Raw genomic sequence first — 227814 nt, 5'->3', positions numbered from 1 at the left:
GCGGCACGCCGTCCAGTTCGACGGACCGCAGGTTGAGTGGGGCAACGAACGGGAGGCGGCCGACGGTTCGCTCTGAGCGAACGCCGTCTGGGTGTCGTACGCGAAAGGCCGTACAGGGCAGAGTTCCTGTACGGCCTTCTTGCTGCCTCTACGACGTCTCAGCGGTCCACGATCCGGTCGAACTGTGTGGTGGTGTGCCGCAGGTGGGCCACGAGTTCCTCGCCGACCTTCGGCTCCGCGGCTTCGGAAGGGACGAAGAGGATCGAGACCTGCATGTGCGGCGGCTCGGCGAACCAGCGCTGCTTGCCGTCCCAGACGAACGGAGAAAGGTTCCGGTTGACCGTGGCCAGGCCGGCGCGGGCGACGCCCTTGGCACGCGGCATGACCCCGTGCAGGGCCTTCGGGGCCTCCAGGCCCACACCGTGTGACGTTCCGCCCGCCACGACGACCAGGAAGCCGTCGGAGGCCGCCTTCTGCTGCCGGTAGCCGAAGCGGTCCCCCTTGGCGACGCGGGTGACATCCAGGACCGCGCCGCGGTACTGGGTGGAGTCGTGGTCCCCGAGCCACAGCCGGGTCCCGATGCGGGCGCGGAAGCGGGTCTGCGGGAACTGCTGCTGCAGCCGGGCCAGGTCGTCGGCCTTGAGGTGGCTGACGAACATGGTGTGCAGCGGCAGGCGGGCCGCGCGCAGCCGGTCCATCCAGCCGATGACCTCCTCGACGGCATCCGAGCCGTCGGTGCGGTCCAGCGGCAGGTGGATCGCGAAGCCTTCGAGGCGGACGTTCTCTATGGCGGCGTGCAACTGCGCCAGGTCCTGCTCGCTGATGCCGTGCCGCTTCATCGAGGACATCACCTCGATGACCACGCGGGCTCCGACCAGGCCGTAGACCCCGTCGATCGACGACACGGAACGGATGACCCGGTCGGGCAGCGGTACGGGTTCCTCGCCCCGCCGGTACGGCGTCAGCACCAGCAGGTCACCGCCGAACCAGTCCTTGATCCGCGCGGCCTCGTAGGTCGTGCCGACGGCGAGGACGTCCGAGCCCAGCCGGGTAGCCTCCTCGGCAAGCCGCTCGTGCCCGAAGCCGTAGCCGTTGCCCTTGCAGACCGGGACGAGTCCGGGGAACTGCTCCTGCACGTGCTTGTGGTGCGCACGCCAGCGCGCGGTGTCGACGTAGAGCGTGAGCGCCATGGCCGGACCCGGAACCTTTCTGGTGGCTGCGGTGTATCAGAGGTATGGAAGCTATTGAAGCGAAGAACGCGACGTCAGCGGCGCGACATGTAGATGTCGAGGGCCTTGTGGAGCAGCTTGTTGAGCGGGAAGTCCCACTCGCCGAGGTACTCGGCGGCCTGGCCGCCCGTGCCCACCTTGAACTGGATCAGGCCGAACAGGTGATCGGTCTCGTCCAGCGAGTCGGAGATGCCCCGCAGGTCGTACACGGTGGCGCCGAGTGCGTAGGCGTCACGCAGCATCCGCCACTGCATCGCGTTCGAGGGCCGGACCTCGCGGCCGATGTTGTCGGAGGCACCGTAGGAGTACCAGACGTGTCCGCCGACGATCAGCATGGTGGCCGCAGAGAGGTTCACGCCCTCGTGCCGGGCGAAGTACAGCCGCATCCGGTTGGGGTCCTCGGTGTTGAGGGCCGTCCACATGCGCTGGAAGTACGACAGCGGTCGGGGCCGGAAGTGGTCGCGCACCGCCGTGATCTCGTACAGCCGCTGCCATTCCTCAAGGTCCTGGTAGCCGCCCTGGACGACCTCGACGCCGGCTTTCTCGGCCTTCTTGATGTTGCGGCGCCACAGCTGGTTGAAGTTCTTGTGGACCTCTTCCAGGGAGCGGTTCGCGAGCGGCACCTGGTACACGTAGCGCGGCTGTACGTCGCCGAAGCCGGCTCCCCCGTCCTCGCCCTGCTGCCAGCCCATACGGCGCAGTTTGTCGGCGACTTCGAAGGCGCGCGGCTCGATGAAGTCGGCCTCGATGTCACGCAGGCGCTTCACGTCCGGGTTCTGGATGCCCGCCTTGATGGAGATGGCCTCCCAGCGCCGGATGATCACCGGCGGCCCCATCTTCACCGAGAACGCGCCCTGGTGTTTGAGGTGCGCCAGCATCGGTTCCAGCCAGTCGGTCAGGTTCGGCGCGAACCAGTTGATGACCGGGCCTTCGGGCAGATAGGCGAGGTAGCGCTTGATCTTGGGCAGCTGCCGGTAGAGGACGAGGCCGGCGCCGACCAGTTCGCCGCCCTTGTCGAACCACCCGAGGCTCTCCGATCGCCACTCCGCCTTGACGTCAGCCCAGGCCGGGACCTGCATGTGGCTCGCCGACGGCAGGCTCTGGATGTATGCCAGATGCTGCTCGCGGCTGATCGTCCTCAGGGTCAGGCTCATTCGGGGCGCTCCTCGGGCTGGTGTGTCCCCATGGGTACAGGGGCTCCGGCTCTCGCGCCGAAGCCTACTGCGCCTTACGAGCGCCCTGACTGGGCGTACGGCACCTGCGCCCCGGCTCGTGGGCCACCGGGGTGTTCCGTGGTGCTTTGGGTGTTGTCAGGGGGACGGTGCCCGTGGCGTCAGCTGATGACTCCACCGAAGAGGCCGCCGTGCGCCATGCCGAGGAAGAAGCCGATCGCGGACGCGCCGAGACCGAGGATCAGCCCGAAGCGCTCACGAGTCGTCTCCGAGACCCACTGGCCGTACGCACCCGTGAGGATGCCTACCAGGCCGGTCCAGGAGCTGAGCAGGTGCAGGTTGTCGAACATCGCCGTGACGAATGCCGTGACACCCAGCACCAGGGTCACCGCGAGCAGGGTGTCCTGGAGAGGGTGGGGTTTTCCGTCCGTGGCGAAAAGGCCTCCGACGGTGTTGGGTCGCATTGCCTGTGCCATAGGGCACCTCCTGCGGAAGGCGGCGCATCGTAGCGCCGTACTCACCCGATGTGTACAGAGTGACGGTCCCAGCGACCGGATTTCAACCGGAAGCCGGTGTGCAGGTAGTCTGTACCGTCTGCAGGGTGTCTGCCCATGTCACGACCGGGACTACCGCGAGGAAGCCCCGATTGTCAGTGGCGGCCGATACCTTGCGTACGCATCACAACCCTCCTGCCACGGAACGACCGTGGCCGTTGAGTCCAAAGGAGGTGGGTTCCACATGCGTCACTACGAGTTGATGGTCATCCTCGACCCCGATCTGGAGGAGCGCGCTGTCTCTCCCCTGATCGAGAACTTCCTCTCCGTCGTCCGTGAGGGCAACGGAAAGGTCGAGAAGGTCGACACCTGGGGCCGTCGTCGTCTCTCGTACGAGATCAAGAAGAAGCCCGAGGGCATCTACTCGGTCATCGACCTGCAGGCCGAGCCTGCGGTCGTCAAGGAGCTCGACCGACAGCTGAACCTGAACGAGTCGGTCCTCCGGACCAAGGTCCTCCGCCCCGAGACCCACTGAGCTTCCGCTCAGCTGATCTCGGGATCCGAGTAGCAGCAACCAAGCAGCCAGAGCAGCAAACCCGCCGAGAGGTTCCCCATGGCAGGCGAGACCGTCATCACGGTCGTCGGCAATCTTGTCGATGACCCCGAGCTGCGCTTCACCCCTTCCGGTGCGGCGGTCGCGAAGTTCCGTGTCGCGTCCACCCCGCGCACCTTCGACCGTCAGACGAACGAGTGGAAGGACGGCGAGAGCCTGTTCCTGACCTGCTCGGTCTGGCGTCAGGCAGCGGAGAACGTCGCCGAGTCGCTCCAGCGAGGCATGCGCGTCATCGTGCAGGGCCGGCTGAAGCAGCGGTCCTACGAGGACCGCGAGGGCGTCAAGCGCACGGTCTACGAGCTGGACGTCGAGGAAGTCGGCGCCAGCCTGCGCAGTGCCACGGCCAAGGTCACCAAGACGGCCGGCGGTGCCGGTCGAGGTGGCCAGGGTGGTTACGGCGGCGGTAGCGGTGGCGGCCAGGGTGGCGGCAGCTGGGGCGGTAGCCCCAGCGGCGGTCAGCAAGGCGGCGGTGCCCCCGCCGAGGACCCGTGGGCCACCAGCGCTCCTGCCGGTGGCAACCAGGGCGGCGGTGGCGGCGGCTGGGGTGGAAACTCCGGCGGCGGCAGCAGCAGCGGCGGCAGTGGCGGCGGCTACTCGGACGAACCCCCCTTCTAGGCCTCTGGCCCGGAGGGTGGGTCGTACCCACACTTCTTGATCACACAGGAGATACACCATGGCGAAGCCGCCTGTGCGCAAGCCGAAGAAAAAGGTCTGCGCATTCTGCAAGGACAAGGTCACGTACGTGGACTACAAGGACACGAACATGCTGCGGAAGTTCATTTCCGACCGCGGCAAGATCCGTGCCCGCCGCGTGACCGGCAACTGCACGCAGCATCAGCGTGACGTCGCCACGGCAGTCAAGAACAGCCGTGAGATGGCGCTGCTGCCCTACACGTCCACCGCGCGATAAGGGAGGGTGACCGAAACATGAAGATCATCCTCACTCACGAGGTCTCCGGCCTCGGTGCCGCGGGCGACGTCGTCGACGTCAAGGACGGTTACGCTCGCAACTACCTGATCCCGCGGAATTTCGCTATCCGCTGGACCAAGGGTGGCGAGAAGGACGTCGAGCAGATCCGTCGTGCTCGCAAGATCCACGAGATCCAGACCATCGAGCAGGCCAACCAGGTCAAGGGTCAGCTGGAGGCCGTCAAGGTCCGTCTGGCTGTCCGCTCCGGCGACGCCGGTCGTCTCTTCGGTTCCGTCACCCCGGCCGACATCGCTTCGGCGATCAAGGCTTCCGGTGGCCCCGAGGTCGACAAGCGCCGCATTGAGCTCGGTTCGCCGATCAAGACCCTGGGCGCCCACGAGACGTCCGTGCGTCTGCACCCCGAGGTTGCCGCCAAGGTCAACATCGAGGTCGTCGCGGCCTGATCGCTGCGTTCGTCTTGAGCAGTTGTGAGAGGGGCCGTACCCCATGGGTACGGCCCCTCTTTCGCGCAGGATGGTGTTTCACGTGAAACGTGACGGCCCGCGATGTTTCACGTGAAACGGTCAGCGGGTCGCGCCGGTGACGATCCAACGGCCTGAGCGGGTTCGTAGCCAGAGTGTCAGCATGCGCACAGTCATCATCAGTGTCATCGCTGCCCACAGTGCGGTGAGTCCGCCGCCCAATGCCGGGACGAGAAGAGCCACCGGGGTGAAGGTGGCCAGGGTGATCACCATGGCCCAGGCGAGGTAGGGCCCGTCCCCCGCGCCCATCAGTACGCCGTCCAGGACGAAGACGACACCGCAGATCGGCTGAGAGAGAGCCACGATCACCAGAGCGGGCAGGGCGGTGTCCTTGACTGCGGCGTCACTGGTGAACAAAGGCAGGAGCAGTGGGCGCGAGAGCACGACCAGCACGCCGAGAACGACCCCGACCGCGATGCCCCACTCCACCATTCGACGGCATGCCTGGCGGGCACCGTCGATGTCGTCGGCACCCAGATAGCGTCCGATGATGGCTTGCCCAGCGATGGCGATGGCATCGAGCGCAAAGGCGAGCAGGCTCCACAAGGACAGGATGATCTGGTGGGCGGCGATGTCGGCATTACCCAGGCGGGCGGCGACGGCCGTGGCAATCAGCAGGATCGCTCTCAGGGAAAGCGTGCGAACCAGCAGAGGGACGCCGGCTTGGGCGGAGGCCCTGATCCCTGCAGTGTCGGGACGGAGGGAAGCGCCGTGTCTGCGGGCTCCGCGGACGACGACCACGAGGTAGGCGGCCGCCATACCGTACTGGGCGATGACCGTGCCCCAGGCGGATCCCGCGATACCTAGGTCGGCGCCGTAGACGAGGCCGACGTTGAGGACGGCGTTGGCGACGAAGCCAGAGACGGCGACATACAGCGGGGTCCTCGTGTCCTGCAACCCGCGGAGCACACCGGTCGAGGCGAGCACGATCAGCATGGCGGGGATGCCGAGGGCCGAGATGCGCAGGTAGGTGGTGGCATAGGGGGCTGCGGTGTCCGAGGCACCGAAGACCGCCACGATCGCGGGTGCCGAAGGCAGGACCACGGCGATGACTGCGACGCCGAGCAGCAGGGCCAACCAGATTCCGTCCACGCCCTGTCGGATGGCGATCTTGAGATCGCCGGCTCCTACCCGTCGGGCGACGGCGGCCGTGGTGGCGTACGCGAGGAAGACGAAGACACTGACGGCCGTCATAAGGAGGGCCGAGGCAATGCCGAAACCCGCGAGTTGCGCGGTGCCCAGATGGCCGACAATCGCGCTGTCGGCCATGACGAAGAGGGGTTCGGCGACGAGAGCGCCGAAGGCCGGAACGGCGAGTGTGACGATCTCACGGTCGTGCTGTCGCCGGGGGGCCTTGGAGGCCGCGGGCACCTGTGTCATGTGCACCAATCTAATCGTCCACAGGTAATGGATGCAATGAAGATTGAACCCTTACTTGTGCTCGTACGGGGCGCGCCACTGTGTACAGCTCGAACTGATCTTGAGCCAGCCGGGAAAGTTTTTCTTCTGCACAGCCGGTGGACGGTGAAGATGCAGGTCAAGGCGGTGTTCCGGGAAGTGGGCGGAGCTTGTTCACAGGCCTGTCCACCGGGTCGTGCACAGGTTTTGCGGAGTTCTCCACAGCATCCGGGCCGTCGTCCACATGGCCTGTGGATAACCAGATTGGCTGACGGTGCCCGCGGGCCTACGGTGGTCCGACGCCCACTCCGTCCGTCGGTCTGGAAAGCAGCACAAAACCGACGCGCCAGAAACGGAGTTGGGCGTCCCATTTGTCAGTGCCGTGCCGTAGAAATGAGAAGCACGGCGAGGTCCGCTCGGCGGACGGGAGGAGGTGGCTCGGTGAGTATTTCCGAGCCCTTGGACGACCCGTGGGCCGACAGCGGTCCCAGTGATCGTCTGCCCTCCTCGCGCCGCCGCGGCGACGGGGGCCGAGGCCGAGACGAACAGCATGATCGCGGCAGGGACAGCGGCGAATGGGACGGCGGAGGCACGGCCTTCGAGCGGGTGCCGCCCCAGGACCTGGACGCCGAGCAGTCCGTCCTCGGCGGCATGCTCCTGTCCAAGGACGCCATCGCCGACGTCGTCGAGGTCATCAAGGGCCACGACTTCTACAAGCCCGCCCACGAGACGATCTTCCAGGCGATCCTGGACATCTACGCCAAGGGCGAGCCGGCCGACCCCATCACGATCGCCGCCGAGCTCACCAAGCGCGGTGAGATCAACAAGGTCGGCGGCGCATCGTATCTGCACACCCTCGTCCAGACCGTGCCGACGGCGGCGAACGCCGAGTACTACGCGGAGATCGTCCACGAGCGTGCGGTCCTGCGCCGCCTGGTCGAGGCCGGTACGCGCATCACCCAGATGGGATACGCGGCCGACGACGACGTCGACGAGATCGTCAACCGGGCCCAGGCCGAGATCTACGCCGTCACCGAGCAGCGCACCAGCGAGGACTATCTGCCGCTCGGCGACATCATGGAGGGTGCGCTCGACGAGATCGAGGCGATCGGCTCGCGCAGCGGCGAGATGACCGGTGTGCCCACCGGCTTCACTGACCTCGACTCGCTCACCAACGGCCTGCACCCGGGCCAGATGATCGTCATCGCCGCGCGTCCCGCCATGGGAAAGTCCACCCTCGCGCTGGACTTCGCCCGCGCTGCCTCGATCAAGAACAACCTGGCCAGCGTCATCTTCTCCCTCGAAATGGGGCGCAACGAGATCGCGATGCGTCTCCTGTCGGCCGAGGCGCGGGTGGCCCTGCACCACATGCGCTCGGGCACCATGACGGACGAGGACTGGACCCGGCTGGCGCGCAGGATGCCCGAGGTGTCCTCCGCGCCGCTCTACATCGACGACTCCCCGAACCTGTCGATGATGGAGATCCGCGCGAAATGCAGGCGGCTGAAGCAGCGCAACGACATCAAGCTCGTGATCATCGACTATCTGCAGCTGATGCAGGCCGGTGGATCCAAGCGCCAGGAGAGCCGCCAGCAGGAGGTCTCGGACATGTCCCGTAACCTCAAGCTCCTCGCCAAGGAGCTGGAGGTCCCGGTGATCGCGCTCTCACAGCTCAACCGTGGTCCCGAGCAGCGCACGGACAAGAAGCCGATGGTGTCCGACCTGCGTGAGTCCGGCTCCATCGAGCAGGACGCCGACATGGTGATCCTGCTGCACCGCGAGGACGCTTACGAGAAGGAATCACCGCGCGCGGGCGAGGCGGACATCATCGTGGGCAAGCACCGTAACGGCCCGACGGCCACGATCACGGTCGCCTTCCAGGGCCATTACTCGCGGTTCGTGGACATGGCACAGACCTGAGGCCGGCAGCAGCTCGTCGCATCGTGCTGGGTACGAGGGCCGCCGCGGCGATGTGGTTGTTCCGGGGTCCGGCCACGCGCTGTCCGGAGGTCGGGCTGGAGGCGGATTCCCCGCCACGTCATCCCGACATCCTCTCGTGCCCGCCCGAGAAGGCCGCCCGTTGCCATGCCGAGCCAGCGGGCCACAGGGCACCCAGTCCATGTGATCCGTGAACGCCTGCCGCAGGCTCAGGGCCAGGACATCCGGCCGCTCGGCTACGGCCCGGTCATCACGGTGGACACCACGTGCCCGATGGCTCTGCCTGCCATCACCTGCCAGATCCGTCGGGCGTTCGGCCAGGGAACAACACATCGGCGGTCTGCGACGTCCGCGGGGCTAAAGAAGTCGACGTTCGTATCCCCCACGGGATGGACTGTGGGCATGAAGACATCAGAGGAAGACCTGCTTCCCGGCACACGACGGGCGCTGCTGCACCGAATTGCCGTGGCCCAGGCCGAGGGGCGGTCGCCGTCGTTGGTCGCGGCGGTCGTGCGGGGCGGACGGGCTGTGTGGCACGGATCGTGTACCTCGGTGGACGGACACGGCCCGGACGAGAACGTGCAGTACCGGATCGGGTCGATCACCAAGACTTTCACCGCTGTCCTCGTCCTGCGGCTGCGCGACGAGGGGCTGCTCGACCTCGGTGATCCGTTGGAGAAGCACGTGGCCGGCACGGGGGCGGGGGAGGCCACCGTCGCCGAACTGCTCGCCCACACCGGTGGATTGGCGGCCGAGTCCCCTGCGCCCTGGTGGGAGCGCACGTCCGAGGCTCTGCGTCCCGAACTCGCCGATGTGCTGGGTGAGCAGCCCTTCCTGCATCCGGCCGGCCGCCGCTTCCACTATTCGAACCCCGGCTACACCCTGCTGGGGGCGCTCGTCGAGAAGCTGCGAGGGGCTCCCTGGGAGGAGGTGCTCCGGCGTGAAGTACTGGCACCTCTGGGTCTGTACCGCACGAGCGGTCACCCCGAAGCACCGCATGCGGGAGGCTGGGCGGTACATCCGTGGGCCGACGTGATGCTGCCCGAACCCACCGAAGACCTCGGGCTTATGGCTTCCGCAGGTCAACTCTGGTCCACCACAGCCGACTTGGCGCGTTTCGCGGTCTTTCTGGCAAACGGCGACGACCGGGTCCTGAGCGCGGAGAGCGTGCGGGAGATGCGTACGCCCGCGGCGCCGGCCGGGATCGGTGACCTCGCTGACGGCGCTTCGTACGGGCTCGGAATGCAGGTTCAGTACCGCGACGGCCGACTGCTCGTGGGTCATTCGGGTTCGCTACCGGGCTTCCTCGCGAACCTCACGATCAGTGTGTCGGACGACGTCGCGGCGGTCGTGCTTGCCAACTGCACCTCCGGCCCGATGCTGTCCGTCGTCGGCGCGGATCTCGTACGGATCGTCGCCGAGGCCGAGCCCAGGATTCCTGAGCCGTGGCGCCCGATGCGGGAAGTCGACTCGTCCGTACTGGAGTTGGCGGGGCAGTGGTACTGGGGGACCAATGGATTCGCCCTGCGGTTGACGGCGGACGGACTCGTCTCGCTGGAACCTCTGTCGGGTGCGGGCCGCCGCTCGCGGTTCCGGTCCAACGGTGACGGCACCTGGACCGGACTGGAGGGCTACTTCCAGGGGGAACTCCTGAGGGCCGTACGGCGCCCTGACGGGTCCGTGGACCATCTGGACCTCGGCTCCTTCGTGTTCACGCGGCAGCCGTACGACGAGGGGTCTTCCGTGCCGGGCGGCGTGGACCCGGAGGGGTGGCGGGGCATCGGGTAGGACCCCTTGCGCTCCTTTGCCCGATCGCCCGATCAGCACGTTGTTTCACGTGAAACAACGCCCCTCGCCATACCGTGAGCGCATGTCCCGCGGGGGAGGGTCACAGCTCTAGCTTGAAGCCCATGTGTGAGGCCGTGAAGCCGAGCCGCTCATAGAAACGGTGGGCGTCGGTACGGGTGTTGTCGGACGTCAGCTGGATCAGCCGGCAGTCCTGGCGCCGGGACTCGTCGATCGCCCACTGGATGAGACGGGTCCCGAGACCGCTGCCGCGCGCGTCGGCGTGGATGCGTACCCCTTCGACAATCGACCTGGTGGCACCGCGTCGCGACAGCCCCGGAATCACCGTGAGCTGAAGCGTGCCGACCACTCGATCCTCGCGCGTGGCGACGACCACATGCTGGTTCGGGTCAGCGGACAGGCGCTCCAACGCGGCCAGGTAGGGAGCCAGGTCGTCCGGTGATTCGCGGCGGGCGCCCAGCGGGTCGTCGGCGAGCATGGCGACGATCGCGGAGACGTCGTCAGTCGTGGCGGGCCGGATGTGGAGATCTCCCATGACCGCACCCTATGCGGGGTTCTCCTGAAGGGGCACCGCAGGTCCGGGGACGGTGTGGGCTTCAGGCCCCCAGTGCCTCGTCGGTGGGGCGGGCCTGTTCGCAGAGAGTGTGGCCGGTGTCGGTGACGTTGCTGTAGATGCTGCGGCGGTCGGTGGGGTGCAGGCAGCGGTGGAGCGGGCCGCGGACCTTGAGATGGGTAGCCGGACGACGAGCCTGATTCCTTCGCTCCGAGGCGCCTGCCGGAGGAAGAGGCGACCCGAGGTAGCCATCGGTTGCATATATAGCGCGCATGCAATTATTGTTATCGTGCGCAACAAGCTTCTGCAATCTTCTCGGAAGGTGTCACTTCCTCATGCCGCTCGCGCTTCTGGCCCTCGCGATCGGGGCCTTCGGAATCGGAACGACCGAGTTCGTGATCATGGGGCTGCTTCCCGAGGTCGCGGACGACTTCGGAGTCTCCATCCCCACCGCCGGCTTCCTGGTCACCGGCTACGCGCTCGGCGTCATGCTCGGCGCCCCGCTCATGACCGCACTCGGCACCAAGATCCCCCGTAAGCGGATGCTGATGCTGCTGATGGGGCTCTTCATCGTGGGCAACCTGCTCTCCGCCCTCGCCCCCACGTTCAGTGTCATGCTGATCGGCCGAGTGGTCGCCTCCCTCGCCCATGGGGCCTTCTTCGGCATCGGTTCGGTCGTCGCTGCCGACCTTGTTGCTCCGGACAAGAAGGCCGGAGCCATCGCGATGATGTTCACCGGTCTGACCGTCGCCAATGTCGTCGGCGTCCCGCTCGGCACGCTGATCGGGCAGACCGCCGGCTGGCGTCTCACCTTCACGATCGTTGCGGCCCTTGGTGTCGTCGGCCTGGTCGGCATCGCCAGGCTCGTCCCCGAGATGCCCCGGGCGGAGGGCGTACGCCTGCGGCACGAACTGGCAGCCTTCAAGAACGTCCAGGTGCTGCTTGCCATGGCGATGACCGTCCTCGGCTTCGGCGGCGTCTTCGCCGCCATCACCTACATCGCACCGATGATGACCCACGTGACCGGCTTCGCCGACGGTTCGGTGACGTGGCTGTTGGTCCTCTTCGGGCTCGGCATGGTCGGGGGCAATCTCATCGGCGGCAGGTATGCCGACCGCGCCCTGATGCCCCTGCTGTTCGTCTCCCTGGGTGCCCTGGCCGTCGTACTCGCCCTCTTCACGCTCACCGCGCACAACAAGATCCTGGCCGGCGTCACGATCCTGTTCATCGGTGCCCTGGGATTTGCCGCCGTACCGCCGTTGCAGAAGCGGGTCCTCGACCAGGCACATGAGGCACCCACGCTTGCCTCAGCCGTCAACATCGGTGCCTTCAACCTCGGCAACGCACTTTCCGCCTGGCTCGGCGGCCTGGTTATCTCAGCCGGCTTCGGCTACACGGCCCCCAACTGGGTGGGCGCAGCCCTGGCCGCGGCGGCCCTGCTCCTGGTGTTCGTCTCTGCTGCGCTGGAACGCAGGGACGGTAAGGCCGACTCCGCCGTGGCAGGGGCAGCGCCCGCCGAGCAGCGGACGGCGGCCGTGCATCACTGAGCGACGCTCAGCCCGTGCGGGCGTCTCAGACCGCCGCCACCGTCAGCGGAGCGAACCGCCTGCTCCAGTCACCCGGTAACTCGGGGATCCCGTACGTCATCACCGCGTTGAAGGCGACCGATGCCAGCCCGCGTTCCTTGGCCCACTCCAGCAGCCCTTCGTGCCGTACATCGATGTCGGTGCGCAGCGGTCGGTCGGTGCCGGCGGCGAGGGAGGCGAGGAGGGCCTGTGCCGTTTCGGAATCACGAGCGATCAGAGGGCCCACGACATGGGTGTGCATGTTGGGCCAGGCAGCCGCGTATCCGAGGATCCGGCCGTTCTCCTCGGCGACTCGCAACTGGTCGGCGAAGGCGGGCAGCCGGGTGATGAGGTGCGTGCGGTCGGTGCCGAGCACTTCTTCGTCGAGCCGGAGGATCGCGGCGAGGTCCTCGGCGGTGGCTGGACGTGTGCTCATCGTGGGCGCCGGGCCGACGGGGGTGAAGTGCCCCTGCAGCATCTCCGCTCGGCCGGTGACCTTGAAGCCCAGTTCCTCGTAGAGCGGGCGGCCATAGGGCGTCGCGTGCAGAGTCAGCGGGGTGGTGTCCATCGTGGAGAGGACGTGACGCATGAGCCGACGTCCGATGCCCTGGCGGGCGTGCCGTTCGGCGACCAGCACCATTCCGATCGCTCCCAGATCGGGTTGGCTGTACGGGCCGTACTCCGTGATCACGCAGGCAGTGACGAGACCTCCGGCGGGGTCGTCGATGCCATAGCCCTTTCCGGCCGCGAGGAGGAGGCGCCACTTGTGCTCCTCACGCGGCCACCCCCGGTCCACGGACAAGTCGGCGCAGGCATGGAGATCGCGAAGCGTCAGACGACGGATGGGCAGAGCAGCGAGAGAAGGAATCGGCACGCAGGTCAGGTTGTCCGACGGCAGCCTCGGCGTCCACCTGTTTCCGGGGGCGCGTACGAGCTTTTGGCCATGTCGCAGCCAAGCGCACAGCACGCGGACAGATGACGGATGTTTCACGTGAAACATCGGAGAACGGAGGCCATCCGGCGATCGACCGTCGCCCCGAAATTCCATCGTCACCCTGGACCATTAGCCTCAGGGGCATGGCGAGACTGCATCTCTTCGACCTCGACGGCACTCTGCTCCACGGAACCACCGCACCCGTGGAGATCTCCCGCCAACTCGGGCTCAAGGCCGAGGCGGTGGCGCTCGACCAGGCGATCGGAGCCGGGCTGATAAGCCCGCCCGAATACGCGCAGCAGGTGTACGCACTGTGGGCGGCTCTGACCGAGGCACACGTCATCGCGGCATTTGACAGTGCCCCGTGGCTGGCACGCATCCGTGACGTCTGGGCGGAGATCAGCGAGCAGGGCGACTACTGCGCGGTCGTCTCGCTCTCCCCGTCCTTCTTCGTGGAGCGGCTCACCGGCTGGGGAGCACATGCCGCATACGGATCCCGCTTTCCGGCTGTTCCCTTCGTCGAGCGGATGGACCCCGCCGGAGTGCTCAACGCCGCTGCCAAGGTCCTGATCGCCGATCGATTGTGTGAGCAGTTCGGAGTGAGGCGGGCAGACTGTGTTGCTTATGGCGACTCGTCTTCCGACAGGGACCTGTTCGGGGCCGTGCCGATCTCGGTGGCGGTCAACGCGGACCGTCACCTGTCCGGTATCGCGACCCACTCCTACCAGGGCAGAGACCTGTGGGAAGCCTATGAATTGGTGCGCCAGGCCCGGTAGTTGAGGCATTTCGTCGTTTCGCCCCGCAGGCACTCTGCGATCAATTTCGTGAAGGATGAATGCGGGACTTGTGTGCGGAGCGGTGGCCGGTAGGGTCGACTCCGGTTCTTCTCCGTACCGGGGTGCGACCACCCGTGTGGGGGCCGGAGCGGGGCAATGCAGCCTAACGGGACGGAGAGATCGAAGAACCGTATTTGTGATTATGCGGGCACTGCGTCAGACCAGGGTGGGACGCTGCGGTGAGAGTGCCGGGGCCGATGTCAGGGGCTCGCCCACTTGTCCGTGCGGGCTTGCATACGAGGTGAACGGGGCCACGTCGACCCAGACGACCAGCGGGGAGAGCAGGCCGTCTGCGGGGGAAAGCAGGCATCCTCCGATGGAGGAGGTGCGCAGACCGACCGATAGATGTTCGAAGCGAGGCACACCATGGACGCTCCGACCGCCAAGTCGGCCGACAACGGCGCTTCCGGGGGCGGGGGCACCTGGTTCGCTCCGCCCACGCAACCGGCGGCGGGGCCCCGCACCGAACAAGAATCGGCAGAATCGGCAGAAGGAAGCAGGCCGGCCGGGTCGCGTCCGGTGGGCAGGCACGGGGCGGGTACTTCGCCGGGCAGCGTGACAGGCGTCGAGCCCGGCCCGTCGGCTCAGGACACGGCGTCGTCGGGCACGAAGGCCCACCGTGGGCAAGAGACACCGGGTGAGGAGATACCGGCGATGGTCGTCACGTCCTCCACCGGTTCGCACCGCCCCTTACAGAACTCCGCCCCACAGCAGGGCACCGGCACTGCCCCTCCGCGCTTCGCACATCTGCCGCCGAGCGACCAGCCGCCCTCCCCGGACGCCGTCCTCATTCGCCGGACCATGGCGGAGGTCGCCCCCGTGGCTGACAAAGTCACGTCGTACTTCTACGCGCTGCTCTTCGTCCGTCACCCCTATCTGCGCCCGCTGTTTCCCGCCGCCATGGACGCCCAGCGGGACCGTCTGCTCAAGGCGCTGCTGACCGCGGCCGAGCACATCGACAACGCTCCGGTCCTGGTCGACTACCTCCAGAACCTGGGCCGGGGACACCGCAAGTACGGCACCCGCGCCGAGCACTACCCGGCGGTCGGCGAGTGCCTCATCGGCGCCCTGAGCAAGTACGCCTCCGGGTCCTGGAGCGCGGAGACGGAAGCGGCGTGGGTCCGGACGTACACCAGGATCTCGCAGGCGATGATCGACGCGGCGGCCGCCGACGAACTGCGTGCCCCGCCCTGGTGGTACGCGGAGGTCGTCTCGCACGACCTGAGGACCCCTGACGTCGCTGTCGTCACCGTCAGGCCCGACCAGCCCTATCCCTTCCTCGCAGGCCAGTACACGAGCCTGGAGACGCCATGGTGGCCACGCATATGGCGGTACTACTCCTTCGCCTCGGCGCCGCGACCCGACGGCCTGCTGTCGTTCCATGTGAAGGCCGTTCCTGCGGGCTGGGTCTCGGGCGCCCTGGTGCACCGAGCCCGGCCCGGCGACATCATCCGGCTCGGTGCGTCGGCCGGGTCGATGACCGTGGACCACACCACCGACAGCGGGCTGCTGTGCCTGGGCGGCGGCACCGGCATAGCGCCGATCAAGGCGCTGATCGAGGACGTGGCCGAGCACGGTGAACGGCGGTCGGTCGAGGTGTTCTACGGAGCTCGCACCGACGACGAGCTGTACGACATCGACACGCTGCTCAGGCTCCAGCAGACCCATCCCTGGCTGTCGGTCCGCGCGATCATCGACCAGCAGTCCAGGCTCCAACTCCTGGACGCCGTGCGTGCGTACGGACCGTGGCGCGACTACGACGCCTATCTGTCGGGTCCGCCCGGGATGATCCGCGGCGGTGTGGACACACTCAGGTCCATCGGGATCCCGCCGGAACGCATCCGCCACGACTCCGTGGAGGAAATCGTCCTGGCGCAGTGACCCGGCGAGGGATCAGCCCAGGTCCGGCGCGTGCATGGCTCGTACGCCCTCGATATTGCCGTCCAGATAGTGCCGCAGGGACAGCGGGACGAGGTGCACGGAGGCGATCCCGATGCGGGTGAACGGCACCCGTACGATCTCGTACTCCCCGACGGGCTCATCCACTTCGGGCCCGTGCCGCAGGGACGGGTCCATCGACTCCAGATGGCAGACGAAGAAGTGCTGCACCTTCACACCTGTCGTCGCGGCGTCCTCGCCGATGTGTTCGACGGTGTCCACGAAGCAGGGCACCACGTCGGTGACCTTGGCGCCGAGCTCCTCGTACACCTCGCGGTGCAGGGCGTCGACGACGGTCGTGTCCGTGGACTCGACCCCTCCGCCGGGAGTCAGCCAGTAGGGATCCAGGCCGGGCTTGGTGCGCTTGATCAAGATCAGGTCGTCACCGTCGAGGAGGACGGCACGTGCGGTGCGCTTGACCACGGGTCGGACGGTCATGGGTGGAATGTGGCCCGGATGGTTCCACGTGAAACATCGCGTGCTGTAACCAGCCGTGCTCATTGCGTGAATCGCGTGGAATCCCTGGTCAGCACCAGTCTGCAGCGGCCCGCAACAGCCAGTCGTGCGCCCGCGCGATATGCGGCATGGCGAGTGTCCCGGTACGCACCACCAAGAAGTACGTCCGCAGCGGAGGCACTGTGGGTTCGTGGAGTGCGACGACGTCACCACGCTCCAGGGCAACCTTGCACAGATAACGCGGCAGTACCGCGAGCCCGGCACCCGCGACCGCGCAAGCGAGCACCGCACGCAGGTCGGGCACGATGACCGTGCCCGGTGCGGCCGGACGGGAATCGAAGACGGAGGCCCAGTAGCGCGAGACGAAAGGCAGCGACTCGTGCACCCCGATCACGGGGATGTTCTCCAGCGCCGGCGCTCGCTTGCCATCAGGGACGGTCTCCAGCGTGCCGTACGTCTCTCCGGAACCGATCTGCTCGGCCCAGCGGGGGGCGGCGACCAGGACGTGTTCCTCGTCGCAGAGCGTGCTGGCCGTGAGCAACGCGCCCCGGGGGCGGGCCGTACAGATGGCCAGATCATGATGTCCTGCGGCCAGGCCCTCCAGGGTTTCCTCGGTGTTCCCGAAGGAGGCCCGCAGGGCGAAACCCTGGCCGTCCTCACCGGTCAACTCGGTGAGCGCGGGCAGCGCCCGCTCCGCGGTGAACTCGGGAGGCCCCGCGAGATGCAGGGTTCGCAGGGAGGACTCGTCGTCGAGACCGGTCTCGGCGATCTCCACCAGGGCATCGAGATGAGGCGCGGCCTTGTGGGCGAGTTCGTCGCCGATGGAGGTCGGGGTCACGCCGCGCGCCTGCCGCAGGAACAGCGGCCGGCCCAACTGCCGCTCCAACGTGCGGATCTGTGAGGTGACGGCAGGCTGCGACAGGCCGAGCAGCGCGGCGGCGCGGGTGAAGGAACCGGCCCGGTGCACCGTCACAAAGGTGCGCAACAGGGCCAGATCCATGGCGACGCCCTCCCCTTCCCTGCCCTTCTCCCGGTCTGGGGTGGGGGCAGGGCCCAACTATAAATATGTCGATAGGTCTCTGTCGCTACTGTGATTGGACACTGACACAGAGTCAACTAGCCTTGTTCGCGCGGTTCTTACCATGCGGAACCGGGACGGTCCGAGCCACGAGGGGGGAGGCTCGGACCGTCCGTTCTGCGCAGCCGGACATCTGTTGTAAGCAGCCGGACACCTGGGAAGGCCCGAGAAAACGGTCAGTCGACCGACTCGTCGAGCGCACGCAGCACATCCGCCACCAGATCCTCGGGATCCTCCGCGCCGACCGAGAAGCGGATGAAGCCCTCCGGCACATCGTCCCCGCCCCAGCGCAGGCGCCGCTCGGCCGTGGAGCGCACCCCTCCGAAGCTCGTCGCGTCGTCCACGAGCCGCAGGGCGCCGAGAAAACGGTCGGCACGCGCGCGCGTGGGCAGCGTGAAGGAGACCACGCATCCATAGCGCCGCATCTGCTGTGAAGCGATCTTGTGCGAGGGGTCGTCGGACAGCCCCGGGTAGCGAAGCCCGGTCACTTCGGGCCGCGCGCGCAGCGCCTCGGCGAGCACCAGGGCGCTCGCGTTCTGCCGGTCGACCCGCATCTGGAGCGTGGCGATCGAACGGTGCGCGAGCCAGGCCTCCATGGGCCCCGCGATCGCCCCCACGATCTTCCGCCAACGGCGTACGGCGTCCATGGCCTCGCCCTCGCGGCCGGTGACGTACCCCAGGAGGACGTCTCCGTGCCCCGTGAGCTGCTTGGTGCCGCTGGCCACGGAGAAGTCCGCGCCGAGCTCCAGCGGGCGCTGTCCGAGCGGTGTGGCGAGTGTGTTGTCGACGGCGACGAGCGCCCCACGCGCGTGTGCCGCCTCGGCGAGCCGCCGGATGTCGCACACGTCGAGTCCTGGATTGGACGGACTCTCGATCCACAGCAGCCGCGCGCCGTCGAGGACGTCGAGTTGTGCGTCCCCTGCGGTCGGCGCGGTGCGCACCTCAATGCCGTACGCCTCCAACTGGGTTCGTACCAGGGGCATGGCCTGGTAGCAGTCGTCAGGCAGGACCACGGTGTCGCCGGCGCGCAGCTGGGAGAAGAGCACCGACGAGACGGCGGCCATCCCGGAGGCGAACACGAGCGTCTCGACGCCGTCCCGCCCAGGTGCCTCCAGTTCGCCGATGGCACGTTCGAGCAGGGTCCAGGTCGGGTTCGCGTCACGGCCGTAGGTGTAGGGGCCCTCGACCTCCCCCGGAAGATGGAAATGGGCGGCGAACGCCGGACCGGGCAGGGCCGGTTCGTTCTTGACCGCCTCGGGCAGTCCGGCCCGCACCGCGCGTGTGCCCTCTCCGTCGTCCGCAGCCCTGTTGCTCATACCACCCGTCCTTCCGTCTGCTCGCGCACCGCGGCGAGCAGACCCTCGCTCGCCGCCTCCACCATCTCAAGGCACTCCTCGAAGCCGTCCCGGCCTCCGTAGTACGGGTCCGGGACGTCGAGGTCGTCGCCCGCAGCCGGGTCGTACGAACGCAACAGCCGCACCTTCCCGGCATCCGCCGAGGTGGGAGCGAGGCGCCGCAGGGCCTTGAGGTGGCCGGCGTCGAGGGCGACGACGAGGTCGAGACGGGAGAACCAGCCAGGCTGGAACTGCCGGGCCGTATGGCCGCCGTCGTAGCCGTGTTCCTCCAGGACCGACACGGTGCGCGGGTCGGCGCCGTCACCCTCGTGCCAGCCGCCCGTACCGGCGCTGTCGACCTCGACCAGACCGTCCAGGCCGGCCTCCGTCACACGGGCGCGGAAGACCGACTCGGCCATCGGGGAACGGCAGATGTTGCCGGTGCAGACGAAGCACACGCGGTAGGTCACGGCCTGCTCAGTCCTCGTCGGGCAGGACGACGTGCAGCGCCCAGGAGACGATCGAGATGATCAGGCCGCCGAGTACGGCGGTCCAGAAGCCCTCGACGTGGAAGCTGAGGTCGACCTTGCCGGCCAGCCACGAGGTGAGCATCAGCATCAGCGCGTTGACCACCAGGGTGAACAGGCCGAGCGTCAGGATGAACAGCGGGAAGGTCAGCACCTTCAAAACCGGCTTGACCAGGAAGTTCACCAGGCCGAAGACGAGTGCGACGAGGATCAGCGTCCAGGCCTCCTTGCCCGTGTTGTCACCGGTCAGGGTGATCTTGTCGAGCAGCCAGACCGCGACTGCCAGGGCACCCGCGTTGGCGATCGTCTTGACTACGAAATTCTTCATGTGTCTGATCGTTGCAGAAGAGACCAGGCACAAGCACGGCGAGGGCGGACGAAGTCGATGAAGGCATTCCGGTTGGACGAACTGGAGGCGGAGCGCGCCGCCAATGACGGCGCCTACCTCCAGTTCCTGCGTGAGCGGAACATGTCGGTCGGCCTGTACGCACTCGACGCGGGCGCGCAGGACCCGCAGCAGCCGCACCAACAGGACGAGATCTACTTCGTGGTCAGCGGCCGCGCGGCGATCACCGTGGGTATGGAGACCACCCAGGTGGCGCGCGGCAGCGTGGTGTACGTGCCGGCCGGCGTCGCCCACAAGTTCCACCACATCAGCGAGGACCTGAGGGTCATGGTGGTGTTCTCTCCCCCGGAGAGCTGACCTGGGGTCTCGGGGTTCCCTAGGGGATCAGTCAGGGGAGGACAAGGGGTGCGAGGCCCCCGCCGAGGCCCCTGTCGGCCCTAGCATCGAGTGCAGGACATTGGTGATCCGGCACGGAAGATGCCGGACTGCAGAGAGGTGTAGGGCGATGGGAGAGATTTTCGCGGGGCTGCCGTGGTGGGTGAAGTGGATCGCGGTGCCGGTCATCGCCCTGGTCGTGTTCGGCGGGCTGATAGCCACGGTCGTCGGCTTCGTCATCGGCCTCCTCTTCAAGCTGCTGGTCTTCGTGGCCCTGGTCGGCGGACTCGTCTACGTCGTGCGGAAGTTCATGTCGAGCACTTCTTCGCGCAGCAACTGGTGAGTCTCCGGAGCGGGTGGGGCGACCGGTAACAGGAACCACCTGTTACCTCGGGCGAGGGAAGTTTTCCGGACGGACCGTATGCGGGCGGTGGCGGACCGTTAAAGTCCGGAATTCGACGCGGGGACGACCCCGCGAGCGGCGTACACCCCCTCCCGTGTTCTCCGCACGGGCTGCCCCCTCGCGCTCCGGGAGTGACCCTTGGCCACGGTTGACACCGCATCCGCACACCCCGACACCCACCCGACGACAGCTCCCGCGCAGCCGGCGGACTCGGTCCGGCCGACACCTTCCGCAGAGCCGACGCCTCAGAGCCGGCCTGCACCTCCCGGGCGGACGTCCGCTCCCGTACGGCCGACAGCGCCCGTCCAGCGACGCGCGACGCCCCCATCCGAACAGCCGGAGCAATCCCACCCCGCGACCCTCATCGGGTCCGTCCAGCGGGCGATGCGCCTGCTCGAGGCCGTCGCGGAGCACGAGCACGGAGCCCCGGCCAAACAACTGGCCCGGGAGACCGGGCTGGCGCTCCCCACGGCCTACCACCTGCTGCGCACCCTCGTGCACGACGGCTATCTGCGCCGGGACAGGGGCCTCTTCTTCCTCGGCGAGGCGGCCGAGCGGCTGAGCAGCAGTGGAGCCCAGCAGAAACGTCGCAGCACGGTCGTCGAGGTGCTCGCCCACTGTCGAGACCTGATCGGTGCGCCGGTGTACTACGCGCAGTACCGGGACGGGGAGATCGAGATCCTCTGCGTCTCCGACACCCCGGGCAACCCGGCGGTCGAGGAGTGGGCCGACTTCCGTGAGACCGCGCACGCGCACGCCATCGGGCAGTGCCTGCTGGCCCAGCTCGACGAGGAGGCCCGCCGCGATCACCTCGATCGCTATCCCGTGCGGTCCATCACTCCCTACACGGTGCGCGACAACCACAACCTGCTCAGGCGCCTCGAACGGACCGGTCGGATGGAGCCGGTGATCGAACGTCAGGAGTACGCACTGGGCACGGTGTGTGCCGCTCTTCCGATCACGTTGGGTAACACAGCGGCGACGATGGCCATCTCCCTACCCGGTCATCAGGCGGACCGGCTCCTGGCCGCAACCCAGCAATTGCAAGGGGAAATCGGGCGCCTGATGGGTCCGCTCGCGATCTCTATCAGTATCTGAAAACTCACTCCTTGTGATCTGCCGTATACGTTCAGCAAGATGCCACCAGTGTCAGAGGGATCATTCCCAGCCAACCAAGGCAGATGACGGGGTAGGCGATGCGCGAGACCGTGCAGGCAGAGGTCATGATGAGCTTTCTGGTGTCGGAGGAGCTCTCCTTCCGTATCCCGGTGGAGCTGCGCTACGAGGCCTGTGATCCCTACGCCGTCCGGCTGACGTTCCATCTGCCGGGCGACGCCCCGGTGACCTGGGCCTTCGGGCGTGAGCTGCTGATCGACGGAGTGGGTCGCCCTTGTGGTGAGGGCGACGTACGGGTCGCGCCCTCCGGTCCCGAACTGCTGGGCGATGTGCTGATCCGGCTTCAGGTCGGCGGTGACCAGGCGATGTTCCGGTCGTCGACGGCGCCGATCATCGCTTTCCTCGACCGCACCGACAAGTTGGTGCCGCTCGGCCAGGAGGCCGCTCTGGCCGATTTCGATACTCACCTCGACGAGGCGCTGGACCGAATCCTGGCGGAGGAGCAGAGCGCGGGCTGACGCCGTAGGGCAAGCAGGTGGCGGAACGCTTCATCATGGGCCGGGAGGGCGCAGGAACGCTTCTGCCGGATGGGTGCGGGGCGGCGGCTTGATCGGTCCTGTGCTGCTTGGCCCGGGCTGGACCAGTGGGTGGGTGGGTGTCGGTGTCGAAGCGAGACGAGTGACTGGCTGACCTTGATCCGGGGCGATGTGAGCGGCCGGCTGATTTTGAGCCGGGGCGCGTATGCGATCGGGTTCGGGCAGGAGCGGCAGGAGCGGCAGGAGCGGCGATCGTGCCGGAGCGGCAGGCTCGTGCTGGAGGAGGCCGTTGAGTGTGTGCCGTGCGGGTACTTGGTCGAGGCGGGCGCGTCTGGGGACTGTTGACGTATCCGAACGCCCTGAGCGCGATCGCGCGTTGCCCGTGGGGCGGTGTGGCGGCTGATCCGGGGGATCCGGAACCTTTGCCCCTACGCCTCTCAGCGCACGGCATTCCTCCCGGCGCCCAAGCCTTCCGGTCCCCCGTCCTCCCGCCTGAGAACGCTGCTTCCCGCGTCCACGCGTCCACGCGCCCGGTGTCCCAGAGCTGCGTCACCTGGTCGTGCGCTCGGGAGTGGGCACTCTCAGTGCCTGCGCCGCCGTCCCTTTCCGCCCCGGGACGGAGTAGGGCGGCCACCTGCCGTGCCCGCGCTCACGCTGGTCGCCGCCACGGGCGCAGGTGCCGTGGCCCCCACCCCCACTGTCGCTTTTCCTGGCCGGTCGGCCGAGACCACCAGAGCTGCGAGGACCGTGGTGACCGGTACCGAGGCGACGAGGCCGATCGAGCCGACCAGGGTCCGCACGATCTCCTCCGCCACCAACTCGCTGTTGGCGACGACCCCCACGCTGGACTGGGCGATGGAGAAGAGCAGCAGCAGCGGCAACGCAGCACCCGCGTAAGCGAGAACGAGCGTGTTGACGACGGACGCGATGTGGTCGCGGCCGATGCGGATACCGGCGCGGTACAGCCCACGCCAGCCCATCGCGGGGTTGGCCTCGTGAAGCTCCCAGACCGCCGAGGTCTGCGTGACCGTCACATCGTCCAGGACACCGAGCGAGCCGATGATGACGCCGGCGAGCAGCAGACCGCTCATGTCGATCGACGGGTACAGCCCGTGGATGAGCCCGGTGTTGTCGTCGGTGTTGCCGGTGAGGGCGGCCCAGCCGATGAACTGCGAGCCGAGGATGCCGATGAGCACCAGGGAGATCAGGGTGCCCAGTACCGCCACGGAGGTACGGGCCGACAGACCGTGGCACAGGTAGAGGGCGATCAGCATGATGGCGCTCGACCCGATCACCGCCACGAGCAGTGGGTTCGAGCCCTGCAGGATCGCGGGCAGGACGAAGAAGTTGAGCACCATGAAGCTGATGGCCAGCGCGACCAGTGCCATGACCCCGCGCAACCGCCCGACGACCACGACGGCGAGTGCGAAGATGCCGGCCAGCAGGCCCATCGGGAACCTGCGGTTCACGTCGGTGACCGAGTACTGCAGGTCCCTGGGCGCCGAGGGCTCGTACGCGACCACGACCTTCTGACCCTGGTGCAACTGCCGTGACTGGTCCGGCTGGACGATCTCCGTGAAGGTGCGGCCCTTGTCAGTGCCGGTGTCGACCCGGATCGTCGCCTTCTTGCAGGTGCCGTTCGCCTGCTGCTCGGCGGAGGAGCCCTCGGCGGTGGAGGTGTCCCCGGTCGGGGCCTCTCCCGAGGCGTTGACCGACTTGCAGCTGACGCTCACGACCTTGCTGACCGTGGCCTGCTGGGTCTGCCGGTCGAAGCCGACCCCGGTGCGTTCGTGTGCTGGGGCGCCACCGGGCCAGAGCACCACGAGCCCCACCAGGACGGCCGCGCCGAACGGGATCAGGATGGCCGCGATGACCTTCCGCAGATGCTTGGAGACAGGGGTCGCCGGGCCGTGGCTGTGACCGTGCGAGTGGCCGCCACCGCCACCACCGCCACTGGTGGGACCGCTCCCGTCCTCGTGCCCATGTCCGTGCCCGTCGCCGGAGTTGTGTCCGTGGCCGTCGTCACCTCCACCATGGCCGCCATGACCACCGCGGTCGCCTCCGCCATGGTTGCCGCCGTGGCCAACGTCACCGTCGCCGGCTCGGTGCCCTTGGCTGAAGGCGTGCGCATCGCCGTGCTCATGCTCGTGCCGGCCGCCTGGTCCGCCGGCTCCGGACCTGCTGGGGAAGCCGCCGCCGGGGCCGTACCCGGGTCCGTTTCCGGAGCCTGGTCGGCGCGGTGGCTCGGGAGGCGGGTACGGGGGCTGATGCGTCGTGGTCACCGACCGATCATCGCAAGAACGAATGGGGCCCCCTGTTCACCGCGCCCGAATTGACGCTAGCGTGGTGGCACCTTTGTACACGCGGGAGCTCGGAGCACCGGGCTGAGAGGGCGCTGACCTTCGTCCCAGCGATGTTTCACGTGGAACGTCCTCATCAACGAGTGACGTTCCCCACGAAACGTCGGCAGACGGAAACCGCTGCGTCGACCGCCGAACCTGTTACCGGGTAATGCCGGCGTAGGGAGTAGGTCTCATGACCATCAAGGACGCACGCACGCCTGCCTCCAGCCAGGACGAACAGTCTGTTCAGGGAGAAACCCTGGCACAACACCCCACGGAGGCCGGAAAGTCCATCGGCTGGCACAAGGCGTACATCGAGGGCTCGCGCTCCGATCTGCGGGTGCCGGTTCGTCAGGTGCACCTCACCAACGGGCAGTCGGTCACGCTGTACGACACCTCGGGTCCGTATACCGATCCGCTGGCCGAGACGGACGTCCGCCGGGGTCTGATGCCGTTGCGGGAGAACTGGATCGTCGGCCGTGGGGACACCGAGGAGTACGCGGGCCGTCCCGTGCGCCCCGAGGACGACGGCATCAAGCACACCTCACCGCGGGGCGGACTGCGCAACCTCGACGCGGTGTTCCCGGGGAGGCCGCGTCAGCCGCGCCGCAGTCGGGACGGCAACGCGGTCACGCAGCTCGCCTATGCCCGTCGCGGTGAGATCACTCCGGAGATGGAGTACGTGGCTCTTCGGGAGAACGTCTCGCCCGAGGTGGTCCGCGAGGAGATCGCGGCGGGTCGCGCGGTGCTGCCGGCCAACGTCAACCACCCGGAGATCGAGCCGATGATCATCGGCAAGCGGTTCCTGGTGAAGGTCAACGCCAACATCGGCAACTCCGCGGTCACGTCCTCCATCGAGGAGGAGGTCGAGAAGATGACCTGGGCGACCCGCTGGGGCGCCGACACGGTCATGGATCTGTCCACCGGCCGCAACATCCACACCACACGCGAGTGGGTACTGCGCAACTCCCCCGTTCCCATCGGCACGGTGCCGCTCTACCAGGCACTGGAGAAGGTCGAGGGCCGAGCCGAGGAGCTCACCTGGGAGATCTACAAGGACACGGTGATCGAACAGGCCGAACAGGGCGTGGACTACATGACGGTCCACGCGGGCGTGCGCCTGTCGTACGTACCGCTGACGGCCAACCGCAAGACGGGCATCGTCTCGCGCGGCGGCTCGATCATGGCGGCCTGGTGTCTCGCACACCACAAGGAGTCGTTCCTGTACGAGAACTTCGAGGAACTGTGCGAGATCCTCGCCGCCTACGACGTCACGTACTCGCTGGGTGACGGCCTCAGGCCCGGCTCGATATCGGACGCCAACGACGAGGCGCAGTTCGCGGAGTTGCGCACGCTCGGGGAACTCAACCGGATCGCGAAGCGTTTCAACGTACAGACCATGATCGAGGGCCCGGGGCACGTCCCGATGCACAAGATCAAGGAGAACATCGACCTTCAGCAGGAGATCTGCGATGAAGCTCCGTTCTATACGCTCGGCCCGCTGACCACCGACATCGCGCCGGCTTACGACCACATCACCTCCGGCATCGGCGCCGCGATGATCGCCTGGTGGGGCACCGCGATGCTCTGCTACGTCACGCCCAAGGAGCACCTGGGCCTGCCCAACCGGGACGACGTCAAGACCGGAGTCATCACCTACAAGATCGCCGCCCACGCGGCCGACCTCGCCAAGGGACACCCAGGCGCCCAGGAGTGGGACGACGCCCTCTCGGACGCTCGCTTCGAGTTCCGCTGGGAGGACCAGTTCAACCTCGCCCTGGACCCGGACACGGCCCGAGAGTTCCACGACGAGACCCTCCCGGCCGAGCCGGCCAAGACGGCTCACTTCTGCTCCATGTGCGGGCCGAAGTTCTGCTCGATGAAGATCTCCCATGACATCCGCCGCCGCCACGGCGACAGCAAGGAGGAGATCGAGGAAGGGATGGCTCAGAAGTCGAAGGAGTTCGCTGCGTCGGGCAACCGGGTGTATCTGCCGATCGCGGACTGAAAGACCACAGGGCGAGCGAGGCTCCCGGCGAGCGGGCCATGAGCGCTGGCCCGTTGCCGCAATACGCCTCGTTGCGGTTGGTCGCGGCTCGCGGGGCTGCGGCTGTCGTGCGCTGCGGGGTGGCATGGCCGACGGCGCGACACCCCGCAGCCGGGTCTTCGGCTTGCGCTCCCCTTGGTGGGCGCGCAAGCCGAGGGGCTGTTCCGGCTGCGTGACTGCGGCTCGTGTCACTCCGGCTGGTGTTCCGGCCCCCCGAAGTCCGGGCTGCTGTAGTCCGGGCTGCTGAAACTCGGGCGGGCGCCCGAGGCTCCCTCGTCGGGGCTGGAGAAGCCGGGGCGGCCGTAGCCGAGGTTGGGCATGCGGCTGGTCGGTGCGGGCGGTGCCGTGTGGTGCATTGCGACGGTGCCCGGGTCGGCCAGAGCCTCCCTGAGGAAGGGAAGGATGCCCCGTTCCAGCAGTGCGTCGTGCCAGGAGTCCCTGGCCCGGGCCACTTCCTCGCTGAGCTCGCCGTACCCGGGGCCCGGCGAGGGCCGGTTCCGCAGGGCGGTGAGCAGCAGGCCGCAGGCGGCGACCAGGATCGCGGCCGCCGTCATGGCCCCGAACACCCAGCCGATGGTGATCATGGTGTGGGCGATTGCGGGCTCGGGGTTGATCATCTGGAGGATGTAGCCCACAAGAAGGAAGATCGCCGCGGCTATTCCGGCGAGGACGGGCGTCAGGACCGCGGCGACGGCGACGGCGCCCGCACCGGTGGTCTCGGCGACCTCTCCCATGGCGGTGGCGAGCCCCATCGCACCCGTGCCCGACTCGGCGGGGCCGGGTTCGTGCACGGACGACAGGGTGGACGGCGCCGGACGGCGCTGTTCCTCGCGGACCTTCACGTAGTGCTGGTACTCGGTCGCGGCGGCCACCGTGATGAGTGCGGTGGCGTTCAGCGCCATGGTGCGCAGCTGTTCGGGATTCAGCCGCTGTCCGACAGCGGCCAGTTCGGGACGGTGTGGGGCGGAGCGCAGCGCCTCGTCGAGGATCCGCTCGTACTCCTGGCGGTCCTCGCTGAGCAGGTGCTGCGGAACGCTGTTCATGTGCATCCCCCGATGCTCCGTAGGGCTTGGGGCTCGCATGCCAACGAGCCGTCGGGCAGAAACGGAGGGGAGCCTGCTACGGATAAGCCGATGGTAGAGCCGGGACGGCACAGGGTGACAGGGGGTTTCCAGAAATTGCCCTCTGGCCTGCGCTCTCGCCGGTCAGTTCGCCTTAGGGGGACACCTGCCCCGGGAATGGTTCAGATATCCAGGGGCAGTTGCTGGACCAGCAGTTTTCCGGCCATGGTCACCCCGCCGTCCATCGCGATGGCCAGTCCGTCGGCGTAGACGTGCGGTCCTTCGACCACCGGACCGGAATCGTCCTCGTCGTCCTCGGAGCCCACGTCGCCGAGCAGATACGGGATCGGGCTGTGGCCGTGAACGATCCGGACGCCGCCGTACGTATCGAGCAGGGAGCGCACATGGCCGGCCCCGCCCTCGTCGCGGAAGGAGAAGCGCTTGGTCAACTTGCGGAACACATCCCACACCTCGTCCGCGTCGTTGCGTGTGAGGGTCTCGCGGACCGTGTCGTTGACCGCTTCGATCGAGTCGCCGTAGTCCAGATAGGCGGTGGTGTCGGAGTGGACGAGCAGGTGGCCGTCGACCTCCTCGACGGCGTCCAGCCGTGCCATCCACTGCAGATGGTGGTCCTGGAGGCGGTCCATGTCGGTCTTCTGGCCGCCGTTGAGCAGCCAGGCCGCCTGGAAGGTGGCGGTGCCCGCGCCGGAGTTGACGGGAGTGTCGCCGAACCGCTTCGCGCCGAGCAGCAGCAGCTCGTGGTTGCCCATGAGTGCCTTGCAGTAGCCGCCGGCCGCGGCGGCCTCCGCGGACAGCCGCATCACGAGGTCGATGACGCCGATGCCGTCGGGCCCGCGGTCGGTGAAGTCGCCGAGGAACCACAGCCGGGCGGTGCCCGCACACCAGTTGCCCGCCGCGTCGATGAGGCCCTTCTCGCCGAGAGCGGCCATCAGTTCGTCGAGGTAGCCGTGGACGTCGCCGACGACGAACAGCGGACCGGGACCGTCCGCCGCGTCGTCGGACGCGGGGTCGGCGGCCGTCTTGAACTCGTCGTCCTGGCTGATGACGGGCAGATCCTGCTCGGTGGGGGTGTACCCCTCCGGGTACGCCTCTTCGTGGGCCGGAGCCACGTCGCCGGGGTGCGTGCTGTGGCCGAACGGACCGGTCTCGCTGACGTACGCGGGTACCCGGAAGTCACGCAGCACCGCCGTGTGCTCCGCCTCGGGTCCCTGACCGGCCCCCTGAGTCATCAGACCCCTCCACCATCGCGCCGCATGTGCACCGCTTCGGACTGCCTGGTCGCAGCGGCCCGCGGTGTCGTGGGCCCATCATAGGAATGCGGATCGCGCCGTGTGATGACCCAGGGGTGGTGAATCGGAGCAAGACTCCTGTTCACTGCGGCATTCGCCCCGATTGGGCCGGGCTTCGGTCATCGCCCGGCCGTTCTCGGGCTACTTCCCCTCGGGTGATCGCGGTGGGCTGACCGTCGTGCGCGGGGCTCGCCGCTGGGACGAGGTGCGCACGATCAGCTCCGTCGGTATCACCTGCTCGACCGGTTGGTCCGATTCGACCCCCTCGATGGCGTCGATGAGGAGCTGGACCACGGCCGTGCCGATGCGGCGCGGCTTGAGGGAGAGCGTGGTGACGGGCGGCTCTGTGCTGGCGTACACGGTCGACTCGCTGCAACAGACGATCAGCAGGTCCTCCGGAACGCGCAGACCGTAGCGGCGCGCGGCGGCTAGCAGGTCGGTGCCGTTCGGGTCGAACAGGCCGTACACGGCGTCGGGGCGGTCGGGGCGCGCGAGCAGCCGATCGGCGGCGACGGCGCCCGCGCACGGATCGTGTGCCGGGTAGGCCTCGTAGACCGGGTCCTGGCCCACCCGCTCGCACCAGCGCAGATACGCGGTGGTCGACAGATGGGTGTATGTGTCCGTCGTCGTACCCGTCAGCAGGCCGATGCGGCGGGCGCCGGCGTCGGCCAGGTGCTCGAGGATGCCGAGTACGGCGGCCTCGTGGTCGTTGTCGACCCAGGCGGTGACCGGGAGTGTGCCCGCCGGGCGGCCGTCGGAGACCACCGGTAAACCCTGCCGGACCAACTCGCTGACGACCGGGTCATGGTCGGACGGGTCGATGACCACGGTGCCGTCCAGGGCGACGTTCGACCACACGTCGTGGCGTGAGGTCGCGGGCAGGATGACGAGGGCGTAGCCGCGGGCGAGTGCGGCGGAGGTGGCGGCTCGTGCCATCTCGGCGAAGTACGCGAACTCGGTGAAGGTGAAAGGTTCATCCCCGTACGTCGTCACGGTCAGGCCGATGAGTCCTGACTTGCCGGTACGGAGGGTTCTGGCCGCGGCGGAGGGCCGGTAGCCCAATCGGTCGGCGACCTCCCTGACGTGGCGGCGGGTGGCGTCCGGCAGTCTGCCCTTGCCGTTCAGGGCATCGGAGACGGTCGTGATGGAGACTCCGGCGGCGGCGGCCACGTCTCTGATGCCCGCTCGGCCCGGCCGGCTGCCTCGACGTGAGGTTTCCGCGCGGCTCACCTGGTGCTTCCCTGCTGCTGTCATGGCGAGCCGATAGTAGGGCTCATCCGGTGGGGTAGGGCGGACGCATATGCACGCGTTGACAGGCACGTTTCTGCAAGGTCATTTCATGGCAACTACCTTTGAAATAGAGACAGTTAAACGATCCAATGGCACTACGTAACTTGTCGGCACGCATGAGCCTGCCAAGTTCCCGATGTTTCGAAGAGGTCTCAACTCACCTGCACGGGTGACGCGCGCCACGGCGCGAGCCACCGGCGCATAGATATATGTGACCGCGCCCCCTGGTTCGTCCGACTTCGTACAGTGATGCCCGTGATGCCCAAGGGGCTGATGAGGTTGGACCTCACCTGTACGCAGTCGGGCCCAATCCTCATAAGGTGAGCAGTATTGGAAGCGGGTGGTCATGAGGAGGACTGCGGTGAGCGAGAAGAGCCCCAAGCTGCGCGCCGAGCTGGAGGGTGTCCCCACCTACAAGCCGGGCAAGCCCGCCGCGGCCGACGGTCCGGTGGCCTACAAGCTGTCCTCCAACGAGAACCCCTATCCGCCGTTGCCGGGCGTGCTGGAGACCGTGACCGCCTCGGCCGCCTCCTTCAACCGCTACCCGGACATGGCGTGCACGGGTCTGATGAACGAGCTCTCGGAGCGCTTCGGCGTTCCGCTCTCCCACCTGGCCACCGGGACCGGCTCGGTCGGGGTCGCCCAGCAGCTGATCCAGGCGACCTCCGGTCCCGGGGACGAGGTGATCTACGCCTGGCGGTCCTTCGAGGCGTACCCGATTATCACGCAGATCAGCGGCGCCACCTCGGTTCAGGTGCCCCTGACGGCGGGCGATGTGCACGACCTGGACGCCATGGCCGACGCGATCACGGACCGGACCCGGCTGATCTTCGTCTGCAACCCGAACAACCCGACGGGCACGGTCGTGAAGCGGCCCGAGCTGGAACGGTTCCTCGACCGGGTGCCCGGTGACGTGCTGGTGGTGCTCGACGAGGCGTACCGCGAGTTCATCCGGGACCCCGAGGTACCGGACGGAGTGGAGCTGTACCGCACGAGGCCGAACGTCTGTGTGCTGCGCACCTTCTCCAAGGCGTACGGCCTCGCGGGCCTCAGGGTCGGTTTCGCTATCGCCCACGAGCCGGTGGCCGCGGCGTTGCGCAAGACGGCGGTGCCCTTCGGGGTCAGCCAGCTCGCGCAGGAGGCGGCGATCGCCTCGCTGCGGGCCGAGGATGCTCTGCTGGGCCGGGTCGGTTCACTGGTCGGTGAGCGCAATCGCGTGGTGGAGGGGCTACGGGCCCAGGGCTGGACGGTGCCCGAGAGCCAGGCCAACTTCGTGTGGCTGCGGCTGGGGGAGCGCACGGTCGACTTCGCCGCGGCGTGCGAGCAGCACGGCGTGGTCGTGCGGCCGTTCCCGGGTGAGGGTGTGCGGGTGACGGTCGGGGAGAACGAGGCGAACGACATCTTCCTGAAGGTGGCGGAGGGCTTCCGCAAGGAGTTGTGAGTCTGTCGCGAGCTGTGGGGCGTCTTGGTTTCACGTGGAACCGAGGCGCCCCGTGCCATGTGCCGAACGGCCCCAGTCAGGTGTGACCTATCGGACCCCGCTTAGGGACCCCCCACGTGCTCCATGCCGAACAGGCATGCGGCATACTGGCTTGTGAATGTGAACGCTTTCACAAGCGAACCTTTCGCACGCATATGTTCCACAAGCCTGTGAGGTAAGGAGCGGCGACGTGGACCTGGCTCTGGCGCCGGAGACCCTGGCGCGCTGGCAGTTCGGCATCACCACCGTCTACCACTTCCTGTTCGTCCCCCTGACGATCTCGCTGGCCGCCCTCACGGCCGGCCTCCAGACCGCATGGGTGCGTACGGAGAACGAGCGGTACCTCAGGGCCACCAAGTTCTGGGGCAAGCTCTTCCTGATCAACATCGCGATGGGTGTGGTCACCGGCATCGTGCAGGAGTTCCAGTTCGGCATGAACTGGTCCGACTACTCGCGCTTCGTCGGTGACGTCTTCGGTGCCCCGCTCGCCTTCGAGGCGCTGATCGCCTTCTTCTTCGAGTCCACCTTCATCGGACTGTGGATCTTCGGCTGGGACAAGCTGCCCAAGAAGATCCACCTGGCCTGCATCTGGATGGTCTCGATCGGCACGATCCTGTCGGCGTACTTCATCCTCGCGGCCAACTCGTGGATGCAGCACCCGGTCGGCTACCGGATCAACGAGGCGAAGGGCCGGGCCGAGCTCACCGACTTCTGGCTGGTGCTGACCCAGAACACCGCTCTCGCCCAGGCCTTCCACACACTCAGCGCGTGCTTCCTGACCGGAGGCGCGTTCATGGTCGGCATCGCGGCCTTCCATCTGTTCCGCAAGAAGCACATCCCCGTGATGAAGACCTCGCTGCGGCTGGGCCTCGTCACCGTGGTCATCGCCGGCATGCTCACCGCCATCAGCGGTGACACTCTCGGCAAGGTCATGTTCAAGCAGCAGCCGATGAAGATGGCGGCCGCCGAGGCGCTGTGGGACGGCCAGGACTCCGCCCCGTTCTCGATCTTCGCCTACGGCGACGTGGAGAAGGGCCACAACACCGTGGCCATCGAGATCCCCGGCCTGCTGTCCTTCCTCGCCAACGACGACTTCACCTCGTACATCCCCGGCATCAACGACGTGAACAAGGCCGAGCAGCAGAAGTACGGGCCGGGCGACTACCGTCCCAACATCCCCGTCACCTTCTGGGCGTTCCGCTGGATGATCGGCTTCGGCATGACGTCCTTCGCCGTCGGACTTGCCGGACTCTGGCTGACCCGCAAGAAGTTCATGCTGCCGCAGCACCTGCGGGTCGCCGAGGACGAGGTGCCGCATCTGGTCCTGTTCAGGAACAAGGCGCTCAGCCCCAAGCTCGGCAGGCTCTACTGGCTGGTGTCGATCTGGACCCTGGGCTTCCCGCTGATCGCCAACTCCTGGGGCTGGATCTTCACCGAGATGGGCCGTCAGCCGTGGGTCGTCTACGGCGTCCTGCAGACCCGGCACGCGGTCTCCCCCGGCGTCTCCCAGGCCGAGGTCCTCATCTCGATGATCACCTTCACGGCCCTGTACGCCGTCCTCGCCGTCGTCGAGGTCAAGCTGCTCGTGAAGTACATCAAGGCGGGCCCGCCCGAGCTCACGGAGGCCGACCTCAACCCGCCCACGAAGATCGGCGGCGACGCCCGTGACGCCGACAAGCCGATGGCCTTCTCGTACTAGGCCTCGCCCTAGGCCAAGGGAGCTCAAGTCATGGAACTTCACGACGTCTGGTTCGTGCTCATCGCGGTCCTGTGGACCGGCTACTTCTTCCTGGAGGGCTTCGACTTCGGGGTCGGTGTCCTCACCAAGCTGCTCGCCCGCAACCGGGTCGAGAAGCGCGTCCTGATCAACACCATCGGTCCCGTCTGGGACGGCAACGAGGTGTGGCTGCTGACGGCGGGCGGTGCGACCTTCGCGGCCTTCCCGGAGTGGTACGCCACGCTCTTCTCCGGGTTCTATCTGCCGTTGCTGGTCATTCTGGTCTGCCTGATCGTCCGCGGTGTCGCCTTCGAGTACCGGGCCAAGCGGCCCGAGGAGAACTGGCAGCGCAACTGGGAGACCGCGATCTTCTGGACCTCGCTCATCCCCGCCTTCCTGTGGGGCGTCGCCTTCGGCAACATCGCGCACGGAGTGAAGATCGACCGGAACTTCGAGTACGTCGGCACCCTGTGGGACCTGTTCAACCCGTACGCCGTTCTCGGCGGTCTGGTGACGCTGACGCTGTTCACCTTCCACGGCACGGTGTTCACGGCCCTCAAGACCGTCGGTGAGATCAGGGAGCGGGCGCGGAAGCTGGCCTCGGTGGTCGGTCTCGTCACGGCCGTTCTGGCGCTGATCTTCCTGCTGTGGACCCAGGTCGACGCTGGTGACGGCAAGAGTCTGGTCGCGATGGTGGTTGCCGTGGCCGCGTTGGTCGCCGCTCTGGTGGCCAACCAGGCAGGCCGTGAGGGATGGTCGTTCGCGCTGTCCGGCATCACCATCGTGGCCGCTGTGGCGATGCTCTTCCTGACGCTCTTCCCCAACGTCATGCCGTCCTCGCTCAACGCGGACTGGAGCCTGACGGTCACCAACGCCTCGTCGAGCCCGTACACCCTGAAGATCATGACCTGGTGCGCGGGGATCGCCACACCCGTCGTGATGCTCTACCAGGGGTGGACGTACTGGGTGTTCCGCAAGCGGATCGGTACGCAGCACATCGCCGACGCCGCGCACTGAGCCCGACGCGGGGCACGTTTCACGTGAAACGTGCCCCTTGAGAAGAGGGTGTGTTTCACGTGAAACCGATCGATCCACGCCTGCTCCGATACGCCAGGGCCACCAGGCTCTTCTTGGTAGCGGTGGTCGGCCTGGGAGTCCTCGGCGCCCTGTTGGTCATCGCCCAGGCGATGCTCATCGCCGAGATCGTGGTCGGCGCGTTCCAGCACGGTCTGTCGGTCGCTGAACTCCGCACTCCCCTGGTGCTGTTGGCGACGGTAGCCGTCGGTCGCGGACTCGTCTCCTGGCTCACCGAGCTGGCCGCCCATCGTGCGAGTGCCGCGGTGAAGTCGGAGCTTCGGAGGCGGCTGCTGGATCGGGCCGCGGCCCTCGGCCCCGGGTGGCTGAGCGGACAGCGGACCGGGTCCTTGGTCGCCCTTGCCACCAGGGGAGTCGACGCCCTCGACGACTACTTCTCCCGCTACCTCCCGCAGTTGGGGCTGGCGGCGGTCGTGCCGGTGGCGGTGCTGGCGCGGATCGTGACCGAGGACTGGGTCTCGGCGGCCATCATCGTCGGAACCCTGCCGCTCATCCCGGTTTTCATGATGCTGATCGGCTGGGCCACCCAGTCCCGGATGGACCAGCAGTGGCGGCTGCTGTCCCGACTGTCGGGGCATTTCCTGGACGTCGTCACGGGGCTGCCGACCCTGAAGGTGTTCGGCCGGGCCAAGGCGCAGGCCGAGTCGATCCGGCGCATCACCGGTGAGTACCGGCAGGCGACCATGCGGACGCTGCGGATCGCCTTCATCTCCTCCTTCGCGCTGGAGTTGCTGTCGACGCTCTCCGTCGCGCTGGTCGCCGTGACGATCGGGATGCGGCTCGTCCACGGCGAGATGCATCTGTACGACGGCCTGGTCATCCTCATCCTGGCCCCCGAGGCGTATCTGCCCCTGCGTCAGGTGGGCGCGCAGTATCACGCGGCGGCGGAAGGGCTGGCAGCCGCAGAGGAGATCTTCGCGGTCCTGGAGACGCCGGTCCCGCCATCGGGGACCGGCCCTGTGCCTGCGGGTGCGCTCTCCTTCGAGCAGGTCACCGTTCGCTACCCGGGTCGCTCAGGGGACGCCATCACGGATGCGTCCTTCCAGATCGCGCCCGGGGAGACGGTCGCTCTGGTCGGGCCCAGCGGCGCGGGCAAGTCGACGCTGCTGAACGTCCTCCTGGGATTCGTCCGGCCCACCGAGGGGCGGGTGCGGATCGGGGACGCCGATCTCGCCGAGGTGGACCTGGAGGAGTGGCGGTCGCGTATCGCATGGGTGCCGCAGCGGCCGCAGCTGTTCGCCGGGACGATCGCCGAGAACATACGGCTGGCGTGCCCCGACGCGGACGAGTCCGCCGTACGGCGGGCGTTGGCGGACGCGGGGGCGCTGGAGTTCGTCGACGCACTGCCTCGCGGGGCCGACACCGTGCTCGGTGAGGACGGGGCCGGGCTGTCCGCCGGACAGCGGCAACGGCTCGCGCTGGCACGGGCGTTCCTCGCGGATCGTCCTGTACTGCTCCTCGACGAGCCGACGGCGGCGCTCGACGGAGCCACCGAGGCGGAGGTCGTGGCGGCGGTACGGCGACTGGCGGCCGGACGGACGGTGCTACTGGTGGTGCATCGGCCGGCGCTGCTCGGCGTGGCGGACCGGGTGGTGCGGCTGGCGGAGCCGGTGCCCCAGGCGCCGGTTGAGGCCACGGCCAGGGCATCCGCGGCACCAGTGGTGGGGACCAGCGTCGTCGCCTCGGCCGGACCCTCGGTGACCGATGTGCCGCCGGACCGGCGCAGCACTCTCGCCCGGGTGCGCGCCATGTCCGGTCCCCGGCGTGGCCGACTCGTTCTCGCGCTGCTCCTCGGCAGTCTCGCCCTCGGTAGTGCCGTGGGGCTGATGGCCACCTCCGGGTGGTTGATCTCGCGAGCCTCGCAGCAGCCGCCCGTGCTGTATCTGATGGTGGCCGTGACGGCGACCAGGGCCTTCGGGATCGGACGGGCGGTGTTCCGGTACGCGGAGCGGCTGGTGTCGCACGACGCCGTGCTGCGGATGCTCGCCGACACCCGGGTCGCCGTCTACCGGCGGCTGGAACGACTTGCGCCGTCCGGTCTGCGGACGGCTCGCCGCGGTGATCTGCTCTCGCGGCTCGTCTCCGATGTGGACGCGCTTCAGGACTACTGGCTGCGCTGGCTGTTGCCGGCCGGTGCCGCGGTCGTGGTGTCGGCAGCTTCCGTGGGCTTCACGGCCTGGCTGTTGCCCGAGGCCGGTGCCGTGCTCGCCGCGGGCCTGCTGGCGGCCGGTGCGGGTGTCCCGCTGGTTACCGGTGCCGTGGCCCGGCGGGCCGAGCACAGGCTCGCGCCCGCCCGCGGGGAACTGGCCACCCGCGTGACCGATCTCCTCACCGGCACCGCCGAATTGACCGTCGCCGGCGCCCTGCCCGCCCGCACGGCGGAGACACGGCGAGCTGATGGCGTCCTCAAGCGGATCGCCTCCCGGGCCGCCACTGCCACCGCCCTCGGTGACGGACTCACCGCAGTGATCTGCGGTCTGACCGTCACGGCCACCGCCCTCGTCGGCGTCCAGGCGGTCGCCGCCGGCCGACTGGGCGGGATCGCCATGGCCGTCGTGGTCCTCACTCCGCTGGCCGCCTTCGAGGCGGTCCTCGGGCTGCCGCTCGCCGTGCAGTACCGCCAGCGGGTGCGCAGGAGCGCGGAGCGCGTGTACGAGGTGCTGGACGCGCCCGAGCCCGTACGGGAGCCGGAAAGCAGCCGACCGGCGCCCGCCTCACCGTTCCCGGTCGTCCTCAAGGGCCTTGCGGCCCGTCACGAGGGCCAGGACCGGGACGCGCTCGCCGGGCTCGACCTGACCCTTCACCAGGGCCGCAGGGTGGCGGTGGTCGGGGCGTCCGGCTCCGGCAAGACGACGCTCGCGCAGGTACTGCTGCGCTTCCTGGACGCGGACACCGGCACGTACACCCTGGGCGGCGTGGACGCCTACGGGCTGCACAGCGACGACGTACGGCGGCTGGTGGGGCTGTGCGCACAGGACGCGCACCTCTTCGACAGCTCGGTGCGCGAGAACCTGCTCCTGGCGAAGAAGGACGCGACCGAGGACGAGTTGAGGGATGCCCTGCGGCGGGCCCGGCTGCTCGACTGGGCGGATGGCCTTCCCGACGGACTCGACACGCTGGTCGGCGAACACGGGGCGTGGCTGTCCGGCGGCCAGCGGCAGCGCCTCGCGCTGGCCCGGGCGCTGCTCGCGGACTTCCCCGTCCTCGTCCTCGACGAGCCCGCCGAACATCTCGACCTGCCCACCGCGGACGCGCTCACCGTCGATCTGCTGGCTGCCACACAGGGCCGTACGACACTCCTCATCACCCACCGGCTGGCCGGGCTCGAGTCGGTGGACGAGGTGGTCGTGCTCGACGCGGGACGGGTGGTGCAGCGGGGCTCCTACGAGGAGTTGGCGGCCGTGGAGGGGCCCCTGCGGGAGATGGCCGCGCGGGAGGCGGCGTCGGAACTGCTGGTGGGAGCACCCTGAAGCCGGCAGGCTCGGGGCGGTTCAGGAGGACCAGTCCGGCTTTCTGGATGAAACAGCACTAACTACGCTCGGGGTATGCCCACCCCTCAGGGACTGTCGACCGACCTGGCCGTACGGCTGCCGCAACTGCTGGAGGCGATGCGGTCCGTGGACAGTGGTCCGGAGCCGCGCTCCCTGCTGCAGAGGATCTGCGAGACGGCAGCGGAACTGACCGGCGCCCGGTACGCGGCCATCGGTGTCGTCGACGAGGACGGCGAGAGGCTCACCGACTTCGTCTTCCACGGGACCGACGAGCCGACGGCCCGGCGGATCGGGCGACGGCCCGACGGGTGCAAGGGCCTGCTCGGCGCCCTCGCCCGCAACCCGGAGCCGATGAGGCTCGCGGATCTGACCGTGGACCCGCGCTCGTGCGGCCTGCCCGAACACCATCCGCCGATGCGCACCTTCCTGGGCCTGCCCGTCCGGGTGCGAGGCGAGGTCTTCGGCACCCTGTATGTGACGGAGAAGCACGGGGGCATGCTGTTCGACGACCATGACCTCAACCTGGTCCGGGTGCTGGCCACGGAGGCGGGGATCGCCGTCGGCAACGCCCGTCTGTACGAGGCGGCACAGCAGCATGAGCGCTGGATCGACGGCTCGGTCGCCGTGACCACCGCCCTGCTGTCCGGTGGCGATGCCGACGACGCTCTCCAGGTCGTCGCCGAGCAGGCCCGCCGGCTGTCCCGATCGACGGCCGGGATCGTGCTGCTGCCCAGTGACGAGGGCGGGCTGGAGATCGTGGCCGTGGCCGTGGCCGCGGACCGGCCGTCGGAAGCGCTCGGCACGGTGATTCCGCCGGACAGCGAGATCGTCGCCGAACTCCTCGACGGACAGGCCGTGTTCGTGCAGGACGCGGCCACGGATCCACGCGTGACCAGCGGCTTCGCGCGCGACTACGGGCCGATCATGATGGTGCCGCTCCAGAGCGAAGGCCGGTTGCTGGGCAGTCTCGTCACACCGCGCGCCCGCGGGGAGCGACCGTTCACCGAGGCGGAGCGCACTCTCGCCGTCCAGTTCGCCTCGCAGGCCGCGCTCGCTCTGATCATGGCCGAGACGCAGCGGGACCGGGAGCGGCTCGCGGTGTACGAGGACCGCGACCGGATCGCACGTGACCTGCACGACCTCGTCATCCAGCGACTGTTCGCGACGGGGATGATGCTCGGCAGCACGCAGCGCCGGTCGGCCGTGCCCGAGGTGCGGGACGGGGTGGGCAAGGCGGTGGACGAACTCGACACCACCATCCAGGAGATCCGCACCGCGGTCTTCGCGCTCCAGCAGAGCCCGGCCGACACCTCTGCGGGACTCCGTACCCGGGTGCTGCGAGAGATCACCATGGCAGCCGTGCCGCTCGGTTTCACGCCCTCGCACCGATTCGTCGGCCCGGTCGACACCGTGGTCGGCGACATGGTCGGCAAGAACCTCGTCGCGGCCCTGCGCGAGGCTCTGTCCAACGCCTTCCGGCACGCCCGCGCCTCCCGGATCGACGTCGTCGTCGACGCGAACGCGACCCTGCCGGACGGCAGCCCGGGCGTCCGGCTGACCGTCGCGGACGACGGTGTCGGCATTCCCGAGGGCGGTCGGCGCAGCGGCCTGCGCAACCTCGAACGACGGGCAGAGTCCCTCGGCGGTGACAGCGGACACGGGCCGGGCATCGGCGAGAACGGCGGCGGGACGACGGTGGTCTGGGAGGCACCACGCTGAAGGGCCTGGTGTGACCCGTCCGCAGCAACGTGTCCCCCAGCCGTACGACTCCAACAGGACCACGTCCCGGAGTCCGGGACAGGATCGCTGACATGCGATCACCTCGCCTGCGCCCGCTGCTCGTTCCTGCACTGCTGTGCGCGTTCGCGGTACTGGCGGCCCGGCCCACGGACGCCGCCGACGGCGCGGGCCGCCGGAAGGACGCTGATCCCGGAATCAGCACGCAGGTGGAGCGGCTGTACCAGGACGCGGCCCTGGCGACCCAGCAGTACGAGACGGGGCGTCAGGAGGCACAGACGCAGCGGGCGCAGGCTCTGCGGTTCGAGGGTCTTCTGAACCGGGAGCGGCGGGAGATCGCCGTACTGCACGAGGACCTCGGCCGTATCGCCCGGGCCCAGTACCGCGACGGCGGCGGTCTGCCTCTCACCGCGCAGATCCTCTTCGCGGGCGACCCCGATGAGCTGATGCAGGGGGAGCACGTCTTCTCCCGGACGACGCTGGCCGTCAACAACGCGGTCGACAAGAGCCGTCGGGCCGAGTCACGGCTCGAGGCGGACGAGGCGAAGGCCGCGGCTACCTGGCGGACACTGGAGAAGCGGAGTGCCGAACTCGCCGCGTTGAAGGGGGACATCGAGAACAAGCTGGAGGAGGCCCGTTGGCAGTTGCAGGGGCAGGCCGACGCCTCCGTCGCGGCCGGCTCGTGCCGGGGCGCCGTACGACTGGATCAGCCGCAGCAGGCCCCGGTGGGTGCCTGGGTCACGCCGGTGGCGGCGTACGAACTGTCCGCGGGGTTCGGAAGCGGTGGGTCGCGATGGGCGAGCCGGCACACCGGGCAGGACTTCGCGGTGCCGATCGGGACGCCGGTGTGGGCGGTGGGCGCGGGCCGGGTGGTGAGGGTGTCCTGTGGTGGCGCCTTCGGCATCGAGATCGTGATCGAGCACACTGGCGGCGGCTATTACACGCAGTACGCCCATCTCGCCGCCGTCACCGTGGACCAGGGGGAGAACGTCGTCCCTGGTCAGTGGATCGGCCAGTCGGGCACGAGCGGCAACTCGACCGGCCCGCACCTGCATTTCGAGGTGCGGGTCACACCGGAGTTGGGCTCGGCGGTGGATCCGGTGCCGTGGCTGGCCGCGCGAGGGGTGCCGGTCGGCTGATCTAGAACCGCTCCGCCAGCATCTGCTCGATCACGACCGCCACTCCGTCGTCGTTGTTGGCGACGGTCCGGCCCGAGGCCGCGGCGATCACGTCCGGGTGCGCGTTGCCCATCGCGTACGACTGGCCGGCCCAGGTCAGCATCTCGACGTCGTTGGGCATGTCCCCGAAAGCGACGACCTCTTCGTGCGAGATGCCGCGCTCGGCACAGCACAGGGCGAGCGTGCTGGCCTTGGAGACGCCGGGGCCGCTGATCTCCAGCAGGGCGCTGGGGCTGGATCGGGTGACGTTGGCACGGTCGCCGATGGCGAGGCGGGAGAGGGTGAGGAAGGCGTCCGGGTCGATCGAGGGGTGGTAGGCGAGGATCTTCAGCACCGGCTCGTCGGCACCGGGGCCGTCCTCCGCCAGCAGCCGCTCGGCGGGGGCGAGGTTGTCCGGGATCTCCATGTGCAGCTTGGGATAGTCGGGCTCCTGGTAGAAGCCGTACGTCTGCTCCACCGCGTACACCGTGCCTGGTGCCGCCTCGCGCAGCAGCCGTACGGCGTCCAACGCGTTCTGACGGGCCAGCTCACGCACCTTCACGAACCGGTGGGCGCCGGGGCCGCCGTGCAGGTCGACCACCGCGGCGCCGTTGCCGCAGATCGCGAGGCCGTGGCCGTGGACGTGGTCGCTGACGACGTCCATCCAGCGGGCCGGTCGGCCGGTGACGAAGAAGACCTCGATGCCCGCCTTCTCGGCGGCGGCGAGGGCCGCGACGGTACGCGGGGACACCGACTTGTCGTCGCGCAGCAGAGTGCCGTCCAGATCGGTGGCGATCAGGCGCGGAGGTATGTCGGCGGCCGGGGTCTCGGGCTGTCGGGTCGCTGAGGTCACGCGGTCATTCTCCCGCATGTGTGCACTCGACCGTACGGGTGGCCGCACAGGTGAGACTCAGATGCCGCGTGACCGGCCTCAGCGACCCCAGAGGCACGGTCTCAGCGCAGCTGCGCCGGTGCCTCCATGGCGATCTGCTCGAAGATCTTCTCGTCTGCGGCGAAGTCCGAGTCGGGGATCGGCCAGTGGATCACGATCTCGGTGAAGCCGAGCTCCCGGTGCCGCCCGGCGAAGTCGACGAAGGCGCCGAGGGACTCCAGCGGACGGCCGCGGTCCGGGGTGAAGCCGGTGAGCAGGATCTTGTCCAGCTCCTTCACGTCCCGGCCGAGCGCCGCGCAGGCGTCCGTGAGCTTGTCGACCTGGCCGCGGAGGGCCTGGACGGACTGCTCGGGCGTGCCGTTCTCGAACAGCTTGGGGTCGCCGGTCGTCACCCAGGCCTGTCCGTGGCGTGCGGCGAGCCGCAGGCCACGCGGACCGGTGGCAGCCACCGCGAAGGGCAGCCGGGGCCGCTGGACGCAGCCGGGGATGTTGCGGGCCTCGTGTGCCGAGTAGAAGTCCCCCTCATAGGACACCGAGTCCTCGGAGAGCAGGCGGTCGAGCAGGGGGACGAACTCGGCGAGCCGGTCGGCCCGCTCGCGCGGGGTCCACATGTCCTGGCCGAGCACGGTGGCGTCGAAACCGGTGCCGCCCGCGCCGATACCGAGGGTCACACGACCGCCGGAGATGTCGTCGAGGGTGATCAGTTCCTTGGCGAGGGTCACCGGGTGCCGGAAGTTCGGCGAGGTCACCAGCGTGCCCAGGCGCAGCCGGTCGGTGACGCCCGCGGCGCCGGTCAGAGTGGGTACGGCACCGAACCAGGGGCCGTCGCGGAAGGTGCGCCAGGAGAGGTGGTCGTAGGTGTATCCGGTGTGGAAGCCGAGTTGTTCCGCGCGCTGCCACGCCTCGCGGCCTCCCTCGTTCCAGCGGCGGTGCGGGAGGATCACGGTGCTCAGGCGCAGACTCATGTGTCCGAGCGTATGCGCCGGGCCGTGTTTCACGTGAAACAGTGACTCATGGTCACCGTGTGCGGCCGTTGAGCCATGGGCTGAGCCCGGCCAGGATGAACTCCTTGTGCACGCGGTCACCCGGCAGCGGGATCATCAAGAAGCGGCCCGGCGGGAAGCGGCGGGTTTTCACCCAGGCGTGGCCCTCGTAGAGAGCGCAGAGGAAGGCGGGGACGTCGTCACGGGCGATGTCCGGGCACTCGACTCCGTCGACGGTGATCAGGGCGTCGTCGTCCGCGAAGAGCCGCACGTCCACCTGGGGGCGGCCGCCGAGTTCGACGTAGGCCTCGTGGGGCAGGGTGCCGTCAGGGTCGGTGGTGACGCCGACGCCCGCTGCACTGCGGCGGGAGGTCTGGTCGGCTCCGATGTCGTGGGTCACCTCGATCGTGAGCCCGTACCGGGCGGCGAGGGCGCGGAGCGTGGTGACGGCGGCCTCGGTGGTGGGGAGGTGGTCCATGCCGTGGTCCATGGCGTCGATCATCTCCCGTGGGGGTTCAGTGCGACTCGGGGAGGCGCAGGTAGCGAGGTGGCACGCTCTTGGTCAGCCACACCCCGTTCGCGCTGACGTGGAAGACATGGCCGTCGTGGTGCATGGCTCCCGCGTCCACGGAGAGCACGACGGGCCGGCCGCGACGGGAGCCGACCCGGGTCGCGGTCTCTCGGTCGGGTGACAGGTGCACGTCGTGCCGGTTCATGGGGCGCAGCCCTTCGGCACGGATCGCGTCCAGGTTGCGGGCCACGGTGCCGTGGTAGAGGTACGGCGGCGGGGTCGCCGGGGTGAGTCCGAGGTCGATTTCGATGCTGTGGCCCTGGCTGGCGCGGATCCGGGTGCCCTCGATGGCGAAGCGCTGTTTGTCGTTGGCGGCGACGACATGGTCCAGTTCTTCACGGGTGATGCGGAAGGTGTGTGCGGCGGCTGCGGTGAGCAGTACGTCGATCTCGACCCAGCCGGCCTCGTCGAGTGTGAGCCCGATCCGTTCGGGTTGATGGCGCAGATGCTTCGAGAGGTACTTCGACACCTTCACGGTGCGTCTCTCGTCCATCTCGCGTGGCTTGCTCTCGTTCATCCCGCCAGGGTGCCGGGAGAGACGCGGATCACGCGAATGATTTTGACCCGGATGTTTGGTCCACAACCAACTGTAGTTATCCACAGGCTACTTGGCGTTTCTGTGGACAACTCCCTGTCATGTCAGCCCCCTTCGTCAAGATCGACTGGGGGGAGCCAGTTTGACGTGAGCGCGTCCAACCCCCTTGCCCGCACCTCCCGTTCAGCCGCCAGCGCGAAGAACTCCGCCGCCCGCTCTGCCCCAACCAGCTCCTCCACCGCCCGTATTGTCTCCTCGGGCACGGCCACGGAACGTGACGTGGGACGGCTCGCCGGCGGTCCTTCCGTCCCCAGGTGCCGGCGCAGGTGTCGTACCGCCAACAGCCGCATCGCTCGCGCGAGTTCCGCGTCGACGGTCTGCTGCGCGAGCGGCCGCAGCCGGCGTACGAGTGAGGCCGCCTCGGTGGCGTCCGCGTCGGTCGGGTGGTGCGGTCCCTCCAGGTAGCGGGCGAAGACGTGCTCGGTGGTGAACTCCAGGAAGCGGGCCGCGATGTGCTCGACCTGGCCCCTCAACTCCCGCAGGTGGCTGGAGATCGCGGAGAGGGGGACCCCGGCCATGTGCAACTCGACGGCCACGGCGAGCTCTTGGGGGCTCGGCACGAGGAAGGAGTCGTCGCCGGGGACCGGCTCCAGTATGCCGAGTTCCACGGCTTCGGCGACCGCCGCTTCGTCGGGGGAGCCACCGAAGCGTTCCTCCAGCTCGGCGCGGGAGATCCGTACGGTCTCCTCGTCGGTCCACGGGCCGTCCACCTCGGCAACCAGTCCGAGGACCCCGCCGAGGCCGCGGCCGGAGTCGTAGGCCTCCAGGAGTTCCTTGATGGAGGCCAGGGTGTAGCCGCGGTCGAGGAGGTCGGCGATCTGGCGCAGCCGAGCGAGGTGGGTGTGCGTGTAGATGTTGGCCCGGCCACGGCGCTCGGGGCGGGGGAGCAGGCCGCGGTCCTGGTAGGCGCGGATGGTGCGGACGGTGGCGCCGCTGAGGTGGGCGAGGTCCTCGATCCGGTAGGCGGGCCCGTCGCCTGAGCCGGCCTGCGGCCCACCGTCGCTCACCCGTACACCGCCGTTGACCCGGCCGCCCTGGCCGCCGGTGGCCGCTTCGAGTGCTCGGTCACCCGGCTTGACGCGCGCTCCCCCGAGGGGTGGGACCGCCGGAAGCACGGTTCCTCACGCGCGGGTATGGGCGCGTTGAGCGGTGGACGCTCGCCGAGCGGCCGCTCGAAGAGGAAGCCGGCGTACCCGGTGATGCGAGTCCCGATGGGCTCACCGGGGGTTCGGTGCGGGGGGATTCGGGATCGTTGAAAGGGCGCCAAGGACACGGAAGGCGCCCAACGCGCAGTGGTCTCGTGGCTCACAGCGGGGGCTCCAGCCGTGCGATCGCCCGGAGTGCCTTCGGCGCCCACCGCGCCAGGGTGCGCGCGGCGCGTGCCTCGGGTGTGACCGGGACGACGGCCTGGTTGCGCACGACGGCCCTGAGGATGGCGTCGGCGACCTTCTCCGGCGGGTAGTTGCGCAACCCGTAGAGGCGGGCCGCGCGTTTCTGGCGGCGTTTCTCCTCGTCGGCGTCGACGCCCGCGAAGCGCGCGGTGGAGGTGATGTTGGTGTTGACGAAGCCGGGGCAGATCGCCGAGACACCGATCCCCTGCCCCGCCAGTTCCGCGCGCAGGCTCTCGCTGAGCATGAGGACGGCCGCTTTGGAGGTGCCGTAGGCGGACAGGGCCTTGGAGGGCTGATAGGCGGCCGCCGAGGCGGTGTTGACGATGTGGCCGCCCTGTCCGCGGTCGGCCATCTGCTTCCCGAAGAGCCGGCAGCCGTGGATGACGCCCCACAGGTTGACGTCGAGGACCTTCTTCCAGTCCTCGGTCGTGGTGTCGAAGAAGGAACCGCCCAGGCCGATCCCGGCGTTGTTCACGAGGACGTCCACCACGCCGTACTCGGCGGCGACCCTGGCGGCGAGTTTCTCCATGGCCTGCTCGTCGGAGACGTCCACCGTCTCCGCCCACGCCGAAGGGGCGCCGACCAGCCGGGACAGTTCGGCGGTACGGGCGGCGGCCTCGGCGTCCCGGTCGACGGCCACCACGCGGGCGCCTGCCTCGGCGAAGGCGAACGCCGTGGCCCGTCCGATGCCACTGCCGGCGCCGGTGACCAGGACGAGCTGTCCGCCGAACCGGTCGGCGTACTTCCCGGTCGCCTGAGCGGTGCTGCGGCCTTCTTCGACGGACGTCACGAACTCCGTGATCCACGCCGACAGCTGGTCGGGGCGGGAGCGCGGGATCCAGTGCTTGGCGGGGAGGGCGCGCCGGGTCAGCCGCGGCACCCAGTGGCCGAGATCGTCGTAGAGCTTCTCGGAGAGGAAGGCGTCACCAAGGGGCGTGATGAGCTGCACGGGCGCGTGTGCGTACGCGTCGGCGCGCGGGTGGCGCAGCCGGGGTCGGACGTTGTCCCGGTACAGCCAGGCGCCGTGGGCCGCGTCTGTCGGCAGCGAGGAGGTCGGATAGCCGTCGGCGGGGACCTTCTCGACGCGCTCCAGGAGGCGGGGCCAGATCGTGCCGAGGGGACCGCGCCAGGCCAGTTCGGGCAGGCCGGGGGTGTGCAGCAGGTAGACGTACCAGGATTTGGCGCCCTGGCCGAGCAGCTGGCCGACCCTGCGCGGGGTGGGGCGCTTGAGGCGTCCCGCGATCCAGTGGCCGAAGTGGTCGAGGGACGGCCCGGACATCGAGGTGAAGGAGGCGATGCGGTCCTTGGTGCGCCGGACGGTGACGAACTCCCAGGACTGGACCGAGCCCCAGTCGTGCCCGACGAGGTGCACCGGGCGGTCGGGGCTGACCGCGTCGACCACGGCCAGGAAGTCGTCCGTCAGCTTTTCCAGGGTGAATCCGCCGCGCAGTGGCTTCGGTGCCGTGGAGCGGCCGTGGCCGCGGACGTCGTAGAGGACGACGTGGAAGCGGTCGGCGAGGCGGACGGCCACCTGCGACCACACCTCCTTGCTGTCCGGGTAGCCGTGCACCAGGACCACGGTTGGCTGCGCCGGGTCTCCCAGTTCGGCCACGCAAAGGTCGACACCGCCGGTCCGTACCCGGCGCTCCCGCGCACCTTCGAGCAGGGTCACTTCTCCTCCGCCCAGCGCCGCACGTGCGGCAGATCGTCGTCGAGCCAGAAGGCGCTCTGCTGCGGGTCCCGGGAGTCGGTCACGACCAGGATCTCCTCGAACTTCGCGCCGGTGCCCCGGAATCCGAGGTGGGGTTCGACCGCCCACAGGCCCGGCTGTGGGCGGGTGGTCGGAGAAACGGTACGGCGACCACAGGGGGGACCAGCCCTCCCGGTGGCCACGCAGGGCGTCCGCGGCCAGGCCCTTGAGAGCGCGGGTGCCGAACCCGAGGACATGCGGTGCCCAGCGGCGCTGCTCGACCTGGTCCACCTGGTCGACTTTGTGAGCGATCACGCCGAAGGGGTACGCGCGGTGCCGGTTGGCGTAGCCCTGGCGGACCATGAGCCGGTCCGCGTCCTGGTAGATCTCCCGCAGGGACCGCCGCTCGCGGACCTCGCGAAGGATCAGTTCGCGGTGTGCCTTCAGGTCGGCCGCCAGCCGGGCCTGGACGGGGTTGATCCCGAGGGATCCGGAGTAGCCGACGTCCGCGGTGAAGCCCTTGTACACGGGGGCCATGTCCAGGATGAACGGCATCCCGGGCTCCAGGCGGCGGCCGGTGGGGAAGAACTGGAGCGGGATGCGGAAGTCCGTGAACGCCGTGCGGTCCCCGAACCAGGCGAAGGGCAGGTGGAACCAGTCCCGTACGCCGTGCTCGCGCAGCCACGTGCGCTGCATCCGGGCGGCCTGCCGCTCGGTCACGCCGGGTTCCAGACGGGCCGCTACCGCCTCCGCGCACTCGTACGCGAGCCGCTGGACCTGCCTGAATCCCCGCAATCGTGTGGAGAGTTCGCTGTTCACAGCCGTCGTCATGCCACCCCGTCCCCGTCCCCGTCGACTGCGGTACGCGTCCGTAACCTGACACTGGCGAATGTGACAGTCGTCAGAGGCTGCGTCAATAGGGCCGGGTCCGCCTGTGGACAACCCCGCCGATGTGGAAAACGGAGGCCGGGATGTTCGACCTCAGGGTGACCCTTAGGTGCCCGTACCTCTGGAGTCTGATGCCGATGCAGCTCTGCGGGGTGACGACCTGAGTGGTCCGTGTCACTACCGTCTATGACGTGACTGTGATCGCGACCGAAAGCCTGAGCAAGCGGTTCCCCCGGGTGACCGCGCTTGACCGGCTCTCCTTGGACGTCGGACCCGGTGTGACCGGACTCGTCGGAGCCAACGGAGCCGGCAAGTCCACCATGATCAAGATCCTGTTGGGTCTGTCCCCCGCCACCGAGGGCCGTGCCGAAGTGCTCGGCCTCGACGTCGCGACCAAGGGCGCCGACATCCGCGAGCGGGTCGGCTACATGCCGGAGCACGACTGCCTGCCGCCGGACGTCTCGGCCACCGAGTTCGTCGTGCACATGGCCCGCATGTCCGGCCTGCCGCCCACCGCCGCTCGCGAGCGCACCGCGGACACGCTGCGCCATGTCGGTCTGTACGAGGAGCGCTATCGCCCCATCGGCGGCTACTCGACCGGCATGAAGCAGCGCGTGAAGCTGGCGCAGGCCCTGGTCCACGACCCGCAGCTGGTCTTCCTGGACGAGCCGACCAACGGGCTCGACCCGGTGGGCCGCGACGACATGCTGGGTCTGATCCGCCGTATCTACACCGACTTCGGCATCTCGGTCCTGGTCACCTCGCACCTGCTGGGCGAGTTGGAGCGCACCTGCGACCACGTCGTCGTCATCGACGGTGGCAAGCTCCTGCGCTCCAGTTCCACCACCGACTTCACCCAGATGACGACGACCCTCGCGGTCGAGGTCACCGACACCGACGAGCACCCGGACGGCACCCGCGCGGTGCGCGAGGTGCTGCACGCGCGCGGGGTGGAGATCCTCGAATCCCCGAGCGGCCTGCCGGGCGCCGGCCACGTCCTGCTGCTGACCGCGCAGGGCGAGGAGACCTATGACGTCGTCCGGGACGTGGTGGCCGATCTCGGCCTCGGCCTGGTTCGCATGGAACAGCGCAGGCACCACATCTCGGAAGTCTTCACGAGCGAGGACAAGAACACCGGCATGAGCACCGACATGAGCGACGAAGACCAGCGGAAGGAGGCGGTCGGCCATGGCAATTGAGCACTCCGCAGCACCACCGTCGGGTGACCAGACCCGCATCCACAACATCGGCTACCGCACCTACGACGGCGCCCGTCTCGGCCGTTCCTACGCGACCCGCTCGCTCTACTCGCAGTCCCTGCGCGGCGCCTACGGCCTCGGCCGTTCGGTCAAGTCCAAGGTGCTGCCGATGCTGCTGTTCGTCGTGATGTGCGTGCCCGCGGCCATCATGGTGGCCGTCGCGGTCGCCACGAAGGCGAAGGACCTGCCGGTCGACTACACGCGCTACGCGATCATCATGCAGGCCGTCATCAGTCTGTACGTTGCCTCGCAGGCACCCCAGTCCGTCTCGCGCGACCTGCGCTTCAAGACCGTGCCGCTGTACTTCTCGCGGCCCATCGAGACCGCGGACTACGTGCGCGCGAAGTACGCGGCGCTGGCCTCGGCGATGTTCGTCCTCACCGCGGCCCCGCTGGTCGTGCTCTATGTGGGCGCGCTGCTGGCCAAGCTGGACTTCTCCGACCAGACCGAGGGATTCGGGCAGGGACTCGTCTCCGTGGCACTGCTCTCGCTGCTCTTCGCCGGCATCGGCCTGGTCATCGCCTCGGTCACGCCGCGCCGCGGCTTCGGCATCGCGGCCGTGATCGCCGTCATGACCATCTCCTACGGCGCGGTCTCCACCCTCCAGGCCATCGCCGACACCCAGGGCAGCTCCAGCGCCGTCCCGTGGATCGGCCTGTTCTCACCGGTCACGCTCATCGACGGACTCCAGTCCGCGTTCCTCGGCGCGCACTCGGCGTTCCCCGGCGCGGTGGCCCCGAGCAACGGCGAAGGAGTCGTCTACGTCCTCGCCGTACTGGGCCTGATCGCGGCGAGCTACGGCCTCCTGCTGCGCCGCTACAAGAAGGTGGGACTGTGACCACGCTCCAGATCGACCATGTCTCCCGCTGGTTCGGCAACGTGGTCGCCGTCAACGACATCACCATGACCATCGGCCCCGGCGTCACCGGCCTGCTCGGCCCGAACGGCGCCGGAAAGTCCACCCTCATCAACATGATGGGCGGCTTCCTCGCCCCCTCCACCGGCACCGTCACCCTCGACGGACAGCCGACCTGGCGCAACGAACAGATCTACAAGCACATCGGCGTCGTCCCCGAGCGTGAGGCGATGTACGACTTCCTCACCGGCCGCGAATTCGTCGTCGCCAACGCCGAGTTGCACGGCCTCGGCGCCAAGGCCGCCCAGAAGGCCCTGGCCACGGTCGAGATGGAGTACGCGCAGGATCGCAAGATCTCGACGTACTCCAAGGGCATGCGGCAGCGCGTGAAGATGGCGAGCGCGCTCGTCCACGACCCGTCGCTGCTCCTGCTCGACGAACCCTTCAACGGCATGGACCCGCGCCAGCGCATGCAGCTCATGGACCTGCTGCGCCGCATGGGCGACGAGGGCCGCACGGTCCTGTTCTCCTCCCACATCCTCGAAGAGGTCGAGCAGTTGGCCTGGCACATCGAGGTCGTCGTGGCCGGACGGCACGCGGCCAGCGGTGACTTCCGCCGGATCCGCCGTCTGATGACCGACCGGCCGCACCGCTACCTGGTGCGCTCCAGTGACGACCGCGCCCTCGCGGCCGCGCTGATCGCCGACCCGTCGACGTCCGGCATCGAAGTCGACCTGGCCGAGGGCGCGCTGCACATCCAGGCCGTCGACTTCGGCCGCTTCACCGCGCTGCTGCCGAGGGTCGCGCGCGACCACGGCATCCGGCTGCTCACGGTCTCGCCGTCCGACGAGTCCCTCGAGTCCGTCTTCTCGTATCTCGTCGCGGCGTAGGAGGCCCAAGATGTACGACCCCACAGTCGCCCGACTCACCTACCGGGCCCTGCTCGGCCGCCGCCGGGCCCTCATCCTGGGCGCCCTGCCCCTGCTGCTCATCGTGATCTCCGTGATCGTGCGCGCGCTGGTCGGCGCCGACGACCAGACCGCGTCCGACCTGCTGGGCGGGCTCGCGCTCGCCACGATGGTGCCGATCATCGGTGTCATCGCCGGCACCGGCGCGATCGGACCGGAGATCGACGACGGCTCGGTGGTCTACCTGCTGTCCAAGCCGCTCAAGCGCCCGACGATCATCTTCACCAAGCTGATCGTCGCGATCGCCGTCACGATGGTGTTCTCGGCGCTGCCCACCTTCATCGCGGGCCTCATCCTCAACGGCAACGGCCAGCAGATCGCCGTCGCCTACACGGTGGCCGCGCTGGTCTCCTCGATCGCCTACGCGGCGCTCTTCCTGCTGCTCGGTACGGTGTCCCGGCACGCGGTGGTCTTCGGGCTCGTCTACGCGCTGGTCTGGGAGGCCCTGTTCGGCTCCCTGGTCGCCGGGGCGCGCACGCTGAGCGTCCAGCAGTGGTCGCTGGCCGTCGCCCACAAGGTCGCCGGCGGTGACCTTGTCACCTCGGACGTCGGACTGCCGACGGCCACGGTGCTGCTGGTCGTGGTGACCGTCCTCGCCACCTGGTACGCGGGACAGAAGCTGCGGTCGCTGACGCTGGCGGGCGAGGAGTAGGAGCTCTGACGCCGGGCTTATTGACAGGGACTTCATCTCTGTCCGGGCAGACTGGACAAACGGGAATGTTCGGCTGCGAGTTGAAGGGAACGGGCATGGCAGACGACTGGGACGACCTGGTCCTGGACGAGGACTTCATACGCTCCGCCGGGACGAACGAGCCGTCTGCCCGCGCCCGTATGCTCGCCGCGCGCTGGCGCCAAGGAGCGCCCGAGCCACAGCCCTGGCGCTCTGACGAGCCGCCCGCGGGCTGGTTCTTCAGCAAGCGCCGGCGGCGGTGGCGGCGCGGCTAGCTTCGAACACACGGCCGCTTTTAATCAGTGGCGCCCAAGTCGTCGTACGGGCACAGTGGTTGTGTCCACGACGCCGGGCGAGACCGGCGCCACAGACTGGGGAGGTGCTCGGCGATGTCCATGCACGGCAGTCCGTCGAGCTCCCTGCAGGGCAGTCCGCGGCGGGTTCCGGTGTAGTTACGCCACCGTCGAACCCGCTTCACGCGGAAGCTGCCCGGGCGGCCGCTTCGAGCACGCGATGTCGCTCTCGCGTGAGGCCGCCCACCCGGAGGATTGGCCGAGTGGTAAGGCACCGGTTTGCACTGGGCTTGATCAGATGCAGCCGTGGTCGGGCCTGAAAAGCCCGCGCACGTTCGATTCGTGCATCCTCCGCGAGACGTTGTCACTGGGACTGGGCCGCACTTCTTGGCCGGAGTACGTCAAGAAGGGCCGGAGTTGGCCAGGACCGCACGCGCCCTCGTCCTCGAACACTTCACCTGGCTGGGCGGACACGCCGATGTGTGGGCGGTGTTCCGGGATGCCGAGGCTCTGGAGGCGGTCGTGAAGGCGCTTGCCGAGCCGTTCCGGGGTGCCGGGATCACCGCGGTCTGCGGTGTCGAGGCCCGGGGCTTTCTGCTCGGTGCCGCCGTGGCCGTCGAACTGGGGATCGGCTTCGTGCCCGTCCGTAAGGGCGACGGCATGTTCCCAGGGCCGAAGACCGAGCGGACCACCGCACCCGACTACCGTCGGCTTCGGCACCGGCTTCGGATGCAGCGGAACTCCGTGCGGTCCGGCGATCGGCTGGTGCTGGTCGACGACTGGATCGAGACCGGGCGGCAGGCGGCCGCCGTCAGGGCCATGGTCGAGGAGTGCGGCGGAGAGTGGGCCGGTTGCGGTGTGATCGTCGATCAGCTCGGCCCGGGGGCCCATGCCTCGGTGGGGCCGGTGCACGCGCTGCTGACCTTCGGTGAGCTCCCGGCCCAGCCCGACAACCGGCTCCCGGCTGAACGGCTCCCGGCCCACCCGGCTCTCGACTCAACCGGCTCCCGGCCCAGCCGGACAAGCCGTGGGCGTCGGCCGGACCGCCCGTAGCCGTCAGCCCAGCAACCGCTCCACGACCACCGCGATCCCGTCCTCCTCGTGGGAGGACGTCACCTCGTCGGCCACCGCCTTGAGTTCCTCGTGCGCGTCCGCCATCGCCACGCCGTACGACGCCCAGGCGAACATCGGGATGTCGTTGGGCATGTCGCCGAAGGCGATCGTGTCCGCGGCCTTCAGGCCCAGTCGGCGGGCCGCCAGGGACAGACCCGTCGCCTTCGACAGCCCCAGCGGGAGCAGTTCGACGATGCCCGCGCCCGACATCACGACCGTGACGAAGCCGCCCGCCACCCGCTGGGCGGCCTGCGCCAGCTCGTCGTCCGACAGCTGCGGATGCTGGACGTAGATCTTGTTCAGCGGCGCGGCCCACAGATCCGCCACGTCGGTGAACGGCGTCGACGGCAGTGCACCCGTCACCGAGTAGCCGGGTCCGACCAGCACATCACCGTCGAGGCCGTCGCGGCTCGCCGCCAGGTACAGCGGGCCGACCTCCGCCTCGATCTTCGCGAGGGCCACGGCCGCCAGCTTCCGGTCCAACGTCACCGAGGTCACCAGACGGTGCTCGCCGACGTCGTAGACCTGGGCGCCCTGCCCGCAGACCGCGAGCCCCTTGTAGCCGAGGTCGTCGAGGATGTGCCGGGTCCACGGGACCCCGCGGCCGGTCACCACGATGTGCGCGGCCCCGGCGTCCGTGGCCGCCGCGAGAGCGGAACGCGTGCGCTGCGAGACCGACTCGTCGGAGCGCAGGAGCGTTCCGTCGAGGTCGGTCGCGATCAGCCGGTAGGGGAAGCTCACTTGGCGACCGGCTCCAGCACTTCCCGGCCCCCCAGGTACGGGCGCAGCACCTCGGGCACCCGCACGGAGCCGTCGGCCAGCTGGTGGTTCTCCAGGATCGCCACGATGGTGCGCGGTACGGCGCACAGCGTGCCGTTGAGCGTGGCCAGCGGCTGGACCTTGTTCTTGCCGTCGCTGGTGTCGCGCATCCGCACGGACAGGCGCCGGGCCTGGAAGCCGTCGCAGTTGGAGGCCGAGGTCAGCTCGCGGTACTTGCCCTGGGTCGGGATCCACGCCTCGCAGTCGAACTTGCGCGAGGCGGACGCGCCCAGGTCGCCCGAGGCCACGTCGATGACCTGGAAGGGCAGTTCGAGGCCGGTGAGCCACTGCTTCTCCCAGTCGAGGAGCCGCCGGTGCTCGTTCTCCGCGTCGTCGGGGTGGACGTACGAGAACATCTCGACCTTGTCGAACTGGTGCACGCGGAAGATGCCGCGGGTGTCCTTGCCGTAGGTGCCGGCCTCGCGGCGGAAGCACGGCGAGAAGCCGGCGTAGCGCATCGGCAGCTTGTCGGCGTCGAGGATCTCGTCCATGTGGTACGCGGCGAGCGGGACCTCGGAGGTGCCGACCAGGTAGTAGTCGTCCTTCTCCAGGTGGTACACGTTCTCCGCGGCCTGGCCGAGGAAGCCGGTGCCCTCCATGGCGCGCGGGCGGACCAGCGCGGGGGTGAGCATCGGGGTGAAGCCGGCCTCGGTGGCCTGCGCGATCGCCGCGTTGACCAGGGCGAGCTCCAGCAGGGCGCCGACACCGGTCAGGTAGTAGAAGCGTGAGCCGGAGACCTTGGCGCCGCGCTCGACGTCGATGGCGCCGAGCGCTTCGCCGAGCTCCAGATGGTCCTTGGGCTCGAAGCCCTCGGCGCCGAAGTCGCGGATGGTGCCGTGCGTCTCCAGGACGACGAAGTCCTCCTCGCCGCCCACGGGGACGTCGGGGTGGACGACGTTGCCGAGCTGGAGGAGGAGCCGCTTGGCCTCCTCGTCGGCCTCGTGCTGCTCGGCGTCGGCCGCCTTGACGTCGGCGGCGAGCCGGCCCGTCCTCTGGAGCAGCTCGGCCCTCTCGTCGCCCGAGGCCTTGGAGATGAGTTTGCCGAGCGACTTCTGCTCGGAACGCAGCTCGTCGAAGCGGACGCCGGACGACCTGCGCCGCTCGTCGGCAGACAGGAGGGAGTCGACGAGGGCGACGTCCTCTCCACGGGCGCGCTGCGACGCGCGCACTCGGTCGGGGTCCTCACGGAGCAGGCGAAGGTCAATCACGCGGCCAAGGCTACCGGTGCGGGGATACGGGCCACGACTCACTATTCCCAACCGTAGTGAATCGCGGCTTACGTTCCGTTATGGGTGAATTGCGGAACGTGTCAATGAAAGGTGCCCCGGCTCGCCGGGACGAGGCACGGGCGAGGCGCCGGGTTGACTCGAATCCCTTGCGGTGAGCGGGACTTGGCACATGGTTGTCCACAGCAGCGCACACCCTCCCAAGAGTTATCCACAGGCTGTGCGGAGAGTCTGTGGATTTCGGAATTGATCACTCCGAAACCTGGGGATCATGCCGAGGATTCACGGCGCAAACTCCTATTTACCCCTACTTTCGAGTGGAAATGGGTCACCCCAAAGGATTGCCTAAAGGAAAACAGTGGACGAAGGGTGACGTGCGCGCGTGTGGATGCAGAAGTGCCCTGAGGGCCGATTTGTCGACAGGGTCACCGTTTGTTGTCGACTTGTCCCCAGGTCGAGAAGCTGACCTGTGGATAACTTCTGTGGATAACTAAAATCTGCAGGTAGGACCGGCTCCTGAGGCGTTAGAAGCGGCCGTCCTGGCATCGGGCCACCCAGTCCGAGGCGGTCACGAACGCCTCGTCCGATGTGCCGGTGAGCGGCGCCGGCAGGTCCGCGGGTTCCTTGTCCGCACGCGGGTACGAGCCGAGGAAGCGCACCTCGCGGCAGATCCGCTTCAGCCCCATCAGGGCGTCCGCGACCCGGCGGTCGGTGATGTGCCCCTCGGCGTCCACGCAGAAGCAGTAGTTGCCGATGCCCGCGCCGGTGGGCCGGGACTGGAGCAGCATCAGGTTGATGCCGCGGGTGGCGAACTCGCCCAGCAGGTCGCGCAGTCCGCCGGGGTGGTCGTCCCGCTGCCACAGCACGATGGACGTCTTGTCGGCGCCGGTCGGGGCGGCGGGCCGGGCCGGGCGGCCGACCAGGACGAACCGGGTCTGCGCGTTCTCGGCGTCGTGGATCTCCGTCTCCAGCGCCTGAAGGCCGTACCGGGCGGCCGCGAACTCGCCGGCGAAGGCCGCGTCGTACTGGCCTTCCTGGACCAGGCGGGCGGCGTCCGCGTTGGACGCGGCCGACTCCCAGTGGGCGTCGGGGAGGTGCTTCTTCAGCCAGTTGCGCACCTGCGGCTGTGCGGCCGGGTGCGCGGAGACCGTCTTGATGTCCGTGATCTTCGTGCCGGGCCTGACCAGCAGCGCGAAGGTGATCGACAGCAGTACCTCGCGGTAGATCATCAGCGGGGCGCCCGCGACCAGTTCGTCGAGGGTGGTGGTGATGCCGCCCTCGACGGAGTTCTCGATCGGCACGAACGCGGCCTCGGCCTCACCGGCGCGCACCGCGTCCAGCGCGGACTGCACCGACACGTAGGGGATCAGCTCCCGGGTCGCCGTCTCGGGAAGCGTCCGCAGTGCGACTTCGGTGAAGGTGCCCTCAGGGCCGAGATACGCATAGCTCGCTGGCATGACCTCACCCTAATGGCCCTTGCGCGGCCCGACGCACATGTCTCACGACTGCCCCTCCGGTGAGTGAAACGGCGTGACCGCAGACCACCCCGGGCCGTTCGCGCGACCTGCTGGTTGTGACCTGCTGGTTGTGACCTGCTGGTTGTGACCTGCTGGTTGTGACCTGCTGGTTGTGACCTGCTGGTTGTGACCTGCTGGTTGTGACCTGCTGGCTGTGACCTGCTGGCTGTGACCTTCCGGTCGTGGCCCTCCAGGCCGTGCCCCCCGGGCGCGCCTTCCGGTTGCACCCCGCCGGGGGTCGCCGCGTCTTCCGGTCGTCCCCGGGTCCCGTCTTCCGGCTGCAACCTCCCCACTGCGCCCCCACCGCGCCCCCGCCGATCCCCTCGCCGCGCCTCCCGCTGCGGGCGCCCCGCTGCCCCTACCCCTCCAGCAGCCTCTGCCCCACGTACTCCCCCTCCGCGGCCCCGCCCGGCACTGCGAACAGGCCGCTCGATTCGTGCCGGATGTACTGGGAGAGCGCGTCGCCGCGGTCGAGCTTGCGCTGGATCGGGACGAAGCCGCGCAGCGGGTCCGCCTGCCAGCAGACGAACAGGAGCCCGGCATCCGGAACTCCGTCCGCGTCGATGCCGTCGTGGAACGAGAACGGGCGGCGCAGGATCGCCGAGCCCCCGTTCTGGTCGGGCCGGGTGATCCGGGCGTGCGCGTTGATGGGGACGAGCAGATCGCCCTGGGCATCCGTCTTGTCCAGGTCCATCGGGGTGGTCTCGGTGCCCCCGGACAGCGCCGCCCCGTTGGCTTTCCGGCGCCCGACGACGGCCTCCTGGCCCGCCAGGGACAGTTTCTCCCAGTCGTCGAGGAGCATGCGGATGCGCCGTACGACGGCGTAGGAGCCGTTCGCCATCCACGACGGGTCCTTCGAGACGGCCCGCGGAACGAAGATCCGCTCGTCGAAGTCGGACTCGCTCGGCTTCGGATTGCGCGTGCCGTCCAGCTGGCCCATGAGGTTGCGGGCCGTCATGGGGTGGGCCGTGGCGCCCGGCGTGCGGTTGAAGCCGTTCATCTGCCAGCGGACCTTCGCCGCGCTGCCCGCGTCCTTCTGGACCGCGCGCAGGGCGTGGAAGGCGACCAGGGCGTCGTTGGCGCCGATCTGCACCCACAGATCGCCGTTGCTGCGGGCTTTGTCGAGCCGGTCGGAGGAGAAGTCGGGCAGCGGGTCGAGGGAGACAGGCCGCTGTTTCTCCAGCCCGGTCCGGGAGAAGAAGCTGTGCCCGAAGCCGAAGGTCAACGTCAGGGACGACGGTCCCGCGTCCCGGGCGACATCCGTGTCGTCGGACCCTGCGGCCTCCCCTGCCATCAGCCGTTTCGCGGTGTCCGACCAGCGGCGCAGCAGTGCGGCGGCCTCCTTGCGGCCCGCGCCCGCCGCCAGGTCGAAGGCGACGAGGTGGCCGCGGGCCTGGAGGCCCTCGGTGATGCCGGGCTGATGTTTCCCGTGAAACATCACCTCGTCACTGCCTACGGAGGTCAGCGCGGTCGCCCCGGCGGGTGCGGCGGCGTAGCCCACGGCCGCGCCGGCCGCGCCGAGGACGAGCCCGGTGGCGCCGGCGGTACCGAGCAGGGTGCGCCGCGAGATGCCTGTGGCGGTGGAGCCGCTCGACTCGTGCCCGCCTGACGGGGAGGTGCTGTCGGGGGAGGCGCTGTCCGTGGAGGTGGCGTCCGGGGAGGTGACTCTCTCGGAGACACCACCACCCGCAACTGCGCCCGTCTTGGACGCTCGCCCCTTCGAGGAGACGCCCATCGCGGACGCTCGCCCCTTGGCGGCGGAGGTCTCTGTCTCAGACGCCCGCCCCCTCGCGGAGGCCCCCGTCTCGGACGCCCGCCCCTCGACGGGACCGCCCCGCTTCGAGGACACGCCCTCCTTTGGAACGTCCTCCTTGGGAGCGCCCTCCTTGGACGCACGAACCGTGGACGCGCCCCCCTCCCCGAGGCCGCCCTCCCCGAGGTCGCCCTCCCCAGAGTCGCCTTCTCCGGTGCCGGTGACGGGAATGGACTGTTCAGCCATGGTGCGGGTCAGCCGATCTGAGCGTTCTTGGAGACGGTCGTCTGGTCGATGTCGGAGGTGCGCACGGTCACGGCGATCTTCCAGTCGCCCGCCATGGGGATCTGGACGCTGCTCGCCGCCCAGTGACCGGTGGTGATGTGGTCGGGGGTGACGGTCAGCGGCCCGATCTTCTTGGCCTCCAGGGTGAGGGCGACCTTCACCTCGGGGATGTCGAAGGCACGGCCGTTGGGCCGCTGGACGTAGACGTGCATCTCGTTGCCGCCCACGCGCGCGGGGTCGAGGTCGACCGTCACGACGCCCTTGCCGTCCGTACCGCCGGTGTCGAAGGACATGTCCAGGGTCAGTGCCCCGGAGGAGTCCGACGCGTCCGACGAGGACGACGAGGAAGAGGAGGCCGCCTTGGTCGCCTTGGCGTCCTCCTCGGTGCGGCCGGGCTCGGTCTGGGTCAGCACGGTCGTGACCGCCAGCAGGACGACCGCGACACCCGCCTCGGCGAGCACCGAGCGGCGCAGCCCGAACCGGTTGGGATCGGCGTCCCGTGACCGCTTCTGCCGTGCCGTGTCCACCGCGGCCTGCTGCCGGGCGAGTTGAGCGGCCCGCTTGGAGCCGCCTGCGCCCTTGGAATCACCGGTGCCCTTGGAGCCGGCCTCCTTGACTCCGGCCTCCTTGGAACCGGTGCCCTGCAAGCCGCCCGCGCCCTTGGCGTCAGCCTCCCCAACAGCAGCCCCCTTTGCAACCGTCCCCTTTGCAACCGCTCCCTTGGCAGCCGCCCCCTTGACCCCCGCGCCGCCCTTGGCCTTGCCGGACCCGGAGGCGTTCGCCGTCACCCGTTCCTTCTGCTGCGTCCGCTTCCCCCGCTGCACCACCACGTCCGCGAGCTGTGCGGTCCATCGTCGCGAGATGAACGCGAGGCCGACGAGCAACGCCACCAGCCCGATCTTGACCAGCAGCAGCTGTCCGTACCGGGTGTCGGTGAACGCCGACCAGGAGCCGAGCTGGCGCCAGGACTGGTAGACGCCGGTCACGACCAGCGCGACCACGCTGCCGAAGGCGACCTGGGAGAACCGTCGTACGGCGGCCGACTCGATCGGCGCGTCGGAGCGGTACAGCGCGACGAGCAGCGCGGTCAGTCCGCCGAGCCAGGTGGCGACGGCCAGCAGGTGGACGACGTCGACGGGCATCGCGATGCCGGCCTGGAGCCCGACCGAGGCGTGCTCGGCCATCGCCCAGCTCGCCGCCAGCCCGGCCGCGACGACCGTCCCGCCGATCGCGAGACCGAAGGTGAGGTCCCGCTTCTCCTCCTCGTCGCGCTTGTCGTAGGCCCCGAAGAGCACGGAGATGAACAGCGCGGCCGCCGCGAGCAGCAGCAGCCGGGACACCAGGGCGGCGCCCGCCTTGGTCTGGAGCACGTTCCCGAGCAGGTCCAGGTCGAAGATGTCGCCGACCTTCCCGGAGCTCGTGTACGACCCGCGCAGCAGGAGCAGCAGCAGGGTGGACGAGGTCAGGGTGAGCCAGCCGCCGACGACGAGGCGCTGCATGGGCCGCACTCCGGCACCGCGCTGCCAGCAGGCGAGCACGAAGGCGGCGCCGCCGATCAGGACGATGAACCCGGCGTACGACATGTACCGCCCGAAGCCGTACAGCCAGCCGACGATCCCGCCGCCCACGGTTTCTCCGGAGACGGAGACGGTGGTGGTCGAGGGGGCGCCGATGGAGAAGGTGAAGGCGCCGGCGACGGGATGGCTGTCGGCGGAGACGACCTGGTAGGCGACGGTGTACGTGCCGTCGGGCAGGCCGCTGTGGACCTTCACGCCGTACGTCGTGCCGTCCACCGCGAACGGCTTGCCCTGCTGAACGGTCTTGCCCTTGGGGTCGAGCACCCGCAGCGAGTTGTCCGACAGGGCGACCTTCTCGGAGAAGGTCAGCGAGATCTGGTCGGGCGCCTTGTCGACCACCACCCCCTGTTCGGGGTCGCTGCCGGTGAGCGCGGCGTGCGCGGAGGCGGGTGCGGCCGTGGTCAGCAGCAGGCCGACGGTGGCCAGGAGCAGCAGCAACAGGGTCCGGACGCGGGGGGCGATGGTCTGCGTCAAGGTGGTCCCTCCCTCAGTGTCCGGTCTTGGGGATGTACGTCGCCGACTTGACCGGCATCTTCACGACGACGGGGTCGGACTGGGCGAAGTGCAGTTCGACGGTGACGGTGTCACCCAGCGTCGGCTTGCGCTTCAGCTTGTCGAACATCAGATGGTTGGCGCCGCTTTTGAACACGAGTTGACCGTGGGCAGGGACGGGGAGGCGGGAGACCTGTTCCATCGCGCCGCCGGTCGTCTCGTGCAGGGTGACGTCGCCGTCGCCGCTGGTGACCGAGGTCAGCTCGTCCTTCGCGGCACCGGAGTTGGAGATGGTGAGGAACCCGGCGGCCATGTCGGCGGAGACGGGCTGCGGGATGTAGGCACCGGAGACGGAGAGGCGGGCGTCGTCGGAGCCGGCGGAGTCCGAGCAGCCGGCCAGGAGCAGGGCCCCGGTCAGCACGGTGATCGTGGCGAGCGACCGGCTCACGGGTTCTGCCCCTTGATGATCTTGGGCAGGTCCTTGGTGTAGTCGTCGACGGTGGCGTCCTCGCCGTAGAGGACGTACCCCTTGTCGGTCTTCGGGGAGAAGGCGACGACCTGGGTGCCGTGCACCGAGACGGTCTTGCCGGTCTTCTTGTCCTTGTGGGTGGGCTCGATGGAGATGCCGAGGGTGCGGGCGCTCGCCTGGATGGTGGCGAAGTCACCGGTGAGCCCCACGAACTGGGTGTCGATGCCCTTGAGCCACTTGCCGAGCTCGGCCGGGGTGTCGCGGGCCGGGTCGGTGGTGACGAACACGACGGTCAGCTTGTCCTGTTCGGACTTGGGCAGTTGCTTCTTCGCGACGGCGATGTTGCTCATCGTCAGCGGGCAGATGTCGGGGCAGTGGGTGTAGCCGAAGTAGATGAGGGTGGGCCTGCCCTTGGTCGCGGCCCGGAGGTCGTACTTCGCGCCCTTGGTGTCGGTCAGGACCAGGTCCGGCTTCTCGAACGGCTGGTCGAGGACGGTGGCGGCCTTCTCCGAGCCGGCCTCCTCCGAGACCACGGTGACGGGCGAGGAACTGTCGTCACCGCTGCCGCAGGCGGACAGCGTCAGGGTGGCGGCGGCGATCAGCGCGGCCGCGGCGAACGTCTTCTTACGCATATCGAAATGTCCCAGATGTAAGTTTTTTTGGTGCGTGCCGGGGCTGTACGGCCCCGGCACGCGTCCGTGGAACAGGTCAGGCGTCGCTGCGCCGACGCCCGGCGAGCACGCCGTAGGCCACGCCCAGTGCGCCGACGACGATGCCGACCACGCCGAGGACGCGGGCGGTGGTGTCGCTGCTGTCGGCGGGGGCGGCCTCGGTGGCCGCGGCGGCGTTCTCGGTCTTGGCGTCGGTCTTCTCAGCGGCCGTGGAGCCGTGGTGGCCGTCCTCGGTGGCGGCGGACAGGGCGAGGACGGGAGCCGGCGTCTCGGGCTCCTCCCCGCCGTCCTCCTGGACCTCGATCCAGCGCACGACCTCCTTGTTGGAGTACGTCTGGATCGCCTTGAAGACCAGTTCGTCGGCGTCCTCGGGCAGGGCGCCGATGGACACCGGGAATTTCTCGAAGTAGCCGGGCTGAATGCCGGCGGCCGCGCTGGTGGCGGTCCAGGTCACCTTGGTGACGGCTTCGGTGATCTGCTTGCCGTGCAGTTCGAGGGGCTTGGCGAGCTTCGACTTGGTGACCTGGATCTTCCAGCCGGCCATCGGCTCCGGCATGACCGAGGCCAGCGGGTGGTCGGCCGGGAAGGCGACCTCGAGCTTGCTGGTGGAGGCGTTGTCGCGCTCGTTGGGGACCTTGAAGTCCACGACCGCGTAACCGCCCTTGGCGGCGGTGCCCTCAGGGGCCACGCTGACATGCGCGAACGCGGGCGAGGAAAGGATCACCACGGCCGTGGCGGCGACGGCGCCGGTGGCGGCGAGACGAGAAGCCTTCATGGAGTGCACTCCGCTTCGAAAGATATTCCGGTACTGAGGAGAGGTACGCGCGCGCAGGGGTGCCCGATCACTCGGGCAACGTGGAAACACCTGCACGCGTGCGTGCCGCACGACGGCGGTACCTCGAGGTCCTCTGGGATCCCCCGGGTCGCGCCCGTCGTGTCAGGCGGCGAGAACGAACGCGCCGCCGGCCGGCGGACCCCGCCTGATCACCGAGTGCTGGAGTGCGGTGGTGTGCGGCCCGGGCACCGTCGGCAGTGCGGTGCGCTGAAGGCGCGGTCCGGCCTCGGGCGCCCCCGGCAGCCCCGCACGCAGGGCGCGCACCAGCGCGAACGCCCCGCGCAGGGACCGTACGAGCGCCTCTTCCGCGACGGAATGCGCCGAGCAGGTGGACAGTTCGGCGAGCCTCAGCAGCGCCAGGTCCCCGCGCCGCAGGAACCAGCCGGCCGCGACGGCCGCGAGGACGTGACCGAGGACCATCGGCAGGGAGGGCAGCAGCGCCAGGGCGGAGGAGCCGGCCATGGCGTCCGCCGCCGAGTGGTGCACGGCCGACGTGCCCGTGGCACCCGCCGTGCCCGTCGCCCCGGGATAGAGCCGGGCGTCGGTGAGGAGTTTCTGGGCCTGCGCCGGGCTGATCGCCGCGGCGGTGGTCCCGCACAGCAGCCGCGCGGCCTGCTGGACCAGCGAGGCGTCGGACAGGGACTGAGCCGATTGCACGGCCTGCGCCGCCTGTGCCGAGGACGTTGACGGCATCGACGTCATCGAAGCCATCGTCGTCGCACCGTGCTGCCCCAGCCCGAACAGCACGTGCAGCACGGTCTGTCCGGCTGCGAGCAGTGTGGCGATGCCCGCCAGCGACCGTTCACGTCCGGCGAGCGGTGCCACGACCAGGACGGCCCCCAGGAACCCCGCGCCGAGCGTCCACCACGGGACGGTGGCGCAGGAGGCTGCCGAGTGACCGGCCGCGGCCAGCACGACGCAGACCGCGGCGAACACCGCGGCCCGCAGAACCCGGAGATCGCCTCCGGAGCGTGCGTGGGGGGCAGTCATGGCGGGCTCATCATCGCACTGGCCTTATGGACGCCATACGGCAGGTCCACAAGATGACGTACGAGGTGTACGCCCGGAAGGTCACCTGTGGTGCGAACTGCCCCACATACACCGATGAGCGCACCCCGTGCATCCCCCGTATGGGCGGCATCACGTCAACTGTGTGCTTACACCCGGGTGCGGGCGGCAATACGTAACGGTATGTCGAGCCGCGCCCAGGAGGCTGGAGCATGAGCATCTGGTGGTCACTCCATCTGAGGCGCGAGGCTGCGAGCGTCCCCCTCGCCCGGCGCCTGCTGCTCGGCACCATGGAGACCGCGGGCGTCGATCCGGACGTCTCCTACGACCTCTCCCTCGCCCTCAGTGAGGCCTGCGCCAACGCCGTCGAACACGGCGGCCGGCAGGACTCCTCGACGGCGTACCGGGTCACCGCCTACCTCGACGGCGAGAAGTGCCGTATCGAAGTCACCGACTCCGGCCCGGGGTTCACCCGTCCCCAGTCCGCGCGCCAAGCCGTGCGCCCTGTTTCCGACGAGGCCGAGAACGGCCGCGGCCTGTGTCTCATCCAGGAGCTCGCCGACCACGTCCACATCGGCAACAAGCCCGGCCGCCGTGGCGCGGTGGTCAGCTTCGACAAGATCCTGAAGTGGAAGAAGGACGCACCGCTGATGGCGGTGTGAACCGATCTCGTGACTCCGGGCGGTCCGGTCCGCATACTGACCGGTGCCGGTCGCTCTGCCGCCGGACTCAGGGGAACGCCGGGCCGTGGGGGGACTGCCGATGGCGTGGACGGTACGGACGAGGGACGGGCGACGGCTGTCGGTCGAGGAGCGCGGTGATCCCGTGGGCCGCCCGGTGTTCCTGCTGCACGGCACTCCGGGCAGCCGGCTCGGGCCCGCCCCGCGGCCGTCCGTCCTCTACCGCATGGGGATCCGCCTGATCACGTTCGACCGGCCGGGATACGGCGGTTCGGACCGCAGCCTGGGCCGCACGGTGAGCGCGGCCGCCGAGGACGTACGCCTGATCGCCGACGCCCTCGGGATCGGCCGGTTCGGTGTGGTGGGCCGGTCCGGGGGCGCCCCGCACGCGCTCGCCTGCGCCGCGCTGATCCCCGAACGCATCGCGCGGGCCGGCTCCCTGGTCGGGCTCGCCCCGCCGGACGCCGCCGACCTCGACTGGCTCGACGGCATGACCGAGGCCAACGTCCACGCGTACGCCAACGCGGCCGCGGGCCGGCACCGGCTCACCGCAAGCCTGGGCAGACGCTCGGTGACGATCCGCGCCGATCCCGCGGCCTCCGTCGCCGAGATGCGCAGCGAACTGCCCGAGTCGGACCGCCGGATCGTCGCCGACGCCGGCATCCAGGCCATGCTGGAGCGCAACTTCGCCGAGGGCCTGCGCCGTTCCGCCGACGGCTGGGTGGACGACGTGATGGCGTTCAGCACCGGCTGGGGCTTCGAGCTGTCCCGCATCACCGCCCCGGTCTTCCTCTGGCACGGCGAGGAGGACATCTTCGCCCCGGTGGAACACACCCGCTGGCTCGGCCGTCACATCCCCGGCGCCCGCGTCGAGGTCGAACGCCACGCCGCCCACTTCGGAGCCCTGCGCGTGATGACCCGCTGCATCGGCTGGGCCTCCCGACAGGACGGATGACGGATGTCGGATGCCGGACAAGGATGCCGGCATCGCGACGGACGCCGGCATCCCGAAAACCCCGCACCGCCGCGGATCACACCTGCTGCGGTTCCAGATCCCGGTCGATCCGGCGCCACGCGGACGCCGCCTCGCTCAGCGGATGCGTCTCGCCCAGACGCTGGACCAGTTCGGTCTCCGCTTCCCGGTGGAGTCTGGTGGCCTCCTTCTCCCGGCCCAGCTCGCGCACCGTGATGGCGAGGTTGGCCATGCCGGCCAGGGTGTCGGGATGGCTGGGCCCGAGCCGTTTGCGCAGGCCGGTCACGGCGAGCCGTTCCCAGTGCTCGGCCTCTTCGAGGCGGCCGAGGTCGGCGAGGGCGTTGGCGAGGCTGGTTCCCGAACTGAGGGTGGCCGGGTGGTCGTTGCCGAGGGCCGCCGCGAGGGCGGTGTGGGCCTGTTCGGCCAGGTCCGCGGCCTTCTGTGTGTCGCCGAGGGCCCGGTGATAGGTCGCCAGGTTGTTGATGCAGAACATCGTGAACGGGTGGGCGGGACCGAAGGAGTTGCGGTATCCCTCCAGCACCTCCTCGACCTGCCGCACGGCCCGCTGTGCGCCCTGCTCGGGATCGGTGGCGAGGTAGTCGGCGGCGAGGTTGAGCCCGCAGGCCAGTTCCTCGGGGATGGAGCGGCCGTACCGGTCGCGGTAGCGGGTGTGGGTCTCCCAGGTCTGCTCGCTCAGCCGTAGCGCCTCCGCGTGCCGGCCGGCCTTGCGCAGGGACACGGCGAGGCTCTTGTCGACCCGCAGCACCTCCGGCACGTACGGGTTGAGCACCTGTCCGAAGAGGTCCCGCACCTGGCGCAGGATCTCCACCGACTCGTCGTACTCGCCGAGTTCCCTCAGGTCGCGGGCGTAGTGGCTGCGGGTGGTGAGGGTGTAGGGGTGCAGCGGGCCGACCAGAGCGGTACGGCGGCGCACGGTGTCCTCGTCGAGCCTCCGGGCGGCCTCGCTGTCTCCGGTGAGGCGGTGGTCGATGGCGAGGTTGTTGGCGGAGCGCAGGGTCCGGGAGTGGTCCTCGCCGAAGATCTCGCGGAACCCGTTGTAGTTGCGCTGGTCCAGTTGGAGCGCCTCGTTGAAGCGGCCCAGTGCCCGCAGGTCGGCGGCCACGTTGCCGGAGGTGATGAGCAGGGACGGGTGGCCCTCGTCGAGGAGCCTGCGCTGCCGGGCCAGAGTGTCCTCGTCCATCTCCCGGGCGGCCTGGTACTCACCCTGGGAGCGCAGGATGTTGGCCAGTTCGAAACGGAGGTTGAGGATCTGCTCGTCGTTGGAGTCCGGGAACTCGGAGCTCCAGAACTGGTTGAGCTGGGTGCCCAGGGTGCGGGCGAGGTGCAGTTCGCCGCGCTTCCACAGGTAGCGCATGCGGTCGACCATCAGCTGCCGGGGCTCCTCCTCCGCGCACTCCCGGATGTTGGAGGGGACGAGGTGCGGCCAGATCACCTCGAACTCGGGCCACTTGGCGGGGTCGTCCACCGCGTCCTCGGAGGGCCGGATGGCGGCGAGGATGCGGTGCACCTCGTGGACGGTCTCCTCGGCCACGTCGGCGGCCATGCTGTCGCGCACAGCGGCCTGCACCAGCCGGTGCACCTGGATGGAGTTGTCGGTGGAGTCCACCTTGGCCAGCGCGAACCGGTTCAGCGCCTGGGTGACCTTGCCGAGCATGTACCGGGCGCGCAGATCCTTGTCGTACGGGAGCAGTGCCCTGATCATCGCGTCGCTGCCGACGAGGGCCATCGAGATCGGCTCGGCGGCCAGGAAGCTGCACAGTTCGAGCAGCCGGGCCGCCGCCGGGGACTCGTGACGCATCCGGGTCACGGAGATGTTCCAGGTGGCGCCCACGGAGGACGGGTACTCCACGGCGTTGACGGCGGCCTGGACCGACAGAACCTGGGTGCTCTGCTCGCGCAGCTGTTCTATGTACTCGCCGACGGGGGTGGCCGTCGTGGCCAGCCAGGCCGCCGCGACCTCGATCGCCAGGGGCAGGTCGCCCACCGCGTCGGCCACCAGGGCCGCGTCCTCCTCGCGCAGCCCCGGCACGCGCGCGGTCAGGTGCTCCACGCTCTCCTCCCGGGTGAAGACCTCGACCTCCACGGTCCGGACCCGGGTCGTGGCCGGCTTGGTGCGGGTGGTGACCAGGAGGTGGCCGTAGACGTCGTCGGGGATGGGTCCGGTCTGGTCGCTGAAGCGGTTCAGCACCTCGTCCAGGTCCTCGACGTTGTCGAAGACCAGCAGCCAGCGTTTGTACGGGTCACCGGCGCGCAGTGCCTGGAGCGCGGCCACGGCCGCCTCGGACACGTCGTCGCCGATGCCGGGGGCGAGCCGTCGGCCGAGGTCGGCGAGTTTGGGGGCGACCAGGTCGGGCTGTTCGGCGTCGACCCACCACACCAGGTCGTAGTCGGGCTTGAAACGGTTGGCGTACTCGCGGGCCAGCTGGGTCTTGCCCACGCCGCCGAGCCCGTGCAGCACCTGCGGCAGCCGTTCCCCGGTGGCGCCGGTGACGAACTGGCGGCGCACCTGTTCGAGGATCGAGGAGCGGCCGGTGAAGAACGGGTAGCGGGGCTGGACGTTGGAGACACTGGTGCTGCTGTTGGGGAAGCGCGCACCGTGCGGGCGTGCGGCCGGCTGCGGTGAGCTGGGCCGGCCCAGACCGGTGAGCAGTGTGGTCGCGGCCGTCTCCTCGTCCAGCCGGGCCAGATCGAGGGTGCCGCCGCGGCTGGCGTACGGGATCTGCTGCACGTCCCCGACCCGCAGGGCGACCGGCTGGTGCTTGTGCGAACCTCCCGAGTGCACGGTGGCCTCCCAGGCGGCCCGTGCCGTGCGGGAGCCGAGGAAGGCGGGCGAGACCACGGCGAGCGCCCGCTGCGAGCCGCCGGACAGGGCCTCGCCGCCGACCTCCAGGGTCGTCATCGACCGCAGGTCCTGGGAGACCACCTCGAAGCGCGCCTCGCGCAGCACGGCCTCCAGCCAGTCCACCCACATCCGGTCCTCGGAGACGTACTGGAGCAGCAGTTTCGACGGCGGCAGCGGGCGGCGGCGGGTGTAGGCGGAGACGTACTGGTTGCGTTTGACCTCGTTGAGGGGCGGCAGGGAGCTCACCCGGCCTGCGGTGACGACGTGGGTCAGCCGTTCGCAGGCGGTCAGCATGGAACTGGCGACCTTGGGCGGGTCGCCGAACGGGGCGAGGATCTCCTCGTAGGCGTAGTAGGGGCGGTAGGGGATCTCCATCGACCCCCAGTAGGCGGTGAGCTGTTCGGGGTCCAGGCCGCTGGGCAGGCCGTCGAAGCGTTCGCGCGCCAGGGCCCGGCCCGCGTCGACCTTGTCCTTCTCGCCGTCGTCGATGCGCATGGCGACCGGCAGGATGCGGATGCCCTTCTCGCCGTACCGCTCCTCGATGTCCTGGGCGACCGTGGCGGCGCCCTCGATGCTCTGGTCGCTGAGGGTGTAGCAGACCACCAGGGTGCTGGGCATCTGCACGGTGCAGATGTCGGCGAGGTCGCTGTGGCCGGTGCGGCTGTCGATCAGGGTGAAGTCGTAGTACTGCTCCATGTCGGAGCGCATCGCGTCGAAGAACTGGCCGCCGCCGTAGCTGCTGTAGAAGCGGTCCCAGTCCATGTTGCCGACGATCGGGTAGTCCCGGTGCCGCATGCCGGCCGACAGGAAGTCGAGGCTGCCGCGTTCCGGGAAGGTCCAGTCCAGGGAGATGGCGTGGGGGCGTACGCGGGCGTAGAGCCGGTGCCAGTCCGGCGCGCGGTCGGGGAGGTCGCGCAGGGCCTCGCGGCGGTAGTCGTCTATGAGGTTGATCAGGCCGGGTGTCTCCCGCAGTAAGGAGGGCTTCAGGAACGGGTGGAAGAACCTGTGCAGGCCCGGCGCCTCCAGGTCCCAGTCGACGGCCAGCACGCGATACCCGTTGGCGGCCAGGATCCAGGCGACGTTGGCGAGTGCCATCGTGCGTCCGGTCCCGCCCTTGTACGAGTAGAAGGTGATCACTGAGCCCTTGCGGTTCTCGATCATGGAGCCCTCCGCTGTGTCGGCCTTGCTCTTCCCTCGTGCCGTGTCCACCGGGTCCTGCGGGCGGGTCCGCGCAGGTGCCCCGGCGTCGCGCTCAGACGTGGTATCCCAGCCTGGGCAGCCGCGGGGGATCGGTGGGTGGCCCCTTCGGCGGATAGGTCTTCGCATGGGTCTCGTAGTAGTTGACCGCCTGTCGTACGGCCTTCTGCAGTTCGAGCTGGAACGCTTCGAGGGTGCGTATCGCGCCGCCCGGCGACCGGTGGCCCGAGCCCACCACCTGTCGTGCGGCCAGCACTTGGTCGGTGAGCTCCTGCAACTGCCGGTCCCGTTCCGGGGGGATCGCGTCGTCCCGGTGCTGGGGGATCATCACGCTGATCCAGGGGCGCTGCTGCTCGGCCAGCTGCGCCATGAGTCCCTTCACGCGCGGGGAGTCCAGAGCCCACCGGTCGAGCAGCAGCAGGGCGGGCGTGTTGGGCGGGCCCAGGGTGAGGAGGCGGTCGGGTTCGTTCTCGAAGTCGCTGACGGTGACCCGGTAGTTCATCGCCCTGACGAGGTCGGCGGCGTGCTCCGCGAGGGAGCGGGTCGACACCGGGTGGTACGGGTTCCACTCCAGCGCGGTGTCCCCGTAGTAGTCGGGCGCCCGGCCCGGGGGCAGGTCCGAACGGGAGCGGGCTATCACCGTGACGTCGAACGCGGGCGGGTGAGCGCCGTCCCCGAAGGCGCTGGGCAGTGACTCGTACTGCCGGTAGACCTGCCCCTCCCCCAGATCTATGGCTCGGCTGGCGCGCACGATCCGTTGGGCGAGTCGGTAGACGGCGAGTTCGTACTGGTCCTTGAGATAGCTGAGTTTGGTGAGCCCGTAGAACCCCTCCGCCGCGTAGTCGTCCCCGAAGTCCGCGTGCTGGAACTGCAGGTCCTTGGCCACCTGGGGGAGTTGGGCGAGTTCGACGGGCACCCATAACGCCGGGACGATGGCGCTCTCGCGCGATTCCCCGCGCAGGGTGCGGCGGTAGATCTCCCGCTGCGAGAACGCCCACCACTCACGGCCGCACTGTTCACTGATGAAGTACCGGGGTGAGTACAGCGGTACGAACACCTGACACCGGGCCAGGTTCTCCGACAACTCGTCCGTCCACCGCGTTCCGAGCGCGATCCCCTGGTCCAGGAAACCGGCCCTGGCGCCCATCGGTAACGACGTCATCTCCAGGATGTGCGCGCACAAACCGTCGTACAGCTTCTTCACCCACGCGTTGGGGCCGGCGATCTCGGAGTCGTTCCGCGGTGTGTGCGCGTAACTGAGAAAGAAGTACGGCCGCCCACTCCTGGGATCCTCTGCGTCCCCTCGCACGAATACCCCCGATACGCCGCCCGACGGAGCCTCAGTGTAGGAACGACCACCTCATCAGCGGAACGGGGCGGTGAACTCGACTATTACGCAGCCGATATGACGGAGTGCCAGTCAGCGTGCGTCGATTCCGTCCACCGCCGGGCCGGCCGCGTGCACCTCACCGCGCCGTACGCCCCCTGTGGTCCGCCGCTGTTCTTCGAGCGCTGATCAGCGCGTCGGGACTCACCGGGTCCGTCAGTCGCGTTGAGACGGTCTCCCCCATGGCCGTCACGAAGCGCTCCCCCAGTTCCGTCAGGGCGCCGGAGCCGGCCAGGGTGTCCACCGCCTCCGCGGTCTGCTCGCGCCATCGGGCGAACCGGACCTCGGCATCACGCGCTTCGGCGCCGCTCGCGGTCCACCGACGGGCACGCCAGTAGTCGACCACGGCGATGTGTGCGTACGTCCCCTGCAACAGCCCTTCCAACGGGCGCGGATCGGGGCGCCAGGGGGCGTAGAACAGCTCCTCGCAGCCGGGGTCGTAGAGGTCCGTGAGATCGAGTACGGCACCGAGCTTGACGTGCTGGAACTCGTGGACCAGCAGACATGCCAGGGTCTCGGGCGTGCCCGGCCGGGCGATGGCGACGGCGCCGAAGGCGTCCCGGGCCGCCGAGCTGATGTCCGCGCCCGCGGAGGCCTCCCGCAACGGGGTGACCATGCTCAGGCCCGCGGCGAGCCCGGGCGCGTATGCGGGCAGTTCACGCCGGATCCACTCCCATGCGGCGGCGAGGTCACCGCGCCACTCCTCGGCCGCCGCGGCGGACAACCGCGCCCGCACGGGGTATCCGTGGGCGTCCCGCCAGGGGTCCGTGTCCTCCAGAACGACGGCCCAGCCCGGCAGTTCGAACCGGTGCCGGGCCAACCACGCAGGATCCGCGGCCGACTTGGGCCCCACGGTGTGCTCGCGCTCCCCGACCCGGACGGTGAAGCTCCCGTCAGCGCCGCCGGTGACCTGCGCCTGCGCCGCGTCGCCCACGACCAGCGCGCCCAGGGTCGGCAGCCGCAGCACTCCCGAACCGGTCGGCACGGTCACGGTGCCCGCGCGCCCGGCCCGCAGCAGCGCCGCCGCCGCGAGCTCGGCCACTCCGCGCATCGCGATCCGGCCGGCCTCCTCGTCGCCGCGCAGCGCCCGCTGCGCCCAGGGACGCAGATAGGGGTGGGCCAGGACCGCGTCCACCGACTCGGGAGCCTCGGCGTCCAGGGCCGCGAGGGTGTCCCAGGCCGCCGTGCCGGTCGCGCTGTGCGCGCTCTCGTGCCAGACGGCGCCGAGGAGTTCGCGGTTGACGCCGAGTTCGCGCCGGGCCAGCAGCTCGACGGCGTCGGCGCCGCCGAAACCGGAGGCGAGCTCGTCGAAGCGCGCGTCGTCCAGGGGCAGGTGCGGCATCGGCATCCTCTGGGCTTCCCTGTCGCGGATCCCGGTGATGAGCTGTTTCAGGTCGGCGCAGTACACGGACGGGTTCATGAAATCGCCGGAACCGCTCCCGGAGCGGTAGCGGTGCGCGTACAGCCCTCCACCGCAGGAGCGGACGACGGGACAGGCGCGGCAGGTCCCGCACAGCCCGTCCAGCCCCTGCTGCCGGGCCACGATGCCGGGGTGGACGGCCATCTCGTCCAGGGAGTTGACGCGAACGTCCATGCCGGTGCCGGGCGCTCCGTCGTACGCCGTCTTCAGCGAGTCCGCCTGTTCGAGCGCGCCGTCGGTCTCGATGACGGCGAGTTCCACCGGGGCCAGCCCGAGGGACTCGGTGAGGCTGCTCGCGCCCCGCAGGGTGCGCAGCACGGAGTCGAGAACCCGGACGCCCATGGGCCTGCCCGCGGCGGTCCAGCGGTCGTGGACGGCCAGCAGCCACTCGCCGTACGAGGGGGTGCCGGCCGCGCGTGCCGGTGGTTCGTCCCAGGTGGCGTGGGGGAGCAGGAAGTCGATGCGGGGCGGGTTCAGTTCCGCCAGGGCGTCGTAGACGGTGACGGGGTCGTTGCGCAGGTCGACCGTGCAGAGCAGGCCGGCGAACAGATGCCGGTGGCGGGGGCTGTTGAGCAGGCCGATGGCGCGCAGGACCCGGTCATGGCTGCTGCGGCCGTTGCGGTAGCGGCGGTGCAGGTCGTTGGCGGCGCGGTCGCCGTCGAGCGAGATGCCGACCTTGATGTCGAACTCCGCGAACAGTTCGCAGAACTTCTCGTCGAGGGTGACGCCGTTCGTGTGGATGCGCAGGTCCAGCGCGCTGACGCCGGCCAGGGCGGTACGTAAGCCCTGCGCCGCCTGGCGGAGTCTTTTCCGGCCGGCGAGGAGGGGCTCCCCGCCGTGCAGGACGACGTGAACGGTGTCGAGCCGATGGGTGCGGGCGTGCTCGGCGATGCGCCGTGCGGTGAGGTCCAGCACCTCACCGGAGATCACCACCGGCCGGCCCCGCCAGCTCTGGTCCGCGTGTTCGAAGACGTAGCAGTGATCGCACGCGAGATCGCAGCGGCTGTGCATCTTCAGTACGAACTGGCTCAGGGGGTGCGGCGACGGGTCCATCAGCGCACGGCGCGTTTCCTGCTCGAGGGGGCAGGGATCAGACGGCCGACTGGAACGCCGCGACCGAGACCCGCGCGGGACCGCGGTCGGGGGTGTCCTGCGGCACGACCCGGGTGAGGGCACCGGACCGGAGACCGTCGGCCCGGGCGGCGAGCCGCACCAACGGGACCCGCTCCCCGGCGGTCGACTGCTTGCCGGGCTCGTCGGCCGAGGTGGTGGTGGGCGTGTTCATGGACGAACCTCGATCTTCCGTGTGCCCGCTGGTCTGCGAATGGACAAGGAACGGTCCACGCAAGGCGGATATTACGGACATCCGGAGCGTCCCGCGCGCGAACACGCTCATGAGAGTGAACAACCCCGAAGCAGGGGTCGCAGGGCAGATATGAAACCACACGGCGACCCAACTGCGTTCCCCCCTGCGTGAGTTGCGCATGTCAGCGCCCACCTCCGGTTTTACGGCCGCGAGAGGGGTCTGAGCGGTGGCGATGAACCCGGGATCGTGCTCGTAGGGAGACCAGGAAAGCCCAACCGGTTCCACCCTCAAGATCTATTTGCGAAGATTTTACCCTATCGGGACGTTTGGGGAACGGCGGCGCCCGCGCGGAATTCACCCGACCGAGGCGCGGCGATGCGCCCGCCCACGGCACCCCCTCGGCTGTGCCGGAATTCTCAGCCCCCGCACAGCGTCCGCCCAAGGTCCTGACGGACACCCCTCCTACGATCCCGGCCATGACGGGAAACCACTGGAACACCGACATCACGTTGACCGGCGCCCCACCCCCGGGTGGCGATCCGTCCGAAAGTGCCGGTCCCGCCGCCCCGACCTCTTCGTAAGGTACGGCCATGAGCAGCCGCGAGGACGAGGCGCTGGCGCTGGCCGCCGTGGACGCGCTCACCGGGCAGCTGGCCCTGGCTCCCAAGCCGGGCCTGCCCGACCCGCGTGACCTGGGCGTCCGTGTCACGAGCAATGACCACTGTTCCCTGCGCTGGTCGGCCAAGGCGCTCGCGCCCGGCCTGGCGGCGATGGCCGCCGCCGCCCGCCGCACCGGCGAACCCACCCCCGGGCTGCGCGCGGAACTGGGAGCGATCGGCCGCTGCACCGAGCACTCGGTGGGCCTGGCCGGCGGCGGTCACCGCGGTGCCCTGTGGACCCTCGGTCTGCTGGTCGCCGCGGCCGCCCTCGACCCGGGGGCGCGGTCGAAGGACGTGGCCGCGACCGCCAAGAAGATCGCCGCGCACACCGACAAACGGGCTCCACGCCGTGCCTCCCGGGGCTCCTCGGTCTCCGCGAAGTACGGCGCCGCGGGCGCCCGGGGCGAGGCACGCGCCGGATTCCCGCACGTGCGGCGGGCGTTGGACGCCCTGGCGGGGGCCCGCAAGGCGGGCGCCGACGAGGCCGAGGCCCGCCTGGACGCCCTGCTCACCGTGATGTCCAGTCTCCAGGACACCGAACTCCTTTACACGGCGGGCCCGTTGGGGCTGCGCCATGTGCAGGCGGGCGCTCGGGGCGTCCTGGAGGAGGGGGGTACGACGACGGAGGCGGGCCGCGAGGCCCTGCTCGCCCTCGACGCCGACCTGCACACGCGCGCGTGGAGCCCCCGTGGCAGCGCGGGGCTGCTCGCGGGGGCCCTCTTCGTGGACGCGCTCCCGGCGACACCCGGCCAGCGGTCGGCCTGACATGTCCGGGCGGGCGGGTTCCTGTCCATGGTCGCCGCCTGTCCGAACCCCGCCCGAACCGGCGTCGGCTCATGGTCATGGCCGAGCCGCGGGACGTCCGTCAGTTCACGCAGCCCACGGCCGCGGACTGCGCCCGACCGGCGTCCCGCTGCGAGGTACGGCCGGCGGCTCGGCGGGCCGCCGGCCCCATCGCGTACGACGCCAACAGCGTCACCCCGCCGAGGAGCAGCCACCCCGGCGTGCCCCACTCCACCAGCAGCGTCGTCAGCACCAGCGGCCCCAGCGTCCTGGCCACCGTCACCCCGGTCCCGAAGAACCCCTGGTACTCGCCGACCCGTTCGGCCGGAGCCAGGTCGAAGGAGAGCTGCCAGGATCCCGCCGACTGCCCCATCTCGGCCACCACCTGGAGCACGGCCCCGACGACCAGCGCCCCCACGGCGACCCACGGCGAGGCGCCCGCCGACAGGGCGAACACCGCACAGGCCGCCAGCATGACCCACCCGGACCGCCGCACCGCGCGGGTGGCCGACTCGAGCCCGGTCACACCGCGGGCCATGCGTACCTGGAAGACCATCACGGCCCCGGTGTTGAGGACGAACAGCGCGGAGACCAGCCAGGTCGGTGCCGCGGTCCGCTCGGCGATCCACAGCGGAATCCCCAGGCTCAGCAAGGGCATCCGCAGCAGCAGGACGGTGTTCAGCAGCGTGATCACGGCGTACGGCCGGTCGCGCAGCACACTCGAACCGCGACGCTTCTCCGCAGACACCGCGGACACCCGGGGTGCCACCGACGGCAGCCTCAGCAACAGCACCGCGCACACCGCGAAACTCGCCGCGTCCACCGCGAACACCCCGAGATACGCGGCCCGCGTCCCGGCGTGCAGCGCGAGCCCGCCGAGCCCCGCACCCACGGCCAGCCCGGCGTTCAGCGTCGCCTGGAGGTGGGCCAGCAGCCCGGTCCGCTCCCCGGCGGACACCAGCCCCGCGAGCAGTGCCTGCCGGGCGGCGGCGAGGCCGGACTGGGCGGAGGCGTAGGCGCAGGCCGCCAGGACGAACGGCACGAAGTCCCGGACCACCAGGAAGGACGCCACCGCCAGCCCCGTGGCCAGCGCCAGCAGCACCGCCGTACCGCGCGCCCCACGCCGGTCCGCGAGCCGCCCGAGCGGCACCCCCACCACCGACCCGACCGCCCAGCCGACGGTCAGGCCGAGCCCCACGCGCGCGGGGTCGAGCCCGACGACGTGCGTGAAGTACAGCGCCGACGTCACGTAGTAGGCGCCGTCCCCGACGGAGTTGCTCAGCTGGGCGAGTGCCAGAACGCGTTGCGGCCCCGCGGGCGGGACGAGTGAGTTCGTCATGCCAACGACACTAGAAGCGCAGTGGGCCACTCGGCAGACCCAATGAAGGTGCTTGAGGTTGGCCCAATTCCAGCACCCTGGCCAGCACCTCCAGCGCCTGCGGATACGCCCCCTCCCGAGGCGTCCCGTACCCCACGACGAGCCCCTGGCGAGAGCCCGCCGCATGCCAGTGCTCGCCGAGCGACCCCACCGCGAGCCCCTCGGCGTCGGCCCGGGCCAGCACCGCCTCCTCGTCGCCGACCTCGACCAGCGCATGCAGCCCGGCCGCGATCCCCCGCACCCGCCACCGCGCCCCCAGCCGCTCCATGAGCAGGTCCCTGCGGCGCCGGTACCGGAGCCGGCACGTGCGCACGTGACGGTCGTAGGCATGGCTGCGGATCAGCTCGGCGAGGGCGAGCTGCCCGATGGACTCCGTGCTGTGGTCGCTGTGCAGTTTGGCGTCGGCGAGGGGCCCGACGAGCTGCGGCGGCAGCACCATCCACCCGAGCCGCAGGGCCGGACCGAGCGTCTTGGACGCCGTCCCGAGGTAGACGACCTGTCCCGGCGCCATCCCCTGGAGGGCCCCGACGGGCTGCCGGTCGTAGCGGAACTCCCCGTCGTAGTCGTCCTCGACGACCAACGCCCCACGCGCGCGTGCCCAGTCGGTCAGGGCGCGCCGACGTGAGGGGTGCAGGGTCACGCCGGTCGGGTACTGATGGGCGGGAGTGACGACGACGGCGTCGGCGGCCGGCAAGTCGTCCGGGCGGGCCCCCAGCTCGTCGACCGGTACCGGCACCACCCGCCCGCCACCGTGCCGTACGACTTCCCGGTGGAAGGGCAGCCCGGGGTCCTCCATGGCCACGGTGCCGCCCTCCAGGACCCGCGTGAGCAGCGCGAGCCCCTGCACGGCCCCGGAGGTGACCAGGATCCGTTCGGGAGGCGCGACGACCCCGCGGGCCCGCCCGAGGTACTCGGACAGAGCGGTCCGCAGCTCGATACGCCCCAGGGGATCGCCGTAGTCGTACGCGGAGACGGGTGCGGTGGCGACGGCCCGCCGCACGGCCTTGAGCCAGGTGTCAGCGGGAAAGGCCCCGACGTCCGGACTGCCGGGCCGCAGATCGAAACGCGGCGCACGCGTGCGTGTCCTGCTCTCCGAGGGTCTGTCCTGAGTGGCGGGCAGGAGAGCGACGACGGTCCCCGATCCCTGCCGGGCGGTCAGATACCCCTCGGCGATCAACTGGTCGTAGGCCGCCTTCACGGTCCCCCGGGACACCCCCACCTCCTCGGCGAGCCGCCGGGTCGCGGGCAGCCGGGCACCGGGAGCGAGCCGCCCACCGCGAACGGCGTCGCGCAGGGCCCTCTCGAGCCCGGCACGACGGCCGTCAGGAGAGCTGATGTCGAGATGCAGGTCCACCGAAACCTGCTCAGGGGCGCGGGGAACTGCGCGACCAGCCCCCCACGCACTCGCAGTGGAATCTCAACCCTTGAGACCCGCCATCCACGCCTCGACCTCATCGGAGCGCCGAGGCAGCCCGGACGACAGATTCCGGTTCCCCTCCTCCGTCACCAGGAGGTCGTCCTCGATCCGCACCCCGATGCCCCGGTACTCCTCGGGCACGGTGAGGTCGTCGGCCTGGAAGTACAGACCGGGCTCGACCGTCAGCACCATCCCGGCTTCGAGAACGCCGTCCACGTACGACTCCACGCGCGCGGCCGCGCAGTCGTGCACGTCCATTCCGAGCATGTGTCCGGTCCCGTGCAGCGTCCACCGCCGCTGGAGCCCCAGCTCCAGCACCCGCTCGACGGGCCCCTCGACGAGGCCCCACTCCACGATCCGCTCGGCGAGCACCCGCTGGGCCGCGTCATGGAAGTCCCGGTACTTGGCGCCCGGCTGCACGGCCGCGATCCCGGCCTCCTGGGCGTCGTACACGGCGTCGTAGATCTTCTTCTGGATCTCGCTGAAGCGGCCGCCGACCGGCAGGGTCCGCGTCACGTCGGCGGTGTAGTACGTGTGCGTCTCGACGCCCGCGTCGAGGAGCAGCAGGTCACCGGAGCGCACCGGTCCGTCGTTGCGCACCCAGTGCAGCGTGCAGGCGTGCGGCCCCGCCGCGGCGATCGTGCCGTAGCCGACGTCGTTGCCCTCGACGCGCGCGCGGAGGAAGAAGGTGCCCTCGATGTACCGCTCGGAGGTGGCCTCGGCCCTGTCGAGGACCTTCACGACGTCCTCGAACCCGCGAACCGTGGAGTCGACCGCCTTCTGGAGCTCCCCGATCTCGAACTCGTCCTTGACGAGCCGCGCCTCGGACAGGAAGACCCGCAGCTCGTCGTCCCGCTCGCCGGTGACCTTGTCGCTCAGTGCGGCCTCGATCCCGGCGTCGTGGCCGCGCAGGACCCGCACCGGACCGGTGGCCTCGCGCAGCGCGTCCGCCAGCTCACGCACATCGGAGACGGGGAGGCCGTACAGCTTCTCGGACTCGGTGAGCGAGTGCCGCCGGCCGACCCACAGCTCGCCCTGCCCGGAGAGCCAGAACTCGCCGTTCTCGCGGTCGGAGCGCGGCAGGAGGTAGAGCGTGCCGGTGTGACCGCCGGAGGCGACCGGTTCCAGGACGAGCACGCCGTCCTCGGTCTGGTTGCCGGTGAGGTAGGCGTACTCGACGGACGCCCGGAAGGGATACTCCGTGTCGTTCGAGCGCGTCTTCAGATTGCCGGACGGGATCACCAGCCGCTCACCCGGGAAGCGGGCGGACAGTGCCGCACGACGGGCCGCGGTCTCGGCGGCCTGCGCGATCGGCCGCAGGTCGTGCAGCTCCGTGTCGGCCCAACCGGACTTCATGCTCTCGGCCAGCTCGTCGGACACGCCTGGGTACAGTCCGTTCTTCCGCTTCTTGATCGGCTCCTCGGGCTCGGCTGTCTCGTCCGGACTGAGCTCTTCGGCCACGGTCATCCTCCTAGATACGGCACTGGACCCCGTCCATCGTACGGTCGTACGGAAGGGGCCCAGAGTCGAAGGAACTGTGACAACCCGCTACTCGAAGTGAGCCGCCAGCAGGACGACGTCCTCCTCGGAGTCCGCCTCGTCCCGCCCGTCCGGCAGCACGGTCCGCAGGACGTGGTCGGCGATCGCCCCGGGGTCGCCGCGCAGCCTCTTCGGCACTCCGGCCGCCGCCGAGTGCAGGCGCGCGAAGGCGCGGTCGGTGGGGTCGCCGGTGCGGTGCAGCAGCCCGTCGGTGTACAGCAGAACCGTCTCTCCGGGTTCGGCGCGCAGCTCCACGCTCGGCGCCTCCCAGCAGGCGAGCATGCCGAGCGGCGCGGACACGGAGGTCTCCACGAACTCGGTGCGCCGCTCGCCGATCAGCAGCGGCGGGCAGTGCCCGGCACCGGCCAGCGTGATCTTGCGCAGCGCGGGCTCGCAGTAGGCGAACAGGGCGGTGGCCGAGCGAGCCGGTTCGGTCAGGCGCAGAAGCAGCTCCAGGTCGGACAGGACCGCGACCGGGTCCTCGCCCTCCATCACGGCGTACGCCCGCAGGGAGGCTCTGAGGCGTCCCATCGCGGCGATGGCGCTCGCGCCGCTGCCGGTCACCGAACCGACCGCGAGGCCGAGTGCCGCGTCCGGCAGCGGCAGCGCGTCGTACCAGTCGCCGCCGCCGCGCGGACCGGTGCGGTGCCGGGCGGCGAGCCGCACACCGGCGACGCGGGGGAGCCGGGACGGCAGCAGCTCCTCCGCCATGGTCGCCATGCACGCGCGCGTGCGCTCGACTTCGAGGAGCCGGGCCAGGTGCTCGGTGGCGAACCGGGCGTACAGGCCGACGAGGTGGCGCTGGCGCTCGGCCGGTTCGGCGGGTTCGTCATAGAGCCACACGGCGGCGCCGAGGCGGCCGGCGGCGTCGGTGGACAGCGGAAGCGCGTAACTGGCTCCGTATCCCAGGCGGGCGGCGACCTCGCGGTGGCGCGGGTCGAGGCCCTCCTCGGCGAGCAGGTCGGGCTGTGCGATCTCACCGTCGCCGCCGGGCAGCCCGTCGAGGATCCTGCCGTACGACATGGAGCTGCGCGGGACGGTTTCGATGTGCCCGAGGTCGGCTCGCGCGAGGCCCAGGCCAAGGGTGGTGTCGGGGCCCAGTCCGTCGTCCGGTTCGAGGACGACGAGTCCGCGCCGGGCGCCCACCAGGGCGGCTCCCGCATGCAGCAGTTCCTGCAGCGCCTCGGTCAGGGTGTCCGTGCGCGTGAGGCGTTCGGTGAGCTCGTGCAGGGTCGTGAGGTCGGAGACCCAGCCGGCGAGACGGTCCTGGAGCAGGGCGCCGGGTGCGTTCGGGGAGGGGACCGATGGGGTGGGCGTGGCGGCGGTCGCGGGCGCGACAGTGTGTGCGGGTGCGGGAACCGTTGAATCGATTCCAGCCACTTTCGGAGGGTGAGGGGCGTTCATGTCGTCCGGCTTTCCGACCGGTGCGTATTGCTCAAAAGCATCGCAAACCCCCATGTCATTCTGCGCCGCTAGCAGTGTCTCCACATGTACACGCACTCGTAAGGGGATGTCCAGCATTGTCCTGCCGGGATTCCTGGTGTCCGTGGGTAACGGGTGGGGAGTGGGCCGATGGGTTAAGTTGGCTCAAAACTGCATCGGGTTACGGTGTATTGAGGTCGACTGGCCTTGCTCCACAGAGCGTCACAGCGGTCGTGATGGGTACGTACTCGGTAAGGGCCAGGGGTGGCGGACAGCCACCCGGAACCTGGTGACCGGCCCGGGCGTCTTAACCACCGACGACCGAGCCCCATCCTCCCGTGGCGGAGGCGGAGAGAAATACGCGCGACGGCAAAACGCCAGACTTCGCCACCCCCCGCCACGCCCATGCTTTTGATAGACGCAGTATGGGGTTCCCCTTGTCTCGGACAAGGGTGTGATGCGCCAACAGGTACGCACAGTGAAGTGATCGACACATGGTGTGATGTGGTCCTCGGTGTTGCCAGCGGTGCAACGGAAAGGAACGAGCGCTCATGCGCGAGATCCTCGGAAGGCGACGCAGGCTCCTGTCCCAGCGCAACGACGGAAGGCCTGAATTGATCAGCGCGGCCCTGACCATCGCTACGGAATGGCAGTGGCCCGTACTCCCGGGTGTGGCACCGGACCCTGAGGGCCGGGCCCGCTGCGGCTGCCCCGACCCGGAGTGCACGGTTCCCGGCGCCCACCCCTTCGACCCCGGCCTCCTCGCGGCCACCACCGACGCGCGCATGGTGCGCTGGTGGTGGAGGAACCGCCCCGCCGCGCCGATCGTCCTGGCCACCGGCGGCACGGCACCCTGCGCGGTCAGCCTGCCGGCGCTCCCGGCCTCCCGTGCTCTGGCCGCGCTCGACGCCAAGGGCATCCGCCTCGGCCCGGTGGTCGCCTCGCCGACCCGCTGGGCGATTCTCGTCAAGCCGTACTCCCTGGAGCAGCTGGGCGAACTGCTGTACGCCCAGGACCACGTCCCCGGCTCCCTCCGCTTCCACGGCGAGGGCGGCTACCTCGCCCTGCCCCCGTCGGAGACCGGGCACGGTGACATCGCATGGGAGCGGGCTCCGCTTCCCGGCTCGGCCTCCCCATGGGTCCCCGACGTCGAGGCCGTGGTGGACGCCGTGGTCGAGGCCCTCACTCGTACGGGTGTGAGCGCGCCCGAGTTGTAAGGGTGTCGAGCGCGGGCGGAACCGGGTGCCCGCGCTCGGTCGTTATCGTCCGCTTCATGCTGCGCCATTCCGGGGGACGCCCCCCAGACCCCCGACGAGACCCCCGACGGATCCGTCTGCTCGCCCTGTGCGGTGTCGTGGTGTGCGCGGTCGCGCTGCCGCTGGCCGTGGCCTCCGCGGGACAGGTGGGCGACGGGGGGCGCGCCGTCGTACGTGATCTCGTGCGTCCTTCCGTACGGCCCTCGGTGCGCGAGGACGAGAAGGCGCCCCTCCCGGCGGCGAGCGGCTCCCCGCTGCTGCTCGGCCTCGGTCTGGCCACCGCCGCCCGCTGCGGTCCGGACCTGAACTCCCCCGACGGTGTCGAGGCACAGACCTGTGTGCTCACACAGGGCGAGGAAACCTGGGCGCGCACCTACTACCGCAATGCGACCGGCGCGGCGCTGGATGCCGTGCTCAGCCTCATGGGACCCGGCGCACGCTCGGTGCAGATGCACTGCGTCGTCGGCGCCGACGACGAGCCGGACAGCTGCGAGACGCCCCGGCAGCAGACCCGGGGGGTGCCGGACGACTACACGGCGGTCGCGGAGTTCGCGGCCCGGCCGGACGGTGGACCGCTGTTGCTGCGGTCCGGGAGCAACTCCGGGGAAATCACGGGCAGTTGACGGGCGGAACCGGTGAGTAAAGGTTGCCCGGGCATAGAAAGACCCGGTTGCTGGCGACGGGGGATGCACCAGCAACCGGGCTATTGGAACCGTAACAAGAGATCTGCCGTTCGCAAATTCGACCGCGGCGTGCCGTGGCTGATTCGGACACCGACTCGCCGCTTTTCGGCGGGAGTTGTGTGCGGACCGGGTGGCTGTGTGGAGAAGCGGTGCGACTGACTGGCCGGTCAGTCGCACCGACTCCGTCAACTCAGCGTGACCTGGCGGTTGGTGAGGCCGCCGCGGGCACGGCGCTCCTCGGGAGTCAGCGGAGCGTCCGTGGCCAGCGCGCCCGCGAGTCGCTCGGCGAACTCGGCGGCCGGCTTCTCGACATCCTCCGCGGTGACCCCGCTCGGCAGGTCCCAGACCGGGACGGTGAGGCCGTGAGCACGGAAGGAACCGACGAGCCGGGTCCCCTCGCCGAGGCTCGAACGCCCGGCCGCGTGCAGCCGCGCGAGCGCGTCCAGAAGCTGCTCCTCGGGGTGCGGCATGACCCAGCGCAGGTGGTTCTTGTCCGGGGTCTCGCACCAGTAGGCGGCGTCGACGCCGGTCAGCCGGACCGTGGGGATGGCCGCGGCGTTGGCCCGCTCCAGGGAGGCGGCCACCTCGGGCGTGGAGTTGTCCGCGTCAGGGACCCAGAACTCGAAGCCCTCGTGCACAACTGGCTCGAACGCGCCTTCGGGGTCGAGCAGGTCCTGGAGTCGCGGCCCGTCGGCGGGGGCGCGGCGGCCCTCCACCGGGGTGCCCACAGGCGCGGTCAGCGCGCGCCGCAGGGTGTCGGCGAGGTCGCGGCTGATGTCGCCCGAGGCCGTGTCGTTCTGCAGGCCGAGCAGCACCGAGCCGTCGTCGCGGCGCAGGGCGGGCCATGCCATCGGCAGCACCGTGGCCAGCGTGACCGACGGGACGCCCTCGGGGAGGCCGTCCCGCAGGGGCAGTTCGACGGTGGCGGCGGGGACCAGCTCGCGCAGGGCCACCCAGTCGCCCTCGCCCGGCAGCCCCTCGAACGGACGCTGCACCAGCTCGGTCGCGGCCTGCGCGGCGGCCCGGCCGTGGCAGGCCTTGTAGCGGCGGCCACTGCCACAGGGGCAGGGTTCGCGGGCGCCGACGACCGGGACCTCGCCCTCCGTGATCTGCGGGCGCTTGGCCTTCGTCTGGGGTCGCTTCTTGGCCATCGTGGCTGTCTCCCGGTTACGGCTCGTCTCGTACGGCGGGAGCCTAGCCGTTCGTGACTTGGCCGACGGGAGCCTGTGGACAACGCCCCGCGGTTTCAGGGGCGCGGAGCTGTCACATATGCGGCTCCACCTCGACAAGCCACGACAAGCCGCGTCGAACCCGCAGCCGCCGGACGGCATCTCCTGGCCCCGCGTGGGCCTTCAGTCGAGATCGTTGAACGCGTCCGCGAATCCCAGGTCGGATATCGCGGACACCGAAGGAGCGATGACCCGCGACACGAAGTCGTCGCGACGGCGCCCCGCGTCCGGATCGTGAACGTCCGCGTGCACGATCACCCAGACCGTGACCTCGCCCCGGGCATCGTCCCTGACACCCCAGTCGTCGGCCAGCGCGGTGATGATGTTGAGCCCACGCCCGCCGTGCGCGGTGACCGAGGGCGTGGCCGGAGCCGGGCGGGTGGGTCCGCCGCCGTCCGTCACCTCGACCGTGAGCCTGCCGCCTGCCTCCACCCGCCAGGCGGCACGGACGTCACCGTCCCCGGCCAGGGCGTCGCCCAGCGGCCGACCGTGTTTGCAAGCGTTGCTCAAGAGTTCGGAAAGAATGAGTACGGCATCGTCGATGACCGATTCCGCCACGCCGCCCGTGCGCAGTTGCACGCGCATACGGTGCCTCGCTGTCCCCACGCCCGCAGGGCCATGAGGTACGGCCATGCTCGACGACGTGGGCACCTCCTGTGCCACCACCAACGCCACCCCCGAGACCTCCTTCGCCCCACGCCACGGTGTGGATGCCCCATTGGCCTGTACCGGAAACCGGCCAGTCGCCCTCCGCCGACGCATTCGCCATCATCGAACACGCACCGAACGCGCCGGGGCACACCCTGTGACGGTTCCGACGTCAGCGGCCCAGGCGGTCGAGCACCGCGCGGGGGCGGTTGGTGATGATGGCGTCGACTCCGAGGTCCACGCAGAGGTCCACGTCCTCCGTCTCGTTCACGGTCCACACGTGCACCTGGTGGCCCGCCTTCTTCAGGCGCTCGATGTACCCGGGGTGGTTGCGCACGATCCGGATCGAGGGCCCGGCGATCCGCACCCCCGCGGGCAGCCGGCCGTCCCGCAGCCGGGGCGAGACGAACTGGAGCAAATAGACCGTCGGCAGCGTCGGCGAGGCCGCACGCACGCGATGCAGCGAACGGGCCGAGAAGCTCATGACCCTGATCGGGGACTCGGCGGCCGAGGCGGGGGCGTCGAGGCCGAACCTCTTCAGGAGCGCCAGCAGCCGCTCCTCCACCTGGCCCGCCCAGCGGGTGGGGTGCTTGGTCTCGATGGCCAGCTTCACCGGCCGCCCCGCGTCGGCGACGAGTTCGAGCAGCCGCTCCAGGGTGAGGACCGAGGTGTCCTCCCGGTCCTCGGGCCGGTACACCCAGTCCGGCTCCTCGTCACGGGTGCGCCACAGCTCCCGGGTCCTGCGGGAGCTGAAGTCCAGGGCGGCGAGGTCGGCGAGCTCCAGGGCCGAGACGGCGCCGCGACCGTTGGACGTACGGTTGACTCGGCGGTCGTGGACACAGACGAGATGGCCGTCCGCCGTGAGACGTACATCGCATTCGAGGGCGTCCGCGCCGTCCTCGATCGCTTTCCGGTACGCGGCCAGGGTGTGCTCGGGGGCGTCTTCCGAGGCTCCTCGGTGGGCGACGACCTGTGTCAGCTGCTGTCGTGCGTGGGTCACCGCGTCATGGTGCCACCGCACGGGGGTACGCGTGCGAACGGAGGCGTATGGATTGCGCCTCTTTTGTCTTACATGGCCTATATAAAGAACGGCCATGGACGCACAGGGACCGCTTATGGTGCCCTGACGGCCCATGGGAAAAGCTGACGGCATACAAAAGGACATGTACAGCTGACGCACGCCGGACACCGAGCGGCTTTGGCCGAGCGTGACCATGTGCGACCCGACAACGACAGCCGTGGACCGAGGAGAGAAGCTGTGAGCACCGAGAACGAGGGCACCGCGGTACCCCCGGCCCCGTCTGCACCCCCTGTGCCGGTGGACGCTCCCGCGGCTTCGGCGCCCCACGCCTCCGACGCGGGCGCCCCCACCACTCCGATCCCGCCGAGCACCCCGGGCGACGCCCACCAGGGACCGGAACTCGTGCACGCCGGACATGCTCCGGCGTACGCCTCGGCGGAGGGTGCGGGCGGAGCACCGCAGTACCCCGGCCCCGAGGGCGCGTGGCCGCCGCCGCAGGCCCCTGGCACGCCGTTGTACGCCGACGGCGGCGTGGGCGCCGGTGAGGGTGCCGGTGGCGCGGGCGGCGTCTGGGGCGCGGCCTACCAGCAGCCCGCCCCGAAGCCGAAGAACGGCCGCGGTGGCCTCGTCGCCGCGGTCCTGGTGGCCGCACTGGTCGCCGGCGGCATCGGCGGCGGTCTCGGCTACACCCTGGCCAAGAACAACGACGACGGTTCCTCGACCACCCTCTCCGCCTCCGACAGCGGCGGCAGCGTCAAGCGGGACGCCGGCACCGTCGCGGGCGTGGCGCAGAAGGCCCTGCCCAGCACGGTGACCATCGAGGCGGAGTCCACCAGCGGTGAGGGCGGCACCGGCACCGGGTTCGTCTTCGACACCCAGGGCCACATCGTCACCAACAACCACGTGGTGGCCGACGCGGTCGACGGCGGCAAGCTCACCGCGACCTTCCCGAGCGGCAAGAAGTACGACGCCGAGGTGGTGGGTCACGCACAGGGCTACGACGTGGCGGTGATCAAGCTCAAGAACGCGCCGAGCGACCTCAAGCCGCTCACCCTGGGCAACTCCGACCAGGTGGCGGTCGGCGACTCCACGATCGCCATCGGCGCCCCCTTCGGCCTCTCGAACACCGTCACCACAGGCATCATCAGCGCGAAGAACCGCCCGGTCGCCTCCAGCGACGGCAGCGGCTCGAACGCCTCGTACATGAGCGCCCTGCAGACCGACGCCTCGATCAACCCGGGCAACTCGGGCGGCCCGCTGCTGGACGCCCAGGGCAACGTGATCGGCATCAACTCCGCGATCCAGTCCAGCAGCAGCGGCGGCCTCGGCGGCACCAGCCAGTCCGGCTCGATCGGCCTCGGCTTCGCCATCCCGATCAACCAGGCCAAGTACGTCGCCCAGCAGCTGATCCAGACCGGCAAGCCCGTCTACGCCAAGATCGGCGCGTCCGTCTCCCTGGAGGACTCATCGGGCGGCGCGAAGATCACCAGCGAGGGCGCCGGGGGTTCCGCCTCGGTCGAGTCGGGCGGCCCCGCGGCCAAGGCCGGCCTCAAGCCCGGTGATGTCATCACCAAGCTCGACGACTCGGTCATCGACTCCGGGCCCACGCTGATCGGCGAGATCTGGACCCACAAGCCCGGCGACAAGGTCAAGATCACCTACGAACGGGGCGGCAAGACCCACACGGTCGATCTCACCCTGGGCTCCCGCACCGGCGACAGCTGACCGGCACGCGCACACCCTGACCCGTCACCGAATGAGGCGGTCTTGCCGGAAGCCAGGCTTCCGGCAAGACCGCCTCTGCTCGTCGCGAGCTACCGGATCAGCGCACCGTCGGTGATCTGGGTGGCGATGCCGTCCTTGAGCTGGACCTCGGCCTCCACACCCTTCTTGGCGGCCTTCTCCAGGTCGGCCTCCTCGCACGGGGCGTCCACCTTCGAGCCGGCGGTGCCGCAGATCTGGCCCCCGCCCAGGATCACGGTGTCCTCGGCGAGCCAGAAGATCTGCTGCTCACCGCCGGATCCCTTGGCCGCGGGGCCGTCGACCAGGTACTTGCCGGGCGCCACGTACCGCACGATGCCGTACCAGGTGCCGGTGACGCTCTTGCCCTTGCTGGTGCCTCCCGTGACGGACTCCCCGGAGCCGGGCGTGCTGCCGCCGCCGGAGGTGCCACTACCGGGCGTGCTCCCGGAGTCGGAGTCGGCGGCGGGCGTGGAGGTGTCGCTGACACCCTTGGCGTCGGACTTGTTCGTCGTCGCCGTCGCAGAGGCCGTGCCAGCCTTGTCGGCGGCGTTGCTGCTCGGGTCGCACGCCGTCATCAGCAGAGTGCTGCCCAGGAACGCGGCAGAGACGAGGAAGGCCTTGCGGCGGTTGCGGATCATGGGTCAATTCACCTGAGTATTCGGTTGGTTGGCGCTGAGCGGGGTTGGTTCCTCAGCAGGTGTTCGATCACTATGAGAGAGCCGGGACACGAGCAGTTGCGTCGGTCCTTGATCCAATACAACGCCGTCGCAATCCCGTGACATGAACAACTCGGTTCCACGGAACCGGGGTTGATGCCGCCCGCCACGCGTCGGGGCAGCCCCGGGCCCACCCGCGTCGGCCTGGGGCCGCGGACAGGGTGCTGATGCTCGGCGCAGTGGGTGTGGGCCGCGGAACAGAGCCAGTGGGCCCCGTGTGGGCCACGGCCGCTGCGAAAGTCGGGAGCCGGTACGCTGTACCCGCTCCGCCCCTGGTGGGCGGGTGCGCGGGTGGGTTGCCCGAGCGGCCTAAGGGAACGGTCTTGAAAACCGTCGTCGCAGCGATGTGACCGTGGGTTCAAATCCCACACCCACCGCAGGTGAACGGCCCCTGACCAGGTGAATCGGTCGGGGGCCGTTCTCATGTGCGCCGGCGGTCGATCGGGCGCGGCAAGGGCACGACACCCTGCCGCATCATCACCAGGACTCGGCCTGCAGGAACAGCGTGATCACTTCCGCGACGAACCAGACGGAGAACACCAGACACGCAAGCCACAGCCCCCACAAGAGCCGGCGAACCTCTCGTCGTATGCGCATGAGCGGATCATCCCTCGTCACGGTCCTCGGCCTGCCGCCCGCCCGGTCTTCCATCCCGGTGCCGGGCCGATCCCGCGCCCGAGGTTGCAGTGGGCGCCCCTTTCGGGTGGCCGGGGTGGCGGCGATGTGTGGCTTCGGTGTCGGGACTGGGTAGGGAGCAGGGCGTCCGGCCGGTTCTCACGGGGGTGGCGGAGAGCGTGGAGCGTACGACTCGGATCGGAGTCACCGGTCACCGGGACATCCCCGAACCGGTGGTGGAGTGCGTGCGGGCGGGGATCCTCGACGAGTTCGCGAGCCAGGCCGCGGGCGGTCCCGTCGAGGCGTTCAGCGCCCTGGCCGCCGGCGCCGACCAGCTCTTCGCCGACCTCGCGCTGCGGAACGGGATTCCCCTCACCGCGGTCATCCCCGGCATGGACTACGAACGCCACCTGGGCGGACAGGAGACCCGTGCCGCGTTCCGCCGCCTGCTGCTCGCCTGCGCGGACCGGGTCGACCTGCCGGTCGAGCGGACCCGGGAGGAGGCGTACCTGGCGGCCGGGCACTGGATCGTGGACCACACGGACCGGCTGGTCGCCGTATGGGACGGTGAGCCCGCGCGGGGGCAGGGGGGCACCGCGGACATCGTGGCGTACGCGAGTCGGGTGGGCGTACCGGTGAAGGTGCTGTGGCGACCTGGCGCGCGACGCCCCTGACCCGGCCGGGGCCCCTGCACGGCGGTTCAGCCGCCGAAGCGTGCGAGCCAGTCGGTGTGCTGCGGCAGCATCAGGTGTTCCGTGTCGGACACGGCCTCGGGCCAACGTTCCTCGGTGACGCTCTGGGCCAGCGCCGCCCGCTGGGTCTCCAGTCCCTCTCGTACGAGCGTGTGCGCGTAGGAGAGCGGGTGGTGGCGTCGGGTCTCCAGCCAGGCGACGCCGGTCGCTGCTGAGGCGGCGAGCAGGCCGCTGAGGTCCCAGCCGGAGAGGACACCGGTGCTCCGGAACACCGCGGCGGCCAGGGCCAGCAGGGTCAGCAGTGCGGTCAGCGCCGACCAGAGAGCGGCGGACCGGCGTGCCTGGACGGCCCGGCCGCCGTACCAGCCGAGTTGGTCGAGGACGCGGTCCCGCAGGTAGATGTCCTTGCGGACGGTGAAGGGCTTGTCGCGTACCGCCCGCATCGCGCGGGTGATCTGCGGGTGGCGCGGATCGTCCGCCTCGTGACGGCCGGCCGGGTCCCACAGGGTGTTCCGGACGGGGGCGGGAGCGAGGGCCGGGGCGGTTCCGGGGCCTGAGGAAGGCTCCTGCCACCCTATGCGCCGTAACGACCGCAGGTGTTCCTCCAGTTGCTGTTTGAACAGCCCGTCGGCGTCGGGTACCCGGGAGTGGAACGGCCCGCCGTGCACCATGTACTGCCACGCCAGCGACTTGACGGTCTCGGCGGCGTCGCGGTGCGCCTGCCAGTGGGCGCGGGCCCGGCGGCGCTGGATGACGACGCCGGTGACCACGGTGAGCCCGTAGAGCAGGGCGGACAGGGCCGTGAGGACGTGGCTGTCGAAGTGGTCGGCGAGGGTGGCGAAGACGGTTGCCACGAGCAGGAGCGCCAGCTGGGTCATGGTGGCGCGGAACGCCTCGCTCTGACGGTTCATGGCCCACTGGTCGTTGGAACGGAACAACGGCGGCAGGTCGTCGTTCCCAATCGTCGCGCGCGGCCCTGGAACGTTGTGCCCGGATGTGGTTGCCGCCATGAACGGGTCACCTCGCGATGAAGAGGGGAAGACTCATGGTGACGTGGAGTCGTGCGGGTGCCAACACCGCGTGTCCGGCGAGGACTTGAGGCCGGAGTCGAAACGAGAACCGCGCGGCACCACCCCTTCCGTGACCCGTCGGACCGCGGTCTGATGGTGAGGACGATGCCCGGCGGGACCTCCGCGCGGCTACGCTCACCGCCGAGCAGGACTTCGGGTCGGGGCATCTCACGTTCCCGGTGGGTGACCACAGACGCATCGACGTCGTTCTGGAGATGCCGCCGACCCTTGGTCCGACGCACGATGCGAACGCCCGGACCGGATCACGGACATCTCATGCGACGACCCGTACAGAGCCACCGACATCTTCAGGGAGCGCTGCGTTGACCAGCCGTGCCGTCCGACTCGCCGAGACTCCCGGGTCTCTGCTCGATACCGACGAACTCGCCGCTCAGCTAAGGGTGTTGGGGATCCGGTCCGGTGACACCGTGCTGGTGCACGCGTCCCTGAGCGCCGTCGGGCAGGTGCGCGGCGCGGTCCCGGCGGTCGTCGACTCGCTGCTGGACACGGTCGGCATGGACGGCACCCTCGTCGTCTACACCCAGACCCCCGACAACTCCGACCCGTCCCGCTGGCCCGTCACCCGTGGTCGTTCCGTGCCGGTGGCGCAATGGGCCCGGCTGCGGGAGACGCTGCCCGCGTTCGATCCGGAGCGGACCCCGAGCTACGGCGTCGGCGTGCTGCCGGAGGAGGTCCGCACCCGGCCCGGCGCGGTGCGCAGCAGCCATCCGCAGAGTTCGTTCGCCGCGCTGGGGCCGGCCGCCGCGCGGATCACCGACGGACACGCCCTGAACTGTCACCTGGGTGAGGAGTCCCCGCTCGCCCGGCTGGAGGAACTGGACGCCCGCGTCCTGCTGTTGGGCGTCGGCTACTCCGTCTGCACGGCCTTCCACCTGGCCGAGTACCGGGTGCCGGGCCAGGGCAGCCGCCAGTACGGTTGTGCGGTCGCCGACGGCTCGGGGCGGCGCTGGCACCGTTACGTGGACGTGGACTTCGACGCGTCGGACTTCCCGGCGCTGGGCGACGCGTACGAGTCACTGTCGGAACGTCCGGTGGCCCGGGGCAGGGTGGGCGCCGCTGACAGCCGCCTGTTCGACCTGGCTCCGGCGGTGGCGTACGCGGCGAAGTGGCTGACCGAACACTGCCCGAAGTGGGGTTCGGCCGAGTAACACGGCAGCCTCCTCCTCCCGCTCACCAGCGCCCCGCCCCACGCCCCCGAGGCTCCAACTCCCTCACGGCGCCCGGTACCCCGACATCCGCGCCGCCGACGCGATCGTCGCCCGGGCCTCCCGTTCCGTGAGCCCCGTGTTGAGGGCCGCGTCCACCAGGGGGGCGACCAGCGCGGGGCCGATGCCGTTCTCGTAGGCGCGGCACGCGGCCCAGAACAGGCGGGTGTTGCGCTGGCCCTCGTGGGCGGCGAGGACGAACTGGACCAGGCCCTGGCCGTGGTCGCCGGCCGAGGGGTGGGTCGCGGGGTGGGTGGGGCGCGGTGGTGGCAGGAGCAGACGGAGCAGGGAGGGCGGGCAGGCCGCGGGGGCCAGGTGGGCGGTGCCCGGGGCCGTGGCGTAGACGCCGTGGTCGGTCGCCGAGCCGGGGCCGACGAGGTAGCCGCCGGCGCCCCGGATGTCGATGCCGGGGGCCAGGCGGCCCGCCGAGTTGGGGACGGCGGCGTCGGGAGGGCCGGTCAGCCACAGGTGGCGGCCGCCGCTCGGGGTCAGTACGACGACCGTGTCGGGGATCGTGAAGAGGTGGCGCAGGGCCAGTTCGCGCAGGGCCGCCGAGGAGTCCGTGCCCGTCTTGGTGTCCAGGTCGATGCCGATCAGATGGTGGGGCGGCAGGCCGCACGCGATGCCGTAGCCCGTCGCCCAGGGGGCGGCGGCGAAGAGCTCGCGGATGCGGACGGGGTCGGTCGAGGCGTCGTAGACCCCGTGGCCGAAGCGGCCGCACTCGCCGTGGCAGGGCGGTGCCGGAGGGCCTTCGGGGTTGTCGTCGCGGTGGGGGGAGCGCAGGGCCGGGAGCTTGGTCCGGGACAGGGGGATGACGGCCAGTCCGCGCTCGGCGGCTGACAGGGCGTGTGCGAGGGCCAGCGTCGTGGCCTGCCGGTCTGTGGTGGCCATGCCTCTATGTTCGTACGAGTGTTCGAAAAAAGGAAGGGTGAGTGGGCCCGACTCGCCGAGGTCGGGGGATTGGCCGGAAATCTGCCGAAACGCTTCCCCCGGTGTCCCCCTTGATGATCAAGGGCCCTCGTCGCCCCGGGTTCGCCCCGGAAGTCACGAAAGGGGTTTATCGACTTGTCCTCACGCTTCAGGGGGAATAACCCCTTCCGCTCTGGTTCGCCGGGGATTCGGTGGGCAACTCTGGTCCTGCGACGTCGTGCACAACACCGAGGTGGTCGGCCAACTGCCTTGAGAACAGCCTTACTTGACGTACTACCGGCATACATGCCGGGTTCTGGAGGAAACACCATGGCAAGCATCCGTACCGCCCGCGTCATCGCCGCCGTCTCCGCCATCCCGCTCGCCGCCGCTCTCTTCACCGGCGTCGCGGCGGCGAACAACGGTGGCGTCGCGGACGACGGATCGAACGCGGGTGTCGCGAGCATCGTGGGCAGCGGTGTGGGGCACGACAACAGCGGTAACTCGTCCACCACGCAACAGAACGCCGTCGGCTCCGGCGCCTCCAACCAGAGCAACACCGCGCAGGTCAAGGGCTCCGCGTTCACGGCTGTCAACCAGGGGAACAGCAACACGTCCGTCAACTTCACCCCGCTGTGGTGGTGATCCGCGAGGGCTGACGGGACCTCGACGGGGGACGGGCTTCACGGGGACGGGCTGCCCGGGGGTGGGCTGCCCGGGGAAGGGGGGCTCAAGGGGGGCTCGCAGGGGGCTCACGAGAGGGGACTTGTAAGGGGACTTGCAGAGGGACTCGCAAGGGGACTCGTAGGGGAGTGACACGTCCGCGCGGCGGTGCTTCGGCGCCGCCGCGCAGGCGTGTCGGCGTATTCGCGCACCCGATGACGACCTTGACATCCCGTCATATCTGACGGACAGTCAGAAACCCGTCGAGGGAGGGAGCGAGCGCCCATGAACTCCGTGGACCCCGCGGATCCTGCGGACAGCGTGGACGACATGGACCCCGTGGGACCAGTGGGACCCGTGGGACCCGTGGGCGAAGACGACCTGGCGGCCCGGCTCAAGGCCTACGAAGGACTCCCCGCCGCCGTCGCAGGCACCGGCAAGGACCCCGTCAACGCTCCTATGATCCGCCACTGGTGCGAGGCCCTGGGCGACACCAACCCGGCCTACACCGGCCCCGACGCCATCGCCCCGCCCACCATGCTCCAGGTCTGGACGATGGGCGGCCTGGCGGGGCACACCACTGGCCGCTCCCCGGCGTACGACGAACTCCTCGCCCTCCTCGACGAGTCCGGCTGCACCTCGGTCGTCGCCACGGACTGCGAGCAGGAGTACCTCGGTCCCCTGCGTCCCGGCGACGAGATCACCTTCGACTCCGTCATCGAGTCGGTCTCGGCCCGTAAGACCACCAAGCTCGGCACGGGCCACTTCGTCACCACCCGCACCGACGTCCGCGTGGACCGGACCCTCGTCGGCACCCACCGCTTCCGCATCCTCAAGTACGCACCCGCCCGGCGGAAGAAGGCCCCGCCCCGCCCCCGGCCCGTCGTCAACCGCGACAACGCCGGTTTCTGGGAGGGCGTACGACAGCGTCGGCTCCTCATCCAGCGCTGCGCCGCCTGCGCCGCCCTGCGCTTCCCCTGGCTCCCGGGCTGCTCGCGATGCGGCGGCCCCGACTGGGACACCGTCGAGGCGAGTGGCGAGGGCACCGTCTACTCGTACGTCGTCATGCACCACCCGCCCTTTCCGGCCTTCACGGAGTCCGGTGACGGCCCGGACGAAGGGGCGGGCCCTTACGCCGTCGTGCTGATCGAACTCGCGGAGGGCGTACGGATGATCAGCAACGTGGTCGGGACGCCGTACGACAAAGTGCGGATCGGGATGCCGGTGCGGCTGGAGTTCCGCTCCTACGACGACGACCTGGTGCTCCCTGTCTTCCGGTCCGCCGGCGAGGGGGCTGTGCCCGATGTGGGGGCCGGCGCCGAGGGGGCCGCCGTATGAAGGCCGGAGACCGGATACCGCCGTTGGAGATCCCGATCACCCGCACGCTGATCGTCGCCGGAGCCATCGCCTCCCGCGACTACCAGGACGTGCACCACGACCCGGAGCTGGCCCGGGAGAAGGGCTCGCCGGACGTCTTCATGAACATCCTCACCACGAACGGCCTGGTCGGCCGCTACCTCACCGACCACTTCGGACCACGGGCCGTGCTCACCAAAGTGGCGATCAGGCTGGGCGCGCCCAACTACCCCGGGGACACCATGGTGTTGACCGGAACCGTGGAATCCCTCGAAGGCGCCACCGCGACCGTCCGGATCGTGGGGACCAACGGCGTCGGCCACCACGTGACGGGGACGGCCACCGTCACCCTGGGGAGCCCGCTGGGGAACCCCCTGGGGAGCGCCCTGGGGAGCGACGAATGAGCGCACGCGTGCGTGACCGGCTCGGCGGCCAGGCCGCGATCGTCGGTATCGGGGCCACCGAGTTCTCCAAGGACTCCGGCCGCAGCGAGCTGCGCCTGGCCGCGGAGGCGGTCCGCGCGGCGCTCGACGACGCGGGGCTCACGGCGGCCGACGTGGACGGCATGGTCACGTTCACGATGGACACCAGCCCGGAGATCACCGTTGCCCAGGCCTGCGGGATCGGCGAGCTGTCCTTCTTCTCCCGTGTCCACTACGGGGGCGGCGCGGCCTGCGCGACCGTCCAGCAGGCGGCGCTCGCGATCGCCGCGGGCGTGGCCGAGGTCGTCGTCTGCTACCGCGCCTTCAACGAACGCTCCGGCCGCCGCTTCGGCTCAGGCGTCCAGCACCGCGAACCCTCCGCCGAGGGAGCCGCCCTCGGCTGGTCCCTCCCCTTCGGCCTGCTCACCCCGGCCTCCTGGGTGGCGATGATGGCCCAGCGCTATCTGCACACCCACGGACTGACCCCGGAGGCCTTCGGGCACGTGGCCGTGACCGACCGCCGGTACGCGGCCACCAACCCGGCCGCCTGGTTCCACGGCCGTCCCATCACCCTCGCCGACCACGCGGCCTCCCGCTGGATCGTCGAGCCGCTGCGCCTTCTGGACTGCTGCCAGGAGACCGACGGCGGCCAGGCGATCGTCGTCACGTCCCTGGCACGCGCGCGTGACCTGCCCCACCGGCCCGCCGTCATCGCGGCCGCCGCCCAGGGCGCGGGCCGCGCCCAGGAACAGATGACCAGCTTCTACCGCGACGACCTCACCGGCCTCCCCGAGATGAACGTGGTCGCCCGCCAGCTCTGGCGAACCTCCGGCCTCACCCCCGAGGACGTCGACGTGGCGATCCTCTACGACCACTTCACCCCGTTCGTCCTGATGCAGCTGGAGGAGTTCGGCTTCTGCGGGAAGGGCGAGGCCGCGGACTTCGTACGAGAGGACCGGCTCCCCCTCAACACCCACGGCGGCCAGCTGGGCGAGGCCTACCTCCACGGTATGAACGGCATCGCGGAAGCGGTACGGCAACTGCGTGGCACGGCGGTGAACCAGGTGGCGGAGGCGGGGCGGGCGTTGGTGACGGCGGGGACGGGAGTGCCGACCTCCGGGCTGGTGCTCACCTCGGACGCGTGACCCCGCCCGGACCCCCAGGGGGAAACCCGCAGTATCCCGGCCCCGCACGTCCACCTTCAGGAGGTGCAGCCAGCACCCCTTCTACAACCTGAGGGGGAGTCGTCTTCGGGACCTGTGGCCGATGAGCGGGAGGCGGTCGCGAATCTAGCGTGGAGTCATGACCACACTCGTCTGCACCAGCGCTTCGAAGGCGGCCGTACCGGCGAAGCAGACCCTTGCGTACCCCTCGTTCGCCTCGTACGTGAAGGCCCGCCAGCCGGTGCTGCTGCGTACCGCCCGGTCGCTGACCGCGAACCCGTGCGATGCCGAGGACCTGCTGCAGACCGCCCTGGCCAAGACGTATGTCGCCTGGGAGCGCATCGAGGACCACCGGGCCCTCGACGGCTATGTGCGCCGGGCCCTGCTGAACACGCGGACCTCGCAGTGGCGCAAGCGCAGGGTCGACGAGTTCGCGACCGACGAGATCCCCGAGCCCGACCTCGTGCCCGGCGGCGACGACCCCGCCGAGCAGCAGGCCCTGCATGACGCGATGTGGCGGGCGATCATGAAGCTGCCGGCCAGGCAGCGGGCGATGGTCGTCCTCAGGTATTACGAGGACCTCAGCGAGGTGCAGACCGCCGAGGTGCTCGGAGTCTCCGTGGGGACCGTGAAGTCGGCGGTGTCCCGGGCGCTGGGCAAGCTCCGCGAGGACCCCGAGCTGGTGCAGGTTCGGTAGGCAACCGGGGCGTTCGGCAGGCACCGGGATCACTCGGCAGGCCGGTAGTGGGAGCAACCGCAGCACCCCGCAGGGACCGTGGCAGGGAACCGATCGTGATGGTCGGCCGTTGTGAGGGCATCGTGACGTGATCGATCGCCCGGCTCTAGTGACATACCGCGCGGTATGTGCGCAGAATCGGCGCAACCCTGACCACCGCGCAGGCAATGTCGCCACCGGGAGGACGCCGTGCTGAGCACCATGCAGGACGTACCGCTGACAGTCACCCGCATCCTCATGCACGGAGTGCAGGTGCACGGACGGTCCCAGATCACCACCTGGACCGGGGAGGGCGAGCCCCAGCGGCGCAGCTTCGCCGAGGCCGGTACCCGCGCGGTACAGCTGGCGAACGCCCTGCGCGACGAACTGGGAGTCCGGGGCGACGACCGGGTCGCGACCTTCATGTGGAACAACGCCGAGCACGTGGAGGCGTACTTCGCGATCCCCGCCATGGGCGCGGTCCTGCACACGCTCAACCTCCGCCTCCCGGCCGACCAGTTGGTGTGGGTCGCCAACCACGCGGCGGACAAGGTCGTCATCGTCAACGGCTCACTGCTGCCGCTGCTGGCCCCGCTGCTGCCGAAGCTCACGACGGTCGAGCATGTCGTGGTCTCGGGCCCCGGCGACCGCTCCCTCCTCGACGGCGCCCGCCCCCGGGTCCACGAGTACGAGGAACTGATCGCGGACCGGCCGAAGACCTTCGACTGGCCGGAGATCGACGAACGCCAGGCCGCCGCCATGTGCTATACCTCCGGCACCACGGGCGATCCCAAGGGCGTGGTCTTCAGCCACCGTTCGATCTACCTGCACTCCATGCAGGTCAACATGGCCCAGTCGATGGGCCTGACCGACCAGGACACCTCGCTCGTGGTCGTCCCCCAGTTCCACGTCAACGCCTGGGGCCTGCCGCACGCCACCTTCATGACCGGCGTCAACATGCTGATGCCGGACCGCTTCCTCCAGCCCGCGCCCCTCGCCGAGATGATCGAGAGCGAGCGGCCGACGCACGCGGCGGCCGTCCCCACCATCTGGCAGGGCCTGCTCGGCGAGCTCACCGCCAAGCCGCGTGACGTCTCCTCCCTCACCCAGGTCACCATCGGCGGCTCGGCCTGTCCGCCCTCGCTCATGGAGGCCTTCGACAAACTCGGCATGCGGGTCTGCCACGCCTGGGGCATGACGGAGACCTCCCCGCTCGGCACCATCGCGCGCCCGCCGGCCCATGCGATCGGCACGGACGAGGAGTTCGCCTACCGCATCACCCAGGGCCGCTTCCCGGCCGCCGTAGAGGCCCGCCTGTCCGGCCCCGGCGGCGAACGCCTGCCCTGGGACGGCGAGTCGGCGGGCGAGCTGGAGGTCCGCGGCCCCTGGATCGCCGGCGCCTACTACAACGGCCCGGACGTCGAACCCCTGCGCCCCGCCGACAAGTTCAGCGAGGACGGCTGGCTGAAGACCGGTGACGTCGGCACCATCTCCGCCGACGGCTTCCTCACCCTCACCGACCGCGCCAAGGACGTCATCAAGTCCGGCGGCGAGTGGATCTCCTCGGTGGACCTGGAGAACGCGCTGATGTCCCACCCGGACGTCACCGAGGCCGCCGTCGTCGCCGTCCCCGACGACAAGTGGGGCGAGCGCCCCCTGGCCACGGTCGTCCTCCGCGAGGGCTCCACCGCCGACTTCGAGTCCCTGCGCGCCTTCCTCGCCGGCGACGCCTGCAGGATCGCCAAGTGGCAGCTCCCGGAGCGCTGGTCGATCATCGCGGCGGTCCCGAAGACGAGCGTCGGAAAGTTCGACAAGAAGGTACTGCGCAAGCAGTACGCGGAGGGCGAGCTGGACGTCACCCAGCTCTGAGAAGCGCGACGGATACGACGGATACGACGGACACGGCGATCAGGGCGCCCAGGGCCGGACCCCGGGCGCTCTGATCGCCGTAGCGAAGCAGTCGTGACCTCAGCGGTCACCGCCGTAGCGGAGCAGCCACAGCAGAGCAGCCGTCATCGCCGTACCGAAGTAGCGCTCACCGTCGTAGCGAAGCAGCCGTCACCGCCGTACCGAAGTGCTGATCCACCCCAGGCCCAGCCACACCCCCGCCACCGCGCACACCGCGCCCCAGCCCCACCCGCCGAACGCCGACGCGGCGAGCGCGGACGCCGACGCGCCGCCCGCGAAACCGGCCACGACGTAGGCCGTGTTGGCGGTGGCCGGGGTCGACGTCGTCGTCAGGGCGAGGGTCTGGTTGGCGATGTGGGAGGCGACCAGAGCCGCGTGGACGGTGATCGCCGCAACGAACAGCGCCCACAGCGCGTGCCCGCCGAGCCAGAACAGCGGCACGGACAGGGAGGCCAGCAGATACGCCGACCGTACGACCGCGGCGGCGCCGAAGCGGTCCACGAACCCGCCGGCCAGGGGCGCCACGACGCTCGCGGCGAGCCCGAAGAGGCCGAAGAGCCCTGCGGTCGCGGTCGACAGGCCGTAGGCCGGGCCGGTCAGCAGCAGGGCCAGTGAGGTCCACAGTGCGCTCCAGGCGCCGTACATCCCGGCCTGCCGCACGCACGCGCGCCACAGGTCGGGCGAGCGGCGGACGACCGAGGGCAGCGCGGTGAGCCCCGCGAAGAACGGGCCGGAACGCTGACGGCGCTCGGCGGGCAGGGCGTACGCCGTGGCGAGCCCGAGGACGGCCGTCAGGGCGGCCGCGCCCACGAACACCACCCGCCAGCCGAAGGCCTGCCCGACCAGGCCGCCGAGCACCCGGGCCGCGACGATGCCGGTGAACAGGCCCGCGATGACGGCCGCTACATGGCGGGCCCGGCGGTCGGCGGGGGCGCGCTGGGCGACCAGCGGGACCAGCAGCTGGGGCACGACGGTCGCCGCGGAGGCGACCAGGACGGCGGCCGCGAGGGCCGTGGCGCCGGTCGTGAACGCGGCGGCGGTCAGGGAGGCGGCAGCGACGAGCGACAGGGCGGCGACCAGACGGCGCCGGTTCACGCTGTCGCCGAGCGGGGCGAAGACGAGCAGGCCGAAGGCGTAGCCGAACTGCGCGACCGAGGCCACCCAGGCCACCGCCGAGGGGGTCGAGCCGAAGTCGCGGGCGATGAGGGGGAGCAGCGGGGCCGCGAGATAGATGTTGGCGGCTGTGACGGCGCTGCAGACGGCGATGAGGACGAGGAGGGGGGTGTTCGCCCGCCGGGCGGGTGACTCCGCGGACCGTCCGGCGGAGGCGGAAAGGGAGTCGGAGTCGGAGTCGGAAGCTGAGGTTGCGGATGCGGCGGACGGGGCGGTGGCTGGCGGCATGACCGGGGGACTCCTTCGAGTGCGTACCGGGTCTCGTAACTAACTGGTTGGTTGGAGCGGTTCAACAGTCTGGGGCGCCCGTCGATTCCCTGTCAACCAAATAGTTGGTTACTTGGAGCGCTACGCTGGCCCCATGGCAGCAGCAAGGGACCCCGAGGCCACCAGGGCACGGATCTTCGAGGCGGCGGTCGCCGAGTTCGCCCGCCACGGCATCGCGGGCGCCCGCATCGACCGCATCGCGACCGAGGCCAGGGCCAACAAGCAGTTGATCTACGCCTACTTCGGCAACAAGGCGGAGCTGTTCACCAAGGTCCTGGGCAGGGCCATGCTCGACCTCGCCGTAGCCGTCCCGGTCGACCCGGACGACATCGAGAACTGGATCGACCGCCTCATGGACTACCACGAGGCCCACCCCGAGGTGCTGCGCCTGCTCTTCTGGGAGGGCCTGGAGTACGGCGCCACCGGCGAACTGCCCGACGAGGCCGAACGCCAGGAGCACTACCACCACAAGGTCGCGATCCTCCAGGACGGTCAGGACCGCGGAGTCGTCACCGACGCCATCCCGCCCCGCGACCTGCTGTTCCTGCTGATCGCCGTGGCCAACTGGGCCGCCGTCGTCCCGCAGATGAAGCGCATCCTGGTCGGCGCGGAGCCGACCGACCGGGAACGCCTGCGGGCGTCGGTACGGGAGGCGGCACGGCGGCTCGTCGCCAAGTAGAGGCGTCCCGGGGCGAGGTCCCCCGGGACGAGGACCTCAGAGAGGGACATCCCCGAGACGAGGCCCCCAGAGAGGGACATCCCCGCGACCGGGTCCCACCGGGCGGGGCGCTGGGCCTAGTTGGTCCCGATCCGGGCCAGCAGATCCACGATCCGCGACTGGACCTCCGCACTGGTCGACCGCTCCGCGAGGAACAGAACCGTCTCCCCGGACGCCAGCCGAGGCAGATCCGCCTGATCCACCGCGGCCGTGTACACAACCAACGGCGTCCGGTTGAGCTGCCCGTTCGCCCGCAGCCAGTCCACGATCCCGGCCCGGCGCTTGTGCACCTGCATGAGGTCCATCACCACGAGGTTGGGCCTGAGCTGCCCCGCGAGCGTCACCGCGTCGGCGTCACTGGCCGCACGCGCGACCTGCATCCCACGCCGCTCCAACGTCGCCGTCAGCGCCAGCGCGATCTCCGCGTGCTCCTCGATGAGCAGCACCCGCGGCGGATGCTGCTCGCTGTCCCGCGGCGCCAGAGCCTTCAGCAGAACGGCGGGGTCGGCGCCGTACGCCGCCTCCCGCGAGGCCTGCCCCAGCCCGGCGGTCACCAGCACCGGCACCTCGGCCGCAACCGCCGCCGTCCGCAGCGACTGCAGCGCGGTCCGGGTGATCGGCCCGGTCAACGGGTCCACGAACAGCGCGGCGGGGAAAGCCGCGATCTGCGCGTCGACCTCTTCCCGGGAATGCACGATGACCGGCCGGTACCCGCGGTCGCTCAGCGCCTGCTGGGTCGTCACGTCCGGCGCGGGCCACACCAGCAGCCGCCGTGGATTGTCGAGCGGTTCCGGGGGCAGCTCGTCGTCCATCGGCTGCGGCCGGGGGGTGTGCGGGATCTCGACGGCCCCACCGGGACCGTCCAACGGCTCGGGCCCCTCGGCGGCGTTCTCGTCCGGCGCTCCTATGGCGTACGACCGTCCGGCCGCCTCGGTGGCGTGCGCGAGCCGCGACTGCCCGGCCGACGAGGCCTGCGGCTGCGGTGTCTGCGCCGGTACGGCCTGCTCGGCAGCCGGATGCGGACGCGCCGTCTGCTCCGGTGCCCCCGCGCCGGCGGGGTCGGGCCGGGTACCGAGCTTGCGCCGCCGCCCGGAACCGTTCGACTGATGCGGCGGAGGCGTGGCCGGCCCCGCCTGCTGCACCTGCGCCGCCTGCCGGGTGAACGGGACCCCCTGGCCCAGGGTCCGCACACTGATCGCCCGACCCTGCGTCGAGTTCGGGTCGACGGGCGCGGCGGCCGCTTCGGCGGGCAGCGGGGCACCGGGCGGCAGAGCGGCCTGACCGTTCTGCGGGACCTGCGGCGCGGGCTGGTTGTTCGAGGGTACGGCGGTGGCGGGCCACGCCTGAGGAGCGGACGGGGCTTGGGCTTGCGGCTGCGCCTGGAGCTGTGGCTGTGGCGTCTCAGCGGGGAGGGGCGCGGCCTGGCCGGTCACGTTTTGCACGGCACCGGCCGGGAACTGAGCCGACGGCACCGCACCGGGCACCTGCTGGGCAGGAGCTGTCGGAAGTCCCACAGGAACCGGCTGGCCAGGCGCGGCGGCCTGCGCCGGGACCCCCTGCGCGGGCGTACCGGCCGCCGCCTCCACCGGCTGGGCCACGGCCCGTCGGCGACGGCCCGTCGGCGCGCTGGTGGGGTGCGGCTGCGGCGGGGTGTGGTCGTCGGCCTGGTCGTGCGACACGGCGTCGTGCCGACCGTCCTCGCCGTGGCCGTCGGCGGGCACAGCCAGGCCGGGTACGGCGACAGCCTGGCCGGGCACCTGCCCGGGCACCTGGACGAGCCCGTTGGCCGGGACCGGGGTGGAGGCGGGAACGGGGGCCTGCCCCTGCCCGGGGATCTGGGCCTGAGCTTGTGCCTGAGCCGCGGTCTGGGCCTGGCCGGGAACCTGCCCCAGGCCGGGCATCTGCATCTGAGCCGGGACCTGACCCTGCACCTGACCCGGGACCTGCATCTGCCCCGGCGCCGGCACGGGCGCCTGCCCCTGAACCTGCAGCTGAGCAGGCATGTGGCCGGGCATGTGGCCCGGCGTCTGTCCGGGCATCCGGCTGGCCGGCCCCGCCGGGCCCGTGCCGCTGTCGGCCGGGCGGTCCGCGTCGGCCGGCGGGAGGGCGAACACCGCGCGGGGGGCCGCCTCCTGCGCGGCCGCACGCTCCGACGCGGCGGCCAGGGCGCGCCGTCGGCGCCCGTCCTGCTGCTGTGTGCCGTCGCCGGGCACGTCCTGCCCGGACATCTGGCCCTGAACCTGAACTTGGCCCTGCCCCTGACCGGACTCCGCGGCGGAGGCACCCGTGCCCGCGGGCAACGCCGCCGGCAGCGCGTGCTGCTCACTGCCGTCGCCCAGCGCACGACGCCCCGCAGGTGCGGGCATACCCTGCGGCGGCACGGTCCCGCCGAGACCGGTCCCCGCGGCCGCGGCTCCCGCCGCGTGCTCGGCGGCGGTGACCACGGCACCCTCGGAAACGCCGTCTGCGTCGAACACCTCGACTTCGCCGCCCTCGGCGCCTTCGGCGGACCGTCCGCGGCGTCGCCCGGTACCGCCCGAGCCGTCCCCGTCCCCGTCGTCGCCGGAGGCCTGCGCCGGTACGGACCCGAGCTGCTCCTGCTCACCCGCCGCCCGCCGCCTGCGCCGACCTGTGGGTGCGGTGGACTCGTCTGCCTCGGGCGGGACGTCGCCGTCGAGGAAGGAGTCGGTGGAGGACCGCCGGGCCCGCCGTCGCCCACCGTTCTCCGCGGGAGCGATCTCCACAAGACCGGTTTCCACAAGACCGGTCTCCATGGGAGCGGCCGCTGAGGGAGCGGCCTCCAGCGCGGCGGGGCCGGGAGGCGCGACGGCCCCCGCCCCACCCCCGATGGGCACTTCGAGGACGTACGCGCTGCCGCTCATGCCCGGCACTTCGTGCGTCTGGAGGACCCCGCCGTGAGCGCGCACGATCCCGCGCACGATCGGCTCGTGCACCGGATCTCCCCCGGCATACGGGCCGCGCACCTCGATCCGTACGACCTCGCCGCGCTGGGCGGCCGCCACCACGACCGTGTTGTCCATGTAACCGCCCGCGGACACGGGTGAGTTGCCGGTCGCGTCGACCCCGGCGACGTCCGCGATGAGATGGGCGAGCGCGGTCGCGAGACGCCGGGCGTCGACCTCGGCCTCGATGGGCGGCGCGTGCACGGCGAACTGGACGCGTCCGGGCCCGATGAGCTCGACCGCGCCGTCCACACCGGCGGCGACGACCGCGTCGAGCATCACGTTCGTACGGGTGATGGTGTCGCTGCCCACGTCGAGGCGCTGGTAGCCGAGGACGTTGTCGATGAGGTGGGTGATGCGGGAGTAGCCGGCCGAGAGGTGGTGCAGTACCTGGTTGGCCTCGGGCCACAGCTGGCCCGCGTCGTCGGCGGCGAGCGCGGACAGTTCGCGGCGCAGTTCGTCGAGCGGCCCGCGCAGGGAGCGCCCGAGCAGCGTCAGGAGCTGATCATGCCGACCGGCGAGGGCCTCGTAACGGTCCTTCTCACGCTCCCCCAGAGCCGCGTACCGGTCCTCGCCGGCGGCGATCTCCTCGTCGTGCTGCTCCTGGAGATCCTCCAGCGCGGTGATCTGCTTCTGGCGCAGCGCGGTCAGCTCGGAGGCGTACTCCTCCTCGATCCGCTCCAGTTCCTCGGCGTGTGCCTTCTCGACGGCTGCCTTCTCGTCGACGAGGGAGTCGTAGGGCCGCCGGTCGGTGAAGGTGAGCACGGCGCCGACGAGCTGGTCGCCGTCGCGCACCGGCGCGGTCGTCAGGTCGACCGAGACCTTCTCGCCCTTCTTGGACCACAGCACCTGCCCGCGCACCCGGTGCTTGCGCCCGGAGCGCAGGGTGTCGGCGAGCGGGGACTCCTCGTACGGGAAGGGGGTGCCGTCGGTGCGCGAGTGCAGGATGAGGTCGTGGAGCTCGCGCCCGCCGAGATCACTGGCCCGGTAACCCAGTATCTGGGCGGCGGCCGGGTTGACGAGCACGATCCGCCCGTCGGTGTCGGTCCCTACGACCCCCTCCGCCGCGGCACGCAGGATCATCTCGGTCTGCCGCTGCGAACGGGCCAGCTCGGCCTCGGTGTCCACGGTCCCGGTGAGGTCGCGCACGACGAGCATCAGCAGCTCGTCGTTGCCGGAGCCGTAACCGTCGTAGGCCTGCTGGCCGTTCTCCAGGTTCGCGCTGGTGACCTCTACGGGGAACTCGGTGCCGTCGGTCCGGCGGGCCATCATCCGGGTGGGCTTGGTCCGCCCGCGCGGGTCCATGTGGTCGGGCCGCCGCATGGAGCCGGGGATGAGCCGGGAGTCGAAGTGCGGAAGGAGATCCAGCAGCCCCCGCCCCACCAGAGCCGTCCCCGGCGCCTCGAACGCCTCCAACGCGATGGTGTTGGCGTTGACGACGGTCCCATTGGCGTTGACCAGGACCAACGCGTCCGGAAGCGCGTCGAGTATGGCTGCGAGGCGAGCAGCGCCTCGGGATGGCCTGCTGCTCACGAGACGCTTCCTCCCTGTTACCGCACCTTGCCGACCGCTCGGGCCATCTTGCCAACCTGCCCGCGACGTGTCACGCGAGGGAGTCTAAGCGCAGCGATTGTGCGGGGGTGCTGGATGAGAGGGAGGTCGCACGACGAAGTGAAGTAGAACGTGTGCCCGTACGTCGACGTGCTGACCCGGTCTACGACCCGAACCCGGGCAGGAGCGGCACGAACCGGTCCCAGCGCGCGGTGTCGCACCCGTCGCTCCGGTCGAACCGGGCGTCCACGGGGCGCCCGGCCCAGATCCCCGTGACATGGGCGGTCGCGGGACCGCCGTAGAGCATGGTGCAGACGCTGCCCTCGGGCACAGGGGCGAAGGTCTCGCGCCCCCACATGGTGTTCCTGTCCAGGGCGGCACAGGCGCCGGGGGCGTCGGGGTGGGTGCCGCCCGCGGGGTGACAGTCGACCTCGAAGGTCCCGTCGGCACCGCTTCCGGCGTCCCGGACGGTGACGGTGAGATGGTCACCGCCGGCCTCGTGCGCGGAGACGGGCGCGGGGGCCAGGGCGACGAGGAACAAGGGGAGGGGACTCAACCGTGCGAGCCGGCGGAACCGAGTGACATGTGACATGCCCTGTCTAACGCCGGACGCCGCCGTACGTTGCGCGGAAGCACTTTGCCCTGCGCCCCGCCCGCCTAGTACCGTGGGAACCGATTGGTGGCGCGACCTCCGGCTGTGTCATCATCTGCACGCACCACTCGCGCTCGCGCGGGCGGCTGTGCTGGAGGCGTCGCCTAGTCCGGTCTATGGCGCCGCACTGCTAATGCGGTTTGGGACGCAAATCCCATCGAGGGTTCAAATCCCTCCGCCTCCGCGCAAGATCACCGAAGCCCCGGTCCACGCGACCGGGGCTTCGTCGTTGCATTGACCGCTCTCGAACGCGTTTCCGCAGCTCACAAGGGCTACGGCAAACGGATTTCACATGGCGCCAGCAGTCATGTAATGTTCTTCCTGTCGCCGCGGGCGGCCCGGAAGGGCAAGAAACGGCAAGAAAAAAGAACAAGCACTCGTAGCTTAACGGATAGAGCATCTGACTACGGATCAGAAGGTTGCAGGTTCGAATCCTGCCGAGTGCACAGCACGTCAAAGGCCCTGTGGAGTGATCCACAGGGCCTTTGCTTTATGCCGTGACGGCAGTGTTTGACGGCAACGGCCTCCCGGAGCCGATCAGACGGCTACCGGGACAGCACCGTCATCATCTCCCCGCCCGAGCAGGAGCTGGCGAAACGGGCCGTGGGGTCAGTTCAGGGCTTTGCCCACCTCGTAGATCGTCGGCCGATCTTCGGGAGCGTGGCTGAGCATCGCGTCGACCAGGTCACCCAGCTCACCGGGCGCCTTCACAGGGCGCCGCTTTCCGTTCGCCACTGCTTCTCTCTGCACGGCGCGCGGAGCGTCGTCCGGGTACTCGACCGCTCGCCACCCGGTGGCTGAGATCAGGAGGGACGCCCCGAGGGCGTAGATGTCGGCCTCCTGCGTCGGCTCGGCCTCTCCGGTGTCGAGCACGCTGCGAGCGATCTCTGGTGCCTCGTAGTGGACGAGGCAGCCGCGGAACGGGAAGTCGTAACCCTCAGGTACCTGCCCGCCGCGAGCGAGCGCGAGGTCGATGAGATGGGTTCGCACCGGCCCGACGATGAAGTGGGCGGGCTGCACGTCGCCGTGTGCCCAGCCCCGAACATGGAGTTCTGCCAGCGCTTCGAAGCAGCCCAGCGCCACGCTGTAGTGGGGTGCGATGGACGAACCCCGCCTGCGGCAGGGCTCCCAGATCTGGTGCAGGTCTGGCCCCTCGTGCCACGGCTGGAAGTTCCAGGTTCCGCGCTCCCACTCGCCGTAGGCGACGTCATCCGAGCCGAGACGGTGCAGTACAGCCCCCTCGCGGGCGGGCGCAAGCGCGGTCCAGGGTTGGGCCGGCCACTCCCCAGTGGCCTCGATCGGATAGCCGAGTTTCACGGCGTGGTGACCACGTGGGCCGTCCACCTCCCAGACCGTGGAGCCCCGACGGCTCAGGACCAGCCGCTGTTCCGTGGGCATGAGCGCATCGAGCACCACGATCGGCATTTCAGGGGTTGAGTCGGACAACGTCCTCTCTCCTTCCGGGCGACGCGGCCAACAACCAACCCGGGCCGACCGCAGCGCTGTTGTCGGGTGCTACGCGTCACCGTAGGGACGGCCGCAGTCCGAGTCGCACTGCGCGAGGTTCGTGCCGTCGACGGTCCACAAGTCGTCGAAGACCGCGAATCCGGCGGCCTTCATGGCACGGGCCGAGGTCGCGACCTTCTCCGGGTCGCGGGCCCCGCCGCCCGGCTTCGGGTTGTGATGGAGGAAGCGGCCCGCGTACCGCTCACACAGCTGGGCGTACTCCTTGGTGTGAAGGATGAGGGCGTGAAGGCCGAGGTCCACGTCGTCCGAAGGGACCATGGAAACGGTGGCAGTTGCCGCCGTGGCCACGAAGGCCACCGCCTGGTCGGCGATCCGCTCGGCACGCTCGGCCGACTCGCTGTTGTGGGTGACCACGAAGTGGGCGAGGCTCTCGAACAACTCCTCACCTGCGACCGCGCGACCGGTCTTCTCCACGTTCGCCGTTGCTGTCATGTGCCGTCTCCTCGTGTGAAGTGGTGCAGAGCGCTTACCTGCCGCCTCGATCGCCGAGTTCGACTCGGAGGTGATCGCCAGCGGGTCGGAGGCCGGCCCCGAACGGGGGCGGGGAGCCGTAAGCGGCACCCGCTCGGGGCGGCCGGTCTAGTACTGGCCGGTGCCGAGGGCTATGCCGATCACCAAGCCGCACGAGCCGCTGATGCAGATGATGAACAGAACCCCGGCATACCGGCCGACAGCGCGCATCACAGCCCGACCCGACTGTTGCCGTTCTTCGTTGCCAGTCGGGCGCTCAGTTCTTCCCGAGCGCTGAGCGCGACGACGTTGCCCGGCATGGCATCCCACTCCCTGCCGCCCGGGACTGGCCGCATCTGCACGCGACCGCCGATCTCTCCCATGACGACGCCGATGCGTCTGCTGGCACTGTCCTTCGCCAGTTCGCCGATGCCTGGCCTGGTCTGCTGGTTGCTCGCCATGCACACGAGCTTCCTGCCGACCATCAGGACGTCGGAACCACGGACAAACCCCATTTTGGGACGTCCCGCGTCGGGTAGAACGTCCCTAGTGCCGTCCCGGGATGTTAGGAGAGATTGAAGTGGCAAACGAGAGATTACGTGCGGCCATGGCGGCCGGTGGTTGGACGCACAACGCCCTCGCGAACAAGGTTGAGGTCGACCCCAAGTCCGTCGAACGATGGGTCAATCTGGGGCGTACGCCGCGCCGTGCCACGGCCATGTTGGCAGCAGAAACGCTAGGAGAAGACGTGCACGCTCTATGGCCATCCCTCAGGCAGGCACGCCCCGCCCGCGCCGTCAGTCCGGAACTTGTGGCTCTCTACGATCAGCGAGCGGACATCCCCGTATCCACCTTCGTGGACCTGCTGACTCAGGCGCGCGAGCAGATCGACGTCCTGGTGTACGCCGCCGTCTTCCTGCACGAGGCGTACCCGAGGCTCAACGACCTCTTGAAGGAGCGAGCGGCCGAGGGCTGCACGGTCCGTATCGCACTCGGCGACGCGGAGAGCCCGAACGTCCAACAGCGCGGCGACGAGGAGAAGTTCGGCCACGGAATCCAGTCCCGTTGCCGCCTCGCACTGATGCACTATCGCCCCCTCATCGGGGTACCGGGCATCGAGGTACGGACCCACGCAACGACGCTCTACAACTCGATCTACCGGGCCGATGATCAGGCGTTGGTCAACGCTCATGTCTGGGGCGTGAACGCCTACCGGGCCCCTGTCTGGCACCTGCGCCGAAGCGGGGAAGGCGGCATGTTCGAGACCTACGCTGACAGCTTCGATGCAGTGTGGGCGACCGCGAAGCCAGTACGAGAGAAGTGATCATGGCACGCACCGAGTACTACGACGACCCAGACGCCCCCAAGCCCAACAGCCTGGTCGTTGCCGCGTCCGCGGTGGTCACTGACGACGAGGGACGCATCCTCCTGCAGCGCCGGCGAGACAACGATCTCTGGGCGCTGCCTGGCGGCGGCATGGAAATGACCGACTCGCTACCAGGAACCGCCGTCCGTGAGGTGAAGGAGGAAACGGGCTTGGACGTGGAGATCACTGGGCTCGTTGGGACGTATACCGACCCTCGCCACGTCATGGCCTACACGGATGGTGAGGTGCGTCGACAGTTCAACGTCTGCTTCACCGCACGTGTGATCGGGGGCCAGCTCGCGATCTCGGATGAGTCCACGGAGCTGAAGTTCGTCCAGCCCGAGGAGATCGATCAACTGCCCATGCACCATACGCAGCGGCTACGAATCCGGCACTTCATGGAGCAGCGTGAGCGGCCCTATCTCGGTTGATTTTGGCGGCCTTGGACCAGGTAGACCGCCTCTGGTTCGTAGCTCAACAGAGACGAGCTTTCGAGCACTCGATGAGAACGCCATTGTGCAGTACCGCTTCCGCCATGCTGGCTCCCGCCAAAGGGGACAACACGCTTTCCAACTGTGGTGGTGGGGTGCTGGACGGTGTACACGGGCGTTCACCTGCGTTCGTGGGTGATCGGCCACCCTCGTGGCAGCGCCCCCAGGTCTGGTCTGAACGGCAGTGAACGACGGTGAATGAGACGGAAACTGAGACGGCCAGGCCCGGTCGCGGTCACCCGTTGGCTAGGGCTCATCGCTCACCGAGGTAGCCCAGTCGCGGAACAGGCGCAGCACTTCCCTGAGGTTGAGCGGACCGCAGGACGCCTGGAAGACGTCGTCCGACACCGTCGCCATCACCCAGTCGGAATCGCTGCGCCGGATGTCGGTCCCCTCGTAGGGCCGGCCAGACAGCGTCGTCTCTTCAAGATCGATTGCCACTGTCCAGCCTGGATTGTCGAGCGTTGCAATCCGAACGCCCCATTCGTGCTCCCAGTCACCGTCGCACTGGGCGCGGTACCACTGCTCCAGCCAACCGAGTTCTCCGCCTGTCTCTGCCATGAAGGCTGATCGTACGAGGTCATGCCCGGTGCGAACGCAGTAGACGGCACTGGGCCCTCAGCTTGGGAAGCTGAGGTGTTTTGGGGCCTACTGGTCGCCTGACCTGCGGCCGACTGTGCGGAACTGCTTCAACGCTAGCGGTTCAGTACCCGCCATTCCCCGTGGCTCCCCGCTCCACCTGGCACGGAACTGGCACGGCTCTGAGCGGTGAGGCAGCCGACCCTTGTCGCATCCCGGGTCGCGGCCTTTACCGTGCGGACGACCTCACCACTCAACAGGTTATGCCTTCTGATCCGTAGCTCTATACAGAACGGTCGTTGGCGGTCGTACCAACTCTGCGTGGGGCAGGGGCGGGCGGCTGGGTTCACCAACGGTTGCTGTGGTTGCGGTACCCCGCTGCTGTACCCAACTCCACAGTTCACGATTCCATGAGTTCATGATTTTGTGTACTCTCGTGGAGTGCTCATCGTTGCTCCCGACATCGAGGTGCTGGTCCGATTCGGCCGCGCGCTCGCCGACCCGATCCGCTGCCGCATCCTGCTCGCCCTGCGCCAAGCACCGGCCTACCCGGCCGATCTCGCCGACGCTCTGGGCGTCTCCCGCACCCGGCTGTCGAACCACCTGGCATGTCTGCGTGACTGCGGCCTGGTCGTGACCGTGCCCGACGGGCGCCGTACCCGCTACGAACTCGCCGACGAACGTCTCGGCCATGCCCTGGATGACCTGCGCACCGCCGTAGTGGCCGTGGAAACCGACCGCACCTGCCCAGACGCCGAGACCAAGGGATGCTGCTGATGACCGCGATATCCCTCGGCCCCTCACCGGCCCGCCGTGACGCGCTCACCCGCCGAATACGCCTACTGGTGGCGGCGACCATCACGTACAACGTCATCGAGGCGGTCATCGCCATCGCCGCCGGCACTGCGGCTTCGTCCACCGCGCTGATCGGCTTCGGCCTCGACTCCGTCATCGAGGTCTCCTCCGCCGCAGCGGTCGCCTGGCAGTTCTCGGCCCGCGAACACGCCGTACGCGAGGCTCGCGAGAAGACCACCCTGCGGATCATCGCGGTCTCGTTCTTCGCACTCGCCGCCTATGTCACCGTCGACGCCGTGCGTGCCCTGACCGGCATGGGCGAGGCCGAACGCTCCGTGCCCGGGATCGTCCTCGCGGCCCTGTCCTTGGCGATCATGCCGTTCCTGTCGGCTGCGCAGCGCAAGGCAGGCCTCGAACTCGGCTCGGCCTCCGCCGTCGCCGACTCCAAGCAGACCCTGCTGTGCACCTACCTCTCTGCCGTGCTCCTGATCGGACTGGTCCTCAACGCCACCCTCGGCTGGTCCTGGGCCGACCCGATCGCCGCCCTTGTCATCGCCGCCATCGCCACCAAGGAAGGCCGCGACGCCTGGCAAGGCAAGGGCTGCTGCGCAACACCGGCCATGCCCGTGGACACGAAGACCAACGCCGACACCGACGCCTGTGGCTGCTCACCCGGCTGCAGCTGCTGCGGCTGACTCCGGGACCTGCAGCGATCTTGAAAACCGTCGTGGCAGCGATGTCACCGTGAGTTCGAATCTCACCGCTTCCGCAGATGAACGGCCCCTGACCAGGTGAATCGGTGAGGGGCCGTCCTCCTGTCCGCTGTCCTTCAACCACCATTCCCCGACAGTTACCCGTCGATCGGGCACAGTAGGGGCACGGCTCCTTCTCGTCCACGCTGTCGGATAGGACGAGCATCGAGCCCCAGCTCCCGTAGTTTGACCGGGTGCTGGGGCTCGATAGCCTTACTGCTGAGTTGATGAGGGGCCAAGGCGCTGGATTGCCGTCCTACATCCGCCTTGGTCGCTCATCAGCCCTGCGGAGGGTACGGATCGTCGCCGTACGTGTATTCGTACTCGATCGTTCCATCGGCCTTGTGGACGACCAGCTTGCTCGGCTGATCATTCGAAGCCCTCCGCTGCCCTTCCTTGACCAGCTCGCTCTTGATGGTGTGCGAGGCAAGGAGCGTTTGCTCCCGGCGAAGGATCCAGTCGCCCCGGTTGGGGAGGACTCGGTACGTAGTGCGGCTCATTGCTGTGTCACTTCTCCTTGCGTACGCCCTTGAAGGGCTTGCTGTCGCTCTTCCCGTTCAGGAACTTGCCGGTGAGGGCGTCCCGGAGGGTCCAGGAGCCAGTACGGGAATTGCGGGTCTGGCTGCGGCCTCTGACGGCGCCTTGGCGGTAGCCGGCACCGGTGTTCTTGGCCATGCGTTGCTCCATTCAGTTGGGTTCGGGCCCGCCGCGACGACACCACGGAGAACCAGTGTCACGCTCGCCTCAGTGACACCACTGCAAACCCTAAGCTGGTCCGACAGTGGATGTCAATCGATCCAGCCCTTACCCTGCGGTAACGTTTGCATCGTAAACCTTGCGCTGGTAGGGTGGCGCTCAACCCAGGGAGACCCATGCCTCAGTCCGACGACCCCAAGATCGACCGCTTCTATATGGCGGTTGGAGAGCGTGTGCGGGCTGCGCGAGCCGCAGCTCGCATGACACAGGCGACCCTCGCTGCGCGATTGGGTCTGACGCGCTCGTCGGTTGCGAACCTTGAGGCCGGGCGACAGCGCATCCCCCTTCACGTGTTTGCAATGGTGGCGGATATTCTCGATGTAGACCCTGGGAAACTCCTGCCTGACGGATTGATGGCCGCAAAGGTTCCCGAACTGAGTGACCTGGATGAGCAACTCGCTGTAGTTGAGGACAGTTCACGCGATTTCGTTGAGAGTGCTCTGGCTCAGCTGATCGATACCCCGGATGCGAAGGAGTGACCATGGCTCAGCCGACCCAAAAAGCAAATGAACTCCTTGAGAAGCACGGAGTGCCGAAGCTGCCCATCCCTATTGAGGACATTGCGCGCTCCGAAGGCGCCTTGATTGCGCGCAAAGCTTTTGATGGGACTCAGTCGGGGTTCGCGCTGCGTGATGGGGAAACATGGATTATTGGGGTGAATGCCTCAACTAGCCAGCGTCGGCAGCGCTTTACTATCGCCCATGAGCTGGGGCACTTGGTGATGCACGAGGGTAAGCTGATCGTCGATCACACCATGCGTGTTAACTGGCGAGATGAAAAATCGAGCATGGCGACGGATATTGAGGAAATTGAAGCAAATGCATTCGCTGCCGCGATCTTGATGCCCGAGAGTTTCATTAGGCAGAGGGTATCTACTCATCTTAGAGGCGGCCCCATGAGTAGAGAGAATCTGATTTCCGAGATGGCGCGTGAATTCGATGTAAGTGTGGAGGCCATGGGATATCGCCTGATCAATCTCGGCATCCTTGTGTCCTGACGGCATAGCTGTTTCCGGGTTGAGTGACCTTCCCTAAACGACCGCCTTAACCCACCACTGTACGAACGACCTTGACGCCCCTGAGCCACGTCTGCTCGGCTCTGCCTGGGTCGATGGCGGTCGGGACGGAAGCTCCCCGCGCGCGCCACCACGGACCCGCAGCCTCGAACGGCGCCCCCTCCGCCCCGGTGTCGGCCGATCCCCCGCCGGAGGCTCGTTCTGACCGTGACCGCTCATACGGTGCTCAACTCATGGCCTCCGGCCCTATCCACATGTGGGCGTGCGTCGGCGGCGGCAGCGCCGAGCGGGCCGAAGGCAGGAGCGGGGGCGCGGCCAGAGCCGGGAAGCGCGCCCGGCGGAGCGGAGCGTAGCCGGGGCTTGAAACCAGTACAGAAGGTTGTAACTCTCAGCCGGAGTGAGGACTGGAGTCCTGTGCACGCTGGGAGTTGGCGCTGGCCCTGTCCCTGTCCAGAACTGACGGCAACCCTGACGGCAACGACGGCACACAGAGGCTGTTGATCGCGACCACCAGCAATCAGGCGGGAGGAGGGCGAGCCCCCGCCAAACAACCTGCCCGATCCTACGGATCAGAAGGTTGCAGGTTCGAATCCTGCCGAGTGCACAGCACGTCAAAGGCCCTGTGGAGTGATCCACAGGGCCTTTGCTTTATGCCGTGACGGCAGTGTTTGACGGCAACGGCCCAGGGTGATCCCACGAGGGCTCGAAACTTCATCCGGTTGCCAGGACGCCGACGCTTGCGTCGTCCGGGTACTCGACCGCTCGCCACCCGGTGGCTGAGATCAGGAGGGACGCCCCGAGGGCGTAGATGTCGGCCTCCTGCGTCGGCTCGGCTTCTCGGGGCACGTACGGCTCAAAGATCCACTTGATCACCGAGCGCACCGGACTACCCCTGTCTGTCTGTCGGCATCTCGGGTGCCAACCTGCACGACAGCCAGGCCCTCGAACCGCTTGTACGAGGCATCCCTCCCATCCGCTCCCGCCGCGGACCGCGTCGGCGGCGTCCCGCCAACCTCCACGGCGACAAGGGCTACGACTATGACCACCTGCGCCGATGGTTACGCAGCCGCGGCATCCGGCATCGCATCGCCCGCAGGGGCAGCGAGTCCTCCACACGACTGGGCCCCCACCGCTGGACCATCGAACGCACCATGGCCTGGCTCGCCGGATTCCGGCGCCTCCATCGCCGCTACGAACGCAAGGCGAGCCACTCACCAAATGAGATGAACCTTTAGGACGCCAGGGCTGCCGACTGTCTCCTTGCCTCTTCGCCGAGCAGCCTGCGCAGCATCCGTATGCTCCCGGTCATGAGATTTTTACGGCGGCGTGGCCGAAGCGGCGCCCAACGAATGACGGGGACGCCTGTGGCGGAGGCCAAAGCCCTTTACGAAGCCGGGCGTTACGCCGAGGCGGAGGCCGAAGCCCGTGCCGTCGCCCGATCGCGGCCGCGCGACGACAGGTACGCAGCTGCGGCGCTGAACATCGCCGCAATCGCGACGGGCGCCCAAGGCCGCCACGCCGAGGCACTCGCCACCTACGACGAAGCGCTGCCTGCCTTCAGCAGGATATTTGGAGCCGATCACTGGTTGACCCTGAAGCTGCGCTCGGACCGCGGCCAGCAGATGACCTCGCTCGGTCAGCACGCCGAGTGCGAGGCAGAATGTGCGGCCGTCGCCGAGGCCGCGGGCCGCGGTACCGGCCCGGAAATGTCACTCCTGGCAGCGTCCGCCCGCAATGGGCTGGTATTCGCCCTCAATGCGCAGGGGCGCCACCAGGAGGCTGAAGCACTCGCCCGCGAGGCCCTGGACGCCCATCGCGTACGTGACCGGGCGTCCCTCGTCCTGCGACTCGGCCTGGCTCGCAGCCTCAACGGCCAAGCTCGCCACGAAGAGGCCCTCATCGAGGCGCAGGGGGCCGACAAGCTGTACCGCGCTCTGCCCGATCACCAGCGCCATCCAGATACGGGCGCCGTCGAACTGTCCGTTGCTACTGCCCTGTTGGGGTTGCGGCGCGCTCCCGATGCCCGTCGCCAGGCTGCAGCCGCTCATGATGCCTGCCTGGCCTCCTTCGGCCCGGACCACAGCCGCACCGTCGAAGCCCGAACGCTGCTCAAGCACATCGACGGCACTCGACCGTAAGTAGAGCCGCGCACTGGATAGAGCCGCGCACCGCATGGAGCCGCGCACCAGATGGAGCAGGCAACAGCGGCAAGCACGGTGAAAGCGGCAGGGCGATGAGGCGTGCCACCGCGCAATCGCCCAGGTCGGCGCCCGGGCCGGATCCAGGTGCTCGCAGCTTCCCGGACCACGGTCCCTTCGGTGCTTGGGCAGCCGGGACCGCGCCTGCTGCTTCCGGCGTTCCCGGTCTGCCGGCAGGGGCGTGTCCTTACCCTGAGGTTGTGGGGCAAGCAGAGCCGCAAGCCAAGGAGTTGGGGATGAGCGCGGAGATCGTTCAGTTTGTGGGTCAGGCGGGCCCGTATCTGACGGCGGCCCTGGGGGCCTATGGCGCGGGAGTGCTGACCCGGACCGAGAACGCTGCGGTCGACGCGACGGCGAACGTCGGGCGGCGAATGCTGCAGTCGGTGTGGCGTCGTCGGGACGAGCAGGGGCGTGCCGAACTGGAGGCGGCCGTTCAGGACGCGGCCGAGGTGACCGACGACGGGGACGCAGCCGCGGCACTGCGGCAGCAGGTCAGGCGGGCGGTACGCGAGGACGCCGAGTTGCTGCGGGAACTGGTCGGGTTGCTGCCCCCTGCTGGTGGGCCGGTGACGGTGACCGCGTCCGGTGAGCGGTCCATCGCCGCCCAGACGATCGGTACTGCGATCACCGGTGACAACGCCACGCTCAGGCCGTGAGCAGTGAGCAGCTGTCCACGCCGAGTGGGCCACTGGCTTCGGGCCCCCGATCGATCGCCGCCGGCAGCATCGCGGTAGCTGTCACCGGCGACGACGCCCGGGTGGTGATGCTGCCGCCGGAGGCGGTGCGGTGGGCGCGGGAGGTGAGCGCGCCGCCGGGGGCGGCGAATTTGCCGGGGTCGGCGTCCGGGGTGTTCGTGGGCCGGGACCAGGAACTGAGGCGGCTGCGGGGGCTGTTGGTCGCGGAGGGTGAGGCCTCGGTGACTCAGGCCTCGTCCCGGACGCAGGCGATTCACGGCCTGGGCGGGATCGGGAAGAGTTCGCTCGCGCTGCACTACGCCCATGCGTACCGGCGGGAGTACACGCTGGTGTGGTGGATCACTGCCCACTCCACCGAACAGATCGTCACGGGGCTGGCCACGCTGGCAGTGAGGCTGTGCCCGCAATGGGCAGCGACAGTGGGCATGGAGGAGCGTGCGGCATGGGCGATCGTATGGCTGCAGTGGCATCCGGGCTGGCTGCTGGTCTTCGACAACGTCGAGGACCCGACGGACCTGCGCCACTACCTCGGCACCCTGGCGGACGGCCATCATCTGGCCACCAGCCGGAAGGCGACCGGCTGGCACACCATCGCCCCGACCATGGCCTTGGGCCTGATGGACCCGGACGCGTCCGTGGACCTGTTGTGCACACTCGCCCTGGGACAGGGGCGACCCACCCCCGAACAGCGGCGCCAGGCCGCTGATCTGGCCGCCGAGCTCGGGTATCTGCCCTTGGCGCTGGAGCAGGTGGGGGCCTACCTCCATCAGACGGGTACCGCTCTGGGTGTGTACCAGCGCTTGCTGGGACGGGGCCTCGACAGGGCAGCGGACGGCACTGATCCGGAACGCACGATCGCCCGCATCTGGCTCCACACTCTGACCGCGGTCGAAGGTCGTGATCCGCTGGCCCTCGGACTCCTGCACACGATCGTGTGGCTGGCCCCCGATGACATCCCCCGGACTCTCCTCGCCGCGCAGGCCACCGACCCGATCGCGTTGGGCGACGCGCTGGGCGTGCTTCACGCCTACAACATGATCGCCTTCACCGCCGACCGCCAGGGCATCACCGTGCACCGACTGGTGCAGATGGTGGTGCGCGCCCGCGCCACCGCTGACACCAGCGCCGACGCCCTGGGCCGACACGAGGCCGAACAGGCTCTGAAGCAGGCCATCCCCGACGGGAACGACACTGGCACGGAGGCGAACACGCGGTGGGAACGCCTGCTCCCCCACATCTTCGCCCTGGCCGAATCCGCACCACCGAGCCGCCCCGCGTCGGCCGAGACCGCACGCATCTGCCGTGCTGCCGCCCAGTACCTGTTCCGGCAGGGTCGCGATGCTCACTCCATCCCCCTGCGCACAGCTGTCCTCGCGCACTCCGGGCAGGCGCTGGGTGATACCCACCCTTCTACCCTGGCCAGCCGCAACCACCTGGCCGGCGCCTATAAGGACGCGGGAGATCTGGAGCGGGCCATCCCGCTGTTCGAGTCCACCCTCGCGCAGCGCGAGGAGGTACTCGGCGTCACCCACCCAGACACTCTGGTCAGCCGCACCAGCCTGGCCGGCGCCTACTTGGAGGCGGGGAATCTGGAGCGGGCAGTCCCGCTCCTCGAGTCGACCCTCGCCCAGCAGGAGCGAGTGCTGGGCGACTCCCACCCCGACACGCTGGTCAGCCGCAACCACCTGGCCAGCGCCTACGAGGAGGCGGGGGATCTGGAGCGGGCCATCCCGCTGTTCGAGTCGACCCTCGCCCAGCGCGAGCAGGAGTTGGGTGATACCCATCGCTTCACCCTGAACACCCGTAACAATCTGGCCCTCGCATACATGTCGGCGGGGGATCTGGAGCGGGCCGTCCGGCTGTTCGAGTCGACCCTCGCGCAGCGCGAGGAGGTACTCGGCGTCACCCACCCCTCGACCCTGACCAGCCGCAACAACCTCGCCGTCGCCTACAAGGCGATGGGAGATCCGGAGCGGGCCGTCCGGCTGTACGAGTCCACCCTCGCCCAGCGCGAGCAGATACTCGGTGACACCAATCCTCGTACGTTGGCCACCCGTATCAACCTTGCGGGTGCGTACCGGGCGGTGGGGGATCTGGAGCGGGCGATCGCGCTGTTCGAGTCGACCCTCGCCCAGTCCGAGGAGGTGCTGGGCGACACCCACCCCTCCACCCTCATCACCCGCAACAGCCTCGCGGGTGCCTACCGGGAGGCGGGGGATCTGGAGCGAGCTGTCCCGCTGTACGAGTCCACCCTCGCCCAGCGCGAGCGAGTACTCGGCGACACCCACCCCTCGACCCTGACCAGCCGCAACAACCTCGCCGTCGCCTACAAGGCGATGGGAGATCCGGAGCGGGCCGCTCGGCTGTACGAGTCCGCCCTCGCCCAGTCCGAGAAGGTGCTGGGCAACACCCACCCCGACACCCTCATAACCCGCAGCAACCTTGCCGGCGCCTACGAGGCGATGGGGGATCTGGCGCGGGCCATCGCGCTGCTCAAGGCGACCCTCGTTCAGTCCGAGGAGGTGCTGGGCGACTCCCACCCCTCGACCCTGGCCAGCCGTAACAGCCTTGCGAGCGCGTACCGGGCGGTGGGGGATCTGGAGCGGGCCGTCCCGCTGTTCGAGGCGAACCTCGCCCGGCGCGAGCAGGTACTCGGCGTCACCCACCCCCGCACGTTGACCAGCCGCAACAACCTTGCCGGCGCCTACGAGGCGATGGGGGATCCGGCGCGGGCCATCCCGCTGTACGAGGCCGTCCTCGCGCAGCGCGAGGAGGCACTCGGCGTCACCCACCCTCGCACGTTGACCAGCCGCAACAACCTCGCCATCGCCTACGAGGACGCAGGGGATCCGGCGCGGGCCATCCCGCTGTACGAGGCCACCCTCGCGCAGCGCGAGGAGGTGCTCGGCGTCACTCACCCCTCGACCCTGGCCAGCCGTAACAGCCTTGCGAGCGCGTACCGGGCGGTGGGGGATCTGGAGCGGGCCGTCCCGCTGTTCGAGGCGAACCTCGCCCAGCGCGAGCAGGTATTCGGCGACGCCGACCCTCGCACGTTGACCAGCCGCAACAATCTTGCGAGCGCGTACCGGGCGGTGGGGGATCTGGAGCGGGCCGTCCCGCTGTTCGAGGCGAACCTCGCGCAGCGCGAGCGGGTACTCGGCGTCACCCACCCTCGCACGTTGACCAGCCGCAACAACCTCGCCATCGCCTACGAGGACGCAGGGGATCCGGAGCGGGCGATCGCGCTGTTCGAGGCGACCCTCGCCCAGCGCGAGGAGGTGCTGGGCGACTCCCACCCCGACACTCTCATCAGCCGTGCCAACCTCGCCGGTGCCCGCAAAGCTGTCGAGAGGGTTCGGCGACCAGATGCAGCGACCCCAGCAACCGTCCCTGGCCGTCAGCTCCCGCCGGCCTCTCCCGAGCAGTCGGAATGACGTCATCGACCGTTGCGGCAAGAGCTGCGGATCCAGCGGGGACACGACCCGTGCGGCACGTACGGTCCTCCGGCAGGACCTGGTGTTCCTGAAAACCGACAGCGCCGGGTACCTGGATGTGGGGCGAGGGGGAGGATGCACAGATGATCACTCGGACTCAGCCTGTCGACCATGAACTCGTCGAAGCCGCGGCGCAGGTCGCTCGCACGCGTTGTCGGGGCGACAACCACACCATGGCGGCCGCGGGCCGTGGCCGGGACGGCAGGATCGTCACCGCGGTGAATGCCTACCACTTCACGGGCGGCCCCTGCGCCGAGTTGGTGCTCATCGGTACGGCCGCCGCCCAGGGCGTCCACGAGCTGGAGACCATCGTCGCCGTGGGCGACCGTGAGCGCGGGGTCGTTCCGCCGTGCGGTCGTTGCCGGCAGGTTCTCCTCGACTACTTCCCCGATCTGAAGGTCATCGTCGGCGCGGGCGACCGTGTCCGAGCCGTCCCCATCGCGGACCTGCTGCCCGAAAGCTACGTCTGGGCCGACCACCAGCTCGACGCCGAGTGAACGACGAACCGGTGTGCGCTCATCCGGCGCTCATGGCCAGGCTGTGGAACGCCTGGGTGGTGCCGGGGTGGGCGAGTTCGTCGAGCAGGTGGCGCCAGTCGGGGTCGGCCGCGGCGGGGTGAGCCAGGTCCCAGGCGGTGAGGAGCGGGGTCAGCTCGCTGTCGGGGGAGGTCTCGACAGGGGAGAGGGAGGACAGGAGCAGGCTCATGGGAGTTCCTTCCTGAGGAGGGCGGTGAACTCGGGCTCGGGGTCCGGGGATCCGGGATCCGATGGCTTCCACGATGCCTTTGATCCGGGGTCGGCGACATGTGGCGGCCTGCCCGATCCGGGGTGGGGCCAGCTGTACCCCGAGGGGGTCGCTACCCCTCCCACAGAGCCTGCGGAGCTCCGACGGCGGCGGCGCTGTCGTACCCCTCTGCGATCGTTGTCGTCGTGGGTGAACTGGTGGAGCGGGTGGACGAGTACGACCGGGTGATCGGGGTGGTGGACCGGGCGGAGGCCATCGAGAAGGGGTGGCTGCACCGGGTCTCGACCACGGTCTGCCGTGATCCGGGTGGGCGGATTCTCGTGCATCGGCGGCCGGACGATGTCTCCCGCTTCCCGGGTCAGTACAACTGGCTGTTGGGCGGGGCCGCGGCGGTCGGGGAGTCGTACGAGGAGGCGGCGGCGCGTGAACTCTGCGAGGAGTTGGGGGTGTTCGGGGCGCCGGTGCGCTTCGTGTTCAAGTTCCTGTGCCGTGGGGAGATCAGCCCCTACTGGCTCGGGGTGCACGAAGTCGTCGTGACCGGAGCGCTCGTGCCCGATCCGGCGGAGATCGCGTGGCACGGCTGGCTCGGTGAGGGCGAGTTGGTGGAGGCGGTCGGGCGCGGGACCTTCGTGTCCGACGGGGTGGAGGCACTGCGGCGCTACCTGGCGCTCTGAACTCCCGGTGCTCCGACTCCGGTATCCCCCCGTCAGCAGGCGGCGCTCACCGCGACCTGGGACAGAACCGGGCGGGGCAGGGCCGTGGTCCTGGCCGCGGGGCGCTGCGGCTTGCGGGTGCCGGCGAAGACGAACAGGCGCAGGACCAGGAAGCGGCCGATGCCGGCCAGGCCGGAGGCGGTGAGGTAGACGGCCTGCTCGGTGAGCATGCTCGGCGCCGACTGGAAGGTGTGGAGGAGGAACATCGCGGCGCAGGTGACGACGTACGCGGCGACTGCGGAGCCGGACGACTGGAAGTGCTGGCGCCAGCCCGGCCGGCGGCCGGTGCCGAAGGTGAACAGGGCGTGCAGCTCGGTGCAGAGGAGCGTCGAGAGCGCAGTGATCACCGCGTTCGCGACCGCCCAGGGCATCGTCATGGCCACCAGCGGTACGGCGAAGCTGGAGAGGACACCGATTCCGCCGCCGCAGACGACGAAGCGTGCGAAGGAGGCGAAGGGGCCGGGAGCCGAGGGGGAGGAGAGTGCGGGAGAGGACGGGGACTGGGTCCTGTCGGCCGTCTGCGTCTCCATGGTGTGCCCCTCCGGCGTGGCTTCTCTGATCCGCTTGATCCCGGTGGATCAGCTGAGATCAACGATGCCGTCGCGAGCTTGCCGGAACGATGGAGCGCTCTCCCGGACTCATGGTGGGGCTGGCCACACCCCCGGGGTGGGGAGGTCCCGCTACTCGCCGTCCGCGTCCTTCGCCCGCAGCTCCTCGATGTACGCGAGCGCGAGATCGTTCGTACGGCTGAACCAGTCGTGGAGTACGGCGATCTCGTCGGCGGAGTACTCCGCGAAAACGGCGCCGAGGCGGTCGTAGTACGGCTGGTAGAGGGCGACGACCCGGGCCACGGCGTCGGGCAGCGCGGCGACCCTGACGCGGCGGCGGTCGGTGAGGTCGGGGACGCGGGTGACGTAGCCGCCGCGTTCGAGGCGGTTGAGGATGCCGGTGACCGCGCCGGTCGTGACGTGGGCGTGTTCGGCGAGTTCGCCCGCGGTGAGGAGGTCGTCGCCGGCCTTCAGTACGAAGGCGAAGGACACCAGGTCGGTGACGTTGAGCCCCAGCCGTTGGGCCATCTCCTGCTGGCCGAGGTGGGCGGTGGCGACGAAGAAGTCCATCGCCTCCAGTGCCTGGGCCGGAGTGGCGGTGGGGCGGGGCTCGGCGTGCATCGGATTCCCGGTTCTGTGGAGGGGGTCTGTCCATGGGCGCATTTCCCTTAGCCCGTAAGAGGTTTCTGTACTAAACTTCTTAGCAAGTGAGAGATCTGGCGGGTGGAGGAGGAACTGTGAGCGCACATCAGTATGACGAGGGGCATACGGTCGCCGGGTGGACCGGCGTCGCCGTCGCGACCGTCGGGACCTCCGTGCTGGGGCTGGGGGTGTGTCTGGTGTCCGGTCCGCTGATCGTCGTCGGCCTCGTGATCACCGCGCTGAGCGCCCTCGTCACCTGGGCCCTGCATCTGACCGGCTGGGGCAAGCCGCCGGGGCGCCGGCCGCGCGAACAGTGGGGGATGCGGGTGCGGGACACGGGTGCGCGGCAGGGACATGGCGAGTGCGTCGGGTGCCGGATGGCAGGGCGGGGCGGCCCGAGGAAGCCGGCTGTGGCGGTCGGGCCGAGGGGTGGGGCAGTGGCGGAACCCGTCTCCGTGGAGTCGGTGGGCTGATCCAGCGCCTGGCTCGGACCGATGCACCGGGTCCGGGTTCGGTGTTCTCGCCCCTGGGGAGCTACCCGGCCGTTCTCCCTCGTCCCTCGCGCGACCCTCGTTGTCAGTGGTGGCGCCTACTCTCGTGAGGGATGGCACAGGCGTGGAAGTGCTCGGGGCTGCGATGGTCGGCCGACGGTCCCGTGCTGCGGTGGGACGGCGGGCGGCGCAGTGCGCTGACCTGGGGGAAGCGGGTGGCCTTCGGGGTCGCGGAGGGGGGTGTGCGGACATGCGTGGGAGCGCGGGGGCATGTGTGTGTGGCGCGGGCCGTGGTGTCGGGGCGGAGCACGGGGGCGCGATGCGAGGAGTGCGCGCGGCTGGACCGGTCGCACTCGGTGGCCGCGGACACCTTCGCGGACGATCCGAGACCGTACCGGGTATATCTGGCCTGGTTCGGGCCTGGCATGACCAAGGTCGGCATCACCGCGCACGAGCGGGGATCCGCGCGGCTGCTGGAGCAGGGCGCCGTGTGCTTCAGCTGGCTGGGCACCGGCCCGCTCATGGCAGCGCGGCGCACCGAGGAGCTGCTGCGGGCCGCGCTCTCGGTACCGGACCGTATCCCGTACGGCGCCAAGCGGGCCGTCCGGTCCGCCCTGCCGGCGTCGGCCGCTGAGCGGGCCGCGGAGATCGCCGGGCTGCACGCGCGGGCGGTGGCACTGGGCGGCTGGCCGGAGTCCCTGGACCGGGCGCCGTACGAACCGGTCGATCACGTCGGGGTCTTCGGCCTCGCGGGCCTCCCCGCTGCTGTGGGCGAGGTGCGCGAACTCGTCGCGGGCGGGGCGGTGGGCGGTCGGCTCGTCGCGGCCGCCGGGCCCGACCTGCACCTGGAGACGGACGGCAAGGGGGTCGTCGCACTGGACACGCGGCTGATGACGGGGTGGGAGCTGGTTCCGGGCGACGGGGCGAGGAACACGGTGCCGGTAAGGGAGTTCAAGGAGGAGGCAGGGGTTCAGGACGGGTTGTTCTGACGGGGGTGCGGTTGCCTTTGAAGCGCGACACCGGGCCCTCGTGCGCGCCTCCTGTCCGTGCCGCGCGGGAGCGCTGATACGGGCGATACTCCCTGCGTAATGCCGGGGTGGGGACCCGCCGGAACTTCGCGAGCGCGCCCCGGAACTCCCGCCGGGCAAGGGGCTGCCCAGGTGTTTCCTGAGAGGCGCCTGTGCGTTTCTCAGGGAAATCACAGACTTCCGAAAGGGTGTTCTCAGGGGGCCCCGACATCGTGTTGGCCATGACCACGACCTCGCCCCAGGGGCGCACCGAACTGCTGAGGCCGGACGGGAGCCCCGTCCGGGTGCTTGTGGTGGACGACGAGCTGTCGATCACCGAACTGCTGTCCATGGCCCTGCGCTATGAGGGATGGCAGATCCGGAGTGCGGGAGACGGCCATGGTGCCGTGCAGACCGCACGGGAGTTCCGGCCCGACGCCGTCGTTCTCGACATGATGCTTCCCGACATGGACGGACTGGCCGTCCTCGGGCGGCTTCGGCGTGATCTGCCGGACGTGCCGGTGCTGTTCCTGACCGCGAAGGACGCGGTCGAGGACCGTATCGCCGGGCTCACCGCCGGCGGCGACGACTACGTCACCAAGCCGTTCAGCCTCGAAGAGGTCGTGGCGCGGCTGCGGGGACTCATCCGCCGTTCCGGTGCGGCCGACCGCCGTTCCGACTCCGTGCTGGTCGTCGGTGACCTCACCCTCGACGAGGACAGCCACGAGGTGTCCCGGGCCGGGGAGAACATCCACCTCACGGCGACGGAGTTCGAGCTGCTGCGCTTCCTCATGCGCAATCCCCGGCGTGTGCTCAGCAAGGCGCAGATCCTCGACCGCGTGTGGTCGTACGACTTCGGCGGCCAGGCCAACGTCGTCGAGCTCTACATCTCCTACCTGCGCCGGAAGATCGACGCGGGCCGGGAGCCGATGATCCACACCCGGCGTGGCGCCGGTTACCTGATCAAGCCCGCCGCCTCATGAGCGGGCGACGACGGCCGCGCAAGCAGAAGCGTGCGGGTAAGCCGCGTACCCTGCGGACGCGGCTCGTCGTCGCGTCCGTGGTGCTGATCGCCGTGGTCTGCTCGGTGATCGGCACGGTGACCACACTGGCGCTCAGGTCGCATCTGTACGAGCAGTTGGGCGACCAGGTCTTCGACGCGGGGAAGCGTCTGTCCGGGCCTCCGTTCGGCAGGCCGGGCACCCCGAGCACAAAGGACCAGGATCAGCTCGACGCCTTCGTCACCTATGGGCCGACGCAGGAGAAGACCGTGGCCGCCGAGGTCGGCGCCAACGGCACCATCACCAAGGCGGTCATCGCCGAACAGGAATCCAGCGACACCGGCCAGCGGATGAAGGCCGCCAAGCTGACCGCGGCCCAACGGGCCGTGTTCGCCGGCGTCTCCACCACCGGCAAGCATGTCGTGACCATTCCCGGCCTCGGTGACTACCTCGTGATGTACATCACGTCCAAGGACGGCGCCGGCTACTACGTGGCCCTGCCCACCGACGCCGTGAGCAACACCATCAATACCCTGATCCTCGTAGAGATCAGCGTCACCGCCGCCGGTCTCGGCGCCGCCGTCATCGCTGGTTACGTGCTCGTCGGGCTCGCCACCCGCCCCCTGCGCAGGGTCGCCAACACCGCGACCCGGGTCTCCGAACTGCCTCTCCACACCGGCGAGGTCAACCTCAGCGAGCGGGTCCCCGAGGCGGAGTGCGATCCGCACACCGAGGTGGGTCAGGTGGGCTCCGCGCTGAACCGGATGCTCAACCACGTCCACGGCGCCCTGCACGCACGTCAGCAGAGCGAGATGCGGGTGCGCCAGTTCGTGGCGGACGCCAGCCATGAGCTGCGGACACCGCTCGCCTCCATCCGCGGGTACGCGGAGCTGACCCGACGCGGCAGAGAAGAGGTCGGCCCCGACACCCGGCACGCCCTGGGCCGTATCGAGTCCGAGGCGGGCCGGATGACGCTGCTCGTGGAGGACCTGCTGCTGCTCGCGCGCCTGGACGCCGGGCGGCCGCTCCAGTTCGAGCAGACCGATCTGATCCCGCTGGTCGTGGACACCATCAGTGACGCCCGCGCGGCCGGCATGGACCACAATTGGCGCCTCGACCTGCCCGACGAACCCGCCCTCGTCTCCGGTGACGCGGCCCGGCTCCAGCAGGTGCTCATCAACCTGCTCGGTAACGCCCGCAAACACACTCCCGAGGGCACGACCGTCACCGCACGGGTGCAGCGGCGCGGCCCCTGGATGTGTGTGGACATCGAGGACAACGGCCAGGGCATCCCGTCCGACCTGCTCCCGCATGTCTTCGAACGGTTCGCGCGCGGCGACTCCTCACGTTCCCGTGCCTCCGGTTCGACCGGCCTCGGCCTCGCCATCGTGCAGGCCGTCGCGACCGCACACGAGGGCGCCGTGACCGTGGACAGCATGCCCGGGCGCACCGTGTTCACCGTGCATCTGCCCGCCGTCGGTCCCGTGACCCCGCACCCGGCGCCCGAAACGAATTGGCAATCGCACTCACAGGCACAGCACAGCGCCGCCATATGGGTGCAACAGGGGGCATGACCAGAGTCGTTGTCATGCGAACCGACTCTTCTCCCGGCACTCTGCCGGCGCGGGAGCACCTCCCGGCCGGCGACGCCGGTACGCCTGTCCTGGACGTAGTGATCCCCGTCTTCAACGAGGAGAAGGACCTCCAGCCGTGTGTGCTGAGACTGCACGAGCACCTCAAGCGCACGTTCCCGTACGCGTTCCGCATCACCATCGCGGACAACGCGTCGACGGACACCACGCCCCTGGTGTCGCGGCGGCTGGAGTCGGAGATCCCGGAGGTCACGTCCTTCCGGCTGGAGCAGAAGGGCCGTGGCAGGGCGCTGCGGACCGTCTGGTCCGCCTCGGACGCTCCGGTCCTCGCCTACATGGACGTGGACCTGTCCACCGACCTCAACGCGCTGCTGCCGCTGGTGGCCCCGCTGATCTCGGGCCACTCCGACCTGGCGATCGGCTCCCGGCTCGCCCGCAGCTCCCGGGTCGTGCGCGGCCCCAAGCGCGAGTTCATCAGCCGCGCCTACAACCTGATCCTGCGCGGCTCGCTCCAGGCCCGCTTCTCCGACGCGCAGTGCGGCTTCAAGGCCATCCGGCGTGACGTGGCCCAGGTCCTGCTGCCGCTCGTCGAGGACACCGGCTGGTTCTTCGACACCGAGATGCTGGTCATCGCCGAGCGCGCGGGACTCCGTATCCACGAGGTGCCCGTCGACTGGGTCGACGACCCGGACTCCACCGTCCACATCGTCAAGACGGCCACCGACGACCTGAAGGGGGTGTGGCGCGTGGGCAAGGCCCTCGCCAGCGGCGCGCTGCCGCTGGACCGGATCGCCCGCCCGTTCGGCGACGACCCGCGCGACCGCGATGTGCAGGACGTGCCGAAGGGGCTGGCCCGCCAGCTCGTCGGGTTCTGTGTCGTCGGCGGTCTGTCGACCCTCTTCTACCTCCTCCTCTACAGCGGCTTCCGGACCTTCAGCGGTTCGCAGATCGCCAACGCGCTCGCCCTGCTGGTCTCCGCGGTCGCCAACACGGCGGCCAACCGGCGCCTGACCTTCGGGGTGCGCGGGCGGGGCGGCGCCGTACGGCACCAGGCGCAGGGCCTGGTCGTCTTCGGTATCGGCCTCGCGCTGACCGCCGGTTCGCTGGCCGCCCTGAACGCGGCCACCAGCGACCCGGCGCACTCCACCGAACTGGCCGTCCTGATCGCCGCCAACCTCGCGGCGACCGTGCTGCGCTTCCTGCTCTTCCGGGCCTGGGTGTTCCCCGACCGCGACGACGACTCCCGGTCCACGGTGGTCGCCGGCCACACACCCGCCTCCCCGGCCTACTCCCCGCAGCCGTCCTTCGGGCCGCTGCCCCAGCGCCCCACGGCGCACCAGTACGCCACGGCGCCGCAATCGCCGTACGACACGACCGAGTTCCGCGCCGGTGAAGCCGCGGAGCAGCGCTCCTGGAAGGACGCCACCGTGCAGTTGCAGCCGGTGCGCCCGACCGACACCGACCCGAGGAACTCCTGATGACCACGCAGACCGACCATCCGACCCAGCAGGGTTCCGGGTGGGGTCCGGCGGTGACCGTGACGGACGTACAGGAACCCGTCGCTCCCCCGGCTCCCGAGTCCGGCGAACCCCAGCAGCCCTTCCTGCGCAGACTGTGGCGCGGCCGTCCCGAGGATCCCCGCTGGGAGCGCCCGGCCTTCCTCGGCCTGCTGCTTGCCACCGCGGCCCTGTACTTCTACAACCTGAGCGCCTCCGGGTACTCCAACTCCTTCTACTCGGCGGCCGTCCAGGCCGGCACCAAGAGCTGGAAGGCGATGTTCTTCGGCTCGCTCGACGCGGGCAACGCCATCACCGTCGACAAGCCCTCGGCGTTCCTGTGGCCGATGGAGATCGCGGCGCGGATCTTCGGCCTGAACACGTGGACGATCCTGGGCCCCGAGGTCCTCATGGGCGTCGGCACGGTCGCCGTCGTCTACGCCTCCGTACGCCGCCGCTTCAGTCCCGGAGCCGGTCTGATCGCGGGCGCGGTGCTCGCGCTCACCCCGGTCGCGGCGCTGATGTTCCGGTTCAACAACCCGGACGCGATGCTGGCGCTGCTGATGGCGCTGGCCTGCTACTTCGTCGTCCGTGCCATCGAGGACGGCAAGACGAAGTGGCTGGTGTGGGCGGGTGTGGCGATCGGTTTCGCGTTCCTCGCGAAGACGCTGCAGGCCTTCCTGATCCTGCCGTCGCTGGCGATCGTGTACGCGGTCGTCGCGCCGGTCTCCCTGCGGAAGCGCTTCGGCCAGCTGGCCGCGGCCACCCTCGCCCTGGTCGTCTCCGGCGGCTGGTGGGTCGCGATCGTCGAACTGTGGCCCGCCTCCTCCCGCCCCTACATCGGCGGTTCGCAGAACAACTCCTTCCTTGAACTGACCTTCGGCTACAACGGACTCGGCCGTCTCAGCGGCGACGAGACCGGCAGCGTGGGCGGTGGCGGAGGCGGAGGCGGTACCGGCATGTGGGGCGAGACCGGCTGGAACCGGATGTTCAACTCCGAGATCGGCTCCCAGATCTCCTGGCTGCTGCCGGCCGCGCTGATCCTGCTCGTCGCGGGCCTGGTGGCGACGCGCAAGCTCAAGCGGACGTCGGTGACCCGTGGTTCGTTCCTGGTGTGGGGCAGCTCGCTGCTGATGACCGTGGTGGTCTTCAGCTTCATGGCGGGCATCTTCCACCAGTACTACACGATCGCCCTGGCCCCCTACATCGCGGCCGTGGTCGGCATGGGCGCGGGGATCCTCTGGGAGAAGCGCGCCGAGACATGGGCCTCGCTCACCCTTGCGGCCGCGGTCGTGGCGGGTGCCGCGTGGGGTTACGTCCTCCTCAACCGCACCCCGGACTACCTGCCCTGGCTGAAGTGGCTGGTTCTCGTCGGCGGCCTGGTCGCCGCGCTCGGTCTGGTCTTCGTGGCCAGGCTCGGCCGGCAGCTGGCGCTCGGCGCGGCGGCGCTGGGCATCGTGGCCTCGCTCGCCGGTCCTGCGGCGTACACGCTGAGCACGGTGAACTCCGCGCACACCGGGTCCATCCCGACGGCGGGCCCGGCGGGCGCGAGTTCGATGGGCTTCGGCGGCGGCCGGGGCGGCGGTCCCGGTGGTGGCGGCATGGGCGGCGGCTTCGGCGGCGGCCAGAACCAGCAGGGCAACGGCACCACCCAGGGCCGGGGCCAGCAGGGCAACGGCACTCCCGGCGGTACCGGTGGGATGCCTGGCCAGAACGGCAACGGGAACACCCAGGGCCGGAACCAGCAGGGCGGCATGCCCGGCGGCGGCATGGGTGGTGGCGGTGTCGGTGGCCTGCTCAACGGCGCCACCGTCTCCTCCGAGGCCAAGAAGCTGCTGGAGGCCGACGCCGGCGACTACACCTGGGCGGCGGCCGCGATCGGCGCCCAGAACGCCGCGAGCTACCAGCTGGCCACCGACGGGTCAGTGATGGCGATCGGCGGCTTCAACGGCACCGACCCGTCCCCGACGCTGGCCCAGTTCAAGAAGTACGTGGAGGACGGCAAGATCCACTACTTCATCTCCAGCGGCACCGGCGGCGGCATGGGCGGCAGCAGCAGCGGTACGTCCTCGCAGATCTCCTCGTGGGTCGAGGCCACGTTCAAGAAGGTGACGGTCGGTACGGCCACCTTCTACGACCTCACCCAGAAGGCGAGCAGCTGACGGTTCTCCGAAGGCGAAGGGCGGTGACTCCGGTCGCCGCCCTTCGGCGTTCCTCCAACCGGAAACCGCGTTGTACAGCGTATAGGAACTGTTCTACGGTGTACGGCATGTCCGCTCCCGCCTCCCTCACCGTCTCCCGGGGCCACCCCCAGCGCTGGCTGATCCTCGGCGTCATCTGCCTCGCGCAGCTCACCGTGCTGCTCGACAACACCGTCCTGAACGTCGCGATCCCCTCCCTCACGCGCGAACTGGGCGCGGCCACCTCCGACATCCAGTGGATGATCAACGCCTACTCGCTCGTGCAGTCCGGACTGCTGCTCACGGCGGGCAGCGCCGCCGACCGCTACGGCCGCAAGAAGCTGCTGATGGCGGGCCTGGCCCTGTTCGGCATCGGCTCCCTGGTGGCGGGCCTCGCCACGACCAGCGGGCAACTCATCGCGGCCCGCGCCGGCATGGGCGTCGGCGGCGCACTCCTGATCACCACCACGCTCGCCGTGGTCGTGCAGATCTTCGACGACAGCGAGCGCGTCAAGGCGATCGGCCTGTGGTCGACGGTCAACTCGCTCGGTTTCGCCGTGGGTCCGCTGCTCGGCGGGGTGATGCTCGACCACTTCTGGTGGGGCGCGATCTTCCTCGTCAACATCCCGGTCGCGGTCATCGGACTCGTGGCGGTCCTGGCCCTGGTGCCCGAGTCGAAGAACCCGCAGGGCGACCGCCCCGACCTGCTCGGCGCGCTGCTCTCCACGATCGGCATGACAAGCGTCGTCTACGCGATCATCTCCGGCCCCGACCACGGCTGGACCTCCTCCACCACCCTCACCTCCGCCGCGATCGGGATCGTGGTGCTGGCCGGGTTCGCCGTGTGGGAACTGCGCGTCCCCCACCCGATGCTGGACATGCACTTCTTCCGCAACCAACGGTTCACCGGAGCGGTCGCGGGCGCGATCCTCGTCGCGTTCGGCATGGCGGGCTCGCTGTTCCTGCTCACGCAGCACCTCCAGTTCGTCCTCGGATACGACCCGTTGGAGGCCGGCCTGCGGACGGCGCCGTTCGCCCTCACGATCGTCGCGCTCAACCTCACCGGGGTCAGCGCGAAGCTGCTGCCGAGGGCCGGTACGCCGCTCACCATCGCGCTCGGCATGACCTGCCTGGCGACGGGCCTCGCGGCGATCGCGGTGCTCGGCCGGCACGGGTACGGCGGCATGCTGGCCGGCCTGGTCGTCATGGGCGCGGGGGTCGCCTTCGCGATGCCCGCCATGGCCAACGCCGTCATGAGCGCGATCCCCCCGGAGAAGGCGGGGGTGGGCGCGGGCATCAACGGCACGCTCGCGGAGTTCGGGCAGGGGCTGGGTGTCGCGGTCCTGGGCGCGGTGCTGAACTCCCGGTTCGCGGCGCTGGTTCCGGTGGCGGCGGCGTCCCTGCCGGCCGCGCTGGCGGAGGCGGGGTCGAAGGAGGAACGGGCGCGGATCACCGATGCGTTCGCCTCCGGCCTGGAGACGAGTCAGTTGGTGGGAGCGGTGGCCGTGCTGCTGGGCGGGTTGCTGGCGGCGGTGCTGCTGCGGCGGGCCGAGCGGGTGCCGAGCCCCTGAGGCCCTTCTGACGGCGGGACTTCGGCCCAGTGGCGGCTGCGGATGTGTCGTGACCGCATATCGGTACGGCCCGGCGCCCTCACAGGTCGGTCCAGGCCTAGCATCCTTGCAAGTGAACGACGTCTCGGAAGGTGCGCCATGGTGAAGGCAGGCCAAGGAGCGGCCGCGCGAACCAGCGTCTGGCTGGAAGGCAAGGTGCGCCGGGGCGGTCGCGCCGGCGGGCAGCCCTCCGGCCTGGACCGGGACCGCATCACCGAGGTGACGGTCCGTCTCCTGGACGCCGAGGGGCTGGCGAAGTTCTCCATGCGGCGGCTGGCCGCCGAGCTGAACGTGACCGCGATGTCCGTCTACTGGTACGTCGACACCAAGGACGACCTGCTCGAACTCGCCCTGGACGCGGCCTTCGGCGAGCTGGAGCTGCCGGACCCGGAGGCCGACGAGGACTGGCGGGACCAACTGCGCACGGTGGCCAGGGAGTACCGGGGTCTGCTGGTCCGCCACCCCTGGGTGTCACCGCTGGCAGGCACGTTCCTCAACATCGGCCCGCACTCCCTGGCCCTGTCCCGGATCGTGCACCGGGTCGTCCGCAGGACCGGCCTGCCCGCCCACGGCATCACTGGCGCGATCTCCGCCGTCTTCCAGTTCGTCTACGGCTTCGGCACCATCGAGGGCCACTTCATCGCCCGCTCCGCCCAGGCCGGCATGACCCAGGAGGCCTTCTTCCGCCACGCCATGACCACCGCCACCCGGTCTCCCGGCGCCGCGGAGATCCTCAAGGAGAACGAGGAGATCATGACGGCGAGGGGAGGCGACACGGTGGAGGAGATGCGGGACAGGGACTTCACGTTCGCCCTGGACCTCCTGGTGGCAGGCATCGAGACGATGGTGACAGCGGCTCCGCAGGAGCGCGGGACGGCATCCGGCAGCAACTCCGCCCCGACCCACGACCACCCGCCGCCCGACCAGCCGCAGTAAACCGGCACCAGCAAGGACGGCGGCCTACAGGGCTCCCGTACTTGCCGGACGTCCAGCACAGCGCACTCGCACTCACCGGCGGCCAACACAGTGCTCCCGCACCCGCACCCGCCGGACGACCCGGAAGCTCCGGAGGTCACAGAAGCCCCGGAAGTCCCGAGGCCCCGCCCCCTCAGGCGTCCGGCGAAGCCAGCCGTGCGGGGAATCCACCCGTCGCCACGGGACCCCACCGCACCGGAGTGACCCGGATGATCGACTTCCCCTGCTTCACCATCGCCGCCCGGTACTCGTCCCAGTCCGGGTGCTCCCCGGCGATGTTCCGGTAGTACTCCACCAGCGGTTCGACGGATTCCGGTGAGTCGACGACCTCCGCGGTGCCGTCGATCTGGACCCACGGTCCGTTCCACTCGTCGCTCAGCACGATCACGCTGACCTGGGAATCACGCTTCGCGTTCCGCGTCTTGGCCCGCTCGGGGTACGTCGACATGACGATCCGCCCCGAGTCGTCCACCCCGGACGTCAACGGCGAGGCCTGCGGCGACCCGTCCCCCCGCCGCGTCAGCAGGATCGCCCGGTGCCGGGTCCGCACGAAGTCCAGCAGTTCGCCCAGGGAAACGGACTTGTTGGTCGCGATGTTCGATGCCATGGGATCAGCGTAGTTGGAGCGCCACGGCGTTCCAGTGAACCGCGTCACGGCCGAGCCGGTCCGCTCCCTCGTCCACGATCCGCAGCAGTCGAAGCCCCGCCTCCGCCCCCTGCCCGGCGACTTCTCCCGGCGGTATGTCGAACATGAGCCGGTCCGCGGGCGGCTCACCGCGCCGCAGGGTGATCAGCAGGACCCCGCCGGGCGCGAGGAGCCCCGCCAGGCGGCGCATGGCGACGGGCCGCTCCGGTGGCCGCAGATGCATCCACACCGCGGACAGCAGCACGACGTCGTACGGCCCCCGGACGCCGTCCAGTTCAGGCAGAGAACCCGCCCGCCAGCTCACCCCGCATCCGGGATGCAGCCGCTCGGCCACACCCCGCAGCTCCGCCACCGGCTCGGCCGCGTCGACCGTGAACCCCCGCGCGGCCAGCGCCGCCGCGTCCCGCCCCGTGCCCGCGCCGACGTCCAGCACCCGCGCGGGCGCGTCCGGCAGCAGATCAAGCAGCGCCTCGTGCACGGTCTCGAAGGAGACGCTCTCGTACACCCTCCCCAGCCGCTCCGCCGACTCGGCGTAGTAGCCCTGCACCCCCGTGGTCCGCTCCATACCCCGAACCGTACGACCCGCCACTGACAACGCCCTCACACCTGCGGCAGCGACTCCCCCTGTACCGCCTGCACATCGAGTTCGACCTTCAGTGTCGTCCCGATGGCGGCGATCCCCGCCTGCACGACCTGGTTGTAGTTCATGGCGAAGTCCTCGCGCTGCAGCTGGGTCGTGGCCCGGAAGGCGGCCCGGGTCCCACCCCAGGGGTCGGCCCCCGTCCCCAGATATGCGAGGTCGAGGTCGACGGGCCGTACGACACCGCGCATCGCCAGCTCACCGCGCACGGTCCACCGGTCCGTACCGGCCACGGTCAGTCCCGTCGAGCGGTACGTGATCTCCGGGTACCGCTGGACGTCCAGGAAGTCGGCCGACCTCAGGTGCTCGTCCCGCGTCGCGTTCCCCGTGTCGATGGAGGCGGCCCGGATCACCGCCTCCACCCGGGACTTGGTCACGTCGTCCGGGGCGACCTCGATCGCCGCGGTGAAGTCGGTGAAGCGGCCGTGCACGCTGGAGATGCCCAGGTGCTGGGCGACCGCGTTCACGCCGGAGTGGGCCGGGTCCACGGTCCACGGGCCGGGCGGCGGGAGTTCCGTGCCGCCGATGCGGGCCAGGGTGACCGTGCCGACCTCGGCGCGGCCGCTCGCGGTGACGATCGCGCTGGACGCGGCGGGCGCGTACCCGACGGCCGTGACGATGACGGTGTACGGCCCGGGCTCCAGCGGCGTGCCGTCCCGTACCGCGCCTTCGGCGTCGGCCTCCGCGCGCAGCACCTGCGTGCCCCTCATGTCGGTCACCGTGACGACCGCGTGCGAAACGGCCCACCCGTCCCGCGTTCGGATCCTCGCGGTCACTCCCATGTCACGTACCTCCTCGAAGAAGACCAGCAAAGAAGACCGGCCCGGTGCAGGGAGCGTGCTCTCTGCACCGGGCCGGGGTGGGTCGACTACTCGCCGGGGTGGGCGAGTTCGATGTCGTGTCCGTCGACCGCGGGGCCGTTCACCGTCAGGGCTGTCGCCTGCGGCGGGTAGCCCGTCGCGATGACCGTGTACTCGCCGCCGTCCAGGTCGGTGAAGGCGTACGCCCCGTCCGTCCCGGTGGTGGCGGTGCCGATCACGTTGCCGGCGGCGTCCACGAGGGTGACCCGCGCGTCGGCCAGCGGACCGTGCGGCGCCCGTACGACACCCTGGAGGCGGGCGCCCGTGTCGAGGTCGACCTCGAGGCGGGTGACGCCGGTGCCGCCGACCTCGACGGGCAGGGCGCGCGGCCGGAACCCGGCGGCGTTCACCGCGACGGTCACGGCACCCGGCACCAGCTCGCCGAAGGCGAACTCGCCCTGGTCACCGGTCATCCCGGTGACCAGCAGATCGCCCCGCACATCGGTGACGATCACCATCGCGTCCTTGACCGGCTCCCCGCTGTGCGCGGCCCGCACGAGCCCGTTCAGCCCGCTGGTGCCACTGAGGAGGATGTCGTAGGCCACCGGCTCGCCGTTCACGAGGACCGTGGAGGCCTGCGGCTGGAACCCGTCGGCGGAGGCGATCAGGACGTACGATCCGACGCTCGGCGCCTCGACCGTGTAGGAACCGTCGGCCTGTGTCACCGACAGGCCCAGCTGCCGTCCTGCGAGCGAGATCAGCGTGACCGCGGCCTGGGGGACCGGGGCGCTCTCGTTGCCGCGGACGAAGCCGCGGACCGGGATGCCGCCGGGGCCGTCGAGTGCCGCCTCGGGGCGGGCCAGGGTGGCGACGGCGGAGAGCTTCTGGGTGCCGTCGACGGCGACCTCCGTGTCGGACGGGGAGGACGGGGAGGACGGCACCGCCCAGCTGGGAGCCTGCTCCGCGGCGGGGGCCGTGGCGGCGGCCAGGGTCTCGGCGGGAGCCGGGGCGTCGTCCGCGGCGGCCTGTGCCAGCGCGCCCTTGGTCCGCAGCGGGACCTCCTTGATGAACAGGGTGATCAGGAACGCGACGGCCGCCAGAGCGCCGGCGATCATGAACACGTCGGCGATGCCGTGGCCGTAGGCGCTCTCCATGAGGGTGCGCACCGGGACCGGCAGCTTGTTCATGTCCGGGATGGTGTCGGTGGACGAGCCGGAACCGGACAGGGCGGCCTGGTACTTGGGGTCGAGGGCGGCGACGCCGTCCGTGACGTAGTGCGTGATCCGGTGGGCCATGACCGCGCCGAGCGCGGAGACGCCGACCGCGCCGCCGAGGGAGCGGAAGAAGGTCACCGTGGAGCTGGCGGCGCCGAGGTCGCTCGGTTCGACCTGGTTCTGCGTGCACAGCACCAGGTTCTGCATCATCATGCCGATGCCGAGACCCAGCAGGGCCATGAAGATCGACATCTTCCAGTAGTCCGTGTCGTACCGGATGGTGCCGAGCAGGCCGAGACCGGCCGTCACCAGCACGCCACCGCTGACCAGCCACGCCTTCCAGCGCCCGGTGCGGGTGATGAACTGCCCGGAGACGGTGGAGGAGACGAAGAGCCCGCCGATCATCGGGATGGTCATCACACCCGACATCGTCGGGGACTTGTCGCGGGCCAGCTGGAAGTACTGGCTGAAGAAGACCGTGCCGGTGAACATCGCGACACCGACGAACAGCGAGGCCAGCGACGCGAGCGTGATGGTGGGGTTCTTGAACAGGCGCAGCGGGATGATCGGTTCGCTCGCCCTGGACTCGATCAGCACGAAGAGCAGACCGAGGACGATCGAACCCCCGACCATCGCGTACGTCTGCCAGGACACCCAGTCGTACTTGTCACCGGCGAAGGTGACCCAGACCAGCAGCAGGGAGACGGCGGCGGCGACGAAGGTGGCGCCGGCCCAGTCGACCTTGACGTCCCGCTTCACGACGGGCAGGTGCAGGGTCTTCTGCAGCACGATGAGCGCGATCACGGCGAACGGGACGCCGACGTAGAAGCACCAGCGCCAGCCCAGCCACGAGGTGTCCGTGATGACACCGCCGAGCAGCGGGCCGCCGACGGTGGCGACGGCGAAGGTCGCGCCGAGGTAGCCGGAGTAACGGCCGCGCTCACGCGGGGAGATCATCGCCGCCATCACGATCTGCGCGAGGGCGGACAGACCGCCGACGCCGATGCCCTGGACGACACGGCAGGCGATGAGCATGCCGGAGTTCTGCGACAGACCCGCTGCCGCCGACCCCAGCACATAGATGACCAGGGCTATCTGGACGAGCGCCTTCTTGCTGTACAGGTCGGCGAGCTTGCCCCACAGGGGGGTGGTCGCGGTCATGGACAGCAGGGCGGCGGTGACGACCCAGGTGTAGGCGGACTGGCCGCCGCCGAGGTCGCTGATGATGTGGGGCAGGGCGTTGGTGACGATCGTGGACGACAGGATCGCCACGAACATGCCGAGCAGCAGGCCGGAGATGGCCTCCATGATCTGGCGGTGCGTCATCGGGGCGTACTCGGTGGAGCCTCCCCCGTGCTTGGCGTGAGCCCGCACACCGGCTGGTGTGGTCGTTGCCATGAGCTTCCTTCTCTTACGTGGTGATTGCGGGTGTACGGGTGATCGGTTCGAGTACGGGGGGTGCGGGAGGCCGGAGTTCGGGGCCGTGGGCGCGGATCTCGTCGAAGCTCGCCCGCAGCCGGGCCATCAGCGCGGTCAGTTGGATCACCTCTTCGTCGCTCCAGTCGCTCAGCCGCTCGGCGAGCATGAGGCAGGTCCGCCGGGACAGCTGGTCGAGGAGCGCCTGCCCGGCCGGCGTCAGACGCAGAATGCGCGAGCGCCCGTCCACGGGGTCGGGGGAGCGCTCGATCCAGCCGCGTGAGGCGACGTGCGCGACGTGGCGGCTGGTCACCGACATGTCCACGGCGAGCAGCTCGGAGAGCCTGCTCATGCGCATGTCCCCGTAGCGCCCGAGCAGGGTCAGCACGGCGGCGGAACCGCTGGGGCACTCGGGCGGCATCATCCGTCCGATCTCCCGCTTCACGGCACCGAAGGCGCTGAACTGGCGGATCAGCTCCTCGTATCGCGTCTGCTCGGCCATCACACCACCTCCCCTATTCGTTGCTTAGGGCAACCATAGAGCTGCTTGGTTGCTACAGGCAAATAAAACGAGGTGGGTGCGGCATAAAAAATTGGCAAAGGCAAGTATTGCGAACGTAAATCCGCATGTGGGACCTGCTGTCACCCCTGTCGGCCCCGCACTTGGGCCCCACGGGCTGATTCGCTAGGGTCTCTGGGCATGGCTGACAACCAAGGCCCCCAGGGCAACCACGACCCCGCCGGCAGCACTCAGATGTTCCGCGCGTTCGTCGACGAGGGCCCCCAGGGCTCCCGTCAGCAGGCCGCACCGGCCACCTCCTCCGGCGGCCCGCGCGTCGGCCTCATCATCGGCGTGGTGGTCGCGGTCGCGATCGTCGCGGTGGTGGCCTGGCTGGCGCTGAAGTAGCGGCGACCCGCGGCACGGCCGCGCATTCGAAGGATGGGCCGGGGCCGCACGCGACCACCGGCCCATCACGACACCCAAGAAGCCCACGGCGCCTTACCCGCCGACGCGGGCCATCACCCGAAGACCCCTGACGGTGACCGACCCAGGGGCGCGGGGAACTGCGCAACAGCACCCGCACCCAGCGCACATCGGAACACCCCTGACGGTGACCCACCCAGGGGCGCGGGGAACTGCGCAACAGCACCCGCACCCGGCGCACGTCGGAACACGCCTGACGGTGACCCACTCAGGGGCGCGGGGAACTGCGCGACCAGCCACAACTCACCCGCACCCGCAGGACGACCGCACCCGGCGCCCCCTCAGGCGCGTTCAAGGACCGGTCAGTCCGAGATGAGCCCCTCCCGCAACTGCGCCAGCGTCCGCGTCAGCAGCCGCGAGACGTGCATCTGGGAGATGCCGACCTCCTCGCCGATCTGCGACTGGGTCATGTTGGCGAAGAAGCGCAGCATGATGATCTGCCGCTCACGGGGCGGGAGTTTGGCCAGCAGCGGCTTGAGGGACTCGCGGTACTCGACCCCCTCCAGCGCGGTGTCCTCGTAGCCGAGGCGATCCGCGAGGGACCCCTCGCCGCCGTCGTCCTCCATTGCCGGGGAGTCCAGCGAGGAGGCCGTGTAGGCGTTGCCGACCGCGAGGCCGTCGACGACGTCCTCCTCGGACACGCCCAGCACGATGGCGAGTTCGGCGACCGTCGGAGAACGGTCCAGCTTCTGGGAGAGCTCGTCGCTGGCCTTGGTGAGGGCCAGGCGCAGCTCCTGGAGACGGCGCGGGACGCGCACCGACCACGAGGTGTCGCGGAAGAACCGCTTGATCTCGCCGACCACCGTCGGCATCGCGAACGTCGGGAACTCCACGCCCCGTTCGCAGTCGAAGCGGTCGATCGCCTTGATCAGGCCGATGGTGCCGACCTGGACGATGTCCTCCATCGGCTCGTTGCGCGAGCGGAAGCGTGCCGCCGCGTAGCGCACCAGCGGGAGGTTGAGCTCGATGAGGGTGTCCCGGACGTACGCACGCTCGGGGCTGTTCTCGTCGAGTGCGGCGAGCCGCAGGAAGAGGGAGCGGGACAGGGTGCGTGTGTCGATGGCCCCGGACGAGACCGGGGGCGTCGGGGGGGTCGGAAGCGCCGGGGCCGGCGCGGCCTCGACAGCCGGGACATCGATGAGCGCGGGCGCAGCCTCGCTCTTTGTGAGCGTGAGCACCTTCGAGCTGCCCTGGTCTGCGGACATGCCACCCCCTTTGGGTCGCGGGACGGTCGCGGCGAACGTTCCGCGGATGGAACGTTTGCCTTCACCTGAATACCGGAGCCGAAGCCACGGCAAACGCGCTTCCCGGAGAATGTCACATGTCGGCAACACGCTGTAGTGACATGTCGACATGTGAGACTCGAATCCGCCCTGGATAAAGGGGGTCTGACGGTCTTTCGGCAGAGAAGTGTCGGGAACAGCCCTGGTGAGCGATTAGCTCGTGCCGGTTACATGTCGATACTGCTTGCGAACTGCGGTGTTCCGGACCGTGCGACCGTGCGCCCCCTATGCATCGGCTATCCGACGCCGCCTAGGCCTCGATCCGATTGGCGGACCGCAGTCGCTGGAAGCTACGCGCGAGTAGCCTCGAAACGTGCATCTGGGAGACGCCGAGTTCCGCGCTGATTTGTGACTGGGTGAGGTTGCTGTAGTAGCGCAGGAGAAGGATTCTCTGTTCGCGCTCGGGCAGTTGCACCAGGAGATGCCGGACCAGATCGCGGTGTTCCACGCCGTCCAGGGCGGGGTCCTCGAAGCCGAGCCGGTCGAGCAGTCCGGGCAGCCCGTCGCCTTCCTGGGCCGCCTCCAGCGAGGTGGCGTGGTACGACCGCCCGGCCTCGATGCAGGACAGCACCTCGTCCTCGCCGATGCGCAGCCGCTCGGCGATCTCGGCGGTCGTCGGGGTGCGCCCGAAGGCGGTCGTCAGGTCCTCGGTGGCGCCGTTGACCTGCACCCACAACTCGTGCAGCCGGCGCGGGACGTGGACCGTGCGGACGTTGTCGCGGAAGTACCGCTTGATCTCACCGATGACCGTCGGCATCGCGAAGGTCGGGAACTGCACGCCCCGGTCCGCGTCGAAGCGGTCGATCGCGTTGATGAGTCCGATGGTGCCGACCTGGATCACGTCCTCCATCGGCTCGTTGCGGGAGCGGAAGCGGGCTGCCGCGTAGCGCACGAGCGGGAGGTTGGCCTCGATGAGCGCCGTCCGCACCCGGTTGTGCTCCGGCGTGCCCGGCTGGAGCCCCTTCAACTGGCCGAAGAGCACCTGGGTGAGCGCCCGGGTGTCGGCGCCGCGGCTGCGTGGGGCGGCCTCCTGGGGGGCCTCTTGGGGAGGCGCGGTACTGGCCGTCACGGTCAACGCCACCTCTTCGTTGGTCAACTCATCCGTCAAAAGCGGTCATAGCATCACAAGACATGTGCACTGTGTGCAAGCACCGCATAACGTTGGGTTACGCCGTGTTGAGGGGCGAAGAGTGAGAAAGAGGGATGAAAGACACGGAAAGCCCCCCGCCGGTTCCCGGCAGGAGGCTTCAAAGCGCCCCGGATTCAGGGGTTCAGTACGCGTAGTCCGCGATCACCCACGTGGCGAACTCCTTCCACAGCGCCACACCCGCCTGGTGCTCCGGGTGTTCGACGTACGTCCGCAGCGCGTCCGCGTCGTCGAAGCCGGAGTTGATGGCGAAGTCGTAGGCGATGGGGCGGTCACTGAGGTTCCAGCCCAGCTCCCAGAAGCGGATCTCGGGGATCTTGCCGTCCAGCGCGCGGAAGGCCGCGACACCCTCCACCACCCGCGGGTCGTCGCGCTCGACACCCTCGTCGAGCTTGAAGAGGACGAGGTGACGGATCATGTGCGCTCCCAGCTAGTGCGCGCCGTCGGCCAGCCAGGTGAAGAAGTCGCCGACGGCCTTGGCGGCGTCCGATATGCCCTCGAACCCTATCTGCACGTAGTCGGCTGCCTTGGCAGGGTCCGTGATCACCACATAGAGCACGAAGACCACGAGCACATAGACGGCGAGCTTCTTTCCGTTCACCGCCACTGCGGCCTCCCCCGCTTCAGGTTTTCTTCTGTTCCTTCTGGGGCGCGAGTGTAACCGGGGTGATCAGTACGCAAGAAGGGCCCCGTCTCTCGACGAGGCCCTTCTGAAGCGGTAGCGGAGGGATTTGAACCCTCGGTGACTTGCGCCACACTCGCTTTCGAGGCGAGCTCCTTCGGCCGCTCGGACACGCTACCGAGGGAGACCTTACAGCAAGGTGCGGCCTGCCTTGAAATCGATATTCGGGGCTCGGAACGATCCCCTCAGCGCCCGCGGAAGAACTCCGTGAGCAGCCGCGCGCACTCGTCCGCGAGGACGCCCTCGATCACCTCGGGCCGGTGGTTGAGCCGCCGGTCGCGGACGACGTCCCAGAGGGAGCCGGCCGCGCCCGCCTTCTCGTCCCGGGCGCCGTAGACCACCCGGTCGACCCGGGACTGCACGATCGCACCCGCGCACATCGTGCAGGGCTCCAGCGTCACGACGAGCGTGCAGCCGGTCAGCCGCCACTCGCCGAGCCGCACCGCCGCCCTCCTGATCGCGAGAACCTCCGCGTGCGCGGTCGGATCACCGGTGGCCTCGCGTTCGTTGTGGGCGGCCGCGAGCACGGTCGTACCGTCCGGGGCCAGTACGACGGCACCGACCGGTACGTCCGTGCCCGCCCGGTCGGCCTCGGCCAGGGCGAGCCGCATCGCGGCCCGCCAGCGGTCGCGTACCGGGTCCGGTGTGCCCTTTTCCGGGATCCCTGCGGTCAGCGGACGGTCTCCAGAACCTCCGAGGCGCCCAGGGCCTCGGCGATCTCGGTGACGGCGTCCGCCGAGAGGGCCTTCAACTCCTTCTCGCTGACGCCCAGGTCGTCGAGGACCGAGGCGTCGCCGACGGGACCGTGCGGCACGGCCTCGGCGGAGGTGCCGCCGCTCTCGGTGTCGTCGTCCTCCTCGTCCTCGTCCTCACCGTCCTCGGTACCGTCGAGGTCGACGAGGGCGTCCAGATCCGGGACGTCGTCGCCGGGCTCCCTTCCGAGCAGTTCGTCGGTGAGCAGGATCTCGCCGTACGAGCTGCGAGCAGCCGCGGCGGCGTCGGAGACGTAGATACGAGGGTCCTCCTCACCGTCGATGCGGACGACGCCGAACCAGGCGTCCTCCTGCTCGATCAGTACGAGCACCGTGTCCTCCTCGGGCGCGGCCTCGCGAGCGAGGTCGGCGAGATCGGACAGGGTCTCCACATCGTCGAGCTCTGTGTCGCTCGCTTCCCACCCGTCTTCGGTGCGCGCGAGCAGTGCGGCGAAGTACACCGTGACTCTCCCACTGGTCATAGGCGTGCCGGTTGGGGGTCCCCCCGGCGGAGGTTGTGGGCGGGGAGAGCTCGGCTCCGAGCCCCACCCACTCGGAATCGTGGCAGAAACAAGGCGTTCAGGGGACGTCTTCGGCACCCTGTGTCCGGTGGTTTTGATCGCACGCGCGTCGGCACGTCGGTGAAGGACCCACCAGCGCACTCGTCGCCGCCACGAGCGGGATCGTACGCGGCTTTTCCAAGGGCCTTCGCACGGCCACCTGTTCAGCGCACCGACACGCCGTCGGCGAGCCGTCGCCGAGCCGTCATCCGGCGTCGGAGGAGGGCCCCGGACGCGCTTTCCTACCAGCGGAAGGTCCGCATGCGCATGGCGTGCCGTAGTCGCGCCACCTTCGCGCGCCGCGGCTGGACCCGGTCGCGCAACTCCCGGGCCTCCGCGAGGTCGCGCAGGAACTGCGCACGGCGACGGCGGCGCTCGGCGTCGGTCTCCTGCGGGTCTCGTGCCGGGGGCGCCGCACGAGGTTCCCGGGTCACTCCCGGTTCTCGCGACTCTCGCGATGTCCGTGACGACGGGTCCCGCGCCGGTTTGCGCGCCGGTTTGCGTTCAGGCGGGTCAGGCAGGTCAGGCATTGGTTCACCACCCCAGTCCGTCCCTCCCACTTTCCCCCGGTCGGGCGGTTTGACGCCAGCGCGAGCGGGGCGGAGGTCCCGGCTAATGTTGTGGACATGCGCCTCCACGTCGTCGACCACCCTCTGGTCGCCCACAAACTCACCACGCTGCGCGATCAGCGCACCGACTCCGCGACCTTCCGTCGACTCGCCGACGAGCTGGTCACCCTGCTCGCCTACGAGGCCACGCGCGACGTGCGCACCGAGGCGGTCGACATCCGGACACCGGTCGCCGCCACGACCGGTGTGAAGCTGTCGTACCCGCGGCCGCTGGTGGTGCCGATCCTGCGGGCCGGGCTCGGCATGCTCGACGGCATGGTCCGCCTGCTGCCCACCGCCGAGGTGGGTTTCCTCGGCATGATCCGCGACGAGGAGACGCTGCAGGCGTCCACATACGCGACGCGGATGCCGGAGGACCTGTCCAACCGGCAGGTCTACGTCCTCGACCCCATGCTGGCGACCGGCGGCACCCTGGTCGCGGCCATCCGTGAGCTGATCAAGCGCGGTGCGGACGACGTGACCGCGGTGGTCCTGCTGGCGGCCCCGGAAGGCGTGGAGATCATGGAACGCGAGCTGGCGGGCGCCCCGGTCACGGTGGTCACGGCAGCGATCGACGACCACCTCAACGAGCACGGCTACATCGTCCCGGGCCTCGGCGACGCGGGCGACCGCCTGTACGGCGCGGCCGAGTAACCACCCCGACCCGCCGCAGGCGAACCCTCACCCACCCGCCTGCGGCGAGCCCGCGCTTGCCGTACGCCCCTCAGCAGGTCTTCTTCGTCGCCGTGGCGGTCGGGCCGGGGGCGGTCAGGGTGGTCAGGGCCTTGTCGGCCGCGGCCCTGGCGGTGAGGTTCTTGAAGGCCGTTCCGATGATCAGGTCGACCTCCGTGCCCTTGCGGGTGTCCGTGCGGGTCTCCGCGGCGGCGAGCTGCGTTCCCAGCACCGGCAGGGACGTCTTCAGCGCGGAGGCCGGGCCGAGGAGCAGCCCTGTGCCCTTGACCTTCTTGTCGTACGCAGCCGTCGCGTTGCCCACGTCGCCGATCTTGAAGCCTCGCTTCTTCAGCTCGTCCGCGGTCTTCTTGGCGAGGCCGCCGCGAGCCGTGGCGTTCAGGACGTTGACGGTGATCTGACCCGGCTTGGGGAGGGCTGCCGCCGAAGGGGCCGAGGGGGACGCGCTCGCCTTCGTCGCGCAGTCCGCCTTGGAGCCTGCCGCCGACGCCTGGTCGCCGCCGCCCGTGAACACGTCGATGAGCTGGAGCGTGCCCCAGCCGACCAGGCTCAGTGCGGCGACGGAGGCCACCACCCCGAGCACGAGCCTGCCGCGCCGCCGGGGCCGACGCATCCGGGGGTACTTGTCGCCCGTGATCCGGTACTTACCGCCCATGCCGGGGGGCGTCAGCATGCTCATGGGCGCAGCGTAGTGCGCCCGGACGGCAATGCCTACTAGATGATCATTGACCACGGCGCAGGTGAACCCGAAAGGGTCAAACCTTTACGGCGTGGTCACTCAGTCCAGCTCGAGCACGCGCGCGTGCAGCACCTGACGCTGCTGCAGCGCCGCACGCACCGCGCGGTGGAGGCCGTCCTCCAGGTACAGGTCGCCCTGCCACTTCACGACGTGCGCGAACAGGTCGCCGTAGAACGTCGAGTCCTCGGCGAGCAGGGTTTCCAGGTCGAGCTGGCCCTTGGTCGTCACGAGTTGATCGAGGCGGACCGGGCGCGGCGCGACGTCCGCCCACTGCCGGGTGCTTTCCCGGCCGTGGTCGGGGTACGGCCGGCCGTTTCCGATGCGCTTGAAGATCACACGGAAAGCCTACCGGTCAAGACCTTCCGGGCGCAGCCATGGCGACCGAGTGCGACGCTGGAAAAAGAACAACAAATGGGGTAAATCGGGAGCGAGGGTCTGGTATGAGCGAGCGAGAGACCGCACCGGGGGGCGTGACGGGCGCCCCCGCGGGAACCGCCGACCGGGCCATGCCGGAGGCAAGAACCGCCTCCGCCGCCCTGCCCGGGCCGGCCCTGGAGATCGCCTCCGGCTACGCCTTCACCGGGCCCGCACTCGATCTGGGCGCGCTGCTGTGGGACGGCGTCTGTCTGCCGGACGCGCAGGTCAGGATCCCTCTGTCGATGCTCAGCCGGCACGGACTGGTCGCCGGCGCCACCGGCACCGGCAAGACCAAGACGCTCCAGCTCATCGCCGAGCAGCTCTCCGCGCAGGGTGTCCCGGTCTTTCTCGCGGACATCAAGGGGGACGTGTCGGGGGTTTCGGCACCGGGCGTACCGAACGAGAAGGTGCAGGCCAGGGCCTCCGAGGTGCATCAGCAGTGGGCCGCCACCGGGTTTCCCGCCGAGTTCTACGCACTGGGCGGCATCGGGCACGGCATCCCCGTCCGGGCCACCGTCACGAGTTTCGGGCCGGTGCTGCTGTCCAAGGTGCTCCAGCTCAACCAGACCCAGGAGCAGTCCCTCGGGCTGGTCTTCCACTACGCCGACCAGAAGGGGCTCGAACTCGTCGACCTCAAGGACCTCAGGGCCGTCGTCGCGTTCCTGACCTCCGACGAGGGCAAGAGCGAACTGAAGAACATCGGCGGGCTGAGCACCGCCACGGCCGGCGTGATCCTGAGGTCCCTCACCGCGTTCGAGGCGCAGGGCATGGCCGACTTCTTCGGGGAGCCGGAGTTCGACACCGGCGAGCTGCTGCGGACCGCGGACGACGGGCGTGGCCTGGTGTCCGTCCTGGAGCTGGCCGCCGTACAGGACCGGCCGCAGCTCTTCTCGACGTTCCTGATGTGGCTGCTCGCCGATCTGTTCCACGATCTGCCGGAGGTCGGTGACGTCGACAGGCCGAAGCTCGTCTTCTTCTTCGACGAGGCGCATCTGCTCTTCCACGGGGCCTCGAAGGCGTTTCTCGACTCCATCACGCAGACCGTCCGGCTGATTCGCTCGAAAGGGGTCGGCATCTTCTTCGTGACGCAGACCCCGAAGGACGTACCCGCCGACGTCCTCGCCCAGCTCGGCAACCGTGTCCAGCACGCGCTGCGGGCCTTCACCCCCGATGACCAGAAGGCGCTGAAGGCGACGGTGAAGACCTTCCCCGACTCCGCGTACGACCTGGAGGAGCTGCTCACCGGGCTCGGGACGGGGGAGGCCGTGATCACCGTGCTGAGCGAGAAGGGCGCTCCCACGCCGGTCGCCGCGACCCGGCTGCGGGCTCCCGAGTCCCTCATGGGGCCCGTCGACGCCGGTGTCCTCGACTCGGCGGTCAGGGCCTCGCCGCTGCACGGGCGTTACGCACAGGCTGTGGACAGGGAGTCGGCCTACGAGAAGCTGAACTCGCGTGGCGCCAAGGGGCCGGACGAGATGAAGGCGCCGATGCCAAAGCCGACGTCAAAGCCGACGTCAAAGCCGACGTCAAAGCCGACGTCAAGGCCGAAGGAGGACCCGTCGGTCGTCGAACAGGTCGTCGGCAGCGGCATGTTCAAGTCACTCGCGCGATCGCTGGGCACACAGATCGGGCGCGAGATCACGCGGTCGCTCTTCGGTACGGCCCGGAGGAGGCGGTGAGCCCGCCTCCTCCGGTGGATCAGCCGCGCTCGCGTTCCCTCGACGGCGGCTTCTTCTCCGTGGCCGGCGGCTTCAGTGCACTGCGTGCGGCCTCGGCGCGCAGCAGCGCGCGCAGGACGGTGTACGGGTCGATGGGCATGACGGTTCCTTGCGTCGTACCGGGCTGACGGACCTGGGGAGACGGACTCCGTCAGCAGCGCAGGACCACGGAACGCAGGGCGGCCAGGGTGGGCAGCACCAACGGCGGTCGCGGGAGAGCGGGGACCGGGCGGTCTCCACCGGCACCGGGGGCCATCTCCTGGCGCGGGGCCGGACGCAGGGGTACGGCAGGACGGTCGGCGGCGCGGGCCGGTGGCCGCAGGGCCGCGTCGAGGACGTCGTACCCGGCGATCTCCCCGGCGGCCGCGACGGGCGCCTCGTGCGCCTGCACGGGAGCGCCCGGGAGGAGGAGGGCGAGGAGCAGCACGAGCGTACGCAGCCAGGTGGGGCTGTGCGGGGGGCGTCGTGCGGTGCTCACGCAGGTCGTCTCCCCGCCCGACGCGCGTGCTTCATCACAACGGCCCTGGAGTTCACCCGTTCGCAGCAGGAGCCGTTCAGGTGCGCGGGACCGTGCCGAGCCGCCCTACTTCTGCTTCGCGGCCTTCGCCGCCGCCTTCATCTCCTGCTTGTGCGCCCGCACCTTGGTCAGCGACTCGGGTCCGGTGATGTCGGCGACCGAGCGATAGGACCCGGCCTCGCCGTACGCCCCCGCGGCCTCCCGCCACCCCGTGGGCCGGACCTTCAGCTGCTTGCCCAGCAGGGCCAGGAAGATCTGGGCCTTCTGCTTGCCGAACCCGGGCAGCTCCTCCAGACGGCGGAGCAGTTCACGGCCGTCGGCCACGCCCTTCCACACCAAGTCGGCCCGGCCGTCGTAGTGCTCCACGAGGTACTGGCACAGCTGCTGGATCCGCTTGGCCATCGAGCCGGGGTAGCGGTGCACGGCAGGCTTCTCGGAGAGCAGCGCGGCGAAGGCCTCCGGGTCCTGCGCGGCGATCTCGTGCGCGTCCAGATCGCTCGCCCCGAGCCGGTCCGCGAGGGTGCGGGGGCCCTTGAACGCCCACTCCATCGGAACCTGCTGGTCCAACAGCATCCCGACCAGCGCGGCGAGCGGGGAACGGCCGAGGAGTTCGTCGGCCTCGGGGTCCTGGGCGAGGTGCAGGGTGACGTCCATGACTCCGATCATGCCTCCACCTCCGGGTGGCCTCCACCGGGAGTCGGCGGGGCGCCTCTACCGCGAGGCGGTGGGCTGGGGCCGCCAGTAGCCGAGCGCGTTCACCCGCTCCTTGGGGACGCCCAGCTCCTTGCGGACGTACGCCGTCAGCGCCCGGGTCGTCGTCGTGTCGCAGGCGATCCAGACGTAGGCGTCGGGGTGGGTCCTCAGCAGGTCCGGCAGGTCCGCCCGTGCCTGGGTGACCAGATGCGCGCCGGAGTCGAGGCGGAGGACCCGGCGGACCTCGTGACGGGTCGGGTCGGTGCGGAACGGGAGGTCGTCGTCGCCGCCCTCGAACCAGACGGTCGCGGGGGAGGCGTCCAGGGCGCCGAGGAGTGAGTTCAGGGCGGGCAGGGACGCCGGGTCGCCGAAGGCGAAGACGTGGGTGGGCTCGGGGTCGGGGCGGTCGAAGCCGGTGCCGTGGACCGTGGCCTCGATGGTGTCGCCGGGCTTCGCCGTCCGGGCCCAGTCGCTGGCGCGGCCGTCGTGCAGCGCGAACTCCAGCGTGAACGTGCCGGCCTCCGGGTCCGGGTCGACGAGGGTGTAGGCGCGCTGGTGCGGCTTGCCCGCGGCGGAGAACCACAGGCGCACCCACATCGTGGGGTGGACGCCGGTGACGGCCAGCATCCCGCCGTCGGTGAGGTGCACCCGCCGGTACTCACCGGTGACGTCCTCGGCGCCGGTCACGGTGAACTCGAAGTCCTTCGCGCGCAGCAGTCGGAGGACCGCTCCCTCCCAGCCGTGCCCCTGCTTCATGGTCTTTTCACCCTTCGCGTACGATTCCCGCACCGAGAAAACTTAGGTAAGCCTAACTTAAGAGAACGGGTTCGAGGGTGACCATCGAGATCTACCGCGACGCCTGGGGGATACCCCACCTCCGCGCGGACGGCGCGAATGAACTCGCCCGTGCCCAGGGCCGGGTCACCGCCCGCGACCGCGCCTGGCAGCTGGAGGTCGAACGGCACCGCGCGCAGGGCACCTCTGCCGCCTTCCTCGGCGCCGGGGCCCTGTCCTGGGACACGTTCGCGAGACGGGCCCGCCTCGACGACACGGCGAGACGTTGCTTCGCTGCGCTGGAGAGACGGGACCCGGAGACGGCCGACTGGGTGCGGGCGTACGTCGACGGCGTCAACGAGGAGTTGCCGGGCGCCGAGGCCCCGGAGTTCGCCCGTGCCGGCCTCGCCCCCGGGCGCTGGGAGCCCTGGACCCCGCTCGGCGTCTGGCTCGCCACCCACATCCTGTTCGCCGGCTTCCCGGCCAAGCTCTGGCGGGACGAGGCGCTACGACACCTGGGCCCGGCCGCGATCGGCCTCTTCGCCGCCGACGGGCCGGACACCTCCGGCAGCAACGGCTGGCTGGTCGGCGGTGCCCGCACCACCACCGGCCACGCCGTCATCGCGGGCGACCCGCACCGCTACATCGAGGACCCCGGCGTCTACCAGCAGATCCGCCTGTCCTGTCCCGAGTTCGACGTGGTCGGTCTCGCCGTCCCCGGTGTGCCCGGCATCGCCCACTTCGGCCACACCGGCACGGTCGCCTGGGCCATCACCAACGCCATGGCCGACTACCAGGACCTGTACGGGGAGCGGCTGCGGCGGACGGGGACGGGGACGGGGTCCGGTACGGGGACGGGGGCCGGCGCGGAGGGCGGTGTGGAGGCCCTCGGCCCGGACGGCGTCTGGCACCGGGCCATCCGGTACACGGAGACCGTCGAGGTCGCGGGCGAGTCCCCGGTCGAGATCGAGGTCATCGAGACCGGGCGAGGACCGGTGATCGCGGGAGGGCCGGAGGGGTTGAAGGTGCCGGAGCGGCTGGAGGGGGGAATGTCGGACCGCCGCGCTGCCTCCTCCGTTCCCCTCGCCCTCGCCCTCTCCCTCCGTTATCCGCCCCGCGTCACCGAGGACCTCGGTTTCAGCGCCCTCCTCCCCCTCCTCCGCGCCCGCCGCACCGCCGACGTGGACAGGGCCTTCGAGCTGTGGGCCGAGCCCGTGAACGTCGTCCAGGCCGCCGACACCGAGGGCGGACTGCTGCACCGGGTCGCGGGCTGGGTCCCCGTGCGCGCCGAGGCCAACCGCCTGCGTCCCGTCCCCGCCTGGGAGCCCGGTCACGAGTGGCGGGGCCGGCACGAGACGCCCCGCGCCGGTCTCACCGACGGCATCGCCGTGATGGCCAACCAGCGCGGTCCCGCCGCTCCGCTCGGCGTCGAGTTCGCCCCGCCCCACCGGGCGAACCGCATCACCGCCCTGCTCGCGGAGAAGGACCACTGGTCCGCCGCCGACATGCCGCTGATCCACACGGACACCCATCTCGCCTCCGCGCAGCCCCTGTTGGACCGGATCGAGGCACTGGACGGCCTCGGTACCGAGGCGACGGCCGTGCGGGAAACCATCCTTCGCTGGGATCGCCGCATGGACGCGGACAGCCGGGCGGCCGCCCTCTACGGGGCCGTACGCGGCGCGGTCGTACGGCGGCTCGCCGCCCACCCCGCGTTCGCCGCGCTCACCACCCCGCCCGCCTACCCCGACGTCCTCCTCCCCTGGCTCGGTCTCGTCCCCCGGGTCGCCTTCGCGCTCGAACACCTGCTGAGGGCCGAGGAGTTGTACGGCATCGACCGGGACGAGGCGGTGCGCGGGGCCGTGCAGGAGGTGGCCGACCGGCCGCCGCGGGGCACCTGGGGCGAGACCCACCGCCTCGCCCCCTGGCGGGCCCTTCCCGAGGACGGCTGGGACGCGCCCGCCCTCTCCGGCGACCACGACTGCGTCCTGTGCACCTCCGCGGTCCCCGGTCTCACCGACCTCGCCTCGCGCGGCCCGGCCGCCCGTTACGTATGGGACCTGGCCCGCCGCGAGGACAGCCTCTGGGTGGTCCCGACGGGCGCCTCGGGCGTGCCCGGCTCACCCCACCACCGCGATCAACTCCCCTTGTGGCTCAAGGGAGATCTCGTGCCGGTCGTCACCGACTGGCAGCAGTTGACGAAGGACGACGAAGGACGGCTGTCTGACACCCGTGCCCGTGCGGCCGTCCACACCCAGACCGTCGACGGCTTCGGCACCGTACGCGTCCTGCGTCTCGACCCGCGCGCCGACGCCCCCACCGTCCACGCGTGGGTGCGCGAGGAACGGGCCGCGTTCTGGGGCATGAACGGCCTCACCGAAGAACAAGTAGCCGAGACCTACGCCCACTTGGACACCCTCGACACCCACCACGCCTACCTCCTGGAGAAGGACGGCGAACCGGCCGGGCTCCTGCAGACCTACGAGCCGCAGGCCGACCGGGTCAGCGAGTGCTACGACGCCCGCCCCGGAGACATCGGCGTCCACCTGCTGCTCGCGCCCGCCGCCTCGGGGGCCGCGCGGCCCGGGTGGTCGTCGGCGCTGCTGGGGGCCGTCGCCTCGTACGTACTGCGCGGCCTGGGTCGGCGGCGGGTCGTGGTCGACCCCGACGTGCGCAACGAGAAGGCCGTCGCCCGCTTCCTGAGGCTGGGCTTCGTGGCGGGAGACGTGGTGGTGCTGCCGGAGATCGACCTCCCGGACGTGTATCTGCCCGAGAAAAAAGCCCAACTGGCCTTTCTGGCAAGGGAGGTAGCCTTTCCGGGTGACGCCTGACGACCTCGTCGCCCACTACGGCCTGGAACCGATCCCCCGCGAGGGCGGGCTGTTCCGGCAGACCTGGGCGGGCCCGGAGCGTGCCGACGGCAGACCGCACGGCACGGCGATCGTCGCGCTCCTCACCTCGGACGACCACTCCGCGCTGCACCGGCTGCCCAGTGACGAGATCTGGCACCACTACCTCGGCGACCCGCTGGACCTCCTGCTCCTCGCGCCCGACGGCACGGCGACGACCCCCGTTCTGGGCCCGGACATACAGGGCGGCCAGCACCTCCAGCTGACCGTGCCCGCGGGTACCTGGATGGGGGCCAGGACCCGGGGCGCCTGGACCTTCTTCGGCTGCACCATGGCACCCGGCTTCACCTACGACGACTACGAGCACGGCAACGCCGCGGAGCTGACGGCGCGCTACCCCGCCGAGGCCGCGCGGATAGCGGAACTGTCCCGTCCATGAGACTCCTCGAAGAGCAGGTCGCCCTGATCACCGGTGCGAGCGGTGGCGGCGTCACGGCAATGGATGGCGACCGCCGCGCCCTGTTCGGCGAACCGGCGAACCGGGCCCGACCTGCCGGGCGTACGGCCGGGCGTACGGCGGGGCGTCCGTCCGGCCGGCGTGGTGAGCGTTCCGGCGCCCACGTCCGTACCTATCTGGAAGTGGCGACCCCAGGTACGGAGCGTGACGTGAGGTGTGAGCGTGCAGGCAGCAGCGCAGGCCGGCGAAGGCGAGGACTTCAAGGGCTGGTGCTGCTGGGCGCCGTGCTGGTCCTGCTCGTCCTCGGCGGCGCCGGAACGGCGTCGGCCCACGCGGCCCTCCGAGCCACCGCACCCGAGGACGGAACCGTCCTCAAGTCGGCCCCCCGTGACATCACCCTGACCTTCACCGAGTCCGTCGGCCTGCTCGACGGCTCCCTCCGGATCCTGGCCCCCGACGGCAGGCGCCTGAAGATCGGCGACGCCGCACACGGTCCGGGCGACTCCGACACCGTCCGGGTCGCCCTGCCCGCCAAGATCGCCAAGGGCACGTACACGGTGGCCTGGCGGGTGGTCTCGGCCGACAGCCACCCGGTCTCCGGCGCCTTCACCTTCTCCGTCGGCAGGCCGTCCACCACCACGGCGGTCCTGGACACCGGCCCGACCGAGAACCCGGCCACCGCCAGCCTCTTCAACATGGGCCGCTACCTGGCCTACCTCGCTGTCGCCCTGCTCATCGGCACCGCGGTCTTCCTGACGGTCTGCCGCCCCCCGGAGCCGGCCCGGCTGAGCCGGCTCCTGTGGGCGGGCTGGGCCGGTCTGCTCGGCTCGACCCTGTTCCTGCTGGTGCTGCGCGCACCGTACGAGGCGGGGACGGGCCCGGGTGGGGCCTTCTCGGCGAAGGGCTTCACACGCACCCTGACCACCCGCCCGGGCGAGGCCCTCCTGGTCCGCCTGGCGCTGCTGCTGGTGGCGTACTTCGTCGTCGTACGACTGCTGCGGCTCGGCGAGTCCAGGCTGCCGCGCGCGTGGCAGGCGGCCGGTGCCCTGCTCGCCGCGGGGCTCGCGCTGACCTGGGCCGCCGCCGAACACGCGTCCGCCGGGATCCAGGTGCCGGTGGCGATGACGTCCGCGGTGCTGCACGTCCTGGCGATGTCGGTCTGGCTGGGCGGCCTCGCGGCCCTGCTCGCCACGCTGTACCGGGCGCCGGCGCAGGTCCCGGCCGTCGTGGTCTCCCGTTTCTCCCGGCTGGCCTTCGCCTCCGTGACCGTTCTCGTCGCCACCGGCGTCTACCAGTCCTGGCGCGGCCTCGGCTCCTGGAGCGCGGTCACCGGCACGACGTACGGCCATCTGCTCGTCCTCAAGCTGATCGGGGTGACGCTGCTGCTGACGGCGGCGCGGATGTCGCGGCAGTGGACGGGGCGGTTGATGGCGGCGAGCGTGAACGCGGGCGAGAGCGCGAGCACGGACGCGGGCGCGGAAGCCGAGACGGACACGGGGGCGGAGGCGGACGCGGTCGTACGGGAGAAGGTGACGGTGGGGGCGGAGGCCGTCGCACGGGAGCGGGTGGAGGAATCGTCCGCCTCGGCAGGACTGTCCGCCTCGGCAGGACTGTCCGCCGCGGAAGGGCTGTCGGCTTCGGAGGGACCGTCGGCCTCGCAAGGTCGGTCGTCGGCCTCGGAGGGGCAGACGCGCGCCGCCCCCGCGGGGAACTCCCCGGCCCACCAGCGCGGCCTGCGCCGTTCCGTCCTCGCGGAAGTGGCCGTCGGTGTCGTGGTGCTGGTGCTCAGCACCGTACTGAGCGGCACGCTCCCGGGCCGGGCGCAGGCGGAGGCGGCCGAGGCCGGTCCGGCCGCGGGCGGACTGCCCGCCGCGTCCGTGACCAACGTCCCCTTCACCGTCGACACGGTGAGGGGCACGGTGCAGATCACCCTCGACCCGGGCCGCACCGGCGAGAACTCGGTCCAGGCCATCGTCTTCGCCGCCGACGGCGGCCTGGCCACGGTCCCCGAACTCCGGCTCTCCTTCACCCTCCCGGCCAAGGAGGTCGGCCCGATCGACGCCGAACTGAAGGACGAGGGCGGCTACTGGGGCACGAACGACCTCACCCTGCCCATCGCCGGCGACTGGCGGATGAAGGCGACGATCAGGGTGACGGACATCGACCAGGTCAGCGTGACGAAGACGGTGAGGATTTTCGGCTGAGCAACTCGGCCATGGTCTCGGCGGCGTGCACGGCGGCCGCTCCGCAGCAGTTGTCGAACAGCACGTGGAGCCGGTCGACCCGATCGGCCAGGGCGTCCAACCGCGGTACCCACTCGGCTGGTTCGGCGCGCGAGTAGTCGTACCGGAAACGGTCCTCCTTGCTGCCGCGGCCCCACGAGACACTGCGCCCGTGGAACCGCACGACGGACAGCCGCGGCGAGGTGACGGGGGTGACCGGCGGCAGCGAGGCGGGCAGCCCCTGGGCCATGTCGACGGCCACGGCGGCGAAGTCGTACGTGCTCAGCAACGCGCCGGTCAGGTCCTTCTGCCGCCCCTCCCACCAGGACGGATGCCGGAACTCCAGGTGGACCGGCCACCCGGCGGTCCGCGTTGCGGTCTCCTCCAGGAACCTCTCCGCCCGCGCCCCCGGCCGGAACCACGGCGGGAACTGGAACAGCACCCCGCCGAGCCGCCCGGCCTCCCGCAACGGCTCGATCCCGGCGGCGAACCGCTTCCACACCTCGCCCGGGGCGGTGTCCTGGAGGGCGGCCTGCTTCACCGGATGCCCGGTGAGCGACGCGTACGCCTTCACGTCGAACACGAACTCGGGCGGCGTCCGCTCCACCCACAGCCGGCTGTTGCGCTGCGCCGGGCAGCGCGTAGAAGGTGCCGTCGACCTCGACGACGGGGAACCGCTCGGCGTAGTGCCGCAGCCGCCCCTCCGCGTCCCGCCGCCCACGCGGATACCAGCCGCTGCGGACCAGCGCGGGATCGGTCCAGGAGCAGGCGCCGAGAAGGATCCGGGGCGGGAGGCCGTCGGTCTCCAGGGTGCCGGTCATCGAGGTGCGGGTCATGGGGGTGCGGGACATGGGGGGCGGGTACCGGCTTACGGTGCGGGCATGACTTCGCAGGCATATCTCTCCGAACTGTTCTCGCTGGACGGCCGCGTGGCGCTGGTGACCGGCGGGAGTTCGGGCATCGGCCGGGCGATCGCGGGGGCGTTGGCGCGGGCGGGGGCGAGTGTGGTGATCGTGGCCCGCAAGGAGACGGAACTGGCCGCCGCGGTCGCGGAGTTGACGGCCGACGGCTGCCGGGCGGGCTGGGTCAAAGGGGACTTGGGCACGAGGGACGGCGTTCGTACGGCGGCGGAGGCGGCCGTCGGTGTGTTCGGCGAGCCGGACATCCTGGTCAACTCGGCCGGGATCAACCTGCGTCCGCCGATGGCCGAGCTGACCGACGACGTGTGGGACACCACGATGGCGGTCAACCTGGAGGCCCCCTTCCTCCTGGGCCGGCGGTTCGGCCCCGGCATGGCCGAGCGCGGGTTCGGCCGCATCATCCACATCACCTCCCAGCAGGCCCACCGCGCCTTCGTCCAGAGCGGCGCATACGGCGTCTCCAAAGGCGGGTTGGAGTCCCTGGCCCGCTCCCAGGCCGAGGCCTGGTCCCCGCACGGCGTCACCTGCAACACCCTCGTCCCGGGCTTCGTGATGACCCCGCTCAACGCCCGCCTCGCCACCGACCCCGACCAGGTCGCTGCCCTCGCCGCCCGCACCATGACCGGCCGCAACGGCCTCGCCGACGACTTCGCGGGCGCCGCGGTCTTCCTGGCGAGCGGGGCGTCGGCCTACGTCACGGGGCAGTCGATCTTCGTGGACGGGGGACTGTCGGTGCACTGAAGCCGGACGGAGCCTGCCTCGTGGCCGGCAGCGGGGGCTGGGGTTGGGGTTGGGGCTGGGGCGGGGGCGGGGGCTATGCGGGCATCACGCCATGGATGCGCGAGAGCGTGAAGACGCGTTCCGCTTCGCGCAGGTGGCACCAGGCTTCGAGGTAGGGCGGGTCGAGCTCCAGGTCGCTGAGGGTGCGTACGGTCCGGCTGCCCGAGGTGGCGATGTACTCGACGGTGATGGCCGCACCGGTGTCGATGGCATGGGCGACCTGACGGACGTCGCTGTACGACAGGTGCTTCGCGTATCCGGCGACGATCTCCTCGGTGTCCGTCGCGAAAGGCACCCCGCTGCCGAACGGGTCGGGTTCCGGCGCGATCGGCGGGGCCTTGAGCAGCCGGTCGGCCAGAACGTCCATCCCGGCGGGCATCTCCGTAGCGAGGGCTGCGGTGGGCCGGGGGCCTCGCCGTGCGACGTTCCTTCGCGGGGGCGGGACGGCAGCGGCGGCCCGCTGCGGCACGCGCTTCTCGATGCGTACCGTTCCCCCGGCGGTCTCGGCGACCGGGGCGTAGCCCGCGGCACGGAGCGCGGCGAGAGTTGCCCCGGGCGGGCTGCCGCTGACCAGGACCGTCGGGGCGAGCTGCCGCAGGGCGAGCTTGGACAGCGCGCGGTGGGCGGCGAGTTCGGCCAGGAGTGCGGGTTCGTCGCCGTGGATGACACAGGCCGCGGGGGCGACGCGCACCCGTCCGTGACCTCGTGCGGTGTCGGCGATGAGATAGGTCAGCGGCTGTGGCAGGGCCGTGGCGGAGCCGGCTGCCAGGTCGGCTGTGATGTCGTCCGGGGTGTGGCCGGCGTCCAGGGCCCGTCGGATACTGCCGGCACTGAAGCGCCATACCGACGCCGTGCCACTGGTCTCCCGGTCGGCGACCGAATCCAGCATCGTTGCGAGACGCGCGGACGGGGTACCGGTGACGACGGCCGTGAGGTCCGCGCCGATCCGGGCCGTCGTGGTCGCGGGGGGCAGCAGCCGCCGGGCCGTGATGCCGAGCTCTTCGTCGGCGCGTGCCGCCAGATGGGCACCGAGCGGGGACAGCGCACCCCGTGCCAGCACGCCCAGCAGTTCGCCTTCGCGGATCACGGTGCTGAAGGGTGCCGCGTCCTCGGGCGACGCGTCGTCGGCGAGCGGACGGTGCCAGGCCAGTAGCGTCCCCAGCTCCGAAGCGACCTTCACACCCTGTCCTGCCGGGAGCCCCGCCGCTGCGGTGAGCAACCCGTGGCGGGCCTGCAGACAACCGTCGCAGTCAGGCGCACCGGCGAGCGCGGGAAGCGCCTTGTTGTCCTCGTCACGCGCCCGGGTGGGGGTGAGCGGCAGATCCCGCCAGGCCCGGAGCAGTACGGCGAGTTGTTCCGCGGGCTCCTGCTCGGCCCAGGCGTCGTACGCCTCGGTGGGAGGCACGCGATCGCCGTCGGGGGCCAGCAGCCCGGCGGCGTACGCGGTCTCCAGGGCGATGCGTACGACGGCGTCGTCCGCCTGGGCGGCCTTGCCGAGCCGGGCCAGTTCACGTGCGCCGATCCCGCCCGACTTCAGCCGGGCCGGTGGAGTGGTCGCGCATGCCGAAAGGACGGAGGCGGCGTGGGCAGCGAACGCGGTGGCGGCCACCGAGGCCTCCCGCTCCACCTCCGAGGAGGTGATGGGCACCAACTGGGTGACGGGCGGCAGAGGTTCGAACGGAGCGTGCCAACCCGGGCCCCGTAGAGCCAAGGCCACCTCGACCGGCATCCGGACGGGCCCGTACCGGTGACGGTCCTGGAGCAGAAGCCCGCGGTCGAGGGCCCACCGGGCGCCTGGCCGGCTGTCGATGTCAGGAGCCCCGAACACGACGAACAGAGACTGACGCGGCGTGGACCTGGCGCTCTGCTCAAGCACCTTCCGTGTTGCCGCCGGCGCCCCCGCCACCAACGCCGCGACCCGTTCCGCGTCACTGTGATGCTCCACCAGAGCCGCGAGCCGCTGCTGCTTGGTGCCGGGTGGCTTGACACCCAGGGCCGCCAGCATGCCGCGCAGTTCCTCCGAGGTGGCGCCGGTCAGCAGCTCCTCCAGCGGGGCGTCGAGCCCCAGAGGCGTGCTCCAGGCCTGCCGCAAGGGCGTGGGCATCCGGAGCGTCTCGTTGCCGTCGTGCCACACGAGCGCCCGATCCGACAGCGCCTCCAGGGTCGCGTCCAGCGCGCGCACAGCGGCAGGGGACGTCGAGCCGAGCAACTGCGCGAGGCTGTCCCGGGTCGCTCGCCCTCCCAGGGCCGCCAACGCCTCGGCGGCCTGCAAGCACGGCAGCGTGAGGTGCGGCAGGACGAGTGCCACGGACCCCGGACGTTGGAGCCGGTCCGCCAGTTCCCCCACCGAGCGTGGTTCCGGGGAGGAGGCCGCGTCCTCCCGCATGGCGAGCACGCGTGCCAGGCGGGGACCGTCGAGTTCGCTCAGCCAAGCCGCAAGCGTCGATCGGGACTTCATGAGGGTGCACCTCGACAGACAGGGAACATCACAACCGGGCCGAAGCTGCTCCGGCACCAAGGTCAAGGATGGCGCACTTCCACGACCCGCGAACACGGTACGAAGACAGAGCCGGGGCCCTTCCCCCGCCGCGGCGAACAGCGGGGCCCTTTGCCACCGTGCCCCGCTGAGGAACTGGCGGAGGACAACGAGAATCGAACCCGTTGACACCCGTGAGGGGTTGCCCTGATTCGCTTTCCACCTGTGGTGCGGGGATGCGGGAATGTGTCCGGGGACGTTCAAGTGCCCTCAGGCAGGCCCGGCTGCCGGTGCGGAGACGGCTCCCGGTCTCGCCTGAACGGCCGTGAACGGAACTGAACGAGAGGGAAATTGAGACGGGTGGCCGAGCCGTCGGCGCACCTTGCAACCTCAGCAACCTGATCACCTCGGAGGTGCTTCACCGCAGGAAATCACTGTTTGTCCCACATGGGCTGGCTGCGGGTACCAACATGTACGCACCACCGTGAGAGGGCACCTTATGACCACCACCCTTGCCAAAGGCGGCAACGCTGTCCTGTCCGCAGCGGTCTGCCGCGTCACCCTCACTTCGCTCACTACGGGAATCGACGTATCTGCCGTCTTGCTCGCCCAGGACGGAAAGGTGCGGAGTGATGACGATCTGGTCTTCTACAACCACTCGTCGCAGGACGGGATCGTACTGAACGGGCAGACGATCGTTGCGGATCTGACCGTGGTCCCCGAGACAGTCGACCGTGTTGCGATCGTCGCCAGCATTGACCCCGAACTGCGGGCTACTCACTTCGACGCGAGCAACACCCCTCATGCCGCCATCGATTGCGGGAGCGCACGGATCACGTTTGCGCCGCCGCCGCTCGTGCATCGGGAGACCGTGGTCATCCTCGTCGAGCTGTACAGGCGGGCAGGGGTTTGGAAGGCAAGGGCAGTAGGCCAGGGGTGGGACACCGGGCTGGCGGGGCTGGCCTCGGACTTCGGCATCGTTGTAGATGACCCGGGGCCTTCCACAGCACAGTCTCCAACTGCTGCGACGGCCACGCAGACTCGGCACATTTCTGCTGCGCCGCCACTGCCCACCTATGCACCGAACGTCTCATCGGCCGGCGTATCGGCGCTGTTGACGGTACCGACTCGCCCGCTCGTCCCGCTGGGCAAAGTCGCTCTCACCAAGGCCGGCCAGGCGACTATTGACATGCGAAAGGACGACCCAAGTCTTGTCGTGACGGCCACGCTCGAATGGAACGGCGGGAGCGCGGCACGAAGACGAGTTGGCGCTGACCTCGACCTGTACGCCCTCTATGTCCCGGGAAGTCTTGTCACCCCGACCGGCAAGCGCCCGAACAAGTCAGAGCAGGTCGTCTACTACCGGCAACTCGGTTCGCCCTTTGCGCCGCCGTACATCGCCCTGGACGGCGACTCCCGGGTGCCGGGCCGCGAGACGATTACCATTCGGCGCCCCGACCTACAGGGGTTCGTCCTGCTGTGTGCGTACAGCGCGGTGGAAAACGGTGCCGGTTCGTTCAAGTCCTACGGTGCTCGGGCAGTCATCACCGACGGGCGGGGTTCCACGGTAACGGTGCCACTGTTCAACAATCGCAACTTGTCCTACTGGGTGGCAATCGCCTTGATCGACTTCACCGTTCCCGGAGGTGTCGAGATCCGGCATGTCGAGAAGTACAGCGGCAACCACGTCGAGGCTCGACCCACCCTCTACTCGAACGGGAACTTTCGCATGAGCACCGGGAAGGTCGAATTCAAGACGAGATAGTTGGCGGCAAGATCATGCCCAGCCTCAAGCGAACAGGAGTCTGCCGGGCTCCCGCGTCCTGACAGCCCTGAGCTTCGGAAACTGTGGTGATTCAAGGCCGGCACCCCTGTCGACCTGCGGACTGACGGTGGCGGCGTCCGAGGACGGCAAACCGCGTTCCCTGGTATTCCCGTGGTCCCCCGCAGGATCTGGCGCGGGAATGGCACGACCGGTTGACTCCGGAGGACTTCGGGCAGGGAGGAATGTGCGCCTGGTGGTCGTCGTTGACGACTGCTCAGCGGCCTCGGGGGCCCAAAGGACGGGCTTAAAACACGCACGCGCCCCGTCTGGAGCGACGGCCTACCGGCTGAGGAAGTGGATGCCGACGGCAACCGCGCCGCTGCCCGCGAGGATCTGCAAGAGTCCGATCGTCCTGAGGAGCAACACCCCTGCTGCAGGACCGCCGTAGATGCGGGGCGGTTTGGTCCGTTGCGTGTTCATCGCCTTCGCGTAGAAGCGGGACGCCACCTTCTTGCAGTCGGTGCCGATGACGGTCCCTCCGCACAGCAGGCCGGCTCCCACAAGGATGAAGAAGACAGCACCGGCCGTGTCTGGAGCAGCACTTGGCGGAACGGATCCAGCAAGGTCAGCGGGGTCAATCACACCGATCATCGTGGAGGTGGCGCGGTGAACCGGTCAACACCACGACCGAAGCCGGCATAGACAGCAATGCGATCTTTACTCACATCCCAGTCGGGGCCGATGGCGAGAGGGATCGCGAGGCAATAGTTCTTGAGCCACAACCACTTCGTGCCGAAGCAACTCGGGTGGGGAAGGTTCCTTGAGGCGGTGAGTCCACCGAGTCGTGGGCCGATCGGCTGCGCGACTGCCTCGCCGGGGCATGCGTGATCCCGAACTGCTCGTCGGCGACGGTGCGATGGGTCCGTGGAAGGCGCTCCTCGTCGCCCGGTCCGCGCGGGCGCCACGTTCGACAACGGCATCCTCGTCGAGCGAGAACAAACCACGGCGGCCTGACCACGCCCCTGTCACCTGTCGCGCCCCGCAAGGGAGAAAAGGACCTGCCGATGCCCGAACCCACCGTCCCGCTCACCGAGTTCATCCGCGCCTACGAGCAGGCCACCAACAGCCACGACATCACCCAGCTCGTCCCACTGATCGCACCCGAGGCCGTCTACTGGTTCTCCGACGGATCCCACCGTGGCCGCGAAGCCGTCCTCTCCGCCATCTCCGAGACCTTCGCCACCATCCGCGACGATGTCTACCAGATCGACGACGTCGAGTGGATCGCTCACAGCGATGACCAAGCGGTATGCCGCTACCGGTTCGCCTGGACCGGAACCATCGACGGCCAGCCGCGGTCAGGGAGAGGCCGTGGCACCAACGTGCTCGTCAACAACGCCGGAACCTGGCAGATGCTTCACGAACACCTCAGTGCATAAGGAGGCGGCAGCATCGATCCACCCGTGTTCCTGTGCAAGTACCCCGACAACCCGCACCCGCCGCCCGCACACTCCCACAGCGCACCACAACGACCGACCTGGTACCCGCCCGCCGCTCGCTGTCCTCGGTGTCCGTCGATCAGAAGACGGTCGTCGCCCCGGTCGTAGGCGGAGTCGTCCTCACCGCACTCCGGAGGGCGATATGACGGACCAGACCCGTCCAAGCGTGTTGGCATTCCCGGCCGCGCCTGGCCACCAGCCAGTCACGCCGGCCGCCGAGCCCGGGCGTCGTGGCCGATCAAGAAGCTTTCCACGCGGGCGAGTGTGGTCTGGCCCACGAACATCTCGGGGCCTGAGCCAGGGAGGCCCAGTACTCACGCTCACTCATGTCTATGAGACCGCCCACTCATCCTTCCGCATCGAAGTCGGTTGTCTCCCATCTCGAGCAAGCAGCAGGCGACCAACTGAGGCGGACAACGACGAAGGGCCCCACCTCGCGGTGGGGCCCTTCGACATCGTGCCCGGTGAGGCACTGGCGGAGGATACGAGATTCGAACTCGTGAGGGGTTGCCCCCAACACGCTTTCCAAGTCTTCGTCCAGAGGTTCACGGAACATCAGGAACGTCCTGAACTGCGCTGAAGCGCCTTGCACGCGATCTTCTGAACGGCCCTGAACGTGGGCGAATGAGACCGGAAGTGAGACCAGAGACGGTCGCGTTCTGCCTGGGCAGGCCCCACTTGACGCATCGCGTTTCGTGCTGCCTGACAGGTTGACTCCGAGCCTGGAGGCGGGTGTTTGATGAGGGGGGAATCGATCTCCATGGCCGCCGAGGATGGCGATTCGAGTCATCGGCAAGCGGGACGATTGCCTCCCGTTCCATGAGCTTGATCGGCAGAAGGGCATGTCGGACTGGCTGGGGTGCCGCGGCATACGTTCGCGGCCATGTTCGGGGCTGTTATCGCGCAGGGGCGGTGTTACCGGGAAAAGACGTTCCAGGAGACGCGGACGGGAAGCGGAGTGGTTCGGTGAGGATGATCCGTTCCGGATGTGGGGCCGACGCCTACCGCGCTTCGCGGTGTCGGTGGTCGTCCGGTCGCTGGGCGAGGACTCCGCGGCCGGCATCGCCGCCTCGGTCGTCGCCGGCCTCGCCCCGGTCCACGCCCGCGGCCGCTACCAGGGCGCCTTCAGGGTGGACGGCACTCGCCGCAGTGGGCCCGCTCGCACTCGCCCGCCGGATCAGCGCACGAGCAGAGAGCACACCGCAGCCCGGCCGACGTTCGCCGGAGCGCGCGGCAGTTTCGGTGTGTACAGGGAGCGGTCGGGGGCGGTGCGAGCCATGCCCCCGACCTGGTGGTCAGCTGCTGTAGTACCCGGCCAGGTCGGCGATGACCTGGACCGAACCGGTGTGGTTGGCGAAGGTGACCCGTCCGTCAACCACCGGCACCACGACCATGTTGGAAATAGTCTGCCCTGCGCCGAAGTTGAGGTTCGAGACCCCGGGCTCCGGCAGACCGTGCGGGTGGACCGTCAGATATCCCCCGGCCGAAGGCGCCGTGACCGTCACGTTGAGCACCACTGCCGTGACCCCGGAGGAGGGGACGCCGGCCGTACCGGTGACCGGGAGGCTGACCAGACCGCCCGGGGCGACGGCTCCGGGCCGGGCACCCAGTCCGCTGCGTGTGTCCAGTAGCCGCAGCGGGCCCGCCGGGGTGAAGGTCGAACCGGTGGCGGAGAAGTATCCCGTGACATCTGCGAGGAGGTCGACGGAGCCCGCACTGTTGCGCAGGTCCACCGAACCGTTCACGACCGGGACGACGACCACGTTGGGGATCGTCCGGCCGGCGGGGAAGTTGATGTTGGATACGGCCGGCAGCGACTGGCCGCCGGGGTACACGGTGATGTAGCCCCCGGTGGTGGGCCGGACGGCGGTGACGTTCATTACGACGGCGGTGACCCCGGTGGCGGGGATACCGTGCGTCCCGGCGACCTTGAGCTCGACGATTCCGCCCGCGCCGATCCGCGCCTTGGGGGCGCCGGTGCCGTTGCGGGTGTCCAGGAAGCGCGTCGGCGAGACCGGCGTCAAGGCCGAACCTGAACTCCCCTCCGCGTAGTAGCCCGTGACGTCGGCGAGGAGGTCGACGGAGCCCGCACTGTTGCGCAGGTCCACCGATCCGTTCCGTACGGGAACCGTCACCAGGTTGGCGATGGTCTGCGGCGCCGTGTAGTTGACGCTGGAGACGGTCGGCAGCGGCTGACCGGTGGGGTACACGTCGACGTGGCCGTTGCCGGTGGGCCGGACGGCGGTGACGTTCATGACGACCGCGGTGACCCCGGTGGCGGGGATACCGTGCGTCCCGGCGACCTTGAGCTCGACGATTCCGCCCGCGCCGACCCGTGCCCTGGGGGCGCCGGTGCCGTTGCGGGTGTCCAGGAAGCGCGTCGGCGAGACCGGGACGAGGCGGTTGTGGGTCGCCGCCGGTGCGGCGGTGACGGTGTAGGCGCCCGGAAGGTAGCCGGGTGACGGGATGCCGGATGTGTACCCGACGTTGTCGATCACCAGGTCGTACGCGCCCGGAGGGAGGTCGTACGTACCGAGCCGCACGGTGAGCGTGGTGCCATCGGCGCTGACGGAGACCGGCTCGGCGGTGCGGGAGTCGTCCCCGGACCGGAGTTCCACCTGGGTGCCGAGGGTCAGGTTCGCGCCGTGCAGCACAACCTGGTTGGACGTCCCGGCAGGTCCGCTCGTCGGGCCCAGCGAGGTGACGTCGGCCGACTTCGGCTGAGTGGTGCAGCCGCTCTTGCAGACACCCTGCATGGAGTACTCGACCGGAGTGTCCGCCTGGTACGGGCTCACCAGCATCAGGTAGTCGCCCGCGGAGGCGCTGGAGGTGGTGAGGCAGGAGTAGCTGAAGACACCGGCGTTGTCACCGTTGCACTGGTAGGAGTAGTCGGCGCTCGCGCCGGCGAAGCGGGTGGTGCTCAGCAGGCTCACCCACGGGGTGCCCGTGCTGCTGCTCTGGGTGCCGTACACCTGGAAGCGCTGCGACGGCTGCATGGGGATCACGGCGCAGTACGCGGTTGCGGACTCGGTGAACGTGCCGCTCCGCACGGAAAAGCCCTGCGGGGACACCTTGTTCGCCGTGCACTCCGGGGCCCAGCCCGAGGCGGTGCCGACGCGCCAGGTGTCGACGTGTGCGGAAATGGGGGTCTCGTCGTACCCCGAGGCCAGGATGATGACGATGTACGAGGTCGAGCCGGTGACGCGGCAGGAGACGCCCCACTGCCGGCACACGCTCGTGCCCGAGGCGTCGACCACCTTCAGCACCACGCCCGTGTTCCGGGCGGCCGTCGGGGTCCGCGCGGACATCCAGAGCTTGTCCGTGGCCGCTGCAGTGACACGCAGACACCGGCTGTCCAGTGCGGAGTCGAGGGTGAAGGACGCGGAGGCTCCACCGACGGTGAGCGAGGCCGGAGCGGCGCACTTCGCCGTCGAAGAGATGTCCCGGCGGACCAGCTTGTACGTGTCCGAGGCGCCGGTGCCCGTCAGCAGGGCCGTGTAGCCGACACCGGCCGTGAACCGGCAGGTGGTCGTGGAGCCGCCGACAGTGGTGCACAGCTCGTTGCCGGCGCCGTCGAACACCCGCACCGCGGCGTTGACCCTGTTGGTGTTGTTCGTGTAGTCGAACATCTCGGCGGTGGAGTGCTGGTCGGCGGCGATGCCCAGGCACACGGCCTGGGTCGTGCTGGTGAGCGGAACCGACACGCCCCAGGTGCCGTCGAACGCCGACTGCGGCCAGGCCGTGCAGCCCGCGGTCTTCCCGGTGTCCTGGACGGCGAGCTGGTACTCACCTGCGGCGGAGCCCGAGAGCACCGCGTGGAACGGGGCGGTCCCGGTCAGCTTGCAGATCACCGGGGAGTCGTCGTTGTCGCACTGCGCGATGCCCTTGGCGTCGAACACTCGGTAGCTCGGGTTGACTCCGCCGTCCGGTGTCCGGTCGATCAGGTAGAGGCCGTGGCCGGTGGCCGTCGGGAGGGACAGACACTGCTGCTCGCCCGGTCCGCCGAAGGCACCCTTCACCGCGCCGGAGGCGAAGCCGTCGTCGCGTACGGCGGTGCAGCCCTGCGTCAGGTTCGTCGCGTACAGCCGGACCCCGAAGGCGGCCGGGGCGCTGCTGCGCCCGTCGCGCGCCCAGGTGTAATCACCTGCGGTCAGGGTGCAGGGGGCGAGCAGCGTGGGGGTGCAGCGGGACGTGCCGTCGGTGGCGTAGAGGCTCCCGGAGACGCTGTCGCCGACGGTGTCGAAGAGATAGGGCCCGGAGGCGGGTACGTGCAGGACGCGGCAGCGCGCGGTGGACGTGGCGTCCGGGACCGTGCCGTAGGCCAGCGGCTGGACGGTGGGGCAGCCGGCGGGAGCGGAGAGGCGGGCCGACGTGAGGCTGTAGTCCATGCTCGCCGCGTACGACTGGTTCGTCAGCACACGGAACGGTGCGTTGCCCTTGAGGGTGCAGTCGAAGTCCGTGGCGTTGTTCTCACGGGTCGTGCAGACCTCCGTGCCGGTGGCGTCGTAAACGGTCCCGGTCACCTGCCACGCGGACAGATGGCTCCGCAGAACGTCCCCGGCGGCGGACGGCAGGCCGAAGCAGTGGCCGGCGGACCCGGCGGTAAGCGTGTCGGCGAGGGACTTCGGCGCCCCGAGGGCGGTGTCGTCCTTGGAGACCGCGGTGCAGGAAGTGCCGGACAGCAGAGCCGTGTACGACACCGAGAAGCCACTCGGCGCGGCCCCGGCCTGCACGGTGTACGTACCGGCCCGGCTCGTCGGACACCGTGCCGCCCCGTACGCGCCGTCGGGCCGGTCGCAGGTGACCGTCGAACCGTCCGGTGCGGTGAGCGTCGGGTACTGGGGCTGGTCATCGGTGGAGACGACCTGGAGGAACACCAGGTCGTCGGGGTTCGGCAGGGCGAAGGTGAAGCTCGCGCCGCCCTCGGGCCCGACGGAGCAGGTGTAGACCGTTCCCGACTCAATCGCCCCGGAGCAGGTGTCGGCCGCGTCGCTACGGCCGATCTCGCGCGCGGCGGTGGCGTGCAGCGCCTCGGGAGCCGCCTTCTTCTCCGGTGACTTCGGTGACTTCGGTGACTTCGGTGACTTCGGTGTCGCGGGCCCGGAGGCCGCGGCCGTGGTCTTCGGGGTCGGCACGGCCACGGCGGAAGCCGTGCCGGTCTGTGCGGTGAACGAGGCCAGGACGGCGACGATCAGCGCGAGAAGCGAAGTGGCCCCCCTGGACGCGTGTCGTCTTCGGCGTTGTTCCCTGATGGACGTGTGAAGCATGCGTTCCCCCCTGGAAAGCGCAGGCCCCGTCCCTGTGGTGCTCACGAGGGCTCTTGGGGCGAGCGAATTCTAACGAGGGGCAAGGACAGACGTTCGATCTTTACTGTGGCGTGGATCACACCTTCCCGACCGATGTATTCGCGCCTCGGTCCAGGTCGTACAGGCAGCACCACCACGCCGCAGACGAACGGAAACGCAGCCACGGCCGAACCCGTGAAGGGCCCCGCGAGCTACTTCCCCTCGATCGAGAAGAAGTACGGCCGACCGATCGCGGAGTGGAAGGACCTCATCCGCGCCTCGCCCCTGACCGAGCACATGGACTGGTCACCTGGCTCAAGACGGAACACGGCCTGGGCTAACGGCCACGCCAAACGTCGAAGGGCCCCACCGCGAACGGTGGGGCCCTTCGACATCGTGCCCGGTGAGGCACTGGCGGAGGATACGAGATTCGAACTCGTGAGGGGTTGCCCCCAACACGCTTTCCAAGCGTGCGCCCTAGGCCACTAGGCGAATCCTCCGCGGCAAACAATACAAGACGTTGAGGAGTGCTCGCGAACTCGTTCCCGACCCCTGCCATCGGGTACTGTTTGGGCAGCCCCTCACGCGGCGCTATCTGACTGAACTCCCCCAGGGCCGGAAGGCAGCAAGGGTAGGTTGGCTCTGGCGGGTGCGTGGGGGGCGCTCGCGTTCCCGGGGGCCTGGCGGGGCGCGCAGGGGCCGGGTTGTCAGTGGGCGCCTATAACCTCGTATGCGTGTCGTCTCTCGCGCTGTACCGCCGCTATCGCCCGGAGTCGTTCGCCGAGGTCATCGGGCAGGAGCATGTCACCGACCCGTTGCAGCAGGCGCTGCGCAACAACCGGGTCAATCACGCGTACCTGTTCAGCGGGCCGCGCGGATGCGGGAAGACGACCAGCGCGCGCATCCTGGCCAGGTGCCTGAACTGCGAGCAGGGACCCACACCGACCCCGTGCGGTGAGTGCCTGTCCTGTCGCGACCTCGCGCGCAACGGCCCCGGTTCCATCGACGTCATCGAGATCGACGCCGCTTCCCACGGTGGCGTGGACGATGCCCGTGAGCTGCGCGAGAAGGCCTTCTTCGGGCCTGCCAGCAGCCGTTACAAGATCTACATCATCGACGAGGCCCACATGGTCACGTCGGCCGGGTTCAACGCGCTGCTGAAGGTCGTGGAGGAGCCCCCGGAGCACCTCAAGTTCATCTTCGCCACCACCGAACCCGAGAAGGTCATCGGGACGATCCGGTCCCGGACCCATCACTACCCCTTCCGGCTCGTGCCACCCAGCACCCTGCGGGAGTACCTCGGCGAGGTGTGCGGCCAGGAGAACATCCCCGTCGCGGACGGTGTCCTGCCTCTCGTCGTGCGGGCGGGACAGGGCTCCGTGCGTGACTCCATGTCCGTCATGGACCAGTTGCTCGCGGGAGCGCGGGAGGAGGGTGTGACCTATGCCATGGCCACTTCCCTCCTCGGTTACACCGACGGTTCCCTCCTCGACACCGTCGTCGAGGCCTTCGCCACCGGTGACGGCGCCGCCGCCTTCGAGGTCGTCGACCGCATCATCGAGGGCGGCAACGACCCGCGCCGCTTCGTCGCCGACCTGCTGGAGCGGCTGCGCGACCTCGTGATCCTCGCCGCCGTACCGGACGCCGCCGAGAAGGGCCTCATCGACGCCCCCGCCGACGCCATGGAGCGGATGCAGGCGCAGGCGGGCACCTTCGGCGCGGCCGAACTCAGCCGAGCCGCCGACCTCGTCAACGAAGGCCTGACCGAGATGCGCGGCGCCAACTCGCCCCGCCTCCAGATCGAACTCATCTGCGCGCGCGTGCTGCTCCCGGCTGCCTACGGCGATCAGCGCTCCCTCATGGCCCGCCTCGACCGCGTCGAGCGGGGCGTGAACTTCTCGCCGGGCGGTGGCGCCCCCGCGATGGCATACGTACCCGGACCGGAGGCTCACGGGGGAGCGGGAGCGGCCCCGGGTGCCTCGACGGCCTATGCCCGGCCACCGCAGTCATCAGCATCAGCGCCCCTGGCGTCGGCTCCCGATCCGACTCCGGCTCCGGCTCCGGCTCCGGTCCCGCCAGGCGGCGGACCGGCCGCAGCCCGCGCGGCGGTACGGGCCGCAGGTGCGGGCACGCCTGCCGGCGGCGCCCCGGGTGGCGGTCTCCCCGGCGGAGCCGTCGGCGCAGGCGGCTTCCCCGGCGCTACGGCGGACCCGGCGCCGCCCGTCGGCCCAGCCACACCCGCTGACCAGGTCGCCCCCGCAGGCCCGCCCCCTGCCGCCGCCCCGGACCAGACTCCCCCGAGTCATCAGCCGCCCTCCGACCCACCCCCCGCTTCGTCAGCCCCGGCCCCCGCCCCCGGCGCCTGGCCCACCGCCGCTTCCGCCGGTGGTGGCCGTCGGCCCGGCGGCTGGCCCACCCCGACCCCAGCGGGCGGCGGAGGCCAACCCCAGGCGGCATCGCAGCGACCCGCGGCAACTGCGGCCCCGGCCCAGCCCACCTCCGCGGCGTCCGCCCCCGCTCCTGGCGCCTACGCGCCCCCCGCCGGCGGCCTCGACCCCCGCCAGCTCTGGCCCAACATCCTGGAAGCAGTCAAGAACCGCCGCCGCTTCACCTGGATCCTGCTCAGCCAGAACGCCCAGGTGACAGGCTTCGACGGCACCACACTCCAGATCGGCTTCGTCAACGCCGGAGCCCGCGACAACTTCGCGAGCAGCGGCAGCGAGGAGGTCCTGCGCCAGGCGCTCGCCGAGCAGTTCAGCGTCCAGTGGAAGATCGACGCGCTCGTCGACCCGTCGGGCGGCGGCGCGGCCCCCCCGGCATCCGGAGGCTTCAACAGTGGCGGCGGCGGTGGCTACGGCGGAGGCGGCACCGCCGGCGGTTCCGGCACCGGAAACCCGGGAGGCTACGGCGCCCCCGCCCCCCAGGCCTCGCCGTCCCCCCAGCCGACGGCAGCCTCGGACCGGCATGCCTCGGCGCCCTCCGCCACACCGGCCCCGACATCCCGTCCCTCCGCACCGGAACCTCCGCCGGTCTCCATCGAGGACGACATTCCCGAGGACGACGACCCCGATCTCAACGAGTCGGCCCTCTCCGGCCACGAACTGATCGTGCGAGAACTCGGGGCGACGGTCGTCGAGGAGTTCACGAACGAGTAGGGGACAGCGAGGAGAGGTACCGGCGGGCGCGGACCGCCCCGCCTTGGAGGAACCTACGGTCCTTCTCCCTCCACCCCTTGGGAGCCCCCCACAAAAACCCCGTTAGGCTGACCCCCGTGAACGTCCTCGTCATCGGTACCGGTGCCCGCGAACACGCCCTGTGCCGCTCCCTGTCCCTCGACCCCGACGTGAGCGCCGTGCACTGCGCTCCCGGCAACGCCGGCATCGCCGAGGTCGCCGAGCTGCACCCGGTCGACGCTCTCGACGGCGATGCCGTGTCCGCGCTCGCGCAGCGACTCGGCGCCGACCTGGTCGTCGTAGGCCCGGAGGCCCCGCTCGTCGCGGGGGTCGCCGACGCCGTGCGCGAGGCGGGCATCCCGGTCTTCGGCCCGTCGGGGGAGGCCGCGCAGCTCGAGGGCTCGAAGGCCTTCGCCAAGGACGTCATGGCCGCGGCCGGAGTCCCGACCGCCCGCTCCTACGTCTGCGCGACCCCCGAGGAGGTCGCCGAGGCCCTCGACGCCTTCGGCGCCCCGTACGTCGTCAAGGACGACGGTCTGGCTGCAGGCAAGGGCGTGGTCGTGACCAGCGACCTCGAGGTCGCGACAGCGCACGCCAACGCCTGCGTGGGGACGACTCCCGGGCAGCCGGGCAGGGTCGTCATCGAGGAGTTCCTCGACGGCCCCGAGGTCTCCCTCTTCGCCATCACCGACGGCGACACGGTGCTTCCCCTCCAGCCCGCCCAGGACTTCAAGCGTGCGCTCGACGCCGACGAGGGCCCGAACACGGGCGGCATGGGCGCGTACTCCCCGCTGCCCTGGGCCGACCCCAAGCTGGTGGACGAGGTCCTGCAGACGGTCCTCCAGCCGACGGTCGACGAGATGCGCCGCCGCGGCACCCCCTTCTCCGGTCTGCTGTACGCCGGTCTCGCGATCACGTCCCGAGGCGTCCGGGTCATCGAGTTCAACGCCCGTTTCGGCGACCCCGAGACCCAGGTCGTCCTGGCCCGCCTCAAGACCCCGCTGGCCGGCGTCCTGCTCGCGGCGGCCACCAACAACCTGGCCGACCTGGCACCCCTGCGCTGGAGCGAGGACGCAGCGGTCACCGTGGTCGTCGCCTCGCACAACTACCCCGGCACCCCGCGCACCGGGGACCCGATCACCGGTCTCGACGAGGTGGCCGAACAGGACGCCCCGCACGCGTACGTCCTGCACGCGGGCACCAAACGGGACGGCGACGCCGTACTCAGCGCGGGCGGCCGGGTCCTGTCGGTCACGGCGTCCGGCCAGGACCTCACCGAGGCCCGCGAGCGCGCGTACCGGGCGGTGGCCCGTATCCGGCTCGACGGTTCCCAGTACCGGACGGACATCGCGGCGAAGGCGGCGTCCGAAGCCTGAGAAATCCGGCTAAAGAGAAGAAACCGCAGCAAACGCTGAACCTCGCAGGCCCCGGATCCGTCTCAGGATTCGGGGCCTGATCTTTGCTGTTAGTCATCCACCTTTCCCCAAAGCCATTCCATCGAGTGACCGGGCCTCCATACAGCTGACGGGGGCCCGGGGCCCAACTAGGGTGCGGCGCAAGCGGTCCGGCACTTGGCCCACCGGCATTGCGATGTCAGTGGTGGATGCCACAGTGGGGGAGTGAGCAACGCCAGGACAGCTGGACATTCAGGACGGCAGGCAGGGGGTGAGGTCCGGTCGTGACCGGTATGGGTGTGGAGGTAGGCGTGCAGGCAGCGCGCTCCCGGGCCCTCGCCGTGCTGCGCATCCGCAGCCGTGCGCTGGCTGTGGCGCTGCTGCCCGCGGCGGGCGCCGTGGTGCTGCTCGCCGGAGGGTCCACCGGCCATCTGGTGGGCGGCTTCTGGGACACCGCGCGGTTGGTGATGACCGTTCTCGGGGCCCTCGTGCTGCTCGCCGCCGGGGCCGTCGCCCTGGTCGTGACCCGGGCCCGGCCGGCGGTCAGCCCGACGGTCGCGATCGCCGAGGAGTCCGCGCCCGACCTGTACCGCATGGTGCGTGACCTCGCCGACCGCCTGGAGGTCCCCGCGCCCTCCGCGATAGCGCTCACCCCGGACTGCGACAGCTGGTTGGAGGACCGCACCCACCCCGCCAACGGCCAGCCGCCGCAGCAGGGCCTGGACGACGAGATCGCGGGCGTCCGCGGCTCACACCGCCGGGTGCCGGCCGCACCGGTGCTGGTGATCGGCTCTCCGTTCCTGTGGTGGATGCGCGTCGGCGAACTGCGCGCGGTGCTCGCCCCGGTCGTCGCCGGTACGGGACCGTCGGCGCACCCGGACATAGCCGCGGCCCGGCGTTTCGTCCGGGGCCTGGACGCGGCGGTGGCCGTCGGCTCGGCGTCCGGCCGCTGCCCGCTCACCCGGGTGGTCTGCGCGGGCGTCGCCTGGGTGGCTCGACTCCTCCTGCGCAGCTGCCGGGAGCACGCGACCCAGATGGAGCGCGGTGTCGCCGCCGCGGCCTCCGAGCGTGCACAGGCTGTGGACTACGGCCTCAGGATCGTCGCCCAGGAACAGGTGGGCCTCGCGTACGCGGGCTGGGACCGTCTGCTGACCCGGGTCGCGCTCCCCGCCTGGCGGATGGGCCGCTGGCCCTCCCGGCTGGACGCGGGCGTGGTGGCCGCGCTCACCGAGCTTTCCCGCCGTGACCGCCTGGCCGAGGGGTTCGCCTCCCGCCTGGGCGAGCGCCCCGCGTGCGACCTGCTCGAAGAACCCGGCGCGATGGACGAGGCCGCCTCCTTGCTTGCCGCCCGCCTCTTCCACGGAGGCCCCGCGGAGACCGGCCCGGACTGGTCCCCCGTGGACTGGCAGGAGTACCCGGACGAGGTCGTCGACCGAAAGTGGCGCCTGGACGCGGCCCGCCTCCACCGCGTGCTCGACGCCCAGGGAGTGGGCCGCGCCCCGGGATCCGCACTGCCGGAATCCCACGGCCCCACCCTCTCCCGGGTCCTCGACCACTTGTCGACTCCCCAGCCCACACAGCCCCCGGCACCCACGCGTACTCGCCAGCAGGCCCCCACTCCCGCAGACCTCGTCCCGATCGAGCTGGACGATCAGGCGACCGGAGCCCCTGGACCGGCCCAGTCGGACGACCTGGTGGACCCAGCCCCTGGACCGGCCCAGTCGGACGACCAGGTGGCCGCAGTCCCCGCACGGACCGCGCCGGACGAGCAGATCGCTGGAGCCCCCTCGCCGACCGCGCCGGACAATCAGGTCACCGAAGCCCCCGCACCAACCGCCCCGACCGACCTCGCAGCTGTCACCGCCCCCGCAGGCGCCACCGACGCCGAGCCCCCCATCGAACTGCCTGCACCCCTCGACACCGACGACGAAGTCGGCATGGATGAGGGCGACGCGGGTGACACCCCAAGGGCCGATGGCGAAGCCGAGACCCTGGCCGCTGCACTCACCGCCGAGCTCGCCCGCGAGGAAGCCGCAGTCCCCTCAGCCGGCAAGACGCCCGACACCACGTTCTGGGACGACGCCGCCCTCCCCCTCTTTCCTCTTCAGCCGCCCCGCACCGCGCGGGAGCTTCTCACCGACCACGTCACCGCGATGGTCTGCTGTGCCGCGATCGACACCGCGGGGGCCGCCCCCGGCCTGGACTGGCTCGACGGGCCGTCCCTCCTCATCAACGGCGAACGCGCCGCGGACCTCGCCCCCCGCGTGCTCAGCCTCGTGGAGGACGGCGATCCGGTCCCCCTGCGCGCCTGGCTGGTCAAGTCGGGGATACGCCCTGAGAAGCCGGTACGCCTGGTCTGAGGCCCGCCCACAGGACGGGCGAGCCTCTCTCCCGGAGGGCCCCTCGCATCCAGGTCCTCCCATCCAGGCCAACCAGAACCACTCGCAGGGCACCCTCGTATCCGAGGCCCGCCCACCGGACGGGCCTCCCTCCCACCCGGGCCCCTCCCACCAGGCCCCCTCTCCACCCACCCTCACCCACCCCACCCAGAACCACCCTCTAGAGCACCCCCATAGCGGACCCTCTCATTCCACTTTTGGCCAATTCGCAACGAATAGTGACAGCCTGCGTGCGCAATGTGATGTGCTGGGACCGATCGCGCACATGGCATGGGCACACGCCATAGGACAGGCGCACAACGGCAACAGGACAGCCGCACCAGGCACCGCGCACGCAGAGCACAGACCGGACAGCACGCCGAGACCAGCCGAGATTCGGACGGCGTACGACCGACCACGGGGGCACGAGGGAGGGGAGCGACCCATGAGCCCAGGACCGGAGCACGTCCGCCGCTGGGAGTCGGGAGCACTCGCGCACGCCGTGACGGACCCCTTCGGCCAGGGCCCCGTCCCCTGGCTGCGCGGCAGCGAGACGTACTTCGACGACACCGGCCAGGTCGTCCCCTGGTACGTGGAGAAGGACCCGGCCCACACCCCGAGGAAGGGCGCCCCGCGCGTCCCCTCCCCGCGCACCGCCCCCGGCGGCGGCCCCCGCTCCGCGGACGACGTACGCCGTCAGATCAAGGGCTTCACCTCCACCGGCGCGGTCGCCCCGGGCGAGGCCGTCGACTTCCACATCACCGTCGACCCGCCCCAGGAGTTCGCCGTCGACGTCTACCGCATCGGCCACTACGGCGGCGACGGCGCGTCGAAGATCACCACGAGCCCGCGCCTCTCCGGCATCGTCCAGCCCGCGCCGCTGACCGCCGACCGCACGGTCTCCTGTCACCACTGGTGGCTGTCCTGGCGGCTGCAGATCCCCTCGTACTGGAGCATCGGGGCGTATGTCGCCGTCCTCACCACCGCCGACGGCTACCGCTCCCACATCCCGTTCACGGTCCGCGACAACCATCCCGCGGACCTGCTGCTCCTCCTGCCCGACGTGACCTGGCAGGCGTACAACCTCTACCCCGAGGACGGCCGCACGGGCGCGAGTCTCTACCACGCCTGGGACGAGCAGGGCCGGCTCCTCGGCGAGGCCGACGCCGCGACCACGGTCTCCTTCGACCGGCCGTACGCGGGCGCGGGCCTGCCCATGCACGTGGGTCACGCCTACGACTTCATCCGCTTCGCCGAGCGCTACGGCTACGACCTCGCCTACGCCGACGCCCGTGACCTGCACGCAGGGAACCTCGACCTCGCCCGCTACCGGGGCCTGGTCTTCCCCGGCCACGACGAGTACTGGTCCACGGCCATGCGCCGTACGGTCGAGGGCGCCCGGGACAGCGGCACCTCCCTGGTCTTCCTGTCCGCCAACACCATGTACTGGCAGGTCGAGTTGGGCCCCTCGCCGTCCGGTGTCCCCGACCGCCTGCTCACCTGCCGCAAACGCAGCGGCCCGGGCAAACCCGTGCTGTGGCGCGAAGTCGACCGCCCCGAGCAGCAGTTGGTCGGCATCCAGTACGCGGGACGGGTCCCCGAGCCGCACCCCCTGATCGTCCGCAACGCCGACCACTGGCTGTGGGACGCGACCGGCGCGCACGACGGCGACGAACTCGCCGGTCTGGTGGCGGGCGAGGCGGACCGCTACTTCCCGCGCATCCCGCTCCCCGAGCACGACGACCGCATCCTGCTCGCCCACTCGCCGTACGTCGACAGCGAGGGCGCCCTCCGCCACCAGGAGACGTCCCTCTACCGCGCCCCCTCCGGCGCCCTGGTCTTCGCGGCGGGCACGTTCGCCTGGTCCCCGGCGCTGGACCGTCCGGGCCACGTCGACTCCCGCGTCCAGCGGGCCACCGCCAACCTCCTGGACCGCATCTGCAAGCGTGACTGAACCCGCTCGACAGCACCCCCTCCGCCCGCTCCGCACACCCCAGGTCCAAGGTCAGCGCCCCATACGGGACAATCGACCCGTTGGAAATAACCACGGGGAGGAACCGTGTCCGGATTCGTAGAAAAGCCCGAGCCGCTCCAGGTTCCGGGCCTGGTGCACCTGCACACCGGCAAGGTGCGCGAGCTGTACCAGAACGAGGCGGGCGACCTCGTGATGGTCGCCAGCGACCGTATCTCCGCCTTCGACTGGGTGCTGCCGACCGAGATCCCCGACAAGGGGCGCGTCCTCACCCAGCTGTCGCTGTGGTGGTTCGACCAGATCGCCGATCTGATGCCGAACCACGTCCTGAGCACCGACGTGCCGGAAGGCGCCCCCGCCGACTGGGCGGGCCGCACGATGGTGTGCAGGTCGCTCCAGATGGTGCCGGTCGAGTGCGTCGCCCGCGGCTACCTCACCGGCTCCGGCCTGGTGGAGTACGACGAGTCCCGCACGGTCTGCGGCCTCGCCCTCCCCGAGGGCCTGGTCGACGGCAGCGAGCTCCCCGCCCCGATCTTCACCCCGGCCACCAAGGCGGCCGTCGGCGAGCACGACGAGAACGTCTCGTACGAGGAGGTCGCCCGCCAGGTCGGTGCGGAGACCGCCGCGCAGCTGCGGCAGGCGACCCTCGCGGTGTACTCGCGTGGCCGGGACGTGGCCCGGGACCGCGGGATCATCCTCGCGGACACCAAGTTCGAGTTCGGTTTCGACGGGGAGACCCTCGTCGTCGCGGACGAGGTCCTCACCCCGGACTCCTCCCGCTTCTGGCCGGCCGACCAGTGGGAGCCGGGGCGCGCGCAGCCGTCGTACGACAAGCAGTTCGTGCGCGACTGGTTGACCTCGCCGGAGTCCGGCTGGGACCGCAGGAGCGAGCAGCCCCCGCCGCCGCTGCCGCAGCAGGTCGTGGACGCGACCCGCGCCAAGTACGTCGAGGCGTACGAGCGTCTGACGGGCCTGAGCTGGTCGTAACGCGAAAGGCCCCCGGGGAACCGGGGGCCTTTGCAGTGGAGCGAACGACGAGGTTCGAACTCGCGACCTCAACCTTGGCAAGGTTGCGCTCTACCAACTGAGCTACGTTCGCATGCGCCGTGGCGCGAGAACCACTATACCCAACCTCGTTCCCGTGCGAGCCGCACCGCCGCATGCCGGTTCTCGGCACCGAGTTTCGACACGGCCGACGACAGGTAGTTCCGGACGGTTCCCTGCGACAGCGCGGCACGTTCGGCGATCTCCGCGACGGGCGCCCCGTCGGCGGCGAGTTCCAGCACCTCGGCCTCCCGCGCGGTCAGTGGCGAGTCCCCGGCGGAGATCGCGTCGGCGGCCAACTCGGGGTCGACGTAACGGTTTCCCGCGTACACCGTGCGGATGATCTCGGCGAGTTTCCGTGCGCTCACGGTCTTCGGGACGAACCCCCGCACACCGGCCTCCAGGGACCGCTTGAGATGCCCCGGCCGACCGTGGCTGGTGACGATCAGCACCTTGCACGACGGCAGTTCCGCGCGCAGGGATGTGGCGACCTTCACACCGTCCGCGCCGGGCATCTGAAGATCGAGTACGGCGACGTCGGGCTCGTGCGCCCGGGCCATCGCCAGCGCTTCGGGGCCGGTCGCCGCCTCCGCGACGATCGCGAGGTCGTCCTCCAGCGAAAGCAACGCGGCCAGCGCGCCCCGGATCAGATGCTCGTCGTCGGCGAGCAGCACCCGCACGGTCACGGAACCGCCTCCCCCGCCACCCGTAGCGGCCGTCACAGCCGCACCGCCCCCATCGTCGCCAACTGCCCTCACAGCGCCGCCTCCCTCGTCACCGAGACCGTCACGAGACCGCCTCCCCCGCCGCCAGCGGTACGTCCGCCGCCAGTGGCACCTCCGCCACCAGCCGGAACACACCCTCGCGCACCCGGCCCGCCTCCAGCGTCCCGGCCACGGCCGCGAGCCGCTCCCGCAGTCCGGCGAGCCCGGAGCCGCCGGTGTCCGAGGCCCGCAGCGCCCCGTCGTTCTCCACGGTCAGCACCACCCGTTCCGCCAGCGTGAGCACGGTCACCGTGCACCGCTCGGGGTCGCCGTGCCGCAGGACGTTCGTGGTGGCCTCCCGCACCACCCAGCCGAGCGCCGACTGCACCTCGGCGGGCAGTCCGGCCGGCTCCCCGGTGACCTCGCAGTCGATGCCGGCGGCGGTCAACACCCCTTGCGCTCCGGCGAGTTCGGACCTGAGGTCGGCCTCCCGGTACCCCCGTACAACGTCCCGCACCTCGCGCTGTGTCTCCTGCGCGATCCGCTGCACCTCGGTCATCTGGTCCACGGCCTCGTCCCGTCCGCGCCGGGTCAGCTGCACGGCCAGCTCGCTCTTCAACGCGATCACCGCCAGGTTCCGGCCCACCACGTCGTGCAGGTCCCGCCCGAACCGCAGCCGTTCCTCGGCGACGGCGAGCCGGGCGCGGGTCTCGCGGGCGGCGTCGAGTTCGTAGACGGCGTTGAGGAGCCAGACGGAGAAGACGGAGGTGAAGGCGAGGAAGGCGGCGCCGAGGAGCACCACGAGCCCGGTGGCCAGCGCGCCGGAAAGGGCTGTGCCGAGCGGGAACCCGCCGATCACGGCGCCTCCGGCGAAGCCGCACACCAACGCGACCGCCCTGCGGCGTCTGCGGATGGCCAGCGCGCCGGTGCCGGCCCCGAAGACCAGGACCCCCACGAAGACCGAGCCCGCCGCAGCGTCGACGTCGTCGCCGCGCGGCCCCCGCTCGGCGATCCCGATCGCCACGGAGGCCACGAGCACGGTCACCGCGCCGAGCACCCACAGCATCCGCACCGGCTGCTCGCGCCGTCCCCGGGTCCAGTCGAGCGCCCGGGACGCGGTCACCGCGCAGACCACGGAGTGCGCGCAGACCAGCAGGAGCAGCCAGACCCCCGGTGAGCCGGTCATCTGCCCGAGGACCGGCAGCCCGATCGCCAGGACCTCGAGCAGGGCGAAGAAGTGGAACGACCAGCGCGTGTACGTCTCCACCTTCGCCGGTGTGCTCTTGCGCCGCCACCAGCCGGCCGAATCACGCATTCTCCTGCCCCCCGTACCGTTCAGCGCCGGGGTTCCCAGCGGAACCACCGCTGCACAGCAAACACGGTCAGCGCGGTCCAGGCCAGCGCCGTCAGTACCGCTCCCAGGGCCTCGTAGGCGGAGAGGTCGCCGCTCCAGCCGCCGCGCACCAGCGTGATCACCGGGGTGAGCGGCAGCAGTTCGCACACCGAGGCGATCCGGTCGGGCAGGAATTCCCGCGGGACGGCGACCCCCGAGCCCATCATCGTGATGATCATCAGCGGCAGCCCGGTGACCTGGGCGCTCTCCACGGTCCGGGTGAAGCTCGCGGTCAGCGCGGCGAGGGCCGCACTCATCAGCAGACCGAGGAGCACACCGAGGACGGCGAGGAGGGGTGCCTTCGGCGCGGCCAGATCCAGCAGTACCGAGCAGCCGACGGCGAGGAGCACGCACTGCACGAGGCTCGTGACGATCGCGGGCAGCGCCGCCCCGGCCATGATCTCGTGGTCCCGCAGCTCCCCGGTGCGCAGCCGCTTGAGGACGAGCTCCTCACGCCGTCCGACGAAGACGCCGGTCAGGGCCGTGTAGACCGCGAAGAGCAGTGAGAAACCGACGGCCCCGGGAATCAGCAGCATCCCGAGGCTGAGGCCCTGTTCCTTCAGGTCCGCGTCCGGGATGCTCGCCCGCAGGCTGAAGGGCAGTACCAGCGGCAGGAACACCGCCGAGAGGATCATGCCCTTGCTCCGCAGGAACAGCGTCAGTTCGGCCCGCCCGAGTGCGCCGACGCGTCCGGCCGGCGTGGTGGTCGTACGCTCCGCGGCGCTCGCCGCCGTACTTCCGATCGCGCTCCCGCTCATGCCACCCGCTCCTTCTCTTCCCGTGCGATCCCGAGGAACGCCTCCTCCAGGGACGCCGACCGCACGTCGAGACCGTGCAACTCGACCCGGGCCGCGTCGGCCCACACCAGCAGCCCGGTGGCCGCCCGCTGAAGTTCCCGCGTCCACAGCCGTACGACCCGCCCGTCGACCTCGTGCCCGCACACGCCCAGCGCGTCGAGCGGCGGGAGATCGCCGAGGTGGTAGCTGTCCGGCAGCCGGAAGGAGATCCGGGACGGCTGCCCGGCGGTCACCTCGGCCGTCGTCCCGGTGGCGGCGATGCGCCCCTCGTGGAGGATCGCCAGCCGGTCGGCGAGCTCCTCGGCTTCTTCCAGGTAGTGCGTGGTGAGCAGCACGGTCGTGCCGCGGTCGCGCAGGGACTGCACCAACTCCCAGGTGTCCCGGCGCCCTTGGGCATCCAGCCCGGTGGTCGGCTCGTCGAGGAACAGCACCTCGGGGTCGCCGAGCAGCGCGAGGGCCAGGTCGAGGCGGCGCCGCTCGCCACCGGACAACTGCTTGACCCGTACGCCGGTCCGCCGGGCGAGCCCGACCAGTTCCAGCACCTCCAGCGGCGGCCGGGCCCCGCTGACGCAGCTCGCCCACATCCGCGCGGTCTCGCCGACCGTCAGCTCGGACGGGAAACCGCCCTCCTGGAGCATCACCCCGGTGCGTGGCCGTACGACGGCCCGCTCGGCGTAGGGATCGTGGCCGAGGACGCGGATCCTCCCGTCGGTCGGCGGGGCGAGCCCCTCCAGCAGTTCCACGGTGGAGGTCTTTCCGGCGCCATTGGTGCCGAGCAGGGCGAAGATCTCTCCGCGGGCCACGGAGAATCCGATTCCGCGCACCGCCTCGAACCCGCCCCCGTACACACGCCGCAGGCCGGTGACCTCAATCACGTGTTCGTGTTCGTCGGTGTTCATGAACTCAGCGTCCCGGCGGACCGGGCGCGGCAGCAGTGCGCGCTGTCACCACTCCGTATGACAAATGTCAGACGGAGTGAGGGGACACGAAAAGACCCCGGTCGCGATGACCGGGGTCTTCTCTGTGGAGCGGACGACCAGGTTCGAACTGGCGACCTCAACCTTGGCAAGGTTGCGCTCTACCAACTGAGCTACGTCCGCATTGCCTCCGACCGGCTTTCACCGATCGGCGCGAGCACCAGCCTACCTGATCCTCCCCCGAGGGGGTGGTCTGATCGGCGGTGCGGAGCGGGTGACAGGAATTGCACACTGCGCCTTCCCCCTGGAAGGGGGATGTTCTACTACTGAACTACACCCGCGTGTACTTCGTGAGCTGGGCCTTTCGGCCTTGCCCCTCGGCGTGTTCCAGACTCTAGCTGACCAGGTGGGGTGCAACGCAAGTCGGTTGTCCCGAGGGGCGGGTGACCCGGCGTCGGCCCAGCGCGCAAGGGCGCGTTCACGCACCCGTGTTCCCGTCCCCGCGTCCCAGAAGCCTGGCTCTCAGGGCCACGGCACGCAGGGCCGGGACGCTCAGGGCCCGGAGTCCGCGGCCGGGATCCGCGGCCAGGACTCCATTGTCAGGACTGCAGGGCCGGGATTCTCAGGCTCCCTCGGCTCCCTCGGCTCACTGAGCCTCGGCGAACGCCTCGTAGACCCTCTTGGGAATCCGTCCGCGGGCGGGGACGTCCATCTTGTTGGCCTGGGCCCAGGCCCGGACCGCAGCCGGGTCGGGAGCGACCTCGGTCTGCCTGTACGCCTTGCCCGACCTGGACCGCTTGCGGCCGGCCTCCACGTACGGCTCAAGCGCCTTACGCAGTTTCTCGGCATTGGATTGATTCAGGTCGATCTCGTACGACTTGCCGTCGAGTCCGAAGGCGATCGTTTCCGCCGCTTCCGAGCCGTCGATGTCGTCGGAGAGAGTGACCACGACCTTCTGCGCCACGAATATCGGTCCCTTCGTACGGCACGTTGCCAATTCATTTGTACAGTGCCCGACAATGCATTGTGAAGCTCGACTAAATCCTTCCGCGTGTCCGAGCGCAATAGGTATCGGGTGTCGATCCGAGATCTTTCCCGGAAATTTTCGCCAACGTCCGCCTCCGTACTGGACCGTGATGGCCGTCACGTAGATTCCTACAACTCAACGCGCGTAGAAATTTTGTGCGGGTAGTCTGAAGGAACCTGCTCAGCACCACACCACCGGGAGTGCCAGTGGCACGCGTCGTAGTCGACGTCATGCTCAAGCCGGAGATCCTCGACCCCCAGGGCCAGGCGGTGCAGCGTGCACTGCCGCGGTTGGGTTTCGACGGCATCTCCGACGTACGTCAGGGAAAGCGATTCGAACTGGAAGTTGACGGACCGGTCGACGAGGCCGCGCTCGCCCGCATCCACGATCTTGCGGAATCCTTCCTCGCCAACACCGTGATCGAGGACTTCACCGTCAAGGTGGAGGAAGTCGCGGAGGCCGCGAAGTGACCGCTCGTATTGGCGTCGTCACTTTCCCCGGCAGCCTTGACGACCGGGACACCCAGCGCGCGATCCGCCTCGCGGGCGCCGAGCCGGTCGCCCTCTGGCACAAGGACAAGGACCTCCACCAGGTCGACGCGGTCGTCCTTCCCGGTGGTTTCTCCTACGGCGACTATCTGCGGGCCGGTGCCATCTCCCGCTTCTCGCCGGTGATGGAGACGGTCATCGAGCAGGCCAGGGCAGGACTTCCGGTCCTCGGTATCTGCAACGGCTTCCAGATCCTCACCGAGGCGCACCTGCTTCCCGGCGGGATGCTCGGCAACGACCACCTCCACTTCATCTGCCGCGACCAGAAGCTGCGCGTGGAGAACGCGGACACCGCCTGGACCGTCGACTACGAGTCCGGCCAGGAGATCCACATCCCGCTGAAGAACATGGACGGCCGGTACGTCGCCGACGAGTACACGCTGGACAAGCTGGAGGCGGAGGGCCGGGTCGCGTTCCGTTACGTGGACTTCAACCCGAACGGTTCGCTGCGCGACATCGCCGGCATCACCAACGAGGCCGGGAACGTCGTAGGCCTCATGCCGCACCCGGAGCACGCCGTCGAGCCGCTCATCGGGTCCGGCCGCACCGACGGCCTCCCCTTCTTCACCTCGATCCTCAAGAAGCTGGTCAACGCATGAGCCGGACGCCTCTGGACACGGTCGAGCACGCGGCCGCGACCCCCGACGTCGAGCTGCCCTGGGCCGAACTCGGCCTGAAGAAGGACGAGTACGAGCGGGTCGTGGAGATCCTCGGCCGCCGGCCCACCGGTGCCGAGCTGGCCATGTACTCGGTCATGTGGTCCGAGCACTGCAGCTACAAGTCGTCGAAGGTGCACCTGCGCCAGTTCGGCGAGAAGGCCCCGCAGAGCGACGCGCTGCTCGTCGGTATCGGCGAGAACGCCGGTGTCGTCGACGTCGGCCAGGGTTACGCGGTCACCTTCAAGGTCGAGTCGCACAACCACCCGTCGTACGTCGAGCCCTACCAGGGCGCGGCCACCGGCGTCGGCGGCATCGTGCGCGACATCATCGCGATGGGCGCCCGTCCGGTGGCGGTCGTGGACCCGCTGCGGTTCGGTGCGGCCGACCACCCGGACACCAAGCGCGTGCTGCCGGGTGTGGTGGCGGGCATCGGCGGCTACGGCAACTGCCTCGGGCTCCCCAACATCGGCGGCGAGGTCGTCTTCGACGCCTGCTACCAGGGCAACCCGCTGGTCAACGCCGGTGCCATCGGTGTGATGCGGCACGAGGACATCCACCTCGCGAAGGCGTCCGGCACGGGAAACAAGGTCATCCTGTACGGGGCCCGTACGGGTGGCGACGGCATCGGTGGCGCGTCCATCCTGGCGTCCGAGACCTTCGACGACGCCAAGCCGTCGAAGCGCCCCGCGGTCCAGGTCGGCGACCCCTTCCAGGAGAAGCTCCTCATCGAGTGCACCCTGGAGGCCTTCAAGGAAAAGCTGGTCGTCGGCATCCAGGACCTCGGTGCGGCGGGCCTGTCCTGCGCCACGTCCGAGCTGGCGTCGAACGGCTCCGGCGGCATGCGGGTGACGCTGGACGACGTACCGCTGCGCGACTCGACGCTCTCGCCCGAGGAAATCCTCATGAGCGAGTCGCAGGAACGCATGTGCGCGGTCGTCGAGCCGGAGAAGGTCGACCGGTTCCTGGAGATCTGCGACAAGTGGGACGTCATCGCCACCGTCATCGGTGAGGTCACCGACGGCGACCGGCTGGAGATCTACTGGCACGGCGGCAAGATCGTCGACGTCGACCCGCGCACGGTCGCGCACGACGGCCCGGTGTACGAGCGCCCGTACGCCCGCCCCGAGTGGCAGGACGCCCTCCAGGCGGACGGCGCCGACAAGCTTGCCCGGCCCGGGAGTTCGGCGGAGCTGAAGGACCAGGTCCTGAGGCTGGTGTCGTCCCCCAACCAGGCCTCCAAGAAGTGGATCACGTCCCAGTACGACCACTTCGTGCAGGGCAACACGGTGCTGGCCCAGCCGGAGGACTCCGGCATGATCCGCATCGACGAGGAGAGCGGCCTCGGTGTCGCGATCGCGACGGACGGCAACGGCCGCTACGCCAAGCTGGACCCGTACGCGGGCGCCCAGTTGGCGCTGTCCGAGGCCTACCGCAACGTGGCGACCACCGGCGCCAAGCCGCTCGCCGTCTCCGACTGCCTGAACTTCGGCTCGCCCGAGGACCCGGCCGTCATGTGGCAGTTCGCCGAGGCCATCCGTGGACTCGCCGACGCCTGCCAGCAGTTGGGCACCCCGGTCACCGGCGGAAACGTCTCCCTCTACAACCAGACGGGCGAGGTGGCCATCCACCCCACCCCCGTCGTCGCGGTCCTGGGCGTCATCGACGACGTCGCACGCCGCACGCCGGTCGCCTTCCAGGAGGAGGGGCAGCTGCTGTACCTCCTCGGCGACACGCGTGAGGAGTTCGGCGGTTCGGCCTGGTCCCAGGTGATCCACGACCACCTCGGCGGCCTGCCGCCCAAGGTCGACCTGGAGCGCGAGCGCCTGCTGGCCGAGATCCTGATCTCCGCCTCCCGCGACGGCATGATCGACTCCGCGCACGACCTCTCCGACGGCGGCCTGATCCAGGCGGTCGTGGAGTCGGCGCTGCTCGGTGGCAAGGGCGCCCGCCTGATCGTCCCGGACGGTCTGGACGCGTTCACGCTGCTGTTCTCGGAGTCGGCCGGCCGCGCGGTCGTGGCGATCCCCCGCTCCGAGGAGCTCCGCTTCAACGACATGTGCGGCGCGCGGGGCCTGCCCGTCACCCGCATCGGTGTCGTCGACGGCGATTCGATCGAGCTCCAGGGCGAGTTCGAGCTGTCGCTGGAGGAACTGCGGGTCGCTCACGAGGAGACGATCCCGGCATTGTTCAAGTAGCCGGCAGTCGTACGACCCCGAAGGCCCCGCCCGTCACACCGACGGACGGGGCCTTCGTCGTACCGCCACAGGTCGCCGCGCCGACCCCGAACCACCGTGCCCAGCAGGCGACTTGGTGAGTCGCAGCGCCAACAGCGCGGACACGCAGAAGGCCACGCAGAAGGGCACGCGGGAGTCGCCCGGTCCGCCGGCCGAGCCCGTCGAGACGGCCGCCGCGGACACTCCCGCCCCGGTCGAGCAGGGGCTGGCGGACCACGCGCGCAGGGTGTGCGGTTCCCTGGCCGAAGCGGCCCGGCCCGGCACCCCGCCCACCGACCGGTACGTCCTCGACATCACCCACCCCCGCGGCCGCACGGAGGCCACCTCCCCCGCCGGTCGCCCTCCGCGCCGACTAGGCTCGCCGTCATGCCAACGGCCAGGAAGCGCGCCCGTACCTACGACCCCGTCAAGGTCCGCAAGGCCGTCGAGGCCCAGCTCGGGAACGTACGCGAGGCCGTGCGCACCCTGACTCCGGAGCAGCTGGCGCGGTCGACGCGACTGGGGGAGTGGACCGTACGGGAGCTGGTCGCGCACATCGGGATGGCGGTCACCGCCGTTCACCGGGCCCTGGCCCTGCCGGCGCCCGCGCGGCAGGACGCCACGGTCCTCGACTGGCCGTTCGCCACCGCCGCCAGCTCCGCGGCCATCGCCGACTTCACCCGGGGCGTCGCCGAACAGCACCCCGACCTCGACGCCTACCTCACGGACGTCGACCGGACCCTGACCGAGCTGCTGGACGCGCACCCCGGCACCCGGCTCCTGGAGACCAACGCGGGTGCGCTGCCCCTCGCCGACTACCTGGTCACCCGTACCGTCGAGCTCGTCGTCCACACCGACGACCTCAACGCCGCCGTGCCCGGCCTCGACGTCCCTCACGACCGTCAGGCCCTCGCCGCCTGCACCCGCCTGCTCGCCGACACCCTGGCCAGCAAGGCACCCGGCGGCTCGACCGAGGTGCGGATCCCGCCGTACGCCGTCGTGCAGTGCGTCGAGGGGCCGAAGCACACCCGGGGCACCCCTCCCAACGTGGTGGAGACCGACCCGCTGACCTGGATCCGGCTCGCCACCGGGCGGCGGACCTGGCAGGGCGCGCTCGACGAGGCCGAGGTCAGCGCGAGCGGGGAACGGGCGGACCTGGGCGGACTGCTGCCCCTGATGAGCTGACGGCGAGCATGACAACGGACTGGTAACGGCACCGAACCCTCGAGCCGCCTCGTGCGTCAAAGAACCATGAAGCGGACGACCTACGTGAAGTACGCCGCCGCAGCCCTGGCCGGCACCGCCGTCCTGGCCGCCTGCGGCACGGAGTCCGGCAGCGGAAGCGGCCCTGTCGGCGAAGGGGAGACGAAGAAGGCCCCTGCCATCGCGGACGCCCACTGGATTCCCCGGAAGGTGACCGTGGACGGCAAGGACTATCCCCTCCCGGAGGGGAAGGGCTCCTCGCGCGACGAGGCCGAGATCACCTTCAAGCCCGGCACGGCCGACCCGGACGTCGAGGGCGGTGAGTCCGGCGGCAGCGTCGGCTGCAACAGCTTCGGCGCCGACGCCGAGATCGTGGGCGACACCGTGAGGATCTCCGACCTCGCGATGACGGCGATGGGCTGCCCGGGCCCGGTGGGAGAGTTCGAGCAGAAGTTCATACGCGTCTTCGACAACGACCTCAAGGCCGCGGTCCAGGAGCGGAACGGCATCCGGACCCTCACCCTGACCAGCCCCGGGGGCGACAGCATCACCCTCCACGACAAGAGCGCGGACCCGCCGCCCCTCAAGGGCACCCGCTGGGCCGTCGAGACGCAGTCGGACACGAAGACGGACACGAAGGCGTACCTCACGCTCACCAAGGACGACGCCGTCACCGGCAGCCTCGGCTGTAACACATTTCACGGCAAGGCCACCGTCAAGGGCGGCACCATCGAGTTCGGGCGCCTCGCAACCACACGCATGGTGTGTTCCGGCCCGGTGATGAAGACCGAGCGCGAACTCGCCGAAATCCTCTCCGGCAAGGTGTCCTACCTGCAGGAACGTGATTCTCTGACGCTCACGACGGCTTCCGGGAAGGATCTTCGGGCCCGCGCGGAGTAAGAAAGCCCACTCTCCGCGAATTCGGACCGTTGGTCGATCTCGCCTACACTCGGAGCCGTGCCACGTGGTGACGGACGACTCAACCACGACCTGCTCCCCGGTGAGAAGGGCCCCCAGGACGCTTGCGGCGTCTTCGGTGTCTGGGCTCCGGGCGAAGAGGTCGCCAAGCTCTCCTACTTCGGGCTCTACGCCCTCCAGCATCGAGGCCAGGAATCCGCGGGAATCGCGGTCAGTAACGGCTCGCAGATCCTCGTCTTCAAGGACATGGGCCTCGTGTCCCAGGTCTTCGACGAGACCTCGCTCGGTTCGCTCCAGGGTCACATCGCGGTCGGTCACGCCCGCTACTCGACCACCGGCGCCTCCGTGTGGGAGAACGCCCAGCCGACGTTCCGTGCCACCGCGCACGGTTCCATCGCGCTCGGCCACAACGGCAACCTGGTCAACACGGCGCAGCTCGCCGAGATGGTCGCCGACCTGCCCAAGCAGGAAGGCCGCAGCCCGCGAGTGGCGGCCACCAACGACACCGACCTGCTCACCGCGCTCCTCGCGGCCCAGGTCGACGAGGACGGCAAGCCGCTGACCATCGAGGAGGCCTCCGCGAGGATCCTCCCGCAGGTCCAGGGCGCCTTCTCCCTCGTCTTCATGGACGAGCACACCCTCTACGCAGCCCGCGACCCGCAGGGCATCCGCCCGCTGGTTCTCGGCCGTCTCGAGCGCGGCTGGGTCGTGGCCTCCGAGTCCGCCGCCCTCGACATCTGCGGTGCGAGCTATGTCCGCGAGATCGAGCCGGGCGAGTTCGTCGCCATCGACGAGAACGGCCTGCGCACCTCCCGATTCGCGGAAGCGAAGCCCAAGGGCTGCGTCTTCGAGTACGTCTATCTCGCGCGCCCCGACACCGACATCGCCGGCCGGAACGTGTACCTCTCCCGCGTGGAGATGGGCCGCAAGCTCGCGAAGGAAGCCCCGGTCGACGCCGACCTGGTCATAGCGACACCGGAGTCGGGCACCCCGGCAGCCATCGGCTACGCCGAGGCGTCCGGCATCCCCTTCGGCGCGGGTCTAGTGAAGAACGCCTACGTCGGCCGTACGTTCATCCAGCCCTCGCAGACCATTCGCCAGCTCGGCATCCGCCTGAAGCTGAATCCGCTCAAGGAAGTCATCAAGGGCAAGCGCCTGGTCGTCGTCGACGACTCGATCGTGCGCGGCAACACCCAGCGGGCCCTGGTGCGGATGCTCCGTGAGGCGGGCGCGGCGGAGGTCCACATCCGGATCTCCTCGCCGCCCGTGAAGTGGCCCTGCTTCTTCGGCATAGATTTCGCCACCCGCGCGGAACTCATCGCCAACGGCATGACCATCGACGAGATCGGCACCTCGCTGGGCGCCGACTCCCTCTCGTACATCTCCCTCGACGGCATGATCGAGGCGACCACCATCGCCAAGCCGGACCTGTGCCGTGCCTGCTTCGACGGCGAGTACCCGATGGAGCTCCCGGACCCCGAGCTGCTCGGCAAGCAGCTCCTGGAGACCGAGCTGGCCGCGGGGCCCGCCGCCACGGCCGCGTCCGACGCGATCCGTCGCCCGTAGACAGCCCGTCCCACCTGCCGTACGACACGAAAGTTCTCTACTGCCATGTCTGAGACAACTGGTGCCAGCTACGCAGCCGCGGGCGTCGACATCGAAGCGGGCGACCGCGCCGTCGAGCTGATGAAGGAGTGGGTGAAGAAGGCCCGGCGTCCCGAGGTCCTCGGCGGCCTCGGCGGTTTCGCCGGTCTCTTCGACGCCTCCGCCCTCAAGCGCTACGAGCGTCCCCTCCTCGCCTCCGCGACCGACGGCGTCGGGACCAAGGTCGACATCGCACGGCAGATGGGCGTCTACGACACCATCGGCCACGACCTCGTCGCGATGGTCATGGACGACATCGTGGTGTGCGGCGCCGAGCCGCTGTTCATGACCGACTACATCTGTGTCGGCAAGGTCCACCCCGAGCGTGTCGCCGCGATCGTCAAGGGCATCGCCGAGGGCTGTGTGCTCGCCGGCTGCGCCCTGGTGGGCGGCGAGACGGCCGAGCACCCCGGTCTGCTGGGCCCGGACGACTTCGACGTCGCCGGCGCCGGTACGGGCGCCGTGGAGGCCGACCGGCTCCTCGGCGCGGATCGCATCCGTAAGGGTGACGCCGTCATCGCGATGGCGGCCTCGGGTCTTCACTCGAACGGGTACTCGCTCGTCCGGCATGTGCTCCTGAGCGAGGCGGGCCTGGCCCTGGACGCCCGGATCGACGAGCTCGGCCGCACCCTCGGCGAGGAGCTCCTGGAGCCCACCAAGATCTACTCGCTGGACTGCCTGGCCCTGATCCGCACCGCGGACGTACACGCCTTCTCGCACGTCACCGGTGGCGGCCTCGCCGCCAACCTGGCCCGGGTGATCCCCGACGCCCTGCACGCCGTCGTGGACCGCTCCACCTGGACCCCGGACCCGATCTTCGACCTCGTCGGCAGGACGGGGCAGGTCGAGCGCCTGGAGCTGGAGAAGACCCTGAACATGGGCGTCGGCATGATCGCGATCGTCCCGCAGGACGCCGCTGACGTGGCCCTGGAGACCCTGGCCGATCGCGGTGTCGAGGCATGGGTGGCCGGCGAGATCACCGACCGCGAAGACCGCACCACAGGCGCGGAACTGGTGGGCGACTACGCCTGAATTCAGCCCCTCCGGCGTTTGAGGAGCGGGGTCCGGGGCGGAGCCCCGTGACGCCAGCACGAAACCCGGTCCGGCGCCAAGGCTCCGGACCGGGTCGGCCAACGGCTAAGCCGCTGCAAGCACTACGCGCCGCGGCGATGTTGCGACGAAGGACCGGACTGGTCGTCCTCGTCCTCATCGTCGTCGTTATAGAGATCCGCGTACTGGGAGTACGGGTCGTCCTCGTCCTCATCGTCTTCGAACGGCTCGCCGTTAGGCGGCTGGCTCGAAGTCGTCGAAGCGCCCAGCTCATTGGCCAGACGCGACAGATCAGTCCCGCCGCTGCTGTACTTCAGCTGGCGGGCGACCTTCGTCTGCTTGGCCTTTGCCCGGCCGCGCCCCATGGCTCGACCCCCTCGGATACGGGGCCCGGCGGCCCCAGAGTCTTGACACGCGTTCATGATCTGGAACGGACTCTCCGCAGAGAGACCGGTCCGTAGGGCTTCCACGGTACCTGAGCCCACGGCCATACGGTACGTCGCCCGCAGGACGTGGCCCAACACAGAACCCTCGGGGAGCCCCGTCCCCGCTGGTCAACCGCGATTTTAACCACTTCTTGGCGGCCGACCCGCCGACGAACGTGAGAGTTCTCTCCAAGTGTGCGCCGACGGGTACCGGTCAGACGTCAGCGGGCCCGTTCCATGGCCGCCTCATGCATCCGCTGCTCGGCGATCCGGTCGGCCGCGGCAGCCGGCGGAATCCCGTCTTCCTTCGCACGTGCGAAGATGTCGAGCGTGGTGTCGTAGATCTCGGCGGCCTTGGCCCTGCACCGCTCGAAGTCGAACCCGTGCAGTTCGTCGGCGACCTGGATGACCCCGCCGGCGTTCACCACGTAGTCCGGCGCGTAGAGGATCCCGCGGTCGGCGAGGTCCTTCTCGACACCCGGGTGGGCGAGCTGGTTGTTCGCCGCCCCGCACACGATCCGAGCGCTCAGCGCGGGCACGGTGTCGTCGTTCAGGGCACCGCCGAGCGCACAGGGGGCGTAGATGTCGAGGCCCTCGACCTGGATCAGTGCCTCGGTGTCGGTGACCACGCCCACGGCCGGGTGCTTGTCGGCGATGCGCCACACGGCTTCCTGCCGGACGTCGGTGATGACCACGTGGGCGCCTTCGTCCAGCAGATGCTCCACCAGGTGGTGGCCCACCTTGCCGACGCCCGCGATGCCGACCGTACGGCCACGCAGCGTGGGGTCGCCCCACAGGTGCGCGGCGCTGGCCCGCATGCCCTGGTAGACGCCGAAGGCGGTGAGGACGGAGGAGTCGCCGGCGCCGCCGTTCTCGGGGGAGCGGCCGGTCGTCCAGCGGCACTCACGTGCGACGACGTCCATGTCGGCGACGTAGGTACCGACGTCGCACGCGGTGACGTAGCGGCCGCCCAAGGAGGAGACGAACCGGCCGTACGCCAGGAGCAGTTCCTCGCTCTTGTCGCGCTCCGGGTCCCCGATGATCACTGCCTTGCCGCCGCCGTGGTCGAGGCCGGCCATGGCGTTCTTGTACGACATCCCGCGCGCGAGGTTCAGCGCGTCGGTGACGGCCTCCGCCTCGGTCGCGTACGGGTGGAAGCGCGTCCCGCCGAGGGCGGGGCCCAGCGCGGTGGAGTGGAGGGCGATGACGGCCTTGAGGCCGCTTCTGCGGTCCTGGCAGAGCACGACCTGCTCGTGGCCGCCCTGGTCCGAGCGGAACAGGGTGTGCAGCACGTCGGCAGGAGCGCCGGTTACGTCGGTCACTGTGGTGACTCCTGGGTAAGTTGCGGCGGTGGGTCACCGGCTTCCGTAAGGGTGGCGGGGCCGGTGGGCACGAGATTAGGCCTTGTGACGGCCTACGGCCGTGCAGTGCTCAGGATCACCTTTTCCAGAGGCACGGGCGTGCGACGATTTGCATGGTTTTCCCGCACGTCTGTGTGCGGGTTTCGCAGGTTTTCCCGGCAGGTGGCGGGGGAGAGAGCAGGCGTGCCCAAGGTGTCCTCGGTGATCGTCCCGTATGCGACCTATCTGCGCGTGTACGAACCGCTGGCTGCCTTCCCGGAGCCGGAACGCGGCCACTGGGCCGGCTACGCCCGCCGCCCGGACCGTCCGTCCTACCAGGACGAACTGCGCCGCTCGCTGGCCGACTTGCTGCCCGTCCCGCCCGTCCCGGTCCCGGTGCACGAGAGCGCCGACGCCTTCGTGCTCGATGTGGACGGCGTGGTGTGCGTGTGCCCGTGGCGCACCCGGCTGCGCGGCTGGCTGGCCCTGGAGGAGCTGGGGGACGAGCTGCCGGGGCCGGTCCTGGACGCGGTCCTGCCCGAGCTCGTACGCCGCCAGAGCGCCCAGGACTACGAGCGCTGGCTCGCCCGCAACCCGGACGCCCGACCCTGGATCCGCACCGCGACCTGGCAGGTGCCCCTGCACTGGTTCGTGCTGGTCGTCGACGAGGAGCGGCACTTCGACAAGGGCTCCGGCGACACCCCGCCGACGCTGCGCTACCGCACGCCCATGGTGCAGGCCCGGCGGCGCGTGGCGCGGGCCCTGCGGACCCTCAAGGACGCCATGGACGAGGGGCCGCTCATCGACGGTCTGATCGACGTCGGGCGCTGGCTGGAGGAGTTCCACCCGCGCTCGCTGGTCGAGCTCGACTACGGCGGTCTGGTGCATGTGCTCCCGCACGGCGCGCTGGAGGACGACCACTCGGCGGCGGACGTGGCGGAGGGCATCGAGGCGCTCAGGCAGGGCGACGGGGCCGCGGCGGGCGAGGCCTACGGGCGGCTCGTGGAGCGCTGGCGGGCCGTCAGGGACCGTCGCTCGGCGAACTGAGCGGGCTTGTTGTGCGGCATGTCACGAACTGGCGTTTGACCTGACGCCCGATCTGGGGTTTGGTCCTCGCTCAAGGTGTTCCAGCTTCCTGAGTCTCCCCGGCAACGGACGTAGGTCCCGTTCCGGGCGTACGCCTCACGGAGTGTCAAGCGTGACGGACCGCACGTACCCGGCTCTTGCGTCTCTTGCCCCTCCTCATGCCAAAATAGGACAAGGGGCCCGGGGGAGGTTCCGCTTTGGGGGGTCTGATGACTCCTGATCGCTCTGTGACTGATCGTCACAGTGGCGTGACTGTCCGCTATGGCATGGTCCATCGGCTTCCGTCGCCGATGAACACCTGGGGGGCAATTCCATCGGTTTGGCCGACGCGACTGGACAGATGGTGTAGTTGTAGTGCCGAGGACAAGCCGTTCGTCCTATAACCGACTCGACCCGCATCCGCCATTTCGGGCAACGCGGGTCAAGGTGCAGAATTTAGAGGAAAGAACCGAGATCGATCGGTTCTCCCGAGGAGGCCGCTCATGACCGCTCGCACCCCTGATGCCGAGCCGCTGCTGACCCCGGCTGAGGTCGCCACGATGTTCCGCGTGGACCCGAAGACGGTCACGCGGTGGGCGAAGGCCGGCAAGCTCACGTCGATCCGCACGCTCGGCGGGCACCGCCGTTACCGCGAGGCGGAGGTCCGTGCTCTGCTCGCGGGCATCCCGCAGCAGCGCAGCGAGGCCTGAACAACTGAATAACCGGACAAATCGACTGGTCCCCCAACCGGTTGATGCGTCCGAACCCTGGCTACAAGCGACGCGGGTCCTGCCCCAACAGGGCCTATTCTCCACCTCGTCGTCGATCGCGCTGGACTCCGCCGAGTCCGGCGCGATCTTTTTTGTGCGCGAACCGTGGGCGTTCGGCGCCGCTGTGAGCGGGCTTGTCGGAGTCTGGGGAGGGGTGTCGGATCTCCTGTGGGGCGGTCCCCGACCGGAGCCTGGCGGAGGTTCGATCAGTAGTGCAATTGCACATATAAAATTGACCAGTTGTAGGAGAGTGGTAAGTTCCACGGTTTCAAAAACTCATGCGGTGACTCCCGTCACATGCCAGGGTCCTTGTTGCTCCTGGTTCATGTGCGCTAGAGGGGTCACGCGGGGGAGGGGCTCTCGTCCTCCCTGTCCCTCTCCGGGGCCGGGGCGGTCTGCGGGGCGGAGTCCATCGCCAGCCGCAGCAGACGGTGGCAGATCGCGCAGTGGCGGGTCAGATGCCGATACGACGTCGCGGCCGACAGATGCGCGCGGAGCAGGGCCCGCGTCTCATGCCTGGCCGTTGCCGCCATACGCCACCTCCAGAGGCTCTGCGAGGAACGCGCCCTCGTCTCTGGGTACCGGGCTCCGGGTGCGCCGTCAAGATGGCGTGGGCGGCACCGGCCCCCGCCAGGCCACTGCACAACCACGAGGAAGACCTGCTAGCCCCGTTGCCGGGATGCTGACACGAAGAAGGCCCGCGTCCCGTTGCCGGGGTTGCGGGCCTTGCTTCCTACTGCGGTCCTGACGGGATGTGCAGTATCCGATTGCGGCTGTGCCGCGGGCGCGGCCTGCGTCTTGGTGTGCCAGGGGTGGGGGAGGTGGGGGAGGTGGCGGCGCACGAAGAAGGCCCGCGTCCCGTTGCCGGGTTGCGGGCCTTGCTTCCTGCTGCGGTCCTGACGGGATTTGAACCCGCGGCCTCCACCTTGACAGGGTGGCGAGCACTCCAAACTGCTCCACAGGACCAGGTTTTGCGGCGCTTATTGCTGCGTTGCGCTGCGAGAAGGACTGTACAGGAGCAGGCGGGCCTGGTCGAACTCACCGTGTGTGCGGGAGCCGTTACGGTGCGAGCGTGTCGATCGCCTTCACGATCCGCTTGTCGGAGACGGCGTACGCGGTGCCGAGGGCGTGGGCGAAATAGCTGACTCTCAGCTCCTCGATCATCCACCGAACGTCCAGGACCTGCTGGGGGACCGGCCGCCCCTGGGGGAGCTGTTCCAGGAGCCAGGCGTACTCGTCCTGCATCTCGTGGACCTTCTCCATACGGGTCGTGTCCCGCTGGACGTTCGTCGGCATCTGCTGCAGCCGGCGGTCCGCCGCAACCAGGTAGCGCATCAGGTCGGGCAGGCGGCGCAACCCTGTCGCCGTCACGAACCCGGGCTTCACCAGCGCGTCCAACTGCGCCCGTACATCCGCGAGGTTCGCCAGCAGCGCGGGGCTCCGTACGGCCTTGAGGCGCCGCTCGCAGGCATGCCAGGCGGCGAGCACCTGCTGCACCTGCCCGACCGTACGCACCGTCGTGTCGACGATCTCCGCCCGCACCTTGTCGTAGAGCTTGCGGTACGACTCCTCGTCCCATGCCGGGCCCCCGAAGTCACCGATCAGCTTGTCCGCCGCGGCGGTCGCGCAGTCCTCGAACAGGGCCTGGATCGAGCCGTGCGGGTTCGCCGACAGCGCCAGCTTCTGGGGGTTCGTCAGCTTCTCGGAGGCGAACTTCGCCGGGCTCACCGGGATGTTGCGCACGATCAGCCGCCGCGTGCCCTTCCACATCGCCTCGGCCTGCTCCGCCTCTGTGTCGAAGAGCCGCACGGACACCGTGTCGCCGTCGTCGACCAGGGCCGGGTAGGCCTTCACCGGCTGACCGGCCCGACGCGTCTCGAAGACCCGGGTGAGCGTGCCGATCGTCCAGTCCGTGAGGCCCTTGCGCTCCAGCGATTCGCCGCCCTCACGGGTGGCGGTCGCCGCCGCGGCCTGGGAGAGCGCCTGACGTGCCTTCGGCCGCAACCGCAGCCGCAGCGTCTCCAGGTCCTTGTCCTCGGCCACCTTCCGGCGCCGCTCGTCGACGATCCGGAACGTGATCCACAGATGGTCCGGGATCCTCGACCGGTCGAAGTCGTCCGCGTCGAACGGCACGCCGACCATGCGCCTCAGCTCACGGGCCATCGTGACCGTAAGCGGCTCCTGGAGCGGGACGGCGGTGTCCAGGAATCGTTTCGCGAAGTTCGGCGCCGGCACGTAGTTGCGGCGGATCGGTTTCGGGAGGGAACGGATCAGCTCCGTCACCAGCTCCTCCCTGAGGCCCGGGATCTGCCAGTCGAAGCCCTCGTCCGTCACCTGGTTCAGGACCTGGAGCGGAATGTGGACGGTCACGCCGTCCGCGTCCGCGCCCGGCTCGAACTGGTACGTCACGCGGAACTTGAGCTGCCCCTGGCGCCACGAGTCGGGGTAGTCGTCCTTGGTGACCGCCTCCGCCGACTCCCGGATGAGCATCGCGCGCTCGAAGTCCAGGAACTCCGGCTCCTCGTGCCGCTTGTGCTTCCACCACGAGTCGAAGTGCGCCCCGGACACGACGTGTTCGGGCACCCGCTGGTCGTAGAAGTCGAACAACGTGTCGTCGTCCACCACGATGTCCCGGCGCCGCGCGCGGTGCTCCAACTCCTCGACCTCGCTGAGGAGTCGGCGGTTGTCGGCGAAGAACTTGTGGTGGGTGCGCCAGTCCCCCTCGACCAGGGCGTTGCGGATGAAAAGCTCTCGTGAGGCCTCCGCGTCGATCCGGCCGTAGTTGATCTTCCGCTGGGCGACGATCGGCACGCCGTACAGCGTGACCTTCTCGTACGCCATCACCGCGGCCTGGTCCTTCTCCCAGTGCGGTTCGGAGTACGTCCGCTTCAGGAGGTGTTCGGCCAGGGGCTCGACCCACTCCGGCTCGATCTTCGCGTTGACCCGGGCCCACAGGCGCGAGGTCTCCACCAGCTCCGCCGACATGATGAAACGCGGCTGCTTCTTGAAGAGCGCGGAGCCCGGGAAGATCGCGAACTTGGCGCTGCGGGCGCCGAGATACTCGTTCTTGTTGCCGTCCTTCACGTCCTTCATGCCGATGTGCGAGAGCAGACCGGCGAGGAGGGAGACGTGGACGCTCTGTTCGGCCGCGTCCTCCTCGTTCAGATGGATGCCCATCTGCTTGGCGACCGTGCGCAGCTGGGTGTAGATGTCCTGCCATTCGCGAATGCGCAGGAAGTTGAGGTACTCCTGCTTGCACATCCGGCGGAAGGACGACGAACCCCGCTCCTTCTGCTGCTCGCGGACGTACCGCCACAGGTTGAGGTAGGCGAGGAAGTCGCTGGTCTCGTCCTTGAAGCGGGCGTGCTGCTGGTCGGCCTGGGTCTGCTTGTCGGCGGGACGCTCGCGCGGGTCCTGGATGGAGAGCGCGGCGGCTATGACCATGACCTCGCGGACACAGCCGTTCTTGTCGGCCTCCAGGACCATGCGCGCAAGGCGCGGGTCGACGGGCAGCTGCGCGAGCTTGCGGCCGGTCTGGGTCAGTCGCTTGCGCGAGTCCCGCTCCGCCGGGTCCAACGCACCCAGTTCCTGCAGGAGCTGGACGCCGTCACGGATGTTGCGGTGGTCCGGCGGGTCGAGGAAGGGGAACTTCTCGATGTCGCCGAGGCCGGCCGCGGTCATCTGCAGGATGACGGAGGCGAGGTTGGTGCGGAGGATCTCCGCGTCCGTGAACTCGGGGCGGGCCTCGAAGTCCTCCTCGCTGTACAGCCGGATGCAGATGCCGTCGGAGGTACGGCCGCAGCGGCCCTTGCGCTGGTTGGCGCTGGCCTGCGAGACCGCCTCGATGGGCAGCCGCTGGACCTTGGTGCGGTGGCTGTAGCGGGAGATACGGGCGAAGCCGGGGTCGATGACGTACTTGATGCCCGGCACGGTCAGGGACGTCTCGGCCACGTTCGTCGCCAGCACGATCCTGCGGCCGGTGTGCTGCTGGAACACCCGGTGCTGCTCGGCGTGCGAGAGCCGGGCATAGAGGGGGAGCACCTCGGTGAAGCGATAGTTCTTCTTCACGAGGGCGTCCGCGGTGTCCCGGATCTCCCGCTCGCCGGAGAGGAAGACGAGGATGTCGCCCTTGCCCTCGCCCTGGAGCTCCTCGACGGCGTCGCAGATCGCGGTGATCTGGTCGCGGTCCGAGTCCTCGGACTCATCCTCCAGGAGGGGCCGGTAGCGCACCTCCACCGGATACGTCCGCCCGCTGACCTCGACGATCGGCGCGTCCCCGAAGTGCCGGGAGAACCGCTCGGGATCGATGGTCGCCGAGGTGATGACGACCTTGAGGTCGGGCCGCTTCGGCAGCAACTGCGCCAGATACCCGAGCAGGAAGTCGATGTTGAGGGACCGCTCGTGGGCCTCGTCGATGATGATCGTGTCGTAGCCGTACAGCTCGCGGTCGGTCTGGATCTCGGCGAGCAGGATGCCGTCCGTCATCAGCTTGACGAAGGTCGCCTCCGGGTTCACCTGGTCGGTGAACCGCACCTTCCAGCCGACGGCCTCGCCGAGCGGGGTGTCCAGTTCCTCGGCGATCCGCTCGGCGACGGTACGGGCGGCGATCCGACGGGGCTGGGTGTGCCCGATCATGCCGCGCACCCCCCGGCCCAGCTCCAGACAGATCTTCGGGATCTGGGTGGTCTTGCCGGACCCGGTCTCACCGGCGACGATCACGACCTGGTGATCACGGATGGCGGCCGCGATCTCGTCCTTCTTCTGGCTGACCGGCAGCTGCTCGGGGTAGGTCACCGCGGGCGTGCGGGCACGCCGTGCGGCGGTGCGCTCCGCGCTCTTGCCGACCTCGGTCTCGATCTCGGTCAGGACGGCGGCCCGCGTCTCCGGCTTGCGGATCTTGCGCGCGCCTTCGAGCCTGCGCCCGAGCCGGTGCGCGTCACGCAGGGACAGCTCGGTCAGGCGGGCGGCGAGCTCCCCGAAAGCGGGGGTGCCGGGGGCGGGGGCAGGGTGCGTAGACATACGCGGTCCAGGATCTCATCCCGGGGAAATTAGTGGCGAACGGTTTTGTCCGCCGTCGTACGACACGCACGACGGACGTCACACATAACGGACGACACATACAACAAGACCCCGATCCGGAGATCGGGGTCTGTGCTGTGGCTGGGGCCGGGGTCGAACCGGCGACCTACCGCTTTTCAGGCGGTCGCTCGTACCAACTGAGCTACCCAGCCGAGAGGTTCCAGAAGAAACCTCAGCGGTCCTGACGGGATTTGAACCCGCGGCCTCCACCTTGACAGGGTGGCGAGCACTCCAAACTGCTCCACAGGACCAAGCTTTGTGCACGAACAGTCTCGCACACGGTATTGCGTACCCCCAACGGGATTCGAACCCGTGCTACCGCCTTGAAAGGGCGGCGTCCTGGGCCACTAGACGATGAGGGCCAACCGATACTGCTCTGCTTCGTCTAGGCGTCTCCAGAGGGACGTCAGAAGCATGTGACTCCGCTTCCCCCCGGAGGGTTCCGCTTCTCCTGTTCTCCTTGCGGAGAGCCGGACGGTCAAGCCCTGACCGGTGCCCTTGGGCACGACGAGACTGTACTACGCCGCTCGGAGCAGGGCCAAATTGATTGGGAGGCGGTCGATCAGGGCTGGTTGTCCTCCGGGAGGTGGCGGCTGACCTCCGCCGTCGTCAGGCCCAGGCCGCCGAGTCTGATCTCGTCCCAGGCCTGGAGGCGCCGGGTGTCGCGGTCCATGTAGAGGATCGAGGCCTCGATGGGGTCGGGGTACTTGCCCTCGACGGCACGCAGTCCGCTGCCACCCGTCGAGCCCTCGACGCGCAGTCGCGTGCCCTTCTTCATGACCTCCATCTCCTCGTGGTGGAGGTGGCCGGACAGGACCATCGGGACCTCGCCGTCGACCTCGCGGGCGGCGGAGGGTTCGTGGGCGACCGCGAGGTCGACCGGGGTGCCGGCGATGCGCTGCTCGCGCAGAGCCGCGGACAGGCGGGCGCCCGCCGCCTCCTGGGACTCGTCGGCGCCCGGGTCCGTGGAGCGGTCCGGGGTGAACTGGGGGTCGCCCATTCCGGCGAAGCGCAGGCCGGCGATGGTCTGCGCCTTGCCGTTGTCCAGGACGTGGACGTGCTTGAGCCCCTCCATGTAGCGCTGGGTGGTGACGGAGTCGTGGTTGCCGCGGACCCAGACGTAGGGGGCGCCGAGGTCCGGGATCGGGTCCAGGAAGCCGTTCTCCGCCGCCGTGCCGTGATCCATCGTGTCGCCGGAGTCGACGATCACGTTGACCTTGTACTGCTCCACCAGCGAGGCGATGATCTTCCAGCTCGCGGGGTTGAGATGGATGTCGGAGACGTGCAGGACCCGGATGGTGGTGGGGTCCGGCTGGTAGGCGGGGAGGGTGGACGTGACGTCGTAGAGCTTCGTCACGTTCGTCACGAGGCGGGCCAGTTCCTTCTGGTAGACGTCGAACTCGGTGACGATGCTGCGGGCGTTGCCCACCAGGGAGGGCGCCGAGGAGAGCAGTCCCGAGAACTTGGGTTCCAGGACCGATTCCGGGTTCCAGGTGGCGTAGGCGGTGCCGCCCGACGCGGCCAGGAGGGTCAGGGCGAGTCCGCCGGCCGCGAGCGCCCTGCGGGGGCGGCGGTAGACCGCAAGGCCCAGGGCCGTGGCGCCCGAGACGACGGCGACGCAGGAGCGGACGGCGAGGTCGAGGGTGCCGTGCTCGACATCCGCCGCGACCTCGTCCTGGAGGCCGGAGAGGCGTTCGGGGTGGTCGACGAGGGCCTGGGAGCGCTCCGGGTCGAGCTGGTCGACGTTGACGTCGAGGCGGACGGGGGCCTGGTGGCTGTCCAGCTGGAGCGCGCCGAGCGGTGAGATGTTGATCTTCGTGCCGCCGGTCAGGGACGGGCGCAGGGTCATCGTCGTGTTCATCGGGCCGACCGGCACCCGGACGTCGCCGACGATCAGCAGACCCAGCCAGGCGCCCATGAGGACGACGGCGACCAGGCCGAGGGCGCGGGTCCAGGGGTGGGGTGGGTGGACGAGCTCGGCGGACGGGTGGGAGCGGCGACTGCCGTAGTGGCGGGCGAGTGCGCGTGCGGGTGAGCGGAGGACGTCGAGGGCGGTGCGGCGGGGCAGGGCTGCGACGGGGACGCGTGCCATTGATCCCGTATGCCCAAGTCCGCGCGCGGATATGCGGGCGCGCCCCTGACTCTCGTACGGGCGTTCTGTGCCGGAGAATGGGTCTGTGCTGGAGATGACGCGCGAGGAGTTCGAGGAACTGGTCGCCGACGCCCTGGACCGGATTCCGCCGGAGTTGACGCGGCTGATGGACAACGTCGCGGTGTTCGTCGAGGACGAGCCGCCCGCCGACGATCCCGAGCTGCTCGGGCTGTACGAGGGCACTCCGCTGACGGACCGGGGGGAGTGGTACGCGGGGGTGTTGCCGGATCGCATCACGATCTACCGGGGGCCGACGCTGCGGATGTGCGGGACGCGTGAGGAGGTCGTCGCGGAGGCCGAGGTGACGGTGGTGCACGAGATCGCCCATCACTTCGGGATCGACGACGAGCGGTTGCATGCACTCGGGTACGGCTGAGCGGTTCGCGTGTCCTCTTGTGGGCGGCGGGAGTTGGGCAGGTTGACTCTTTGACGACCGCCCTCGGAGGTGGCTGCTCGTGCGCCCCTTGTACGTACCCGTCCGTCTGGCCGCCACGGTCATCGCCGTCGCCGCCGCAGCGGGCTGCATGAGCGTGGGCGGGGACGACGGTGGTGACAGCGCGAAGCCGTCGCACTCCGCCGGCGAGCGGGGCGGGGAGGTGCCGGACGGTGGATCGGCGGTCTCGGGTGGTTCCGCGGGGTTCGGCGGGGCCGCCTCGGACGGGAAGCACGGGAAGCACGGGAAGGGCAAGGACGGCGAGGAGTCGGCCTCGCCCTCGGTGTCCGCCTCGGCCGGAGCGAGCGCGTCCGCCCCGGTGAAGCCCGGGCAGTCGGTGAAGCCCGGGGTGCCGGCGCCGACCGGGGCCGATCCGACGCCCACCCGTTCGGCCGATCCGGAGCCGCCGGTGCCGAGCGAGCCGCCCGCGTCGCCCACGCCGTCGCCGCCGCCGGCCGAGCCGTCGTCCTCGGCGCAGCCGGAGACGGGACCGCAGCTGAGCCAGCGGGAGCCGGCGCCCACCGCCGGCTCACCGGTGTGACCTCAGGGCCGGCTCAGGACCGGGCCGCCGAGTGATCTGGGATACATGCACGCGGATCGGTTTGCCTTCGGAGGTGGTGGGTGCGTATGGTTATAGATCGTTTGATCATTTGCCCGGCGCCAACGCAGAAGCGCGCCGTGTGGCGCGTTCTCTCCTTTGCCGTGGCTGACCGCATAGAGGCGGTCGTATTGCGAATCACGGAGTTGACGGGCGCGTGCCGACGAGACTCCGGAAGGTTTCGCATACGCATGTCCATTTCCAGTACTGACCACATCGTCATGCCCGAGAACGAGGGCACCGACGAGGCGGTCTCCCAGACCCCCGAGGCCATCGAGGCCCCCGAGACTACTTTCGCGGACCTCGGTCTCCCCGAGGGTGTGGTCCGCAAGCTCGCCCAGAACGGCGTGACCTCCCCCTTCCCGATCCAGGCCGCGACCATCCCGGACGCCCTGGCCGGCAAGGACATCCTGGGCCGTGGCCGCACCGGCTCCGGCAAGACCCTCTCCTTCGGTCTGCCGCTGCTGACGAAGCTGTCCGGCGGCCACACCGACAAGAAGAAGCCCCGCGGCATCATCCTCACGCCGACCCGTGAGCTCGCGATGCAGGTCGCGGACGCCCTCCAGCCCTACGGCGACGTCCTCGGCCTCAAGATGAAGGTCGTCTGCGGCGGCACGTCGATGAGCAACCAGATGTACGCCCTGGAGCGCGGTGTCGACGTCCTCGTCGCCACCCCGGGCCGGCTGCGCGACCTCATCAACCGTGGCGCCTGCTCCCTGGCGAACGTCGAGATCGCGGTCCTCGACGAGGCCGACCAGATGTCCGACCTGGGCTTCCTGCCCGAGGTCACCGAGCTGCTGGACCAGATCCCGGGCGGCGGCCAGCGCATGCTGTTCTCGGCCACGATGGAGAACGAGATCTCCACGCTGGTCAAGCGCTACCTGAGCAACCCGGTCACGCACGAGGTCGACAGCGCCCAGGGCAACGTCACGACGATGTCCCACCACATCCTCATCGTGAAGCCCAAGGACAAGGCGCCGGTCACGGCCGCGATCGCCTCCCGCAAGGGCCGCACGATCATCTTCGTCCGCACCCAGCTGGGCGCCGACCGTATCGCCGAGCAGCTGTGCGAGTCCGGTGTGAAGGCGGACGCGCTGCACGGCGGCATGACGCAGGGTGCCCGCACCCGCGTCCTGGAGGACTTCAAGAAGGGCTACGTCAACGCGCTCGTCGCGACCGACGTCGCCGCCCGCGGCATCCACGTCGACGGCATCGACCTCGTCCTGAACGTCGACCCCGCCGGTGACCACAAGGACTACCTGCACCGCGCCGGCCGTACCGCTCGCGCGGGCCGCACCGGCACGGTCGTGTCGCTGTCCCTGCCGCACCAGCGCCGCCAGATCTTCCGGCTGATGGAGGACGCGGGCGTCGACGCCGGGCGTCACATCATCAACACCGGTACGGCCTTCGAGCCCGAGGTCGCCGAGATCACGGGCGCGCGTTCGATGACCGAGGTCCAGTCCGAGTCCGCGGCCAACGCGGCGCAGCAGGCCGAGCGTGAGGTCTCGCACCTCGCCAAGGAGCTGGAGCGGGCGCAGCGTCGCGCGACCGAGCTGCGCGAGGAGGCCGACCGTCTGGTCGCCCGCGCCGCCCGCGAGCGTGGCGAGGACCCGGAGGCGGCGGTCGCCGAGGCCCAGGCCGTGGTGGCCGAGGCGGTGGAGGCGGCTGAGGCCGTGGTCGCCGAGCAGCCCGCGTACGACCAGCCGCGTCAGCGTCGTGACGAGCGGGGCAACTACGAGCGCCGTGACGATCGTCGTGACGACCGTGGTGGCCGTTCCTTCGAGCGTCGTGACGACCGTTCCTCGGTTGGCTTCAACCGTGACCGTCGTGACGAGCGTCCCTCGGGTGGCTTCCGCCGCGACGACCGTCGGGACGACCGTTCCTCGGGTGGCTTCAACCGTGACCGTCGTGACGAGCGTCCCTCCGGCGGCTTCAACCGTGACGACCGTCGCGACGACCGTGGTGGCCGTTCCTTCGAGCGTCGTGACGACCGCCCCTCGGGTGGCTTCCGCCGCGACGACCGTCCCTCGGGCGGTTTCAACCGTGACCGTCAGGGCGACCGCCCCACCGGCGGTGGCTTCAACCGTGACCGTCGTGACGAGCGCCCCACCGGCGGTGGCTTCCGCCGCGACGACCGCCCCACGGGCGGTGGCTTCAACCGTGACCGTCGTGACGAGCGTCCGTCCACCCACCGGGGCAGCGACCGTCCCTTCAACCGCGACCGTCAGGGCGACCGCCCCACCGGCGGCGGCTTCCGCTCCGGCCACGACCGCCCGTCCGGCCGTCGTGACGACCACCGCGGTGGCACCGGCACGGGTACCGGCACCGGCACCTTCGGCCGCCGTGACGACAAGCCGCGCTGGAAGCGCAACGGCTGACGCAGCGTGAGCTGAGCTGGGGCCCGTACGACTTCGGTCGTACGGGCCCTTTTCGTACGCGCGATCGACAATTGGCTGTCGAAGCCTGTGTGGCCGTTGTTAGCATCTGATGTATCGCGTGGCGGAGTGTGGCCGAGGGGGAATTCGACGAGGCCTGCCGACGCGCCTTTTCTGACTTCCCTGGGGAGGGACCCTTGACCCGGCGTGCCCGGATCGCTTCTGCTCTCGTCGGCCTCGCGGCCATCGGCGCGGGCTCACTGACCACCGCGGGCCCTGCGGCCGCGGACACCACCACCCCGACACCGATCGCCACGGACGGCGTGTGGGGTATCGACTACGCGGGCGGCTTTCTGACCAGCGTGGAGAACACGCCGAGCGGCTACCAGTGGGTGGTGGGCCGACAGGTCTCCGCCGACGGTTCCACGGTGCTGGACAAGACCTACCGCGGATACGCGGACATCGACGCGGGCGGCAGCCATGTGCAGCGGGTGCCGTGCGACGCGGGCGCGGAGGGCTGCGTGCCGATGCGCTCCTTCGGCAACACCTACGCCGGCTACTTCATGGACGACGCCACCGGCAAGCAGGTGGCGCAGATCCACCTGACCGAGAACTCACTCAGCGGCACCGACGAGCCGACCGTGACCGGTGGCCGTTTCGTCGACGCCACCGGGCGCTACTACGTCTACGACGCGGCTTCCACCGGCAAGCAGTACGTCGACGCGGTGGCCTCCTTCCGCACCGCGGACGTGCGCCGCACCCGCTCCGTCACCGCCGCCTCCGTGTGGGGGTCGGCGCTGTGGACGCCGGGTTCGGGCAACGGTGTCGTCACCCAGTACGACCTGGAGGCGAAGAAGACGGTCGCGACCGTCTCCACCGGTGCCCCCTGCACGGTCAAGGACCTTCAGGTGATCGGCCGCTGGATCTACTGGAACTGCGGCCCGACGGGCACCGCGGGCGTGTACGACCGTACGGCGAAGAAGAACATCACGGTGCCCTCGGGGCCCGCCCTCGTCGGCGACGGCTATCTCGTCCGGCACGACCGGAGCGCCGGCAAGCTGATGCTGACGGACTACCACTCCGGTACGGCCGCCGCCGCGCGCGCGATCGCCGACCTGCCGGCCGGGAACACCGCCGACCAGCGGCGGCTGACCTGGTCGGTGGACAAGCTCGGCGGCGACATCGCGTACGTCGGCGCGGACAAGTCGATCCGGATAGTGCAGAGCGGAGTGCCGGCGCAGTCGCTGGCGAAGATCGAGTCGGACGTGGACGGCGACTCGGTGGACGTGAAGGGCCGCAACGGCGTCGAGGCCTGGGGCAGCTACTGGCAGTTGAACAAGCCCGCCAACTGGACCTTCACCGTGAGGGACGCGCAGGGCCGCACCGAGCGCACCATCAGGGGCCACGGAGCCCAGGTCGAGGTGAACTGGGACCTGAAGACCGACTCGGGCGCCTACCCCTTCAACGGCCCCAAGACCTGGAGCCTGAAGGCGACTGCCGAGGACGGCGGCGGTACGTACACCACGGGTGGCTCGCTCGGTTACAACGGCGGCCGCCAGGGCTTCCACGACCAGGGGTACTACAGCTACGGAGAGCTGGTCACACTCAACGCCTCGGGTGCCCTGAGCCTCCAGTACACCACCGGCAAGGGCACGTTCGACTTCAAGAAGACCGGCTCCGGCTGGCCCGCGGGCACCGTGGCCGTGCCCTTCGGCGACATGGGCGCCGACCGCTGCGCCGAGATGCTGGTCCGCATGCCGAACGGCGAACTGCGGCGTTACGCGGGCCGGTGCGGTGAGCCGTACACGCCTGCGAGCAGCCACACCTCCCTCGGCACGGGCTGGAACGCGTACAACGTCCTCACCGCCCCCGGTGACCTGACCGGCGACGGCCGTACCGATCTGCTGGCCCGCAAGGCCTCGACCGGGGACGTCTATCTCTTCGCGAACGACGGCGCGAGCAAGCTCAAGCCGGGCGTGAAGATCCGCAGCTGGGCGACGTACAAGAAGATCGTCGGCGCCGGTGATCTGAACGGCGACGGTTTCGGGGACGTGCTGGTGCAGGACAAGGCCGGGACGCTGTGGCGCTACGACGGCACCGGCACCGGTCAGGTCAAGGAGCGGGTGAAGGTCTTCGCCAGCTGGGGGACCTCGTACAACGTGGTCGTCGGCGTCGGTGACATCACCGGGGACGGGAAGAACGACCTGGTCTCCCGGGACACCGCGGGCAACCTCTATCGCAACAACGGTGACGGCAAGGGGTCGTTCGGGGCGCGTACGAAGATCGCGACCGGCTGGCAGGGCTACAAGGGGGTCTCCTGATGCGACACCTGATCAGAGCGGGGGCCGTGGCCGGCATTCTGGCGCTGGGGATCGGGCTCACCCCGCTCCTCGCCGCACCGGCCGTCGCGGACACCCCGGGACAGCTCGACATCACGCCCAACTGGCGTGCCGTACCCCGCGAGGACTCGCTGGGTTCCTTCGGCGCCACCGGCTTCGTCCACTCGCCCGAGGACGCCGACCCGAGCTTCGGGCAGGAGTTCCAGTGGACCCGGTTCGACACCGGTGAGACGACGACCCTGCTCGGCTACGGCAACAACGAGGACGCGGGCTTCGCCGAGTTCGGCGCCGAGTCGGACTACGTGGCCCACCACTACCTGGGCTCGATCGACATCGAGAACATGGCGGACGGCACCGCGCGCCGGTTCACCGTGCCCTACGGTTCCGGCGACCTCTTCCAGGGCCTCCTCGGCTCCACGGTCCTGGTGCAGGACTACACGGACAACGACCTCCAGACGGTGGACAGTTGGTACCTGCTGCCCGCCGACAACCCGGTGATCGACGCCAAGGTCACCGTCACGGGCTGGCCCGAGGGCACCGACCTGAAGCAGGTGCGGCTGGTCGCGGGTGACGCGCGGGAGGCCGTCGTACGGTTCGCCACCTCGGCCGCCGACGCGGAGAACGGCCGGTACGACCGGCTCGGTCTGATCGACCTGAAGACCGGCCGGCTGCGTACCCTCGCCGCGAACACGGGCTGGAGCCCCTACGTCGCGCTCGCCGGGGACGACCTGCTGTGGATCGACTCCGACCGGGTGGCCCACGTGCGCTCGCGCACCGACCTGGACGCACCCGAGCGGACCTTCCCGGTCCCCTCCGGCCTCGACCTCTCCAAGATCGGCCTGCTCGACGGCTGGCTGCTGGCCTTCACCCAGACCGATGGCACGGACGCGGCTCTGCAGCGGAACCTGGTCGCCCTCTCGTTCGACGGGCAGCAGCGGCGAACGCTGCTGGAGAAGGCCGACCAGGAGGCCGTACAGATCGCCGGCGGTGGAGTCGCGGTGATCGGCGGGACCTCGTCGGCGGACTGGTACGTCCAGAAGGTCACCGTCGGCACGGACGGCCTGCCACGCCTGGAGAAGGTACGGCGCCTCGACCCGGTCGCGGCGGGTGTGGACGCGATCGCGCTGAGCGCGGGCACCCTGTCCACGGTGGAGAAGGAGGGCCCGCAGGGCGCCGGCTTCTACAACCGCACCCTCAGCCCCGCCCAGGCACCCACCTCCGCGTCCGACCCGGTGTACGTCGGACGGGAGAGCGGGCGGTCGTACGACTACACGGTCTGCGGGCAGTCGCTCTGCACGCAGCTCCTCAACAGCGGTGACGGGCGGACGGTCTACCAGGTCCGCAACTTCCAGTCGAGCCCCGCGCAGGTCGAGATCGTCGGCCGACGCGGACCCGACCGGGCGGACCGTGCGCTGACCGGGAACTCCGACGGGCGGCTCACCGAGGCCACCGGCCGGTACGCCGTCTACCAGAGCGGCCGGCCGACGGTCCCCGGGTACCCGGTGCCGGACGGGGTGACGATCGTCGTCGACCTCGACACCGGCTCGGTCGTCGACCAGCGGCCGGAGACCGGCGCGACCGTGTGGGGCGGAACGCTGTACGCGGCCACGACCACGGCCGGCACCGTCGCCCGCAAGGACCTCGCGACCGGCAAGGACACCGGCACGCTCGACACGGGCGCGCCCTGTGTCCCCGTCGAACTGCAGAGTGCCGGGCCGTGGCTGTACTGGACCTGCGAGCAGTTCCAGCAGCACGGCGTAGTCAATGTGAACACGGGCGAGAAGATCGCGCTGCCCGCAGGCCGGGGCGGTCTACTCGGCGACGGCTACTTCGTCAACCAGCGCTACACCGGCTCCAACCTGCGGCTGACCGAGTTCCAGAGCGGCGGCACCGCGGTCACCCGTGACCTCGGCATCCCCATGTCCACCGACGGCAGCGAGACCCGCCGCCGTACCTGGGCCGTGGACCGCTTCGGCGGCGGCATCGCCTACGTCGACAAGGCGAACCACGTCCACGTCGTGCCCAGCGGGGTGCCCGCATCGCCGCTGACCGCGACGCAGGCCGCCACGCCGACGGCGTTCAGGGCGGCGGACAGCTGGAAGTCGTCCTGGCAGCTGTCCAAGCCGGCCGCCTCGTGGAAGCTGACGCTGAAGGCGGCGAACGGCACGACGGTCCGCACCCTCGCCGGGGGCGAGGCCCGCAGCTCCGTCACCGCCGCATGGGACGGCCGTACGGCGTCCGGGAGTTGGGCCGCCAACGGCATGTACACCTGGACGCTCACCGCCCAGCCCGCCGACGGCCGGGGAGTGCCCCTGACCGCGACCGGCAGGGCGGCCCTGTCGGGCGGCGCCGCCGTACGCCACGACCACGCCGGCGACGACGGCATCGGCGACCTGCTCACCCTCAACTCCTCGGGCGCGCTGGCCTTCCAGAAGGGCACGGGCAAGGGGGCGTTCTCGGGGAAGGTCACCGGCACCGGCTGGCCCACCACCGCGCGGTTCGTCTCGTACGGCGATCTGAGCGGCGACCGCTGCGACGACGTGCTGGTGCGACTGAGCAGTGGGGCGCTGCGCCTGTACAAGCCGGGCTGCGGGGCCGCGTTGAAGCCGTCGACGTCGTACACGTCGCTGGGAACCAGTGGCTGGAACCAGTACGACGTGCTGACCTCGCCCGGGGATGTGAGCGGTGACGGCCGGCCGGACCTGATCGTTCGGACGGCGTCGACCGGAACGGTCTACCTGTACAAGGGCACGAACACGGGCAAGCTCTCCGCGCGCGTGAAGCTCTACGACAACTGGAAGACGTACAAGAAGGTCGTGGGCGCCGGGGACCTGAACGGCGACGGCATCGGTGATCTGCTCGCCCAGGACACGTCGAACAACCTGTACCGGTACTACGGCAAGGGCAACGGCACGTTCACGGCGCGGGTGAAGCTGTTCGCCGGCTGGGGTGGCTCGTACAACGTGGTCGTCGGCGTCGGTGACATCACCGGGGACGGGAAGAACGACCTGGTCTCCCGGGACACCGGCGGCAGCCTCTGGCGCAGCAACGGCGACGGCAAGGGGTCGTTCGGGGCGCGTACGAAGATCGCGAGCGGCTGGCAGGGCTACAAGGGCGTGTTCTAGGAATACGGTGGGGCCTTTTCTAGCCAAGTTGTGACGTGTGTCACGCCCCCGGGAGGGGAATTGCTGGGGGCATGACAGATGACACAGCGAGCGGGCCCTCGGAGCTCTCCGGACTCTCCGACGAAGAACGGCTTGCCCAGCTCGGCTACACGCAGGTCCTGGCCCGCCGCATGTCGGCGTTCTCCAACTACGCGGTCTCCTTCACCATCATCTCGGTGCTGTCGGGCTGCCTGACGCTGTACATGTTCGGCATGAACACGGGCGGCCCGGCCGTGATCACCTGGGGCTGGGTCGCCGTCGGCCTGATGACGCTGTTCGTCGGCCTGTCGATGGCCGAGATCTGTTCGGCGTACCCGACCTCGGCGGGCCTGTACTTCTGGGCCCACCGGCTCGCGCCCCCGCGTTCGGCCGCAGCCTGGGCGTGGTTCACGGGCTGGTTCAACGTGCTCGGCCAGGTCGCGGTGACCGCGGGCATCGACTTCGGCGCCGCGTCCTTCCTGGGCGCGTACCTGAACCTGCAGTTCGACTTCAAGGTGACCCCGGGCCGGACGGTCCTGCTGTTCGCGGCCATCCTGCTGCTGCACGGCCTGCTGAACACCTTCGGCGTGCGGATCGTCGCCCTGCTGAACAGCGTGAGCGTGTGGTGGCACGTGGTCGGCGTGGCCGTGATCGTCGGCGCGCTGACCTTCGCCCCCGACAAGCATCAGTCGGCGTCCTTCGTCTTCGGCGAGTTCGTGAACAACACGGGCTGGGGCAGCAGCGTCTACGTCGTCCTGATCGGCCTCCTGATGGCCCAGTACACCTTCACCGGCTACGACGCCTCGGCCCACATGACCGAGGAGACCCACGACGCGTCCACGGCGGGCCCGAAGGGCATCGTCCAGTCGATCTGGACGTCCTGGATTGCGGGCTTCGTCCTCCTCCTGGGCTTCACCTTCGCGATCCAGTCGTACGACGGCGCACTGAAATCCCCGACGGGCGCGCCCCCGGCCCAGATCCTCCTGGACGCCCTGGGAGCGACGGCCGGCAAGCTGCTCCTGCTGGTCGTGATCGGCGCCCAGCTGTTCTGCGGGATGGCGTCGGTGACCGCCAACAGCCGCATGATCTACGCCTTCTCACGCGACGGCGCGCTGCCGTTCTCGCGCGTGTGGCACACAGTGAGCCCCCGCACCCGGACCCCGGTGGCGGCGGTGTGGCTGGCGGCGGTGGGGGCACTGCTGCTCGGGCTGCCGTACCTGATCAACTACGCGGCCTACGCGGCCGTGACGTCCGTCGCGGTGATCGGGCTGTACATCGCGTACGTCATCCCGACGCTGCTGAGACTGCGCAAGGGCGAGGAGTTCCGGCGGGGGCCGTGGCATCTGGGCCGCTGGTCCCGCGCGATCGGCGTGGTGTCGGTGGCATGGGTCGGCGTGATCACGGTGCTGTTCATGCTCCCGCAGACCTCCCCGGTCACCTGGGAGACCTTCAACTACGCCCCGATCGCCGTCCTGGCCGTCCTGGGCTTCGCCTGGATCTGGTGGCAGGCCTCGGCCCGGAACTGGTTCCTGAACCCCGATCACGAACGCACCAAGGCCCGCCTGGCGGCCCGCGCGAACGCCCCCGAACCGGTCGATCCCTGACCTTCCCACCCGTTCCGTCCCCCCGACGCGGCCGTGTCCCCGATACCCGATCGGAGACACGGCCGCGTCCGGCTATGCTCGGGGAGGCAACATCGCCCGGGCCCTTAGCTCAATTGGCAGAGCAGTGGACTTTTAATCCATTGGTTGTGGGTTCGAGTCCCACAGGGCCTACGGGTTGTAGGCGGGGGGTAATCTCTCTGACCTGCTACGCAGCGCCTGAGTCGGCTTCGGTCGGGTCGGGCGCTGCTTCGTTTTCGGGGCTGTGCGTGAGCGGATGCGCTCGGCGGCCTTCTCGGCGCGGCAGTCGCGTCGGCCCGGAGTCGTTGTTCTCGGCCGTCAACAGCCCGTCAAGACGTGCTCCGGCCCGGGACATCGGTGTTGGAATGGCCAACAGCCGCCGCACGCAGCCGAACACGGGCGGCGGCTGTATGTGTGAGGACGGCGCCGAGGTCCCCTCCCTCGCCGCCTCACACCGACCCGTCCCCACCACTCCACCCGGGGTGTACGCGAATACACCCCGGTCTCGCACAGGGCTGGGGAGGACGATGGGCTGGAGCTGCGTTGTCGGCGATGCGGCTCCAGCCCCCTCGCAGTGGTCGGATGGTCACTGCGGCCCGGGGACAGGGGGCCGAAAGATACGGGGCCGGCGACTCTCCATCGACTGCTGCCGGTGGAACGCTCAATGGCCCTGCCGGTGAGCGTACAACCGTCCTGGTGGCGGCGGCAGTGCGCGAACCGGCCGGTACCGGTTCGCAGCCCGTTGACTGTCCCTGTCCATGTCCCTGCCCCCTGTCACGGAATCCGCACGCGTGGATCGTCCCCACGGCCGTCGAACAGGCCGGCAGGACGTGGGCCGGAGTCCGTTCACGCCTCTTGCCGGACGCGGGTTTCGGCCCCTTGACGGATGTGTCTCCCGCGACCTGGAGGCACGGGGTCGGTAACGGCTCACCGCACGGGCCGGCACCGCTGTCCCGACGAGAACGAGGTGTTCTGGTCTGTCGCTCAGGGCCTGTGCGCGGAAGGCAACGGGTCACGAATCGGACCGCCCGGCAGGAAGCCCTGGTCCGGTGCGGGTCCGCTCTCACCTCACGGACGTGCGACCGTCGAGTGCCTCGTCCAGGGTGTCCGTAAGGAAGAAGACCTGGCTGAGGCCGACGATCCGGATCATCTGGCGGATGCGGGGATCGGGGCAGACGAGTGTCAGGTGTCCGCCCCGTTCCTCGACGCGTCGCCGTGCTCGGCACAGCAACCCCAGCCCGCGGCAGTCGAGGAAGTCGACAAGGCCGAGATCGACCACGACATGGGAATTCGGTCGGCTTGTGATCGCATCCACCTCGGCGGTGATCAGAAGCGTGACAGCTATGTCGATCTCGCCGAACAGTTGGACGACGGTTTGTCCGTCTGTCTCGTGGACGCGAACCTGCTGGGCAGAGGAAGTGGGCTCCCGGGGCATCGCGGCATCTCCATGGTTTCGCAAGGTGCCCGCCTCGACAGCGAAGCGGGCGACATTGGATATCCACAGCCACCGGGGGCTCGGGTGACGACAGGGCCGACTTTAGGTCGACCCTGGGAACAGAAACGCTTCACCTGGAGTGGGCTACACCCTTCGGGTGTAATTTTATAGATATTCTTGATTAGGAGCCCAAAGAGTGCACTCAGACCAGGAAGCCGCTCCGGAAGGCGAACCTGGGCGCTCGCCGACCGCTTCGGCTCCCCGCGGGCCGGTCGCGTTCCGCTACGCTCACGGCGTGACGCGTGACCAGCCGCCCGCAGATCACTACAGCGTCGTCGCCGTGGCCTCGTCCGCGGGCGGCATCCAGGCACTGACCGCGATGCTCGGGGCGCTGGGACCCGAGCTGCCGGTGCCGGTGCTGCTGGTTCAGCACCTCGACCCGCGGCACCGGACGCTGCTCGCCGAGGTCCTCGCACGCCGGACCGCCCTTCACGTCAAGCTTGCCGAGGCCGGAGAGCACGTGCGGCCCGGCACCGTCTACGTCGCTCCTCCCGACCGGCATCTCCTCGTCGACGCCGACGGCGTCCTGAGCCTGTCAAGCGCCGAGCTCGTCCACTTCGTACGCCCTTCCGCCGACCTTCTCTTCGAGTCGGTGGCCGGTGCCTACGGGCCGGAGGCGATCGCCTGCGTGCTCACCGGGACCGGCCGGGACGGAGCCACGGGAGTCGGCGCCGTCAAGTCACGCGGCGGTACGGTGATCGTCCAGGATCCGGAGACCGCGGACTTCCCCGGGATGCCGCAGTCGGCGGTGGCCACGGGAGCGGTGGACTTCCTGCTACCCCTCGATGAGATCGCCGCGGTCGTGCGGGGACTCGTCGGGGCCGAGAGGCAGTGATGGGCGAACCGCAGGACGACGAGGACAACGAGGCGCTGGAGGAACTGCTCGTATTCATCCGGGAAGCCCGCGGTTTCGACTTCACGGGCTACAAGCGCTCGACGCTGGCCCGGCGCATCCACAAGCGGATGACGGACGTCGGTATCCGCTCGTACGGGGACTACCAGGATCTCCTGGAGACCGACACCGAGGAATTCGGCGTCCTCTTCAACACCATCCTGATCAACGTCACCTCCTTCTTCCGTGATCCGGAGGCATGGACCCTCCTCCAGCACGAGGTCGTTCCCGAGCTGCTCACGACTCTCGATCCGGAGCAGGAGATCAGGGTGTGGAGCGCGGGCTGCTCCAGCGGTGAGGAGGCGTACTCGATGGCCATGATGTTCGCGGAGGCACTCGGCATCGAGGAGTGCCTGCGTCGCGTCAAGATCTACGCCACGGACGTCGACGAGGAAGCGCTGCGCGAAGCCCGTTCCGGGCTGTACACGTCAAAGTCGCTGGAACCTCTGTCCCCGGAGACAAGGGAGAAGTACTTCGAGCAGAACAGCGCGCAGTTCAGCTTCCGCCCCGACCTGCGACGGCGGGTGATCTTCGGGCGGCACGACATCACCCGTGACGCCCCGATCTCCCGGCTCGACCTGCTCGTGTGCCGGAACACGCTGATGTACTTCAATGTCGAGGCCCAGACGCAGATCGTCGACCGTTTCCACTTCGCCCTGCGCCCCAGCGGCTTCCTCTTTCTCGGCAAGGCCGAGATGTTGCTGAACGACAGCGAGCGCTTCGAAGTGGTGAACATGCGTCAGCGTGTCTTCCGGCGCCGTACCGGCAACAACGGACTGACCTACCATCCGGCTCCCTTGAAGATCAGGACGGGCACGGGTGGCGAGGTGCACTCGGTGGCACGCGCCCGCCAGTTGCGCGACCTGGTGCTCGACGCCGGACCCACCCCGCTGATCGCCCTCGACAGCGACGGAACGGTTGTGACCGTCAACAACCAGGCAAGGATCCAGCTCGGCCTGACCACCGGGGACATCGGCCGTCCCTTCCAGGACCTGGAGGTCTCCTACCGGCCGGTCGAACTCCGTTCCCTGATCGACCAGTCCATGCACGAGCGCCGGACCCTGCGGGTCAACCGGGTCGAGCGCCGGACGGGCGAGGGCATCCAGTACTACGACATCCTCATCCAGCCACTCTCCGGAGCCGGCGGGCTGCACATCGCCACCGTGATCTCGTTCACCGACGTGACCGTCGCCACGCATCTGAAGTCCGAGGTCAAAAGAGTCCGGGAGGAGCTGGAGACGGCGTACGAGGAACTCCAGTCCACCAACGAAGAGTTGGAGACCACCAACGAAGAACTCCAGTCCAGCATCGAGGAACTGGAGACGACGAACGAGGAACTCCAGTCCACCAACGAAGAGTTGGAGACCACCAACGAAGAACTCCAGTCCGGTAACGAGGAACTGGAGACGATGAACGAGGAGATGCGCATCCGCACGGACGAACTGGACGAGGCCAGGGCGTTCCTGGAGGCGGTTCTGAAGAGCATCGCGGCGGGTGTGGTGGTCCTGGGCAAGGACCTGAAGGTCAAGAGCTGGAACCGGGGCGCCGTCGACCTGTGGGGGTTGCGCGCGGACGAGGTGCTGGGCGAACCCTTCTTCGACCTGGATTTCGGCCTGCCCACAAAGGAGTTGCGGCCCGTCGTGGAGCGGTGCATGGAGACCCGCAGTCGCTCCGGCCCGGTCGGCGTCGAGGCGCTGAGCCGTATCGGTCGGCCCATCAGCTGTGACGTGTTCTTCTCCCCGTTCGGCGGGAACCACGGCGGCGTCGTCCTGATGATGGAAGAGAGCCGAAGCGATGTCTCCGACTGACCCTGCGGCGTAGCCTGGGCCCATGGACCCGCAGGGGCGCATGGAGGACCTCGGTCTGGCAGCGGTGGCACGGCAACGTGCCGCGCTGGCCCGGGAGCGGGCGGACCGGGCGGCCGCGACCGCCGAGCGGCACGAACGGCTGGCGGCGGAACCCGGCCGGGAGTTCCACAGCCAGATCGCGAGCACGTACCGCAGGACCGCCGAGTGCCATCGCGCCTCGGCCCGGCTCCAGGACAGTTTCGCCCTCCGCGCGGCTGCGTGGGCCGGAGGGCTGGGCGCCCGGCCGCGGTTCATGACGGTGGTCGCGGAGGCGTGCGGTACCGACAGCGCGGCGATGGCGCTGCTGGACACCGAGCAGAACCACCTCGCGGTCGCCGCCTCCGACCAGTTGTCCCGCGCGGCCCAGGACCTGGAGTTCGTACTCGGCGAGGGGCCGGGCCAGGAAGCGGCGGCGACCCACCGTCCGGTACACGTGTCGGGGCCCGAGATCGAGGCGCGCTGGCCTGGGTACGGGTCTTCCCTGGTCTCGCTGGGCATCACCTCGGTGGAGGCGGTTCCGCTGCAGGCACAGGGCAGTTGTATCGGGGCACTGACGGTGTTCGACCCGGGACGCGCGGACGCGCGGCCCGCCCGCCTCGCCGAGATCGCCGAGGTTCTCACCCGCATCGTGCTGCTCGACCCCGACGCAGACCCGGACCTCTATGGCGGAACCGACGTACGGGCCACCGTGCACCAGGCGGTCGGCATGGTGTCCGTACGGATCGGCTGCTCCGTCGTGGACGCGCTGGCGCTCATCAAGGCCGTGGCGTTCGCCGAGGAGGTGTCTTCCGACACCGTCGCCCGGCAGATCGTGCACGGAGACCGCAAACTCATCTGAGGGAGAGGTGCCATGACGTCCGAACAGCGGCTGGCCGACGCGTTCGTAGCCCTGGCCGGCAGCACGGCGGACCGTTCGTCGGACACACCCGGGCCGTTGTCCGTGCTGGCGCAGCGCGCCCCGGCCCTGCTCGGCACCCATGCCGCGACCGTGGTGTTCGCCCCCAAGGGCTACGACACAGCGTACGTGGCGGGCTCCAACCCCCAGGTGTCGCGCATGGAACACGAAGCCGTCGGGTGGCGGGAGGGCCCCGGCCATGACTGTCGTCAGGCTGACCCGGGCCCCTGGGCCCAGGTGGCTCTCGGTAACCGTCCCACCAGGCAGCAGTGGCCGCACTACACCCGGCGGGCGCTGAAGCTGGGCTACACCCACGCCGTGGCCCTTCCCCTGCGCCAACACGGCGGAACGAGCGGTGCGCTCATCCTGCTGTCCTGCACACCGCATGCCTTTTCCCCGGCGACCCTGGCTCTCGGCCGGTCGCTCGCCGACTTCACCGCCGTCCTTCTGGAAGGCGCCCGCGAGGCCGATCGCAGCCGGATGCTCACCGCCCAGCTGGAACAGGCGTTGACCAGCCGCGTGGTCATCGAACAGGCGAAGGGTGTGCTCTCGACTCTCCGCGGGGTGTCCCTGGACGAAGCTTTCGATCTTCTGCGCAAACACGCCCGCTCATGTCAGCGACCGCTGAAGGATGTGGCCCGCGAGGTGCTCGAAGGACACGCGGATCCCAAGCTGACCGGTACCGCGTCGTGAGGCATCGCGGCTGAGGCCGCCGACATGGTGGCCCGCCGCGGCGGCTTCGGGGCGGTCCAGGCGCTGCCCATGCGCCCTGTGGGACGAGGTCGTCGGCGCCCTGAACCTCTTCCGCGCCGCCTGGGGTCCTGACCCGGCCCCCGCATCGGGGTTCGCGGTCCGTACGGCCGCCGTCGCAGTACGGCCGCCGCCGCAGTACGGCGGCGGCCGTACGTGGCGCGAGGATGGGAGGCCCCCCTCCACCGTTTCCTCGCGCGCTGTCCTCTGCGGCGGCGGGACTTGGTGAGAACACCCCGTCTGGAAATGCCGGGAGGACGGAGACTGGAGCCGCGCACTGCGACGATGCGGCTCCGGCCGGGCCTGGTTACCGACTCGGGGGCTGGGAGCCTGAATGGGGAGACCTGCCGGCACCTGACACGGTCGCGGTGCCGTCTCCCCTGCTTGGAGCCTAGAGCAGATACAGGCAAAGCGGAACAGGGCTGTTCACAGGCTCCGCCCGTGCACCCGGGACGTCGTCACGCGGGACTTCTCGGAACGCGCGGGTCCGCCGTCGCCCGGTCGTGCGGGCGTGCGCAGGTGCGGGCGGATCGGACGGGAGACGTACATAGAGGCTTCCGCGCCCTGACCGCGGCTGCCCGCGGAGGGCATACGGCACCACCGTTCAGCTGCCTGCGCCCCAGCGGCCCCGCGCTCCCAACAGGCTCCGGGGCTGCGCTGATCCGGGGCTATGCTGCGTACAGACGTCCCGGACCCAGACGCCGCACCGTCCTTCGGACCTGATGGCAGTCCCGTACCTCTCCCGGTCTTCTGAACCGAGGCGCCTCATGAGCAGCCCACGGCACCCGCACGAACCCGAACGCTCGGAGCGTCCCGTCCTGGACACGGTGCGGCTGCGCCGGCTGAACCGCTGGCAGGCCGAGAGGCTGCGGGAGGACCTGGCGGATCTGTACGTGGAGTCGTCCGTCACCCCGCCCGGCGAGTAGTTCCGTGGTCGGCAGGAGTTCCTGCGCCGGCTGGAGCGCGACGTACGACTGCCGGGGTTCGACATGCTGGTCGCCGAGGCCAACGGCTTGACCGGCTGCGTCTCAGGTGTTCCCGTGCCGCGCGACGGCTCCTGGTGGGAGGGGTTCGACGGACCGATGCCGCAGAACCTGGAGCAACTGACCGCCTCCGGCCATGTCTTCGCGATCCTCGAAACCGTCGTCCATCCGCACCGGCACGCCCACGGGCTCGCCCGCCGGCTCCAGGAGCGTCTGCTCGCCGACCACCAGTCCTCGCTCGGCGTCACCTTGGTGGATCGGTCCGCCGGATCGGTCCGCGCCGCCTTCACGGACCGGGGCTGGCAGGAGGCGGGGCGGATCCGGGGTATGCCCGGCCAGGCGATCCTCCAGGTGATGGTTCTTCCTCTCGGCGAGCGCACGGAGGAGCATCCGGACGGCCTCACCCACAACGACCGCACCCAACGGCCCGAATAGGCATCACTGCCGGGGGCCGGGGGCCGGGGGCCGGGGGCCGGTGACTGTACGGACACCGTAGTTCTCCCGGAGGTCGCGGACAGCGGCCCATGCCAGCGTCGTCCGCCGGGACCGGATGGCCACTTGCCGTCTGTTCAGGGGGTGCGGCGAGGGCTAGCGTGCACGGTACGGCCCGAGCCCCCGGCAGCGTCGATCACCTCGCGCGTCCCTTCGAGGGCGCACCTGGCGCATCGGTGCCGGAACCTGCCGCGCCTGCCAACGGGCCGTTCCCGCACCCGCCGTCGCTACGCGATCCCGGCGCAGCCTCGATGCGCTCCATGCGGGCACCCTTCTGCCGCCCGCTGCCGCATTCCACAACAGGCGGTACCCATGTACGCGCTGATCGTGTCGGCTTCGGTCCCCTTCGTCCTGCTCGCCAGCGTGATGGGCCTGTCCTGGTGGGAGGACCACATCCTGCCGGCGGCGCCGGCCGAGCCCGTCGACACTCCCGTCGAGGCTCCGTCCGTCCCGGCGGCCCCTGCCCAGCACGCAGAACTCCCCCGTGCCGACCCCGCGTCGACAAGGGAGTCGCCAGGCGCTGACTGACAGCGCGGGGTAGGTCCATGCCGCTTCGGATCACTGGGGCGACGCATTCCACCTTCCCGCTTCGCCCTCTTGCTCCTTCTGCTGATCCTGGGTGGTCCCTCCGGAAGCCCGAAGCGGGCCGGAGGCAAGGTCAAGGACACTTTCAGGCGCTCACCACAGACGCCCCGGGTGGTACTGACGTCGCGTCGGCACCACCCGGCCGGCCTCAATGCTCATCGGGCCGACGGGGAGTTGACGGGCATCTGCCCCGAGTCCCTCCGGACGGGCGCAGGCGGCGAGCGGCGAGCGGCAACTCGCGCGCCGCTGACCGTCCGCCGCTCAGCCTCTTGGGGTCGCAGCGGATGGTCCGAGCCAGCTGCTGATCATCGGCCTTGTGGTCCTCGTGGCCGCGCCGGCCTTCTCCGCAGTGCGCCGGTCCCGGCGCTCCCGTCGTCGCTCCGTCCGACAACACCGGCAGCCCGCACCACTCTCTTGCACTTTCGCCCTCGATCCCGTCAGGAACCGACCGGGGGCGACACTTTCGACAGCCCTTGTGGATGCCTGGAGAAAGGGCGACCGGCCGATACCTTGCGGGCAGTAGGGTCGTCATACGGTCCGCCCGTGACCCCGGCCCTCTCCGTACTGTCCAGTCCCGCGCAACAGAGGCCCTGCGCAAGGCGAAAGCCACCCTGGTGACAGAGGAGATGGGGCACATGAATCTGCGTCCCGACCTGTTCGACGAGTTGCGTGTGGTCACAGCCGGCGGCGAGTTGGACATGACGACCGTGCCGGCCTTCGCTCGTGATCTGGAGGGCGCCCGGCACGGCAGCGGGCGGCTGCTCCTCATGGTGGATCTGCGCGGTGTCACGTTCATGGACGGCAGCGTGCTGGACCCGCTGTGCGCGGCGTGGGAGGACTGTCATGAGCGGCTCGGATGGATGCGGGTCGTGCACCACCGGCCGGGCGCGAGTCTCGTCTTCCGGGCCGTCGGACTGCAGGAGCGTTTCCCGCGGTACGCGAGCACCCAGGACGCCTGGCAGGACATACCCGCGGACCGTGCGGCGGCGCAACGGCCCGCGTGATGTGCGGCGCCGGCCGGGCGATGCCTCACCCCGAAGTGCCCCGGCCCGCGCGGGGAGCGATCAGCAGTACACGGACGCCACCGCACTGACAGCCCTCCTGACCAGCGCTCTCCTGAACGGCGCGCGACGCGGCGGGGACGTCGCCCGGCTCGGCGTGGCCGTGGAGCCTCCCTCGGTGCTGCGCCTGCGCGCCCACGCGTACAGCAGTGAGCGGCCCCTCCGTGAGATCGCCGCGGACGTGGTCGCCGCAGGCTGCGCTTCGTTCCGGACCTACGCCCGCGCCCGCCACCTGCGCCTCTCGGACCTCGCCGCGCGGATCATCACGGGGGACCTCGACACCACGGTCATCCCGGCACCCGCGACGGCCCGGCCCGGGGACCACCACGGCTGACCGCCGTCACGCCCTCGGTGCCGCCCAGCCGGTGCCGGTGTCGATGAGGATCTGTTCGGCCTGCGTGCCGCTGCCGGCGCGGACGGCCTCGGCCATCGCGGCGCGTGCCGCGTCAGGCGCCGTCTGCGGCGGGACCACGAGCAGGGAGAAGTGGTCCTGATCGCCCCGGGTCACCAGCACGGTGTCGTCGCCGACCGGGAAGGAGTCGATGCGGACGACCCGGTCCTCGACGACCAGCCGCGTCGGCAGCGCGTCCCAGGCTCCGGCGTCCAGGCCGACCCGCGTGATCGGCCCCAGGTACTCGGTGAGGGCGGTGATCAGGGCGGGAAGCTCGGTGGAGATGTCACGGGAGCGCGGCCACCATGCCCCGTCGAGAACGCCCCGGCGGTCGTGCGTCGTCTCCAGCCGTACGACGGCCGTCCCGGGTTTCACGGCGAGGTGGACGGAGTCAGGCAGGAGCCGGGTCGCCCGCGGGGAATCGGAGTCGGACATGACGCTCGCCTGTCTGCGAGAGATGCGGAGTGACTTCCTTGTTTCAAGGTACTCCGCGGCCCGCAGTGGCCGGTGGCCGGAACGCTCGCCGGTCACACACGGGGACCGTGGGACACGCCGGAGCAGGGGGAGAGAACCGGTTCGTGGATCCGTGCCCAGGGGGAACAACGAGCGGTCCGCCCGGCCTCTTCGGGGAGTAGCGTGAAGGCATCGGGAGCACTTCGCGCACCGGCCCCGTTGCCGGTGTCGTTCCTGGTGAGCAACGACAACGGACACCTGCCCGCACGCAGGGTCCGGGGACGGGTTCGCACGATGTCAGCGACCACCGACCAGCCCCCGCCGCGCGCCGTGCCCTTCAGGGCACCGACCGCGCGCCTCGCCCTCAAACCCGTGAACCCTTCTCCGAGCCGTGCCGAACTGGACGGCGCCTGGTGGCCCCGCTCACGTGACCTGACCCACGAACTCCCGGCGCTGGCCGACGTACTGGACCCGCTGTGGGGACGGATCACCCGTATCGCCGTCAACCCCCGCTACTGGCCGGTGATCCCGCACAGGATCTACGTCAACGGCCATGTGGTGAAGGTCGGTTGGTTCACCACGGAGCTGGACCCGCACAAGATCCTGCTGCTGTCCGGTACGTCGGGCCGCTGGGACCTCCTGGTGATTCCCCCGGAGACCACCGACCCCTCGGCCGCCCGGCTGATGACCGCGGCAGGCGCGAGCACCGCCCCGCAGTCGACCGCGACCGCTCTCATGACGGCGGAACGGGCAGACCACGCCTCCTCGTCGTACGACGCCGGCACCGGGCAGGCCGGCCGGCTGGCGGCGGAGGTGTGACCACCCGCGTCACCGCCCCGGCCGGAGCGGGGCGGCCCGGATCGCATGGCCGCCGTGTCGACACGGACCGGCAGCACGGTGCGCGGCCGTACGGCTCCGGAACACCCGGCGGGGATTCCGCCGACCCACCTCGCCCGGACCCTGCGAGAACCCGCCCACCGGACAACAGCGAGGCCGGCATGACCGTTTCACGGACCAGGGGCACCGAAGAGCTCGGCCGGGTCACCCGCAACAGGCGACTGCGACACCGGGACAGGACCGGCAGGGTCTCAGGAAGCCTGAAACAGGCCGTTGAGAAGACCAAGAAGCCCAAGAAGACCACTGATGCCTTCAGGCGGAACGGAAGCCCTCGATGATGTACGACCAGACGCGTGCCCGGCAGCCCGAGGGCCAACCCCGGGGCCGCGCCGAACGCCGCGCTGCGGGCCCGGAGCCGCTGTTGCCGTCGACCGAGCGGGACGCGATCGCCGTACGTCTCGGGCATGCTCTCAACACGTTCGCGGACGCCCCGCTCAATGCGCTGGAGGAGGCCGAGAGCGCCTTCGACGAAGCCACCGCCCAGCTCGTGAACGCCCTCGCGGAGCGGCGGCGTGTCCTGCGTGCCGACTGGCAGGACCAGGATCCCGAGGCGCAGTCCGACGAACTCCGGCACGCGCTGAGGGAGTACCGGGAGATCACCCAGCGGCTGCTCCACCTCTAGGGCCGCACCAGGCAGTCACTGCTCCGCGTCGCGGCGGGGCGCGGAGTAGTGTGGAGGGTACCGAGGGCATTTCGTACACCGGCTTTCACGCCGGGTCGTTCTCGGCGAGAGATGAAACCCGGGTCGCCGCAGAGGCGGCCCGGAGACGGGTCCGCGTCATGTCGGCGACCTTGTATCCCACCCTCGCGCACCCCGAGCCCGTCGCAGCCCCGGCCGCGCGTCTCGCCCTGAAGACCGACGGCGCATCGCGTGGCCTCCTGGACGGTGCCTGGTGGCCCCGTTCCCGGGACCTGATGAGCGAACTACCGGCGCTGATAGGCGTGTTGGACCCGTTCTGGGGTCGTATCACCCGTATCGCCGTCAACCCGGAGCACTGGCCGATGATCCCCCGCGAGGTTCCCTTGGACAGCCATGTCGTCAAGGTCGGCTGGTTCACGGAGACCGACCCGCACGAGCTGCTGCTGCTCTCCTACCGCACCGCCCGCTGGGACCTGCTGATCATCCCGCCGGAGACCGGGGCGGAGTCCGCGGCCCGGCTGATGGCCGCCGCATCCGATGGCCACGGGCCGTCTGTGACCGCGAGCGCGCTGATCGCCGCGGACAGGGCGCGGCACGGAGTCACCTCGGCCGACGAGCCGTTGGAGCCGGACGAGGCATGGGAGTACGAGGGCGGCGCCGCCGCGGTGATCGGCGTGTGAGGAGGCCGCCACCAACGCCTTCCTCACGGCCGCCGGCTTCGTCGTCCTCATCGCGGCGACGGCCTACGTGAGCCGGCGGCCCCACATCCGGTGCGGCGCGAGCGCGACCGTCATGGTGCACCGCCCGAGAAAAAACGGACCCGAGGACCGGACGGCCGCGCGGCATGGAGCTGGTGGAGCAGGAAACCGGAGCCGGTGATCTCGATGATGCGGGTCAGGATCGGCGGCGGGTAGTGCAGTTGGAGGGTCGTTCCGGATTCGGTGGCGAGCCGGGACGCCGCGAGGAAGGCGTTGAGTCCGCGGACGTCGCAGAAGGTGACCGCTGTGAGATCGACGTCGGTGGTGCGGATGCCGTCGCACACGCATGCGGCCAGGGCGGTGTGCACGAGCGGGGCGCTGGTCAGGTCGATCTCGCCCGCGAAGGTGATCAGGGCACGGTCATCGTGGTCGTGCCGGTAGACGTTCAGCTGGGGAAGGGCCATGACTCCTCGGTTCGACGTGTCTGTCGGAGAGCGCCGCGTCGCGGGGTCGGGCCCGGTCCTCGCGGTGCTCCGTCGATACGGGGTGTGGAGCGGTCGTGATGCGCCATGGGATCGGACGGAAGGGCCGCGCCCGGCGGGCATCGTGTCCTGGAGGGGTACCGCCCACGGGCCGGGGCGGCCCGTACGTCCGGGGCGATTCGGGGACAGGAAACGCGAGAACCCCGGCCTGTCCTGTGCGGAGCTGCGGCCGGGGTCTCGGGCGGCGGGCTGTCTGTCGGTCGGGTCCGTGTGGTCAGTTCGGTGACGGGCGGGAAGAGCCTGACGGAACTCTGGGCTCATCCCGTTCCTTACGGGGGCGGGTCACCGCCACGCGCACGGTCACGCTCACGAACGTCTCCATCGTCCTCACCTCCCGGGGCCGGTCGCAGTTACCGCTTCCCGGGTCCTGTCGGTCCCGTACACCGTCCGCAGACTCGCCGCCTCCTCCATCAACCGTCTCGCGGTCGGTGCGCCCAGGAGGCCGCTCGTGGCGGACGTCAGCAAGGCGGCCGTCAGCGAGGCGGCCGGGGAGGGGAGTTCCGTTCCTCGAGAGCCGTACTGGCGCCGCCCGGAGCCGCCGGGAACCAGCGACACGCGGTGCGGGGAAGAGGAGGAGGGACGATCGGCTGCGAGTTTCGGCGGGGAGGAGGTGGTGGTCGCAGTCATGGCGCGGACCCTGCCCCGGGCCGGCCTTGGCCGACCCGGCATAGTCGATCGCCGAAAACGACACCGGCGTGGAAGCCGGTGCGCGAAATACCCTCGGTAACCTAAGAGTACTCCTCCAATGGCCGGGTAGACCGGGCGGTCGGCGGAGAACAGCCCCCGCCTCCCGGGAAGGCCACCTCCGGTCCGGCCATGTCCACCGCAATGGGAGGAAGGGCGGCCGCCCGACCCGCCACGGCACTACGCTGGATGTGCGGCAGCCCGAGCCCCCGGCCCTCTCCGTGAAGTCCCTTCCGCGCAACTGAGGCTCTGCGCAAGGAGAAAGACACCGAAGGCGGAGGAGCTGGGGCATATGGGCCCGCAGTCCGACCCGTTCGACGGGTGCCGCGTGGTCACGGTCCGCGGTGAACTGGACGTGACGACCGTGTCGGCGTTCGCACGCGATCTGGAGCACGCCCGCCACGGCACCGGCCGGCCGTTCCTGGTCGTCGACCTGAGCGGTGTGACGTTCATGGACGGCAGCGTCCTGGAACCGTTGTGCGCGGCATGGAACGACTGTCGCGGCCGGGGCGGTTGGGTGCGCGTGGTCCGCACCGGGCGGGCACTGAACCCGGTGTTCCGGGCCATGGGTCTGCTGGAGCGGTTTCCGCCGTACGCCCACGTCCAGGGCGCCTGGCGGGACGTACCCGCGGACCGCGCGGTGGCGGATCGGCCCACGTAATGTACGGCGCAGGCCGAGCGGCGACCCCACCCCGAGCGACGCGGAAGGCAAGGGACGGAGACCGGTGATCAGCGACGGCATGGCCGAGCTCCTACGGTCCCTGCGCCTGGGCGGGGTGGTCGACCCGGCGCGGGCGTGCGCAAAGGCGCTGCAAGCCGAGGGCGTCGTGCTGTCGCTGCTGGTCGGCCGGGACGCGGACGCGACGGCCGAGCCGGTCTGGTGCCATCCGGAGCTGAGCACGCGGTTCGACGAACTTCAGTTCACGCTGGGTGAGGGCCCGGGCCCTGAGGCGGTCCGCACGGGCTCGCCCGTCATGGAGCCGGATCTGGCCCGGGTGCGCCCTGACCGATGGCCCGCGCTGCTACCGGCCGCGCACGACATGGGTGTGCACGGCGTCTGCTGCTACCCGCTGGGAATCGGAGCCATCCGGGTCGGCGTACTGACCGTGCTGTGCGACGGCGACCGGCGGTTGAGCGAGCAGCAGTACAAGGACGCGACCGCCCTCACCGCCGCGCTGACCGGTGCTCTTCTGAACGGGGGACCACGAGGCGGGGACGGGATCGTGCGCGAGTTCGACATGTCCCTCGACCCGCCGCCGGGGCTGCGCCGAGCGGTCGTGCACCAGGCCACGGGAATGATCAGCGTCCAACTGGGCGTGTCCATGGAGGATGCGCTCCTGCGCCTGCGTGCTCATGCGTACAGCAGTGAGCTCCCCCTCGGCGAGATTGCGGCGGACGTGGTAGCCCGCAGGCTCCGATTCGACGACGATATGAGCGGGCCGTATTCGCCCGACGGTGGAAAGGGATGATCGGCATGGCCCGCGAACGACGTCTGGCCGAGATCTTCGTGGAGGTCGCTGACTCCCTCGTCGAGGATTTCGACGTCATCGACCTGCTGCACCGGCTGTCCGCACGGTGCGTCGAACTGCTCGACGTGGCGGCGGCCGGGATCCTGCTCGCGGACGCGCACGGCGAACTGCAGATCATCGCCGCCTCCGACGAGCACACACGTCTGCTGGAACTCTTCGCGCTCCAGCACGACCAGGGCCCGTGCGTGGAGTGCTACCGAACCGGCACCGCCCGGACGAACATCGACCTGACCGGGGCGGAGTCGGCCGACGCCTGGCCGCGTTTCGCTCCGCAGGCCCGCGAAACGGGGTACGTGGCCACGCACGCCATCCCGCTGCGCCTGCGCCACCGGGTCGTCGGCGCGCTCAACCTCTTCCAGACCACCCCGCACCACCTCGGCGACGACGACATCGCGCTCGCCCAGGCACTCGCCGACGTGGCCACCATCGCGATCCTCCAGCAGCGCACGCTGGAACGGTCACACGTGGAGAACAGCCAGCTGGAGAACGCGCTGATCAGCCGTGTCCTGGTCGAGCAGGTCAAGGGCGTCCTGGCGGAGCGCTGGGACACCTCGGTCGACGACGCCTTCGAGACGTTCCGGGCCTACGCCCGTGCCCGTCACCTGCGTCTGTCCGACCTGGCGACACAGATCATCGCGGGTGACTTCGACACCGCCGCCATCCCGGCCCCCGAGACGGCCGGGCCCGGGAACCACCACGGCTGACCGCCGTCACGCCCTCGGCGCCGCCCGGCCGGTGCGGGTGACGGGCCCGGGATGCTCGGTCAGCGCGGCGATCGGTCCGGGAAGCTCGGCGGCGATGTCGCGCGAACGCGGCCACCACGCTCCGCCGAGCACGCCGTGCCGTTCGTGGGTGGTCTCCAGCCGTACGACGGCGGTCCCGGGACGGCGTCCGAACGTCCCCCTCCTTTCACGGTGCTTCCCG

At 69.9% G+C, this 227814-nt stretch carries 196 protein-coding genes, 14 tRNA genes, 1 other RNA gene and 7 pseudogenes (1 of these 218 cut by a window edge); 114 read left to right on the top strand and 104 right to left on the bottom strand.

The features are described 5' to 3' along the window. Positions 1–76: the 3' portion of a glycosyltransferase family 87 protein gene (locus OHT57_RS24970; protein WP_328748715.1), read on the top strand. 1427 nt of this gene lie to the left of the window's left edge; the window shows 76 of its 1503 coding nt (coding positions 1428–1503); its start codon lies off the left edge, out of view; it ends in the stop codon at positions 74–76. An 82-nt stretch (positions 77–158) separates the two neighbouring features. On the opposite strand, the gene OHT57_RS24965 is transcribed toward OHT57_RS24970, so the two are convergent. The 3 genes from OHT57_RS24965 to OHT57_RS24955 all read right to left on the bottom strand — a co-directional run bounded on the left by OHT57_RS24965 (position 159) and on the right by OHT57_RS24955 (position 2877). Beyond that, positions 159–1190, bottom strand: a complete 1032-nt coding sequence (locus tag OHT57_RS24965; RefSeq protein WP_328748714.1) for an alanine racemase — start codon at positions 1188–1190, stop codon at positions 159–161. Positions 1191–1264: 74 nt separating this feature from the next. Further along, positions 1265–2383, bottom strand: a complete 1119-nt coding sequence (gene femX / locus OHT57_RS24960; RefSeq protein ID WP_328748713.1) for a peptidoglycan bridge formation glycyltransferase FemX — start codon at positions 2381–2383, stop codon at positions 1265–1267. A 179-nt stretch (positions 2384–2562) separates the two neighbouring features. Beyond that, positions 2563–2877, bottom strand: a complete 315-nt coding sequence (locus OHT57_RS24955; protein WP_328748712.1) for a hypothetical protein — start codon at positions 2875–2877, stop codon at positions 2563–2565. Positions 2878–3139: 262 nt separating this feature from the next. Here OHT57_RS24955 and rpsF point away from each other — a divergent pair, with 262 nt between their 5' ends. The 4 genes from rpsF (at position 3140) to rplI (ending at position 4882) form a co-directional block, all read left to right on the top strand. Further along, the gene (gene rpsF / locus OHT57_RS24950) at positions 3140–3430 is read left to right on the top strand and encodes a 30S ribosomal protein S6 (RefSeq protein WP_328748711.1); all 291 of its coding nucleotides are present in this window, start codon (positions 3140–3142) and stop codon (positions 3428–3430) included. 78 nt (positions 3431–3508) lie between these two features. Beyond that, positions 3509–4123 (top strand): single-stranded DNA-binding protein, encoded by a 615-nt coding sequence (locus tag OHT57_RS24945; protein ID WP_328748710.1) that lies wholly within the window; start codon positions 3509–3511, stop codon positions 4121–4123. Positions 4124–4181: 58 nt separating this feature from the next. Next, on the top strand, positions 4182–4418 hold the full coding sequence (rpsR, locus tag OHT57_RS24940; protein WP_003949403.1) for a 30S ribosomal protein S18: 237 nt from the start codon (positions 4182–4184) through the stop codon (positions 4416–4418). A gap of 17 nt (positions 4419–4435) precedes the next feature. Beyond that, a complete protein-coding gene (gene rplI, locus OHT57_RS24935) occupies positions 4436–4882 on the top strand; it encodes a 50S ribosomal protein L9 (protein ID WP_328748709.1) in 447 nt (148 codons plus the stop codon). A gap of 120 nt (positions 4883–5002) precedes the next feature. Here rplI and OHT57_RS24930 read toward each other — a convergent pair whose 3' ends face one another. Then, positions 5003–6349: an MATE family efflux transporter gene (locus OHT57_RS24930; RefSeq protein ID WP_443053481.1), complete on the bottom strand. Its 1347-nt coding sequence runs from the start codon at positions 6347–6349 to the stop codon at positions 5003–5005. 450 nt (positions 6350–6799) lie between these two features. Between OHT57_RS24930 and dnaB the strand changes: the two genes are divergently transcribed. Then, positions 6800–8278: a replicative DNA helicase gene (dnaB, locus tag OHT57_RS24925; RefSeq protein ID WP_328748706.1), complete on the top strand. Its 1479-nt coding sequence runs from the start codon at positions 6800–6802 to the stop codon at positions 8276–8278. A gap of 420 nt (positions 8279–8698) precedes the next feature. Next, complete coding sequence (locus tag OHT57_RS24920; protein WP_328748705.1) at positions 8699–10084, top strand: serine hydrolase domain-containing protein; 1386 nt, start codon at positions 8699–8701, stop codon at positions 10082–10084. A 100-nt stretch (positions 10085–10184) separates the two neighbouring features. On the opposite strand, the gene OHT57_RS24915 is transcribed toward OHT57_RS24920, so the two are convergent. After that, positions 10185–10637, bottom strand: coding sequence for a GNAT family N-acetyltransferase (locus OHT57_RS24915; protein ID WP_328748704.1), 453 nt, complete (start codon positions 10635–10637; stop codon positions 10185–10187). Between the two features lie 61 nt (positions 10638–10698). Continuing rightward, positions 10699–10929, bottom strand: a complete 231-nt coding sequence (locus OHT57_RS47490; RefSeq protein ID WP_443053480.1) for a hypothetical protein — start codon at positions 10927–10929, stop codon at positions 10699–10701. A 61-nt stretch (positions 10930–10990) separates the two neighbouring features. On the opposite strand from OHT57_RS47490, the gene OHT57_RS24905 reads away from it, so the two are divergent. Next, positions 10991–12202 (top strand): MFS transporter, encoded by a 1212-nt coding sequence (locus OHT57_RS24905; protein ID WP_328748703.1) that lies wholly within the window; start codon positions 10991–10993, stop codon positions 12200–12202. Positions 12203–12227: 25 nt separating this feature from the next. Here OHT57_RS24905 and OHT57_RS24900 read toward each other — a convergent pair whose 3' ends face one another. Beyond that, positions 12228–13094, bottom strand: a complete 867-nt coding sequence (locus tag OHT57_RS24900; protein WP_328748702.1) for a GNAT family N-acetyltransferase — start codon at positions 13092–13094, stop codon at positions 12228–12230. Positions 13095–13297: 203 nt separating this feature from the next. On the opposite strand from OHT57_RS24900, the gene OHT57_RS24895 reads away from it, so the two are divergent. Both OHT57_RS24895 and OHT57_RS24890 read left to right on the top strand, forming a co-directional pair. Beyond that, complete coding sequence (locus OHT57_RS24895; RefSeq protein WP_328748701.1) at positions 13298–13930, top strand: HAD family hydrolase; 633 nt, start codon at positions 13298–13300, stop codon at positions 13928–13930. 405 nt (positions 13931–14335) lie between these two features. Next, on the top strand, positions 14336–15871 hold the full coding sequence (locus OHT57_RS24890) for a globin domain-containing protein (protein ID WP_328748700.1): 1536 nt from the start codon (positions 14336–14338) through the stop codon (positions 15869–15871). Between the two features lie 12 nt (positions 15872–15883). Here OHT57_RS24890 and OHT57_RS24885 read toward each other — a convergent pair whose 3' ends face one another. The 5 genes from OHT57_RS24885 to OHT57_RS24865 form a co-directional block, all read right to left on the bottom strand. Continuing rightward, positions 15884–16366, bottom strand: coding sequence for an NUDIX hydrolase (locus OHT57_RS24885; RefSeq protein ID WP_328748699.1), 483 nt, complete (start codon positions 16364–16366; stop codon positions 15884–15886). A gap of 88 nt (positions 16367–16454) precedes the next feature. Then, positions 16455–17384, bottom strand: coding sequence for a LysR family transcriptional regulator (locus OHT57_RS24880; RefSeq protein WP_328748698.1), 930 nt, complete (start codon positions 17382–17384; stop codon positions 16455–16457). Positions 17385–17638: 254 nt separating this feature from the next. Next, a complete protein-coding gene (locus OHT57_RS24875) occupies positions 17639–18778 on the bottom strand; it encodes a cystathionine gamma-lyase (RefSeq protein ID WP_328748697.1) in 1140 nt (379 codons plus the stop codon). Next, a complete protein-coding gene (locus OHT57_RS24870; RefSeq protein WP_328748696.1) occupies positions 18775–19266 on the bottom strand; it encodes a low molecular weight protein-tyrosine-phosphatase in 492 nt (163 codons plus the stop codon). The genes OHT57_RS24875 and OHT57_RS24870 overlap by 4 nt, the downstream gene beginning before the upstream one ends. A gap of 7 nt (positions 19267–19273) precedes the next feature. Beyond that, positions 19274–19651, bottom strand: a complete 378-nt coding sequence (locus OHT57_RS24865) for a phage holin family protein (RefSeq protein ID WP_328748695.1) — start codon at positions 19649–19651, stop codon at positions 19274–19276. Between the two features lie 57 nt (positions 19652–19708). Between OHT57_RS24865 and OHT57_RS24860 the strand changes: the two genes are divergently transcribed. The 4 genes from OHT57_RS24860 to OHT57_RS24845 all read left to right on the top strand — a co-directional run bounded on the left by OHT57_RS24860 (position 19709) and on the right by OHT57_RS24845 (position 22081). After that, positions 19709–20026: a cupin domain-containing protein gene (locus tag OHT57_RS24860; protein ID WP_328748694.1), complete on the top strand. Its 318-nt coding sequence runs from the start codon at positions 19709–19711 to the stop codon at positions 20024–20026. A gap of 148 nt (positions 20027–20174) precedes the next feature. After that, positions 20175–20387, top strand: a complete 213-nt coding sequence (locus OHT57_RS24855) for a DUF5326 family protein (RefSeq protein ID WP_328748693.1) — start codon at positions 20175–20177, stop codon at positions 20385–20387. Between the two features lie 423 nt (positions 20388–20810). Continuing rightward, positions 20811–21545, top strand: a complete 735-nt coding sequence (locus OHT57_RS24850) for an IclR family transcriptional regulator (protein WP_328753318.1) — start codon at positions 20811–20813, stop codon at positions 21543–21545. 98 nt (positions 21546–21643) lie between these two features. Further along, complete coding sequence (locus tag OHT57_RS24845; RefSeq protein WP_328748692.1) at positions 21644–22081, top strand: SsgA family sporulation/cell division regulator; 438 nt, start codon at positions 21644–21646, stop codon at positions 22079–22081. Between the two features lie 599 nt (positions 22082–22680). On the opposite strand, the gene OHT57_RS24840 is transcribed toward OHT57_RS24845, so the two are convergent. After that, positions 22681–24381, bottom strand: coding sequence for a YibE/F family protein (locus tag OHT57_RS24840; RefSeq protein ID WP_328748691.1), 1701 nt, complete (start codon positions 24379–24381; stop codon positions 22681–22683). Positions 24382–24634: 253 nt separating this feature from the next. Here OHT57_RS24840 and thiC point away from each other — a divergent pair, with 253 nt between their 5' ends. After that, positions 24635–26449: a phosphomethylpyrimidine synthase ThiC gene (thiC, locus tag OHT57_RS24835; RefSeq protein WP_328748690.1), complete on the top strand. Its 1815-nt coding sequence runs from the start codon at positions 24635–24637 to the stop codon at positions 26447–26449. A 227-nt stretch (positions 26450–26676) separates the two neighbouring features. Here the strand turns inward: thiC and OHT57_RS24830 are convergent, their stop codons facing one another. From OHT57_RS24830 to OHT57_RS24820, 3 genes are all read right to left on the bottom strand, one after another. Further along, positions 26677–27537: a hypothetical protein gene (locus OHT57_RS24830; protein WP_328748689.1), complete on the bottom strand. Its 861-nt coding sequence runs from the start codon at positions 27535–27537 to the stop codon at positions 26677–26679. A gap of 194 nt (positions 27538–27731) precedes the next feature. Continuing rightward, complete coding sequence (locus OHT57_RS24825) at positions 27732–28799, bottom strand: metallophosphoesterase (RefSeq protein ID WP_328748688.1); 1068 nt, start codon at positions 28797–28799, stop codon at positions 27732–27734. A 201-nt stretch (positions 28800–29000) separates the two neighbouring features. Continuing rightward, positions 29001–30113 (bottom strand): LacI family DNA-binding transcriptional regulator, encoded by a 1113-nt coding sequence (locus OHT57_RS24820; RefSeq protein ID WP_328748687.1) that lies wholly within the window; start codon positions 30111–30113, stop codon positions 29001–29003. A 397-nt stretch (positions 30114–30510) separates the two neighbouring features. On the opposite strand from OHT57_RS24820, the gene hisC reads away from it, so the two are divergent. From hisC to OHT57_RS24790, 6 genes are all read left to right on the top strand, one after another. Further along, a complete protein-coding gene (gene hisC / locus OHT57_RS24815; protein ID WP_328748686.1) occupies positions 30511–31590 on the top strand; it encodes a histidinol-phosphate transaminase in 1080 nt (359 codons plus the stop codon). Positions 31591–31819: 229 nt separating this feature from the next. Further along, a complete protein-coding gene (locus tag OHT57_RS24810) occupies positions 31820–33328 on the top strand; it encodes a cytochrome ubiquinol oxidase subunit I (protein WP_328748685.1) in 1509 nt (502 codons plus the stop codon). Positions 33329–33358: 30 nt separating this feature from the next. Further along, on the top strand, positions 33359–34363 hold the full coding sequence (gene cydB, locus OHT57_RS24805) for a cytochrome d ubiquinol oxidase subunit II (protein WP_328748684.1): 1005 nt from the start codon (positions 33359–33361) through the stop codon (positions 34361–34363). 59 nt (positions 34364–34422) lie between these two features. Continuing rightward, complete coding sequence (gene cydD, locus OHT57_RS24800; RefSeq protein ID WP_328748683.1) at positions 34423–37911, top strand: thiol reductant ABC exporter subunit CydD; 3489 nt, start codon at positions 34423–34425, stop codon at positions 37909–37911. A 75-nt stretch (positions 37912–37986) separates the two neighbouring features. Beyond that, positions 37987–39651 (top strand): sensor histidine kinase, encoded by a 1665-nt coding sequence (locus OHT57_RS24795; protein ID WP_328748682.1) that lies wholly within the window; start codon positions 37987–37989, stop codon positions 39649–39651. A gap of 92 nt (positions 39652–39743) precedes the next feature. Continuing rightward, a complete protein-coding gene (locus OHT57_RS24790) occupies positions 39744–40808 on the top strand; it encodes a M23 family metallopeptidase (protein WP_328748681.1) in 1065 nt (354 codons plus the stop codon). Between the two features lies 1 nt (position 40809). Here the strand turns inward: OHT57_RS24790 and OHT57_RS24785 are convergent, their stop codons facing one another. The 7 genes and pseudogenes from OHT57_RS24785 to OHT57_RS24755 all read right to left on the bottom strand — a co-directional run bounded on the left by OHT57_RS24785 (position 40810) and on the right by OHT57_RS24755 (position 47779). Then, positions 40810–41679: an HAD hydrolase family protein gene (locus OHT57_RS24785; protein ID WP_328748680.1), complete on the bottom strand. Its 870-nt coding sequence runs from the start codon at positions 41677–41679 to the stop codon at positions 40810–40812. A gap of 101 nt (positions 41680–41780) precedes the next feature. Continuing rightward, positions 41781–42683 (bottom strand): LLM class flavin-dependent oxidoreductase, encoded by a 903-nt coding sequence (locus OHT57_RS24780; protein ID WP_328748679.1) that lies wholly within the window; start codon positions 42681–42683, stop codon positions 41781–41783. A gap of 52 nt (positions 42684–42735) precedes the next feature. Continuing rightward, complete coding sequence (locus OHT57_RS24775; RefSeq protein ID WP_328748678.1) at positions 42736–43191, bottom strand: hypothetical protein; 456 nt, start codon at positions 43189–43191, stop codon at positions 42736–42738. Between the two features lie 25 nt (positions 43192–43216). Continuing rightward, positions 43217–43789 carry an RNA 2'-phosphotransferase gene (locus tag OHT57_RS24770; RefSeq protein WP_328748677.1) on the bottom strand — a complete coding sequence of 191 codons (573 nt, stop codon included), beginning with the start codon at positions 43787–43789 and terminating at the stop codon, positions 43217–43219. Between the two features lie 122 nt (positions 43790–43911). Then, the gene (locus OHT57_RS24765) at positions 43912–44874 is read right to left on the bottom strand and encodes a MerR family transcriptional regulator (protein ID WP_328753317.1); all 963 of its coding nucleotides are present in this window, start codon (positions 44872–44874) and stop codon (positions 43912–43914) included. A gap of 298 nt (positions 44875–45172) precedes the next feature. Next, positions 45173–46930 (bottom strand): SDR family oxidoreductase, encoded by a 1758-nt coding sequence (locus tag OHT57_RS24760; protein WP_328748676.1) that lies wholly within the window; start codon positions 46928–46930, stop codon positions 45173–45175. Continuing rightward, positions 46927–47779: pseudogene (locus OHT57_RS24755) on the bottom strand (M24 family metallopeptidase). The gene OHT57_RS24760 and the pseudogene OHT57_RS24755 overlap by 4 nt, the downstream one beginning before the upstream one ends. Positions 47780–48033: 254 nt before the next feature. On the opposite strand from OHT57_RS24755, the gene OHT57_RS24750 reads away from it, so the two are divergent. The 7 genes from OHT57_RS24750 to OHT57_RS24720 all read left to right on the top strand — a co-directional run bounded on the left by OHT57_RS24750 (position 48034) and on the right by OHT57_RS24720 (position 52935). Further along, complete coding sequence (locus tag OHT57_RS24750) at positions 48034–49035, top strand: ABC transporter ATP-binding protein (RefSeq protein ID WP_328753316.1); 1002 nt, start codon at positions 48034–48036, stop codon at positions 49033–49035. Next, positions 49025–49933 carry an ABC transporter permease gene (locus OHT57_RS24745; RefSeq protein ID WP_328748675.1) on the top strand — a complete coding sequence of 303 codons (909 nt, stop codon included), beginning with the start codon at positions 49025–49027 and terminating at the stop codon, positions 49931–49933. The genes OHT57_RS24750 and OHT57_RS24745 overlap by 11 nt, the downstream gene beginning before the upstream one ends. Next, on the top strand, positions 49930–50841 hold the full coding sequence (locus tag OHT57_RS24740; protein ID WP_328748674.1) for an ABC transporter ATP-binding protein: 912 nt from the start codon (positions 49930–49932) through the stop codon (positions 50839–50841). The genes OHT57_RS24745 and OHT57_RS24740 overlap by 4 nt, the downstream gene beginning before the upstream one ends. Positions 50842–50851: 10 nt before the next feature. Further along, positions 50852–51571, top strand: coding sequence for an ABC transporter permease (locus OHT57_RS24735; protein WP_328748673.1), 720 nt, complete (start codon positions 50852–50854; stop codon positions 51569–51571). 95 nt (positions 51572–51666) lie between these two features. Next, on the top strand, positions 51667–51864 hold the full coding sequence (locus tag OHT57_RS24730; RefSeq protein ID WP_328748672.1) for an SGM_3592 family protein: 198 nt from the start codon (positions 51667–51669) through the stop codon (positions 51862–51864). Between the two features lie 267 nt (positions 51865–52131). After that, positions 52132–52236, top strand: a tRNA-OTHER gene (locus tag OHT57_RS24725). Between the two features lie 63 nt (positions 52237–52299). Next, positions 52300–52935, top strand: coding sequence for a phosphoribosyltransferase family protein (locus OHT57_RS24720; RefSeq protein WP_328748671.1), 636 nt, complete (start codon positions 52300–52302; stop codon positions 52933–52935). Positions 52936–52938: 3 nt separating this feature from the next. On the opposite strand, the gene OHT57_RS24715 is transcribed toward OHT57_RS24720, so the two are convergent. The 9 genes from OHT57_RS24715 to OHT57_RS24675 all read right to left on the bottom strand — a co-directional run bounded on the left by OHT57_RS24715 (position 52939) and on the right by OHT57_RS24675 (position 63629). After that, positions 52939–53736 carry an HAD family hydrolase gene (locus tag OHT57_RS24715; protein WP_328748670.1) on the bottom strand — a complete coding sequence of 266 codons (798 nt, stop codon included), beginning with the start codon at positions 53734–53736 and terminating at the stop codon, positions 52939–52941. Continuing rightward, positions 53733–55022, bottom strand: coding sequence for a serine--tRNA ligase (gene serS / locus OHT57_RS24710; protein ID WP_328748669.1), 1290 nt, complete (start codon positions 55020–55022; stop codon positions 53733–53735). The genes OHT57_RS24715 and serS overlap by 4 nt, the downstream gene beginning before the upstream one ends. 542 nt (positions 55023–55564) lie before the next feature. Next, positions 55565–56497: a prephenate dehydratase gene (pheA, locus tag OHT57_RS24705; RefSeq protein WP_328748668.1), complete on the bottom strand. Its 933-nt coding sequence runs from the start codon at positions 56495–56497 to the stop codon at positions 55565–55567. A gap of 418 nt (positions 56498–56915) precedes the next feature. Beyond that, complete coding sequence (gene efeB / locus OHT57_RS24700; protein ID WP_328748667.1) at positions 56916–58406, bottom strand: iron uptake transporter deferrochelatase/peroxidase subunit; 1491 nt, start codon at positions 58404–58406, stop codon at positions 56916–56918. 158 nt (positions 58407–58564) lie between these two features. Continuing rightward, the gene (locus OHT57_RS24695; RefSeq protein ID WP_328748666.1) at positions 58565–60646 is read right to left on the bottom strand and encodes a copper resistance CopC/CopD family protein; all 2082 of its coding nucleotides are present in this window, start codon (positions 60644–60646) and stop codon (positions 58565–58567) included. 13 nt (positions 60647–60659) lie between these two features. Continuing rightward, positions 60660–61112, bottom strand: coding sequence for a copper chaperone PCu(A)C (locus OHT57_RS24690; protein WP_328748665.1), 453 nt, complete (start codon positions 61110–61112; stop codon positions 60660–60662). Next, positions 61109–61765, bottom strand: coding sequence for an SCO family protein (locus OHT57_RS24685; RefSeq protein ID WP_328748664.1), 657 nt, complete (start codon positions 61763–61765; stop codon positions 61109–61111). Before OHT57_RS24685 ends, OHT57_RS24690 begins: the two co-directional genes overlap by 4 nt. 76 nt (positions 61766–61841) lie before the next feature. Further along, positions 61842–62579 (bottom strand): YcnI family copper-binding membrane protein, encoded by a 738-nt coding sequence (locus OHT57_RS24680; protein ID WP_328748663.1) that lies wholly within the window; start codon positions 62577–62579, stop codon positions 61842–61844. Positions 62580–62741: 162 nt separating this feature from the next. Continuing rightward, entirely contained in the window at positions 62742–63629 is an 888-nt protein-coding gene (locus tag OHT57_RS24675) for a hypothetical protein (protein WP_328748662.1), read from the bottom strand. A gap of 230 nt (positions 63630–63859) precedes the next feature. Here OHT57_RS24675 and OHT57_RS24670 point away from each other — a divergent pair, with 230 nt between their 5' ends. Next, positions 63860–64309 (top strand): ATP-binding protein, encoded by a 450-nt coding sequence (locus tag OHT57_RS24670; RefSeq protein WP_328748661.1) that lies wholly within the window; start codon positions 63860–63862, stop codon positions 64307–64309. Positions 64310–64409: 100 nt separating this feature from the next. Continuing rightward, positions 64410–65282 carry an alpha/beta fold hydrolase gene (locus tag OHT57_RS24665; protein WP_328748660.1) on the top strand — a complete coding sequence of 291 codons (873 nt, stop codon included), beginning with the start codon at positions 64410–64412 and terminating at the stop codon, positions 65280–65282. 76 nt (positions 65283–65358) lie between these two features. On the opposite strand, the gene fxsT is transcribed toward OHT57_RS24665, so the two are convergent. The 4 genes from fxsT to fxsA form a co-directional block, all read right to left on the bottom strand. Next, on the bottom strand, positions 65359–69324 hold the full coding sequence (gene fxsT / locus OHT57_RS24660) for an FxSxx-COOH system tetratricopeptide repeat protein (protein WP_328748659.1): 3966 nt from the start codon (positions 69322–69324) through the stop codon (positions 65359–65361). Between the two features lie 91 nt (positions 69325–69415). Beyond that, complete coding sequence (locus OHT57_RS24655) at positions 69416–70669, bottom strand: TIR-like protein FxsC (RefSeq protein ID WP_328748658.1); 1254 nt, start codon at positions 70667–70669, stop codon at positions 69416–69418. A gap of 157 nt (positions 70670–70826) precedes the next feature. Beyond that, complete coding sequence (locus OHT57_RS24650; protein WP_328748657.1) at positions 70827–73220, bottom strand: FxsB family cyclophane-forming radical SAM/SPASM peptide maturase; 2394 nt, start codon at positions 73218–73220, stop codon at positions 70827–70829. 37 nt (positions 73221–73257) lie between these two features. Then, a complete protein-coding gene (gene fxsA, locus OHT57_RS24645; protein ID WP_328748656.1) occupies positions 73258–73452 on the bottom strand; it encodes an FxSxx-COOH cyclophane-containing RiPP peptide in 195 nt (64 codons plus the stop codon). A gap of 611 nt (positions 73453–74063) precedes the next feature. Between fxsA and OHT57_RS24640 the strand changes: the two genes are divergently transcribed. Continuing rightward, complete coding sequence (locus tag OHT57_RS24640) at positions 74064–74897, top strand: triphosphoribosyl-dephospho-CoA synthase (protein WP_328748655.1); 834 nt, start codon at positions 74064–74066, stop codon at positions 74895–74897. Positions 74898–74997: 100 nt separating this feature from the next. Here the strand turns inward: OHT57_RS24640 and OHT57_RS24635 are convergent, their stop codons facing one another. The 4 genes from OHT57_RS24635 to OHT57_RS24620 all read right to left on the bottom strand — a co-directional run bounded on the left by OHT57_RS24635 (position 74998) and on the right by OHT57_RS24620 (position 80770). After that, complete coding sequence (locus OHT57_RS24635) at positions 74998–76254, bottom strand: MFS transporter (RefSeq protein WP_328748654.1); 1257 nt, start codon at positions 76252–76254, stop codon at positions 74998–75000. 10 nt (positions 76255–76264) lie between these two features. Continuing rightward, a complete protein-coding gene (gene pdxR, locus OHT57_RS24630; RefSeq protein ID WP_328748653.1) occupies positions 76265–77647 on the bottom strand; it encodes a MocR-like pyridoxine biosynthesis transcription factor PdxR in 1383 nt (460 codons plus the stop codon). Between the two features lie 63 nt (positions 77648–77710). After that, positions 77711–79177 (bottom strand): aminopeptidase P family protein, encoded by a 1467-nt coding sequence (locus OHT57_RS24625; protein WP_328748652.1) that lies wholly within the window; start codon positions 79175–79177, stop codon positions 77711–77713. 81 nt (positions 79178–79258) lie between these two features. Further along, positions 79259–80770: a PP2C family protein-serine/threonine phosphatase gene (locus OHT57_RS24620; protein WP_328748651.1), complete on the bottom strand. Its 1512-nt coding sequence runs from the start codon at positions 80768–80770 to the stop codon at positions 79259–79261. 452 nt (positions 80771–81222) lie between these two features. On the opposite strand from OHT57_RS24620, the gene OHT57_RS24615 reads away from it, so the two are divergent. Both OHT57_RS24615 and OHT57_RS24610 read left to right on the top strand, forming a co-directional pair. After that, on the top strand, positions 81223–81888 hold the full coding sequence (locus OHT57_RS24615; RefSeq protein WP_328748650.1) for a bifunctional DNA primase/polymerase: 666 nt from the start codon (positions 81223–81225) through the stop codon (positions 81886–81888). Positions 81889–81944: 56 nt separating this feature from the next. After that, positions 81945–82550, top strand: coding sequence for a hypothetical protein (locus tag OHT57_RS24610; RefSeq protein WP_328748649.1), 606 nt, complete (start codon positions 81945–81947; stop codon positions 82548–82550). Between the two features lie 245 nt (positions 82551–82795). Here OHT57_RS24610 and OHT57_RS24605 read toward each other — a convergent pair whose 3' ends face one another. The 3 genes from OHT57_RS24605 to OHT57_RS24595 form a co-directional block, all read right to left on the bottom strand. Then, the gene (locus OHT57_RS24605; RefSeq protein WP_328748648.1) at positions 82796–83761 is read right to left on the bottom strand and encodes a DUF5926 family protein; all 966 of its coding nucleotides are present in this window, start codon (positions 83759–83761) and stop codon (positions 82796–82798) included. Between the two features lie 201 nt (positions 83762–83962). After that, a complete protein-coding gene (locus OHT57_RS24600) occupies positions 83963–84601 on the bottom strand; it encodes an ATP-binding protein (protein WP_443053479.1) in 639 nt (212 codons plus the stop codon). A gap of 58 nt (positions 84602–84659) precedes the next feature. After that, positions 84660–85487, bottom strand: coding sequence for a glycerophosphodiester phosphodiesterase (locus OHT57_RS24595; RefSeq protein WP_328748646.1), 828 nt, complete (start codon positions 85485–85487; stop codon positions 84660–84662). A 258-nt stretch (positions 85488–85745) separates the two neighbouring features. On the opposite strand from OHT57_RS24595, the gene OHT57_RS24590 reads away from it, so the two are divergent. Continuing rightward, complete coding sequence (locus OHT57_RS24590; RefSeq protein ID WP_328748645.1) at positions 85746–87233, top strand: S1C family serine protease; 1488 nt, start codon at positions 85746–85748, stop codon at positions 87231–87233. 89 nt (positions 87234–87322) lie between these two features. Here the strand turns inward: OHT57_RS24590 and OHT57_RS24585 are convergent, their stop codons facing one another. Next, the gene (locus tag OHT57_RS24585; RefSeq protein ID WP_328748644.1) at positions 87323–87889 is read right to left on the bottom strand and encodes a hypothetical protein; all 567 of its coding nucleotides are present in this window, start codon (positions 87887–87889) and stop codon (positions 87323–87325) included. Between the two features lie 368 nt (positions 87890–88257). On the opposite strand from OHT57_RS24585, the gene OHT57_RS24580 reads away from it, so the two are divergent. Beyond that, positions 88258–88344, top strand: a tRNA-Ser gene (locus OHT57_RS24580). A 417-nt stretch (positions 88345–88761) separates the two neighbouring features. Beyond that, positions 88762–89256: a hypothetical protein gene (locus tag OHT57_RS24575; RefSeq protein WP_328748643.1), complete on the top strand. Its 495-nt coding sequence runs from the start codon at positions 88762–88764 to the stop codon at positions 89254–89256. 26 nt (positions 89257–89282) lie between these two features. Here the strand turns inward: OHT57_RS24575 and OHT57_RS24570 are convergent, their stop codons facing one another. Next, positions 89283–90212, bottom strand: coding sequence for a DUF4231 domain-containing protein (locus OHT57_RS24570; protein ID WP_328753315.1), 930 nt, complete (start codon positions 90210–90212; stop codon positions 89283–89285). 455 nt (positions 90213–90667) lie between these two features. Here OHT57_RS24570 and OHT57_RS24565 point away from each other — a divergent pair, with 455 nt between their 5' ends. Beyond that, on the top strand, positions 90668–91513 hold the full coding sequence (locus OHT57_RS24565) for an aminoglycoside N(3)-acetyltransferase (RefSeq protein ID WP_328748642.1): 846 nt from the start codon (positions 90668–90670) through the stop codon (positions 91511–91513). A gap of 63 nt (positions 91514–91576) precedes the next feature. Here the strand turns inward: OHT57_RS24565 and OHT57_RS24560 are convergent, their stop codons facing one another. After that, the gene (locus OHT57_RS24560) at positions 91577–92461 is read right to left on the bottom strand and encodes a bifunctional DNA primase/polymerase (RefSeq protein WP_328748641.1); all 885 of its coding nucleotides are present in this window, start codon (positions 92459–92461) and stop codon (positions 91577–91579) included. Positions 92462–92809: 348 nt separating this feature from the next. Here OHT57_RS24560 and OHT57_RS24555 point away from each other — a divergent pair, with 348 nt between their 5' ends. The 6 genes from OHT57_RS24555 to OHT57_RS24530 all read left to right on the top strand — a co-directional run bounded on the left by OHT57_RS24555 (position 92810) and on the right by OHT57_RS24530 (position 98667). Further along, complete coding sequence (locus OHT57_RS24555; RefSeq protein WP_328748640.1) at positions 92810–93124, top strand: hypothetical protein; 315 nt, start codon at positions 92810–92812, stop codon at positions 93122–93124. Between the two features lie 348 nt (positions 93125–93472). Next, positions 93473–94480, top strand: a complete 1008-nt coding sequence (locus OHT57_RS24550) for a bifunctional MaoC family dehydratase N-terminal/OB-fold nucleic acid binding domain-containing protein (RefSeq protein ID WP_328753314.1) — start codon at positions 93473–93475, stop codon at positions 94478–94480. Beyond that, positions 94477–94902, top strand: a complete 426-nt coding sequence (locus OHT57_RS24545; protein WP_328748639.1) for a MaoC family dehydratase — start codon at positions 94477–94479, stop codon at positions 94900–94902. Before OHT57_RS24550 ends, OHT57_RS24545 begins: the two co-directional genes overlap by 4 nt. Then, positions 94899–96065 carry a lipid-transfer protein gene (locus OHT57_RS24540; RefSeq protein ID WP_328748638.1) on the top strand — a complete coding sequence of 389 codons (1167 nt, stop codon included), beginning with the start codon at positions 94899–94901 and terminating at the stop codon, positions 96063–96065. The genes OHT57_RS24545 and OHT57_RS24540 overlap by 4 nt, the downstream gene beginning before the upstream one ends. A gap of 157 nt (positions 96066–96222) precedes the next feature. Then, a complete protein-coding gene (locus OHT57_RS24535) occupies positions 96223–96780 on the top strand; it encodes a SigE family RNA polymerase sigma factor (protein WP_328748637.1) in 558 nt (185 codons plus the stop codon). A 228-nt stretch (positions 96781–97008) separates the two neighbouring features. Beyond that, a complete protein-coding gene (locus tag OHT57_RS24530; protein ID WP_328748636.1) occupies positions 97009–98667 on the top strand; it encodes a long-chain fatty acid--CoA ligase in 1659 nt (552 codons plus the stop codon). A gap of 189 nt (positions 98668–98856) precedes the next feature. Here the strand turns inward: OHT57_RS24530 and OHT57_RS24525 are convergent, their stop codons facing one another. Then, a complete protein-coding gene (locus OHT57_RS24525; RefSeq protein WP_328748635.1) occupies positions 98857–100107 on the bottom strand; it encodes an MFS transporter in 1251 nt (416 codons plus the stop codon). Between the two features lie 133 nt (positions 100108–100240). Here OHT57_RS24525 and OHT57_RS24520 point away from each other — a divergent pair, with 133 nt between their 5' ends. Further along, positions 100241–100825 carry a TetR family transcriptional regulator gene (locus tag OHT57_RS24520; RefSeq protein ID WP_328748634.1) on the top strand — a complete coding sequence of 195 codons (585 nt, stop codon included), beginning with the start codon at positions 100241–100243 and terminating at the stop codon, positions 100823–100825. A 116-nt stretch (positions 100826–100941) separates the two neighbouring features. Here OHT57_RS24520 and OHT57_RS24515 read toward each other — a convergent pair whose 3' ends face one another. Beyond that, positions 100942–105360, bottom strand: coding sequence for a hybrid sensor histidine kinase/response regulator (locus tag OHT57_RS24515; RefSeq protein ID WP_328748633.1), 4419 nt, complete (start codon positions 105358–105360; stop codon positions 100942–100944). Positions 105361–105541: 181 nt separating this feature from the next. Beyond that, entirely contained in the window at positions 105542–105970 is a 429-nt protein-coding gene (locus tag OHT57_RS24510; protein ID WP_328748632.1) for an SSI family serine proteinase inhibitor, read from the bottom strand. A gap of 153 nt (positions 105971–106123) precedes the next feature. Here OHT57_RS24510 and OHT57_RS24505 point away from each other — a divergent pair. Together OHT57_RS24505 and OHT57_RS24500 are read left to right on the top strand one after the other, a co-directional pair. Next, positions 106124–106214: transfer RNA gene (locus tag OHT57_RS24505), tRNA-Ser, on the top strand. 189 nt (positions 106215–106403) lie between these two features. Further along, positions 106404–106476: transfer RNA gene (locus tag OHT57_RS24500), tRNA-Arg, on the top strand. 163 nt (positions 106477–106639) lie between these two features. On the opposite strand, the gene OHT57_RS24495 is transcribed toward OHT57_RS24500, so the two are convergent. The 3 genes from OHT57_RS24495 to OHT57_RS24485 all read right to left on the bottom strand — a co-directional run bounded on the left by OHT57_RS24495 (position 106640) and on the right by OHT57_RS24485 (position 108468). Then, complete coding sequence (locus tag OHT57_RS24495) at positions 106640–107476, bottom strand: protein kinase (RefSeq protein WP_328748631.1); 837 nt, start codon at positions 107474–107476, stop codon at positions 106640–106642. A 69-nt stretch (positions 107477–107545) separates the two neighbouring features. Continuing rightward, positions 107546–107989, bottom strand: a complete 444-nt coding sequence (locus tag OHT57_RS24490) for a hypothetical protein (protein ID WP_328748630.1) — start codon at positions 107987–107989, stop codon at positions 107546–107548. A 248-nt stretch (positions 107990–108237) separates the two neighbouring features. After that, entirely contained in the window at positions 108238–108468 is a 231-nt protein-coding gene (locus OHT57_RS24485; protein WP_328748629.1) for a hypothetical protein, read from the bottom strand. A gap of 146 nt (positions 108469–108614) precedes the next feature. Between OHT57_RS24485 and OHT57_RS24480 the strand changes: the two genes are divergently transcribed. Together OHT57_RS24480 and OHT57_RS24475 are read left to right on the top strand one after the other, a co-directional pair. Next, positions 108615–109331, top strand: a complete 717-nt coding sequence (locus OHT57_RS24480) for an XRE family transcriptional regulator (protein ID WP_328753313.1) — start codon at positions 108615–108617, stop codon at positions 109329–109331. Between the two features lie 2 nt (positions 109332–109333). Beyond that, complete coding sequence (locus OHT57_RS24475) at positions 109334–109804, top strand: NUDIX domain-containing protein (protein ID WP_328748628.1); 471 nt, start codon at positions 109334–109336, stop codon at positions 109802–109804. Positions 109805–110110: 306 nt separating this feature from the next. On the opposite strand, the gene OHT57_RS24470 is transcribed toward OHT57_RS24475, so the two are convergent. After that, complete coding sequence (locus tag OHT57_RS24470) at positions 110111–110425, bottom strand: immunity 53 family protein (RefSeq protein WP_328748627.1); 315 nt, start codon at positions 110423–110425, stop codon at positions 110111–110113. A gap of 459 nt (positions 110426–110884) precedes the next feature. Here OHT57_RS24470 and OHT57_RS24465 point away from each other — a divergent pair, with 459 nt between their 5' ends. Further along, the gene (locus OHT57_RS24465; RefSeq protein ID WP_328748626.1) at positions 110885–111220 is read left to right on the top strand and encodes an ArsR/SmtB family transcription factor; all 336 of its coding nucleotides are present in this window, start codon (positions 110885–110887) and stop codon (positions 111218–111220) included. Then, positions 111211–111933, top strand: a complete 723-nt coding sequence (locus tag OHT57_RS24460) for a cation transporter (protein ID WP_328748625.1) — start codon at positions 111211–111213, stop codon at positions 111931–111933. Before OHT57_RS24465 ends, OHT57_RS24460 begins: the two co-directional genes overlap by 10 nt. Before the next feature lie 335 nt (positions 111934–112268). On the opposite strand, the gene OHT57_RS24455 is transcribed toward OHT57_RS24460, so the two are convergent. Both OHT57_RS24455 and OHT57_RS24450 read right to left on the bottom strand, forming a co-directional pair. Next, a complete protein-coding gene (locus tag OHT57_RS24455) occupies positions 112269–112490 on the bottom strand; it encodes a DUF2188 domain-containing protein (RefSeq protein ID WP_328748624.1) in 222 nt (73 codons plus the stop codon). A gap of 7 nt (positions 112491–112497) precedes the next feature. Next, the gene (locus OHT57_RS24450; RefSeq protein WP_328748623.1) at positions 112498–112665 is read right to left on the bottom strand and encodes a hypothetical protein; all 168 of its coding nucleotides are present in this window, start codon (positions 112663–112665) and stop codon (positions 112498–112500) included. A gap of 197 nt (positions 112666–112862) precedes the next feature. Between OHT57_RS24450 and OHT57_RS24445 the strand changes: the two genes are divergently transcribed. Together OHT57_RS24445 and OHT57_RS24440 are read left to right on the top strand one after the other, a co-directional pair. Beyond that, positions 112863–113225, top strand: a complete 363-nt coding sequence (locus tag OHT57_RS24445; RefSeq protein ID WP_328748622.1) for a helix-turn-helix domain-containing protein — start codon at positions 112863–112865, stop codon at positions 113223–113225. Between the two features lie 2 nt (positions 113226–113227). Further along, positions 113228–113743, top strand: coding sequence for an ImmA/IrrE family metallo-endopeptidase (locus OHT57_RS24440; RefSeq protein ID WP_328748621.1), 516 nt, complete (start codon positions 113228–113230; stop codon positions 113741–113743). 756 nt (positions 113744–114499) lie between these two features. On the opposite strand, the pseudogene OHT57_RS24435 reads toward OHT57_RS24440, so the two are convergent. Further along, positions 114500–114598: pseudogene (locus OHT57_RS24435) on the bottom strand (protein kinase family protein); the annotation flags it as partial. Position 114599: 1 nt separating this feature from the next. Here OHT57_RS24435 and OHT57_RS24430 point away from each other — a divergent pair. The 5 genes and pseudogenes from OHT57_RS24430 to OHT57_RS24410 form a co-directional block, all read left to right on the top strand. Further along, positions 114600–114996 (top strand): annotated as a pseudogene (locus OHT57_RS24430) (IS5 family transposase); the annotation flags it as partial. A gap of 114 nt (positions 114997–115110) precedes the next feature. After that, a complete protein-coding gene (locus tag OHT57_RS24425) occupies positions 115111–115899 on the top strand; it encodes a tetratricopeptide repeat protein (RefSeq protein WP_328753312.1) in 789 nt (262 codons plus the stop codon). Between the two features lie 296 nt (positions 115900–116195). Then, entirely contained in the window at positions 116196–116615 is a 420-nt protein-coding gene (locus OHT57_RS24420) for a hypothetical protein (RefSeq protein WP_328748620.1), read from the top strand. After that, entirely contained in the window at positions 116612–120088 is a 3477-nt protein-coding gene (locus OHT57_RS24415) for a tetratricopeptide repeat protein (RefSeq protein WP_328748619.1), read from the top strand. Before OHT57_RS24420 ends, OHT57_RS24415 begins: the two co-directional genes overlap by 4 nt. Positions 120089–120231: 143 nt before the next feature. Then, positions 120232–120645: a cytidine deaminase gene (locus OHT57_RS24410; RefSeq protein ID WP_328748618.1), complete on the top strand. Its 414-nt coding sequence runs from the start codon at positions 120232–120234 to the stop codon at positions 120643–120645. A gap of 19 nt (positions 120646–120664) precedes the next feature. On the opposite strand, the gene OHT57_RS24405 is transcribed toward OHT57_RS24410, so the two are convergent. Then, complete coding sequence (locus OHT57_RS24405) at positions 120665–120853, bottom strand: hypothetical protein (RefSeq protein ID WP_328748617.1); 189 nt, start codon at positions 120851–120853, stop codon at positions 120665–120667. A gap of 224 nt (positions 120854–121077) precedes the next feature. On the opposite strand from OHT57_RS24405, the gene OHT57_RS24400 reads away from it, so the two are divergent. Beyond that, positions 121078–121566, top strand: coding sequence for an NUDIX hydrolase (locus tag OHT57_RS24400; protein WP_328748616.1), 489 nt, complete (start codon positions 121078–121080; stop codon positions 121564–121566). Positions 121567–121598: 32 nt separating this feature from the next. Here the strand turns inward: OHT57_RS24400 and OHT57_RS24395 are convergent, their stop codons facing one another. Beyond that, the gene (locus OHT57_RS24395) at positions 121599–122135 is read right to left on the bottom strand and encodes a GtrA family protein (RefSeq protein ID WP_328748615.1); all 537 of its coding nucleotides are present in this window, start codon (positions 122133–122135) and stop codon (positions 121599–121601) included. A 150-nt stretch (positions 122136–122285) separates the two neighbouring features. Next, a complete protein-coding gene (locus tag OHT57_RS24390; RefSeq protein WP_328748614.1) occupies positions 122286–122774 on the bottom strand; it encodes a MarR family winged helix-turn-helix transcriptional regulator in 489 nt (162 codons plus the stop codon). A 116-nt stretch (positions 122775–122890) separates the two neighbouring features. Here OHT57_RS24390 and OHT57_RS24385 point away from each other — a divergent pair, with 116 nt between their 5' ends. The 8 genes from OHT57_RS24385 to OHT57_RS24350 all read left to right on the top strand — a co-directional run bounded on the left by OHT57_RS24385 (position 122891) and on the right by OHT57_RS24350 (position 133108). Then, entirely contained in the window at positions 122891–123268 is a 378-nt protein-coding gene (locus tag OHT57_RS24385; RefSeq protein ID WP_328748613.1) for an HGxxPAAW family protein, read from the top strand. A gap of 131 nt (positions 123269–123399) precedes the next feature. Continuing rightward, positions 123400–124275, top strand: a complete 876-nt coding sequence (locus tag OHT57_RS24380; RefSeq protein ID WP_328748612.1) for a DUF2797 domain-containing protein — start codon at positions 123400–123402, stop codon at positions 124273–124275. 260 nt (positions 124276–124535) lie between these two features. Next, positions 124536–125276 (top strand): response regulator transcription factor, encoded by a 741-nt coding sequence (locus OHT57_RS24375; RefSeq protein ID WP_177324231.1) that lies wholly within the window; start codon positions 124536–124538, stop codon positions 125274–125276. Further along, the gene (locus OHT57_RS24370; protein WP_328748611.1) at positions 125273–126868 is read left to right on the top strand and encodes a HAMP domain-containing sensor histidine kinase; all 1596 of its coding nucleotides are present in this window, start codon (positions 125273–125275) and stop codon (positions 126866–126868) included. The genes OHT57_RS24375 and OHT57_RS24370 overlap by 4 nt, the downstream gene beginning before the upstream one ends. A 14-nt stretch (positions 126869–126882) precedes the next feature. Further along, positions 126883–128364: a bifunctional glycosyltransferase family 2/GtrA family protein gene (locus OHT57_RS24365; RefSeq protein WP_328748610.1), complete on the top strand. Its 1482-nt coding sequence runs from the start codon at positions 126883–126885 to the stop codon at positions 128362–128364. Then, entirely contained in the window at positions 128364–130544 is a 2181-nt protein-coding gene (locus tag OHT57_RS24360) for a glycosyltransferase family 39 protein (RefSeq protein WP_328748609.1), read from the top strand. Before OHT57_RS24365 ends, OHT57_RS24360 begins: the two co-directional genes overlap by 1 nt. A gap of 107 nt (positions 130545–130651) precedes the next feature. Then, positions 130652–132133, top strand: a complete 1482-nt coding sequence (locus tag OHT57_RS24355) for an MFS transporter (protein ID WP_328748608.1) — start codon at positions 130652–130654, stop codon at positions 132131–132133. 138 nt (positions 132134–132271) lie between these two features. Next, a complete protein-coding gene (locus OHT57_RS24350) occupies positions 132272–133108 on the top strand; it encodes a TetR/AcrR family transcriptional regulator (protein ID WP_328748607.1) in 837 nt (278 codons plus the stop codon). A 172-nt stretch (positions 133109–133280) separates the two neighbouring features. Here OHT57_RS24350 and OHT57_RS24345 read toward each other — a convergent pair whose 3' ends face one another. From OHT57_RS24345 to OHT57_RS24325, 5 genes are all read right to left on the bottom strand, one after another. After that, complete coding sequence (locus OHT57_RS24345; RefSeq protein WP_328748606.1) at positions 133281–133754, bottom strand: PPOX class F420-dependent oxidoreductase; 474 nt, start codon at positions 133752–133754, stop codon at positions 133281–133283. A 4-nt stretch (positions 133755–133758) separates the two neighbouring features. Further along, complete coding sequence (locus OHT57_RS24340; RefSeq protein ID WP_328748605.1) at positions 133759–134358, bottom strand: class I SAM-dependent methyltransferase; 600 nt, start codon at positions 134356–134358, stop codon at positions 133759–133761. 35 nt (positions 134359–134393) lie between these two features. After that, positions 134394–135215, bottom strand: a complete 822-nt coding sequence (locus tag OHT57_RS24335; RefSeq protein WP_328748604.1) for a YceI family protein — start codon at positions 135213–135215, stop codon at positions 134394–134396. A gap of 86 nt (positions 135216–135301) precedes the next feature. Then, positions 135302–137845 (bottom strand): MFS transporter, encoded by a 2544-nt coding sequence (locus tag OHT57_RS24330; RefSeq protein WP_328748602.1) that lies wholly within the window; start codon positions 137843–137845, stop codon positions 135302–135304. A 13-nt stretch (positions 137846–137858) separates the two neighbouring features. Further along, positions 137859–138365: a MarR family winged helix-turn-helix transcriptional regulator gene (locus tag OHT57_RS24325; protein ID WP_328748601.1), complete on the bottom strand. Its 507-nt coding sequence runs from the start codon at positions 138363–138365 to the stop codon at positions 137859–137861. A gap of 198 nt (positions 138366–138563) precedes the next feature. Here OHT57_RS24325 and OHT57_RS24320 point away from each other — a divergent pair, with 198 nt between their 5' ends. Beyond that, a complete protein-coding gene (locus OHT57_RS24320; RefSeq protein WP_328748600.1) occupies positions 138564–138770 on the top strand; it encodes a hypothetical protein in 207 nt (68 codons plus the stop codon). A 380-nt stretch (positions 138771–139150) separates the two neighbouring features. On the opposite strand, the gene OHT57_RS24315 is transcribed toward OHT57_RS24320, so the two are convergent. The 8 genes from OHT57_RS24315 to OHT57_RS24280 form a co-directional block, all read right to left on the bottom strand. After that, a complete protein-coding gene (locus OHT57_RS24315; protein WP_328748599.1) occupies positions 139151–140053 on the bottom strand; it encodes an RNA polymerase sigma factor SigF in 903 nt (300 codons plus the stop codon). Between the two features lie 328 nt (positions 140054–140381). After that, positions 140382–141212, bottom strand: coding sequence for an RNA polymerase sigma factor SigF (locus OHT57_RS24310; RefSeq protein ID WP_328753311.1), 831 nt, complete (start codon positions 141210–141212; stop codon positions 140382–140384). Between the two features lie 190 nt (positions 141213–141402). Next, positions 141403–141696: a Dabb family protein gene (locus tag OHT57_RS24305; RefSeq protein ID WP_328748598.1), complete on the bottom strand. Its 294-nt coding sequence runs from the start codon at positions 141694–141696 to the stop codon at positions 141403–141405. Positions 141697–141708: 12 nt separating this feature from the next. Then, entirely contained in the window at positions 141709–141885 is a 177-nt protein-coding gene (locus OHT57_RS24300) for a hypothetical protein (RefSeq protein ID WP_328748597.1), read from the bottom strand. A 109-nt stretch (positions 141886–141994) separates the two neighbouring features. Next, positions 141995–142079: transfer RNA gene (locus OHT57_RS24295), tRNA-Ser, on the bottom strand. Positions 142080–142145: 66 nt separating this feature from the next. Further along, positions 142146–142571, bottom strand: a complete 426-nt coding sequence (gene tadA / locus OHT57_RS24290) for a tRNA adenosine(34) deaminase TadA (RefSeq protein WP_328748596.1) — start codon at positions 142569–142571, stop codon at positions 142146–142148. Between the two features lie 59 nt (positions 142572–142630). Continuing rightward, a complete protein-coding gene (locus tag OHT57_RS24285) occupies positions 142631–143173 on the bottom strand; it encodes a tRNA adenosine deaminase-associated protein (protein ID WP_328753310.1) in 543 nt (180 codons plus the stop codon). Positions 143174–143514: 341 nt separating this feature from the next. Continuing rightward, positions 143515–143706 carry a hypothetical protein gene (locus OHT57_RS24280; RefSeq protein WP_328748595.1) on the bottom strand — a complete coding sequence of 64 codons (192 nt, stop codon included), beginning with the start codon at positions 143704–143706 and terminating at the stop codon, positions 143515–143517. Positions 143707–143898: 192 nt separating this feature from the next. Between OHT57_RS24280 and upp the strand changes: the two genes are divergently transcribed. Continuing rightward, complete coding sequence (gene upp / locus OHT57_RS24275) at positions 143899–144534, top strand: uracil phosphoribosyltransferase (protein WP_328748594.1); 636 nt, start codon at positions 143899–143901, stop codon at positions 144532–144534. Positions 144535–144604: 70 nt separating this feature from the next. Here the strand turns inward: upp and OHT57_RS24270 are convergent, their stop codons facing one another. Together OHT57_RS24270 and OHT57_RS24265 are read right to left on the bottom strand one after the other, a co-directional pair. Beyond that, positions 144605–145249, bottom strand: coding sequence for a LytR C-terminal domain-containing protein (locus OHT57_RS24270; protein WP_328748593.1), 645 nt, complete (start codon positions 145247–145249; stop codon positions 144605–144607). Positions 145250–145348: 99 nt separating this feature from the next. Then, positions 145349–145645: a type II toxin-antitoxin system VapB family antitoxin gene (locus OHT57_RS24265; protein WP_003999914.1), complete on the bottom strand. Its 297-nt coding sequence runs from the start codon at positions 145643–145645 to the stop codon at positions 145349–145351. A 104-nt stretch (positions 145646–145749) separates the two neighbouring features. Between OHT57_RS24265 and OHT57_RS24260 the strand changes: the two genes are divergently transcribed. Next, positions 145750–147405, top strand: coding sequence for a helicase HerA-like domain-containing protein (locus tag OHT57_RS24260; protein WP_443053478.1), 1656 nt, complete (start codon positions 145750–145752; stop codon positions 147403–147405). Between the two features lie 190 nt (positions 147406–147595). Here the strand turns inward: OHT57_RS24260 and OHT57_RS24255 are convergent, their stop codons facing one another. The 3 genes from OHT57_RS24255 to OHT57_RS24245 all read right to left on the bottom strand — a co-directional run bounded on the left by OHT57_RS24255 (position 147596) and on the right by OHT57_RS24245 (position 149410). Then, complete coding sequence (locus tag OHT57_RS24255) at positions 147596–147922, bottom strand: hypothetical protein (RefSeq protein ID WP_328748592.1); 327 nt, start codon at positions 147920–147922, stop codon at positions 147596–147598. 105 nt (positions 147923–148027) lie between these two features. Further along, positions 148028–148615, bottom strand: a complete 588-nt coding sequence (locus OHT57_RS24250) for an HhH-GPD-type base excision DNA repair protein (protein ID WP_328753308.1) — start codon at positions 148613–148615, stop codon at positions 148028–148030. A gap of 57 nt (positions 148616–148672) precedes the next feature. Then, positions 148673–149410: a siderophore-interacting protein gene (locus OHT57_RS24245; RefSeq protein ID WP_328748591.1), complete on the bottom strand. Its 738-nt coding sequence runs from the start codon at positions 149408–149410 to the stop codon at positions 148673–148675. A 77-nt stretch (positions 149411–149487) separates the two neighbouring features. Between OHT57_RS24245 and OHT57_RS24240 the strand changes: the two genes are divergently transcribed. The 3 genes from OHT57_RS24240 (at position 149488) to OHT57_RS24230 (ending at position 154938) form a co-directional block, all read left to right on the top strand. Next, positions 149488–152259 carry a GNAT family N-acetyltransferase gene (locus tag OHT57_RS24240; protein ID WP_328748590.1) on the top strand — a complete coding sequence of 924 codons (2772 nt, stop codon included), beginning with the start codon at positions 149488–149490 and terminating at the stop codon, positions 152257–152259. Continuing rightward, the gene (locus OHT57_RS24235; RefSeq protein WP_328748589.1) at positions 152249–152716 is read left to right on the top strand and encodes a cupin domain-containing protein; all 468 of its coding nucleotides are present in this window, start codon (positions 152249–152251) and stop codon (positions 152714–152716) included. The genes OHT57_RS24240 and OHT57_RS24235 overlap by 11 nt, the downstream gene beginning before the upstream one ends. A gap of 287 nt (positions 152717–153003) precedes the next feature. Beyond that, positions 153004–154938 (top strand): copper resistance CopC/CopD family protein, encoded by a 1935-nt coding sequence (locus tag OHT57_RS24230; protein ID WP_328753307.1) that lies wholly within the window; start codon positions 153004–153006, stop codon positions 154936–154938. Here OHT57_RS24230 and OHT57_RS24225 read toward each other — a convergent pair. Further along, a pseudogene (locus OHT57_RS24225) lies at positions 154904–155777 on the bottom strand (DUF72 domain-containing protein). The gene OHT57_RS24230 and the pseudogene OHT57_RS24225 sit on opposite strands and share 35 nt — an antisense overlap. Before the next feature lie 60 nt (positions 155778–155837). On the opposite strand from OHT57_RS24225, the gene OHT57_RS24220 reads away from it, so the two are divergent. Next, a complete protein-coding gene (locus OHT57_RS24220) occupies positions 155838–156617 on the top strand; it encodes an SDR family NAD(P)-dependent oxidoreductase (protein WP_328748588.1) in 780 nt (259 codons plus the stop codon). Positions 156618–156690: 73 nt separating this feature from the next. Here OHT57_RS24220 and OHT57_RS24215 read toward each other — a convergent pair whose 3' ends face one another. Continuing rightward, positions 156691–159114 carry a helicase-associated domain-containing protein gene (locus OHT57_RS24215; protein WP_328748587.1) on the bottom strand — a complete coding sequence of 808 codons (2424 nt, stop codon included), beginning with the start codon at positions 159112–159114 and terminating at the stop codon, positions 156691–156693. Between the two features lie 517 nt (positions 159115–159631). Here OHT57_RS24215 and OHT57_RS24210 point away from each other — a divergent pair. Then, a complete protein-coding gene (locus OHT57_RS24210) occupies positions 159632–160897 on the top strand; it encodes a TerD family protein (RefSeq protein WP_328748586.1) in 1266 nt (421 codons plus the stop codon). A 339-nt stretch (positions 160898–161236) separates the two neighbouring features. On the opposite strand, the gene OHT57_RS24205 is transcribed toward OHT57_RS24210, so the two are convergent. Next, entirely contained in the window at positions 161237–161458 is a 222-nt protein-coding gene (locus tag OHT57_RS24205; protein WP_328748585.1) for a hypothetical protein, read from the bottom strand. Positions 161459–161961: 503 nt separating this feature from the next. On the opposite strand from OHT57_RS24205, the gene OHT57_RS24200 reads away from it, so the two are divergent. Next, positions 161962–162336, top strand: a complete 375-nt coding sequence (locus OHT57_RS24200; RefSeq protein WP_328748584.1) for a YybH family protein — start codon at positions 161962–161964, stop codon at positions 162334–162336. A 916-nt stretch (positions 162337–163252) separates the two neighbouring features. After that, positions 163253–163348 (top strand): annotated as a pseudogene (locus OHT57_RS24195) (haloacid dehalogenase); the annotation flags it as partial. A 343-nt stretch (positions 163349–163691) separates the two neighbouring features. Here the strand turns inward: OHT57_RS24195 and OHT57_RS24190 are convergent. Then, positions 163692–167663, bottom strand: coding sequence for a hypothetical protein (locus OHT57_RS24190; protein WP_328748583.1), 3972 nt, complete (start codon positions 167661–167663; stop codon positions 163692–163694). 213 nt (positions 167664–167876) lie between these two features. Here OHT57_RS24190 and OHT57_RS24185 point away from each other — a divergent pair. Further along, positions 167877–168022: pseudogene (locus OHT57_RS24185) on the top strand (DUF4287 domain-containing protein). 71 nt (positions 168023–168093) lie between these two features. Here the strand turns inward: OHT57_RS24185 and OHT57_RS24180 are convergent. Then, positions 168094–168181 (bottom strand) — tRNA-Ser (locus tag OHT57_RS24180). 72 nt (positions 168182–168253) lie between these two features. Here OHT57_RS24180 and ffs point away from each other — a divergent pair. From ffs to OHT57_RS24150, 6 genes are all read left to right on the top strand, one after another. After that, an RNA gene (gene ffs / locus OHT57_RS24175) (signal recognition particle sRNA small type) lies at positions 168254–168352 on the top strand. A 63-nt stretch (positions 168353–168415) separates the two neighbouring features. Next, the gene (locus OHT57_RS24170; protein ID WP_328748582.1) at positions 168416–170836 is read left to right on the top strand and encodes a DNA polymerase III subunit gamma and tau; all 2421 of its coding nucleotides are present in this window, start codon (positions 168416–168418) and stop codon (positions 170834–170836) included. Between the two features lie 116 nt (positions 170837–170952). After that, the gene (gene purD, locus OHT57_RS24165; protein ID WP_328748581.1) at positions 170953–172230 is read left to right on the top strand and encodes a phosphoribosylamine--glycine ligase; all 1278 of its coding nucleotides are present in this window, start codon (positions 170953–170955) and stop codon (positions 172228–172230) included. A gap of 311 nt (positions 172231–172541) precedes the next feature. Next, complete coding sequence (locus tag OHT57_RS24160) at positions 172542–174608, top strand: hypothetical protein (protein WP_328748579.1); 2067 nt, start codon at positions 172542–172544, stop codon at positions 174606–174608. A 463-nt stretch (positions 174609–175071) separates the two neighbouring features. Continuing rightward, entirely contained in the window at positions 175072–176580 is a 1509-nt protein-coding gene (locus tag OHT57_RS24155; RefSeq protein ID WP_328748578.1) for a N,N-dimethylformamidase beta subunit family domain-containing protein, read from the top strand. 105 nt (positions 176581–176685) lie between these two features. Next, the gene (locus OHT57_RS24150; protein WP_328748577.1) at positions 176686–177585 is read left to right on the top strand and encodes a phosphoribosylaminoimidazolesuccinocarboxamide synthase; all 900 of its coding nucleotides are present in this window, start codon (positions 176686–176688) and stop codon (positions 177583–177585) included. Between the two features lie 36 nt (positions 177586–177621). On the opposite strand, the gene OHT57_RS24145 is transcribed toward OHT57_RS24150, so the two are convergent. From OHT57_RS24145 to OHT57_RS24110, 8 genes are all read right to left on the bottom strand, one after another. Continuing rightward, a tRNA-Gly gene (locus OHT57_RS24145) sits at positions 177622–177697 on the bottom strand. Between the two features lie 22 nt (positions 177698–177719). After that, entirely contained in the window at positions 177720–178328 is a 609-nt protein-coding gene (locus tag OHT57_RS24140) for a response regulator transcription factor (protein ID WP_328748576.1), read from the bottom strand. Positions 178329–178428: 100 nt separating this feature from the next. Next, on the bottom strand, positions 178429–179661 hold the full coding sequence (locus tag OHT57_RS24135; RefSeq protein WP_328748575.1) for a sensor histidine kinase: 1233 nt from the start codon (positions 179659–179661) through the stop codon (positions 178429–178431). A gap of 20 nt (positions 179662–179681) precedes the next feature. Then, a complete protein-coding gene (locus OHT57_RS24130) occupies positions 179682–180497 on the bottom strand; it encodes an ABC transporter permease (protein ID WP_328748574.1) in 816 nt (271 codons plus the stop codon). Further along, positions 180494–181435 carry an ABC transporter ATP-binding protein gene (locus tag OHT57_RS24125; protein ID WP_328748573.1) on the bottom strand — a complete coding sequence of 314 codons (942 nt, stop codon included), beginning with the start codon at positions 181433–181435 and terminating at the stop codon, positions 180494–180496. The genes OHT57_RS24130 and OHT57_RS24125 overlap by 4 nt, the downstream gene beginning before the upstream one ends. Before the next feature lie 125 nt (positions 181436–181560). Continuing rightward, positions 181561–181636: transfer RNA gene (locus OHT57_RS24120), tRNA-Gly, on the bottom strand. Positions 181637–181722: 86 nt separating this feature from the next. Then, positions 181723–181794: transfer RNA gene (locus OHT57_RS24115), tRNA-Gly, on the bottom strand. 305 nt (positions 181795–182099) lie between these two features. Beyond that, a complete protein-coding gene (locus tag OHT57_RS24110; protein WP_328748572.1) occupies positions 182100–182417 on the bottom strand; it encodes a histone-like nucleoid-structuring protein Lsr2 in 318 nt (105 codons plus the stop codon). Between the two features lie 269 nt (positions 182418–182686). Between OHT57_RS24110 and purS the strand changes: the two genes are divergently transcribed. The 7 genes from purS to purM all read left to right on the top strand — a co-directional run bounded on the left by purS (position 182687) and on the right by purM (position 190697). Beyond that, complete coding sequence (gene purS, locus OHT57_RS24105; RefSeq protein ID WP_007383088.1) at positions 182687–182950, top strand: phosphoribosylformylglycinamidine synthase subunit PurS; 264 nt, start codon at positions 182687–182689, stop codon at positions 182948–182950. Next, on the top strand, positions 182947–183627 hold the full coding sequence (gene purQ / locus OHT57_RS24100; protein WP_328748571.1) for a phosphoribosylformylglycinamidine synthase subunit PurQ: 681 nt from the start codon (positions 182947–182949) through the stop codon (positions 183625–183627). Before purS ends, purQ begins: the two co-directional genes overlap by 4 nt. Continuing rightward, entirely contained in the window at positions 183624–185882 is a 2259-nt protein-coding gene (gene purL / locus OHT57_RS24095; RefSeq protein WP_328748570.1) for a phosphoribosylformylglycinamidine synthase subunit PurL, read from the top strand. Before purQ ends, purL begins: the two co-directional genes overlap by 4 nt. 405 nt (positions 185883–186287) lie before the next feature. Then, positions 186288–187085 (top strand): maleylpyruvate isomerase family mycothiol-dependent enzyme, encoded by a 798-nt coding sequence (locus OHT57_RS24090; protein ID WP_328748569.1) that lies wholly within the window; start codon positions 186288–186290, stop codon positions 187083–187085. 66 nt (positions 187086–187151) lie between these two features. Beyond that, positions 187152–188003, top strand: coding sequence for an META domain-containing protein (locus OHT57_RS24085; protein WP_328748568.1), 852 nt, complete (start codon positions 187152–187154; stop codon positions 188001–188003). Positions 188004–188060: 57 nt separating this feature from the next. Then, entirely contained in the window at positions 188061–189587 is a 1527-nt protein-coding gene (gene purF / locus OHT57_RS24080; RefSeq protein ID WP_328748567.1) for an amidophosphoribosyltransferase, read from the top strand. 45 nt (positions 189588–189632) lie between these two features. Beyond that, positions 189633–190697, top strand: a complete 1065-nt coding sequence (gene purM / locus OHT57_RS24075) for a phosphoribosylformylglycinamidine cyclo-ligase (RefSeq protein WP_328748566.1) — start codon at positions 189633–189635, stop codon at positions 190695–190697. Between the two features lie 122 nt (positions 190698–190819). Here the strand turns inward: purM and OHT57_RS24070 are convergent, their stop codons facing one another. Both OHT57_RS24070 and OHT57_RS24065 read right to left on the bottom strand, forming a co-directional pair. Then, positions 190820–191080: a DUF3073 domain-containing protein gene (locus tag OHT57_RS24070; protein WP_328748565.1), complete on the bottom strand. Its 261-nt coding sequence runs from the start codon at positions 191078–191080 to the stop codon at positions 190820–190822. A gap of 281 nt (positions 191081–191361) precedes the next feature. After that, a complete protein-coding gene (locus OHT57_RS24065; RefSeq protein WP_328748564.1) occupies positions 191362–192462 on the bottom strand; it encodes a Leu/Phe/Val dehydrogenase in 1101 nt (366 codons plus the stop codon). 222 nt (positions 192463–192684) lie between these two features. Here OHT57_RS24065 and OHT57_RS24060 point away from each other — a divergent pair, with 222 nt between their 5' ends. Both OHT57_RS24060 and bldC read left to right on the top strand, forming a co-directional pair. Then, positions 192685–193527, top strand: coding sequence for a hypothetical protein (locus OHT57_RS24060; protein WP_328748563.1), 843 nt, complete (start codon positions 192685–192687; stop codon positions 193525–193527). Between the two features lie 521 nt (positions 193528–194048). Then, the gene (gene bldC, locus OHT57_RS24055; protein ID WP_003949541.1) at positions 194049–194255 is read left to right on the top strand and encodes a developmental transcriptional regulator BldC; all 207 of its coding nucleotides are present in this window, start codon (positions 194049–194051) and stop codon (positions 194253–194255) included. Positions 194256–194656: 401 nt separating this feature from the next. Here bldC and OHT57_RS24050 read toward each other — a convergent pair whose 3' ends face one another. The 7 genes from OHT57_RS24050 to OHT57_RS24020 all read right to left on the bottom strand — a co-directional run bounded on the left by OHT57_RS24050 (position 194657) and on the right by OHT57_RS24020 (position 201486). Beyond that, positions 194657–194848 carry a DUF6274 family protein gene (locus OHT57_RS24050; protein ID WP_328748562.1) on the bottom strand — a complete coding sequence of 64 codons (192 nt, stop codon included), beginning with the start codon at positions 194846–194848 and terminating at the stop codon, positions 194657–194659. 358 nt (positions 194849–195206) lie between these two features. Continuing rightward, positions 195207–195281, bottom strand: a tRNA-Asp gene (locus tag OHT57_RS24045). A gap of 93 nt (positions 195282–195374) precedes the next feature. Further along, entirely contained in the window at positions 195375–199334 is a 3960-nt protein-coding gene (gene hrpA / locus OHT57_RS24040) for an ATP-dependent RNA helicase HrpA (protein WP_328748561.1), read from the bottom strand. A 138-nt stretch (positions 199335–199472) separates the two neighbouring features. Next, positions 199473–199546: transfer RNA gene (locus tag OHT57_RS24035), tRNA-Phe, on the bottom strand. 24 nt (positions 199547–199570) lie between these two features. Next, positions 199571–199645, bottom strand: a tRNA-Asp gene (locus OHT57_RS24030). Between the two features lie 38 nt (positions 199646–199683). Beyond that, a tRNA-Glu gene (locus OHT57_RS24025) sits at positions 199684–199756 on the bottom strand. Positions 199757–199956: 200 nt separating this feature from the next. Continuing rightward, positions 199957–201486, bottom strand: a complete 1530-nt coding sequence (locus tag OHT57_RS24020) for a metallophosphoesterase family protein (RefSeq protein ID WP_328748560.1) — start codon at positions 201484–201486, stop codon at positions 199957–199959. Between the two features lie 85 nt (positions 201487–201571). Between OHT57_RS24020 and OHT57_RS24015 the strand changes: the two genes are divergently transcribed. The 7 genes from OHT57_RS24015 to OHT57_RS23985 all read left to right on the top strand — a co-directional run bounded on the left by OHT57_RS24015 (position 201572) and on the right by OHT57_RS23985 (position 212209). After that, entirely contained in the window at positions 201572–201922 is a 351-nt protein-coding gene (locus tag OHT57_RS24015) for a metallopeptidase family protein (protein WP_328748559.1), read from the top strand. A 79-nt stretch (positions 201923–202001) separates the two neighbouring features. Further along, entirely contained in the window at positions 202002–202520 is a 519-nt protein-coding gene (locus OHT57_RS24010) for a hypothetical protein (RefSeq protein WP_328748558.1), read from the top strand. A gap of 248 nt (positions 202521–202768) precedes the next feature. Continuing rightward, positions 202769–204955, top strand: coding sequence for a DEAD/DEAH box helicase (locus OHT57_RS24005; RefSeq protein WP_328748557.1), 2187 nt, complete (start codon positions 202769–202771; stop codon positions 204953–204955). Positions 204956–205149: 194 nt separating this feature from the next. Then, the gene (locus OHT57_RS24000) at positions 205150–207273 is read left to right on the top strand and encodes an FG-GAP repeat domain-containing protein (RefSeq protein WP_328748556.1); all 2124 of its coding nucleotides are present in this window, start codon (positions 205150–205152) and stop codon (positions 207271–207273) included. Continuing rightward, positions 207273–210416 carry an FG-GAP-like repeat-containing protein gene (locus OHT57_RS23995; RefSeq protein WP_328748555.1) on the top strand — a complete coding sequence of 1048 codons (3144 nt, stop codon included), beginning with the start codon at positions 207273–207275 and terminating at the stop codon, positions 210414–210416. The genes OHT57_RS24000 and OHT57_RS23995 overlap by 1 nt, the downstream gene beginning before the upstream one ends. A gap of 71 nt (positions 210417–210487) precedes the next feature. Then, positions 210488–212038: an amino acid permease gene (locus OHT57_RS23990; RefSeq protein ID WP_328748554.1), complete on the top strand. Its 1551-nt coding sequence runs from the start codon at positions 210488–210490 to the stop codon at positions 212036–212038. A gap of 98 nt (positions 212039–212136) precedes the next feature. Continuing rightward, positions 212137–212209: transfer RNA gene (locus OHT57_RS23985), tRNA-Lys, on the top strand. Between the two features lie 910 nt (positions 212210–213119). Here the strand turns inward: OHT57_RS23985 and OHT57_RS23980 are convergent. After that, positions 213120–213491: an STAS domain-containing protein gene (locus OHT57_RS23980; protein ID WP_328748553.1), complete on the bottom strand. Its 372-nt coding sequence runs from the start codon at positions 213489–213491 to the stop codon at positions 213120–213122. A gap of 295 nt (positions 213492–213786) precedes the next feature. On the opposite strand from OHT57_RS23980, the gene OHT57_RS23975 reads away from it, so the two are divergent. The 9 genes from OHT57_RS23975 to OHT57_RS23935 all read left to right on the top strand — a co-directional run bounded on the left by OHT57_RS23975 (position 213787) and on the right by OHT57_RS23935 (position 221390). Beyond that, complete coding sequence (locus OHT57_RS23975) at positions 213787–214386, top strand: chemotaxis protein CheB (protein WP_328748552.1); 600 nt, start codon at positions 213787–213789, stop codon at positions 214384–214386. Next, a complete protein-coding gene (locus OHT57_RS23970) occupies positions 214386–216251 on the top strand; it encodes a CheR family methyltransferase (RefSeq protein ID WP_328748551.1) in 1866 nt (621 codons plus the stop codon). Before OHT57_RS23975 ends, OHT57_RS23970 begins: the two co-directional genes overlap by 1 nt. Positions 216252–216273: 22 nt before the next feature. Continuing rightward, positions 216274–217128 (top strand): GAF and ANTAR domain-containing protein, encoded by an 855-nt coding sequence (locus tag OHT57_RS23965; protein WP_328748550.1) that lies wholly within the window; start codon positions 216274–216276, stop codon positions 217126–217128. Between the two features lie 12 nt (positions 217129–217140). Then, positions 217141–217878, top strand: coding sequence for a GAF and ANTAR domain-containing protein (locus tag OHT57_RS23960; protein WP_328748549.1), 738 nt, complete (start codon positions 217141–217143; stop codon positions 217876–217878). An 824-nt stretch (positions 217879–218702) separates the two neighbouring features. Continuing rightward, positions 218703–218861, top strand: coding sequence for a hypothetical protein (locus OHT57_RS23955; RefSeq protein ID WP_328748548.1), 159 nt, complete (start codon positions 218703–218705; stop codon positions 218859–218861). A 63-nt stretch (positions 218862–218924) separates the two neighbouring features. Further along, positions 218925–219353 carry a hypothetical protein gene (locus OHT57_RS23950; RefSeq protein WP_328748547.1) on the top strand — a complete coding sequence of 143 codons (429 nt, stop codon included), beginning with the start codon at positions 218925–218927 and terminating at the stop codon, positions 219351–219353. Between the two features lie 369 nt (positions 219354–219722). Beyond that, positions 219723–219938 (top strand): hypothetical protein, encoded by a 216-nt coding sequence (locus tag OHT57_RS23945; RefSeq protein ID WP_328748546.1) that lies wholly within the window; start codon positions 219723–219725, stop codon positions 219936–219938. A gap of 692 nt (positions 219939–220630) precedes the next feature. After that, on the top strand, positions 220631–220999 hold the full coding sequence (locus OHT57_RS23940; RefSeq protein WP_328748545.1) for an STAS domain-containing protein: 369 nt from the start codon (positions 220631–220633) through the stop codon (positions 220997–220999). Next, positions 220974–221390, top strand: a complete 417-nt coding sequence (locus OHT57_RS23935) for a hypothetical protein (protein WP_328748544.1) — start codon at positions 220974–220976, stop codon at positions 221388–221390. The genes OHT57_RS23940 and OHT57_RS23935 overlap by 26 nt, the downstream gene beginning before the upstream one ends. 6 nt (positions 221391–221396) lie before the next feature. On the opposite strand, the gene OHT57_RS23930 is transcribed toward OHT57_RS23935, so the two are convergent. Then, positions 221397–221882 (bottom strand): DUF5994 family protein, encoded by a 486-nt coding sequence (locus OHT57_RS23930; protein WP_328748543.1) that lies wholly within the window; start codon positions 221880–221882, stop codon positions 221397–221399. A gap of 312 nt (positions 221883–222194) precedes the next feature. On the opposite strand from OHT57_RS23930, the gene OHT57_RS23925 reads away from it, so the two are divergent. From OHT57_RS23925 to OHT57_RS23915, 3 genes are all read left to right on the top strand, one after another. Continuing rightward, positions 222195–222719: a DUF5994 family protein gene (locus OHT57_RS23925; RefSeq protein WP_328748542.1), complete on the top strand. Its 525-nt coding sequence runs from the start codon at positions 222195–222197 to the stop codon at positions 222717–222719. A 352-nt stretch (positions 222720–223071) separates the two neighbouring features. Then, positions 223072–223419: a hypothetical protein gene (locus OHT57_RS23920; protein ID WP_328748541.1), complete on the top strand. Its 348-nt coding sequence runs from the start codon at positions 223072–223074 to the stop codon at positions 223417–223419. Positions 223420–223469: 50 nt separating this feature from the next. Beyond that, positions 223470–224117: a DUF5994 family protein gene (locus tag OHT57_RS23915; protein WP_328748540.1), complete on the top strand. Its 648-nt coding sequence runs from the start codon at positions 223470–223472 to the stop codon at positions 224115–224117. Between the two features lie 110 nt (positions 224118–224227). Here the strand turns inward: OHT57_RS23915 and OHT57_RS23910 are convergent, their stop codons facing one another. Beyond that, positions 224228–224599: an STAS domain-containing protein gene (locus OHT57_RS23910; RefSeq protein WP_328748539.1), complete on the bottom strand. Its 372-nt coding sequence runs from the start codon at positions 224597–224599 to the stop codon at positions 224228–224230. A gap of 405 nt (positions 224600–225004) precedes the next feature. Beyond that, a complete protein-coding gene (locus OHT57_RS23905; protein WP_328748538.1) occupies positions 225005–225304 on the bottom strand; it encodes a hypothetical protein in 300 nt (99 codons plus the stop codon). A 349-nt stretch (positions 225305–225653) separates the two neighbouring features. Between OHT57_RS23905 and OHT57_RS23900 the strand changes: the two genes are divergently transcribed. From OHT57_RS23900 to OHT57_RS23890, 3 genes are all read left to right on the top strand, one after another. Then, positions 225654–226022 (top strand): STAS domain-containing protein, encoded by a 369-nt coding sequence (locus OHT57_RS23900; RefSeq protein WP_328748537.1) that lies wholly within the window; start codon positions 225654–225656, stop codon positions 226020–226022. A gap of 64 nt (positions 226023–226086) precedes the next feature. Then, positions 226087–226830, top strand: a complete 744-nt coding sequence (locus OHT57_RS23895) for a GAF and ANTAR domain-containing protein (protein WP_328748536.1) — start codon at positions 226087–226089, stop codon at positions 226828–226830. Continuing rightward, on the top strand, positions 226827–227594 hold the full coding sequence (locus tag OHT57_RS23890; protein ID WP_328748535.1) for a GAF and ANTAR domain-containing protein: 768 nt from the start codon (positions 226827–226829) through the stop codon (positions 227592–227594). The genes OHT57_RS23895 and OHT57_RS23890 overlap by 4 nt, the downstream gene beginning before the upstream one ends. Positions 227595–227621: 27 nt before the next feature. On the opposite strand, the pseudogene OHT57_RS23885 reads toward OHT57_RS23890, so the two are convergent. Beyond that, a pseudogene (locus OHT57_RS23885) lies at positions 227622–227777 on the bottom strand (DUF5994 family protein); the annotation flags it as partial. Between the last annotated feature and the right edge of the window lie 37 nt (positions 227778–227814).

This window comes from Streptomyces sp. NBC_00285, from assembly GCF_036174265.1.
Lineage (GTDB): Bacteria > Actinomycetota > Actinomycetes > Streptomycetales > Streptomycetaceae > Streptomyces.
Note: the sequence above shows the minus strand (reverse complement) of the source record. Positions and strands in the feature narration are given on the sequence as shown.

Excerpts from the sequence above, each read along its gene's own strand:
- OHT57_RS24965 (WP_328748714.1), bottom strand. The coding sequence starts at position 1,190 with ATGGCGCTCACGCTCTACGTCGACACCGCGCGCTGGCGTGCGCACCAC.
- femX (WP_328748713.1), bottom strand. The coding sequence starts at position 2,383 with ATGAGCCTGACCCTGAGGACGATCAGCCGCGAGCAGCATCTGGCATAC.
- OHT57_RS24955 (WP_328748712.1), bottom strand. The coding sequence starts at position 2,877 with ATGGCACAGGCAATGCGACCCAACACCGTCGGAGGCCTTTTCGCCACG.
- rpsF (WP_328748711.1), top strand. The coding sequence starts at position 3,140 with ATGCGTCACTACGAGTTGATGGTCATCCTCGACCCCGATCTGGAGGAG.
- OHT57_RS24945 (WP_328748710.1), top strand. The coding sequence starts at position 3,509 with ATGGCAGGCGAGACCGTCATCACGGTCGTCGGCAATCTTGTCGATGAC.
- rpsR (WP_003949403.1), top strand. The coding sequence starts at position 4,182 with ATGGCGAAGCCGCCTGTGCGCAAGCCGAAGAAAAAGGTCTGCGCATTC.
- rplI (WP_328748709.1), top strand. The coding sequence starts at position 4,436 with ATGAAGATCATCCTCACTCACGAGGTCTCCGGCCTCGGTGCCGCGGGC.
- OHT57_RS24920 (WP_328748705.1), top strand. The coding sequence starts at position 8,699 with ATGAAGACATCAGAGGAAGACCTGCTTCCCGGCACACGACGGGCGCTG.
- OHT57_RS24915 (WP_328748704.1), bottom strand. The coding sequence starts at position 10,637 with ATGGGAGATCTCCACATCCGGCCCGCCACGACTGACGACGTCTCCGCG.
- OHT57_RS47490 (WP_443053480.1), bottom strand. The coding sequence starts at position 10,929 with ATGCGCGCTATATATGCAACCGATGGCTACCTCGGGTCGCCTCTTCCT.
- OHT57_RS24905 (WP_328748703.1), top strand. The coding sequence starts at position 10,991 with ATGCCGCTCGCGCTTCTGGCCCTCGCGATCGGGGCCTTCGGAATCGGA.
- OHT57_RS24895 (WP_328748701.1), top strand. The coding sequence starts at position 13,298 with ATGGCGAGACTGCATCTCTTCGACCTCGACGGCACTCTGCTCCACGGA.
- OHT57_RS24890 (WP_328748700.1), top strand. The coding sequence starts at position 14,336 with ATGTTCGAAGCGAGGCACACCATGGACGCTCCGACCGCCAAGTCGGCC.
- OHT57_RS24885 (WP_328748699.1), bottom strand. The coding sequence starts at position 16,366 with ATGACCGTCCGACCCGTGGTCAAGCGCACCGCACGTGCCGTCCTCCTC.
- OHT57_RS24880 (WP_328748698.1), bottom strand. The coding sequence starts at position 17,384 with ATGGATCTGGCCCTGTTGCGCACCTTTGTGACGGTGCACCGGGCCGGT.
- OHT57_RS24875 (WP_328748697.1), bottom strand. The coding sequence starts at position 18,778 with ATGAGCAACAGGGCTGCGGACGACGGAGAGGGCACACGCGCGGTGCGG.
- OHT57_RS24865 (WP_328748695.1), bottom strand. The coding sequence starts at position 19,651 with ATGAAGAATTTCGTAGTCAAGACGATCGCCAACGCGGGTGCCCTGGCA.
- OHT57_RS24860 (WP_328748694.1), top strand. The coding sequence starts at position 19,709 with ATGAAGGCATTCCGGTTGGACGAACTGGAGGCGGAGCGCGCCGCCAAT.
- OHT57_RS24855 (WP_328748693.1), top strand. The coding sequence starts at position 20,175 with ATGGGAGAGATTTTCGCGGGGCTGCCGTGGTGGGTGAAGTGGATCGCG.
- OHT57_RS24845 (WP_328748692.1), top strand. The coding sequence starts at position 21,644 with ATGCGCGAGACCGTGCAGGCAGAGGTCATGATGAGCTTTCTGGTGTCG.
- thiC (WP_328748690.1), top strand. The coding sequence starts at position 24,635 with ATGACCATCAAGGACGCACGCACGCCTGCCTCCAGCCAGGACGAACAG.
- OHT57_RS24830 (WP_328748689.1), bottom strand. The coding sequence starts at position 27,537 with ATGCACATGAACAGCGTTCCGCAGCACCTGCTCAGCGAGGACCGCCAG.
- OHT57_RS24825 (WP_328748688.1), bottom strand. The coding sequence starts at position 28,799 with ATGACTCAGGGGGCCGGTCAGGGACCCGAGGCGGAGCACACGGCGGTG.
- OHT57_RS24820 (WP_328748687.1), bottom strand. The coding sequence starts at position 30,113 with ATGACAGCAGCAGGGAAGCACCAGGTGAGCCGCGCGGAAACCTCACGT.
- cydB (WP_328748684.1), top strand. The coding sequence starts at position 33,359 with ATGGAACTTCACGACGTCTGGTTCGTGCTCATCGCGGTCCTGTGGACC.
- OHT57_RS24795 (WP_328748682.1), top strand. The coding sequence starts at position 37,987 with ATGCCCACCCCTCAGGGACTGTCGACCGACCTGGCCGTACGGCTGCCG.
- OHT57_RS24790 (WP_328748681.1), top strand. The coding sequence starts at position 39,744 with ATGCGATCACCTCGCCTGCGCCCGCTGCTCGTTCCTGCACTGCTGTGC.
- OHT57_RS24780 (WP_328748679.1), bottom strand. The coding sequence starts at position 42,683 with ATGAGTCTGCGCCTGAGCACCGTGATCCTCCCGCACCGCCGCTGGAAC.
- OHT57_RS24775 (WP_328748678.1), bottom strand. The coding sequence starts at position 43,191 with ATGGACCACGGCATGGACCACCTCCCCACCACCGAGGCCGCCGTCACC.
- OHT57_RS24770 (WP_328748677.1), bottom strand. The coding sequence starts at position 43,789 with ATGAACGAGAGCAAGCCACGCGAGATGGACGAGAGACGCACCGTGAAG.
- OHT57_RS24745 (WP_328748675.1), top strand. The coding sequence starts at position 49,025 with ATGGCAATTGAGCACTCCGCAGCACCACCGTCGGGTGACCAGACCCGC.
- OHT57_RS24735 (WP_328748673.1), top strand. The coding sequence starts at position 50,852 with ATGTACGACCCCACAGTCGCCCGACTCACCTACCGGGCCCTGCTCGGC.
- OHT57_RS24730 (WP_328748672.1), top strand. The coding sequence starts at position 51,667 with ATGGCAGACGACTGGGACGACCTGGTCCTGGACGAGGACTTCATACGC.
- pheA (WP_328748668.1), bottom strand. The coding sequence starts at position 56,497 with ATGCCAGCGAGCTATGCGTATCTCGGCCCTGAGGGCACCTTCACCGAA.
- OHT57_RS24685 (WP_328748664.1), bottom strand. The coding sequence starts at position 61,765 with ATGCGTAAGAAGACGTTCGCCGCGGCCGCGCTGATCGCCGCCGCCACC.
- OHT57_RS24680 (WP_328748663.1), bottom strand. The coding sequence starts at position 62,579 with ATGAAGGCTTCTCGTCTCGCCGCCACCGGCGCCGTCGCCGCCACGGCC.
- OHT57_RS24675 (WP_328748662.1), bottom strand. The coding sequence starts at position 63,629 with ATGACTGCCCCCCACGCACGCTCCGGAGGCGATCTCCGGGTTCTGCGG.
- OHT57_RS24670 (WP_328748661.1), top strand. The coding sequence starts at position 63,860 with ATGAGCATCTGGTGGTCACTCCATCTGAGGCGCGAGGCTGCGAGCGTC.
- OHT57_RS24665 (WP_328748660.1), top strand. The coding sequence starts at position 64,410 with ATGGCGTGGACGGTACGGACGAGGGACGGGCGACGGCTGTCGGTCGAG.
- fxsT (WP_328748659.1), bottom strand. The coding sequence starts at position 69,324 with ATGATCGAGAACCGCAAGGGCTCAGTGATCACCTTCTACTCGTACAAG.
- OHT57_RS24650 (WP_328748657.1), bottom strand. The coding sequence starts at position 73,220 with ATGGACCCGTCGCCGCACCCCCTGAGCCAGTTCGTACTGAAGATGCAC.
- fxsA (WP_328748656.1), bottom strand. The coding sequence starts at position 73,452 with ATGAACACGCCCACCACCACCTCGGCCGACGAGCCCGGCAAGCAGTCG.
- OHT57_RS24640 (WP_328748655.1), top strand. The coding sequence starts at position 74,064 with ATGAGCAGCCGCGAGGACGAGGCGCTGGCGCTGGCCGCCGTGGACGCG.
- OHT57_RS24635 (WP_328748654.1), bottom strand. The coding sequence starts at position 76,254 with ATGACGAACTCACTCGTCCCGCCCGCGGGGCCGCAACGCGTTCTGGCA.
- OHT57_RS24625 (WP_328748652.1), bottom strand. The coding sequence starts at position 79,177 with ATGACCGTGGCCGAAGAGCTCAGTCCGGACGAGACAGCCGAGCCCGAG.
- OHT57_RS24620 (WP_328748651.1), bottom strand. The coding sequence starts at position 80,770 with ATGCTGGACATCCCCTTACGAGTGCGTGTACATGTGGAGACACTGCTA.
- OHT57_RS24615 (WP_328748650.1), top strand. The coding sequence starts at position 81,223 with ATGCGCGAGATCCTCGGAAGGCGACGCAGGCTCCTGTCCCAGCGCAAC.
- OHT57_RS24610 (WP_328748649.1), top strand. The coding sequence starts at position 81,945 with ATGCTGCGCCATTCCGGGGGACGCCCCCCAGACCCCCGACGAGACCCC.
- OHT57_RS24605 (WP_328748648.1), bottom strand. The coding sequence starts at position 83,761 with ATGGCCAAGAAGCGACCCCAGACGAAGGCCAAGCGCCCGCAGATCACG.
- OHT57_RS24600 (WP_443053479.1), bottom strand. The coding sequence starts at position 84,601 with ATGCGTCGGCGGAGGGCGACTGGCCGGTTTCCGGTACAGGCCAATGGG.
- OHT57_RS24585 (WP_328748644.1), bottom strand. The coding sequence starts at position 87,889 with ATGATCCGCAACCGCCGCAAGGCCTTCCTCGTCTCTGCCGCGTTCCTG.
- OHT57_RS24560 (WP_328748641.1), bottom strand. The coding sequence starts at position 92,461 with ATGGCCACCACAGACCGGCAGGCCACGACGCTGGCCCTCGCACACGCC.
- OHT57_RS24555 (WP_328748640.1), top strand. The coding sequence starts at position 92,810 with ATGGCAAGCATCCGTACCGCCCGCGTCATCGCCGCCGTCTCCGCCATC.
- OHT57_RS24550 (WP_328753314.1), top strand. The coding sequence starts at position 93,473 with ATGGACCCCGTGGGACCAGTGGGACCCGTGGGACCCGTGGGCGAAGAC.
- OHT57_RS24545 (WP_328748639.1), top strand. The coding sequence starts at position 94,477 with ATGAAGGCCGGAGACCGGATACCGCCGTTGGAGATCCCGATCACCCGC.
- OHT57_RS24540 (WP_328748638.1), top strand. The coding sequence starts at position 94,899 with ATGAGCGCACGCGTGCGTGACCGGCTCGGCGGCCAGGCCGCGATCGTC.
- OHT57_RS24535 (WP_328748637.1), top strand. The coding sequence starts at position 96,223 with ATGACCACACTCGTCTGCACCAGCGCTTCGAAGGCGGCCGTACCGGCG.
- OHT57_RS24525 (WP_328748635.1), bottom strand. The coding sequence starts at position 100,107 with ATGCCGCCAGCCACCGCCCCGTCCGCCGCATCCGCAACCTCAGCTTCC.
- OHT57_RS24520 (WP_328748634.1), top strand. The coding sequence starts at position 100,241 with ATGGCAGCAGCAAGGGACCCCGAGGCCACCAGGGCACGGATCTTCGAG.
- OHT57_RS24510 (WP_328748632.1), bottom strand. The coding sequence starts at position 105,970 with ATGTCACATGTCACTCGGTTCCGCCGGCTCGCACGGTTGAGTCCCCTC.
- OHT57_RS24490 (WP_328748630.1), bottom strand. The coding sequence starts at position 107,989 with ATGACAGCAACGGCGAACGTGGAGAAGACCGGTCGCGCGGTCGCAGGT.
- OHT57_RS24485 (WP_328748629.1), bottom strand. The coding sequence starts at position 108,468 with ATGGCGAGCAACCAGCAGACCAGGCCAGGCATCGGCGAACTGGCGAAG.
- OHT57_RS24480 (WP_328753313.1), top strand. The coding sequence starts at position 108,615 with ATGGCGGCCGGTGGTTGGACGCACAACGCCCTCGCGAACAAGGTTGAG.
- OHT57_RS24475 (WP_328748628.1), top strand. The coding sequence starts at position 109,334 with ATGGCACGCACCGAGTACTACGACGACCCAGACGCCCCCAAGCCCAAC.
- OHT57_RS24470 (WP_328748627.1), bottom strand. The coding sequence starts at position 110,425 with ATGGCAGAGACAGGCGGAGAACTCGGTTGGCTGGAGCAGTGGTACCGC.
- OHT57_RS24460 (WP_328748625.1), top strand. The coding sequence starts at position 111,211 with ATGCTGCTGATGACCGCGATATCCCTCGGCCCCTCACCGGCCCGCCGT.
- OHT57_RS24455 (WP_328748624.1), bottom strand. The coding sequence starts at position 112,490 with ATGAGCCGCACTACGTACCGAGTCCTCCCCAACCGGGGCGACTGGATC.
- OHT57_RS24450 (WP_328748623.1), bottom strand. The coding sequence starts at position 112,665 with ATGGCCAAGAACACCGGTGCCGGCTACCGCCAAGGCGCCGTCAGAGGC.
- OHT57_RS24445 (WP_328748622.1), top strand. The coding sequence starts at position 112,863 with ATGCCTCAGTCCGACGACCCCAAGATCGACCGCTTCTATATGGCGGTT.
- OHT57_RS24440 (WP_328748621.1), top strand. The coding sequence starts at position 113,228 with ATGGCTCAGCCGACCCAAAAAGCAAATGAACTCCTTGAGAAGCACGGA.
- OHT57_RS24425 (WP_328753312.1), top strand. The coding sequence starts at position 115,111 with ATGACGGGGACGCCTGTGGCGGAGGCCAAAGCCCTTTACGAAGCCGGG.
- OHT57_RS24420 (WP_328748620.1), top strand. The coding sequence starts at position 116,196 with ATGAGCGCGGAGATCGTTCAGTTTGTGGGTCAGGCGGGCCCGTATCTG.
- OHT57_RS24410 (WP_328748618.1), top strand. The coding sequence starts at position 120,232 with ATGATCACTCGGACTCAGCCTGTCGACCATGAACTCGTCGAAGCCGCG.
- OHT57_RS24405 (WP_328748617.1), bottom strand. The coding sequence starts at position 120,853 with ATGAGCCTGCTCCTGTCCTCCCTCTCCCCTGTCGAGACCTCCCCCGAC.
- OHT57_RS24395 (WP_328748615.1), bottom strand. The coding sequence starts at position 122,135 with ATGGAGACGCAGACGGCCGACAGGACCCAGTCCCCGTCCTCTCCCGCA.
- OHT57_RS24390 (WP_328748614.1), bottom strand. The coding sequence starts at position 122,774 with ATGCACGCCGAGCCCCGCCCCACCGCCACTCCGGCCCAGGCACTGGAG.
- OHT57_RS24380 (WP_328748612.1), top strand. The coding sequence starts at position 123,400 with ATGGCACAGGCGTGGAAGTGCTCGGGGCTGCGATGGTCGGCCGACGGT.
- OHT57_RS24375 (WP_177324231.1), top strand. The coding sequence starts at position 124,536 with ATGACCACGACCTCGCCCCAGGGGCGCACCGAACTGCTGAGGCCGGAC.
- OHT57_RS24370 (WP_328748611.1), top strand. The coding sequence starts at position 125,273 with ATGAGCGGGCGACGACGGCCGCGCAAGCAGAAGCGTGCGGGTAAGCCG.
- OHT57_RS24365 (WP_328748610.1), top strand. The coding sequence starts at position 126,883 with ATGCGAACCGACTCTTCTCCCGGCACTCTGCCGGCGCGGGAGCACCTC.
- OHT57_RS24360 (WP_328748609.1), top strand. The coding sequence starts at position 128,364 with ATGACCACGCAGACCGACCATCCGACCCAGCAGGGTTCCGGGTGGGGT.
- OHT57_RS24355 (WP_328748608.1), top strand. The coding sequence starts at position 130,652 with ATGTCCGCTCCCGCCTCCCTCACCGTCTCCCGGGGCCACCCCCAGCGC.
- OHT57_RS24350 (WP_328748607.1), top strand. The coding sequence starts at position 132,272 with ATGGTGAAGGCAGGCCAAGGAGCGGCCGCGCGAACCAGCGTCTGGCTG.
- OHT57_RS24345 (WP_328748606.1), bottom strand. The coding sequence starts at position 133,754 with ATGGCATCGAACATCGCGACCAACAAGTCCGTTTCCCTGGGCGAACTG.
- OHT57_RS24340 (WP_328748605.1), bottom strand. The coding sequence starts at position 134,358 with ATGGAGCGGACCACGGGGGTGCAGGGCTACTACGCCGAGTCGGCGGAG.
- OHT57_RS24335 (WP_328748604.1), bottom strand. The coding sequence starts at position 135,215 with ATGGGAGTGACCGCGAGGATCCGAACGCGGGACGGGTGGGCCGTTTCG.
- OHT57_RS24330 (WP_328748602.1), bottom strand. The coding sequence starts at position 137,845 with ATGGCAACGACCACACCAGCCGGTGTGCGGGCTCACGCCAAGCACGGG.
- OHT57_RS24325 (WP_328748601.1), bottom strand. The coding sequence starts at position 138,365 with ATGGCCGAGCAGACGCGATACGAGGAGCTGATCCGCCAGTTCAGCGCC.
- OHT57_RS24320 (WP_328748600.1), top strand. The coding sequence starts at position 138,564 with ATGGCTGACAACCAAGGCCCCCAGGGCAACCACGACCCCGCCGGCAGC.
- OHT57_RS24315 (WP_328748599.1), bottom strand. The coding sequence starts at position 140,053 with ATGTCCGCAGACCAGGGCAGCTCGAAGGTGCTCACGCTCACAAAGAGC.
- OHT57_RS24305 (WP_328748598.1), bottom strand. The coding sequence starts at position 141,696 with ATGATCCGTCACCTCGTCCTCTTCAAGCTCGACGAGGGTGTCGAGCGC.
- tadA (WP_328748596.1), bottom strand. The coding sequence starts at position 142,571 with ATGCGGCTCGCCCTGGCCGAGGCCGACCGGGCGGGCACGGACGTACCG.
- upp (WP_328748594.1), top strand. The coding sequence starts at position 143,899 with ATGCGCCTCCACGTCGTCGACCACCCTCTGGTCGCCCACAAACTCACC.
- OHT57_RS24270 (WP_328748593.1), bottom strand. The coding sequence starts at position 145,249 with ATGAGCATGCTGACGCCCCCCGGCATGGGCGGTAAGTACCGGATCACG.
- OHT57_RS24260 (WP_443053478.1), top strand. The coding sequence starts at position 145,750 with ATGAGCGAGCGAGAGACCGCACCGGGGGGCGTGACGGGCGCCCCCGCG.
- OHT57_RS24250 (WP_328753308.1), bottom strand. The coding sequence starts at position 148,615 with ATGGACGTCACCCTGCACCTCGCCCAGGACCCCGAGGCCGACGAACTC.
- OHT57_RS24245 (WP_328748591.1), bottom strand. The coding sequence starts at position 149,410 with ATGAAGCAGGGGCACGGCTGGGAGGGAGCGGTCCTCCGACTGCTGCGC.
- OHT57_RS24220 (WP_328748588.1), top strand. The coding sequence starts at position 155,838 with ATGACTTCGCAGGCATATCTCTCCGAACTGTTCTCGCTGGACGGCCGC.
- OHT57_RS24215 (WP_328748587.1), bottom strand. The coding sequence starts at position 159,114 with ATGAAGTCCCGATCGACGCTTGCGGCTTGGCTGAGCGAACTCGACGGT.
- OHT57_RS24210 (WP_328748586.1), top strand. The coding sequence starts at position 159,632 with ATGACCACCACCCTTGCCAAAGGCGGCAACGCTGTCCTGTCCGCAGCG.
- OHT57_RS24200 (WP_328748584.1), top strand. The coding sequence starts at position 161,962 with ATGCCCGAACCCACCGTCCCGCTCACCGAGTTCATCCGCGCCTACGAG.
- OHT57_RS24190 (WP_328748583.1), bottom strand. The coding sequence starts at position 167,663 with ATGCTTCACACGTCCATCAGGGAACAACGCCGAAGACGACACGCGTCC.
- OHT57_RS24160 (WP_328748579.1), top strand. The coding sequence starts at position 172,542 with ATGGGTGTGGAGGTAGGCGTGCAGGCAGCGCGCTCCCGGGCCCTCGCC.
- OHT57_RS24155 (WP_328748578.1), top strand. The coding sequence starts at position 175,072 with ATGAGCCCAGGACCGGAGCACGTCCGCCGCTGGGAGTCGGGAGCACTC.
- OHT57_RS24135 (WP_328748575.1), bottom strand. The coding sequence starts at position 179,661 with ATGCGTGATTCGGCCGGCTGGTGGCGGCGCAAGAGCACACCGGCGAAG.
- OHT57_RS24130 (WP_328748574.1), bottom strand. The coding sequence starts at position 180,497 with ATGAGCGGGAGCGCGATCGGAAGTACGGCGGCGAGCGCCGCGGAGCGT.
- OHT57_RS24125 (WP_328748573.1), bottom strand. The coding sequence starts at position 181,435 with ATGAACACCGACGAACACGAACACGTGATTGAGGTCACCGGCCTGCGG.
- purL (WP_328748570.1), top strand. The coding sequence starts at position 183,624 with ATGAGCCGGACGCCTCTGGACACGGTCGAGCACGCGGCCGCGACCCCC.
- OHT57_RS24090 (WP_328748569.1), top strand. The coding sequence starts at position 186,288 with ATGCCAACGGCCAGGAAGCGCGCCCGTACCTACGACCCCGTCAAGGTC.
- OHT57_RS24085 (WP_328748568.1), top strand. The coding sequence starts at position 187,152 with ATGAAGCGGACGACCTACGTGAAGTACGCCGCCGCAGCCCTGGCCGGC.
- purM (WP_328748566.1), top strand. The coding sequence starts at position 189,633 with ATGTCTGAGACAACTGGTGCCAGCTACGCAGCCGCGGGCGTCGACATC.
- OHT57_RS24070 (WP_328748565.1), bottom strand. The coding sequence starts at position 191,080 with ATGGGGCGCGGCCGGGCAAAGGCCAAGCAGACGAAGGTCGCCCGCCAG.
- bldC (WP_003949541.1), top strand. The coding sequence starts at position 194,049 with ATGACCGCTCGCACCCCTGATGCCGAGCCGCTGCTGACCCCGGCTGAG.
- OHT57_RS24050 (WP_328748562.1), bottom strand. The coding sequence starts at position 194,848 with ATGGCGGCAACGGCCAGGCATGAGACGCGGGCCCTGCTCCGCGCGCAT.
- hrpA (WP_328748561.1), bottom strand. The coding sequence starts at position 199,334 with ATGTCTACGCACCCTGCCCCCGCCCCCGGCACCCCCGCTTTCGGGGAG.
- OHT57_RS24020 (WP_328748560.1), bottom strand. The coding sequence starts at position 201,486 with ATGGCACGCGTCCCCGTCGCAGCCCTGCCCCGCCGCACCGCCCTCGAC.
- OHT57_RS24005 (WP_328748557.1), top strand. The coding sequence starts at position 202,769 with ATGTCCATTTCCAGTACTGACCACATCGTCATGCCCGAGAACGAGGGC.
- OHT57_RS23995 (WP_328748555.1), top strand. The coding sequence starts at position 207,273 with ATGCGACACCTGATCAGAGCGGGGGCCGTGGCCGGCATTCTGGCGCTG.
- OHT57_RS23990 (WP_328748554.1), top strand. The coding sequence starts at position 210,488 with ATGACAGATGACACAGCGAGCGGGCCCTCGGAGCTCTCCGGACTCTCC.
- OHT57_RS23980 (WP_328748553.1), bottom strand. The coding sequence starts at position 213,491 with ATGCCCCGGGAGCCCACTTCCTCTGCCCAGCAGGTTCGCGTCCACGAG.
- OHT57_RS23970 (WP_328748551.1), top strand. The coding sequence starts at position 214,386 with ATGGGCGAACCGCAGGACGACGAGGACAACGAGGCGCTGGAGGAACTG.
- OHT57_RS23965 (WP_328748550.1), top strand. The coding sequence starts at position 216,274 with ATGGACCCGCAGGGGCGCATGGAGGACCTCGGTCTGGCAGCGGTGGCA.
- OHT57_RS23960 (WP_328748549.1), top strand. The coding sequence starts at position 217,141 with ATGACGTCCGAACAGCGGCTGGCCGACGCGTTCGTAGCCCTGGCCGGC.
- OHT57_RS23955 (WP_328748548.1), top strand. The coding sequence starts at position 218,703 with ATGAGCAGCCCACGGCACCCGCACGAACCCGAACGCTCGGAGCGTCCC.
- OHT57_RS23950 (WP_328748547.1), top strand. The coding sequence starts at position 218,925 with ATGCTGGTCGCCGAGGCCAACGGCTTGACCGGCTGCGTCTCAGGTGTT.
- OHT57_RS23945 (WP_328748546.1), top strand. The coding sequence starts at position 219,723 with ATGTACGCGCTGATCGTGTCGGCTTCGGTCCCCTTCGTCCTGCTCGCC.
- OHT57_RS23940 (WP_328748545.1), top strand. The coding sequence starts at position 220,631 with ATGAATCTGCGTCCCGACCTGTTCGACGAGTTGCGTGTGGTCACAGCC.
- OHT57_RS23930 (WP_328748543.1), bottom strand. The coding sequence starts at position 221,882 with ATGTCCGACTCCGATTCCCCGCGGGCGACCCGGCTCCTGCCTGACTCC.
- OHT57_RS23925 (WP_328748542.1), top strand. The coding sequence starts at position 222,195 with ATGTCAGCGACCACCGACCAGCCCCCGCCGCGCGCCGTGCCCTTCAGG.
- OHT57_RS23920 (WP_328748541.1), top strand. The coding sequence starts at position 223,072 with ATGATGTACGACCAGACGCGTGCCCGGCAGCCCGAGGGCCAACCCCGG.
- OHT57_RS23910 (WP_328748539.1), bottom strand. The coding sequence starts at position 224,599 with ATGGCCCTTCCCCAGCTGAACGTCTACCGGCACGACCACGATGACCGT.
- OHT57_RS23905 (WP_328748538.1), bottom strand. The coding sequence starts at position 225,304 with ATGACTGCGACCACCACCTCCTCCCCGCCGAAACTCGCAGCCGATCGT.
- OHT57_RS23900 (WP_328748537.1), top strand. The coding sequence starts at position 225,654 with ATGGGCCCGCAGTCCGACCCGTTCGACGGGTGCCGCGTGGTCACGGTC.
- OHT57_RS23890 (WP_328748535.1), top strand. The coding sequence starts at position 226,827 with ATGATCGGCATGGCCCGCGAACGACGTCTGGCCGAGATCTTCGTGGAG.